The sequence below is a fragment of the Corynebacterium glyciniphilum AJ 3170 genome (assembly GCF_007673095.1).
GTDB lineage: Bacteria > Actinomycetota > Actinomycetes > Mycobacteriales > Mycobacteriaceae > Corynebacterium.
The window spans coordinates 1-230278 of sequence record NZ_VDYZ01000004.1 but is presented as its reverse complement, the minus strand read 5'-3'; the positions used below and the strand labels follow the sequence as shown (position 1 = coordinate 230278).

The 230278-nt window shown below is 65.9% G+C and carries 222 protein-coding genes, 6 tRNA genes and 1 pseudogene; 76 read left to right on the top strand and 153 right to left on the bottom strand.

Going from position 1 to position 230278, the window contains the following annotated elements; all coding sequences use genetic code 11:
* Positions 1-151, top strand: a pseudogene (locus tag FS507_RS18435) (IS630 family transposase); the annotation flags it as partial.
* A gap of 173 nt (positions 152-324) precedes the next feature.
* Here the strand turns inward: FS507_RS18435 and FS507_RS05790 are convergent.
* A complete protein-coding gene (locus tag FS507_RS05790) occupies positions 325-1206 on the bottom strand; it encodes a hypothetical protein (protein ID WP_145941832.1) in 882 nt (293 codons plus the stop codon).
* Between the two features lie 84 nt (positions 1207-1290).
* Positions 1291-3141 carry a translation elongation factor 4 gene (gene lepA, locus FS507_RS05785; RefSeq protein ID WP_145941831.1) on the bottom strand — a complete coding sequence of 617 codons (1851 nt, stop codon included), beginning with the start codon at positions 3139-3141 and terminating at the stop codon, positions 1291-1293.
* A gap of 928 nt (positions 3142-4069) precedes the next feature.
* On the opposite strand from lepA, the gene FS507_RS05780 reads away from it, so the two are divergent.
* The 8 genes from FS507_RS05780 (at position 4070) to FS507_RS05745 (ending at position 14972) form a co-directional block, all read left to right on the top strand.
* The gene (locus FS507_RS05780) at positions 4070-4603 is read left to right on the top strand and encodes a type II toxin-antitoxin system PemK/MazF family toxin (protein ID WP_145941830.1); all 534 of its coding nucleotides are present in this window, start codon (positions 4070-4072) and stop codon (positions 4601-4603) included.
* Between the two features lie 39 nt (positions 4604-4642).
* Positions 4643-5311 carry an alpha-ketoglutarate-dependent dioxygenase AlkB family protein gene (locus FS507_RS05775; protein ID WP_145941829.1) on the top strand — a complete coding sequence of 223 codons (669 nt, stop codon included), beginning with the start codon at positions 4643-4645 and terminating at the stop codon, positions 5309-5311.
* Positions 5308-5940 (top strand): DNA-3-methyladenine glycosylase I, encoded by a 633-nt coding sequence (locus tag FS507_RS05770; protein WP_145941828.1) that lies wholly within the window; start codon positions 5308-5310, stop codon positions 5938-5940. Before FS507_RS05775 ends, FS507_RS05770 begins: the two co-directional genes overlap by 4 nt.
* 46 nt (positions 5941-5986) lie before the next feature.
* A complete protein-coding gene (locus tag FS507_RS05765; protein ID WP_186314570.1) occupies positions 5987-7006 on the top strand; it encodes a hypothetical protein in 1020 nt (339 codons plus the stop codon).
* Between the two features lie 378 nt (positions 7007-7384).
* Positions 7385-7651 (top strand): 30S ribosomal protein S20, encoded by a 267-nt coding sequence (gene rpsT / locus FS507_RS05760; RefSeq protein WP_145941827.1) that lies wholly within the window; start codon positions 7385-7387, stop codon positions 7649-7651.
* A 114-nt stretch (positions 7652-7765) separates the two neighbouring features.
* The gene (locus FS507_RS05755) at positions 7766-10540 is read left to right on the top strand and encodes a PD-(D/E)XK nuclease family protein (RefSeq protein WP_145941826.1); all 2775 of its coding nucleotides are present in this window, start codon (positions 7766-7768) and stop codon (positions 10538-10540) included.
* Positions 10537-13800, top strand: coding sequence for a UvrD-helicase domain-containing protein (locus FS507_RS05750; protein ID WP_145941825.1), 3264 nt, complete (start codon positions 10537-10539; stop codon positions 13798-13800). The genes FS507_RS05755 and FS507_RS05750 overlap by 4 nt, the downstream gene beginning before the upstream one ends.
* Positions 13797-14972, top strand: coding sequence for an acyl-CoA dehydrogenase family protein (locus FS507_RS05745; RefSeq protein WP_145941824.1), 1176 nt, complete (start codon positions 13797-13799; stop codon positions 14970-14972). The genes FS507_RS05750 and FS507_RS05745 overlap by 4 nt, the downstream gene beginning before the upstream one ends.
* Here FS507_RS05745 and FS507_RS05740 read toward each other — a convergent pair.
* The 3 genes from FS507_RS05740 to FS507_RS05730 form a co-directional block, all read right to left on the bottom strand.
* A complete protein-coding gene (locus FS507_RS05740; RefSeq protein ID WP_145941823.1) occupies positions 14956-16467 on the bottom strand; it encodes an NCS1 family nucleobase:cation symporter-1 in 1512 nt (503 codons plus the stop codon). The two genes, FS507_RS05745 and FS507_RS05740, sit on opposite strands and share 17 nt — an antisense overlap.
* Before the next feature lie 191 nt (positions 16468-16658).
* Positions 16659-18071 (bottom strand): MFS transporter, encoded by a 1413-nt coding sequence (locus FS507_RS05735; protein WP_145941822.1) that lies wholly within the window; start codon positions 18069-18071, stop codon positions 16659-16661.
* A 154-nt stretch (positions 18072-18225) separates the two neighbouring features.
* Entirely contained in the window at positions 18226-19434 is a 1209-nt protein-coding gene (locus FS507_RS05730) for a helix-turn-helix domain-containing protein (protein ID WP_145941821.1), read from the bottom strand.
* A 140-nt stretch (positions 19435-19574) separates the two neighbouring features.
* Here FS507_RS05730 and FS507_RS05725 point away from each other — a divergent pair, with 140 nt between their 5' ends.
* The 4 genes from FS507_RS05725 (at position 19575) to FS507_RS05710 (ending at position 24818) form a co-directional block, all read left to right on the top strand.
* On the top strand, positions 19575-21290 hold the full coding sequence (locus tag FS507_RS05725; protein WP_260853183.1) for an amidohydrolase: 1716 nt from the start codon (positions 19575-19577) through the stop codon (positions 21288-21290).
* Positions 21290-22573, top strand: a complete 1284-nt coding sequence (locus FS507_RS05720; protein WP_145941819.1) for a M20 family metallo-hydrolase — start codon at positions 21290-21292, stop codon at positions 22571-22573. Before FS507_RS05725 ends, FS507_RS05720 begins: the two co-directional genes overlap by 1 nt.
* A gap of 33 nt (positions 22574-22606) precedes the next feature.
* On the top strand, positions 22607-23614 hold the full coding sequence (locus FS507_RS05715) for an alpha/beta hydrolase family protein (RefSeq protein WP_260853182.1): 1008 nt from the start codon (positions 22607-22609) through the stop codon (positions 23612-23614).
* Positions 23615-23708: 94 nt separating this feature from the next.
* Positions 23709-24818 carry an alpha/beta hydrolase family protein gene (locus tag FS507_RS05710; protein WP_145941818.1) on the top strand — a complete coding sequence of 370 codons (1110 nt, stop codon included), beginning with the start codon at positions 23709-23711 and terminating at the stop codon, positions 24816-24818.
* A 105-nt stretch (positions 24819-24923) separates the two neighbouring features.
* Here FS507_RS05710 and FS507_RS05705 read toward each other — a convergent pair whose 3' ends face one another.
* Complete coding sequence (locus FS507_RS05705; protein WP_145941817.1) at positions 24924-26750, bottom strand: NAD(P)/FAD-dependent oxidoreductase; 1827 nt, start codon at positions 26748-26750, stop codon at positions 24924-24926.
* 226 nt (positions 26751-26976) lie between these two features.
* Positions 26977-27957: a DNA polymerase III subunit delta gene (gene holA, locus FS507_RS05700; RefSeq protein WP_075815815.1), complete on the bottom strand. Its 981-nt coding sequence runs from the start codon at positions 27955-27957 to the stop codon at positions 26977-26979.
* A 69-nt stretch (positions 27958-28026) separates the two neighbouring features.
* Between holA and FS507_RS05695 the strand changes: the two genes are divergently transcribed.
* Complete coding sequence (locus FS507_RS05695; protein ID WP_145941816.1) at positions 28027-28383, top strand: VOC family protein; 357 nt, start codon at positions 28027-28029, stop codon at positions 28381-28383.
* Between the two features lie 10 nt (positions 28384-28393).
* Here the strand turns inward: FS507_RS05695 and FS507_RS05690 are convergent, their stop codons facing one another.
* The 6 genes from FS507_RS05690 to nadD all read right to left on the bottom strand — a co-directional run bounded on the left by FS507_RS05690 (position 28394) and on the right by nadD (position 34905).
* Positions 28394-30538 carry a ComEC/Rec2 family competence protein gene (locus FS507_RS05690; protein WP_260853181.1) on the bottom strand — a complete coding sequence of 715 codons (2145 nt, stop codon included), beginning with the start codon at positions 30536-30538 and terminating at the stop codon, positions 28394-28396.
* Complete coding sequence (locus FS507_RS05685) at positions 30519-31406, bottom strand: helix-hairpin-helix domain-containing protein (RefSeq protein WP_260853180.1); 888 nt, start codon at positions 31404-31406, stop codon at positions 30519-30521. The genes FS507_RS05690 and FS507_RS05685 overlap by 20 nt, the downstream gene beginning before the upstream one ends.
* Before the next feature lie 94 nt (positions 31407-31500).
* The gene (locus FS507_RS05680) at positions 31501-32775 is read right to left on the bottom strand and encodes a DegV family protein (RefSeq protein WP_145941815.1); all 1275 of its coding nucleotides are present in this window, start codon (positions 32773-32775) and stop codon (positions 31501-31503) included.
* Complete coding sequence (locus FS507_RS05675) at positions 32772-33539, bottom strand: histidine phosphatase family protein (protein ID WP_313958071.1); 768 nt, start codon at positions 33537-33539, stop codon at positions 32772-32774. The genes FS507_RS05680 and FS507_RS05675 overlap by 4 nt, the downstream gene beginning before the upstream one ends.
* 12 nt (positions 33540-33551) lie before the next feature.
* On the bottom strand, positions 33552-34040 hold the full coding sequence (gene rsfS, locus FS507_RS05670) for a ribosome silencing factor (protein WP_038549521.1): 489 nt from the start codon (positions 34038-34040) through the stop codon (positions 33552-33554).
* Positions 34041-34137: 97 nt separating this feature from the next.
* Entirely contained in the window at positions 34138-34905 is a 768-nt protein-coding gene (gene nadD, locus FS507_RS05665; protein WP_145941851.1) for a nicotinate-nucleotide adenylyltransferase, read from the bottom strand.
* A 146-nt stretch (positions 34906-35051) separates the two neighbouring features.
* Here nadD and FS507_RS05660 point away from each other — a divergent pair, with 146 nt between their 5' ends.
* The gene (locus FS507_RS05660) at positions 35052-35990 is read left to right on the top strand and encodes a YwiC-like family protein (RefSeq protein WP_260853177.1); all 939 of its coding nucleotides are present in this window, start codon (positions 35052-35054) and stop codon (positions 35988-35990) included.
* On the opposite strand, the gene FS507_RS05655 is transcribed toward FS507_RS05660, so the two are convergent.
* The 7 genes from FS507_RS05655 to FS507_RS05625 all read right to left on the bottom strand — a co-directional run bounded on the left by FS507_RS05655 (position 35980) and on the right by FS507_RS05625 (position 45844).
* A complete protein-coding gene (locus FS507_RS05655) occupies positions 35980-36789 on the bottom strand; it encodes a cutinase family protein (protein ID WP_145941814.1) in 810 nt (269 codons plus the stop codon). The genes FS507_RS05660 and FS507_RS05655 overlap by 11 nt on opposite strands.
* 218 nt (positions 36790-37007) lie before the next feature.
* On the bottom strand, positions 37008-38348 hold the full coding sequence (locus tag FS507_RS05650) for a glutamate-5-semialdehyde dehydrogenase (RefSeq protein ID WP_145941813.1): 1341 nt from the start codon (positions 38346-38348) through the stop codon (positions 37008-37010).
* Positions 38349-38420: 72 nt separating this feature from the next.
* Positions 38421-39728, bottom strand: coding sequence for a glutamate 5-kinase (proB, locus tag FS507_RS05645; RefSeq protein ID WP_396164970.1), 1308 nt, complete (start codon positions 39726-39728; stop codon positions 38421-38423).
* A 141-nt stretch (positions 39729-39869) separates the two neighbouring features.
* Positions 39870-41384, bottom strand: a complete 1515-nt coding sequence (gene obgE, locus FS507_RS05640; RefSeq protein ID WP_145941812.1) for a GTPase ObgE — start codon at positions 41382-41384, stop codon at positions 39870-39872.
* A 195-nt stretch (positions 41385-41579) separates the two neighbouring features.
* Complete coding sequence (rpmA, locus tag FS507_RS05635) at positions 41580-41846, bottom strand: 50S ribosomal protein L27 (protein ID WP_038549531.1); 267 nt, start codon at positions 41844-41846, stop codon at positions 41580-41582.
* Positions 41847-41905: 59 nt separating this feature from the next.
* The gene (gene rplU / locus FS507_RS05630; RefSeq protein WP_075815824.1) at positions 41906-42208 is read right to left on the bottom strand and encodes a 50S ribosomal protein L21; all 303 of its coding nucleotides are present in this window, start codon (positions 42206-42208) and stop codon (positions 41906-41908) included.
* A 294-nt stretch (positions 42209-42502) separates the two neighbouring features.
* Positions 42503-45844: a translation initiation factor IF-2 N-terminal domain-containing protein gene (locus FS507_RS05625; RefSeq protein ID WP_145941811.1), complete on the bottom strand. Its 3342-nt coding sequence runs from the start codon at positions 45842-45844 to the stop codon at positions 42503-42505.
* Positions 45845-46234: 390 nt separating this feature from the next.
* On the opposite strand from FS507_RS05625, the gene FS507_RS05620 reads away from it, so the two are divergent.
* The gene (locus tag FS507_RS05620) at positions 46235-47020 is read left to right on the top strand and encodes a hypothetical protein (RefSeq protein WP_145941810.1); all 786 of its coding nucleotides are present in this window, start codon (positions 46235-46237) and stop codon (positions 47018-47020) included.
* A 90-nt stretch (positions 47021-47110) separates the two neighbouring features.
* Here FS507_RS05620 and ndk read toward each other — a convergent pair whose 3' ends face one another.
* Together ndk and FS507_RS05610 are read right to left on the bottom strand one after the other, a co-directional pair.
* Complete coding sequence (gene ndk / locus FS507_RS05615) at positions 47111-47521, bottom strand: nucleoside-diphosphate kinase (RefSeq protein ID WP_038549540.1); 411 nt, start codon at positions 47519-47521, stop codon at positions 47111-47113.
* Between the two features lie 34 nt (positions 47522-47555).
* On the bottom strand, positions 47556-48233 hold the full coding sequence (locus tag FS507_RS05610) for a YoaK family protein (protein ID WP_145941809.1): 678 nt from the start codon (positions 48231-48233) through the stop codon (positions 47556-47558).
* Between the two features lie 108 nt (positions 48234-48341).
* On the opposite strand from FS507_RS05610, the gene FS507_RS05605 reads away from it, so the two are divergent.
* A complete protein-coding gene (locus FS507_RS05605) occupies positions 48342-48698 on the top strand; it encodes a GNAT family N-acetyltransferase (protein ID WP_145941808.1) in 357 nt (118 codons plus the stop codon).
* 27 nt (positions 48699-48725) lie between these two features.
* Here the strand turns inward: FS507_RS05605 and FS507_RS05600 are convergent, their stop codons facing one another.
* The 5 genes from FS507_RS05600 to FS507_RS05580 are packed head-to-tail and all read right to left on the bottom strand — an operon-like array spanning position 48726 to position 54583.
* Complete coding sequence (locus FS507_RS05600; protein ID WP_260853176.1) at positions 48726-49157, bottom strand: DUF4233 domain-containing protein; 432 nt, start codon at positions 49155-49157, stop codon at positions 48726-48728.
* Positions 49154-49804: a TIGR00730 family Rossman fold protein gene (locus FS507_RS05595; RefSeq protein ID WP_145941807.1), complete on the bottom strand. Its 651-nt coding sequence runs from the start codon at positions 49802-49804 to the stop codon at positions 49154-49156. Before FS507_RS05595 ends, FS507_RS05600 begins: the two co-directional genes overlap by 4 nt.
* Positions 49801-51327, bottom strand: coding sequence for a bifunctional tetrahydrofolate synthase/dihydrofolate synthase (folC, locus tag FS507_RS05590; protein WP_145941806.1), 1527 nt, complete (start codon positions 51325-51327; stop codon positions 49801-49803). Before folC ends, FS507_RS05595 begins: the two co-directional genes overlap by 4 nt.
* Before the next feature lie 9 nt (positions 51328-51336).
* A complete protein-coding gene (locus FS507_RS05585) occupies positions 51337-54237 on the bottom strand; it encodes a valine--tRNA ligase (RefSeq protein ID WP_145941805.1) in 2901 nt (966 codons plus the stop codon).
* Positions 54194-54583, bottom strand: coding sequence for a helix-turn-helix domain-containing protein (locus FS507_RS05580; RefSeq protein WP_145941804.1), 390 nt, complete (start codon positions 54581-54583; stop codon positions 54194-54196). Before FS507_RS05580 ends, FS507_RS05585 begins: the two co-directional genes overlap by 44 nt.
* Before the next feature lie 91 nt (positions 54584-54674).
* Here FS507_RS05580 and FS507_RS05575 point away from each other — a divergent pair, with 91 nt between their 5' ends.
* The 3 genes from FS507_RS05575 (at position 54675) to FS507_RS05565 (ending at position 64750) form a co-directional block, all read left to right on the top strand.
* The gene (locus FS507_RS05575) at positions 54675-58262 is read left to right on the top strand and encodes a helicase-related protein (protein WP_260853174.1); all 3588 of its coding nucleotides are present in this window, start codon (positions 54675-54677) and stop codon (positions 58260-58262) included.
* 113 nt (positions 58263-58375) lie between these two features.
* Positions 58376-61174 (top strand): DUF1156 domain-containing protein, encoded by a 2799-nt coding sequence (locus FS507_RS05570; RefSeq protein WP_145941803.1) that lies wholly within the window; start codon positions 58376-58378, stop codon positions 61172-61174.
* A 27-nt stretch (positions 61175-61201) separates the two neighbouring features.
* Positions 61202-64750 (top strand): DUF499 domain-containing protein, encoded by a 3549-nt coding sequence (locus FS507_RS05565; RefSeq protein ID WP_145941802.1) that lies wholly within the window; start codon positions 61202-61204, stop codon positions 64748-64750.
* Positions 64751-64761: 11 nt separating this feature from the next.
* Here the strand turns inward: FS507_RS05565 and FS507_RS05560 are convergent, their stop codons facing one another.
* From FS507_RS05560 to FS507_RS17560, 3 genes are all read right to left on the bottom strand, one after another.
* On the bottom strand, positions 64762-66051 hold the full coding sequence (locus FS507_RS05560) for an ATP-binding protein (RefSeq protein ID WP_145941801.1): 1290 nt from the start codon (positions 66049-66051) through the stop codon (positions 64762-64764).
* Between the two features lie 148 nt (positions 66052-66199).
* Complete coding sequence (locus tag FS507_RS05555) at positions 66200-66655, bottom strand: hypothetical protein (protein ID WP_145941800.1); 456 nt, start codon at positions 66653-66655, stop codon at positions 66200-66202.
* The gene (locus FS507_RS17560; RefSeq protein ID WP_186314568.1) at positions 66645-66794 is read right to left on the bottom strand and encodes a hypothetical protein; all 150 of its coding nucleotides are present in this window, start codon (positions 66792-66794) and stop codon (positions 66645-66647) included. Before FS507_RS17560 ends, FS507_RS05555 begins: the two co-directional genes overlap by 11 nt.
* Positions 66795-66981: 187 nt before the next feature.
* On the opposite strand from FS507_RS17560, the gene FS507_RS05550 reads away from it, so the two are divergent.
* Together FS507_RS05550 and FS507_RS05545 are read left to right on the top strand one after the other, a co-directional pair.
* Positions 66982-68361 carry an NAD-dependent succinate-semialdehyde dehydrogenase gene (locus tag FS507_RS05550; RefSeq protein ID WP_145941799.1) on the top strand — a complete coding sequence of 460 codons (1380 nt, stop codon included), beginning with the start codon at positions 66982-66984 and terminating at the stop codon, positions 68359-68361.
* A 216-nt stretch (positions 68362-68577) separates the two neighbouring features.
* Positions 68578-70518, top strand: coding sequence for a solute carrier family 23 protein (locus FS507_RS05545; protein WP_145941798.1), 1941 nt, complete (start codon positions 68578-68580; stop codon positions 70516-70518).
* Between the two features lie 21 nt (positions 70519-70539).
* Here the strand turns inward: FS507_RS05545 and FS507_RS05540 are convergent, their stop codons facing one another.
* The 3 genes from FS507_RS05540 to FS507_RS05530 are packed head-to-tail and all read right to left on the bottom strand — an operon-like array spanning position 70540 to position 72979.
* Positions 70540-70839, bottom strand: a complete 300-nt coding sequence (locus FS507_RS05540) for a DUF7218 family protein (RefSeq protein WP_145941797.1) — start codon at positions 70837-70839, stop codon at positions 70540-70542.
* The gene (locus FS507_RS05535; protein ID WP_145941796.1) at positions 70832-71980 is read right to left on the bottom strand and encodes an alpha/beta hydrolase; all 1149 of its coding nucleotides are present in this window, start codon (positions 71978-71980) and stop codon (positions 70832-70834) included. Before FS507_RS05535 ends, FS507_RS05540 begins: the two co-directional genes overlap by 8 nt.
* 12 nt (positions 71981-71992) lie before the next feature.
* Positions 71993-72979 (bottom strand): malate dehydrogenase, encoded by a 987-nt coding sequence (locus FS507_RS05530; protein ID WP_145941795.1) that lies wholly within the window; start codon positions 72977-72979, stop codon positions 71993-71995.
* Between the two features lie 318 nt (positions 72980-73297).
* Here FS507_RS05530 and FS507_RS05525 point away from each other — a divergent pair, with 318 nt between their 5' ends.
* Positions 73298-74158, top strand: coding sequence for a TetR family transcriptional regulator (locus tag FS507_RS05525; RefSeq protein WP_186314567.1), 861 nt, complete (start codon positions 73298-73300; stop codon positions 74156-74158).
* A 23-nt stretch (positions 74159-74181) separates the two neighbouring features.
* Here FS507_RS05525 and clpX read toward each other — a convergent pair whose 3' ends face one another.
* Positions 74182-75468, bottom strand: a complete 1287-nt coding sequence (gene clpX, locus FS507_RS05520; protein WP_186314566.1) for an ATP-dependent Clp protease ATP-binding subunit ClpX — start codon at positions 75466-75468, stop codon at positions 74182-74184.
* Between the two features lie 268 nt (positions 75469-75736).
* On the opposite strand from clpX, the gene purU reads away from it, so the two are divergent.
* Positions 75737-76612, top strand: a complete 876-nt coding sequence (gene purU / locus FS507_RS05515; protein ID WP_145941794.1) for a formyltetrahydrofolate deformylase — start codon at positions 75737-75739, stop codon at positions 76610-76612.
* A 24-nt stretch (positions 76613-76636) separates the two neighbouring features.
* Here the strand turns inward: purU and FS507_RS05510 are convergent, their stop codons facing one another.
* The 3 genes from FS507_RS05510 to FS507_RS05500 form a co-directional block, all read right to left on the bottom strand.
* Positions 76637-78454, bottom strand: coding sequence for an FAD-dependent oxidoreductase (locus tag FS507_RS05510; protein WP_260853173.1), 1818 nt, complete (start codon positions 78452-78454; stop codon positions 76637-76639).
* A gap of 225 nt (positions 78455-78679) precedes the next feature.
* On the bottom strand, positions 78680-79315 hold the full coding sequence (locus FS507_RS05505) for a 3-oxoacid CoA-transferase subunit B (protein ID WP_145941793.1): 636 nt from the start codon (positions 79313-79315) through the stop codon (positions 78680-78682).
* Between the two features lie 4 nt (positions 79316-79319).
* Positions 79320-80081: a CoA transferase subunit A gene (locus FS507_RS05500; RefSeq protein WP_145941792.1), complete on the bottom strand. Its 762-nt coding sequence runs from the start codon at positions 80079-80081 to the stop codon at positions 79320-79322.
* Positions 80082-80154: 73 nt separating this feature from the next.
* On the opposite strand from FS507_RS05500, the gene FS507_RS05495 reads away from it, so the two are divergent.
* The 10 genes from FS507_RS05495 to FS507_RS05450 all read left to right on the top strand — a co-directional run bounded on the left by FS507_RS05495 (position 80155) and on the right by FS507_RS05450 (position 93326).
* Positions 80155-80952 carry an IclR family transcriptional regulator domain-containing protein gene (locus tag FS507_RS05495; protein ID WP_145941791.1) on the top strand — a complete coding sequence of 266 codons (798 nt, stop codon included), beginning with the start codon at positions 80155-80157 and terminating at the stop codon, positions 80950-80952.
* A 39-nt stretch (positions 80953-80991) separates the two neighbouring features.
* Positions 80992-82284 carry an acetyl-CoA C-acetyltransferase gene (locus FS507_RS05490; RefSeq protein ID WP_145941790.1) on the top strand — a complete coding sequence of 431 codons (1293 nt, stop codon included), beginning with the start codon at positions 80992-80994 and terminating at the stop codon, positions 82282-82284.
* Between the two features lie 54 nt (positions 82285-82338).
* Complete coding sequence (gene pcaD, locus FS507_RS05485) at positions 82339-83133, top strand: 3-oxoadipate enol-lactonase (RefSeq protein ID WP_145941789.1); 795 nt, start codon at positions 82339-82341, stop codon at positions 83131-83133.
* Positions 83134-83156: 23 nt separating this feature from the next.
* Complete coding sequence (locus tag FS507_RS05480) at positions 83157-83960, top strand: IclR family transcriptional regulator (RefSeq protein WP_145941788.1); 804 nt, start codon at positions 83157-83159, stop codon at positions 83958-83960.
* A 122-nt stretch (positions 83961-84082) separates the two neighbouring features.
* Positions 84083-85555 (top strand): MFS transporter, encoded by a 1473-nt coding sequence (locus tag FS507_RS05475; protein WP_440130338.1) that lies wholly within the window; start codon positions 84083-84085, stop codon positions 85553-85555.
* Positions 85556-85577: 22 nt separating this feature from the next.
* Positions 85578-86663: a Gfo/Idh/MocA family protein gene (locus FS507_RS05470; RefSeq protein ID WP_145941787.1), complete on the top strand. Its 1086-nt coding sequence runs from the start codon at positions 85578-85580 to the stop codon at positions 86661-86663.
* A complete protein-coding gene (locus FS507_RS05465) occupies positions 86660-87499 on the top strand; it encodes a sugar phosphate isomerase/epimerase family protein (RefSeq protein WP_260853171.1) in 840 nt (279 codons plus the stop codon). The genes FS507_RS05470 and FS507_RS05465 overlap by 4 nt, the downstream gene beginning before the upstream one ends.
* The gene (locus FS507_RS05460; RefSeq protein WP_145941786.1) at positions 87496-89247 is read left to right on the top strand and encodes an FAD-dependent oxidoreductase; all 1752 of its coding nucleotides are present in this window, start codon (positions 87496-87498) and stop codon (positions 89245-89247) included. Before FS507_RS05465 ends, FS507_RS05460 begins: the two co-directional genes overlap by 4 nt.
* Positions 89248-90720: an L-lactate permease gene (locus tag FS507_RS05455; protein ID WP_145941785.1), complete on the top strand. Its 1473-nt coding sequence runs from the start codon at positions 89248-89250 to the stop codon at positions 90718-90720. It begins immediately after the preceding gene.
* Between the two features lie 50 nt (positions 90721-90770).
* The gene (locus FS507_RS05450; protein WP_145941784.1) at positions 90771-93326 is read left to right on the top strand and encodes a helix-turn-helix transcriptional regulator; all 2556 of its coding nucleotides are present in this window, start codon (positions 90771-90773) and stop codon (positions 93324-93326) included.
* A gap of 143 nt (positions 93327-93469) precedes the next feature.
* Here the strand turns inward: FS507_RS05450 and FS507_RS05445 are convergent, their stop codons facing one another.
* The 13 genes from FS507_RS05445 to FS507_RS05385 form a co-directional block, all read right to left on the bottom strand.
* Positions 93470-94333: a shikimate dehydrogenase gene (locus FS507_RS05445; protein WP_145941783.1), complete on the bottom strand. Its 864-nt coding sequence runs from the start codon at positions 94331-94333 to the stop codon at positions 93470-93472.
* A 27-nt stretch (positions 94334-94360) separates the two neighbouring features.
* Positions 94361-96271, bottom strand: coding sequence for a sugar phosphate isomerase/epimerase and 4-hydroxyphenylpyruvate domain-containing protein (locus FS507_RS05440; protein WP_145941782.1), 1911 nt, complete (start codon positions 96269-96271; stop codon positions 94361-94363).
* On the bottom strand, positions 96268-97716 hold the full coding sequence (locus FS507_RS05435) for an MFS transporter (RefSeq protein WP_145941781.1): 1449 nt from the start codon (positions 97714-97716) through the stop codon (positions 96268-96270). The genes FS507_RS05440 and FS507_RS05435 overlap by 4 nt, the downstream gene beginning before the upstream one ends.
* Positions 97713-99026, bottom strand: a complete 1314-nt coding sequence (locus FS507_RS05430; RefSeq protein WP_145941780.1) for an MFS transporter — start codon at positions 99024-99026, stop codon at positions 97713-97715. The genes FS507_RS05435 and FS507_RS05430 overlap by 4 nt, the downstream gene beginning before the upstream one ends.
* Before the next feature lie 3 nt (positions 99027-99029).
* Complete coding sequence (locus tag FS507_RS05425; protein WP_145941779.1) at positions 99030-100214, bottom strand: 4-hydroxybenzoate 3-monooxygenase; 1185 nt, start codon at positions 100212-100214, stop codon at positions 99030-99032.
* A complete protein-coding gene (pcaC, locus tag FS507_RS05420; RefSeq protein ID WP_145941778.1) occupies positions 100211-100612 on the bottom strand; it encodes a 4-carboxymuconolactone decarboxylase in 402 nt (133 codons plus the stop codon). Before pcaC ends, FS507_RS05425 begins: the two co-directional genes overlap by 4 nt.
* The gene (locus FS507_RS05415; RefSeq protein ID WP_260853170.1) at positions 100605-101927 is read right to left on the bottom strand and encodes a lyase family protein; all 1323 of its coding nucleotides are present in this window, start codon (positions 101925-101927) and stop codon (positions 100605-100607) included. Before FS507_RS05415 ends, pcaC begins: the two co-directional genes overlap by 8 nt.
* A 4-nt stretch (positions 101928-101931) precedes the next feature.
* Positions 101932-102639: a protocatechuate 3,4-dioxygenase subunit alpha gene (gene pcaG, locus FS507_RS05410; protein ID WP_145941777.1), complete on the bottom strand. Its 708-nt coding sequence runs from the start codon at positions 102637-102639 to the stop codon at positions 101932-101934.
* Between the two features lie 34 nt (positions 102640-102673).
* Positions 102674-103366 (bottom strand): protocatechuate 3,4-dioxygenase subunit beta, encoded by a 693-nt coding sequence (gene pcaH / locus FS507_RS05405; protein ID WP_145941776.1) that lies wholly within the window; start codon positions 103364-103366, stop codon positions 102674-102676.
* Between the two features lie 303 nt (positions 103367-103669).
* Positions 103670-104335 carry an ATP-dependent Clp protease proteolytic subunit gene (locus FS507_RS05400; protein WP_145941841.1) on the bottom strand — a complete coding sequence of 222 codons (666 nt, stop codon included), beginning with the start codon at positions 104333-104335 and terminating at the stop codon, positions 103670-103672.
* A 21-nt stretch (positions 104336-104356) separates the two neighbouring features.
* Positions 104357-104959, bottom strand: coding sequence for an ATP-dependent Clp protease proteolytic subunit (locus FS507_RS05395; RefSeq protein ID WP_145941840.1), 603 nt, complete (start codon positions 104957-104959; stop codon positions 104357-104359).
* A 262-nt stretch (positions 104960-105221) separates the two neighbouring features.
* A complete protein-coding gene (gene tig / locus FS507_RS05390) occupies positions 105222-106628 on the bottom strand; it encodes a trigger factor (protein WP_145941775.1) in 1407 nt (468 codons plus the stop codon).
* A gap of 296 nt (positions 106629-106924) precedes the next feature.
* Positions 106925-106998: transfer RNA gene (locus FS507_RS05385), tRNA-Pro, on the bottom strand.
* Between the two features lie 231 nt (positions 106999-107229).
* On the opposite strand from FS507_RS05385, the gene FS507_RS05380 reads away from it, so the two are divergent.
* A tRNA-Gly gene (locus tag FS507_RS05380) sits at positions 107230-107304 on the top strand.
* A gap of 273 nt (positions 107305-107577) precedes the next feature.
* Here the strand turns inward: FS507_RS05380 and FS507_RS18430 are convergent.
* The 3 genes from FS507_RS18430 to FS507_RS05365 form a co-directional block, all read right to left on the bottom strand.
* Complete coding sequence (locus FS507_RS18430) at positions 107578-108039, bottom strand: hypothetical protein (protein WP_260853169.1); 462 nt, start codon at positions 108037-108039, stop codon at positions 107578-107580.
* Positions 108036-108560, bottom strand: a complete 525-nt coding sequence (locus FS507_RS05370) for a hypothetical protein (protein WP_145941774.1) — start codon at positions 108558-108560, stop codon at positions 108036-108038. The genes FS507_RS18430 and FS507_RS05370 overlap by 4 nt, the downstream gene beginning before the upstream one ends.
* Before the next feature lie 300 nt (positions 108561-108860).
* The gene (locus FS507_RS05365; protein WP_145941773.1) at positions 108861-110621 is read right to left on the bottom strand and encodes a pyruvate dehydrogenase; all 1761 of its coding nucleotides are present in this window, start codon (positions 110619-110621) and stop codon (positions 108861-108863) included.
* A 270-nt stretch (positions 110622-110891) separates the two neighbouring features.
* On the opposite strand from FS507_RS05365, the gene FS507_RS05360 reads away from it, so the two are divergent.
* Positions 110892-111110, top strand: coding sequence for a hypothetical protein (locus FS507_RS05360; protein ID WP_145941772.1), 219 nt, complete (start codon positions 110892-110894; stop codon positions 111108-111110).
* Between the two features lie 27 nt (positions 111111-111137).
* Here the strand turns inward: FS507_RS05360 and FS507_RS05355 are convergent, their stop codons facing one another.
* The 3 genes from FS507_RS05355 to FS507_RS05345 all read right to left on the bottom strand — a co-directional run bounded on the left by FS507_RS05355 (position 111138) and on the right by FS507_RS05345 (position 112174).
* Positions 111138-111614, bottom strand: coding sequence for a ribose-5-phosphate isomerase (locus FS507_RS05355; protein WP_075815870.1), 477 nt, complete (start codon positions 111612-111614; stop codon positions 111138-111140).
* 131 nt (positions 111615-111745) lie between these two features.
* A complete protein-coding gene (locus FS507_RS05350) occupies positions 111746-111952 on the bottom strand; it encodes a hypothetical protein (RefSeq protein ID WP_145941771.1) in 207 nt (68 codons plus the stop codon).
* A gap of 3 nt (positions 111953-111955) precedes the next feature.
* On the bottom strand, positions 111956-112174 hold the full coding sequence (locus tag FS507_RS05345; protein WP_145941770.1) for a hypothetical protein: 219 nt from the start codon (positions 112172-112174) through the stop codon (positions 111956-111958).
* Positions 112175-112862: 688 nt separating this feature from the next.
* Between FS507_RS05345 and FS507_RS17555 the strand changes: the two genes are divergently transcribed.
* The 3 genes from FS507_RS17555 to FS507_RS05335 are packed head-to-tail and all read left to right on the top strand — an operon-like array spanning position 112863 to position 114247.
* Positions 112863-113027 (top strand): hypothetical protein, encoded by a 165-nt coding sequence (locus FS507_RS17555; RefSeq protein ID WP_186314565.1) that lies wholly within the window; start codon positions 112863-112865, stop codon positions 113025-113027.
* On the top strand, positions 113024-113260 hold the full coding sequence (locus FS507_RS05340) for a helix-turn-helix transcriptional regulator (RefSeq protein WP_145941769.1): 237 nt from the start codon (positions 113024-113026) through the stop codon (positions 113258-113260). The genes FS507_RS17555 and FS507_RS05340 overlap by 4 nt, the downstream gene beginning before the upstream one ends.
* A 42-nt stretch (positions 113261-113302) precedes the next feature.
* Positions 113303-114247 (top strand): hypothetical protein, encoded by a 945-nt coding sequence (locus FS507_RS05335; protein WP_145941768.1) that lies wholly within the window; start codon positions 113303-113305, stop codon positions 114245-114247.
* 294 nt (positions 114248-114541) lie between these two features.
* On the opposite strand, the gene FS507_RS05325 is transcribed toward FS507_RS05335, so the two are convergent.
* The 59 genes from FS507_RS05325 to FS507_RS05050 form a co-directional block, all read right to left on the bottom strand.
* A complete protein-coding gene (locus tag FS507_RS05325; protein ID WP_145941766.1) occupies positions 114542-114889 on the bottom strand; it encodes a hypothetical protein in 348 nt (115 codons plus the stop codon).
* Positions 114886-115308 (bottom strand): hypothetical protein, encoded by a 423-nt coding sequence (locus tag FS507_RS05320; protein ID WP_186314564.1) that lies wholly within the window; start codon positions 115306-115308, stop codon positions 114886-114888. Before FS507_RS05320 ends, FS507_RS05325 begins: the two co-directional genes overlap by 4 nt.
* Before the next feature lie 5 nt (positions 115309-115313).
* A complete protein-coding gene (locus tag FS507_RS05315; RefSeq protein WP_145941764.1) occupies positions 115314-115835 on the bottom strand; it encodes a hypothetical protein in 522 nt (173 codons plus the stop codon).
* A complete protein-coding gene (locus FS507_RS05310) occupies positions 115832-117280 on the bottom strand; it encodes a glycoside hydrolase domain-containing protein (RefSeq protein ID WP_145941763.1) in 1449 nt (482 codons plus the stop codon). The genes FS507_RS05315 and FS507_RS05310 overlap by 4 nt, the downstream gene beginning before the upstream one ends.
* 67 nt (positions 117281-117347) lie before the next feature.
* A complete protein-coding gene (locus tag FS507_RS05305) occupies positions 117348-119318 on the bottom strand; it encodes an SGNH/GDSL hydrolase family protein (RefSeq protein WP_145941762.1) in 1971 nt (656 codons plus the stop codon).
* A gap of 1 nt (position 119319) precedes the next feature.
* Complete coding sequence (locus tag FS507_RS05300; RefSeq protein ID WP_145941761.1) at positions 119320-120573, bottom strand: methyl-accepting chemotaxis protein; 1254 nt, start codon at positions 120571-120573, stop codon at positions 119320-119322.
* 7 nt (positions 120574-120580) lie between these two features.
* On the bottom strand, positions 120581-121168 hold the full coding sequence (locus tag FS507_RS05295) for a hypothetical protein (protein WP_145941760.1): 588 nt from the start codon (positions 121166-121168) through the stop codon (positions 120581-120583).
* Positions 121168-122262, bottom strand: a complete 1095-nt coding sequence (locus tag FS507_RS05290; RefSeq protein WP_145941759.1) for a hypothetical protein — start codon at positions 122260-122262, stop codon at positions 121168-121170. The genes FS507_RS05295 and FS507_RS05290 overlap by 1 nt, the downstream gene beginning before the upstream one ends.
* A complete protein-coding gene (locus tag FS507_RS05285) occupies positions 122234-122608 on the bottom strand; it encodes a hypothetical protein (protein WP_145941758.1) in 375 nt (124 codons plus the stop codon). Before FS507_RS05285 ends, FS507_RS05290 begins: the two co-directional genes overlap by 29 nt.
* Positions 122578-124161 (bottom strand): hypothetical protein, encoded by a 1584-nt coding sequence (locus tag FS507_RS05280; RefSeq protein WP_145941757.1) that lies wholly within the window; start codon positions 124159-124161, stop codon positions 122578-122580. The genes FS507_RS05285 and FS507_RS05280 overlap by 31 nt, the downstream gene beginning before the upstream one ends.
* Entirely contained in the window at positions 124158-125003 is an 846-nt protein-coding gene (locus tag FS507_RS05275) for a hypothetical protein (protein ID WP_145941756.1), read from the bottom strand. The genes FS507_RS05280 and FS507_RS05275 overlap by 4 nt, the downstream gene beginning before the upstream one ends.
* Positions 125004-125022: 19 nt before the next feature.
* The gene (locus FS507_RS05270) at positions 125023-129942 is read right to left on the bottom strand and encodes a phage tail tape measure protein (RefSeq protein WP_145941755.1); all 4920 of its coding nucleotides are present in this window, start codon (positions 129940-129942) and stop codon (positions 125023-125025) included.
* Positions 129943-129951: 9 nt separating this feature from the next.
* Positions 129952-130233, bottom strand: coding sequence for a hypothetical protein (locus FS507_RS05265; RefSeq protein WP_145941754.1), 282 nt, complete (start codon positions 130231-130233; stop codon positions 129952-129954).
* 86 nt (positions 130234-130319) lie between these two features.
* The gene (locus tag FS507_RS05260; protein WP_145941753.1) at positions 130320-130691 is read right to left on the bottom strand and encodes a hypothetical protein; all 372 of its coding nucleotides are present in this window, start codon (positions 130689-130691) and stop codon (positions 130320-130322) included.
* A gap of 111 nt (positions 130692-130802) precedes the next feature.
* Complete coding sequence (locus FS507_RS05255; protein WP_145941752.1) at positions 130803-131540, bottom strand: hypothetical protein; 738 nt, start codon at positions 131538-131540, stop codon at positions 130803-130805.
* Positions 131541-131557: 17 nt separating this feature from the next.
* Complete coding sequence (locus FS507_RS05250; RefSeq protein ID WP_145941751.1) at positions 131558-131959, bottom strand: hypothetical protein; 402 nt, start codon at positions 131957-131959, stop codon at positions 131558-131560.
* The gene (locus FS507_RS05245) at positions 131956-132246 is read right to left on the bottom strand and encodes a hypothetical protein (protein ID WP_145941750.1); all 291 of its coding nucleotides are present in this window, start codon (positions 132244-132246) and stop codon (positions 131956-131958) included. The genes FS507_RS05250 and FS507_RS05245 overlap by 4 nt, the downstream gene beginning before the upstream one ends.
* 6 nt (positions 132247-132252) lie before the next feature.
* Complete coding sequence (locus FS507_RS05240; protein WP_145941749.1) at positions 132253-132609, bottom strand: hypothetical protein; 357 nt, start codon at positions 132607-132609, stop codon at positions 132253-132255.
* A complete protein-coding gene (locus FS507_RS05235; RefSeq protein ID WP_145941748.1) occupies positions 132606-133100 on the bottom strand; it encodes a hypothetical protein in 495 nt (164 codons plus the stop codon). Before FS507_RS05235 ends, FS507_RS05240 begins: the two co-directional genes overlap by 4 nt.
* Positions 133101-133111: 11 nt before the next feature.
* Positions 133112-133276, bottom strand: a complete 165-nt coding sequence (locus FS507_RS17550) for a hypothetical protein (protein WP_186314563.1) — start codon at positions 133274-133276, stop codon at positions 133112-133114.
* Positions 133269-133661 carry a hypothetical protein gene (locus tag FS507_RS17545; RefSeq protein WP_186314562.1) on the bottom strand — a complete coding sequence of 131 codons (393 nt, stop codon included), beginning with the start codon at positions 133659-133661 and terminating at the stop codon, positions 133269-133271. Before FS507_RS17545 ends, FS507_RS17550 begins: the two co-directional genes overlap by 8 nt.
* A gap of 86 nt (positions 133662-133747) precedes the next feature.
* Complete coding sequence (locus FS507_RS05225) at positions 133748-135052, bottom strand: phage major capsid protein (RefSeq protein ID WP_145941747.1); 1305 nt, start codon at positions 135050-135052, stop codon at positions 133748-133750.
* On the bottom strand, positions 135049-136188 hold the full coding sequence (locus FS507_RS05220; RefSeq protein WP_145941746.1) for an HK97 family phage prohead protease: 1140 nt from the start codon (positions 136186-136188) through the stop codon (positions 135049-135051). The genes FS507_RS05225 and FS507_RS05220 overlap by 4 nt, the downstream gene beginning before the upstream one ends.
* Positions 136185-136541, bottom strand: coding sequence for a RapZ C-terminal domain-containing protein (locus FS507_RS05215; protein ID WP_145941745.1), 357 nt, complete (start codon positions 136539-136541; stop codon positions 136185-136187). The genes FS507_RS05220 and FS507_RS05215 overlap by 4 nt, the downstream gene beginning before the upstream one ends.
* Complete coding sequence (locus tag FS507_RS05210; protein WP_145941744.1) at positions 136538-137830, bottom strand: phage portal protein; 1293 nt, start codon at positions 137828-137830, stop codon at positions 136538-136540. The genes FS507_RS05215 and FS507_RS05210 overlap by 4 nt, the downstream gene beginning before the upstream one ends.
* 13 nt (positions 137831-137843) lie before the next feature.
* Positions 137844-139421 carry a terminase large subunit gene (locus FS507_RS05205; RefSeq protein ID WP_145941743.1) on the bottom strand — a complete coding sequence of 526 codons (1578 nt, stop codon included), beginning with the start codon at positions 139419-139421 and terminating at the stop codon, positions 137844-137846.
* A 3-nt stretch (positions 139422-139424) separates the two neighbouring features.
* The gene (locus FS507_RS05200; protein WP_145941742.1) at positions 139425-139736 is read right to left on the bottom strand and encodes a terminase small subunit; all 312 of its coding nucleotides are present in this window, start codon (positions 139734-139736) and stop codon (positions 139425-139427) included.
* Positions 139737-139901: 165 nt separating this feature from the next.
* Positions 139902-140189 carry an HNH endonuclease gene (locus FS507_RS05195; protein WP_145941741.1) on the bottom strand — a complete coding sequence of 96 codons (288 nt, stop codon included), beginning with the start codon at positions 140187-140189 and terminating at the stop codon, positions 139902-139904.
* A complete protein-coding gene (locus tag FS507_RS05190) occupies positions 140182-140397 on the bottom strand; it encodes a hypothetical protein (protein ID WP_145941740.1) in 216 nt (71 codons plus the stop codon). The genes FS507_RS05195 and FS507_RS05190 overlap by 8 nt, the downstream gene beginning before the upstream one ends.
* 272 nt (positions 140398-140669) lie before the next feature.
* The gene (locus FS507_RS05185) at positions 140670-141251 is read right to left on the bottom strand and encodes a hypothetical protein (protein WP_145941739.1); all 582 of its coding nucleotides are present in this window, start codon (positions 141249-141251) and stop codon (positions 140670-140672) included.
* Positions 141252-141369: 118 nt separating this feature from the next.
* Positions 141370-141756, bottom strand: a complete 387-nt coding sequence (locus FS507_RS05180; RefSeq protein WP_145941738.1) for a hypothetical protein — start codon at positions 141754-141756, stop codon at positions 141370-141372.
* Positions 141757-142189: 433 nt separating this feature from the next.
* Positions 142190-143065: a hypothetical protein gene (locus tag FS507_RS05175; RefSeq protein WP_145941737.1), complete on the bottom strand. Its 876-nt coding sequence runs from the start codon at positions 143063-143065 to the stop codon at positions 142190-142192.
* Positions 143058-143273: a helix-turn-helix domain-containing protein gene (locus tag FS507_RS05170; RefSeq protein ID WP_145941736.1), complete on the bottom strand. Its 216-nt coding sequence runs from the start codon at positions 143271-143273 to the stop codon at positions 143058-143060. The genes FS507_RS05175 and FS507_RS05170 overlap by 8 nt, the downstream gene beginning before the upstream one ends.
* The gene (locus FS507_RS05165; RefSeq protein ID WP_145941735.1) at positions 143266-143493 is read right to left on the bottom strand and encodes a hypothetical protein; all 228 of its coding nucleotides are present in this window, start codon (positions 143491-143493) and stop codon (positions 143266-143268) included. Before FS507_RS05165 ends, FS507_RS05170 begins: the two co-directional genes overlap by 8 nt.
* Positions 143486-143860, bottom strand: a complete 375-nt coding sequence (locus FS507_RS05160) for a hypothetical protein (RefSeq protein WP_145941734.1) — start codon at positions 143858-143860, stop codon at positions 143486-143488. Before FS507_RS05160 ends, FS507_RS05165 begins: the two co-directional genes overlap by 8 nt.
* Positions 143850-144368 carry a hypothetical protein gene (locus FS507_RS05155; RefSeq protein WP_145941733.1) on the bottom strand — a complete coding sequence of 173 codons (519 nt, stop codon included), beginning with the start codon at positions 144366-144368 and terminating at the stop codon, positions 143850-143852. Before FS507_RS05155 ends, FS507_RS05160 begins: the two co-directional genes overlap by 11 nt.
* On the bottom strand, positions 144365-144742 hold the full coding sequence (locus FS507_RS05150) for a hypothetical protein (protein WP_145941732.1): 378 nt from the start codon (positions 144740-144742) through the stop codon (positions 144365-144367). Before FS507_RS05150 ends, FS507_RS05155 begins: the two co-directional genes overlap by 4 nt.
* Positions 144739-144957, bottom strand: coding sequence for a hypothetical protein (locus FS507_RS05145; RefSeq protein WP_145941731.1), 219 nt, complete (start codon positions 144955-144957; stop codon positions 144739-144741). Before FS507_RS05145 ends, FS507_RS05150 begins: the two co-directional genes overlap by 4 nt.
* 114 nt (positions 144958-145071) lie before the next feature.
* The gene (locus FS507_RS05140; RefSeq protein WP_145941730.1) at positions 145072-145509 is read right to left on the bottom strand and encodes a hypothetical protein; all 438 of its coding nucleotides are present in this window, start codon (positions 145507-145509) and stop codon (positions 145072-145074) included.
* Between the two features lie 109 nt (positions 145510-145618).
* Positions 145619-145798 carry a hypothetical protein gene (locus FS507_RS05135; RefSeq protein ID WP_145941729.1) on the bottom strand — a complete coding sequence of 60 codons (180 nt, stop codon included), beginning with the start codon at positions 145796-145798 and terminating at the stop codon, positions 145619-145621.
* Positions 145795-146139, bottom strand: coding sequence for a hypothetical protein (locus tag FS507_RS05130; RefSeq protein WP_145941728.1), 345 nt, complete (start codon positions 146137-146139; stop codon positions 145795-145797). The genes FS507_RS05135 and FS507_RS05130 overlap by 4 nt, the downstream gene beginning before the upstream one ends.
* Positions 146136-146276: a hypothetical protein gene (locus FS507_RS17540; RefSeq protein ID WP_186314561.1), complete on the bottom strand. Its 141-nt coding sequence runs from the start codon at positions 146274-146276 to the stop codon at positions 146136-146138. Before FS507_RS17540 ends, FS507_RS05130 begins: the two co-directional genes overlap by 4 nt.
* Complete coding sequence (locus FS507_RS05125; RefSeq protein ID WP_145941727.1) at positions 146273-146749, bottom strand: hypothetical protein; 477 nt, start codon at positions 146747-146749, stop codon at positions 146273-146275. The genes FS507_RS17540 and FS507_RS05125 overlap by 4 nt, the downstream gene beginning before the upstream one ends.
* The gene (locus tag FS507_RS05120) at positions 146746-146934 is read right to left on the bottom strand and encodes a hypothetical protein (RefSeq protein ID WP_145941726.1); all 189 of its coding nucleotides are present in this window, start codon (positions 146932-146934) and stop codon (positions 146746-146748) included. The genes FS507_RS05125 and FS507_RS05120 overlap by 4 nt, the downstream gene beginning before the upstream one ends.
* Entirely contained in the window at positions 146931-147314 is a 384-nt protein-coding gene (locus FS507_RS05115; protein ID WP_145941725.1) for a hypothetical protein, read from the bottom strand. The genes FS507_RS05120 and FS507_RS05115 overlap by 4 nt, the downstream gene beginning before the upstream one ends.
* Entirely contained in the window at positions 147311-148270 is a 960-nt protein-coding gene (locus tag FS507_RS05110) for a helix-turn-helix domain-containing protein (protein ID WP_145941724.1), read from the bottom strand. Before FS507_RS05110 ends, FS507_RS05115 begins: the two co-directional genes overlap by 4 nt.
* Before the next feature lie 202 nt (positions 148271-148472).
* A complete protein-coding gene (locus tag FS507_RS05105; protein WP_145941723.1) occupies positions 148473-149054 on the bottom strand; it encodes a single-stranded DNA-binding protein in 582 nt (193 codons plus the stop codon).
* A gap of 1 nt (position 149055) precedes the next feature.
* Positions 149056-149832: a YqaJ viral recombinase family protein gene (locus FS507_RS05100; RefSeq protein ID WP_145941722.1), complete on the bottom strand. Its 777-nt coding sequence runs from the start codon at positions 149830-149832 to the stop codon at positions 149056-149058.
* Positions 149829-150047, bottom strand: coding sequence for a hypothetical protein (locus tag FS507_RS05095; RefSeq protein WP_145941721.1), 219 nt, complete (start codon positions 150045-150047; stop codon positions 149829-149831). The genes FS507_RS05100 and FS507_RS05095 overlap by 4 nt, the downstream gene beginning before the upstream one ends.
* The gene (locus FS507_RS05090) at positions 150044-150262 is read right to left on the bottom strand and encodes a hypothetical protein (RefSeq protein WP_145941720.1); all 219 of its coding nucleotides are present in this window, start codon (positions 150260-150262) and stop codon (positions 150044-150046) included. Before FS507_RS05090 ends, FS507_RS05095 begins: the two co-directional genes overlap by 4 nt.
* On the bottom strand, positions 150259-150612 hold the full coding sequence (locus tag FS507_RS05085; RefSeq protein ID WP_145941719.1) for a hypothetical protein: 354 nt from the start codon (positions 150610-150612) through the stop codon (positions 150259-150261). The genes FS507_RS05090 and FS507_RS05085 overlap by 4 nt, the downstream gene beginning before the upstream one ends.
* A complete protein-coding gene (locus FS507_RS05080) occupies positions 150609-150911 on the bottom strand; it encodes a hypothetical protein (RefSeq protein ID WP_145941718.1) in 303 nt (100 codons plus the stop codon). The genes FS507_RS05085 and FS507_RS05080 overlap by 4 nt, the downstream gene beginning before the upstream one ends.
* Complete coding sequence (locus FS507_RS05075; RefSeq protein WP_145941717.1) at positions 150908-151171, bottom strand: hypothetical protein; 264 nt, start codon at positions 151169-151171, stop codon at positions 150908-150910. Before FS507_RS05075 ends, FS507_RS05080 begins: the two co-directional genes overlap by 4 nt.
* Positions 151158-151508 carry a helix-turn-helix domain-containing protein gene (locus tag FS507_RS05070; RefSeq protein WP_145941716.1) on the bottom strand — a complete coding sequence of 117 codons (351 nt, stop codon included), beginning with the start codon at positions 151506-151508 and terminating at the stop codon, positions 151158-151160. The genes FS507_RS05075 and FS507_RS05070 overlap by 14 nt, the downstream gene beginning before the upstream one ends.
* Positions 151505-151813, bottom strand: coding sequence for a helix-turn-helix domain-containing protein (locus tag FS507_RS05065; RefSeq protein WP_145941715.1), 309 nt, complete (start codon positions 151811-151813; stop codon positions 151505-151507). Before FS507_RS05065 ends, FS507_RS05070 begins: the two co-directional genes overlap by 4 nt.
* Positions 151810-152064: a hypothetical protein gene (locus FS507_RS05060; protein ID WP_145941714.1), complete on the bottom strand. Its 255-nt coding sequence runs from the start codon at positions 152062-152064 to the stop codon at positions 151810-151812. Before FS507_RS05060 ends, FS507_RS05065 begins: the two co-directional genes overlap by 4 nt.
* A gap of 109 nt (positions 152065-152173) precedes the next feature.
* A complete protein-coding gene (locus FS507_RS17535; protein ID WP_186314560.1) occupies positions 152174-152344 on the bottom strand; it encodes a hypothetical protein in 171 nt (56 codons plus the stop codon).
* A 196-nt stretch (positions 152345-152540) separates the two neighbouring features.
* Positions 152541-153353 (bottom strand): BRO family protein, encoded by an 813-nt coding sequence (locus tag FS507_RS05055; RefSeq protein WP_186314559.1) that lies wholly within the window; start codon positions 153351-153353, stop codon positions 152541-152543.
* Between the two features lie 43 nt (positions 153354-153396).
* Positions 153397-153636, bottom strand: a complete 240-nt coding sequence (locus FS507_RS05050; protein WP_145941712.1) for a hypothetical protein — start codon at positions 153634-153636, stop codon at positions 153397-153399.
* A gap of 144 nt (positions 153637-153780) precedes the next feature.
* On the opposite strand from FS507_RS05050, the gene FS507_RS05045 reads away from it, so the two are divergent.
* The 4 genes from FS507_RS05045 (at position 153781) to FS507_RS05030 (ending at position 156840) form a co-directional block, all read left to right on the top strand.
* A complete protein-coding gene (locus FS507_RS05045) occupies positions 153781-154323 on the top strand; it encodes a hypothetical protein (protein ID WP_145941711.1) in 543 nt (180 codons plus the stop codon).
* A 3-nt stretch (positions 154324-154326) separates the two neighbouring features.
* Complete coding sequence (locus FS507_RS05040; RefSeq protein ID WP_145941710.1) at positions 154327-154707, top strand: ImmA/IrrE family metallo-endopeptidase; 381 nt, start codon at positions 154327-154329, stop codon at positions 154705-154707.
* 172 nt (positions 154708-154879) lie between these two features.
* Complete coding sequence (locus tag FS507_RS05035) at positions 154880-155485, top strand: DUF4352 domain-containing protein (RefSeq protein WP_145941709.1); 606 nt, start codon at positions 154880-154882, stop codon at positions 155483-155485.
* Between the two features lie 95 nt (positions 155486-155580).
* A complete protein-coding gene (locus FS507_RS05030) occupies positions 155581-156840 on the top strand; it encodes a tyrosine-type recombinase/integrase (protein WP_145941708.1) in 1260 nt (419 codons plus the stop codon).
* A 13-nt stretch (positions 156841-156853) separates the two neighbouring features.
* On the opposite strand, the gene FS507_RS05025 is transcribed toward FS507_RS05030, so the two are convergent.
* Complete coding sequence (locus FS507_RS05025; RefSeq protein WP_145941707.1) at positions 156854-157489, bottom strand: mycothiol-dependent nitroreductase Rv2466c family protein; 636 nt, start codon at positions 157487-157489, stop codon at positions 156854-156856.
* A 141-nt stretch (positions 157490-157630) separates the two neighbouring features.
* On the opposite strand from FS507_RS05025, the gene pepN reads away from it, so the two are divergent.
* On the top strand, positions 157631-160300 hold the full coding sequence (pepN, locus tag FS507_RS05020) for an aminopeptidase N (RefSeq protein ID WP_145941706.1): 2670 nt from the start codon (positions 157631-157633) through the stop codon (positions 160298-160300).
* On the top strand, positions 160300-160689 hold the full coding sequence (locus FS507_RS05015) for a globin (RefSeq protein ID WP_145941705.1): 390 nt from the start codon (positions 160300-160302) through the stop codon (positions 160687-160689). Before pepN ends, FS507_RS05015 begins: the two co-directional genes overlap by 1 nt.
* On the opposite strand, the gene FS507_RS05010 is transcribed toward FS507_RS05015, so the two are convergent.
* The 6 genes from FS507_RS05010 to FS507_RS04985 form a co-directional block, all read right to left on the bottom strand.
* Entirely contained in the window at positions 160686-161423 is a 738-nt protein-coding gene (locus FS507_RS05010) for a hypothetical protein (RefSeq protein WP_145941704.1), read from the bottom strand. The genes FS507_RS05015 and FS507_RS05010 overlap by 4 nt on opposite strands.
* Positions 161424-161480: 57 nt before the next feature.
* Positions 161481-161984, bottom strand: a complete 504-nt coding sequence (locus FS507_RS05005) for an acyl-CoA thioesterase (RefSeq protein WP_145941703.1) — start codon at positions 161982-161984, stop codon at positions 161481-161483.
* Between the two features lie 101 nt (positions 161985-162085).
* Positions 162086-163756, bottom strand: coding sequence for an energy-dependent translational throttle protein EttA (gene ettA / locus FS507_RS05000; protein ID WP_145941702.1), 1671 nt, complete (start codon positions 163754-163756; stop codon positions 162086-162088).
* A gap of 262 nt (positions 163757-164018) precedes the next feature.
* The gene (locus FS507_RS04995; RefSeq protein WP_145941701.1) at positions 164019-164915 is read right to left on the bottom strand and encodes a hypothetical protein; all 897 of its coding nucleotides are present in this window, start codon (positions 164913-164915) and stop codon (positions 164019-164021) included.
* 117 nt (positions 164916-165032) lie between these two features.
* Positions 165033-165605 (bottom strand): single-stranded DNA-binding protein, encoded by a 573-nt coding sequence (locus tag FS507_RS04990; RefSeq protein ID WP_145941700.1) that lies wholly within the window; start codon positions 165603-165605, stop codon positions 165033-165035.
* A gap of 226 nt (positions 165606-165831) precedes the next feature.
* Positions 165832-168021, bottom strand: coding sequence for a cytochrome c oxidase assembly protein (locus FS507_RS04985; RefSeq protein WP_145941699.1), 2190 nt, complete (start codon positions 168019-168021; stop codon positions 165832-165834).
* Between the two features lie 80 nt (positions 168022-168101).
* Here FS507_RS04985 and FS507_RS04980 point away from each other — a divergent pair.
* Positions 168102-168178 (top strand) — tRNA-Arg (locus FS507_RS04980).
* A 61-nt stretch (positions 168179-168239) separates the two neighbouring features.
* Here the strand turns inward: FS507_RS04980 and FS507_RS04975 are convergent.
* From FS507_RS04975 to FS507_RS04965, 3 genes are all read right to left on the bottom strand, one after another.
* A complete protein-coding gene (locus tag FS507_RS04975) occupies positions 168240-169307 on the bottom strand; it encodes an acyltransferase family protein (RefSeq protein WP_145941698.1) in 1068 nt (355 codons plus the stop codon).
* Between the two features lie 73 nt (positions 169308-169380).
* Complete coding sequence (locus tag FS507_RS04970; protein WP_145941697.1) at positions 169381-170532, bottom strand: acyltransferase family protein; 1152 nt, start codon at positions 170530-170532, stop codon at positions 169381-169383.
* Between the two features lie 121 nt (positions 170533-170653).
* Positions 170654-172294, bottom strand: coding sequence for an SLC13 family permease (locus tag FS507_RS04965; protein WP_145941696.1), 1641 nt, complete (start codon positions 172292-172294; stop codon positions 170654-170656).
* A 318-nt stretch (positions 172295-172612) separates the two neighbouring features.
* Here FS507_RS04965 and cmrA point away from each other — a divergent pair, with 318 nt between their 5' ends.
* From cmrA to FS507_RS04950, 3 genes are all read left to right on the top strand, one after another.
* Positions 172613-173458, top strand: coding sequence for a mycolate reductase (gene cmrA / locus FS507_RS04960; RefSeq protein WP_145941838.1), 846 nt, complete (start codon positions 172613-172615; stop codon positions 173456-173458).
* 12 nt (positions 173459-173470) lie between these two features.
* Positions 173471-174100 carry an oligoribonuclease gene (gene orn / locus FS507_RS04955; protein WP_145941695.1) on the top strand — a complete coding sequence of 210 codons (630 nt, stop codon included), beginning with the start codon at positions 173471-173473 and terminating at the stop codon, positions 174098-174100.
* A gap of 96 nt (positions 174101-174196) precedes the next feature.
* A tRNA-His gene (locus tag FS507_RS04950) sits at positions 174197-174269 on the top strand.
* A 75-nt stretch (positions 174270-174344) separates the two neighbouring features.
* Here FS507_RS04950 and FS507_RS04945 read toward each other — a convergent pair.
* The 5 genes from FS507_RS04945 to FS507_RS04925 all read right to left on the bottom strand — a co-directional run bounded on the left by FS507_RS04945 (position 174345) and on the right by FS507_RS04925 (position 181398).
* Positions 174345-175583, bottom strand: a complete 1239-nt coding sequence (locus FS507_RS04945; protein ID WP_260853168.1) for a saccharopine dehydrogenase family protein — start codon at positions 175581-175583, stop codon at positions 174345-174347.
* Positions 175584-175711: 128 nt separating this feature from the next.
* The gene (locus FS507_RS04940) at positions 175712-176941 is read right to left on the bottom strand and encodes an NADH:flavin oxidoreductase/NADH oxidase family protein (RefSeq protein ID WP_222121389.1); all 1230 of its coding nucleotides are present in this window, start codon (positions 176939-176941) and stop codon (positions 175712-175714) included.
* Positions 176942-177077: 136 nt separating this feature from the next.
* Complete coding sequence (locus tag FS507_RS04935; RefSeq protein ID WP_145941694.1) at positions 177078-177395, bottom strand: CHY zinc finger protein; 318 nt, start codon at positions 177393-177395, stop codon at positions 177078-177080.
* Between the two features lie 2 nt (positions 177396-177397).
* A complete protein-coding gene (locus FS507_RS04930) occupies positions 177398-180052 on the bottom strand; it encodes a cation-translocating P-type ATPase (RefSeq protein ID WP_145941693.1) in 2655 nt (884 codons plus the stop codon).
* 59 nt (positions 180053-180111) lie between these two features.
* Positions 180112-181398 carry a dicarboxylate/amino acid:cation symporter gene (locus FS507_RS04925; RefSeq protein ID WP_145941692.1) on the bottom strand — a complete coding sequence of 429 codons (1287 nt, stop codon included), beginning with the start codon at positions 181396-181398 and terminating at the stop codon, positions 180112-180114.
* A gap of 75 nt (positions 181399-181473) precedes the next feature.
* Between FS507_RS04925 and FS507_RS04920 the strand changes: the two genes are divergently transcribed.
* The 4 genes from FS507_RS04920 (at position 181474) to FS507_RS04905 (ending at position 185873) form a co-directional block, all read left to right on the top strand.
* Positions 181474-182028: a hypothetical protein gene (locus tag FS507_RS04920; RefSeq protein WP_186314558.1), complete on the top strand. Its 555-nt coding sequence runs from the start codon at positions 181474-181476 to the stop codon at positions 182026-182028.
* Positions 182025-182534, top strand: coding sequence for a hypothetical protein (locus FS507_RS04915; protein WP_145941691.1), 510 nt, complete (start codon positions 182025-182027; stop codon positions 182532-182534). Before FS507_RS04920 ends, FS507_RS04915 begins: the two co-directional genes overlap by 4 nt.
* Positions 182535-182591: 57 nt before the next feature.
* Positions 182592-184721 (top strand): RecQ family ATP-dependent DNA helicase, encoded by a 2130-nt coding sequence (locus tag FS507_RS04910; protein WP_145941690.1) that lies wholly within the window; start codon positions 182592-182594, stop codon positions 184719-184721.
* 84 nt (positions 184722-184805) lie between these two features.
* A complete protein-coding gene (locus FS507_RS04905) occupies positions 184806-185873 on the top strand; it encodes a lipoate--protein ligase family protein (protein ID WP_145941689.1) in 1068 nt (355 codons plus the stop codon).
* 143 nt (positions 185874-186016) lie between these two features.
* On the opposite strand, the gene FS507_RS04900 is transcribed toward FS507_RS04905, so the two are convergent.
* On the bottom strand, positions 186017-186916 hold the full coding sequence (locus FS507_RS04900) for a cytochrome b/b6 domain-containing protein (RefSeq protein WP_260853167.1): 900 nt from the start codon (positions 186914-186916) through the stop codon (positions 186017-186019).
* Between FS507_RS04900 and FS507_RS18425 the strand changes: the two genes are divergently transcribed.
* Together FS507_RS18425 and FS507_RS04895 are read left to right on the top strand one after the other, a co-directional pair.
* The gene (locus FS507_RS18425; RefSeq protein WP_260853166.1) at positions 186915-187607 is read left to right on the top strand and encodes a hypothetical protein; all 693 of its coding nucleotides are present in this window, start codon (positions 186915-186917) and stop codon (positions 187605-187607) included. The genes FS507_RS04900 and FS507_RS18425 overlap by 2 nt on opposite strands.
* A 512-nt stretch (positions 187608-188119) precedes the next feature.
* A complete protein-coding gene (locus FS507_RS04895; protein ID WP_145941688.1) occupies positions 188120-188914 on the top strand; it encodes a VOC family protein in 795 nt (264 codons plus the stop codon).
* Here FS507_RS04895 and FS507_RS04890 read toward each other — a convergent pair whose 3' ends face one another.
* Complete coding sequence (locus FS507_RS04890) at positions 188915-189724, bottom strand: MurR/RpiR family transcriptional regulator (RefSeq protein ID WP_145941687.1); 810 nt, start codon at positions 189722-189724, stop codon at positions 188915-188917.
* A 154-nt stretch (positions 189725-189878) separates the two neighbouring features.
* Between FS507_RS04890 and FS507_RS04885 the strand changes: the two genes are divergently transcribed.
* From FS507_RS04885 to FS507_RS04835, 11 genes are all read left to right on the top strand, one after another.
* The gene (locus FS507_RS04885; protein WP_145941686.1) at positions 189879-191615 is read left to right on the top strand and encodes an ABC transporter ATP-binding protein; all 1737 of its coding nucleotides are present in this window, start codon (positions 189879-189881) and stop codon (positions 191613-191615) included.
* Positions 191612-193366, top strand: coding sequence for an ABC transporter ATP-binding protein (locus FS507_RS04880; protein ID WP_145941685.1), 1755 nt, complete (start codon positions 191612-191614; stop codon positions 193364-193366). The genes FS507_RS04885 and FS507_RS04880 overlap by 4 nt, the downstream gene beginning before the upstream one ends.
* 66 nt (positions 193367-193432) lie before the next feature.
* A complete protein-coding gene (locus FS507_RS04875; RefSeq protein ID WP_145941684.1) occupies positions 193433-194041 on the top strand; it encodes an HdeD family acid-resistance protein in 609 nt (202 codons plus the stop codon).
* A gap of 75 nt (positions 194042-194116) precedes the next feature.
* A complete protein-coding gene (locus FS507_RS04870; protein WP_145941683.1) occupies positions 194117-194710 on the top strand; it encodes an HdeD family acid-resistance protein in 594 nt (197 codons plus the stop codon).
* Positions 194711-194731: 21 nt separating this feature from the next.
* Positions 194732-195727, top strand: a complete 996-nt coding sequence (locus tag FS507_RS04865; RefSeq protein WP_145941682.1) for an LLM class flavin-dependent oxidoreductase — start codon at positions 194732-194734, stop codon at positions 195725-195727.
* Positions 195728-196102: 375 nt separating this feature from the next.
* A complete protein-coding gene (locus tag FS507_RS04860; protein ID WP_145941681.1) occupies positions 196103-197128 on the top strand; it encodes a siderophore ABC transporter substrate-binding protein in 1026 nt (341 codons plus the stop codon).
* Positions 197129-197284: 156 nt separating this feature from the next.
* Complete coding sequence (locus tag FS507_RS04855) at positions 197285-198301, top strand: ABC transporter permease (protein ID WP_145941680.1); 1017 nt, start codon at positions 197285-197287, stop codon at positions 198299-198301.
* Positions 198291-199397, top strand: a complete 1107-nt coding sequence (locus FS507_RS04850) for an iron chelate uptake ABC transporter family permease subunit (protein WP_145941679.1) — start codon at positions 198291-198293, stop codon at positions 199395-199397. The genes FS507_RS04855 and FS507_RS04850 overlap by 11 nt, the downstream gene beginning before the upstream one ends.
* Complete coding sequence (locus FS507_RS04845; protein ID WP_145941678.1) at positions 199394-200149, top strand: iron ABC transporter ATP-binding protein; 756 nt, start codon at positions 199394-199396, stop codon at positions 200147-200149. Before FS507_RS04850 ends, FS507_RS04845 begins: the two co-directional genes overlap by 4 nt.
* A 26-nt stretch (positions 200150-200175) precedes the next feature.
* Entirely contained in the window at positions 200176-200919 is a 744-nt protein-coding gene (locus FS507_RS04840; protein ID WP_145941677.1) for an ABC transporter permease, read from the top strand.
* A 17-nt stretch (positions 200920-200936) separates the two neighbouring features.
* The gene (locus FS507_RS04835) at positions 200937-201485 is read left to right on the top strand and encodes a flavin reductase family protein (RefSeq protein ID WP_145941676.1); all 549 of its coding nucleotides are present in this window, start codon (positions 200937-200939) and stop codon (positions 201483-201485) included.
* 16 nt (positions 201486-201501) lie between these two features.
* On the opposite strand, the gene FS507_RS04830 is transcribed toward FS507_RS04835, so the two are convergent.
* On the bottom strand, positions 201502-202695 hold the full coding sequence (locus FS507_RS04830; RefSeq protein ID WP_145941675.1) for a L,D-transpeptidase: 1194 nt from the start codon (positions 202693-202695) through the stop codon (positions 201502-201504).
* A 326-nt stretch (positions 202696-203021) separates the two neighbouring features.
* Here FS507_RS04830 and FS507_RS04825 point away from each other — a divergent pair.
* Both FS507_RS04825 and FS507_RS04820 read left to right on the top strand, forming a co-directional pair.
* A tRNA-Lys gene (locus FS507_RS04825) sits at positions 203022-203094 on the top strand.
* Between the two features lie 147 nt (positions 203095-203241).
* Positions 203242-204477 carry an MFS transporter gene (locus FS507_RS04820; RefSeq protein WP_145941674.1) on the top strand — a complete coding sequence of 412 codons (1236 nt, stop codon included), beginning with the start codon at positions 203242-203244 and terminating at the stop codon, positions 204475-204477.
* A gap of 24 nt (positions 204478-204501) precedes the next feature.
* On the opposite strand, the gene FS507_RS04815 is transcribed toward FS507_RS04820, so the two are convergent.
* From FS507_RS04815 to FS507_RS04805, 3 genes are all read right to left on the bottom strand, one after another.
* Positions 204502-204918, bottom strand: coding sequence for a phage holin family protein (locus FS507_RS04815; protein ID WP_145941673.1), 417 nt, complete (start codon positions 204916-204918; stop codon positions 204502-204504).
* Between the two features lie 30 nt (positions 204919-204948).
* The gene (locus tag FS507_RS04810; protein WP_260853186.1) at positions 204949-206025 is read right to left on the bottom strand and encodes an AbrB family transcriptional regulator; all 1077 of its coding nucleotides are present in this window, start codon (positions 206023-206025) and stop codon (positions 204949-204951) included.
* A 68-nt stretch (positions 206026-206093) separates the two neighbouring features.
* Entirely contained in the window at positions 206094-206375 is a 282-nt protein-coding gene (locus FS507_RS04805) for a DUF3618 domain-containing protein (RefSeq protein WP_145941671.1), read from the bottom strand.
* Between the two features lie 160 nt (positions 206376-206535).
* Here FS507_RS04805 and bcp point away from each other — a divergent pair, with 160 nt between their 5' ends.
* Positions 206536-207018: a thioredoxin-dependent thiol peroxidase gene (gene bcp / locus FS507_RS04800; RefSeq protein WP_145941670.1), complete on the top strand. Its 483-nt coding sequence runs from the start codon at positions 206536-206538 to the stop codon at positions 207016-207018.
* 31 nt (positions 207019-207049) lie between these two features.
* On the opposite strand, the gene FS507_RS04795 is transcribed toward bcp, so the two are convergent.
* Entirely contained in the window at positions 207050-209116 is a 2067-nt protein-coding gene (locus FS507_RS04795; protein WP_145941669.1) for a neutral/alkaline non-lysosomal ceramidase N-terminal domain-containing protein, read from the bottom strand.
* A 204-nt stretch (positions 209117-209320) separates the two neighbouring features.
* On the opposite strand from FS507_RS04795, the gene FS507_RS04790 reads away from it, so the two are divergent.
* Positions 209321-209854, top strand: coding sequence for a DUF4352 domain-containing protein (locus FS507_RS04790; protein ID WP_145941668.1), 534 nt, complete (start codon positions 209321-209323; stop codon positions 209852-209854).
* An 18-nt stretch (positions 209855-209872) separates the two neighbouring features.
* Here the strand turns inward: FS507_RS04790 and FS507_RS17530 are convergent, their stop codons facing one another.
* Positions 209873-210037, bottom strand: coding sequence for a hypothetical protein (locus FS507_RS17530; protein WP_186314557.1), 165 nt, complete (start codon positions 210035-210037; stop codon positions 209873-209875).
* Positions 210038-210198: 161 nt separating this feature from the next.
* Positions 210199-210286 (bottom strand) — tRNA-Leu (locus FS507_RS04785).
* 90 nt (positions 210287-210376) lie between these two features.
* On the opposite strand from FS507_RS04785, the gene FS507_RS04780 reads away from it, so the two are divergent.
* Together FS507_RS04780 and FS507_RS04775 are read left to right on the top strand one after the other, a co-directional pair.
* Positions 210377-210850, top strand: coding sequence for a hypothetical protein (locus tag FS507_RS04780; RefSeq protein WP_440130337.1), 474 nt, complete (start codon positions 210377-210379; stop codon positions 210848-210850).
* A gap of 8 nt (positions 210851-210858) precedes the next feature.
* The gene (locus FS507_RS04775; RefSeq protein WP_145941667.1) at positions 210859-211233 is read left to right on the top strand and encodes a DUF3817 domain-containing protein; all 375 of its coding nucleotides are present in this window, start codon (positions 210859-210861) and stop codon (positions 211231-211233) included.
* A gap of 31 nt (positions 211234-211264) precedes the next feature.
* Here FS507_RS04775 and FS507_RS04770 read toward each other — a convergent pair whose 3' ends face one another.
* The 9 genes from FS507_RS04770 to clpS all read right to left on the bottom strand — a co-directional run bounded on the left by FS507_RS04770 (position 211265) and on the right by clpS (position 218703).
* The gene (locus FS507_RS04770; RefSeq protein ID WP_145941666.1) at positions 211265-212635 is read right to left on the bottom strand and encodes an amidohydrolase; all 1371 of its coding nucleotides are present in this window, start codon (positions 212633-212635) and stop codon (positions 211265-211267) included.
* Between the two features lie 130 nt (positions 212636-212765).
* The gene (locus tag FS507_RS04765; protein WP_145941665.1) at positions 212766-213410 is read right to left on the bottom strand and encodes a non-canonical purine NTP pyrophosphatase; all 645 of its coding nucleotides are present in this window, start codon (positions 213408-213410) and stop codon (positions 212766-212768) included.
* A gap of 2 nt (positions 213411-213412) precedes the next feature.
* On the bottom strand, positions 213413-214201 hold the full coding sequence (gene rph / locus FS507_RS04760; RefSeq protein ID WP_145941664.1) for a ribonuclease PH: 789 nt from the start codon (positions 214199-214201) through the stop codon (positions 213413-213415).
* Positions 214202-214212: 11 nt separating this feature from the next.
* A complete protein-coding gene (locus tag FS507_RS04755) occupies positions 214213-215040 on the bottom strand; it encodes an MBL fold metallo-hydrolase (protein WP_145941663.1) in 828 nt (275 codons plus the stop codon).
* 100 nt (positions 215041-215140) lie between these two features.
* Complete coding sequence (gene murI / locus FS507_RS04750; RefSeq protein WP_145941662.1) at positions 215141-215992, bottom strand: glutamate racemase; 852 nt, start codon at positions 215990-215992, stop codon at positions 215141-215143.
* Positions 215993-216053: 61 nt separating this feature from the next.
* Positions 216054-216692 carry a rhomboid family intramembrane serine protease gene (locus tag FS507_RS04745; RefSeq protein ID WP_145941661.1) on the bottom strand — a complete coding sequence of 213 codons (639 nt, stop codon included), beginning with the start codon at positions 216690-216692 and terminating at the stop codon, positions 216054-216056.
* Positions 216693-216700: 8 nt separating this feature from the next.
* Positions 216701-217762: a P1 family peptidase gene (locus tag FS507_RS04740; protein ID WP_145941660.1), complete on the bottom strand. Its 1062-nt coding sequence runs from the start codon at positions 217760-217762 to the stop codon at positions 216701-216703.
* Positions 217755-218378 (bottom strand): DUF2017 domain-containing protein, encoded by a 624-nt coding sequence (locus FS507_RS04735; RefSeq protein ID WP_145941659.1) that lies wholly within the window; start codon positions 218376-218378, stop codon positions 217755-217757. The genes FS507_RS04740 and FS507_RS04735 overlap by 8 nt, the downstream gene beginning before the upstream one ends.
* Positions 218379-218388: 10 nt before the next feature.
* Positions 218389-218703 (bottom strand): ATP-dependent Clp protease adapter ClpS, encoded by a 315-nt coding sequence (gene clpS / locus FS507_RS04730; protein WP_038549864.1) that lies wholly within the window; start codon positions 218701-218703, stop codon positions 218389-218391.
* A 32-nt stretch (positions 218704-218735) separates the two neighbouring features.
* On the opposite strand from clpS, the gene FS507_RS04725 reads away from it, so the two are divergent.
* The 3 genes from FS507_RS04725 (at position 218736) to FS507_RS04715 (ending at position 223866) form a co-directional block, all read left to right on the top strand.
* Positions 218736-220082 carry a nicotinate phosphoribosyltransferase gene (locus FS507_RS04725; protein ID WP_145941658.1) on the top strand — a complete coding sequence of 449 codons (1347 nt, stop codon included), beginning with the start codon at positions 218736-218738 and terminating at the stop codon, positions 220080-220082.
* Positions 220079-222148 (top strand): ATP-dependent DNA helicase, encoded by a 2070-nt coding sequence (locus FS507_RS04720; protein WP_260853165.1) that lies wholly within the window; start codon positions 220079-220081, stop codon positions 222146-222148. Before FS507_RS04725 ends, FS507_RS04720 begins: the two co-directional genes overlap by 4 nt.
* Before the next feature lie 146 nt (positions 222149-222294).
* Positions 222295-223866, top strand: a complete 1572-nt coding sequence (locus FS507_RS04715; RefSeq protein WP_145941657.1) for an AMP-binding protein — start codon at positions 222295-222297, stop codon at positions 223864-223866.
* Positions 223867-223902: 36 nt separating this feature from the next.
* On the opposite strand, the gene FS507_RS04710 is transcribed toward FS507_RS04715, so the two are convergent.
* The 4 genes from FS507_RS04710 to nrdF all read right to left on the bottom strand — a co-directional run bounded on the left by FS507_RS04710 (position 223903) and on the right by nrdF (position 229088).
* The gene (locus FS507_RS04710) at positions 223903-224703 is read right to left on the bottom strand and encodes an aminoacyl-tRNA hydrolase (RefSeq protein ID WP_145941656.1); all 801 of its coding nucleotides are present in this window, start codon (positions 224701-224703) and stop codon (positions 223903-223905) included.
* Positions 224704-225975 carry a phosphoserine phosphatase SerB gene (gene serB / locus FS507_RS04705; protein ID WP_186314556.1) on the bottom strand — a complete coding sequence of 424 codons (1272 nt, stop codon included), beginning with the start codon at positions 225973-225975 and terminating at the stop codon, positions 224704-224706. It lies immediately after the preceding gene.
* 85 nt (positions 225976-226060) lie between these two features.
* On the bottom strand, positions 226061-227761 hold the full coding sequence (ctaD, locus tag FS507_RS04700) for an aa3-type cytochrome oxidase subunit I (protein ID WP_145941654.1): 1701 nt from the start codon (positions 227759-227761) through the stop codon (positions 226061-226063).
* A gap of 328 nt (positions 227762-228089) precedes the next feature.
* The gene (gene nrdF, locus FS507_RS04695; RefSeq protein WP_145941653.1) at positions 228090-229088 is read right to left on the bottom strand and encodes a class 1b ribonucleoside-diphosphate reductase subunit beta; all 999 of its coding nucleotides are present in this window, start codon (positions 229086-229088) and stop codon (positions 228090-228092) included.
* A gap of 378 nt (positions 229089-229466) precedes the next feature.
* Between nrdF and FS507_RS04690 the strand changes: the two genes are divergently transcribed.
* Entirely contained in the window at positions 229467-229964 is a 498-nt protein-coding gene (locus tag FS507_RS04690; RefSeq protein ID WP_145941652.1) for a ferritin, read from the top strand.
* Positions 229965-230085: 121 nt separating this feature from the next.
* Here FS507_RS04690 and FS507_RS04685 read toward each other — a convergent pair.
* Positions 230086-230278, bottom strand: a 193-nt coding sequence (locus tag FS507_RS04685) for a hypothetical protein (protein WP_145941651.1), incomplete at its 5' end; no start/stop codon positions are given.

Sequence of the window (230278 nt, the reverse complement as noted above, 5' to 3'; positions counted from 1 at the left end):
CGTGTTCACTTCTGTCAAGGACTTGAATGCGAAGATCCGGGAGTTTATCACCGGGTGGAACAAACGCAAGCACCCGTTCGTCTGGACGAAAACGGCTGACGAGATCCTGGCGAAAGCGAACCGGCAACCAACTTCAGAAACTAGACACTAGGAGAACCACATCTTGCGGTCGTTGATCCACTCTGACTGGATTACGATAGGTGATTGACTCACTCTGAAGGCCGAAAATCCGTTTTACTATTCCTGTAGTAGTTTCAGAAGAGAATCAGCACTCAGCCCCCCTAAAGAGTCAATATATTTACCACTTGCGAAATATTGTTAGAATCACTTTTCTCCCGTTTCTATAAGCTCCAATAGGTCGCCCGCAAAAGCTCCCCCTAACGCTTCGGCTCCCGCCTCAATTTTCATACACACCGCCGCGATAGTATATTTCGAAGAATACTGATAGAGGAAAAAGTTAAATAGATCAGCAGACCATGTCGCAAAAATAACAACTGAAGCTATCCATAGTGCAAGAAATACGCTAAACGCAACTCTTCCGCCCACACTTCCCAAGTCTAATGTCAAAGGAGTACATACCAGCTGAAAACTGAAGAACGGCAACGCAAGAAAAGCTATTCCCGATAAGTTTATCTTGGCAGTCGTTCTTGTCATTGATGAGGTAATTTCCGCAACTACAGGCGATAGTCCACTTTTTATTCTATCGGCCATATCTTCCGACTTAGGCGCATTATTTGAACCGTAGGCCTTACTGGTAAAAATAGTAACCCTTGCAACTTCTGATATGACGCGAGTTTTCTTGAAGTCGCCAATCTTTCTCTGCATGTCTCCCGCAGGTAAAAGCAGAGGAATACCACAAGCCAGTGCGATAATTACTGCCGATAGCCGACCAGGATTAGCGTAAGTGCCGACTATATTGTATGCCGAGTATGACCATGATAGAAGTACCATGGCGAACATAAGTGCCCGTACCCTTGATATCGGCTGCTCCAAGACTCTGCGAGAATATATTCTCGATTCATAGTCGAGACGGACCCAGTTCACTCCATGAGCCATCCTACCGTGATTATCCCATAGATTATTATCGTCAACAACAGAGGTCGGCAAGTTCGCTATTTTCTTCTCCGGAGAGAATATAAATAGTGAAGATATCGCCGCACCAATCCAGATAGATACGGTAGTTATCAGCGATGCTGCTGCTGCCACATTTTCAAATTGCAAGATTTTCCTTCAACAGAGCCTAAAAAGCGCAAAGAATGTTATCGTCTCTTGTATCAGGAGTGATCTGCTCTAACCCTCGTCCGTACTCAACGCAGCAACAAACGCCTCCTGTGGGACGGACACCGACCCGATGGACTTCATACGCTTCTTGCCTTCCTTCTGCTTCTCCAGCAGCTTCTTCTTACGGGAAATGTCGCCACCGTAGCACTTGCTCAGGACATCCTTACGCAAAGCGCGAATATTCGTCCGAGAAATCACCTTCGCGCCGATCGCGGCCTGCACCGGCACCTCGAACTGCTGGCGAGGGATCAGCTCCTTGAGCTTCTTCGTCATCTTGTTGCCGTAGTGCAGCGCGTGGTCCCGGTGCACGATCGCACTGAACGCGTCTACCGGCTCCCCCTGCAGCAGGATGTCCACCTTCACCAGGTCAGCCTCCTGCTCGCCGTTCTCCTCGTAGTTCAGCGAGGCGTAGCCCTTCGTCCGGGACTTCAGCATGTCGAAGAAGTCGAACACGATCTCTCCCAGCGGCATCCGGTATCGCAGCTCCACCCGGTCCGTCGACAAGAAGTCCATGTTCTTCATCTGGCCACGTTTCGACTGACACAGCTCCATCGTTCCACCGAGGAATTCCTCCGGCACAATGACCGTAAGATCCACCATCGGCTCATAGACCTCCCGCAACTTGCCCTCCGGCCAGTCCGACGGGTTCTGAACATGCATCTCCGTCCCGTCTTCCCCCACCACACGGTAGACCACAGACGGTGCGGTCGAGATCAGGTCCAGGTCGAACTCGCGCTCCAGACGGTCGCGCGTGATCTCCATATGAAGCAAGCCCAGGAAGCCGCAACGGAAGCCAAAGCCCAGGGCAGTGGAGGTCTCCGGCTCAAACGTCAGCGACGCATCGTTCAACTGCAGCTTCTCGATGGCCTCGCGTAGCTCCGGGTACTGGTTCGCCGAGATCGGGAACAGCCCCGAGTACACCATCGGTGTGGGCTCGCGGTAGCCGGTCAGTGGCTCGTCTGCGCCGTTCACGGCCCAGGTGACCGTGTCACCCACCTTCGACTGGCGGACGTCCTTCGCGCCGGTGATGATGTAGCCCACCTCCCCCACGCCCAGCCCCTTGGACTTCTCGGGCTTCGGGGAGATGATGCCGACTTCCTGTGCCTCATGCGTGGCACCGGTGGACATCATCTGGATCTTCTGGCGCGGCTCCAGCGTCCCGTCCATCATGCGGATGTATGTCACCACACCGCGGAAGATGTCGTAGACGGAGTCGAAGATCAGCGCGCGGGCCGGGGCGTCCTGATCGCCCTCGGGGTGCGGGACCAGCTCGCAGACCTTGTCGATCATGTCGGGGATGCCCTCACCGGTCTTCGCCGAGATGCGCATGACCTCGTCTGGCTCGCAACCGATGATGTTAGCGATCTCCAGGGCGTACTTGTCCGGGTCCGCGGCCGGCAGGTCGATCTTGTTGAGGACCGGGATGATCTCCAGGTCCTTCTCCATCGCCAGGTACAGGTTCGCCAGTGTCTGCGCCTCGATGCCCTGGGCGGCGTCCACCAGCAGGATCGCGCCCTCACACGCCTCAAGTGCGCGGGAGACTTCGTAGGTGAAGTCCACGTGTCCGGGGGTGTCGATGAGGTGAAGCACCAGCTCCTCATCCTTGTGGGCGCATGTCTTCGGAACCCACGGCAGACGCACGTTCTGCGCCTTGATGGTAATGCCGCGCTCGCGCTCGATGTCCATGTTGTCGAGGTACTGGTCGCGCATGTCACGGTCCTCGATGACCCCGGACATCTGCAGGATGCGATCGGCCAGGGTGGACTTGCCGTGGTCGATGTGCGCGATGATGCAGAAGTTCCGGATCCGCGAGGGGTCAGTGAACGTCTCGCGGGCGTAGTTCTTCTGCTTGGGGGCCATGGGTGTCGTCCTCCTGGTGGTGCATGGTCCCGCCACGGATCGCCGCGGCAGGAAGATATCAGGCCGAGTCTACCGTGCCGTGGGGGCTCCATCCCCAAGACACTGTTTCCGCAGCCGGTCTCAACGGCCCCGACCTTGCCGGAAAGGCTGCCACTTCCAGCTGTCTTAGCCATTGCCGACGAACAGCTTAGGCGGACGGAAGACCTCAGCAATGAGAGTGATATAAATACCAAAAATAGCTTTTACTGGAGTGACAGGATCGACATGACCACTACCCGGAAAACACTTCTGATCATCGTCGCAGTGGCCGCCGCGCTGGTCACGGCTGTCTTAGTTTTCAGAATCTCGACTTATGAACCGCTTCGATCGACTTCCAGTCCCGCCGCGCAGGGCACATCAGTCTACGAGACGGACGGTCTCGTCGAAGAAGCCAATAGACTCCTCTACGAGGATCTACCGGCCCTCGGTAGCTTTGCTGCTGCACCCTCGACATCACCACGCACGCACCCGGCACCAGAGACTTCGACGTTTCGCCTCGCAGACCCCGACCCAACTCAACTTACCGATCCCCATGAGCCCCTTGCTTCGCAGCCTGACAATGCGTACGCACCACAACTGGAGGCTCCCGCTCCTAGAAATGCGCAGCACTCGGAACCTGACCCCGTTTACCCAGCATCAGCGAACATCGCTGATCCTGTCACCCCGGGTGCCTGGTGCAAGAAAGCGCTGGCCGGAACCACCGGATACACCAAGAACGGCGTCCCCATGACATGTACCTATGAAGCCGGCGAAGAGGTTCCACGGTGGCGAGCGTCCTGACGAAGAAGTCGAAAGGTGTGGCTCGACCGTAGCTCCGATACTTAAAAATCAGTAGTTCGGCGGCCACCGCCCACAGTTCGTGTCCGTCCCCCGCGCTAGAGTGGTCACCATGAATTCCGTACGGAATCCCCTGCGCCGGATGCTCGAGCGCTACTTCCACCACCGCGGCAACATGGACGACGGTTTGTCCGAACTCCACGCCAATCTCGGTCTCGACCAGTCCTCCCACACCGAGACCGCCGTCCGCGCCGTCACCGTCACCACCCCCACCGAAGACCATGCCCGCCCGGTCATCTACGCCCCCGACATGGATGGGCAAGCTGACCCCGGTGAGGTCGTCTGGTACCACGTCCTGCCCAACCGCGAGTCCACCCCCGAACTGCGCGCCTGCGTGGTCGTGGGCCGTAACCGCCACACCCTGCTCGGCATGCTCATCAGCTCCAACCCGGAGCACGCCGAGGACGACAACTGGGTCGCCATCGGCGCCGGCCTGTGGGACCCGCGGGGCAACGAGTGCTGGGCCCGCGCCGACCGCATCATCGAGATCCCGGAGGCCTCCATCCAGCGCCGCGGCGTGTCCATGCCGGAGCGCCGTTACGACCGCCTCGCCAACGCCCTGCGCCGCAACTACGGCTGGTCCTGACCCCGCGCCCCTCCCCCTCCAGCTACAACCAGAGACAGAATGACTGACCAACCCACACTGTTCGACCTGCACGCTCCCGCCTCCGACCTGCCCGACGGCGCCCACCACCGCTCCGCCTGGCTCGACAGCGCCCAACAACGCTGGATCCTCGCCCAGTACGCCGCCTGGGCGAAAGGCCCCGTCCCGCCGAACTCCCCGGTGATCCACGGGCACCCGATGAGTGTCTCCATGCTCTGCCTCGGCTGGCACTGGACGCCCGGCCGCTACACCCGGCGCGCCGTCGACGTGAACAACGCCCCCGTCCTGCCCGTGCCGGACTGGCTGGTCGAGCTGGGGCGTCGTGCGGTGGCGGAGACCACCGGTGACGCCGCCCTCGCTGCGTCCTACACCCCGGACGTCGCCCTGGTGAACCACTACCTCGATGCGGCGAAGATGGGGATGCACCGTGACGCCGACGAGCGCTCGGATGCCCCCGTGGTGTCGCTGTCCATCGGTGACACCTGCCGGTTCCGCTTCGGCAACGCCGAAACCCGCAACCGTCCCTACACCGACCTGTGGTTGGCCTCCGGCGACCTGTTCGTCTTCGGCGGCCCCGCCCGGCAGAACTACCACGGCGTGACCAAGGTGTACCCCAATACCGCCCCCTATGAGCTGGAGATCCACGGCCGGTTGAACATCACGCTGCGTCAGACGGGGTTGAGGGGATGAGCGCCCTGGTGACCGGGCCGGACGGGTTGGCACGCCCTGCGTGGGCGGGGTCGTCCGACCTGCTGCGCGAGTACTACGACACCGAGTGGGGCGTGCCGGTCACCGATGAACGTGGGCTGTTTGAACGCATCAGCCTGGAGGCGTTCCAGTCCGGGTTGAGCTGGGCGACGATCCTGCGTAAACGTCCCGCCTTCCGCGCCGCCTTCGACGACTTCGACCCGGACGCGGTCGCCGGCTTCGGTGAGGCGGAGTACGACGCCCTGATGCAGGACGCCGGCATCGTGCGCAACGCCCGCAAGATCCGGGCGACCATCACCAATGCGCGAGCCACCGTCGCGCTGCGGGGACGCTACGGCGCGGGCACCGGGCTGGCCGAGTTCGTCTGGTCCTTTCGTCCGGAGCGCACGCCGATCCCCGAGCGTATGGAGGACGTCCCGACCACCTCACCGGAGTCTGTCGCGCTGTCGAAGGCGCTGAAGAAGGAGGGATTCGTCCTCGTCGGCCCGACAACCATGTTCGCCCTGATGGAGGCTGTCGGCCTGGTCGATACCCACCTGACCGGCTCGCACCGGCGCGGATGCTCCGGGCTCTGGGACGCAGACGGGAAAAGTACCGGAGATCCCTGGTAGACACGTGTACTATCGTCTGCAAAACAGGAAGGCAGGCGAAGACACGATGACGAAAAGCATGACCCCCTTCGAGGCCCTCGAGATCGAGATGTGGAGCCTCCGCAACGCCCGGGAACGCAACGCCACCGTCCCCGTCTTGCTCGACTTCGCTGTGCGCCAGCGCGACCTGCCGTTGTCCGACGCCGTCGAGGCCACGATGCAGATCTTCCGCCGGTACCGCGCCCGCTACCGCCACAACGCACCCACCACCGCACGCACTGCCCGTCTCGTGCCGGAGATCGAGGCCTACTCCAACGGTTACCGCGCCGCCGACGGTGCCGCGCGTGTCTCCCTGTCGGAAACCTACGTGCTCGACATCGACCTCATCGCCGATATCGAGGACTCCGGCTACCGGCAGAACGAGACCCCGATGCTCGCCACGGAGGATGTCTGGCCCACCCTCGTCCACCGTCTGCACAGCATCGGCATGGTCGTGGAGATACAGGACGACCCGGCACAGGTCGAGCGCACCGGCCCCTTCACCCTCAACGTGCACACCGCACTGCCGGGTACCGTCCCGCCGGTGGACGTGGACACGTCATCGGCGTGGTACGTACTGCGTATCGCCCCGGAGCTCGGCGGTCCAGGCGCCGCCGAGGCCCTCGCCGTCATTGCGGAGGTGCTGGGCCATATCTTCCTGGCGCACGCCCCACAGGTCTGGTCGGATCCCCGTACGTGGTCGGACAGTGCAATGCCGTGGCCGCCGGACATGCCCACGACGAGTCACTGGTGGCTGCCATCCCGCCTGGTGGATCCGGACCTGCTGACCAGCCGTCACTTCACCGAAGTGCAGGCCCAGGAGGCGATGACGGCGGGCATGGTGGCGTTCGCGCGGGCCGGCCTGATTCCCCACCTCCCGGATTCGGGCGCGCTGGGCGCGGTGGACCGGTTGCCGAAGGAGTTCCGGTGGCGTGCGGTGATGGACGCCGCCGCGGAGATCGAGGCGATGCTCACCGGAGCCATGCCGCAGCGCATGGTGTACCCGCCGGCGGATGACCGGCGGACCCGTGACCTGAATGAGCCGTGACTGTTCGAAGGACTGCCCAGACATGGTGCCCTGTTCTGTGCTGTTCTGTTCCACCGTTCGGGCCCCGGGCTCCGGACACCTGGCAGAGGTAACGGTCCACCGGCAGAGCACCTGGTCGGATTCTGCCGCTGAACCGCCTGTTGCCTCTGCCGGTGCGCCCGCAGGTCTGCCACCACCACAGCGACCGTCCTGGTACGCCTGGATTTCTACCCTCCCCACCGAACTGGTAGTGTTCATCAGGTTGACCCGCGACCACTCGCGGCGTGTGCACCGCAACCGGCAGGACCTTGGGTCGGTTGTCAGAGACCGTGCACACGGCTCACCCGGGTGGAAGTGGCGAACGATCACCGATTCACCGTTCAGAAAGAGGTAAGCCGTATGGCTAACATCAAGCAGCAGAAGAAGCGCGTCCTCACCAACGAGGCCGCCCGCCAGCGCAACCAGGCTGTCCGCTCCCGCCTGCGCACCGAGACCCGCAAGTTCGAGGCTGCCGTCACCGCCGGCGACAAGGCTGCCGCCACCGCACAGCTGCGCATCACCAACCGCCTGTACGACAAGGCTGCCACCAAGGGTGTCATCCACAAGAACAACGCGGCCAACAAGAAGTCCGGCCTGGCTGCCCAGCTGAACAAGCTCGAGGGCTAATCCCGCTTTCTCCAGCGAGAACGACCCCGCTCCCGGTTCACACCGGGTGCGGGGTTTTCTGCTGAGCGAACACTCAGGGTTTTCATGTCCGACCCGACCGCTACTCTGTAGGACATGCACATCACCTTCGGCTGGGGCTTCGACGGCGCCCGCTGGGTCGACCCCGCCACCACCACGCCCGGCGGTCTCGGATCAGTGACGACCGGCCCGCACCAGCTCACCGACATCCTCGCCACCCGGCTGGCGCTCTCCGCACCGGAATGCGACGCTCCCATGCGCATCGCGGCCTACCGGTCCGTGCTCGGCCGGATACTGGAGAACAGCGACCAGCACGCCTGGCCGGTGGCGAGTTTCCGGGCCGACCCGTGGACGGTGGCGCGGGAGCTGTTGTCCTGGCGCGACAGCCTGGTCAGTGCGGGATGGGACGGGACAACCCCCACGGCTGACATGCCCCACCGTCTACAGGTGCTCAGCACTGTCGAGCAGCACCTGGACGACGAGCCCGGCTGGTCCCCGGGTCCCGCCGATGTCCTGCGCCAGGTCGATCTCGCCCTCGCTCATCTCGTCGACTCGGGTGACTCCTGGCCTCTGGGGATCAACCGGATAGATCTCGACGGTCAGCTCGCCGATCTGTCACCCGTCTGGACACGGATCCTGGGACACCTGCAGGACTTCGGCGTCGAGCTCCACGAGCTCCCGGCGCCGGCACCTCTGGAGGCCCTCACGCTGATCTCGTCAGACACGGTGTGGGACGCCGCACCGATTGCGGCCAGCCGCCTCGCCGACCTGCACGACGCGTCCACCCGGCACACCATCATCGCCGGTACCTCCACGTCCCTGCTGGACCGGGAACGCGTGCGCATCGGCCACCCGCCCCTCGGCGTCGCCAGCCGGCAGGCGTCCTCCTACGCCCAGGTGATCCCGCTGTATCTGCGGGCCATGACCGCCCCGCACGACATCCACGCCCTGGTCGGTCTGCTGAACACCAGCATCACCGTCGACGAGAAGACCACGCCGCTCGTTCCCGCTCCCCTACGTAGCCGCCTGATTGACGCCCTCAACGAGCAGCCCGGTGTCGGTGGTCCAGCCTGGGAAGCTGCGGTGTCCGACGCTCTCGCCGCCAGCGCCGACCACCCCGGCACGGCCCAGAAGATCACCGACTTCGACATCCTCATCCGGCACCGTCCCCTCTCCGACGACAACGGGTTCGACACCGCCGACGTCGCCTTCCACCTGGAATGGCTGCAACGCCAGTTCACCTCGCAGGGGCGTGGGCGGTCGGTCTCCTCCGATGTCGGAAGCAGAATCGCCCCGCTGCGCGAACTGATCAGCCTCCTCGGCGAACGCATCTCCTCCCGTGAACTCGACCAGGTCATCGCCGAGTTCACCGGCACCGGCGGCATCAGCGTCCAGGCCGGCGCCGATGACCTCGCCGACGTCGCCACCGATCCCGCGCACCTGGGTACCGGCAGTGCTCAAGTCGTCTGGTGGCTTCCGGTGGACGATGCAGCCGCGCCCCGCGACACGGTTCGACCCGATGAACTCGAATGGTTGACAGCCAACGGCGTCGACCTGCCCGATCCCGAGGCCGACGCCCGCCTCACGCTGGACTCCCAGCTCCGTGCTCTCCGCCGTCGCCGGAACGTCACCGCGCTGACCGTGGACACGGTCAACGGGGAATCCGCCTCGCAGCACCCCGCCCTGACCTTCCTCATCGACGACCTGCACCGGCAGGGCCGTGAGCAGGTCACTCTTTCCGGCGACCTCCCCGAGGAACACCGGAGCCTCCCCGGGCCGGTCAGCATCGGCGTCCCGGACCCGGTCTCCCGCAGCCTGACCCCGGGAGATCACCTCCTGCCCACCCGCATCAGCTTCTCCCAGTGGGAGAAGCTCCTGGTGCACCCGCTGGAATGGTTGTTGGAACGGCGCCTCGGTATCCGGGCCGGCGGTCTCGCCACCATCCCGTCCGGCAATCAGATGGTCGGCACCTGGCTGCACACAGTCGTCGAGAACATCGTCAACCGGCACCTCGACACCGTTGCTGCCACAGACGCTGACACCGACGGTGCGGTGACGATCCCCGCAGACCACGACGAGATCGCCGCCGAACTCCGGCGACTGCTCCCCTGGTACGCCGCCGAGCTGCAGATGCCCGGACGCAGCCGTGAGCTCGGCACCACCCTCGCGCTGGCCGAACAGTCCATCGCCGGACTGTTCACCACCCTCGCCGACGCCGGAATCCGCATCCGCGCCGTCGAAGCCTCCTTCACCACCACCCTCGCGGGAAGTCACGGTGCCGGGGGCGACCTCGAACTCGGCGGTCTGCGGGACATGGATGTGATCATGGCGGACGGAACCCCCGGCGTGATCGACCTGAAATACACCTTCGCCAAGAAAAAGTACCGGGACGCCGTGCAGGACGGTACCGCACTCCAGCTCGCGGTGTACGCCGCCTCCGTCGCCGACGAGCACTCCCTGCACCATCTGGCCGATGTACCCGTCGCCTACTTCAACCTGCGCGACAACCGGCTCGACACCACCGACGAACGCTTCGGGGCACCCGAGACGCTCTCCGTCGACCCCTCCGAGACCGGCGCCACCGACACCGATGAGCTCTGGAACCGCGCGGTCACCGGCCTCAATCGCATCCTCGACGACCTCCGTACCGGGCGCGTCACCGACCTCGGCAACCTGGTCATCCAGGAGGACTGGCAGGTATGGGAGAAGCCGAAGAAGGGCACCTCACCAGCCTCTCCCTATGACGAGGACACCACGGCGCGCTACACCGACGACCTCCGTGACGCGCGCACCACCGGATTCTTCCCGGAGAAGAACGCCGTCTACACCGACTACCCGCTGATCACCGGCGCCCAGGGGGACTTCTCATGACCACATGGACGATCATCAAAGCCTCCGCCGGCTCCGGGAAAACCTACCGGCTCACCGAACTGCTCACCGAGCGACTCCGCCGGGTCGACGCCGACGGCAATCACCCCTACCGTCCCTCGCAAATCATCGCCACGACCTTCACACGTGCCGCCGCCGCAGAGCTCAAGGAACGCATCCGCGGCACCCTCGTCGAGGACGGGCTACTCGAGCAGGCGGCCGCCCTGCCCACCTCGCTGATCGGCACCGTGAACTCGGTGACCGGACGGATCCTCACCGATTTCGCGATGGACGCCGGACGCTCCCCCGAGCTCTCCGTCCTCACCGAACAGTCGCAGAAGGACGCCTTCCGTCTGGCCACCGACCGCATCATCGCCGACGCGGAAACCACCCACCGGAATCTCCTCACCCGGACCGGTTACGACGATGACAGTGACGGCAGCTACTTCAGTTCCGGCATCAACTGGGCGAAGACGGTGCACACCGTCACCGAGCAGGCCCGCGCCAACGACATCGACGCCGACCAGCTCACCGGATTCGCCGACACCAGTATCCGGGAACTCCACCTCGCACTCGACAGTGCGGTCAACGCCGACAACGGCTCTGGTGCCGCCACCGCCCAGAGCCCCGTCGACACCCGGGCGCTGCTGGCCGGTGCCGCCCAACGGATCCCGGACCAGCTGCGCGCCGACATCGAGGCCGGTCTGATCGCGAAACGATCGGCCGGCAGCCTGCAGAGCAGGTTCGCTGATCTCGACCGTTTCGCCCGCCGCGTCCGGCGCGAACGGCACAGCATCCCGTGGAAGGACTGGCTGCGCACCGCCGAGGGCAAGGTCCCCGGCGTCGACAGCCCGACCAAGCCGATCAAGGAAGCCTACGGCAGCATCGTCAGCACCGATGACATCGCCGCCGACCCGGATCTGCGGTCGGACCTGGACGCCCTCATCCGTCTCGTCTTCGACACCGCCGCCGCCTGCCTGGAGGCTTACGCGGACTACAAGAACGCTCTCGGGCTCATCGACTTCACCGACCAGGAGCAGCTCACCCTCCGGCTGCTCCGCGGCGAAGGCGTCGACCCCGCCACGACCGACGCCGTGCGCACCACACTCGCCGACCGCTACCGCATCCTGGTCGTCGACGAGTTCCAGGACACCAGCCCCCTGCAGCTCGCCCTGTTCACCGAACTGGCCGGACTCGTCGACGAGGTCATCTGGGTCGGCGACCCCAAACAGTCCATCTACGGGTTCCGCGGCTCCGACCCGGCCCTCATGGACGCCGCGGTGGAGACCATCACCGACCCCGACGGGGTGGACGGTGCCTCGGAAACCCTGTCGCACTCCTGGCGCACCCACGCCGCTCCGCTGGGGCTGTCGAACCGACTGTTCAGTCACCTCTTCCCTGACCAGAACGTGACCCTCACCGTGCCCGACCACCTGGCCGAAGAGCGGTCCGGTGGAGCCACCGTCCTGTGGACCCCCGCCGAGGGGACACGGAAGAACAAGGACACCTGGTACGCACGCATCGCCACGGGACTCCTCGCCCTTGAACGGTCCGAGGGGGTCCCCGACAAGGGCCGGGCGGTTCTGGTGCGCAACAACACCCACGCCGCGGAACTGCGCGCAGAACTCCGTCGACGGGGCATCCCCTGCAGCGGTGGTGGGACACCACTGTCACAGACCCGGGAAGGCCAACTCGTCCGCGCCGCGATCGCCTGGCTGCTGGATGACCGCGACACCCAGGCCCTCATCGAGTTGATCACCTTCCTCAGCGAACATCCCGCGCACACCTCCTGGTTCGACACCCTCACCGCGCTCACGACCCGCGAGGAGCGGTGGGAGGTCCTCGGCACGTGGTCGCAGGACGAGTCGCTGGCGTCCCTGCGGCAGTTGCGTCCCATGCTCTCTGAGATCCCGGTCTCCGACACCGTCAGCGCGGTGATCGATGCAGTCGACCTGCGTCGACGCATCGCGACGTGGACGGACCCGACCGAACGTACCGGCGCTGTGCTGGGCCTGTTGCGTGCGGTGGAGGACTACGTCTCCGAAGCGGACTCCAACAGGCAGCCCTCCACCCCGGCCGGGTTCCTCGACCACCTCGCCTCCGAGGATGCGGTCTCCACCCCGACCGCGGATCCCGGAGCGGTGTTCGTCGACACGATCCACCAGTCCAAGGGGCTGGAGTGGGACACCGTCGTCGTGGCGTTGCCGGATGTCCGTGACAGGTTCACCCCCGCCGGTGTCTGGGTGCAGTCCACGACCCCACTGACCATGGAGGCGCCGCTGGCGGGACGTGAGATCCGGTTCTGGCCGGCGACGGTCACCGGCATCAGCTCGGTGAAGGACCTGCTCGCCGAGGTCGATGCCCAGGCTGAGCGTCGCCATGCCGACATGATCGAAGAGCAGCGTGTCCTCTATGTCGCTCTCACCCGGTCGCGAACGCGGACGGTCCTCGCCCCGTATTCGGGCGTCGGGAAGTGGAAGCCTCTCGTCGACACCGGCCTGCAGGAAGAGCAGCTGATCGACCTGCTCGGCTGCCCTGTCCGGGCCATTGAGACGACGGACCCGACGGACGCCGCTGCTGCCGACTCAGCTGCCACGGCGTCATCAGCGACATCTGCACCGCGTGCGGCCGTACTCGATACCCGCCGGGCGCTGACCGCCGAGCCGCAGGAGAACCTGCCCGCCACCTTCGTCCCCAGCGGTGTGCAGGCTGAGGAACACCTCCTCGCCTCGGCCTCCGTCTCTGAGATCGCCGACCTCGGCGACGCCCTGGTCAGTGGTGGCGGTGAGGAGTGGAACAAGGTCGGTGACTGCATCCACGCCTACCTCGCCGCTCCGCTGGAGCACCTCACCGAGTCACAGAAGCGCGCCGCAGCGTCCCGTCTGGTCGAGACCTGGCGGGTCGGCGCCCACGTCACCGCCGAACAGGTCATCACCGCCGGTGAGCGCTGGACCACCTGGTTGAAGGACGCCTACCCCGGCGCCGTCAGCAGCACCGAAGTGCCGTTCGCCTGGTCCAATCCCGTCCATCAGCGGGCGCAGGGGTGGCTGGACCAGCTCCTGACACTGCAGGACGGCACGCGGGTCATCGTCGACCACAAGACGTACCCTGGCAAGGACCCTGTCGGTCATGTCCGCACGGCCTACATCGGCCAGATGGACACCTACCGGCAGGCTCTCACCGACATCGACGGCCGTCCGCCAGCAGCCATCCTCATCCACCTGCCCCTGCTCGGCACGATTCTGGAAGTGACCTTCGCATGACCACCACACCACTCGGCCTGATCCAGGCCGACAGTCTGCTCACCGACGACGAACGGCTCCTGCGCGACACCGTCGCCGACTTCGCCACCCGCGAGCTCAGCCCGAACATCACCGGCTGGTACGAGGACGGCACCCTGCCGGTCGGCGAACTCGCCCCGAAGCTCGGTGACCTGGGCGTCCTCGGTATGCATCTGGACGGTTACGGGTGCGCCGGTGCTTCCGCCACCGAATACGGGCTGGCCTGCATGGAGATCGAGGCGGTGGATTCGGGGCTGCGGTCTCTGGTGTCGGTGCAGGGCTCCCTGGCGATGTTCGCCATCCACCACTGGGGTTCCGAGGAACAGAAGGAGCACTACCTGCCCGGTATGGCCGCAGGCACCACCGTCGGATGTTTCGGGTTGACCGAGCCCGACGCAGGCTCCGACCCTGCCAACATGCGCACCCGTGCCACCCGGGACGGCGACGACTGGGTCCTCAACGGCACCAAGATGTGGATCACCAACGCCCCCGTCGCCGACGTGGCCGTCGTCTGGGCGCGGACCGAGGACGGCTTCGCCGGCTTCATCGTCGACAGCGACACCGAGGGGTTCAGTGCCCCGGAGATCACGCGCAAACTGTCGCTACGCGCTTCGGTCACCGGTGAGATCGTCCTCGACAACTGCCGTGTCCCCGACGCGCGGCGGCTCCCCCACGTCCACTCACTCCGCGGGCCCCTGACGTGTCTCAACGAGGCCCGGTACGGCATCATCTTCGGTGCCCTCGGCTCGGCCCGCGACGCGCTGTCCACGGCACTGGACTACGTGTCCACCCGACAGGTCTTCGACAGCCCGCTGAGCTCGTTCCAGCTGACCCAGGCGAAACTGGCCGACATGGCCGTCGAACTCGACAAGTCCTTCCTGCTGGCCCTGCAGCTCGGGCGACTGAAGGACGCCGGCGAGCTCAAACCCCACCAGATCAGCGTCGGCAAACTGAACTCCACCCGCATCGCCCTGGAGATCACCCGCGAATGCCGCACCCTGCTGGGCGCCTCCGGCATCACCCTGGAGTACTCCCCGCTACGCCACGCCAACAACCTCGAGTCGGTGCTGACCTACGAAGGTACCGCGGAGATGCACCAGCTGACCATCGGCCAGGCACTCACCGGCGAGCAGGCGTTCAGGAACCGGAGCTGACCGACGCGGCCGCCGCCCGTGCCCGGGAATCGTCACCCAGCATCACCACGTAGTACAGCACGCCTCCCAGAGCGGCACCGATGATCCACGCGAACCCGGACATATCCTGCAGAGCAGGCACCCACACCGTGAGCACCGCGAACACCGCCGCGACGCCCACCGCCACCAGTCCCTTCAGGTTCCAGCCCCTGCGGTAGTAGTACGGGCCGTCCTCGTCGAGAGTGAAGGTGTCCCGCAGGTTCACCCGCTTACGCCGGATCAGGTAGTAGTCAACCACCAGCACACCGTACAGCGGGGCGAGCACGGCACCCAGGGTGTCCACGAACGTGGGCAGGCCGATGTCGTCGATGACCGCCACCCACAGTGCGCCGATGATGAACCCGAGCACGGCGGTGATCACTCCGCCCATCCGGAAACTGATCTTCGACGGCGCCATGTTCGCCATGTCGTAGGCCGGCGGAATGAAGTTCGCCACCAGGTTCACGCCCACCGTCGCCACCAGGAACGTCACCGCCGCGATGATCGACAGGACCACTGAATCCGCCTGGCCCACGATGTCCGAGGGGTTGTCCATCGGGGTACCCTGACCGTCCTGGAACACCACGTACGCGCCGGCGGTGATGAACAGCGCCAGGAACGTGAAGAACGCCAGTGAGAGGGGCAGTCCGGTGAAGTTGCCCAGCTTCATCGACCTCTCCGACTTCGAGAACCTGGAGAAGTCACCGAAGTTGATGATCACCGCGGAGAAGTACGCGACCATGGTGCCGACGACCCCGACGAAGGCGGAGACGGCCGCCCAGCCCGTGACGTCGTCGCTGTTGAAGATCGACCCGACTGCGGGGAGCATCTCGGAACCGGCACGCACCCAGATCACCACGAGCAGCACGACCATCACCGCGTACACCGCCGGGCCGGCGAAGTTCAGGAAGCGGGTGATGGCGTCGATCCCCCTGCTGAACAGGGCGACCTGCAGGACAGCGACAATCACGTAGGAGATCCAGGACACCGCGTTCATCCCCAGGAACTCGCCGGACTGCGGCGAATCAAATGCCGCGTTGATCGCGAGGGCCACCGCCGTGGAGGCGAAATAGGTCTGCGCGCCGTACCAGAAGATCGCGACGATCCCGCGGACGAGGGCGGGAAACCTTGCGCCGAGCACGCCCATGGACATCCTTGCCATGACGGCGTACGGCACGCCGAGTTTCACGCTCGGGGCGCCGGACAGGTTCACCAGCCAGTTGACGATGGCTCCGGCGAGGATGATCGCGGCGAAGACGTACCATCCGCTGATACCGGCGCCGATGAACAGGGACGCAGCGAGGGTGTACCCGGCGAGTGACTGGACGTCGTTGGTCCAGACGTTGAAGATCTCGAAGGCACCCCACTTGCGGTGCTCCTTGGCGATCGGGGCGAGATCCGCGTTGAACAGCGCGGGGTCTGCGGTGGTGGCGTCGATGTCGGTGATCGGGAGGCCTGGGTCGTCGGTGTCGCGCATGGGGTCCGCCGGATCTGTCGTCGTAGGGACTTTATCGAGAAACCACCCTAGACCACGGATTATGACCCAGCACACATTTCTTGCCGGTTAACCCACGGACCACATGGCCGGACAGTCGCCTACCTGCGTTCAACCACCGGGGTCGGCGGCGACGGGGGTATCCCCAGGGGTGGACGTCCTGCGGTGTGACGTCAGTGCCCGTGCACCGAGGTCACGACGACGTCGTCCGTGACGCGCCACCGTTCACCGATGAATCCGCCTGCTGCGGTGATCAACGAGATCACGGCGAGGATGGCGATGGCGGGGGTCGAGGACGGTTCGTCCTGCAACCCCATCAGTGCCGTGGCGATGAACGGCAGGAAGCCGGTGATCGCCCCGGCGAGGTTGTAGCCCAGAGAGACGCCGGTGTATCGCAGCCGTGCAGGGAACAACTCACTGAGCAACGCCCCGGTGACGGAGTATGAGATGGTCAGCACACCGATTCCCAGAGAGATCGCCACGGTGATGGCGGCGATGTTGCCGGTGTCGATCAGCATGAACAACGGCCAGGCGGCCAGGGCGGTGGCGATACCACCGAAGGCGACGACCTTGCCGGGGCCGAACTTCTCGGCGACGCGGCCGAAGATCAGGACGACGACGATCTGCACCACCGCGGCGACGAGTGTCGCATTGACGACGGGCTGGCGCTCGACGCCCAGTGTGCCGGTGGCGTAACTGACGACGAATGTGTTCATCACGTAGAACCCGCCCACGCCGAGGAGGGCGACGCAGATGGCGACGCACAACTGTCGCCAGCCGGAACGGAAGACGTCGAATGCGGAGGTCTTCGGCTGGTCATCGTTCTCCATGAGCTGGGCGAACACCGGCGATTCCTCGACCTGCAGGCGGATAAGCAGGGCGATGCCCAGCAGCGGGAATGCGGCCAGGAACGGCAGACGCCAACCCCAGGCGTCGACGGAGTCAGACGGCAGCAACAGCACCAGAGTAAACGCCGCAGAGGACAGCAGGGTGCCGACCGGCGAACCGAGCTGCACCATCGCCGCATAACGCCCACGCTTCTCCGGCGGGGCGTGCTCGATGGCGATCGTGGTCGCTCCGCCCCACTCACCACCGACGGCGACACCCTGCAACAGTCGCAGCAGCGCAAGCAGTATCGGCGCGGCGATTCCGATGTCAGCGAACGTCGGCAGGACACCGATCACTCCGGTCGCGGTGCCGATCGCGACGATGCTGATGATCAACGTGGGACGGCGTCCCACCCTGTCGCCGAGCAGACCGAACAGGAATGCACCGATCGGGCGGGCGACGAAACCCACACCGAACGTCGCGAAGGACGCCATGGTGGCTGCGAGCGCATTGAGGTCGGTGAAGAACAGGTGGTTGAACACCAGTGCTGCGGCGGTTCCGAACAGGAAGTAGTCGTACCACTCCAGGGCCGTGCCGACGAAGGCCGCGCGGGCGATACGCGACACGTCCTTCGCGCTGACTTCGACAGCGTCGGCAGCGCCAGCAGCACCGGCAGCGTCGGTGCTACCGGCGCTGTCGGGTGCATGCGCGGTCGTCGTGGTGGGCCCGGCTGAACCGGGGCTGTCGTCATGGGCCACAGAACTTCTCCTCTTCTCGGGGGACGGGTGCGAGCGTAAACAGCACACGACATCTCCAGTGAGGGCTGTCACATAACGTTGTCAAAGCGGTGGACACCACCCTGCCGTCATTGTGCAGATGCCCAACGCACGTGCCCGGTGACCGGCGAACCGGTCACGGGGCGACGGGCAGGAGCAGTTGGACGATGCCCGCGTCCGCCGGCCGGGTGACGTCAAGGCCGGTGACCCTGGCGAAACTGTTCAACCGGTTGACCACGGTGTTGCGGTGGCAGTACATCGCAGACGCCGTGGCCTTCACTGTCCCGGTACCGAGGAACGTCCGCACCGTGGGCACAAGTTGATCCGATCCGTCCTGCACCAGTTCCTCGATCGCGGCACTCTCCTCCCTGAGGAAGCCGGGGACCATGCGGCCACGGATGTGCCGCAGCACGGTGCCGGGAAGCAGGTCGGTGTACGGGTGTAGCCGCGAGAGTTCGGGGTGGGAGCGCAGCATCTCCACTGCTCCGCGCGCCGTCACCCGTACCGCCGCCAGTCCCTGCACTCCGCTGAACAGCACACCGGCGCATTCGCCGATCATGGTGTCCAGGGGCTGCGCCTTGTCCGGAGGGCGCAGCACGGCCAACGTCGGGCCGATCTCGTGGCCGAAGAGCGTGCCGTCGGCGAGTTCATCTCCGATCGTCCGCCGCACGGCGCCCACATGTTCGGGCGAGATCAGCGCCAGCTCATAGGTTGCGTCGCCGTCCACCCCCAAGCCGGTGGCGACGTCTCCGAGAACGTCGGCGTTGACGGGCCCCTCGGCGAACAACCGCGCCAGGTGCCGTTGGTTGGCGATGCTGACGTTCTGGGCGATCCTGGCGGTCTCGCGGATGAACTCCTCACGCACCGAGAACGAATACCGGTCGACCACCAGATGCACACGCTCGACATGGTTGATCAGCACGCCCATGCGTTCCTCACCGGCATGCAGGCGGAGCCGACGCCAGAGCACCGGGAAATCCAGCTGTACGGCATCCACCAGGTCCTGCATCGCCACACCCTGCCGGGCACGGAGGCGTCCGAGGCGGCGTGCGATGAGATGACGGTCGGGCGCACCCAGGGGCGACCGCAGGCGGTCGATGAGGAAGACGAAGGTCTCCGCCGCAGACTCCGCGAGGTCCTTCCGGTTCACCAGGCCCCCGGAGTAGAGCCCGGAGGACAGCAGTTCCGACAGGAACTCCTCGGCGAGCAGCGGGAGCTCCTTGTCCAGTTCATCGACCAGGGCGAGCCACTCGTGGTCTTCCTCTGCAACTGCCGGGGTACCCGCTGTGCTGGACGACTCAGGCGACTCAGAGGGTTGAGACGGTTGAGACGATTCGGAGTGCATGTGCACAACCCTACGCCGCCTGACACCGGCAGAATCACAGGGACGGCACCAGGATGTCCCACGCGCCGGAGACGGCGGCCTAGGGTGCTGTGGAACACACCGACCCCCGGGCAGCAGCTCCTGCCCCGAGACACCGCGAGGTGACTTCTTCTATGCCACTGCGTCCCGACACCGTCATCGAGAACGCCACCGTCATCACCGGCGATCCGGACCGGCCCTACGCCAGTCGTGTCGGACTGTGGAACGGGGCGATCCTCGGCGTCGACGACGACCTCGACCGCTTCACCGGCACCGCCTCCCCCGTCCACGTGATCGACGCCGGCGGAGCGACCCTCCTGCCCGGATTCAATGACGTCCATGCCCACAGCGTGTGGTTCGGTCAGACACTGATCGAGGTCGACCTGGGATCCTGCGAGACCGTCGCGGACGTCTACCACGCCCTCACCGCCCGGGTCGAGACGACCGCCGCCGCCTCCGACGGCGACGACTGGATCATCGCATCTAACTTCCGGCCTCTCGCGTTGCAGGACGGCCCCTTGCAGATCGACCGGCTGGACGGGATCGGCGGTGGACGCCCGGTCATCATCAAGCACAACTCCGGACACGCCCTCACCGTGAACTCTGAGGCGTTGCGTCGTGCGGGTATCGCCCCGGAGCATCCGGACCAGCCCGACGGCGGTGAGATCCGTGTCGACGAGCACGGCCGTCCCACCGGCCTGTTGGACGAGAACGCGATGCGGCCGGTACAGGCTCTGCTGCAGCCGGAGTCCGAGGGCCTCATCACCCGCGCCCTCGACCTCGCCACGTCCCGGTATGTGTCAGAGGGGTTGACCTCGGTGACCGACGCGGGCATCGCCGGTGGGTGGATCGGGCACAGTCCACGGGAATTCGGTGCCTACCAGACCGCGCGCGACAAGGGTCTGCTGAGCACGCGGATGCAGACGATGGTCACCATCGACGCCCTGCACGACGTGGCGGGCGCACCGGAGGACGCGACGGTGCGGTCACTGTCTGCCGGGGTGCGCACCGGCGTCGGTGACGAGTGGCTCCAGATCGGCCCGGCGAAGATCTTCACCGACGGCTCCCTGATCGGCTCCACCGCGGCCATGTCCGAGGACTACCACCACTGCACCCACCACCGCGGATACTTCCAGGGCGACCCGAAGATGATGCGGGACCATGCTCTCGAGGCAGCCGCCGGAGGCTGGTCACTGGCCATGCACGCCATCGGGGACGCCGCCGTGGACTACGCGGTCGACGTCATCGGTGAGGCACGACGTCGTTTCGGGCCACCCCGCATGCCGCACCGCATCGAACACGGTGGTGTGGTCCGAGACGACCAGCTGACGGCCATCGCGGGCGTCGACGCGGTACTGGTCCCCCAGCCCCGGTTCATCGCCGAGTTCGGCGACGCGATGATCGACAAACTCGGGCCCGACCGCAGCCTGCTGTCCTACCCGGCCCAAAGGGTCCTCGACGCCGGTGTCGTCCTGCCGGGCAGTTCGGACCGTCCGGTCGCGGGAGGAGCACCACTGTCGGTGATCCAGGCTTTCGTTGAACGCTGCACCGAATCCGGTCAGGCCTACGGTCCCGCCGACCGGATCACCGCCGCCCAAGCCGTGCACGCCTACACCGTGGGGTCGGCACAGACCACCGGCTGGGCCGGACGCAAAGGCCAGATCATCCCCGGCCAGCTCGCCGACCTGGTCGTTCTCGACCAGGACCCGACCGATCCCGGTGTCGACCCCTCCCGGATCGCTGACATTCCCGTGCTGGCCACGGTGGTGGGTGGCGAAACGGTCTTCGGCGACAAGCACTGGGCCACCCGACCACCAGCACAGAAGGAGACACTCTGATGAGCACACGTGAGACCGCTGTTTCCGCGTCCACACCGCCTGCGCCGTCCACCGCCGGTTTTCTCGAGGACTTCGCCGCCATGTCCGTCTTCGGCGCCACACCCGGCGGGGGCATCGACCGGCAGGCGGCGACGCCCGACGACCGCGCCGTCCGTTCCTGGTTCACCGAGCAGGTGGACCGGCACGGCGGACGGGTGCAGTTCGACGAGATCGGCAACCAATTCGGGCTCTTCGAGCGCACCCCCGGTGCACCGTACGTGCTGGTCGGTTCGCACATGGACTCCCAGCCGCTGGCCGGTCGTTTCGACGGCTCCTACGGCGTCCTCGCCGGGCTGTACGCCGTGTCGGCGCTCGTCGACGAAGCACACCCCTCACACAGCGGCGACGTCAACCTCGCGGTGGTCAACTGGTTCAACGAGGAAGGCTCCCGGTTCTCCCCGTCGATGATGGGAAGCTCCGTGTACACCGGATCGTTGGACCTGGCCGAGGCGCTGGCCTCCACCGACCATGCCGGGGTCACGGTGGCGGACGCACTGGCAGAGGCCGACTGGACACCCGTCGTCGCGCCCCCGGAGATCGCCGCGTACGCGGAGATCCATGTCGAGCAGGGGCGGATACTGGAGGACACCGGCACCACCATCGGGCTGGTGTCCGCCACCTGGGGAGCCAGGAAGTTCCGGGTCACCGTCCACGGCGAACAGGGACACACCGGGTCAACCCTGATGTCCGACCGGCGCGACGCACTGTTCGGCGCTTCCCTGGTGATCGCCGCAGTGCGCCGGATGACCGAGGAGGTTCCTGCGGGGTCGCTGCAGGCCTCCGTCTCGCAGATGGTGGTGGAGCCCAATTCCCCGGTCACCATCGCCCGGGAGGTGACGATGAACCTCGACCTGCGCTCCCCCGACACCGACATCCTGCAGTGGGCGGAGACCCGGGTGGCCGAGGTCATCGCGGCGGCGGAAGACGAGGCACATGTCCGGGTGGAACGGGAGCTGACGCACCAGTGGGCGTTGAACCCCTATCCTGCAGAGGGCATCGCCCTGGCGGGTGAGGTCGCCCGCGACCTGGGTTTCAGTCACCGGGAGATCTACACGGTGGCCGGCCACGATTCGACGAACATGAAGGAGAAGGTCCCGACGGTGATGCTGTTCGTGCCCAGTGTCGAGGGGGTCTCCCACAACGAGGCGGAGCTCACCCGGGACGACGACATGCTGGCGGGGGTGGAGGTGCTCACCGAGGTCGTCCGGCGTCTGGCGGAATCAGTACACTCCGGTGGAAACTGACCGACACTCAAGAACGACACAGGAGAGCCACCGGTGACACCGCGGATCCAGTGCACGATCAGAACCGTCGCCGTCCTGGCCACGTCGGTGATCGGCACCGCCCTGCTCTCGGCCTGTGGTGGTGACGGCGGAGCGTCGGCCGGGTCCCCTCCTGTCACAGAGACCACCGAGGTCAATGGTCTGACGGTGGTCACCGGTGTGCCGGACGACGAAGTGTCCGACGGTTTCGTCGAGCGGATCGTCTACCCCGTCCGGAAAGGCACCCCGGACCCGTCCGAGAACTGGGCTGATCTCTACCTCCCGGAGGGGACGCACGACATCGACTCACTGCCGTTGGTTGTCTACCTGCAGGGCAGTGGATGGAACGGTGGGGCTCAAGGTTCCCGCCATATCGCTGCCGACCTGGCTTCTCGTGGACTGGCGGTGCTCAACGTGGAGTACCGCGGGGTCAGTGAGGGCGGCGGGTGGCCGAAGACGTTCACCGATGTCGCCGACGCACTCGACCACATTCCGGCCGTAGATGAACACTACCCGGAGATCGCCGTCGATGACGCGACGGTCGTCGGGCACAGTGCCGGCGGCCAACTCGCCGCCTGGGCCGGATCCCGTGAACGGTTGACGGACGACGAGGCGGGCGCGAATCCGCGTTTCTCACCGACCCGTGTGGTTTCGCTGGCCGGTCCCCTCGACCTCATCTGGGCGGCAAAGAACGGTGACGACAACATCGTCGAGGCGATGGAGGCGACTCCGGGGCAACTGCCGAAAGCCTACGACAGCATCGACCCGATCCGGAACATCAACCCGGGTGTCGCCGTGGTTGCCGTGCACGGCACCGACGACTCACTCGTACCCCACGAAAACTCGGAGCACTACGTCGACGCGGTGAAGGAGGCCGGCGGGAGTACGGAACTCATTCTCTTCCATGGCGAAGACCACGTGTCCTTCATCAAGTCCTCCTCCCCGCACTACCGGCAGGTGATGGGGATCATCCACCAGACGGCCACACTCCCCCACGATGAACTGGACGGCAACCGGTTCTAACTCCTTCGGCTCCGTGGCCCCACCAGTATGCTCAGAGACGTACGGTTCCGGCCCGTGAGCCAGCACTGCATCCAGTACCGAGGAGAGACCTGTCGTGCCCCAGTCATACCCGTGCCTCGCTCCTCACCCCCGTAACCCCCGTAACCCACGCAGCCCCCGTCGTGTCGCGTGCCTGCTCGCCGCCGTCGCATTCACCGGTGCGCTGGTGTCCTGCGGCGACGACCGCAGTTCTGGAAGTAACTCCGACGGCGGGCATTCCTCCCCACCGTCCGGCACCATCGAACTGGACGGAGCGACGGTCGTCCCCGATGTCCCGGATGACGAGGTGGCCGACGGTTTCGTGGAACGTTTCGTCTACCCGGTCCGCGAGGGCACACCGGATCCCACGCAGAACTGGGCCGACTTCTACCTGCCCGAGGGTGAGCATGACGAGGACACCGTCCCCCTGGTCGTGTTCATCCACGGCGGAGCATGGCACGGCGGGGCTCCCGGGTCACGACACATCGCCGCCGATCTGGCCTCACGCGGATTGGCGGTGCTCAACGTGGAGTACCGCGACGTCAGCGAAGGTGGCGGTTGGCCGCAGACCTTCACCGATGTCGCCGATGCTCTGGACTACATCCCCTCCATCGACAAGCGGCACCCGGAGATCACGATCGACGACGAGACCGTCGTCGGGCACAGCGCCGGGGCTCAACTCGCCGCGTGGGCCGGCACCCGCGGTGACCTGGAGACCGGCACGCTCGGTGCGGACCCGAAGTTCACGCCGAACCGCGTGGTGTCACTGTCCGGCCCGCTGGACCTGGTGTGGGCCGCCGAACACGGCGACGACAATATCGTCAAAGCCATGAAAGGCACGCCCGCAGAGTTACCGCAGCGCTACGGCAGCATCGACCCGATCCAGAACATCAACCGGCACATCCCGGTCGTGGCGGTGCACGGGACCGCGGACACCCTCGTCCCACCGGCGAACTCGCAGCACTACGTCGACGCCGTCACCCGCGACGGAGGCAATGCGAAGCTGGTCATGCTGCGCGACGAGGACCACACGTCGTTCCTGAAGGACTCCTCGAGGCATTACAGCCAGGTGCTGGAGATCATCCACCGCGTGACCACCCTGTCCCACGAGGACCTCGGCAACCGGCTCGACGGCGGGACCACGGAGCTGGCCGAGGAGAAAAACGAGAAACGACCGGGAGCGTAATCCGTGACATGCCGAACCTGGAAACCCCAGGTCAGATTTTCCTCGACCCCGCAGTAATGTCACGGATTACGCTCCCGGTCCGGACGGCCCCGGCACGCTGCACCCTCAGGAGGTGTGGTGCACCGGCGCGAGCTTGTACACCGGGGTGTCCAGCCCCTCGTGCCGGGCGGCGAGCTGCAGGGCCAGGTAGCGCGAGTAGTGACGCCCCTGGTGCAGGTTGCCACCCATGAACCAGAGGTTCTCCTGCTGGGTCGGCTTCCACATGTTGCGCAGTTCGCCCTCCCACGGGCCCGGATCCTTGGCGGTGTCGGAGCCCAGTCCCCAGCACTTGCCGACCTTGTCGGCGACCTCCGGGCTGATCAACATCTCGGCCCAGCCGTTCATCGACCCGTAACCGGTGGCCAGCACCACCACGTCAGCCTGGAGTTCGGTGCCGTCGGTGAGCACCACACCGTCGGCGGTGTAGTGGTCGATGCCGACGCCGCTGTGCAGTTCGATCGTGCCGTCGGCGACGAGTTCGGACGCGCCGACGTTGATGTAGTAGCCGGAACCACGACGCAGGTACTTCAGGAACAGGCCGGACTCGTCCTCACCGAAGTCGAGCATGAATCCGGCGTCCTCGAGCTGGCGGTAGAAGTCGGCGTCCTCTTCGCGCACTGCGTCGAAGGCCTGTTTCTGCCCGGCGGGCAGCAGTTTGTACGGCCAGGAGGCGAAGAGCATGTCGGCGGTGTCGGTGTCGATACCGGATTCGACCGCTTCCTCAGAGAACAGCGGCGAGGTGACGTGCTTGATGAACGCGTCGGAGTTGACGATGTGGGTCGACGAGCGCTGGATCATGATCGGGTGTGCGCCGTTGTCGTGCAGGTCCTTGCAGATGTCGTGGGCGGAGTTGTTCGCCCCGAGGACGACGACCCGTCGTCCCTTGTCTGTCTCGCCGCCGGGGTGCTCGGAGGAGTGCCGGATCTCGCCGCGGAAGTCCTCCTCCCCCGGGAAGGACGGTTTGTTCGGCACACCGGACATTCCGGTTGCCAGAACCAGTTGGGTGGGGTTGAGGACGACCTGCTCGCCGTCACGGGAGACGACGACCTCCCAGGTGCCGGTCGTCTCATCGTAGGACGCGCGTTCACAGGTGGTCTTCGTCCAGTAGTCCAGGTCCATGATGCCGGTGTAGTGCTCCAGCCAGTCGCCCATCTTGTCCTTCGGCGTGAACACCGGCCACGTCGAGGGGAACGGCAGATACGGCAGGTGGTCGTACCAGACCGGATCATGCAGGCACAGGGAGTGGTAGCGCCCGCGCCACTGGTCGCCGGGGCGGTCGGACTTCTCGACGACGAGGGTGGGCACACCCTGGTGCTTCAGGCGTGCAGCCAGAGCGATGCCTCCCTGACCTCCACCGATGATCAGGACGTAGGGCTGGTCCTCGTAGCCGAGGCGTTCCTGCCGCTGTGCCCGCTTGTCCGCCCAGTTGAGTTTCTCTGCGTCCGGGCCGTGCTCGACACCTTTGGGCCGGTTGCGCCCCTTGGGCTCGGGGCGTGCGACGAGTTCCCTGGCAGAGGTCAGCAGCGTCCAGATCTTCCCGTCGCGGAGACGGACAATGGCGCGGGCCTTGAACACCGGGGTGGTGAAGGTGACGGTGCCGCGGGTGACTCCGTCGCCCTCGTCGGTGGCGTCTTCGACGCTGAGATCGGTGGCACCGATCCGGTCGTTGTTCTCCCGGACCAGCTCAGCGATGGCGTCAATTCCTTCGGCGGTGTGCAGGTTCCAGGTGAAGACGACGAGGTCGCGCCAGAATCCGTCGGGTTCGAACAGCGCGGCGACGGCATCGGCGGCAGCATCGGGATCAGTGGTGTTGAGTGCGTCGGCGAAGGTGGTGATCCAGTCCGTGACCTGCTGGTCAAGGTCTGTGGTGGTGTCGGTGGCAGTCACGGTCATGGACCGGTGTCCTTTCGTTCGCGGAGTCTGGAGAGCGAGAAAACGCGCCGGCCCGGTGTGCAGTGGATCACACCTGACCGACCCCGACAACGGTAGGAGCACCGCCAGTCCCCTGACGACTGCACTGGAAACATCATTGTGCGGGTATAAGATCTGCCGCGCTCATGGCCCACGTCACGCCGTCAGCCACCCCCGCGCCACCGTCCACCACGGGGGTGGCTGCATTTCACCCCCGCGCGAGCGCCGCGATCCGTCGGACAGCGTCCTCCACCGCCCATTCGGCGTCGGCGGCATGCCCCTTGACCCCCGCATCCAACTCGGCGACGATCTGCACCGCGGCCGCCACCGAGGACGCCTTCCAGGCACGCGCCGAACGCACCGTCTTCTCCAGTTTCCACGGCGGCATCCCGTACTCCCCCGCCTGCTGACGAGGGTTCACCCGGGCACCGTGCACGCGGGCGATGTCACCGACCATGCCCGACAGGGCCGAGGCCAGCAGCACGGGATGCACGCCGAGCTGCAGCGCCCGGCGCGCCGACCCCAGCGCCTGGTCCGCCCGTCCGGCGATGGCCAGGTCAGCGACGTCGAAACCGGAGACTTCCGCGGACCCCTGGTAGTACCGGTGCACGGTCTCCTCGGTGACGTGGCCGTCGGTGTCGGCGACGAGCTGGCTGATCGCGCTGGCCAGCTCACGCAGGTCGGTACCGACGGAGTCGAGGAGTGCAGCGGTGACGTCCGGGGTGACCCGCACCTTGTGGTCACGGAACTCCTGTTCCACAAAGCTCTGACGTTCCCTGCCTTTGAGCTCCGCAGCCGAGTGCACCTCCACGGCACCTTTCGGCCCCTTCTTCGGCAGACTGGTGACCAGCGACTTCTGCCGTCCTTTACCGGTGTGCTGCAGAATCAGCACCACGCCGGGGGCAGGGTCGGACACGGCCATCTCGATCATGGCGACGGAGTCCTTCGCCGCCTCCTCGACACCGGTGACCACCACGATGCGGTCTTCGGCGAACAGCGACGGGCTGAGCAGTTCGGCCAGTTCACCGGCGTTGAGCTCGGAGGTCTTGCGCATGTCGACCGGCAGATCGTCGATCCCGGCGTGGGCGCGGGTCGCGGCGACGATGCGGTGCCGGGCGCGTTCAGCCAGGAAGCTGTCGGCACCGACGATGAGGTTCACCGGGGCCGGTGGACGGGAACTGGTTGCCATGGATGCCAGTCTATCGCCCGGCGATTCTCCCGGCCCGACGACCGGACGTGCACGGTATACAGTGGTTCCATGCAGGTTGAACGGGTGGTGCCGAATGTCGTGGTCGACGATCTGCCGCGGGCGGTCGCCGAGCACAGGGACGTCCTGGGTTTCGAGATCCTCATGGACCACGGCTGGATCGTCACCCTCGGTGATGACGCCGGTCACCAGCTCAGTCTCATGACCGCCGATGCGACCGCCCCGGTCTGCCCGGCGGTCTCGATCTTCGTCGACGACGTGTCCGTGGCACTGGAGCGGGTCACGGCCGCCGGCCTCGAGATCGTTCACCCGCTCACCGAGGAGCCGTGGGGCGTGACCCGTTTCTTCTACCGTGATTCGCAGGGCACCGTCATCAACATCGGTATGCACACACCCCGGGCATCCTGAACAGCGGTAATCACCTCCACGATCCGCACGACACACCACCCGCGGCTCCCTCGGCATACAATCCCTCGACCGCCCCCACGCTGCCGAGCACCACCATGCCGTCCCGGAAAGGAAACGCCACCGGAACCCCGCCCGGTGTACGGCTCGGCATCCCCCTGCTGCGACCACACGCGGTCACCACATACAGCTCCGGACGCTCTGTACGCTCAGACGATTTCTCCCCGGACGACGCATTCAACCGGTACTCGTGCAGCATGACTGCCGCTTCATCAGCGACGACGATGACCTCAGCGTCCTCTCCTGCGGGTCCACGGAGTATCTCCGGTCCGCCCGACGTCGTCGGACGCACGCCCAGATACCAGTCGACCTCATCCAGGTCGTCGGCCCACACTCGCACCAGCGCCGCATCCTGGCCGGTCGCCACGGCATAGGGCCCGGTCACCAGCACGCCACGCTGCACGCCCACCACCGTCCACACGGCTGCCACCAACAACCCCACGAGAGCACACCGACGCCACCGCCTCGACACCACCACAAGAACCACTCCCACCGCGACGACGACCACCGCCCCTGCTGCCACCACTCCGCCCGGTGTGTGCAGCACCGGTACGCGGGACAATCCCGCTGCGACGCTGAGGATCCACCACGCCGGCGCGGCAGCGCCCCACAGCACCACCGTCGCGGCACCGGTGTGCACCCCACCGACCAACGCGCCCAGCATGCCGATCACCGTCACCGGCGGCACCGCCGCGCCCACCAGCACATTCGCCAGCACCGCCGTCGGGGAGACCACACCTGTCATCTGCACGATCACCGGCGCGGTCACCAGGTCAGCCGCCAGACTCACCGACACCAGCCCCACCACCATCGCCTGCCACCGGGCGGGCGGATGATGCCGACCCCGCCGTGCCGTCCTACGGTCCGTCCAGCCCTGCAGGATCCGGCGCGTGATCAGCGGCGCGAGCGCGACGATCCCCGCTGTCGCCGCCACCGAGAGGATGAACGCGTATTCGACCGCGAGCCCCGGATCCACTGCCAACAGTACGATCACGGCGGCAGACAGGGCGGCGTACCCGTGGGCCCGCCGCGCCGACAATGCCGCGACCAACCCCACCACGCCCATCACCGCCGCCCGCAACACGCTCGGTTCCGGACCGACCAGCAGCACGAACGCCACCAGGCACAGGAAGGCCGCCAGATACCGCGACCACAACGGCCAGCCCCATGCCGTCACCAGCACCAGCACACTGCCCGTGACGATCGCCAGGTTCGCCCCACTCACCGCGGTCAGGTGGGTGAGGCCCGTCGCCAGGAACTGTTCCCGCACGACCGGATCCTGCATGCTGACATCCCCGACCACCATGCCCGGCACCAGTTCCCCCGTCCCGCCCGGCAGGTCCTGTGCCGCCTCCCGCAACCCGGCGCGCAGGTGCGCGGTCACCCCACCGAGCCCGTCCGGCCGCGACACCACGTCGGGGACCGTGGACGCCGACAACTGCAACGGGGCCATGGCCAGCCGGCCCGTCTCCGCGGCAGTCGCTTCCACCGCCAGTGACGTCCCCGGCTGCCACGCCAGCATTCCTGCCTCGACATCCCGGGTGTCAAGGAAAAGCGGCACCGTGCCCAGGTCGTCCACATGCACCGTCAACAGGACGCCCCCGCCGGCCAGCTGTTTCGGTGCCGTGGCCAGTTCCACGGTCTCCGCCAGTCGCGTCGTCGTCTCCCGCAACGGATGCCGATCTACCCGTGCCACCAGCCACGCCGCCCGCGCCGACCACGCCGCACCCACCAGAGCCACGAGGGCGCTGGTCCGCACCATGACACGTAGCGGCCCTTCCGCCACCGTCGTGCCCGGACGGAACGGCCCGAGACAGCGGACTCCCGCCCCCGCAAGGGCCGCCACACCCAGCAGACCTGCCGCCACCCAGGGACTGCGCACCATGATCGTCAGCACCACAGCCAGCCACACCACCACTGCCACCGGCACCAGCCGCAGATCCGGTCCGCGTCGGCGCCGCGTCACCTCGGGACTGCCCGGATCTCGGTCCGGAACCGTCCACGGTGTTCCTGCCCCCGGCGGCGGTGTCAGATCAGGATTCGATCGCCACCGCAGTGCATCAGGATCCACGGGCCGGTCAGACGGTGACGCTGTCACGCAGAGCCTCGAACTTCGCCGGGCCGATCCCCTTGACCTCCATCAGCTGCTCCACCGCAGCGAACTCACCGTTTGTCTCCCGCCAGGCGATGATCGCCTCTGCCGTCGCCGGTCCCACCCCCGACAACGACGTCAGTGCCGCAGCGTCCGCCGAATTGATGTCCACCAGGCCGGACGCCGCCGTACCGGGGTCCGCCCCGTCACCCGCTCCCTGTCCTGGTTGCGGTGACGCCGGGCCCGGTGCCGCAGGAGCCCCGTTCTCCCGGACCTGACCCGGGTAGAGCACCCGCGACCCGTCCGGATCGACCACGATCTGCATCCCGTCCACCACAGGCTCGGCGAGGTTGATCCCCTCCACACGACCGTCCCCCCGGACCCCACCCGAGCGGTCGATCACCTCACCTGCCCGCGTCCCCGCATCGACGGTGACCAGACCGGGGTTGTGCACCATCCCCTGCACCGACACCACCACAGGCCCCACGTCTGCAGTGTCGTCTCCCCCACCGGCCTGGTCGGACTCCCCGCTGCCGCGGTCATCCCGTCCGGTGTCCCCCGCCAGCTCTACCCCGGCGTCCCCGGACACCACCGGTGACAGTCCTGCCACGACCTCCCCCTGGTCGCCGCCACTGTCACCACCTGTCTCAGTGAAAAGCATCACCCCTCCCACCACGACCACCAGGGCCGCGACCGTTGCCATCATGATCCGGGCGGACCGGGGACCGATCACGGTCCGACGCTCGAACCGGACATCCGCCAACTCATGGCCCGGCACCGGCTGGGTCAGGGCCTCTACCCTGTCAGCCACCGCCCGCCGTGTGCCGCTTCCCCGGCGCTGTGCCGGTGTCCTGTCTTCTGCGTCTCCGCCCATGGGTCACCATGTAAGTGCATGGGCGGACACGCGTACCCCGCCCAGACACCGTCGACGCAGGACACTGTGGACAACAACCGCCCTGTGGAGAACCTCAGTCTTGCACCATCGACACCGCGAGTGCCCCCGGCCCGGTGTGCACAGCCATGGCGTGGGAGATATCCACGACCGAGATGACCACACACTCCGGCAGCTGCTCACGAAGGTTCGCGCGCAGTTCTTCTGCGGCGTCCTCCGCCTCCCGGTGGTGGACGGCCAGATGCATCGGCACCCTCGGCAGATCCCGCAACGGGACCTGTTCCTCGGCCCGGCGACGCAACCGCAGCCGCTCGTGCTCTGACTTCTCAGTCTTCTCGGACTTTTCAGGCTTCTCCGATTTGTCCGTCTTTTCCGGCTTGTCACGGCCACCGAAACTGAAGATCCGCGGGCGGTCCGGAGTCTCGGTGGTGTCCTCGCCGCCCTCGCTGTCCTCATCGTCAGACATGTCAGACACATCACCGTCGGCACGATCCGCACCATCCGCTGTACCGGTATCCCCCTCATCTTCGGTGCCGTGCTCACCGTGCTCACTGTTCTTGCCGCGCTCCCCAGCAGCCTGCGCGTCCCCGTCCGCAGCAACGACGACGTCCGTCTCAGCCGCCGTGGCGACCTGCCCCTCACTCGGCTCCGCATCTTCCGCGGCCGTGTCAGCCTCCTCCGACGGCTCCGGCACCTCCTGCGACTCCGACTGCTCCGTCGACCCTGTCGGCAACAACGCCTCCGCGACATCACGGTATGCGTTCGTCGCGAGGGTCACCATCCGCTCCATCGCCTTCGACCGGGTCCTGGTCTTCGCGGCGAGTTCGAGCCGCCCGCCGGCCAGGTGCATGATCGGTTTGATCGCCAACGCCGTGGACAGCAGTCGCTGGCCGGCCGTCAGACGTCCGCCACGTGCCAACGTGTCCAGGCGGTTGACGAACAGCCAGAGCTGACCGGTGTCGATGGCGTGTTGGGCCGCACCACGGCACTCATCGAGCGAACCGCCGTCATCGGCACAGCGCGCCGCGGCGATGGCCGCCTGCCCGATGACCATGCCGCCGGACATGGTGTCGATGACCTCGACACGTCCGTCGAGAACCGCCGCCGCCTGAGACGCCGACGACCATGTCCCCGACAGTTCCTTGGAGATGTGCAGTGCCACGACGCCGTCGTCGCCACCACGTTCCAGCAGCCGCGCGTAGCAGGCGGTGAGCTCGAGGGCCCCCAGTCCGGCCGTCGTCTCGTCGTCGCCCTCACCTTCGGCGTGGAAGTCCAGGACGGTGATGCCGTACTCCGTGGCCAGGGCCGGAGGCAGGCATGCCGAGGAATCAGTGACCACCAGTACACTCATCGCCCGGTCACCTCACCTTCATCCGCGTTCACCACGGCAACCGGCATGGGTGCCGCGACTCCCACATTCCATCCTTCCAGGAACCAGCGGGGTTCGCGCCACAGTCCCGACCCGGCGGCGGAACCGGCACCGGCGACGTCACCTGTCGGGCGGGCGACAAGCTGGGACCACCGGGCGTTGCCCAGCCCGCCGAACATCGGGTAGTGCTCGGTCGGGATGCCCAGCAGCCGTGACGTCAGCGCCGCGATCGTGCCGCCGTGGGCGACCAGCATCACCGCTCCTGCGTCCCACGCTTCGGTGTCCATCAGTTCGTCGACGAGTTCCACCGCACGGTCGGACACCTCCACGCGGGTCTCCCCGTTCGGCGGCGCCCAGGTGGGGTTCAGCCGCCAGTGGGAGCGCTGGCCGGGGAACACCGCGTCCACGTCCTCGTGTGCCTTGCCCGACCAGTCCCCCAGGTCGGTCTCCCGCAGCCGGGAATCGGTGGTGTACCCCAGGTCCAGGGCCTCAGCGAGCAGGGCCGCGGTGTCCTGCGCACGCTGCAGGTCCGAACTGACGACCGTACCGATCGGCCAGGTCCCCAGCTCTGCGGCGGCGGCCTCCGCTTCAGCGCGTCCTGCCTCCGTGAGCGGTGTGTCGAGCTGCCCCTGCATGCGCCCGACCAGGTTGAATTCCGTCTGACCGTGCCGGATCAGGATCAACCGGCGTTCGGGCAGACGTCTCCCCGCAGACGGGCCGGACGAGCCGGGCTCTCCCGGGCGCACCGTCACCAGCTCCTAGAGCTCGTCCTCGTCGGGTGCCGGGCCCGCCAGCGGCAGGTCGGCTGCACTCTGTGCCGCGAAGGGGTCGTCGGCGTCGATGTCCTCGGCGCTCACGTCACTGGCCCAGAAACCACGGTCGGCCTGCTCGACACCCTCGACCTCCACGGTCGGGCAGTCACGGTACAGGCGGTCCAGGGCGTAGAACTCGCGCTCGTCACGGCGCTGGACGTGCACGACGATCGTGCCGTAGTCCAGCAGGACCCACCGGTTGTCACGGTGTCCCTCGCGCAGGCGTGCCTTCACCCCGACCTCGGCGAGCTTCTCCTCGACCTCGTCGACGATGGAGTTGACCATGCGCTCATTGTCGCCGGTGGCCAACACGAAACAGTCCGCCAGTGGCAGACGGGACGTCACGTCGAGGACGACGATGTCCTCGGCGAGACGCTCTGAGGCGGCGCGGGCGGCGATCCCCGCATGGTTGATGGCGTCGGAACTAGCGGTCACGTGGTGCCGGATCCTTCATGAAAGTAGAGGACAGATGTTTTCCGCCAGTGATTCTACAAGCCGGACGTCGAATTGCAGCATCAGGTGGGCGGTTCCGTCAGAACCATCCGTCGGGAAAGCGGTCGCTCTCCTCGTCGGGATTCCAGTCGACGTCCGGCTCGGCCGAGACGGACGGGTCACCGTCCTCCCCCGGCGTACCCTGCGCAGCACCGTCGCCGTAGGGGCCGGCGCTCTCCCCGGTGTCCGAGACCGCCCACGGCAACCCGCCGTGGCTGTCCTGGTTGCGCCGACGGTACAGGGCGGTCTTCCCGATGTACTGGACGACTCCGTCGGGCACGAGGTACCAGACCGACCGTCCGTCGGCCGCGCGTTCCCGGATGTCGGTCGACGAGATCGCCATCGCCGGGATGTTGACCAGGCTCAACCGATCCGAGTCGACCTGGCTGCGCAGTGCCTCACCGGCGTCGGCGAGATCGTAGCCGGGGCGGGTGACGCCGACACAGTGAGCGAGGTTGAACACGTCCTCCCAGTGGCGCCAGGTGACGATACGTTCCAGCGCATCCGCACCGGTGATGAAGTACAGTTCCGCGTCCGGATACCGGCGCTGGATGTCCTTGAGGGTGTCGACGGTGTAGGTGTCCCCCGGACGGTCGATGTCGACGCGCGACACCAGGAACTGGGGGTTCGCCGCCGTGGCGATGACCGTCATCAGGTAACGGTCCTCCGCCGCGGTGACGACCTTGTCCCGCTTCTGCCAGGGATGTCCGGTCGGTACGTAGATCACCACGTCCAGCCCGAACCGGTCGGCGACCTCACTGCCCGCCACGAGGTGCCCGTTGTGGATCGGGTCGAAGGTGCCGCCCATCACGCCGATACGCTCCGGGGGTTTGTCCGGGAATCGTGCGGCGCGCTGTTCCGGTCGGCGGTTCTGGGTCACGTCCGCCCATGCTACGGGTAAGTACCGCCCGAAAGGAACCACAGCCGACGTTTCCCCGCGATACGCTTTCCACTATGGCGATGAGAATGAACCCGTGGGTACCGAATCAGCACGGCGCGTGGCCGATGGTCGCGATACCGCCCCTTGTCGGGCTCTTCTGGTGCCTGAAGATCTGGGACGCGCTCTCCCCCGCGGACCGGGGCGACGGCGTGCACGGCACCGCCGGCATGGTGCTGACCTTCCTCGCCGTCACCGTGGCGTGGGTGGTCGGCTACCTGGCGTTCTTCGCCGGTGGAATCCTGATGCGCGCCCGTAACGCCACGATGCGTGGGCGCGCTGTCGCGCCGACGCTGCTCTACGGCGCCGTCGCCGGTCTCGCGGCGGTCCTGGCGCTGATCCTGCAACCGCACCTGCTGTGGTGGGTGTTCGTGTTCCTGCCGCTGATCGCGGTCGCGGTCTACGAGACATGGCGGGGGACGCCCCGGTCGCTGGCGTCCGGGGTCGCCACGACGGCCGCGTCCGTGTTCATCGTCCCGGTCGCCGCGACGATCGGCCTGGGGGCGAGTAATCCGGTCAGCGGCGGGGTGACGTGGGCGTCGAACCTGTTCACCCCGAAAGTCGTCGAGGCCCTGCCTACCGCGGTGTGGGTGAGCTTCCTGTGGCTGCTGCTCTACACCGTCGGGACGATCTTCTACGTCAAGACCATGATCCGGAAGAAGGGTGATCCTGGCTGGCTGGCCGCGTCCCAGATCTTCCACCTGGCGGCACTGATCGTCGTGGTGGCCACCGTCGGCGTGCGGTACGTGCACTGGGCGGCCTGGATCGTGGCGGTGGCCGTGTTCGCGGTGGCTCTGTGGCGGTCCCGCGCGGTACCTGCGTCAGCGGCGAAGGGCACACCGTGGCCACCGAAGAAGGTCGGAATCCGGGAGATGCCGCTGCACGCCGGTGTCGCTGTCGCCGCCGTCATGTCCGCCCTGTTCTACGACGGTCCGCTGATCCTATTCATCGGATAAGACGGGCGAAGGCATCGACCGCGGCACGCTCCGCAGGGCTCGCGGCCGTGGGATCAACCACCGCATCGCGGAAATAGGTCTCGTGTGCCCCGGCGCCTTCATCGTCCTGCACGGCGAGGGCGACGGACCGTGGGCCGGTGTCGCAGGCGAAGTCGTCGGTCAGGCAGTAGCTGTGGACGGGAACCCCGCTCATCGATCCCCCACCGATGAGCCCCGGGGCACGGTGGAAGGGGTTGCCGAAGTACACCGCACCGCGCAGCCGCCCCTCAGCGGCGAGGGTGTGCTGCACCGGTGTCAGGGCAGCAACCCCCTGCGAGTACCCGAGACCGACATAGTCCGGACGGCAGCCGGTGGACTGTTCATAGTCCTCGACCATGGCCAGGCCCCCGGGCAGGCCTTTCGCCATCGAGTCGACGAAGAGACCCACCCCGTTGATCAGTGTGGCCGGGTCCGGGTCCTCCCCCGCCTCTCCGACCGGGAAACGCGCGGGGTAGTGGTCTGCGTCGATGGCCAGCACCGTGCGGTCGTCGGGGTCGAAGAGGCCCGGGTACACGGTGGATGCGTAACTCAGGAACCGGTGGAGAGTCTCCCCCTCATAGCCGTTGGAATAGCCGTTGGCCGCGCTGGGGCCGTAGGTCTCGTTCTCTTCACTGCCCCGGGCAGCGAGCGCCACGACGGACGGACAGTCCCCTCCGGCATCCCCGTCACGTGCCACTCCTGCGGCAGCGGTGCCGACCGTGACTGCCGCGGCGACGACAGCGAACGTAGCGAAGCTGACAACTCCATGAATTTTCCTCACGGATACAACTCTACTTCGCGGGCTCCCCGTTCAGAACCAAGGGGTTGCGGTCGACGTCAGCGGCGTACACCACCGCCGCCCGAAGTGTTACCACTCAGCAGTGGTAATACTTCTAATGACCTGGTGTTTCCCAGCAGCAGCTTCCCGAAAAGTGGTAACACTTCCAGAACTCCGACCCTCACCCGGGCTGCGACAGTGCCCGGTAGCGTCAGGCAGCGTCAGGGACGGACCTGCCCCTCACCGTTGACGATCCACTTGGTGCTCGTCAGCTCCGGCAGTCCCATGGGGCCACGGGCATGCAGTTTCTGGGTCGAGATGCCGATCTCGGCGCCGAAACCGTACATTTCGCCGTCGGTCCAGGCGGTGGAGGTGTTGATCATCACCGCAGCGGCGTCGACATTCTGCTCGAAGAACTTGGTGGCCTTGTAGTCGGTGGCGCTGACCGCCTCGGTGTGGCCGGTGGAGTACCGGGTGATGTGGGCGACCGCAGCCTCGACACCGTCCACCACGGCAGCGGCGATGTCGAAGGAGCCGTACTCGTCCTCCCAGTCCTTCTGCTCGGCCTGGACCACGTCACCGACCCCGAGAGCGGACAGTTCGTCCACCTCACCGTGGATGGTGACCCCGGCGTCCTGCAACGATGTCAGGACGCGTTTCTTGTCCTCGTCGGACAGGGCGGCGTCGAGCAGGACGACCTCGGTGGCGTTGCACACCGAGCAACGCCGGGTCTTACCGTTGATGACCAGCTCAATCGCCTCGTCGACGTCGGCGGACCCGTCGACGTAGAAGTGGCAGTTGCCGGTGCCGGTCTCGATGGCCGGCACGGTGGCGCCGGTGACCACGGCGTTGATCAGGCCGGCGCCGCCACGCGGGATGACGATGTCGACCAGGCCACGGGCGGTGATCAGGTCCTGGACCGAGTCATGGGTCTCACAGGGAAGCAGCTGGACGGTTTCCCGGGGCAGGCCGTGTTCTTCACAGACATCCTGCAGGATCTCCACGAGCCGCGTATTCGAGTTCTGGGCCGACTTCGACCCACGCAGCAACGGGACGTTGCCGGACTTCACGGCGAGACCGAAAGCGTCCACCGTCACGTTCGGACGGGCCTCGTACACCATGCCCATCACACCCAGGGGGACGCGGACCTGGCGCATCTCCAGCCCGTTGGGACGACGGGAGCCGCGGACGACGTCACCGACCGGGTCGGCCAGGTCGGCGACCTGACGCAGGCCCCCGGCGATGCCTTCGACGCGGGCGGCGTCGAGGCTGAGCCGGTCGATGAGCGACTCGGACATGCCCCGCTCACGCCCGGCGGCGATGTCACGCTCATTGGCGTCGAGGATCGACTCCGTCTCGGCGACGAGCCGGTCTGCGGCGGCGGTGAGCAGGTCGTTCTTCTGGGTGGTGGTCAGCGCGGGGCGCTGTGAGACCTCGCGGGCCTTCTGCGCCTTGGCGAGGACCTCCTCACGCTCGGCGGCACGGACGGGGGTGAGGCCGGCGGTGTCGCCGGAGGTGGCGGGAGCGGCGGACGAGTTCTTGGCGGTGTTCACGTCGTTCATGACATTCCAGCGTACGTGAGGCAGACGCGAAAATCACCCAGATTGTTGAACAATCTGGGTGAGTGGGCGATATCAGCTGGTCGCGCCGTACACCCGGGACTGCCGGTTGGAGTACGTCGCCATGTAGTCGGCGTGGATCACCGGACGCTGCGCGAAGTCCGGGAGGTCCGCCGTGGACTTGCCGACCATCCCCTCCAACGTGGCCGAGTCGTAGTTGACCTCACCACGCCCGATCAGCTCCCCGTCCGGACCGACGATGTCGAGCACCTCGCCCGAGGTGAACGCCCCGTCCACCCGCACGAGCCCGACGGCGAGCAGGGAGTTGTGGCGTTCCATCGCCGCAGCGGCCCCCGCGTCCAGATGCAGGGTGCCCGCCGAATCCGCGGCGTAGAGGACCCAGAACTTCCAGGCGGACAGACGGTCCTCCCGCGGCCAGAAACAGGTGCCGACCATCGCCTGGTCCAAGGCGGCACCGATGTTCTCCGTGGAGGTCAGCAACACCGGGATACCCGCGCGGGAGGCCAGACGGGCCGCAGACACCTTCGCCGCCATACCTCCGGTACCCAGGCGCCCGCCGTCGCCGGCGACGACACCGCGCAGGTCCTTGCTGCTCTTCACCTCGGCAATGAACCGGGCGTCCGGCTCGGCCGGGTTGCGGTCGTAGAGACCGGCCACGTCTGACAACAGGACGAGCGCATCCGCGTACGTCAGGTGGGACACCAGGGAGGCCAACCGGTCGTTGTCACCGAAGCGCATCTCGGAGGTCGCCACCGTGTCGTTCTCGTTGACGATCGGCACGGCACGCAGCTGCCGCAGGCGGTCGATGGTGCGCTGGGCGTTCCGCGCGCGGTCACGCCGGGCAGCGTCCGACGCCGTCAACAGCACCTGGCCGATCGAGCGACCGTAGCGGGCGAAGCTGCGGGCCCACTCCTGGGCCAGCAGCACCTGCCCTGCCGCGGCGGCGGCCTGCTTGGTGGCCAGGTCCGTCGGTTTCTGCGCCAACCCCAACGGGCCCATGCCACAGGCCACAGCACCTGACGACACCACGATCACGTCGGTGTCACGGTCCATCCTGGCTTCGAGTGCGTCGGCGATGACATCGATCCGGTCGGGGCTGACCAGTCCCGTCTCATCCGTCAGACTGGACGAACCGATCTTGACCACGACGCGCTTGGCGTTCCGGATGGTCTGCCGCACGTCGGAGCGGTGGCCGTACGCCGGGGAATCCTCCGTGACCTCGGGATCCGGGAACTCCTTGGAGGTGGCGGGAATGACGGGGCCGGGCTGATGCACAGCGTCCGTCCCGAACTCCAGGGACGCCGGGTACTCGAATACCGTCGGCTCATCGGACATGTCGGAGGCATCAGTGGTGTCAGACATGCCCTTCATTATGTCCCAGTCGCACCGGTCCTCGCCACGAGACACCCGACTGGCCGGGTCAACCGGACACGAGGCGGAGAAGTATCCAGGATCGTCCGTCGCGAGCCACCCCCGTGCCACTCCCCCGAATGCGGGGGCCGGTCAGCCCTGCCAGCGCTCCCGATCGGCTTCTTCCCCGTCGCCGAAATCGTACTCGTCGATCAGACCACGCCGCGCCTGCGAGGCGCGCTTGCGCTCCTCAGAGGTCGAGCGACCGGTGCGGTCCAGACGGCGGTCGGTACCACGGCCGGACGGCAGCAGATCGACACCCGCGGCGGTCTGCGGCTCCCACTCGAAGGTGATCTCGCCGATGGTGACCTCGTCCCCGGCCACGGCTCCCGCCTTGTACAGCGCCTCCTCGACACCCGCCTTTGCCAGGCGGTCCGCCAGGTAGCCGACGGCCTCGTCGTTCTCGAAGTCCGTCTGGATGATCCACCGTTCCAGCTTCGAACCCGAGACAATGAAAGCCCCGTCGAACTCCGGGTCCTTGGAGACCTCGAAGTCGGCGAAACGGCCACGGCCTTTGCCACGCAGGTGCTTCGGTGTGACCACCTGCGGCGCAACCTCCTCGACCGGATGCTGCCGACGGTGGTCGCCGACGATCTCCATCAGCGCGTACCGCAGTGGGTCCAGGCCCTCATGGCTGGCGGTGGAGATCTCGAAGACCGGCCACCCGAACGCTTCCTCGAGTTCAGGACGCATCAGCTCTGCCATCTCCCGGGCGTCCGGGACGTCGATCTTGTTCAGCACGATCACCCGCGGACGGTCACTGAGATCCCCGAGCCCCGCGTCTGCGGAGAGCTCGGACTCGTAGTCGCTGAGTTCGGTCTCCAACGCCCGGATGTCGTCGACAGGGTTGCGGTCAGACTCCAGGGCGGCACAGTCCACCACGTGGACGAGCACGGCGGTGCGCTCGATGTGACGCAGGAAGTCCAGACCGAGCCCCTTGCCCTGGCTGGCACCGGGGATCAGCCCTGGGACGTCGGCGATGGTGAATACGTCGTGGGCGACATTGACCACACCGAGATTCGGCTGCAGCGTGGTGAACGGGTAATCCGCGATCTTCGGCTTCGCAGCGCTGAGCACGCTGACCAGGGAGGACTTACCGGCCGACGGGAAGCCCACGAGTCCCACGTCCGCCATGGACTTCAGTTCGAGCGTGATGTCCTTCGCCTCGCCGGGCTCGCCGAGCAATGCGAAGCCCGGGGCCTTGCGTGCCTTGGACACCAGTGATGCATTGCCCAGACCACCGTGCCCACCCGCGGCCGCGACGAAACGCTGCCCCTTGGTGGTCAGGTCGGCGAGGACCTCACCTTTGTCATCCAGGACGACGGTGCCGGCGGGAACCTGGACGACCAGATCCTTGCCCCGCGCGCCGTGGCGGTGGTCGCCGGCGCCTGCGGCACCACGTTCGGCCCTGATGTGCGGGTGGAAGTGGAAGTCGAGCAGTGTGTGCACCTGCGGGTCGACCTCCAGGACGACGTCGCCGCCGTGCCCGCCGTTGCCGCCGTCGGGTCCGCCGAGCGGCACGAATTTCTCACGGCGCACCGAGGCACAGCCGTTGCCGCCGTCGCCGGCCTGCAGGTGCAGGACGACTCGGTCCACGAAGCGTGACATGATTGGACGCCCTCCAGTTCAGGCGGTTAAAAGGGGGTGGTTCAAGAATCTCGACGATCCTATCACCTGGGACGGACGCCGGCCGCAGTGCTGCAGGTCAGCATGGTCGGCCGGGCACGAGAAGGCCCCGGGACGTCCGTGACATCCCGGGGCCGGCCTCAGAAGAACGCTGAGAGCGCCTGAGTACCCTGAGTACTACGCCTCGACGGTCTCGTTCTCGACGATGTTCACCAGTCGACGGTTACGGCGGGTGCTGAACTGCACGGCGCCGCCCTTGAGGGCGAACAGGGTGTCGTCGCCGCCGCGTCCGACGTTCTCACCGGGGTGGAACGAGGTACCGCGCTGACGGATCAGGATCTCGCCGGCCTTGACCTGCTGACCACCGAAACGCTTGACACCGAGACGCTTGGACTCGGAATCGCGACCGTTGCTGGAGCTGGAAGCACCCTTCTTGTGTGCCATGGTCTTTTCCCTCCTCGGAAAAGCTCGTACCGCTGCACAGGTGGCAGCGGTCGCTGGGTTTACTTGATGCCGGTGACCTTGAGGACGGTCAGCTGCTGGCGGTGGCCGTAACGACGCTTGTAACCGGTCTTGTTCCGGTAGTGCATGCCGTTGATCTTCTTACCCTTGGTCTGGTCGACGATCTCGGCTGCAACGGTCTTGTCGGCGAGCTTGTCACCGGAAGTGACGTCAGCGCCATCGACGAGGAGAACCGGGGTGAGAGCCACGGACGAACCCGGCTCTCCCTCGATCTTCTCGACCTTGACGAGGTCACCTTCGGCAACCTTGTACTGCTTTCCGCCGGTCTTGACGATCGCGTACATGGAAGGGCTACCCCTTTGTTTCTCTACTCGGCTCAGGCCACCCCTCCACCGTCTGCCCCGACGAAGTGCGGGGCGCGGCCTGAAAAGGCAATCTGACTGGACTTCATTGCTTATTTCACTGCGTTCGACGTGGACGAGCCTGCGCCGGACATGCGGCGCGACCGCGGTTTCAGACAGAAACCGACGGACACGATCGACCAACGGTCGAACAGCGACGATGCAAGGCTACCGCCCTACCCCGGGAAAACAAAATCTCCGCAGCTTCTCCCGGGGCGGGAACGACACGCCGGTGATTCACCGTGCGCTGCGCACGACCCGTCGCCGTCCGCGACGGTCGGACCGCACCCGCGGCACCGGAGCCGTCGCCGCCTGGGCGGAGCTGTCAGCCGGCTCCTCTGCCTGCTGCGTCGCGTCCTGCTGCCGTGAGCCCTGCTGCCGTGAGTCATGGCGACCGAGACTGTAATCCTCGGGCCGTGGCTCACGGTCCGACCGGGAATTCCCGCGGACCCGTCGCCGACGACGGGGCGAGCGCTCGAACTCAGCCTTCGCCGACTCGAAGTCGGCGGCAGGGGCCTCAGCAGCATGTTCCGCCTGCGGCACCTCCTGCGCCCGCTCCTCGACCTCCGGTCGCTCGGCTGCCGGGGTGACGCGGCGGACGACCCGGCGTCCACGACGATCCTTGCGCCTGGTGGTCTCGACGTCGGCCTCGGCGGGGCCGGCCTCAGCGCTGGCCTCTACCGTCTCTGCCGTCTCAGCTGGCTCCTGCTGGACGATGTCCCGCAGCAATGCCTCCGTCGCACCGTCGGAGTCCTCGGTGTCGGGGGTCTCGTCCGCGACGTAGTCAGCACCCGTCGGTTCATCCGGATCTTCCTCACCGGCACGGCTCAGCGCATGGGCGACGATGTCATGGACATCGTCCGAACGGTGTCCGGCATGCTCCTGTGCCGCAGCATGCACTGTCGTGGCCACCGTGGCGGTGGACTGCACGTCCTCCTGCGCCGGTGCGGGAGCATCCTCGATCGCACTGTCCTCGTAACGCTTACGGATCTCCTGCTCGTGTCGGGCCTGTTTGAGCCCCTCACGACCGCCGTGGTCACGACGCTCCTGGTGATCGTCGGCGTCGTCGTGCTGCACGGGATCCTCGTGGAGGATGATGCCACGTCCCTGGCACGCCTCACACTCGGTGGAATAGGTCTCCACCAGCCCGGCGCCGAGCCGTTTCCGAGTCATCTGCACCAGCCCGAGGCTCGTCACCTCCGAGACCTTGTGGCGGGTGCGGTCAGCGGCGAGGAACTCGGTGAGTCGTCGCAGCAGCAGGTCACGGTTCTCCTCGAGAACCATGTCCACGAAATCGACGACGATCATTCCGCCGATGTCGCGCAACCGCATCTGCCGGACGATCTCCTCGGCGGCCTCCAGGTTGTTCTTGGTGACCGTCTCCTCGAGGTTGCCGCCGGACCCCACGAAACTTCCCGTGTTCACGTCGATGACCGTCATCGCCTCGGTCTTGTCGATGATCAGGTAGCCACCGGAGGGCAGCCAGATCTTCCGGCTCAGCGCATTAGCAAGCTGGGCGTCGAGCTCGTAGGCGGCGAAGGCGTCGTCCCCGCCGTGTTCCTCCGGATTCCACTTGACCACACGGCTCTCGAGATCAGGTGCCATGCGGTGCACGTAGTCACGGACCCGCTGCCAGGACCTGCGGCCATCGACGACCAGTTCATTGAAGTCCTCGTTGAACATGTCCCGGACGACCTTCACCAGGAGGTTCGGCTCCTCGTACATGGTGACCGGCGTCGCGCCCTTCTTGGCCCGTTCCGTCTTCTCCTTCTCGATGATGTCGAGCCAGCGACGGTGGAGACGGTCGACATCCTCGGCGATCTTCTCCTCGCTGACACCCTCTGCGGCGGTACGGATGATCGTGCCTCCGTCCTCGGGGACGACACGCTGCAGGATCGACTTCAGCCGCTTACGCTCAGCTTCCGGCAGCTTCCGGGAGATGCCCTGGGTCCGGCCACCGGGGACGTAGACCAGGTAGCGGCCCGCGAAACTCACGCGGTTGGTCAACCGTGCGCCCTTGTGTCCCAGGGGTTCCTTGATGACCTGGACCAGAACCTGGTCGCCCTGTTTCAGCGCCGATTCGATCCGGCGGGAACGACCCCGCACATGCTCGGAGCGCCAGTCGACCTCGCTGGCGTACAGGACGGCATTACGACCGGTCCCGATGTCGACGAACGCGGCCTCCATGCTGGACAGCACATTCTGGACGCGTCCGAGGTAGATGTTCCCGATGGTGGACTGCTGGTCGTCGCTGGTGACGAAATGCTCGACGAGCAGACCGTCCTCGACGACCCCGACCTGGGTGGTCCACCCGTCGCCGTCCTGCCGCCGCGCGTCACGGACGACCATGGAACGGAAGATGTTCTCGCGTCGGGCGATGAACTCCGCACGGGTGACTGCCCGGTGCTTCTCGTTTCCCTGCTCCTGACGCCACCGGCGCTTGGACTCCAGCCGGGTGGACCCCTTGAGCTTCACCGGTTCATCGACGACGGGTGTCTGCTCTTCCGCAGCCTTGTCAGGCTCCTGGGACGTATCCGCCGTGTGTTCCGCTGCATGGGCAGATGTCGGTTCAGTGACGGCGGAGTTGCCGCCGCCGTTCTGGTCGCCCTGGTCGCCACGCCCACGGCCCCGGCCGCGGCTCCCGCGACGACGGCGCGAGGACGTCGTTGCGTCGCCGCTGGTCTCGTTGTTGTCGTCTGCAGGGGCTTCGCCCTGGTTGCTCCCGTTTGAGCGCGACTCGGCGGCCGCCTCCCGCTGACGTTCCCGGCGCAGTTCCTCCGCACCTGCCGCGGCACTCCGGGATCCCACGCGGCGGACAATGCGGCGTCGCACCACCGGACGGGGTGTCTCTGCCACCGGCTCCTTCGGTACCTGGTTCTTCGGTGCCGGCTCCTGCACCACGTTCTCCGCCGGGGTCTCCTGGGCGGCGGGACGGCTCACGCGCCGACGGCGGCGGCGACGCGACGCCGACCCCGCGCTCTTCTCCTGGGGCGTCTCTGCCGACTCAGCCGGTCCAGTCGGTTCAACGGTGTCCGTCGCCGGCGTGGCGGTGGCGGGCTGCCGTGTCGGCTCTGCCGCGGGCTCGATAGGCTCGACAGGAGACACGGGGGCCGATGCCTTGCGGGTGACCTTGCCGGAACGCCCTCCACGACGACGCGTCGGGGCCGACTGCTGCGCAGCCTCCGGGTCGCCGACGGTCTCGGGTTCATTGACTGCCTGGGGTTCAGCCACCGGCGCAGCCTCGGGTTCCGGCTCGGCAGGCCTCATCGTCGCCGTCCCGGTTGCCTTCTTCGTCGCGGTCTTCCTCGAGGCTCGCTTCTTCGCCGGGGCCTTCTTCGCCGGAGCCTTCGCCGGCTTCCCGGCCGCGATGATCTCGCCGAGCACACGCTCCACGTCCGCCCTCGTCACAGTCGACGCGGCACGCTTGTTCTCCACACCGTGCTCCCCCAGCACGGTGATCATCTGTGCACTGGGGATTCCCAACGCCTTTGCGAGCGCATGGACGCGGACCTTCTCCCCCAGCTCATCACTCTTCACTCCTGCCGCTGCCGCGGCAAGTTCCTGGCTGGTGTTCGCCATACTGTCTCCTCAACGGTGCCACGGGCAGGATACGGATGTGATCGTCCCTCTCACGGACGCCCTCGTCGGTACGGTGGCAGTTTCCCTGAAGGACAACGGGCGCTGTGATCGATCCGATCAGGTCGCAGCCACACAATGTCCGCCGTGTCCCGGCGTTACTCTCGCCGTGGCATATATATTCGATGTTGTCTGCACAAGTTGTGCCTTAAAAACTTTCGGACATTCGGAGCACACCGCGACGGATCGACGATGTCCAGGTTCCTGAAGGCGGGTGCTGCACGTGTCCCCCCTCATTGTTGCACACCGCCCTGACGACGCCGTCCCCGCCACACCCCGTGCGCGTTGGCGGCCGCCTCCGCCGGTTAACGTGTCTTATATGAGGTGTCTTATATGACCCAGGAATTCCGTGTCCTCCAACAGATCCACGCTTCCGTCACCCCGGCGTTGCCCGGGCGCATCCTGGCGGCCGTCCTGGTCTCCAGCTTCGTGGGAGCGTCCTCATCACCGGTGGCCGGCCCGTGGACACTCTTCATCGCCACCCCGGTGCTGCTGGTCGCCGCGGTGTACCTGGGGTTCTCGCTACGGGCACAGGGGATGCGGAAGAACGAGTACGCCCCGATGCGCGCCGATGACCGGACCGCCTCTGAACTCGGGGGCACCGTGGAGGAGCCACGCAGCCCGAACAAGAAGCTACGCACCCTGGCGTCATTCGCTGTCCCGGGCCTCTACGCCCTGATGTGGATCGGCCAGTTGATCAACTCCGCCACCGTGGGGTGGGTCTACGCCGCCGCAGTCACCGTCATCGTTCTGGTCTGTTTCTGGCGTGCCTTCGTGCTGGAGGGCGCGCACCCCGCCGACTACGTCCCCCTGTCGCAGGTCTTCACCACCGAACCTGACTGGACCCCGGCCGACGACACCGACGCCGTCGCATCCACCCTCTATGCCGCGCAGGCTGTCCCCGGGGGACGTCAGGTACGCCGCGACGTCCTCACCGACCTCGCCGCACCGCTGATACAGAACGGTTCGGTGGACGCCGCGCTGCGGTCACTGACCGCACGCCACCTGGCCGTCGTCCTGCGCGAGAGAAAGGACGCCACCACCGTCGTCGAGTGGATCACGTTGACCGGGGAAGGACGCGACGCGTTGGTGCACGGCTCGGTCAGCGCCACAGCCTGAGTCGTGGTCTGAGTCGTCCCCCCGGGTCACGACGACGAAAACTCCCCGCCCCGACCGTCGCGGGGTCGTGGCGGGGAGCTCGTGCGGGGATCAGAGGTTCGGGAACCAGATGCCGATCTCGCGCTCAGCGGACTCCGGCGAATCCGAGCCGTGGACGACATTCTCGCCGACCGAGGTCGCGAAGTCGCCACGGATCGAACCCGGGGTGGCCTTGGAGACCGGGTCGGTGCCGCCTGCGAGCTGACGCCATGCGTCGATCGCGCGCTCACCCTCGACGATGCCGGCGATCATCGGTGCAGAGGTGACGAAGTCGACCAGGTCACCGAAGAACGGCTTGTCGGAGTGCTCGGCGTAGTGCTTCTCGGCGGTTTCGCGGTCAGCGACACGCAGGTCCAGGGCGGAGAGGGTGAGGCCCTTACGCTCGATGCGGGCGATGATCTCGCCGACGAGGCCACGGGAGACACCGTCCGGCTTGATGAGGATGAGAGTGCGTTCAGTCATGCGTGTCAGCCTACAGAACGCGGTTGAACAGAAGTTAAAGAGGCAACCCCCGGCGCCGACGCCGGTCACGCACCACCTGGTTGGTCACCGTCACGACCACCAGGAACCCCGTCAACGGGTACACCGCCAGCAGACCGAGATGGAAGAAGACCACGGCGCCGACGATCGCCCCTGCGGACAGACACAGTGCCATGATCAGCGGATACACCCAGGCCGACACCCGTCCGCCGAAGAAGGAGTCCACGAATCGTTGCCCCGCCTTCACCAGTGTGCCGGTCACGTAGGTCAGCGCGATGCTGACCTCGCCGTCCCGTTCGAAGACCGAGTTCATCGCACCGATCCCGACGGACAACAGCATCACCGCCAGTACCTCGGCCCCTGACGCCAGTGACAGCGACGACGCGAGGAAGAGCAGGGAGACGGCGACAAGAACGGCCTCCCTGGCGCGGTACCGCCCCCACCGGCGGGTCACGACGCGATGGACCAGCGCACCGCACATCACCCCGACCATGAACAACACGATGCAGCGTCCCGCCAGCCACATCAGTTCACTGTCATCCTCCACGATGGACACCGCCATACGGGTGCTGTTCCCCGACATGAAGGACAGGAAGACACCACCGTAGAACATGAATCCGATGGAGTCGGCGTACCCGGCGACGGCGGCGAGACACATGGCGAGGGCCCGTTCCCCGCGGCGGTAGGTATTCATCGGGGAAATCGTACCCGCAGCGTCGACGTTTCCCTGATAGGTTTGACCCTGGAATGACATGACCACACTACGGTGCCACGGCGTGCACACGGGAGAAGGAGAGACATCATGGGTGAACTGACCGACAGGAACGGCGACTCCGTCACCGTCCGGTTGACGTCGAAAGGGAACGCCTATGCGATCTACCTCGCGGACGACACCCGCGCTGGCGCAGCATACTTCGTCGACCACGGGTCAGAGCGCATCTTCCACCACACGATCGTCGGGGACGACTTCGCCGGACGTGGCCTGGGCAGCATCCTGGTGCGCGAAGCACTGGCGGACACGAAGTCCCACGGCCTCACGGTCGTCCCGTCCTGCCAGTTCGTCGCCGCGTGGATCGAGCGCAACGGGTACGACGGCCCGGTCTCCTCCCCCACGCCGGAGACCGATGAGTACGTGCTCGAGCACGCCGGCGAATCCTGACCGCGACGGTCCGCCGGCCAGACCCCGTCAGTCGCGGTCTTCCTCGACGTAGTAGTGCTGCGCGGGCAGCAGGCCTCTGTCCATCCGGCTCTTCACGTTCGCGCGGAGATGGTAGGTGTACCACCACGCGAGGATGAACAGGATCGCCACGAAGAGCATCGTGGGGTGCACGAACACCCCGAGTACCGCGAAGACCTGCAAACCGATGTTCATCTTGTCCGCCCACGGACGAAACTGGAGGAACGACGCCACCACCATCGCCACGCCGAGCACGGCGACGTAGGTCATGTTGAACACGGTGGCGTGCGCCCCGTCGTCGACGACACCGACGACCGCGAGCACCAGCAGCACGGTGATCGCCTCCATGAGCATGATCCCGGCCATCATGCCCTTCAACCCCTTGAACGGGTCGACCTGCATCTCGTGCGCGGGCCCCAGAGGGGTGGTGTTGTCGCTCACGGCATCCTCGTTTCGCCGGTCATCGCACCGGTGGTCGTATGAATCTTCTTCTGCGACCACTTTGCCGCAGCCGGGGTCCAGGAGTCCAACGCGGCACTCAGCCTGGAGACCTCGGTGAGGTGGATGAGCCCGTCACGGTGCTCGGCGTTGAAGAAACCACGGGAGACCATCTGGTCGAGCATGCCGAGGAGCGGGGTCCAGTACCCCTCGACATCCATCAACGCCACCGGCTTGTGGTGGATGCCGAGCACCTGGGCGGTCCACACCTCGAAGAACTCCTCGAGTGTGCCGATACCGCCGGGCAGGGTGACCATGGCGTCCGCCGTCTCGGCCATCCTGTTCTTGCGTTCGTTCATGGTCTCGACGATCTCCAGGCTGGTCAGCCCGGTGTGGCCGGTCTCCCCGTCGTACAGGTGCCGGGTGATCACGCCGTGGACGTCCATTCCCTCGTCCAGAGCGGTGTCCGCGGCGACGCCCATCAGCCCGACGGAGCCGCCGCCGTAGACCAGTGAGTGGCCGCTCGCCGCCAGGTGCCGGACGACGGCGACGGTCATGTCCCGGTAGGCGGGGCTGTCCCCGTGAGCTGACCCGAGGTAGAGGGCGACGCGTTTCGGTGCGACCCGGGCCGCGGTTGCTGCCGTGGTCATGCCGGGTCCTTTCCGAACAGGGTCCTCGCCTCACCGGCGGTGACGACCGAACCGGTCACCAGGACACCTGCCCCGGAGACCTGGCTGTCACCGAAACCGCCGTCGTCTTCGGCGAGTTCCACGGCGAGTTCGACGGCACCGGGGAGATTCGGCGCGACGTGGACACGTTCCTCACCGAAGGCGTCCCGCGCGTACTCTGCGAGGTCCTCGACATCGACGGCACGGGGCGAGGTGTTCTGGGTGACCACGATTTCATCGAGCACGGGCTCCAGCGCGGCGAGGATGCCACGGGCGTCCTTGTCGCCGAGTACACCGACGACGCCGACCAGGCGACGGAAGGAGAAGTCCCGGTCGACGGCCTGGGCCAGCGCACGGGCACCGTGGGGATTGTGGGAGGCGTCGATGAACACGCTCGGGGTCGCCCGGACACGTTCCAGACGCCCTGGTGAGCTCACCTGCGCGAAACCGCGCCGGACGGTCTCTTCGTCGAGCATCCGACCGGCACCGGCACCGAAGAACGCTTCCACCGCAGCCAGAGCGGTGGCTGCGTTCCGCGCCTGGTGCTCCCCTGACAGCGGCAGGAAGATATCGCTGTAGACCCCGCCGAGGCCTTTCAGGGTGAGCGTCTGGCCACCGACGGCGACGGTGGATTCCACGACGGTGAACTCACTGCCTGCCCGGGCCACCGAGGCATCAGCCTCGACCGACTGGCGCAGGAGCACCTCGAGTGCCTCGGGTTCCTGCTCGGCGATGACGGCGACGTTGTCCGGAGGGGTGAGCAGGTCGTCGGCGTCCCAGCGCTGCTTGATGATCCCGGCCTTCTCGCCGGCGATCTCGGCGAGAGTGTCGCCGAGGTAGTCGGTGTGGTCGAGACCGACCGGGGTGACCACAGCGACATCGGCGTCGATGACGTTGGTGGCGTCCCAACGGCCCCCCATGCCGACCTCCACCACAGCGACGTCGACGGGTGCGTCGGCGAATGCGGTGTAGGCCATGGCCACGAGGATCTCGAACTTGCTCATCCGCGGCCCGCCGGCGGCCTCGGACTGGGCGTCGACCATGTCCACGAAGGGTTCGATCTCCCTCCAGGTACGGACGTAATCCGCCGGGTGCAGTGGGACGCCGTCGATCGCGATACGTTCGGTGGCCAGCTGCAGGTGAGGGCTGGTGGTGCGCCCGGTACGCCGGTGGAATGCGCGCAGAAGCGCCTCCACCATGCAGACGACCGACGTCTTCCCGTTGGTTCCGGCGACGTGGACGGCCTGGTAGTTCCGCTGCGGGTTGCCGAGCAGGTCCATGAGCCGGCGGATGCGGTCCAGCGTGGGGTCGATCTTGGTCTCGGGCCACCGCTCATTGAGTTCGGCTTCGACCTCCGCCAACGCCGCCAAGTCCTCGGCGGTGACCGGGCGGGCGAGCTTGGCTGCATCCTCGTCACTGTTCGCCGGCTCGGTGAGATCGATCGGCAGATCCAGCCCGGTGGCGTTGAGTGTCGCTTCGCCGAAGTCCTCGTTCTTGTCAGTCACAGTCGGGGATCACTTCCCTGTCAGGTCGGCCAGTCGTGTCGTGATGCGTGCGACCTCGTCCACGGCGATGCCGCGACGCTCCTTGATCTCGGCGACGACCTTCTCCGGCGCCTTGGCCAGGAAGTTGTCGTTGCCGAGCTTCTTGTCCGCACGCTCGAGTTCCTTGTTGGCCTCCGCGAGGTCCTTCTCCAGACGCTTGCGCTCGGCGGCGACGTCCACGGTGCCGGAGGTGTCCAGCTCCACCGTGATCGTCGCGTTCGACAGGCGCAGCTCCACCGACGCGGTCGGGGTGAAATCGGCCTCCGGGGCGGTGAGTTTCACGATCGACCGGACAGCATCCTCGAGACCGGCGAGGTCGGCGGCGGCAGCGTCGAAGCGGCCCGGAACCTTCTGCGAGGGTTTGACACCCTGGTCGGCCCGGAAGCGACGGATCTCCGTGACGAGCTTCTCCACGTCGTCGAGACGACGCACCGCATCGACGTCGGTGGCTGCACCACCGTTGGTGTTGGCCGCGGTCGGCCAGTCGGTGACGACGAGGCTGTCAGCGTAGCCGTCCACTCCCTCGGTGAGCACCGTCCACAACGTCTCGGTGACGAACGGCATTGAGGGATGCAGCAGACGGAAGACCGTGTCGAGGACACGTCCGAGCACCAACCGGGTGTTCTCGCCACGGGTACGCTCCTCTTCGGTGGCGGCGTCCCAGTCGCGGGGAATCTGCACCTTGGCGATCTCGAGGTACCAGTCGCAGAACTCACCCCAGGTGAACCGGTACAGGGCCTCGTTCGCGACGGCAAACTCGTAGCGGTCCAGGTGGGTGTCGACGTGGACGCGCAGTTCCTCGAGTTTGTCGAGGATCCAGCGGTCCGGATCGGTCAACTGATCGCGGGCGGGGAATGCGTCCTGCTCGGCGGCGGGCAGGACGCGGGCACCGTTCATCAGCGCGAACTTGGTCGCGTTGAACAGCTTGGTGGCGAAGTTGCGGGACGACTGCGCGGAATCCTCACCGATCGGCAGGTCGGTGCCGGGGTTCGCACCGCGCGCGAGGGTGAACCGCAGGGCGTCCGCGCCGTAGTCGCGCACCCAGTCCATCGGGTCGATGCCGTTGCCCAGGGACTTCGACATCTTCCGGCCGTGCTCGTCGCGAACCAGGCCGTGGAGGAAGACATCGGTGAAAGGCACCTGCGGGCGTCCCCCGCGCTGGCCTGCGCTGGTACCGGACTCACCGTCACCCAGCGTGGAACCGGGGACGGTGTCGGCGAAGGTCGCGAACATCATCATGCGGGCGACCCAGAAGAACAGGATGTCGTAGCCGGTGACGAGCACAGACGTCGGGTAGAACTTCGCCAGCTCGTCGGTGTGCTCCGGCCACCCCATCGTCGAGAAGGGCCACAGCGCAGAGCTGAACCACGTGTCAAGCACGTCCTCCTCGCGGTGCCAGCCCTCGCCGGTCGGGGCGTCGTCATCAGGGCCGCAGCAGACGATCTCGCCGTCCGGTCCGTACCAGATCGGGATGCGGTGACCCCACCACAGCTGGCGGGAGATGCACCAGTCGTGCATGTCGTCGACCCAGTCGAACCACCGGGGCTCCTGGGACGCGGGGTGGATGACGGTGTCGCCTTCACGAACCGCGTCGCCGGCCATCTTCGCCAGCTCCTCGACCTTGACCCACCACTGCTCGGAGAGACGCGGCTCGATGGCTTCCTTGGAACGCTCCGAGTGCCCGACCGAGTGGACGTACGGGCTGATGCGCTTGACCACGCGACCCTGCTCCTCCAGGGCCAGGCGGATCTCCTCGCGCGCCTCGAACCGGTCCATGCCATCGAACCGTGTCCCGGTGTTCGCGATGTGGCCGGTCTCGTCGATGACCTCGGGCATGTCGAGGTCGTGGCGGCGTCCCATCTCGAAGTCATTCGGATCGTGTGCAGGGGTGATCTTCACTGCACCGGTACCGAATTCCGGGTCGACGTAGTCATCGGCGATGACGACCATGCTGTGCCCCTCGATGAAGGGGTGCGGCAGACGCGAGCCGACCAGGTCCCTATAGCGCTCGTCCTCCGGGTGCACGGCGACGGCGACATCGCCGAGCATCGTCTCGACACGGGTGGTGGCGACATCCACGTGCGGTCCCTGACCGGAGGCGTCACCGTAACGCAGGGTGACCAGCTCACCCTCGTCGTCGGAGTAGACGACCTCGATGTCCGAGATCGCCGTGCGCAACACCGGCGACCAGTTGACCATGCGCTTGGCGCGGTAGATCAGACCGCGGTCGAAGAGTTCCTTGAAGATGGTCTGCACCGCGCGGGACAGCCCGTCGTCCAGGGTGAAGCGTTCACGGTCCCAGTCGACGGAGTCACCGATGGCTCGCATCTGCGACTGGATGACGCCGCCGTACTGTTCCTTCCACTCCCACACCTTGGCGGTGAATTCCTCGCGACCGTAGTCGAAGCGGTCCTTGCCCTCGGTTTCCTTGAGCTGACCCTCGACCTTGGTCTGGGTGGCGATACCCGCGTGATCGGAGCCGGGCAGCCACAGCACCTCATGGCCCTGCATGCGCTTACGCCGTGCCATCGCGTCCATCAGCGTGTGGTCCAGGGCGTGCCCCATGTGCAGCTGGCCGGTGACGTTCGGCGGCGGCAGGACGATGGAGAACGGCGGACGGTCACTGGTGGCGTCCGCGTGGAAGTATCCGGCGTCGACCCACCCCTGGTAGAGCTCGGATTCGACGTCGGCGGGAGTCCACTGCTTCGGGAGCTGGTCCGCCCGGTTACCGGTCCCGGAATTGCTGCTGGCTGCGCTGGCGCTGGTCTGATCAGTCACGGTTGCACAGTCTAGTGCAGAGGTCGGACACGGTTGAGATCGGCTTTCATCACGCCTGGACGTCCTCGTGCTCACTGTCCCTGACCACGGCATGCGGCCACACGATGTCGACGTTCTGAATCTCCTCCAACGTCGGTGGATCCTCCGCGGACCGGCTTCGCGGCTGGACCTTCCGCCCGACGTCGGGCAGTAGCACGGCCGGCGGCACATTCAACGCGTAAGCCAACTGATAGATCTTCTCCATCGTCGGATTCAGGACACGCCCGTTCTTGCCGGTGCCGTGACCGCGTTCGAAGTTCTGCACCTGGTTCCGACTCATCCCCGCACGCTGACCGAGTTCCTCCTGGGTCATGTCCGCGTCAACGCGAAGCAGACGGATGCGATGCGCCAGAGCCGACCCGTAGGTCTTCCAGTCGAGGTCCGGCGGCGGCGATTGCATACAACAGAATGTGCCCGCACAATAAGGTAGTGTCAGCACATTAGATTGTGCTCGCACCTACCTTCGACCTACCTCATACCTGGAGCCCTGCATGGACGTCGACCGGACCGACGTCGACGTCACCCCGGAACCGTTGTGCGTCGACGACCTCCGCGCGGGCCGCACACTGGTCGGTCTGTGCGAACACCCGGTGGACATCATCCAGGTCACCCCCACCGGCGACGGGGCGATCCTCGTCTACAGGCACCCGCGCGGGAACATCGACGAGTCCATCCTTTTCGGGGACGACCTGGTGGGACTGTCCCTGGCGGACTCGCACTCCCCGGAGCTCTTCACCGGAGACGCCGAAGAGTTCCGTCTGGCGGCGGAGGCCCTGCGCATCAGCACCGCCGGCCTGCACGACCCGATGCTGGCCGTGACCTCCAGCGACATCCAGCCGCTCCCCCACCAGATCAGGGCGGTCTACGGCGAGATGCTCCCACGGATTCCCCTCCACTTCCTCCTCGCCGATGACCCCGGCGCAGGGAAAACGATCATGGCGGGGCTCTACATCAAGGAGCTGATGCTGCGTGGGGACGTCGCCCGGTGCCTGATCGTCTGCCCCGGTGGTCTCGCCCCGCAGTGGCAGGAGGAGCTCCGGGAGAAGTTCGGCCTGCACTTCCACATCCTCGCGTCCAATTCGGTCGACAGTTCCCGGACCGGGAATCCCTTCAAGGACCACGACCTGTTGATCGTCCGCATGGACGCGGTGGCGCGCAGCGACGACGAACTCCTTCCCCTCCTGGAAGCCACCGAATGGGACCTCACTGTCGTGGACGAAGCTCACCGGATGTCGGCCTCGTCCGGATTCAGGAAGGAGCTGCGGAAGACTCGCCGTTTCCAACTCGGCGAATCGCTGCGCGACATCTCCCGGAGTCTGCTGATGATGACCGCGACCCCGCACAACGGCGACAACGAGTCGTTCCAGGCGTTCCTGTCCCTGTTGGACCCGGACCGCTTCGAGGGAGCCTTCCAGACCGGGACCGAGGTGGAGACCGTCGACACGTCCGGCCTGATGCGCCGGATGGTCAAGGAGGAGCTGCTGACCTTCGACGGACGCCCACTGTTCCCGGAACGCATAGCGACGACCGTTCCCTACCAGCTCAGCGAGCCGGAGGCACGTCTCTACGAGGACGTCACACAGTATGTGCGCACCGAGATGAAACGGGCAGAGGGGGCGATGAACAACGCGGAGAGCCGTGCGGTCGGGTTCGCCCTCACCGTCCTCCAACGCCGCCTCGCCTCCAGTCCGTACGCCATCTACCACTCACTGCAGCGACGGCTGGACAAGCTGGAGTCGTTCCGTTCGGAGATGGCGCAGGCATCGAGCGAGGGGCGCAGTCTCGTGTGGACGGGACGCGGGTTCATCGGCACCGCCGCAGACCGGGCGGCGGACGTGATGGCGGACGCCTACGCCGATGCTCTGGACGTCCCCGCCGGCGACATCGAAGACGCCGAGGACACCATCGTCATCAGCCCAGCCACCGCGGCACAGAACCTGCCGGAGCTGGACCGTGAACTCGTCGAGCTCCGACACCTGGTCACCACGGCGTCCACCGTGGTCAACAGCGGTGAAGACCGGAAATGGTCGGAGCTGCGCAGAATCATCGAGGAAGAGACCCTCACCGACGCCACGACCGGTGAGCGGCGCAAGCTGATCATCTTCACCGAACACCGTGACACCCTCAACTACCTGGTGCGCCGGATCAGCGACGTCACCGGCAGTGAGGTGGTCGCCATCCACGGTGGTACCGGCAGGCTCGACCGTCAGCGCATCAAGGCCAACTTCTCCAACGACGACCGGGTCCAGTACCTGGTGGCCACCGACGCCGCCGGAGAGGGACTGAATCTGCAGGCCGCCTACCTCATGGTGAACTACGACCTGCCGTGGAACCCCAACCGCATCGAGCAGCGCTTCGGCCGAATCCACCGGATCGGACAACGGCACGTCTGCCAGTTGTGGAATCTGGTCGCGGACGAAACCCGCGAAGGCGCGGTGTACAAACGGCTACTCGAGAAGATGGAGACCCAACGGAAGGCCCTGGGCACCCGCGTCTTCGACGTCCTCGGTGACGCCTTCAGGAACCGGTCGCTGCAGGATCTGATCATGCAGGCGGTGGTCTACATCGACGATCCCGCGCGCCAGGAGGAGATCGAGAAGATCATCGACGCGGAGGTGTCGGACGGCCTCGACGAGCTGATGCAGGAACGCGCCCTGGCCACGGAGACATTCACCCGTCGGGACCTTGAGCACCTGCGTGACCAGATGGACGCCGCGCGTGCCCGCAAACTGCAGCCCCACTACATCGCCCAGTTCTTCCGACGGGCCCTGGAGTTCCACGGTGGACGTTTCGTGCCGAAGGCCCGGGGCACCGCCGCGGTGCGCCGCCTTCCCCGCCCGGTCCATGACTGGGCCCGAAGTCACGCTGCCCCGGTCGCGGACCGCTATGACCGGGTGACCTTCGAGCCGTCCGTCGCCGACGCCGATGACCGGGCCGAACTGGTCACCCCGGGGCACCCGATGTTCGATGCCCTGGTCGACCTCACCGTGACACAGCTCAAGGGAACCCTAGAGACCGGGGCTGTCCTTGTCGATCCCACGGACGAAGGCACCACGCCGTGGATGCTGGCAGCCACGCTCCTCGAGGTGAAGGACGGCACCGGGAGCGCGCAGCACAGGGAGTTCGCCTATGTCCGGCTGAATCCTGACCTTTCTGTCGGCGATGCCGGTTTGGCCCCGTACCTGGACTTCGACCCGCTTCCGGAGAAGGTATCCGCCGAGGACGCAGTGGCTGCCGCAGCGCAGGCCGGCGAGTGGCTGGCGGACGACCCGTCGTCGATGATCCGGCAGGAAGTCACCGCCACCCGCGTGCGGGAGGTGCTGGACGCCACCCGTGACCGGGTACTGCCGGAGATCGACCACGAAGAGGAACTGGTGACCCGCCGGCTGAGCGCGCAGATGGACTACCTCGCGACGAAGGCCGCAGAGGCCCAGGAACAGCAGAGTCACTATGACGCAGGTGAGACGAAGAAGCCACCTTCCCAGTCGTACTCGGCACTGATGAATCAGGTCCGCACGCTCGATTCCCGGCTGCGGGACAGACTTGAGCTGATCGCACGCCGACGACGCCTCCGTCCGAGTCCGCCGACAGTCGCCGCACGGGCGCTGGTGATTCCGAAGGGGCTGCTGCGGGTCATCACCGGTGTCGACGCCGACGAAGTCGCCCGGCACGCCAAGGACACGGAGGAGGTCGACCGGCGTGCCGTTGCAGCGGTGATGGAAGCCGAGCGGAACCTGGGACGCCTACCGACGGAGATGCCCCACAACAATCCGGGCTACGACATCAGTTCGCGGCCAGGGGATTCCGTGGAGCCTTCGGTGATCATCGAGGTCAAGGGCAGGATCTCCGGCGCGGACGAGTTCTCCATCACGCACCGCGAGGTGATGACGGGGAAGAACACCACCAAGGACCACCGGCTGGCGCTGGTGGAGGTCAGCCCGGACGGCCCGGAGCACGACAGGGTCCGTTACCTGGCCGACTTCTGCCGCGGCCTGGCGGAGTTCGACGACAGCTTTCCGGTGACGACCTACACCCTGAACTGGGCGAAGACCTGGGCACGAGGTGGTGATCCCATGTAGCGCCGTCGTCCTCCCACCGCCCTCACGCCCACGACCTGGGCCTTCTTCCAGCGCGCCCATTTACCCCATAAAGCACATTTTACTGTGCTTTCGTCCTTCCGAAAGAGATCCCAATGACCTCCCCTGCCCCGCAGACCCGCCGCAAGCTCATCGAGGTGTCGATCCCCCTGGAGAAGATCAACGAGCAGTCGGCCCGCGAGAAGTCGATCCGGCACGGCCATCCGTCGACGCTTCATCTCTGGTGGTCCCGTAAACCGACGTCCACAGCCCGCGCCGTGCTGTTCGCCCAGATCGTCGACGACCCGGGGTCACGCCCGGACCTGTTCCCCACCAAGGAGGAGCAGGACGCCGAGCGGCGCGAGCTTTTCGAGATCATCGAGCAGATCTCGAACTGGGACACGGTCAAGAATGATCCTGAGGGATGGTTCGACAAAGCACGCGAGAAGATCATGCTGTACACGGACGGCAATCCGCCGGCCGTCGCCGATCCTTTCGCCGGCGGCGGCTCGATTCCGCTGGAGGCTCAGCGGCTGGGCCTGGAGGCGCACGCCAGCGACGTGAATCCGGTGGCCGTACTCCTAGAGAAGGCGCTCATTGAGATTCCACCGAAGTTCGCCGGGCAACCCCCGGTGTTCCCTGGTGCGGCGGAGTTGCTCGACAGTAATGACAGTTCCGCGTGGCCCGGAGCGACGGGCCTCGCTGAAGACGTGAAGCGCTATGGCGAATGGATGTTGGAAGAGGCCAAGAAGCGGATCGGCCACCTCTATCCCGATGCAGAGCTGCCCGATGGAACGAAAGCCCCCGTCATCGCCTGGCTCTGGGTACGAACAGTCGCGTGCCCAAACCCAGCGTGTGGCATTGCTGCACCACTGACGAGCTCATGGTGGGTGTCGAAGAAGAAGGGGAACGAAGCCTACATTGCTCCCCACATCATAGATGGAGAACTCAACTATCTGATCCACAATGGAATCGAAGGAGGCCCCAAAAAAGACGATGATGGCACGGTTGACAGAAATGGCGCCCGCTGCATTGCCTGTGGCAGCACTATTAAATTTGAACATATTCGCTCAGAAGGCATGAAGAAGAACATTGGGGAGGACCTAGCATGCATCGTGGCCCAAGGAACCAATGAAGGAAGAACCTTCAGAAAGTACCTGTCGCCACAATTCAACCACTTAAGGATAATCCCCACAGAGGCCCCTAGACCCAGAGGTCCACTTCCGGAAAGGGCCCTCGGTTTTCGAATCCAAGCCTACGGCTTTGAAAATTATGCAGACCTTTTCACAGCACGACAGGCCACCGCATTGAGTACTTTCAATGACCTGGTTTCCGAAGTCCGACAACTCATCTCCAAAGTAGGAAGTAAAAGCTACAGCGACGCAGTTTCAACAATGTTGGCCATATCCGTAAGTCGCTGCACCGACTACTGGTCATCTTTCTGCAGTTGGCACAATTCCAAAGAACTAGTACGGAACGTGTTCGCACGCCAAGCAATCCCGATGATCTGGAACTTCTGTGAAGCACTCCCCTTCTCCTCCTCCAGCGGAAGCTTCGACGGGCAACTAAAATGGATCACGAAGGCCATCAGAAGCTCCCCTGCATCACCAGACGGATACGCCAGAATTAGTGCAGCAACCAAGACAGAACTCGATAAAAGAGTTCTATCCACAGACCCACCATACTATGACTACATTGGATATTCTGACTTATCGGATTTTTTCTACGTATGGCTGCGAATGAGTCTTCGATCAACATTTCCGGAGCTATTTAATAGTACTCTAGTTCCGAAAGTTGACGAACTTGTCGCTAACCCTTACCGTCACGGCGGCAAAGACGGAGCCCAGAAGTACTTTGAGGGAGGATTTATCGAGTTCTTCACAAAGGCAAGGGAAGAATATAATGAATATTTCCCCGCTACAGTGTACTACGCTTTCAAGCAACAAGATGCGAAACGGAATGATGGGACAGCATCGACCGGTTGGGAAACAATCCTTGAAGGGATAATTCGCTCAGGTTGGAGGATCACCGCAACGTGGCCAATGCGATCAGAGATGATGAGTCGGTCGGTGGCATCGGGCACCAATGCCCTCGCGTCATCCATCGCCCTCGTGCTGCGCCCGCGCTCTGAGAACGCGCCGACCACCACCCGTCGTGACTTCCTCCGTGAACTGAAGACCGAGCTCCCCGGCGCGCTCCGGGACCTCCAGCGCGGCACAGTGGCCCCGGTGGACCTCCCACAGTCCGCGATCGGCCCGGGCATCGGCCTGTTCTCCAAGTACAGCGGCGTCCTCGAGAACGACGGCAAGAAGATGACCGTGCGTTCCGCACTGCAGGTCATCAACGAAATCCTCGACGAAGTCCTCAGCGAACAGGAAGGCGACTACGACGCAGACACCCGCTTCGCACTCGCCTGGTTCCGCAGCTACGGCTTCGACACCGAAGCCTACGGCCACGCCGACAGCCTCGCACGCGCCCGCAACACCTCCGTCGACCACCTGCACCGTGCCGGCATCCTCCACAGCGGACAAGGCAACGTCCACCTCTACTCCCCCAAGAAACTCCACGAGGTCGACACAGCACGCGGCGAGCACTACAACCCCTCCGAGGACGACGAGACCAGCGCCTGGGAAACCGTGATCCACCTCGCCAAGGCCCTCGAGTACGAAGACGGAGTGGAGTCGGCCGGACGCCTGCTCGCACTGGTCCCCGAATCCATCGACCACGACCTGTGCAAACAGCTCGCCTTCCTGCTGTTCCAGATTTCCGAACAGCGCGGCGAGGCCAAGACGGCGCTCCTGTTCAACCAGCTGGGTACTGCCTGGAACGACATCGAACAGGCCGCGCGAAACGCGCCCGGCCCTGACGAGAACACGGACAGCACAGACGACACCGGCACCAGCGCCCTCTTCTAGACACCACACCACCACGAAAGGACCCCGATGGCACAGAGCAACCGCGGTCGCGTCAATGACGGATTCGAGATCCTCGCTGCAGCCCTCGACCGCTTCCTCACCCGGGTGATCGCCGTCGATGACAACTCCAGTTGGATCGACATCCTCGAACTCACCGACAACCAACGCGCCAACGGGCGCGGGCGCCAGGAGTACTCCGCCAGCGACCCCCAGTGCTCACTGCGCTTCATCACCGAAGGCACCACCAACCGGTTCCGTACCGGATGGTGGCCTCTGCGCCGGTACCTCGACCGTCCCGAAGAAGCTCTCGCCTCCGAACTCCGCGAAACCCGGAACCTCTGGGCCCACAACGCCGCCTTCAACGCCGACGACACCTACCGCGCCCTCGATACGATGCAACGTCTGGCGACCGCGATCAAGGACAAGAAGGCCGCCGAAGAACTCGCGGCCCAGCGCAACGGCGTACGCATCATCCAGGATCGCAAGGACGACGAGGCGAACAGTCGCTCCGCCGACATCAACATCAGCGGTGACAATCTGCAACCCTGGCGGGAGATCGTCACCCCGCACCCCGATGTCGCCAACAACACGTTCAACGCCTCCGGCTTCGCCGCCGACCTGCACACCGTCGCAACCTCGTCGACCAACAGCCGTCACCGGTCCACCGGGCGACACAGCATGCCCGAGGAGATCAGCGCCGACACCGGACGGGTGTCCGCCGGCGCGGACTACACCGACCCGCAGCGATTCTTCGAGCGCACCTATCTCACCGAAGGTCTCAAGGACCTGCTGGCCAAGGCGCTCCGTCGCACCTCGGGAGACACCACCGCCTCCCCGGTAATCAATCTGCAGACCAACTTCGGTGGTGGCAAGACCCACTCCATGCTCGCCGTCTGGCACCTCTTCGGCGGGCTGGACCGCAGCACCCTTCCGCAGGACATGCAGGACCTGCTGGCCACCGACGAACTCACCCGGGCACTCGACGCCGTCGACGGGGAGATCCCGACGAATGTCCGCCGGGTCGCGCTCGTCGGCACCGAACTTGTCGCCGCCGGCGGCATGACGAAGCCCGACGGCACGACCATCAACACGATGTGGGGCGAACTCGCCTGGCAACTCGGCGGCGCAGAAGCCTACGAGATCGTCAAGGACTCCGACCTCAGCGGAACCAACCCGGGAGAGAATCTCCGCCGCCTCCTCGAGAGCCACGGACCTGCCGTCATCCTCATCGACGAGTGGGTCGCCTACGCCCGTCAGCTCGTCAACCGCACCGGCCTGGCCGGTGGTGACCTGTCCACCCAGCAGACCTTCGCACAGTCACTCGCCCAGGCCGTCGCTGCAACACCGCAGTGCATGCTGCTGGTGTCCATCCCCGCCTCCGCAGAGATGAAACCCGGCGAGTTCGTGGACGGGATGGTCGACGACGAAGAAATCGGCGGTGCCAACGGCCGCGAAGCACTCACCGCCCTGCTCCAGATCATCAACCGGCAGGCCGAACAGTGGCGTCCGGCCGAGTCCAACGAGAGCTTCGAGATCGTCCGGCGCCGCATCTTCGAGGAGGTCAGCGACTCCGACCAGGAGAAGATCCGGCTGATCGCCCAGACCATGCGGACCTTCTACTCCAGGAACGAGGACGCCTTCCCGCCGGACGCCGTCCGACCCGACTACGCCAGCAAGATTGAGCGCTGCTACCCGATCCACCCGGAACTGTTCGACCGTCTCTACCAGGACTGGGCCACACTCCCCCGCTTCCAGCGCACCCGTGGTGTGCTGCGACTGATGAGCACCATCGTCTCCGAACTCTGGCGCTCCGAGAACAACAGCCCGCTGATCCTCCCGTCCGACATCCCCATCGGGAAACCCTCCGTGACCAACGAGCTGGCCCAGTACCTCGACGACAACTGGAAGCCGGTGATCTCCACCGACGTCGACGGCGACGTCCCCCGTGAGATCGACAGCCGCAGCTCCCTGTTCGGCCCCCGGCGCGTGGCGACGCGTCTCGCCCGCACGGTGTTTTTCGGCGCGGCTCCCCGCAGCCGAGGTACCGGAATCGAGAGCCGGTACGTCACCCTGGGAACCGCTGTCCCCGGCGACAAGATCGGCAATTTCCACAGTGCCCTGTCTGCGATGTCGAACCGGTCGACCCACTTCTACGAGAACAAGAGCCAGTACTGGTTCGACACCGCGGCCAACATCACCAGCGAGGTCCGCGAGCGTGCCGAGGCGCTCAGCCCCGACGACATCAACGAGGAGATCTCGAAACGGCTGCGGACACTCACCGACGCCTGGAACAGGAGCCACCGCGACTCGGTGAAGGTGGTCTGCACCCCGGCGTCCAACGGCGACATCCTCGACGAGGAACAGTTGCGCCTGGTGATCATTCCCCCGTCCTACCCGGTGGACAGCGGAAACTCGGCCGGCGCGGCCGGGGAATGGGCCCGGTCCGCCACCAACAACGTCGGCCTCAAACCGCGGACCTTCAAGAACACCGTGGTCTACCTGGCCGCGGACGCCCGACGTACCGACAGCCTCAACGACGGCGTCCGGCAGTACCTGGCGTGGAGTAGTGTGCAGCGCGACCGGGAGAAACTCGACCTCACCCAGTCCACGGCGTCCCAGGCGTCGACGCAGACGCAGAAGACCGACCAGACCGTCGACGACCGTCTCATGGAGGCCTACCAGTGGGTCCTCGAGCCGGTGGAGTCCAGCGACTCCACGTACAACTACGTCGACCTCGACCACCAGGCCATCCACGGCGGCAACGAGATCATCCGCCGCGCCATCGACAAGCTCCAGACGATGTCGGCCTTCGCCACCCAACAGGCGCCGCTGCTCATCGCCAACGCCTTGGCCAACAACACCAATGACACCTGGCGCAAGAACGGTCACTACCGCTTCGGTGACCTGTGGGACATGTACCCGAGGTATCTCTACATGCAGCGGGTGCTCAAGCGCAGCGTGGTGGAGGACGGTTTGCGCCACGCCGATGGCGGAACCTTCAACCTGGACGACCGTCCCTTCGCCTTCGCCGATGACGTGTCCGGCGACGGGGACGACCGCCGGTACACACACCTGCGTTGGCCGGACGACGGGACGGAACTGCCACCCGGCGCTCTCCCCGATTCGCTCCTCATCGTGACGCCCGATGCTGCCCGGGCACAGTTCCAACGCGAGCATGCGGAACGCCAACGTCGCCAACAGGAGGAGTCCACGGCAGGTCCCCTGACTCCCGACGAGAGCGACACTGCCGAAGGCCACGACACGACCGACGACGGGAGCCGGAGCAGCAACTCCGGGACCGGCGACGCACGCACGCCGTCACATTCTGCCGGAGGGTCCGGAAGTACCCGCTTCACCGCCACGTTCCAGCTTCCGGTCACCGGTGGCGTGGGGCGCTACGCGATCATCGATGACGAGGTGTTCACCCACCTCAGGAACCTCGGAGCCTCGGGAGGGTCCGTGTCGATCTCCCTCGATGTGGAGGCGACGGCCCCTGAGGGCTTCTCGCCCACCGTCCAGAAGATGATCCGCGGGAGTCTCGCAGAGATGCCCGACGCGGACGGGAGTTTCGAGTAGTCCCGAGAGAGTCAGTCCAGCTCCCACAGGGCCCGGACAGGGAGTACGTAGATCCAGTCGTGGAGAACATGGACGGGCTTTCCACCATGGAGGACCACACCGATGACGTCGTGGCCCGCCACTTTGTCCCTGAAGCGTTCCAGCTTCTTGTAGGCGTCGGTCTTCACCGTCTGACCGCTCTTGACCTCGATGGCGATCAGCCTACCGTCCAGGAGGTCGATCACCAGGTCGACTTCGAGGTCATCGTTGTCCCGGTAATGGTAGATTTCGAACGCCTCTGACGACCACCCTTGCTGCTTGATCAGCTCCAGCATGACGAGCTGCTCGACAACAGCTCCGTAGAACTCACGCATCCCTGGTTTCTGCACATTCCCCTGTGTCAATCGCCCCAGCCCCGCGCTCAAGCCGGTGTCGGTCAGCGCGGCCTTCGGCCTACGTACAGCCCGCCCACGCACCGGTCGGGTCCACGACGGAACCTCTACCAGGAGGTTCATCGTCCGGAGTGTCCGCAGGTACGTGCCCATGGTGCTGTCACTCGTTCCGAGATCGCTCGCAAGACGGCTCTGCACGATCTCAGATGCTCCTCCTGCCGCCAGCAGGCGGGTAAGCTTCTCCATCTCGTCCGGGAATCCACCACCGCGGTACTCATACGCGTCATGGTCCGCGAGTCTCCTGATGTAAGTCCGGAACCACGCATCGCGCCGTCGCGGAGTACGGAACGTCGCTTCAGGAAAGCCACCTGCGAGCGCCACCTCGGGTGACAACGGTTCTTCTACACCGGCAACCGCTCTACCCAGTTTCCCGACCAGGTCGGAGACCGCGGGGCGGTGGAGCAATGCTGCCACGAAGTCCTCAGGCCGATCTCGTCGGGCGAGTTCACCCTGACTGAAGGGCATGAGTCGGACCGATTCGACTCGACCTGCGAGAGAATCCCCCACTCCCCGTACCCGGAAGACATCCGCGGACCCGGTGAGCAGGAATCGCCCGGGCCGCCGGTCGCGGTCGACGTTCGCTTTCAATGGGAGCATGATCTCCGGTACCCGCTGCACTTCGTCGATGACCAGAGTGCCGCGCCCCGCCTGCGCCACGAACCCTGTGGGGTCCAGCCTGGCAGCCTCAAGCGTCTCAGGATCGTCGAGAGTCACACTGACAACCGGCTCCCTGCAACGGGACGCCAGTTCTGCGACCAGGGTACTCTTCCCGACTTGCCGCGCACCATGCACCACAACGACAGGTGTGTCCGCCAGCGATTCCTCCACCGCTGACGATTGAAACCTGGGTACCGGCCCTTCTCCTCGCATGCTGCGATACTACCAGGCAACATATCCTCCGGAGTACAGGTGAGTCGAAGAACCGCGACACTGAGTTCGAAGATTTGAGGGCACTCCATTCGAAGATCCGCGACACTCTGCTCGAAGATTTGAGGGCACCGCACGGCCCCCGGAAACCTCAGTGCTTCCACTTCACCGCCCGGGTCACCAGCTCCTGCAGGTGCTCGGGTGACACCGGCTTCAGGTCCGTGGCCTCGAGGCTGACGTTCACGTTCTTAGGACGCACCGGCACCGACGAATGCGTGTGACCGTGCACGGTGCAGTCGAACCCGTCCCGACTCGTCGTACCTCCGCGCGCTGACCAGCGGGCAAGGGCCGATGTCAGGTACGGGTCCTCCACCTTCTCCGGTGCGGGGATATGGGTCAGCAGCACCAGCCACCGGCCTACACGGATCTGCAGTTCCAGCTCGATGACGTCGAAGACCTTGCGGTAGGCGGGGGTCCACTCCGTCACCGAGTCCAGGCCGAACATCGGATGCACCCGGTCATGGTTCCCCGGCAACAGGATCATGCGTAGGCCCTTCTCCGCCTTCAACCCGGCGAGCAGGTCCAGGGCGTCGGCATCACGCCGCACCGTCCGGGACCTCCCGCAGATGGTCGAGAATCACCCGGTCGTGCTCGTCTGTGTCTGCGAATCCGCGCAGTTCCGAGACTTTCCGGTGCCCGAGGTGCAGATCCGACACCGGCCAGACGTCGTCACTGTGTGTGCTCATGGCAGTCAACGATAGTTAGCTGTGCTTCCCCAGGGCGGAATGCGAGTATCACGGCTCCGAGTCGCACAACTCGATGGCTCCAGACTCGCATTCCGCCCCTCCATCTCCAACCAGCCAACACTCCCGCGACCCGCGACCACCCCAAAGGGCGTCGACAGCCACAGGCAGCAGGCGTACAACGGAAGCCATGAGCAATTTCAGTGTGAACAACCCGTCCACCGGCCAGACCGAAGACACGTTCACGAGGATCGAGGACTCCGAACGAGACGACATCCTCGACCGCTCCACCGCCGCCTACCGGTCCTGGCGCACCACCACCATCGACGAACGCGCCGCCGTCCTGCGCCGTGCCGCCGACATCTACGAAGAGAAGACCGACGAGCTCGCGTCCTACATCGGGCGTGAGATGGGCAAGCTGGACAAATGGGCCAAGGGAGAGCTCAGCATCGTCATCGGTATCTACCGCTACTACGCCGAGCACGCCCACGAGCTCCTCGCCGACAAGGAGCTGCCGGCCCAGGGTGCCCAGCACACCTACGTGCGCAAGGATCCGATCGGCCCGTTGCTCGGCATCATGCCGTGGAACTTCCCCTACTACCAGGTCGCCCGCTGGGCCGCACCGAACCTCCTGCTCGGCAACTCGCTGGTACTCAAGCACGCCTCGATCTGCCCGCTGTCCTCCCAGGCATGCCAGGACATCCTCGAGGAAGCGGGTCTGCCGAAGGACGTCTTCCAGAACATCTACGCCTCCGGCTCCCAGATGGACGCTTTCGTCGCCGATCCCCGCATCGCAGGTGTCTCCCTCACCGGTTCTGAACGAGCCGGTTCTGCAGTGGCGAAGACCGCCGGGGAGAACTACAAGAAGTCGGTGCTCGAGCTCGGTGGCAATGACCCGTTCATCGTCATCGACGATGACAATCTCGATTCCGTGCTCGACGAGTACGTGGGCATCCGCATGTACAACACCGGCCAGGCCTGCAACGCCCCGAAGCGGCTGATCGTGATGGAGAGCTTCTACGACCGAGTCGTCGACGGCCTGGAGAAGCGCATCAGCGCGCTCACCGCCGGCGCCTGGGACGACGAGAACGCCGATGTCGGCCCGCTGTCCTCCATCGACGCCCGCGACGAGATCGTCCAACGTCTCGCCGACGCGAAGGCCAACGGCGACGCCACTGTGCGGGTCGGTGGTGGCAGCATCGACCGTCCGGGTGCCTACATGGAGCCGACGCTGCTCACCGACGTCGACCCGACGGCGGACGTGGGCTGCAACGAGGTCTTCGGCCCGGTGGCCATCGTCTACAAGGCCAAGGATGTCGACGACGCCGTGAAGATCGCGAACAACTCCGACTACGGACTCTCCGGGTCGGTCTACGGCACCGACCTGAAGGTCGCCGAAGAGGCTGCGGCACGCCTGGAGGTCGGCATGTCCTTCGTCAACGAGGCTTCCGTGACCGCCGCCGGCCTCCCGTTCGGTGGCGTGGGACGCTCCGGTTACGGACGTGAGCTCGCCGAATGGGGTGTCGGCGAATTCGTCAATGACCACCTGGTGCGGGTCTCCAAGCAGTAGCCGCAGGGACCTGACCCTGGTGCAACAGCAACCCCACAGGTTGGTCTCCCCGACCTGTGGGGTTGCTCTGTGTCTCCATGACGGCCATGACGGCCACTGACGGGCCACCCCTTCCACCGGGGGCAGTTCTGCTGTGGCGACTGCACCGCATATGCTGATCCGGTAACCCCGCCGCGGGCCTGCCGCGCTGTACCGACGTTTCCGGAAAGCCGCCACATGAGCACCAGAACTGACGCGCCCTCTGCGCCTCCCAAGCACCCCGTCGACCAGGTCCCGCCGAAAGGAAAGCTGGCGGTTCTGTCGACCCAGCATGTCCTGGCGTTCTACGCCGGTGCGGTGGTCGTGCCGCTGCTGATCGCCAGCGGTCTGGGCCTCGACGCCGAGACCACGATCCACCTCATCAACGCCGACCTGTTCACCTGTGGCATCGCCACCCTGATCCAGTCCGTCGGCTTCTGGAAGGTCGGTGTCCGTCTGCCGATCATCCAGGGTGTGACGACGACCGCGATTTCACCGATCATCGCGATCGGCCTGGCGACCACCGGCGGCGAGGGCGGAGTCGAAGCACTCCCCGCCATCTACGGTTCGATCATTGTCGCGGGCCTGTTCACGTTCTTCGCCGCGCCCTACTTCGCGAAGTTCATCCGGTTCTTCCCTCCGGTGGTCATCGGCACCGTGCTGACCACGATGGGCATCACCCTGCTGGGTGTGGCCGCCAATGACATCACCAGCTTCGCCGAGGGCACGCCCGACGCATCCGACATGGCGTACGCGGGAGTGACTCTGGCCGTCATCCTGCTTGCCCAGCGTTTCTTCAAGGGTTTCCTCGGTACCCTCGCCATCCTCATCGGCCTGGTGGTCGGCACGGGCGCGGCAGTCATCCTCGGGGACGCCGGCTTCAACGACGTCGGATCGTCCGACTGGGTGGGCTTCACGACCCCGTTCTACTTCGGCGCCCCGGAGTTCGTGCTCACCGGGATCATCTCGATGTGCATCGTCATGCTCATCACCATGGTCGAGACCACGGGCGACGTCTTCGCCGCCGGCGAGATCGTCGGCAAGCGCATCAAGAAGAACCACATTTCCGCCGCACTGCGTGCCGACGGTCTGTCCACCACGCTCGGCGGCGTGCTGAACTCCTTCCCCTACACCTGCTTCGCCCAGAACGTCGGGCTGGTGCGGATGACCCGTGTGCGCTCACGCTGGGTCGTCGCCGGTGCCGGTGTGATCATGATCGTCATCGGCCTGATCCCCAAGGCCGGTGCCGTGGTCAGCGCGATCCCCGGGCCGGTGCTCGGAGCGGCCAGTCTCGCCCTGTTCGCCAACGTGGCCCTGGTGGGCATCCAGACACTCGGCAAGGTCGACCTCGCCGACAACCGCAATGCCGCGGTGATGACCATCTCCATCGGGCTGGGCATGCTGGTCGCCTTCAAACCGGACATCGCGCAGCTGTTCCCAGACTGGGCCCAGGTGTTCTTCGCCTCCGGTGTCACCACCGGCTCGATTGCGGCGATCCTGCTGAACCTGTTGTTCTTCCACGTGGGACGGCGCCCCTCCCCCGATGTGACGCGTGACGCCGGCGGGCGCACGATCACGCTGGAGGACGTCAACGCCATGGACCGCGACACCTTCGTGGAGACGTTCGCCCCGCTGTTCAACAACACGCTGTGGCCGCTGGAGGACGCGCACGCCGCTGCACCGTTCACCACCGTCCAGGATCTGCGGGACGCCGTCCAGGAGGCGGTCCTCACCGCCGAGCGCGGCGACCAGAAGGCCCTCATCCGCGACTACCCGTCCATGGCCGAGCTGCTTCTGGACCCGGAGGCGTCCGAGCGCATCTCCGGTTTCGCCGGCTCTGTGGCCCTGGAGAACCTGGACACAATGGACGATGTGGAGCAGGAGCAGCTCGTCGAGCTGTCGGAGCGTTACCGTGAGCGTTTCGGCATGCCGTTCGTCACCTGCCTGGGCCGGTTGGATTCCCGCACCCAGATCATCAGCGAGGGGATCCGTCGGTTGGAGAACTCCCCTGCCCAGGAACACGTGCAGCTGCTCGGGGAGGTCGTGGAGATCGCCAACGACCGCTTCAACCACATGATCGCCGACGCCAACCCGGTGGCGGCCGCCTGGGAGAGCAAGTTCGACCACCTGGAGCAGTAACCTCAGGACGACTCAGCCGACTCAGTCGTCGCGCAGCGCCTTGATCAACTCATCCTTGGTCATCGACGAGCGACCGGAGATGTCGAGCTCCTGGGCCCGCTCGTACAGCTCGTCCTTGCTCCACTGGTCGTAGCTCGGTGAGTCCCCGCCACGTCGGCCCATCTCGGAGCGCGAGGTGTTCGCTGCGGCATTGGCGACCCGGGCGGACTTCTCCTTCGACTCGCCCTCGTCCCGGAGACGTTCGTAGAGCTCCTTGTCCTTGACCGACGGGCCGGGGTCGTTCTGGTCGTTCTGGTTCTTCTGTCCGTTCTTCTCAGCCATGCATCCCGAGGGTAGTCCTCATGTGCGAGGTGGCGTCGAGCATCGCCCGTCGAGCCCCGGCCCACAACGCCACCGAGTTGATGAAGGGATGCACCAGGCCGCGGTGCCGTCGAAGAGTCACGGGTGTTCCCGCTGATTCGAGCCGCCTGGCGTAGGCCTCCCCTTCGTCCCGTAACGGGTCGAAACCTGCCACCGCGACATAGGCTGGCGCCAGACCGGAGAGGTCCGGCGCCAGCAACGGTGACACCAGGGGGTCTGTCGGGTCCACCGCCTCGGTCAGGTCACCGCTACGGCCGAGGTAGTGGTGTTCGTACCAGTCCATCTGCGCCGCGGTGAGGTAGAGCCCCTCACGTCCGAACTCCTCGTAACTCGCTGTCCGGGATGACAGGTCCGTCACGGGGACGAACAGCTGCTGCAGCGCAGGTTGTGCCCGTCCGTGGTCGCGCAGCCACAGGCAGCAGGACGCGGCGAGGTTGCCGCCGGCGGAATCGCCGGAGATCACGAGGCGGTCGGTGTCCACCACCGTCCCGGCCACCCGCGCACCGTCCTGGAGCGCGGCGAACACCGCTGTGGCATCCTCCAGGGCTGCGGGGAACGGATGCTCCGGGGCGAGACGGTAGTCGACGGATACGACGGTGACACCGCCCTCCACGCACAGGCTGCGGCACGCGGCGTCGTGACTGTCGAGAGAGCCTGTCACCCACCCTCCGCCATGAAAGTAGACCAGCGTCGGGCGGGGCTGTTCCACGGCCGTATCCGACGGCTTGTCGAGGTAGACCCTGACCGGTACACCGGCGATGTCGGTGTCGGTCACCTCGGCGACACGGACCTTCCCCGCCGCCAGGTAGGCCTCCCGCTCCACGATCCGGCGGGAATGCACCGGAGGGACGTCGACGATGTCGAGCGAGCTGACGACCTTGAGAGACAACAAGGTCGCGGCCACGTCCGGGTCCAGCACGTCACCGTCCCGGTTCCGGCGGCCGCCCCATTTCCGCCATGCGGATCCGGGGAGCCTTCCGGTGACGGCGCCCAGCAGGCGTGCACCGGCGGCGGTGACCGTGTCGACGAATCCGGGACGGAACTCCCCGTTCCCGGGATTCAGCGTGGCCGTGTTGTGATTCAGGTCATTTTGTCGGGACATCCACCCACTGTGTCACAGCATCCCGGCCTCGCGCACCGTATTGAGTTCGGACGCCAGCTCGTCGGCGGTGGCACGGATACGCTCCTGCTGACGCTCGTCGAGCTCCAGGCCCCGGACGATCTCCCACGTCCCGTTGACGGAGCGGCAGGGGAAGCTGGCGAACAGACCCTCAGGGATCCCGTAGGAGCCGTCGGAACGCATGGCGACAGACACCCAGTCGCCCTGCGGGGTGCCGTGGACCCAGTCGTGCATGTGGTCCACGGCAGAGGACGCCGCCGACGCTGCCGAGGACGATCCACGGACGTCGATGATCTCGCTGCCCCGCTGCGCGACCCGCGGGATGAATTCCTCGTCCACCCAGGTCCGGTCGAGGGACTCAGCGACGGGTTCCCCGTCCATCCGCAGTTCGGCGATGTCCGGGAACTGGGTCGACGAGTGGTTACCCCACACCGTCATGTTCGTCAGACGCGTTGTCGAGGTCCCCAGCTTCTCGGCGAGCTGAGCGAGTGCGCGGTTGTGGTCCAGCCGTGTCATCGCGGTGACCTGACCGGCCGCGAGCCCGGCGTGGGCGTCGAGGATCGCGGCATTGGTGTTGGCCGGGTTACCCACGACCAGCACACGCACGTCGGGCGAGGCATTCCGTGCGATGGCCTGCCCCTGTGGTCCGAAGATCTTCCCGTTGCCGGTGAGAAGGTCGGAACGCTCCTCACCCTTGCCCCGCGGCTTCGCGCCGACCAGGAAGACAGCGTCGGCTCCCGCGAAACCCTCCTCCGGGTCGTCGGTGACGGTGACGCTGTCGAGGAGAGGAAAGGCGGAATCCGACAGCTCCATCGCCACCCCCTCGGCCGCACGGCGGGCGTCGGGAATCTCCAGCAGCCGCAGGGCCACCGGTCGGTCACCGAAAGCATCGCCGGCGGCGACACGGAACAGCAGCGAATAGGCGATCTGACCGGCGGCTCCGGTAACGGTGACTGTGACGGGTGTGGTGGCTGTCGACATGGTGCTCGACCTCGTTCCTGGTTGGGTTTCGGTGATAGTCCGGCATATGGTCGGTGCCCTCCCAATGTAAACGTGTTCCACATTCCATGCCCCCTCCCCCTGTTCCGGTGCCCCCTCATTGGTGGGGAGTGCAAACATTGTGGTCAACTCGTTCGTTGGTAGCGCTTAGCATGGGTACTCCATGGCAACATCAGATGAGAACATCGGCTTGCCGCGCCTTCGGGCAGCCCCACCGGGTGTGTACTCGTACCGACCCCTTTACCCCCGGGATTCGTCCTGGGGAAGGGAACAAGAGACCAGGCCAGGAGAGCCCTTGTGATGACCGACCCCGTCGAGCTGCCAGGCAGCCACCGGCGTTACGACTGCCCGCCGGAGGAGTACCAGCTGATCCTGGATACCGCGATCCCTGAGCTGGTGCGTTCCGGCCTGTCGGCCGATACCCGGGATATCGCGGTGGGTGCAGGCGTGTCGCCGGCCCACCCTCTGCTGCGCGACACGCGCGTGCTGTACGACGAGGCGATCCGTTTCGCGTTCCGTCGTCTCTGGCCTCGTCCGGAGGATCTGGACGTCGAACGCCTGGTGCCCGCCGAGGCCGTCCGTTCGCTGGTCCGTACGGCGTACCGTCGGCACCGGGCCAACCCGGACGCGGTACGGCTGGTCATCGCCGAGAACGTGATGTCACGGACCCACCTGGAAGGACGCTCCGATGTTCTGGAGTCCTCACCGGTCGTCCTGCAGATCGACCGGGTGCTGATGCGGGGTCAGGACTACGGGGCATTCCGGCCCGGCATCTCGGCCGAGGACGTGTACGTACTCATCACGTCGCTGTGCTGTTTCCCCGCCTCACAGGGCACCATGTTCCAGTTGCTCTACGGCACCGACATGGACCATGCCGCGACCGTGGACGGGCTCGAGAAGCTGGCGTGTGACACCGTGCTGGCGTTCCTCACCACGTCCATGCCCACGACACAGGGCAGTTCCTACACCCACGCAGCACCGACCACGACCACGCCGTCGTCCGTCTCGGCATCGCTGTACACCGCAGGCGACGGTGGTTCCGTGGAGGAGGTCGTCACCTACCGCCCGGAGGACCTGCCTGATTTCACCGAGCCGCAGGATGAGGCTGACGAGGATGACGGATCCGTCGACGACCACATCGCCGCGCTCTACGACGACTGACCGCTCCTCCAGACACGATCTGGTCAGGCGCTGCGGCGGTCGCGTTCGGCGACCTCTTCGTGCGTGAGGAGCTGCGGTTCCTCCTCCCCGTCCACACTGGCACCGGTGATGATGACCTCCCCGGTGTCCTTGTCGTCGGGGATGGCGTACATCACGGGCAGCAGGAGGTTCTCCACGATCGACCTCAGGCCACGGGCACCGGTCTCCCGTTCGAGAGCCTTCCTGGCGATTCCGCGCAGGGCCTCGTCCTCGAAGGACAGCTGGACGCCGTCCATGTCGAAGAGGCGCTGGTACTGGCGCACCAGGGAGTTCTTCGGTTCGGTGAGGATACGCACCAGGGCGTCCTCGTCGAGATGCCCGACGTGGGTGATCACGGGGAGGCGGCCGATGAGTTCGGGGATCAGACCGAACTTGACCATGTCCTCCGGCTCGACGAAACGGAACGGATCCGGGTCCTCGTCCGACTTCCCGCGGATCTCCGATCCGAAGCCGACGCCCTTACGCCCGCGCCGTTCGGCGATGACCTTCTCCAACCCGGCGAACGCGCCGGAGACGATGAACAGGACGTTCTTCGTGTCGAACTGGATGAGCTCCTGGTTAGGGTGCTTGCGGCCGCCCTGCGGCGGGACGGCGGCGACGGTGCCCTCGAGGATCTTCAGCAGGGCCTGCTGGACACCTTCACCGGAGACATCGCGGGTGATGGAAGGACTCTCCGACTTGCGGGAGATCTTGTCGACCTCATCGACGTAGATGATGCCCTGCTGCGCCTTCGCCACGTCGAAATCCGCGGCCTGCAACAGCTTGAGCAGGATGTTCTCGACGTCCTCACCGACATAGCCGGCCTCGGTGAGGCTGGTGGCGTCGGCGATGGCGAAGGGCACGTCCAGCATCCTGGCCAGGGACTGCGCCAGATAGGTCTTGCCGGAGCCGGTGGGGCCGAGCATGAGGATGTTGGATTTGGTCAGTTCGACCGCATCGTCGTTCCGGCGGGCGCCGGCGTCATCCGTCTCGGCACGGATGCGCTTGTAGTGGTTGTAGACGGCGACCGCCAGGGTGCGCTTGGCGTCGTCCTGACCGATGACGTACTCGTCGAGGAAGCTGGTGATCGCCGCGGGGTGTGGCAGGTCGGCGGTGTCACCGGACGGGGACGCGCCGGCGGCGAGCTCCTCCTCGATGATCTCGTTGCAGAGCTCGATGCACTCATCGCAGATGTACACACCGGAGCCTGCGATCAGCTTGCGGACCTGCTTCTGGCTCTTTCCGCAGAACGAACACTTGAGCAGTTCGGCGCTTTCCTGCATCGATGGCATGTGAGACGAACTCTCCTGTGAAACGTGTCGGCAATTCGTGGGTAACGCGTCCGGCCCATCATACCCCCGCGCCGTGCGCCACGGCGTCCCGACACAGTGTCCCGAACCACCTGACGCGGCCGGTGCACTGTGGTTCCACTCGGCGCACATCGGGTCACGGAGGTGCCGCGGGGCCGTCCGGGCCGCCGGGGTAGACTGCCACCGGAGCAGCTGCCACTGACGAGCAAGCAGCTGAAGAAAGCCCGACCGAACGACCAGGAAGAACCCCTTGCCCCCGTCCATCACCTCCCTGACCGACCACGCCTGCCTGGTGGTCCACGGACCTGACCAGCCCGGTCTGGTCTCCGTCATCGCCGCACTGATAACCCGGAACAAGGGCAACATCATCTCGCTTGACCAGCACTCCTCTGATCCGGAGGACGGCGGGTTCTTCCAGCGCATCGTCTTTCACCGTCAGAACCTCGTCACCGTCATGGACGACATCAGAGGTGACCTGGCGGAGACCCTCGCGCCCTACGACATGGCGTGGTCACTGTCCGACCGGTCCCAACCCAAGCGGATGGCGATACTGGCGTCCAAGGACGACCACTGCCTCCTCGACCTGCTGTGGCGCCAGCGTCGCGGTGACCTGCCGGTCACCATTCCCATGGTGATCTCCAACCACACCGGGAGCGTCGAGGACGTCCGCTCGTTCGGGGTACCGTTCTTCCACGTCCCCTCGCAGGCGGGGCCGGACAAGTCCGCATCCGAGGCGGAGATCCTGCGCCTGCTGAAGGGCAACGTGGACTTCATCGTCCTGGCCCGCTACATGCAGATCATCTCCAGTGACTTCCTGGAGCAGGTCGGTGTACCCGTGATCAACATCCACCACTCCTTCCTGCCGGCGTTCATCGGCGCCGCCCCTTACCGCAAGGCCAAGGAGCGCGGAGTGAAACTCGTCGGCGCCACGGCCCACTACGTGACCGAGAACTTGGACGAGGGCCCGATCATCGAGCAGGACGTGGTGCGGGTCAGTCACAGGGACCACGTTCCCGACCTGAAGCGGCTGGGCGCGGAGGTCGAGCGGTCCGTCCTGTCCCGGGCCGTGCTCTGGCACGCCCAGGACAAGGTGATCCGGACCGGGAACACCACGATCGTGTTCTAGTCCCCTGTGCGGACGGCTCGCCGATCAGGCGTGGTTCGGTACGCGGTCCTGTATGCGGTCGGCTGCGTGCCGTCCCGCGAGCCACCCGAAAGTCAGGCCCGAACCGACCTGGACGCCCGCACCCGGGTACTCCGACCCCATGGCTCCGGCCGCGTCGACGCCAGCCGCGTACAGACCGGTGAGCGGTGCACCGTCGTTGTCGACCACCCGGGCGGAGCTGTCGACCCGGATACCGTAGGTCGTGGCCAGTGGCGTGGGGTGCACGGCAATAGCGTAGAAAGGCGCCTCCTGCACCGGTCCGATGTTCGGGTTCGGCGCGTGCTCAGGGTCTCCGGCGACGCGGCCGAAGAGCTTCTCCCCCTTGCCGAAGTCCTCGTCCACACCGGTCTCGGCGAAGCCGTTGTAGCGGCGGACCGTCTCCGCCAGTCCCTCCGGATCAACTCCGATGTTGCGGGCGAGCTCTTCCACGGTCGCGCCGGTGCGCAGGTAGCCCTCCTTGATGTGGCGGCGCAGCAGGAACGCCGGGAGATGGGGCATGGTGATCACGCCGAGTCCGTAGGTCGACAGGGTACGGGAGTCCACGACCAGCCAGGCCGGGACGGCGCGGTTGTCGGGCTGATCGTACATCGCCCGCACGAAGCGGTGGTACGAGCAGGATTCGTCGACGAAGCGGTGCCCGGTGGAGTCCACGGCGATGATCCCGGGCTTCGCCCTGTCCCAGATATGCGGGAACACCGCCTGTGACCCGTCCCGACGGGTAGCCACCGAACTGGGGAACCACAGTGCGTTCTCCCCGTTGTCGGATCCGAGGGAGCCACCGGCCGCCTCGGCGAGGGCAAAGGTGTCTCCGGTGGCGCTCTCCGCCGCGCGGCTGTACTGCGGGGTGGGCTGTGGAAGCAACTTCTCACGCAGGACGGAAGACTGGGCGAAGCCTCCGGCGGCGAGGACGACCCCGGCCCTGGCCTGCACACGGATCTCCCGTCCCCCGGTGGCGATCACCGCACCGGTGACGGCCTCCGTCCGCGCATCAGTGCTGTCACTGATGAGTTCCACGGGACGTGAACCGGTCCAGACCTCACCGTCACGATCGAGGATTGCCCGGTACATCGAGGCGATGAGTGCGTTACCCATCACCAGTCGGGTGCCTCTGCGGTAGCCCGAGGCCAGGTCGAAAGCCCAGCGGAACCCGAGCCTCAGCGCCAGTGCCACGGCCTTCGCGGTGGGCAGCGGCGAGCGGGAGAACAAGCCCAGCAGGGTCGCCACCTCGGGACGGCGCAGCATCAGTGTGCCGTTCATCAGCGCGAACTCCGGCACGGGTGGGCGGACGTCGCGGAACTTCCGGTGTCCGAGCCGGCGCCCGTTGAAAGGCGCGGGCTCGAGCGCACGGCCGGTCTTCCCGGTCTCAGGGAGTTCGGAGTGGTAGTCGACGACAGCTGGAGAATGCAGGAAGTTCACGCCGAGATCCGCCATGTCACGGAGCATCTGGGGTGCGTTGTCCAGGTAGGCGCGGCGCAGATCCGCGTCTGACTTGTCCCCCACGAGTCGGTCGAGGTAACGCTCCGCGCGGTCGCGGTCATCGTCGTTGCCGTCCGCGCGCTGGAAGGAGTTGTCGGGTGCCCAGCATGTTCCTGCGGAGTACGCGGTAGTGCCTCCGACGTACTGGCTCTTCTCGACGACAAGGACGCTCAGTCCCCGCGCAGCGGCGGTCAACGCCGCGCTGAGTCCACCGGCACCGGAGCCGACGACGATCAGGTCGACCTCCCGGTCCCACTGCTGGTTCTCCTCTGATGCTGCCGACTTCACTGTGGGTGCCAACGTCAGTGTCCTTTCATGGTGATGCATGGTGGTCACTGTGCAGCCTAAGGAGGTCTGGCGGGAGCCCGGGACTGTGTCCCGTTCAACGGGACGGCGGGGGGATGATCAGGCCGATTACTCTGCGGGCAGCAGGGGGACGCCAGGGGTGGCGTTGCCGGTGTTTCCCGGGGAAGAGAGTTCTACCCGCAGAACTAAGCGCTCGACGTACAGAGGGCGGAGAGCCGAGGACACGTCGGAAATGTCACAGCTCTGTCAGCGGACCTCGAACGGTGCGGCGGTGATCTCCCGCAGCTCGTCGACGGTGACGCCGTCGGCGCACTCCACCAGGGTCAGGCCCTTCTCCGGATCGACCTCGAACACCCCGTGCGATGACACGATCAGATCGACACACTTCGCACCGGTCAACGGCAACGAGCACTCCTGCACGATCTTCGGAGCACCTTTCTTGGTGATGTGGTCGGTCATCACGATGATCTTCTGTGCCCCATGCACCAGGTCCATCGCCCCGCCCATTCCGCGCACCAGCTTGCCCGGGACCATCCAGTTGGCCAGGTCACCGTACCGGGAGATCTCCATCGCCCCGAGCACCGCGACATCGACCGACCGGGAACGGATCATCCCGAAAGACTCCGAGGAGCTGAAGAAACTGGCCCCGTCATTGACGGTGATGGTCTCCTTGCCCGCGTTGATCAACTCCGGGTCGACCTCGTCCTCGGTGGGGTACGGGCCCACGCCCAGCACACCGTTCTCGGAGTGCAGGATGACGTCGATGTCGTCATCGAGGAACCCGGGGACCAGCGTCGGCATGCCGATGCCGAGGTTGACGTACTGGCCGTCCTGCAGCTCGGCGGCGACCCGGGCGGCCATCTGTTCACGATTCCATGCCATGGTCTCAGGACTCCTTCGTCTGGTCGGGCCGGGTCGTCCGGTTCTCGATGCCGGTCTCCTGCGGACCGACGTGCACCACACGGTCGACGTAGATCCCCGGCAGGTGGACCTCGTCCGGGTCGAGGTGATCGACCAGGTGCTCGACCTGGGCGATCGCCACCCGGGCGCACTTGGCGGCCTCAGGGTTGAAGTTCTGCGCGGTCTCGCGGAACACCAGATTGCCCTGGCGATCCGCCTTGTGCGCGTGGACGAGTCCGACGTCAGCCTTGATCGCGGTCTCCAGAATGTAATCCTCACCGTCGAAGGTGCGGGTCTCCTTGGGCTCGGAGAACTCCGCCACGGAGCCGTCCGGGTTGTACCGCACCGGCAGTCCCCCGGTGGCCAGTTCGGTACCGACCCCGGCCTTGGTGTAGAACGCCGGGATACCCGCGCCACCGGCACGCATACGCTCGGCGAGCGAGCCCTGCGGGGTGAACTCCACGGAAAGATCACCACTGAGGTACTGCTGGGCGTAGATGCGGTTCGACCCGATGTAGGACCCGATCGTGCGCGCGACACGACGGTCCTCCAGGAGGGTGCCCAGACCGAAACCGTCGGTGCCGCAGTTGTTGGAGATGATCGTGAGCTCCCCGACGCCCCGCTTCCGGACCGCGTCGATCAGTACCGACGGGATGCCTACCAGGCCGAATCCGCCGACAGCGACAGACGCACCGTCGCAGAGGTCCGCCACCGCCTCGTCTGCTGTGCTGAATGTTTTGTCAAGCATATGGAAAACTGTACACTGGTGTTCGCGCAATGGACAAATGTTCGCTGCATGAACGGATGACAGGAGTAGTCCGGTGACACAGACAGACGGCAGAACGTCCGGGGACGCCCCCGGAGGCCAGGTCCAGTCCTTCGTACGCGGGCTTGCGGTGATCCGCTGCTTCGACGGCGAACACCCCCGTCTCACTCTCGCCCAGGTCGCCGAGCGCACCGGGCTGGCGCGGGCCACGGCACGCCGGTTCCTGCACACGCTGGTGTCCATGGACTACGCCAACACCGACGGCACCGAGTTCTGGTTGACCTCGCGGGTCCTGGAACTCGGCCACAGTTACCTCTCGTCGTTGTCGCTTCCGGACATCGGACAGCCGCGACTGGAGGAGCTTTCCCGCCGTATCAACGAGTCAAGCTCGATGTCCGTTCTCGAAGGCGCTGACGTGGTCTACGTCAGTCGGGTCCCGGTCCGCCGGATCATGGCCGTGTCGATCACGATCGGCACCCGCTTCCCCGCCTACGCCACATCGATGGGGCGGGTCCTGCTCGCCGACCTGAACCCCGTCGATCTCGACGCCTATCTCGACTCGGTCACTCTGGAAGCGTTGACCCCGCGCACGTGCACCTCCATCGGCCAACTGCGGGCCGAACTCCAGACGGTACGCGACCAGGGCTGGTCCCTGGTCGACCAGGAACTCGAGGTCGGGCTACGGTCCGTCGCCGCCCCGATTCACGGTCCGGACGGACGGGTGGTCGCCGCAGTGAACGTCTCGACCCGGACCGAGGTCTACGGTATCGACGACCTCCACCGCGACATCATCCCTGAGCTCTTGGCGGCAGCTCGCGCGATCAGCGGTGACCTTGCCGCGCAACAACTCTGAGCCACCTCCACCGACACACGACAGTTAAGGAACCCACACATGAACGACGCCACCCCCTCCGCACCCGCCTCAACTCCCGTCCCGACCGACGTCGTGCTCTGCTCCCCGTTGCGCACCCCCGTCGGCGCCTACGGCGGAGCCTTCACCGACGTACCCGTCCAGGACCTGGCCTCCACCGTCGTCAACGCCATCGTCGAACGTACCGGCCTGACCGCCGACTCCATCGACGACATCATCCTCGGCCAGGCCTCCCCCGACGGCGCCGCACCGGCACTCGGACGCGTCGTCGCCCTGGACGCCGGACTCGGTGACAGCGTGCCCGGCATGCAGCTCGACCGACGCTGCGGCTCCGGACTGCAGGCCGTGGTCACCGCCGCCGCCCACGTCGCCACCGGTGCCGCCGACCTGATCATCGCCGGCGGCGCTGAGTCGATGAGCCGCACCGGATACTCCGTCGACGGCTCCATCCGCTGGGGTGTCAAGGGCGGTGACCTGGTCCTGCACGACCGTCTCGCCGAGGGGCGTGCCTCCGCCGGAGGACGCAACCACCCCATCCCCGGCGGCATGATCGAGACTGCCGAGAACCTGCGACGTGAATACGGCATCACCCGCGAAGCGCAGGACGCCCTGGCCACCGAATCCCACCGGCGCGCCGTTGCAGCCATCGACGACGGGCTCTTCGCCGACGAGATCGTCCCGGTAACCGTCCCCGGAAAGCGGCGCCGCGATCCGGAGACCGTCGTCGACCGCGACGAGCACCCGCGCCCGGGCACCACCACCGACAAGCTCGCCGGACTGCGTCCGGTGATGGGCCGCCAGGACGACGAGGCCACCGTCACCGCCGGCAACGCCTCCGGCCAGAATGACGGCGCCGCCGCCATGATCGTCACCACCCGTGCCCGTGCCGAGGAACTCGGCCTGGAGCCGTTCGCCCGGCTGAGCGGTTGGGCCGTGGCCGGTGTCGCCCCGGAGACCATGGGCATCGGTCCGGTCCCGGCCACCGCCCGCGTGCTCGACCGGCTCGGAATCTCCCTCGACGACCTCGACGTCATCGAGCTCAACGAGGCCTTCGCCGCACAGGCGCTGTCAGTGCTGCAGGAGTGGGGTGTGGCTGCCGACGATCCTCGCCTGAACCCACACGGTTCCGGGATCTCGCTGGGCCACCCGGTCGGAGCCACCGGCGCCCGGATGCTGGTGACCCTCTGCCACGAGCTACGCCGCCGCGGTGACAAGACTAAAAGCGGCGGCAACAGTTCCACGTCCCTGCGCGGACTGGCCACCATGTGTATCGGTGGTGGGCAGGGGCTGGCCGCCGTCCTCGAAGCAGAGTAAGCCTGACGGGCGTCCCCTCAGTATCCACTGCCACACGTACGAAGGAGCCGATTCATGACCTCAGCGAACCCTGGAACCTCCCCCCTGACCCTGCACGCCGACGCCTACGGTCCCACCGACGCCGACACCGTGGTGTTGCTCGGCTCGCTCGGCTCAACCACCGAGATGTGGTTGCCCCAGCTCGACGGCCTCAGCACGGGTCGGCGGGTCATCGCACTGGACCACCGCGGGCACGGGCGGTCACCGATGACACCGGCCGACGACGCCAGCCCGACTGTGCCGGATCTCGCCGCGGACGTCCTGCACACGCTCGATGGACTGGGGGTCGGCCGGTTCACCGTGGTCGGACTCTCCCTCGGCGGAGCGGTCGCACAGTATCTCGCGGCCACCAGTGACCGGGTGGACGGCGCGGTGTTCATCTGCACCGCCGCCAAGTTCGGGGAGCCCTCGGGGTGGGTCGACCGGGCCCAGACCGCCCGTACCGAGAGTGTCTCCGCACTCGCCGACGCGGTCATCGCCCGGTGGTTCTCCCCCGGTTTCCGCGAGCAGAACCCCGCGACGACGGACCACTTCCGCGACATGATCGCCGCCACCCCGGACGAAGGCTACGCAGCCTGCTGCGACGCCCTCTCCCGGTGGGACTTCACCTCCCGTCTCGGCGAGATCACCGTGCCGACACTGGTCATCGCCGGTGAGCACGATCCGTCCACCGCACCGGAGACCGTGAAGGTGATCGCTGACGGTGTCTACGGGGCGTCCTACGTGGTCCTGTCACCGGCGGCGCACCTGCCGAACCTGGAGCAGCCCGAGACCGTCAACGGACTGATCCGCGGGTTCCTGGCATCGTGACGACGGACTGAGGGGAGAGCAGAATGGCAAACTCGCGATCGGGTGAGTCGGTCCTCCAGCGGGCGATGAGGATCCTGGAGTGTTTCGACGCGGACACGCCACGGTTGACGGCCTCGCAGATCGCCGAGGCCACCGGGCTCTCGCGGTCGACCACCCACCGTCTCGTCACCGAGATGACGTCGGTGGGGATGCTGCACCGCTACCCCGACAGCACACTGTCCGTCAGTAACCATTCCTGGGAGACCTCGGTACGGTGCAGCCCTCTGGAACAGCTCAGAGGGATCGCGAAGCCGCTTCTTGAGGATCTGCATTCGCGTTTCGACCACCATATCTGCCTCACGGTACCTGACTTCGATTCCCTCAGCGTGCTCTCCCTGGAACGCTTCGATGCCACATACCCGCTGCGGATCCTCAGCCGTCATGCGTCACGACTGCCGATCCACAACAACTCCACCGGACTGACGATGTTGGCTTTCGCCGGAGAGAGGATCATCCGGCGTGTACTGGACGGATCACCCCGCGACCAGGAAACCGGGACTCCGCTCGACCCCGCACGGGTCCGCGCAGACCTCACCGAGATCAGGAGCCGGGGGTACGGGCACATCGTCGGTGGCATGGTCATCGAGAACACGTCTTTCGCGGTCCCCTGCTTCGACCATTCCGACGGCTCCGTGCAGTGCTCGCTCGGCGTCGTGGCCCGTACCGACCGGTGCGACCACAGTGCGGTCCTCTCCGCACTTACTTCTGCGGGCAGAACACTCTCCGAGGAAATCACCTGCGGTCCCACCCCTGGAGTCCCCCCGATGCCCGCTGAGAAGTCGGCCTGATCATCCCCCCGCCGTCCCGTTCAACGGGAAGCGGTCGGCAGCCACGCTCCGTGGAAATACGGTTCACAGTGTCCAACGCAGTGTGTTCCACGTCATAGAGCACCGCTGACATCAGACCCAGAATGGAGAGCACCGTGACATCAACTGCCACGAATGCCGAGCGGGAGCAACCGCACCGGGAGAAGAGTCCGAAGAAGGCCGCCATGGCCTCCCTGCTCGGTTCCACGCTTGAGTACTACGACTTCGTCATCTACGGGACGGCATCCGCACTGCTGTTCAACCAGCTGTTCTTCCCTCAGGGCGATCCCGTCGTCGCCACGATCGCGTCCCTGGCCTCCTTCGGTGTGGCCTATGTGGCACGTCCCTTCGGAGGTCTGATCATGGGGCACATCGGCGACCGGATCAGTCGTCGTACCGCCTTGATGGTCACGCTGGTCATCATGGGCCTCGCGTCCGTGTCGATCGGTCTGTTGCCGACATACGAGTCCATCGGCATCTGGGCCACCGTCCTCCTGCTGATCTGCCGCATCGCCCAGGGTTTCTCTGCGGGTGCGGAGTCTGCAGGCGCCTCGACGATGACCATGGAACACTCCCCCGAGGGGCGCCGAGCGTTCTTCACCAGTTCCGTGATGGCGGGCTGCTCCATCGGCAATGTGCTGGCGGGGCTGGTCTTCCTCCCCTTCCTCGCGCTCCCCGAGGAACAGCTGATGAGCTGGGGCTGGCGGATCCCGTTCCTGCTGTCCGCTGTGGTCCTGCTGGTCGCGTACTTCGTGCGTACACGACTGGAGGAGCCCGACGCCGTCGCCACCGCCGAGGAGAAGATCGGTGAGGATTCCAGCACAGTCAGTGAGCTGCCTGCGATGGCCGTGCTCAAGACACAGGGTGTGGACGTCATCAAGATCGTCATGATCACGCTCTACTCGGTCATCCAGACCACCTTCAACGTCTACGCGCTGAGCTACGCCACTGAGCATGCCGGCATCGAACGCCCCACGATGGTGACCATCAACACGGTGGCACTGGCGGTCTCCATCGCCTTCATTCCGTTCCTCGCCTGGGTGTCCGATCAGATCGGGCGAAAGCCCGTCCTCTTTATCGGCGCGATCGGCTCCGTGATCACAACCTACCTGTACTTCATGGCGATCAACGACGGGCATATCGCGTTGATGTTCGCCATCTGCATCCTCAACCAGGGGCTCTTCTACTCCTGCTGGAATGCGACGTGGACGATCTTCTTCCCGGAGATGTTCGCTGCCCCCGTGCGCTACACCGGAATGGCCATGGGCAACCAGCTCGGTCTGGTGATCGTCGGTTTCGTGCCTGCCATCAACACCGCAATCTATGCCTGGACCGGCTGGCAGGCGGTGGCGACCTTCATCGCGGTCTGCGTCGCCGTCAGTGTGGCGGTCATCATGACCTGCCGTGAAACGGCTTTCACTCCCCTCGACCAGCTGGGCCTGAAGAACACGCCGAAGTACACCCGGGCCGATCAGCGAGCGCTGATCGCTGCTGCGGGGACTCGCGAGCCCGGCGCCATCGCAGACATCGCTCCGGAAGACGGTTCCCGGGAGCCCCTTCCCAGTAGCGCCCCCTAACCAACGAGAGAGAGTATTCACCATGTCATCGTCCACTGTCCCCAACAACCTCAGAGTCGGCATCGTCGGCTGCGGAGCCATCTCCCGCAACCACCTCGAGGCCTTCGCCGCCGCTGAAGGAGCCGTCGTCACGGTCGTCTGCGACATCGACCCGGACCGCGCCAGGGACACCGCGGAGAAGTACGGGGTCGCCCACGCCGTCAGCAGTGTCGAGGACCTGCTCGCGACCGGGGTCGACATCATCTCGGTGTGCACCCCGCACCCCACCCACGAGGAGGTCGTCCTCGCCGCCGCAGCAGCCGGTGTCCACGTGCTGTGTGAGAAGCCCATCGCCGTGGATCTGGACTCCGCCCGTCGGATGACCGCCGCGTGCGACGCAGCCGACGTCCGCCTGGGCGTCCTGTTCCAGCGTCGGTTCTGGCCGGATGCCCGCCAGATGAAGGCGGACCTCGTCCCTGGCCGACTCGGCGAACCGATTCTCGGCCAGTGCACCGTCCTGCTGCACCGGGACCCCGGCTACTACTCCGCCACGCCCTGGCGCGGCACCTGGGCCAGTGACGGCGGAGGTGTGCTGATGACGCAGGCGATCCACTACATCGACCTGCTGATCTGGATGCTCGGCGACCCCGTGGAGGTGTCAGGCAAGATCGCCACCTTCACCCACGACATCGAGGTCGAGGACACCGCCGTAGCCACGGTGACGTTCGCCTCTGGTGCCCTGGCCACGATCAACGCCACGACCGCAGCAGACACCGCACTCGGCGCGCGGGTGCAGGTCACCGCCTCTTCCGGTGCTACGAGGGCGATCCTCGAGTTCCCCGAGGGCACCGACGGCCGCGCCGTCCTGCGTGCCGAGGGCGGTACCGTGAGCACCACCCCGGAGTACCCGTCCGACCTGGTGGCCAACGCAGACCTGGGCACGATCAACGGCGCGCTGATCCCCCACCACACCGCCCAGGTCGCCGATTTCGTCGACGCCGTACGCGAGGGACACGAGCCGGAAGTGACCGGGCACGACGCCACCCGTGCCCTGGCCGTCCTGCTCGGCATCTACGAATCCTCCCGGACCGGTGCACCGGTGGCACTGGGACAGGAGGTGACCGCATGAGCAGCACCGCAGTGAACAGGAGAATCGGACTTGCACCGCTGACGGCACTGTCCGTGTCCCCGGACCGCCTGGTCCGGCTGGCCGCCGACGCCGGCTTCGACTTCGTCGGCCTGCGCGTCCTCGCCGTCACCGCCGAGGAACCGTCCTACGACCTGTCGCCGGGGTCACCGCTGCTGGCCGACACCCTGACCGCACTCTCGGAGACCGGGCTGTCGGTGGTCGACACAGAGTTCCTGCGCATCGACGCCGACACCGGCCGCGACACCTGGTTGCCTGCCCTGGAGGCTTCCCAGGCACTCGGCGCGACCCGGTTCACCGTCGCCGCCGGCGACGAGGACCTGTCGCGGCTCACCGAGACCCTCGGCACCCTGGTCCAGGACGCCGCCGCCTACGGGGTGGTCCCCGCGCTGGAACCGATCTCCTACCGCAGTGTGCGCTCCCTCCCCGCCGCGGCAGCGATCGCCCGGGACACCGGCGCGCGCGTCCTGGCCGACACCCTGCACATGGCACGCTTCCACGCCAGCGGCGACGAGCTTGCCGACATCGCTGACCTCGTCGACATGGTGCAGCTGTGTGACAGCCCCGCCACGGCGCCGACGTCTGTGGCAGGCCTCGTCGAAGAGTCGCGCGCGGTGCGTCTGGCACCGGGTGACGGCGACCAGGACCTGGCACAGTACCTCCGCCCGCTACCGGACGGCCTCCCGGTCAGCGTGGAGGTCCCGAACACCGACGAGATCACCCGCCGCGGAGCCGCCGACTGGATCCGCCACCTGCACGACACAACCACCCACCTGCTCGACAGCACGACAACCCTGACCGGAGGACAGACCTCATGACCGAAAAACCCACGACTGCCTACGACACCATCGTGATCGGCTCCGGCGCCGGTGGACTCTCCGCCGCAGTGACCGCCGCACACCGCGGACTGTCCGTCGCAGTGGTGGAGAAAGCCGACGTGCTCGGCGGTGCCACCACTTGGTCCGGTGGCTGGGCCTGGACACCGGGAACCAGCTTCGCCCGACGCGACGGTGTCGTCGAGGACACCGAGGAGTTCCGCACCTACCTGCGCTCTGTCATCGGCGACTACTACCAGGACGACAACATCGACGCCTTCCTCGACGCCGCGCCCGAGATGGTGGACTTCTTCCACACCAGGACGAAGCTGCAGTTCACCCCCGGTGCCGCGATCAAGGACATCTACGGCGACCTGCCCGGCGCTGGGACCGGTCACCGGTCGGTGGGGCCGACACCCTTCAACGGACGCAAGGTGCGTCCGGAAGTGCGGGCGAAACTGCGTCACCAGCTCTACGAGACATCCTTCCTGGGGATGGGCATCATGGCGGGACCGGACCTGAAGAAGTTCCTCTCCGCGTCCCGTGGGGACGTGCGCGGGTGGGTTCACGCCGCCCGGCGCGTGCTGGTGCACGTCTGGGACGTGGTGGTGCACCGTCGCAACATGCAGATGGTCAACGGTGCGGCGATGATCGGTCGACTCGCCGCGTCCGCCGACGAGCTCGGTGTCGACCTGTTGACGGGCACCGCCGCCCACGAGCTGGTCACCGACGCGTCCGGGCGGGTCACCGGTGTGACTGTCGTCGGGCCGGACGGCACCCGCGAGCTCACGGCCGCACGCGGGGTGGTGTTGGCGACCGGTGGTTTCCCGTCGGACGTCGAGCTGCGCCGCGACTTGTTCCCCCGTACCCCCACCGGCCAGGAGCACTGGACGTTGGCGCCGAAGGAGTCCACCGGTGACGGTCTGCGGATGGCACAGGCCGTCGGTGCGGCCACGACGACGGACCTGAAGGCCCCGGCGGCATGGTGCCCGGTGTCCGAGGTCCCGTACCTCAACGGGAAGGTCGGTACGTTCCCCCACATCATGGACCGTGCCAAGCCCGGGTCGATCGGTGTGGTGTCGACCGGTCGACGCTTCGTCAACGAGGCCAACGGCTACTACGACTACGTCGACGGCATGATCAACGCCGCCCCGGAGGGCGAGCCGGTGCAGTCCTGGCAGATCGCCGACTCCACGTTCGTGCGTCGCTACCCCCTGGGCATGGCGAAACCGTTCCCTGTGCCGCTGTTCCCGTACATCCGCAACGGCTACCTGGTGAAGGGCCGGACGCTGCGCGAACTCGCGGAGAAGTGCGGTATCGACCCGGACGGCTTGGAGACCACCGTGGCCGAGTTCAATGACAATTCCCGTCGTGGTGAGGACCCGGAGTTCCACCGGGGCGAAACGGAGTTCAACCGCTACGGCGGTGACCCGAAGGTCGGCCCGAACCCGGCACTGGCTCCACTGGAGAAGGGGCCGTTCTACGCGGTGAAGGTTCTGCCCGGCAGCTTCGGCACTTTCGCCGGTATCTCCGCCGACGGTCGTGCCAGGGTACTCGGCGAGGACGGTTCCCCGATCGCCGGCCTGTACACCGCCGGCAACGACCGGGCGTCGATCATGGGCGGGTTCTACCCTGCCGGTGGCATCAACCTGGGGCCGGCGCTGACGTTCGGGTATGTCGCGGGCCGGGAGATGGCCCAGGGAACGGCCCAGGGAACGGCCCAGGGAACGGCCTCGCCTGAGGCCAGTTAGGTGGTCGATGCCGCACTGTCGGCCGCACCGGTCGCGCTGACGGTCGTCCTCCTCGTCACGCGGCTGCCCGCCTGGGCACCTCCGGTGGCGGGCATTGCCGCGGCGACGGCGGTGAGCCTCGTCGTGCTCGACGGCAGCGTCGGGGACCTCGCCGGTGACGCCGGGGGCTCCTGGGACACGCTGCTGAAGGTGGTGGCCATCATCGGCGCCGGTGCTCTGTTGGCGCGCGTGATGCACCACACCGGGGCCCAGGACAACATCGCCACCTGGCTGTCCCGCGGCGGAGCATCGGTCGCGGCTGCGCTGCTGATGACCCACGGCGTGGTCCCCTTCATCGAATCGGTGACCGGCTTCGGCGTGACCGTCCTCATCGGGTTGCCGTTGATGCTGGCCTGCGGGTTCTCCCCGATGCCTGCCGCCACGATGGTGCTGCTGGGACTCACGGTCAGTCCGTGGGGGTCCATGGCACCAGGGACGCTGCTGGCATCAGACATCGCCGGGTCGTCACTGCGGGACATGGGGCTTGCATCCGCCGTACTGTCTCTTCCGGTGTTCGTGGTGTCCGGGGTCTTCATCGCCGTGATCGCCGGTCGCGACTCTTCGGCGGACACACATGCCGGCGGCGTCCGCATAGCGCACCATCTGCGGTGGGTGGCTGCAGGGACAGGTTCTGCGCTGCTGCTCTGGGTCAGCATCTCCGCCGCGAACTGGGCGCTGGGAACACCCGTCGCCGGTGCAGCCGGTGCAGCGGTGGTGGCGGTGTCCTGGTTGCTGGTGGTCCGCGGAGGCCGTCTTCTCCCCGCCCCGGGCACCTCGCTGCTGCCCTATGCGGTCCTGGTGCTGGGGACGGTCACCGGCCAGTGGGCCGCCTCGCACATCGACATCTCCCCCGTCGCCGCGGTACTCGAGTCCCCGGCGCTGTGGGCCCTGGCCGGGGCAGCGACCGGCATACTGTTGTTCACCCCGGACGCCGGAACCCGCGTCACGCTGTCCACCGAAGCCGGCAGCATGCTTCTCCAGGTGGGCATACCGACCACACTGTATGTCGTGTTCGGCACGGTGATGGGCGCCGGTGGCCTGGCCGGTGCACTCGCCGGAGCACTCACCAGTCTGGGAATGGGATACCTGGCCGTGTCCCCGTTCCTGGCGGCCCTGTCCGGCTACATCACCGCGTCAGGCACCGGGGCCAACGCAATGTTCGGCACCACGCAGGTCGCCGCCGCCCACGCCCTGGATGTCTCCCCGTTCTGGATGATGGCCGCGCAGAATGTCGCGGCGGGCTGGGCCGTGGCTGCCAGCCCGGCACGCATCGAACTCGCCTACCGGATGATCGCCGGCGGCCACCGCCGGACCGGCGGGGACGGCGGGGACGGCCCTGTGCCGACACGGTCCGGGCTGCTGAAGGTCATGGTCCCAGCCGTCCTGTCGGCCACCGTGCTGTGCGGCGCCCTCAGCCTGGTGTTCCTGATGTGAGACCCTACTGCACCGGGCCGACACCGGTACCCGGACAGTAGACTGTCGACGTGTCCCTCTTCCACCGCGGAGGACAGCCCCGCCTCCACCACCCGCAGGTCAGGGAGATCCTCGCCCACCAACAGACCGTCACACCAGGCAGTGGACTCGTCATCGGCGTCCGTGACCTCTCCGGCGGCGGAACGTCCGGCGTGCTCCACGATGTCGCCACCGGGTCTCCCACGTGGAATGTGGTCCGTACCCGGCTGTTACCCGGACCGCATCGTCCCGCCGTCCTGTCGCTGCCCGACAACTCCGCCGACACTCTCTTCCTCGCCGAGGACGTCCACCTGGCTGACCCGGAGTCCCTGCGACGCCTGTACGAGGACGTCCACCACGGCAAGCACGCCTCACGCACGGTGGTTGTCGCCACCACGGCCGCCACCGGTCATGAACCGACGGCACCATTCCGACTCGGGGATGTCGAGGTCGTGTTGCCGCCACTGTCCGTTGAGGATGTCGGTGTGTCGGTGGAGTCCTCGACCGGTGTGTTCCCTCCGCCACGCCTGGCAACCGCTCTGCACACCATGACCGGCGGGCGTGTCGACCTGCTGACCGAACTGCTCGACGGCACCCCTGCCGATATCAGGGACGGACGGACACCCGCGGCGCCGGACACCTGGACGGTTGCCCTGACGGATGCACTGGACAACGTCACGGCCCGGGCCACGGCCAGCACCGGTCCCCCGCAGGCGCGACAACAGCTGGTCGGCCTGCTCCGGGCCGTCGCGGTCGGAGGAGGGCCGTCCGCAGATCCCGTGCCTCTGCCCCTGCTGCGGGACCTGGTGGGAGAACTCACCGCAGCCGACGACGAGGTATTCTCCCTGGTGCTCCGCACCGTCGCCGGACCGGCAGTCGAGTTCCGCGACCCCCGCCACCGCGCAGCCGTACTGCAACAGACCCCGCCCCCGGTATCTGCTGACCTCCACGACCGTGTCGCACACGCTCACACCGTCCCCGGACGCGCCCTGTACCACCGACTGCAGGCCGTCCTGACCGGCGGACCAGGCGCGGTCGACGACGTCGTGCCGCAGATACGGGCCCTCGCCTCCACCTACCACGACCAGGGTCAATGGCAGGCTGCGGCGGACCTGCTGTGCATCCTCCCGGGCGGTGCCGACACCGACAGCACCACCGAGATAGTGGAGGCCCTGACGCGGTCAGGTGACCTGCCCGCCGCCCGGCTCTGGTCGCAGGGTTCCCTGGGACCGGCGCCGAGTGTGTCCTTCCTGGCGATGCACGCCGGGAACCGCCGCCGTGCCTATGCCGCACTGGGTGACGGTGCATCCGACAGTGCCGCCGCTCCCGGGGTCGAACGTCAGCGGGCGCTCCTCGCCTTCGCGGACTGGGACCCCCACATTATGCTCGAACACGCCATATCCGCCGACCACGACCTGCTCATCGCCGTCGCCACCAGCATCATCGACGGCTCCGGGAGCACGACGGACCGGCCGGACGGTCCCCACCGCCTCGTCGACGGCTGGCTCTCCCTCGTCAACGACGACCCCCTCACCGCCCGCGAAATGCTCTCGTCACCACTGCCGGCACTCTCGTCCACCCTGCGGATCTGGCGGGACGCCTGGCTCGCCCGGACCCACTACGTCCTCGGCGACTTCGAGACCGCCCGCCGTACCGTCGAACGCGGTCTGGCCACCGGCGATGCCCACGGCAGCACGCTGCTCGACCCCCTCCTGCTGTGGACCGGTGCCCAGGTCGCCGCCTTCCAAGGTGACTTCTCCGCTTCACACCAGTACACCAGCCGGTTGCCCGACGACCCGGAATCTTTCCTCATCCAACGGCTCCCCGCCGCGATGAGCCGCATGATCACCACCGCCACCAGCAGTGACCTGGTGGCTGCGCTCCGCGTGGGTGAGTCTCTCGCCAGGATCGGCACCGAGAAAGACACCCAGCAACCCGGGTTCTGGCCGTGGGAGGACGTCTACGCGCAGTGCCTCGTGCGCGCCGGGAAGATCCGTGCGGCCGATGCCGTCGTCACCGAAGCCGAGCAGCGTGCGGGAGCACGTGGACTGGCCTCCGTCGCCGCGAAGTTACGTGTCCCCCGCGGAAGCATCCTGCTGCGACGAGGGGACACCGATGCCGGCGTGCGGTGTTTCGACGAGGCAGTGGACATCATCACCGACACCCCGATGCGGGCCTACCAGTCCCGTATCCTGCTGGAATACGGCCAGGTACTCCGTCGACTCGGTCGACGTCGACGCGCGGACGAGATCTTCGGCCGCGCCGAGGAGGTCTTCGCGTCGATGGGGGCGCCGGCGATGGTCGAACGGTGCCGACGGGAGCGTCGTGCGGCGGGGATCTCCGGTGCAGCGTCGGCCCCCACCACGACAGTCTCGGGGTCAGGGTCAGGGTCGGGGTCCACCTCCGGCGGGCTCACCACCCAGGAGGAGCAGATCGCGGTCATGGCCGCCGACGGCTCCACCAACCGGGACATCGCCCGGGAGCTGACGCTGTCGGCGAAGACGGTGGAGCACCACCTGACCAGCTGCTACCGCAAGCTCGGCATCCGGGGACGCACCGAATTGTCCGGTGCACTGCAGCGACGTTGACAGGGCCTGCCGTGCCAGGAAATGCCGGGACGGCAGAGCGACAGCACATATCGCACCCCATAAGTTACTGCAGAAAATCTGACCTGGGCTTTCATTAGATTCAGTAGCTTATGGGGTGCGATACTTCCGGTTCAGCCCCCGGTTCAGCCCAGCGAGTAGAACGTCTTACGCATCCGGTCCGCGTCGGCGGTGAGCCCGGTGAAGTGCTCGAACGCATCCACCGCCTGGTACACCGCCATGTGGGTGCCGTTGAGCGTCCGGCATCCCGCCGCCTCCGCCTCCTGCAGCAACTGCGTGGACACCGGCATGTAGACCACGTCGCTGACCCAGTGGTCCGGGGTCAGGCAGGACGTGTCGAAGGACGTCCCGGGATGGCTCAACATCCCCAGCGGAGTCGCGTTGACCACGCCGTCAGCAGCGACGATGGCGTCCTCGACCCCGTCAGGGCCGCGACCGGTCGCGATCGATGTGCCGGTGGCGGCGTTGAGGTTCTCGGCGAGTTCCGCGGCACGTGCGGCGTCGACGTCACGGATCTGCAGCTGCTCGACGCCCGCCTCCGCCAGGGCGAAGGCGATCGCATTGCCCACTCCTCCGGCGCCGACCTGGACCACCGAGCACTTGGAGACGTCGGGAAGTTGCTCCGCCAGGCCACGGGCGTAACCGGTCACGTCCGTGTTGTAGCCGAACGTGCGTCCGTCACGGATCGCCACGGTGTTGACCGAACCCAGGCGTGTGGCCACCGGGTCGACCTCGTCGAGCAGGCCCAGGACCTCACGCTTGAAGGGGTGGGTGATGTTCAGGCCGTCGAACCCCAGGTCCAGGGCACTGGACAACAGCTCGTCGAGGGGCCGCTCCTTCAGCCGTTCGGTGAGGACGTCGAGGCGGCGGTACACGGTGGGGCGCCCCTGGGCAAGCCCCTCTGCCTCGTGCATCGGCGGGGTGCGGGACAGCGACAGGTCTGTGCCGATCAGTCCGAGCAGGAAACTACGGGCGGGTGTGGCGGTCATGGTCGATACCTTCTCTCTGTGGCTTGGTCAGCTGGGGATGCCGCGGGTGGCGTCGCGCAGGACGCGGTACTGGGCGGCGAGGCGCACCGGTGTGTTGTCGACGCCGTGCCCGGCGTAGGCGCCGCGGCGTTCGACGAGTTCGAAGAACATCGTGCCCAGGGTGCCGGTGTAGAAACGCAGGTACTCCCCGTGTTCATCGCGGTCGTAGAGCACATTGCACTCGCGGAGTTCGGTGACGGTGTCGTCGTCGAGATTGAAGCGGGCGACCAGGTCGTCGTAGTAGTTCTCCGGGACCGGCAACATCTCCAGGCCACGGCGACGGGCCCGTCGGGCCAGTCCGATGATGCCCGTGACCCCCAGCGTCACGTGTTCGGGGTACGACGCGGCGAGGAAGTCGCCCTGTTCGCTGCCCTCGGGGGCCACGTTGAGAGTCAGCGAGAAGTCGCCGTCCGGCGCCGACATCACCCGGGAGTGCACGTAGCCGGCCGGACTGGGTACCGCGTCAGGGGCATGGGCCTGCAGGCCCAGCACCGAGGTGAAGTACAGGGCTGCCTCGTCGTGCCGGTGCCACCGCTGCGCCAGTCCCACATGGTCCACCCCGGTGATCCGGGAGTGGGTGTCGGTGACCGCCTCGATGGTGCGGACGTCCTCGCCGATCAGGCCGAACTCCTCCGCCCACACCGGGACGCCGTCCTCCGTGGCCTCGCAGAAGAAGATGCCGGTACCGTCGGGGGTGTAGACACCGTGGAGTTCGGCTTCATCGTCCTGACGCTGTCTCACGATCGGCTGTGCGGAGAGTTTCTCCGCCCGTGCCGCCGACTGTGCCGAACCCTCGACGTCGACACCGAAACTGTCGATGACGGTGTCGCTGCCGGTCGGCCCCAGGTCCCGGACCACGATACGTGCGTCACCCTGCACCCACACCTGGAAGTCCTCCTTGGTGCGATGGTAACCCCCCAGGACGAATCCCAGCTGGTGCAGGAGTTTGGTGATCTCGCCGAGACGGCCGGTGTGCAGTTCGACGAAACTGTAGGCACTCGGGGTCGTCGCCTCCGGCAGGGCGGCGAGCCCGACCGGGTACGAGCCGGGACCGGGGCGGGGGTCGGCGGCAGAGTCGGCGTCCAGAACCCGGTAGACCTGGTCCTCCAGCCACCGCAGTGAACGCAACCCGTCGACGGCGGTACGGGTCACGTCGGCCTGGCGGAAGGAGTCGTTGAAGATCTCGAGCGACACCGGCCCGTCGTAGCCGGCGACGGTGAGCAGACGGAGGAACTCCACCAGGTCGAAATCACCCTCCCCGGGGAAGACCCGGTGGTGCCGGGACCAGGACAGCAGGTCCATGTCACGACGGGGGGCGTCGGCGAGTTGGACGAAGAAGATCTTCTCGCCCGGGATGTCGGTGATGCCCGAGGGGTCGTCACCCCGGGACAGGATGTGGAAGCTGTCCAGGCAGGTACCCACATTGGGATGATCGGCCAACTCGACGATGCGGTAGGCGTGCCGGTAGGTGTTCACGTACTTACCCCAGGCCAGCGCCTCGTAGGCCAGCCGGATACCGTACCCGGCGGCGAGTTCACCCGCCCGGCGTAGCTGGGAGGCACACACCTCGTCATCGTCGACGGTGGCGGTACCGACGTTCGAGCAGATCAGGATCATGTCGATGTTCAGCCGCTGCATGATCCTGAACTTGGACTCCAGGCGACGCAGGTTGTCGAGGAACTGATCCTCATCCACCCCGTCCAGGTCACGGAACGGCTGGTAGAGGTCGAAGGACAGTCCCAGTTGCTCTCCCCTGGCCCGGATCTGCTCCGGAGAATGCGGGGAGACGACCAGGTCCTGCTCGAAGATCTCCACTCCGTCGTACCCTGCGTCGGAGGCGGCACGGAGTTTCTCGGCGAGTGTGCCGGACAGGCACACGGTGGCTACGGAAGTTCTCATTGCTCCTGCTTCACTTTCTGCACGAATGTGTCACCCGCGTCGATCTCGTCGAGTGTCATGAAGGCGGTTTCCCGGGTGGTGGCGACGGCGACCGAGACAAGGACGGCCACGACCGACGAGAAGAGTGCGACACCGAGGTAGTTGTCCCCGTCGGATCCTGCGACCAGGGAGGCCAGCACCGGGGCGAAACCGCCGGAGAGCGCGAACCCGATCTGCGTTCCCAGGGCGACGCCGGTGACCCGCACCGAGGTCGGGAACATCTCGGCGTACAGGGCCGGCCACGTGGCGTTGGACATGGAGTAGAACAGGCCGAACATGACCGCACCGAGGATGAAGATCAACGGCCAGTTCCCGGCGTTCACCGCCATCAGGTAGGGGTACATCACCACCGCGGCACCGAGGGCGCCGGTGATGAACACCTTCTTCCGTCCGAAGCGGTCGGCCGCCGACCCGGACAACGGGATCGACACCAGGGCACAGATGTTGCCGGTCACGGTGACCCACAGCATCGTGGAGCGGTCCAGGCCGACGATGGACGTGGCGAAGGACAGCGACCAGACGGTGAAGACGATGTTGACCGTGTTGATCAGGGCGGCGAAGGCGACCCGGATCACGGCGGTGCGGTGGTACTTCAGCACCAGCTGCAGCGGGTTGTGCCGGGCGGCGGCGGCTCGGGCCGCGACCCGCTCCATGGTTTTCGGGTCGATCTCCTTCTCGTCCTCCTTGACCTTCTCGTCCTCCTTGGCCTCCTCGACTTCGGCGGCGGTCTCCTGGAAGGCCGGCGGCTCCTCCAGTCGGCGGCGAATCACCCAGGCGATGAGCACGACGAAGGCGGAGAGCCAGAACGGCACCCGCCATCCCCAGCTCATCAGGGCATCGTCCGACAGGAAGGCGGTGAAGGGAATGAAGACGGCGGTGGCCAGCAGTGTTCCGAACTGCGTGCCGTGCAGTGTCCAGGCCGTGGTCCAGGAACGGTGCTTTTCTTCGGCATGTTCCAGCGAGACGGCGATGGCGCTGCCCTGTTCACCGGAGGCCGAGATGCCCTGCACGATGCGGCACAGTGCAAGGAGGAGCGGCGCCAGCAACCCGACCTGGTCGTACGTCGGTAGACAGCCGACGGCGAATGTCGACGCACCGATCATGAACAGAGACAGCATCAGGACGAACTTGCGTCCGAAGCGGTCGGCCAACGGCCCCATGATCAGCGCGCCCAACGGCCGTACCACATAGGCGATACCGACCGTCGCCATGGAAGCGAGTACCGCCACCCCGGGCGACGTCCCCTCCGGGAAGAACAGGACGTTGATGACCAGCGCCGCGGCGGTGCCGTAGACGGCGAAGTCGTAGTACTCCAGGGCGGAGCCGACCCAGCTGGACAACGCCGCCCGCTTCGGGGTCTTCTGGGGCGTGGCTGGTGAGGTCGGTGAGGTCGGTGAGGCACTCATGACCGGACGTCCTTTCCTTCTACTGCGGCAATCGTCGACGGACGCAGCGTCCGGGAGAACGAGAAGATCGCGAAGCCCAGGACACCGACGATCGCGAAGGCGAAGAAACCCCACGGGTAGGCGATTCCGGCGGTGACCATGATGCCACCGAGCAACGGTCCGGAGATCGCGCCGAGGCGTCCGATGCCGGCGGAGAAGCCCATCGCGGTGGCCCTCGACGACGACGGGTGGTTCTCACCGACGAAGGCGTAGATCAGCACCTGCGAACTGAAGACGAAAACGCCGGTGAGGAAGACGATGACGTACAGGCCGACCAGCGGCAGCCGGATCGCCAGCAACGCGAGGAACACGGCTGAGCAGAGGAACCAGATCAGGGCCGTCTTGCGCGGAGAATGGATGTCGGACACCCGTCCCGCAATGAACAGTCCGACGACGGCACCGACGTTGAGGACCATGAGGAAGGCCAGGGAGTTGCCCAGGTCGTAGTCCGCCTCCCGCATGATCTGGGGGAGCCAGGTGTTCAGACCGTACACGAGCAGCAGGCCCATGAAGGAGGTGCCCCAGATCGCGAGGGTGTTGATCCGGAACGTGGGCTGGAGCAGCGCACGGATGCCGTCGGTGTTCTCACCCTCCTTCTGCTCCTGCAGGGTGTCCATCTCGGTGTCGACCTGCAGGCCGTGAGCGCGTTCAATGGACTCAGCTTCCTCGATGCGTCCCTTGATCCGGAGGTAGGCCGGTGATTCCGGCAGCATGAAGAACAGGGCCGGGGCGAGGATGAGACCGGGGATGGCTCCGGCGATGAACATGGCGTGCCAGCCGGCGGCATCGATGAGGAACATTCCCAGCAGTGCGGTGAGCACCGCGCCGACGTGGTAGCCGGTCATCAGGGTCGTGGACGCCGACCCCGCCTTCCGTCCGGACCGGAACTCCGTGACCAGGGAGATCGCGGTCGGCAGGGCGCCACCCAGCCCGGCACCGGCAAGGAAACGCCATAGTGAGAACCACGCGACGTTCGTCGTGAACGCCAGGAACAGGGTGAACACCGAGAACAGAAACACCGCGCTGATCAGCACACGTCGGCGCCCCAGCTTGTCGGTGAGGAACCCGATCACCAGGGCACCGATCGTCATGCCGACCAGGCCGATGGTGGTGATCTGTGTGGCCTGGGCACCGGTGAGGTCCCAGGCCGGGTCGTCCAGCATCGACGGGATCGTCGTGCCGAGCACGACCAGGTCGAATCCGTCGAGCAGGACCGCGATCCAGCACAGGACGGTGACGTAGGCGGTCGATTTAGTGGCCGTGGTGGGCATGCTTCAGACCTCGAATTCCGGGAGATCACGGCCGACGTACTGCTCGGCCAGGTAGCGGCGTCCTGCCTCAGAGGACAGGACGGAGGACAGTTCTGCGAGACGACGCCGCGACTCGAACGTCGTCGCGTCGGGTGCCTGGTGCAGCATGGACGACATCCACCAGGAGAAGTGCTGTGCCCGCCAGATGCGGGGCAGGACGATGTCGGAGTAGTCGGCGAGCAGCTCGGGGCTCCCCCGCAACGCCCGCACGAGGGCCGGTGCGAGCACCGCGACGTCCGCAATGGCGAGGTTCATGCCCTTCGCACCAGTCGGCGGGACGGTGTGGGCGGCGTCGCCGGCCAGGAAGAGCCTGCCCCGCTGCATGGGCTCGGTCACCGCCGAACGGAACCGCAGCACCGCCTTGTCGAAGATCTCCCCCTCGGAGATGCGTAGGTCCGGTGAGTCGGCCCGGGTGTGCAGTGCCTCCCAGATCCGGTCGTCCGACCAGTCGTCCACTGTGTCGGACGGATCGCACTGCAGGTAGTAGCGCTGCACGGCGTCCGACCGGGTGGAGATCAGCGCGAAGCCCTCGGGGTGGGTGGCGTAGATCAGCTCTTTCTGGGTTTTCGGCGCATTGACCAGCACACCGAACCAGGCGTACGGGTACTCGTGACGGTGACGTCCCACGCCCGCCGGATCGACCGTGCCGCGGTGGGGCGAACGCGAGCCGTCCGCGGCGACGACGTAGTCGGCACGCAGGCGTTCGGACCGCCCCGACGAATCTGTGTAGTCGATGACCGGAGCGTCTTCCGTACCGCTCACCGCGTCAACCGTGGTATCGAAAAGAACGGTGCCGCCGTCGTCCAGGCGTCGGGCGATCAGGTCGATGAGGTACTCGTGCTGCGGGTACACGGCCACCGTGTGCCCGGTGAGGTCGGTCAACGGGATACGGGTCCGCTCCCCCTGTACCGAGATCTCGATCCCCTCGTCGATGTCGGCTTCGCGCTCCATGCGTTCGCCCACGCCCGTGCGGCGCATGAGGTCCAGTGTGCCCTGCTCCAGGATCCCGGCGCGCACGGTGGTCTCGACCTCGTGGCGTGACCGCGATTCGAGCACGACCGACTCCACACCGTGCTGGTGCAGCAGGTGCGACAGGGTGAGCCCTGCCGGGCCCGCACCGATGATCGCGACCGGCGTGTGGCCGGTCATGACAGGTCCTGGACGGCGGCGTTCAGCAGCGAGAAGCCGTGGTTGGAGTTCGGGACGCCGGCGTAGACGGCGGTGTGCAGCAGCACCTCACCGATGGTGTCGGCGTCGATGCCGGCGCGCAGGGCGGCACGGATGTGCATGTCGAGTTCGCCGTCGTTGCCCACGCCGGTGAGGATCGCGATGGTCAGCAGACGCCGCTGGGTGTGGTCGAGCCCGGGACGTTCCCAGACGTCCCCCCAGGCGGTGCGGGTGATGAAGTCCTGGAACTTCTCGGTGACCGGGGTCTTCTTCGCAATGGACCGGTCGACGTGCTCGTCGCCGAGGACGGCGCGCCGGTTTCGCATTCCGCGCTCGTGCGCGGCGTCACGTCCGGTGGAGTAGGCGTCAGAATCACTCATGAGGGGTTCCTTTCAGGTCGTCCAGCACGGCGTCGACGATGTCGGCCGCATGTCCGGTGTGGTCGGCGGGATCGGTACTGAAACCGTGGTCACGGTGGGCCCGTTCGATCAGTCCGCCGAGGGTCCCGTCGGCGACGGCACGGTCGATGTCCCCACGGGGGACGTATCTGCCCAGAGCTTCGGCGAGGACCGCTCCGTTGGTCAGGGCGAGGTTGCGGCGCATCGCGTCGGTGTCGACGGTGATGCCGTCGATGCTGGCCCGGGTACGGTTCACTGCCCCGGCCGTGGCGGCCGCGAGGTCGCGTACCGTCTGCCATTCGGCGTGCCAGGCGCCGGTCGCCCGCTGCATCCGCTGGTCCATGCAGTCCAGCATCGTTGCGGCAAGCGCCGGGGTCCGTCGGGCGTAGCCGTCGGCGGCGATGGCCGCAGCCGGGTTGGCCTTGTGCGGCATCGCCGAGGAGCCGCCCGGGGTCGACTCCCGCAGCTCCCCCACCTCGGTGGCGGAGAACACGATCACGTCTCCGGCGACCTTGCGGACGGAGCCCGCCAGCGCCGCGAGCGCGGTGGCGACGTGGATCAGCGGGAGCCGGTCGGTGTGCCACACCACCGGGGACTCCGCCAGTCCCAGACGCCGGGCCAGTGCCGCATGCACCGACAGGCCCGACGGTGCAGTCGCCGCCAGGTTCCCGGCGGCGCCACCGTACTGCACCGGAAGTGCATCGAGAACGTCGCGGAGACGGGCCGCCGCGGCAGCGACCTGTCGCAGCCACCCTGCGGCGATGACGCCGAACGTGGTCGGTACCGCCTGCTGACCGAGTGTGCGTCCGATGACCGGGGTCGTCCGGTAGGTCCGGGCCAGATCGGCGAGATCAGCGGTCAGCTGGTCCGTCGTGGCGATGATCGCCTCGCCTGCGTCACGGAGACACAGCACCAGGGCGCTGTCGATGATGTCCTGGCTCGTGGCACCGCGGTGCACGGCGGATACTCCGATCCCGGCATCCGTCGCGGCTGCCTTGAGCCGTCGGGCGAGCGGAATCGCGGGGTTGCCGCCGGCGACGGATGCCTCGCACAGCGCCGCCAGGTCTGTCCCGTCGACGGTCGTTGCCGAGATGAGCCGGGCTGTGGCCGACGCCGTCGCGGTGTCGACGAGGCCGGCGTCCCCCACCGCCAGTGCGAGAGCGGCTTCGACGTCGACCATACGGGCAATGAAAGCGGTGTCCGACACCGCGGCCATCGCCGCGGTGTCACCCGAGGCGACGTCGCTGTAGATGGTGCGTGCCAGCCCCGACACGGGTCCCCATTCTGATTCGTTCACCGGATCAGACCTGGAAGAACGGGGTCTCGGCGGATGCGTCGTCGTGCTGCAGGACGATGTCCATGCGGTAGGCGTTCGTGCCTTCCTCGGTGAGCACCAGCCGGGCACGGCGGTCCTCGGGCACCACGGCGAGCACGGGGTCCTTGTCCAGGTTCTCCCCCAACTCGGCGCCCGGGAAATACGCACGGGTGTAGAGCCGTTCGAGGATGCCACGCGCGAAGACGCCGACTTTCAGGTGGGGTGCCTCCTGGGTCGCATCGTCGGTCGCATGGTCGGTCGCGCCGTCCGTGGATGCCGGGGTTGCGCCGGGACGGCGGGTACGGAAGGTGACCTCCCCGTCGTCGTCGGCCATACCGCGACCGATGCCGGCGCCGAGCAACGGGTTCCAGCCCTTCAACGAGCCCTCGTCCGAGCGCTCGTCCAGAGGCGAGGGGTAGATGCCGTCACCGTCGGCCTGCCAGAGCTCGATCATGGCGTCCTTGACCCGGTGCCCGGCGCCGTCGGTGACCGAGAAGGTGACCTCGATGACGTCACCGGCGGCGAAGGACATCGCGTCCTCGTCGAGGAGGTTCTCGGCGCCGGGGGTGGTCAACCCGATATGGACGTAGGGGCCGACGGTCTGGGACGGCATGATGCCCTGGGGTGCTTCATCCTGGTCCTTGATGTCGGACACCGGGTAGCGGAACGGGCCTGTGGGGTCGCTGTCGATCATCTGTCTTCTCCTGTCGGGAATTGTGGGGCGGGTGTCACTCGAAGTGGGTGGCGTTGCGTCCGCGCAGCACGATGTCGAACTTGTAGCCCAGGGCGAAGTTCTCGCGGGTCTCGTCGTAGTCGAAGACGGAGATCATGCGCTCACGGGAGCCCTCGGGCACCGAGTTGTAGATCGGGTCCTGGAAGAACATCGGGTCACCGGGGAAGTACATCTGGGTGACCAGGCGCTCGGCGAACTGACGGCCGAACAGGGAGAAGTGGATGTGTGCCGGACGCCACGCGTTGGTGTGGTTCCCCCACGGGTAGGCACCGGGCATGACCGTGTAGAAGCTGTAGACGCCGTTCTTGTCGGTCAACGTCCGGGCCACACCGTTGAAGTGGGGGTCCAGCGGTGCGGGCCAGGAGTCGTTCTTGTGCCGGTAGCGTCCCGCAGAGTTGGCCTGCCATGCCTCGATGAGGGTGTCTGGGACCGGCTTGCCGTCGGCACCGAGTACCCGACCGTGCACGAAGATGCGCTGGCCGATGGCTTCGCCGCCGTTGGCCTTGGTCATGTCGTTGTCTTCGTCACCGATCGCGCCTTCTCCGAAGACGGGGCCGGTGGTCTCGCCGAGGCGCTCGGGGAGCATCAGCAGGTCGTTGTTCGGGTTACGGAGCACGGTCGTCCGGTACTCCGGGAAGTGCAGCGGAGCGAAGCTTCCGTCGGTGGTGACGTTACTGATGGGAACCATGATGGTGACCCCTTCTGCGGGATTGCGGGAACGTGATGTGGATCTCACCGTAATAGGCTGTGCGCTATGCGCAAAGTCGTTCACACAGCGAACTACTTTTCCGTTCCGACATGCCGGTGTACTGCGGTTTCAGCGCACATGACTCTTTATCGGGGGTCACCCAGGGGGGTGGTTAAGGGTAAACAAGAACACGTATCGACAACAGCACTGTCTTTACCCGCCGGACACGACAAAGCCGCACGGGGAGAACAGAGACATCCGTTCTCCCCGTGCGGCCCGGTGGTGGTCGAGGACCCGCTCCCCTTACTGGGAGGAGAGCTTGCGGTACTCGAAGACCTGGTCGATGATGCCGTACTCCTTGGCACCCTCGGCCGTGAGGAACTTGTCGCGGTCAGTATCGGCACGGACCTGCTCCTCGGTACGGTCGGTGTGACGGGCCAGCGTCGTCTCCATAAGACGGCGCATACGCTCGATCTCGTCCGCCTGGATCTGGAGGTCCGAGACCTGACCCTGCGTACCTTGCGTGGCAGGCTGGTGGATGAGCACGCGGGAATTCGGCAGAGCAGCCCGCTTACCCTTCGTACCGGCGGCCAGCAGTACAGCCGCCGCAGAGGCAGCCTGGCCCAGGCAGACGGTGACGATGTCCGGACGGACGTACTGCATCGTGTCGTAGATCGCCATCAGGGCGGTGAATGAACCGCCCGGGGAGTTGATGTACATCGTGATGTCCCGGTCGGGGTCAAGCCCCTCAAGCACCAGGAGCTGGGCCATGATGTCATTGGCCGAAGCGTCGTCGACCTGGGTGCCCAGGAAGATGATGCGCTCCTCGAAGAGCTTGTTGTAGGGATTGGATTCCTTGGCGCCCCAGGAAGAATGCTCGACGAACGACGGGAGAATGTACCGCGAGGTGGGCATCTGGGCGCCCGAAACCTGGCCGGTGAGTTCGCTGGCGTGGGTGAAACCGTTCATGTTGCTGCTTTCCATCTCTACTTACTGCTCCTTCGCCGAGCTGATCACGTGGTCGACGAAGCCGTACTCGAGTGCCTGCTGGGCGGTGAACCAGCGGTCACGGTCGGAGTCCTTCTGGATCTGCTCCAGCGACTGGCCGGTGTGCTCGGCGATCAACTCCGCCATCTCACGCTTCGTCTGCGCGAACTGCTCCGCCTGAATGGCGATGTCAGCGGCGGTGCCACCGACACCCGCCGACGGCTGGTGCATCATAATGCGGGCGTGCGGCAACGCGTAACGCTTGCCCTTCGTGCCGGCCGACAGCAGGAACTGTCCCATCGAGGCGGCCAAGCCCATGCCGTAGGTGGCGACGTCGCACGGCGCGAACTGCATCGTGTCGAAAATCGCCATGCCGGCGGTGACCGACCCACCCGGCGAATTGATGTACAGCGAAATGTCCCTCTCGGGATCCTCCGCGCTGAGCAGCAGGATCTGTGCGCAGAGCTTGTTGGCGATCTCATCGTCGACCTGGGTCCCCAGGAAGATGATGCGCTCGCGCAACAGACGCTCGAACACCGAGTCGTTGAGGTTCATCCCCGCGGTAGAGGCCATCTGCGCCTGGCGCAGTGCCTGACCGGCAGACATGTCGTTAGTGCTCACTTATGCTCCTCGCTCAAGTTCACGTGTTGGACTGTGCACCAGACTAGTCAACCCGGTGTGCCCACGCCCCTCCCCGGGGCCATGTTCGCTGTCAGCGCACGGTGGCCGGTCTGACCGACGTCGCTCCGCGTCACTGATTCCGTCGACTCCCCGATGAGCTCCGGACCGGAGTGAACGAAAAACACCGCCGCAGCCCCGGAAAACTCCCGGAGCCGCGGCGGTGACGACCAGTCTGGGTCGGCCGGGCCTAGTTGTCGGCGTTGTCGGCCTTCTCCTCGTCGGACGCCTCAGCGGACTCGCCGGCCGCGTCGGCGTCACCCTCGGCGAGGTCGGCTTCCTCACCGAAGAAGTCCTTCGGGTCGATGGAGGTGCCCTTGTCGTCGTTCACGGTGACCTTGCAGATGTTGATGGCCAGAGCCTTGCCGCGGCGGACGTCGGCGAACAGGTTCGCGATCTGACCGGACTGCTGCAGCTGCATCACGAACTGGTTCGGGTCCATGCCGTAGCGCTGTGCGGTGAACAGGATGTGGTCGGTGAGCTCCTGCTGGGAGACCTCCGGCTTCTCGATGTCAGCCAGTGCATCCAGGAACAGCTGGGTGCGCACAGAGTCCTCGGCACCCTCGCGGGCATCCTCCTCGAACTTCTCGCGGGTGATGTCCTGGGCGGCGAGCATCTGCTCGAACACGGCCTCGTCGCCACCGAACTGACTGACGAGCTGCTGGATCTGACCGTCGACCTGCTCCTTGACGACAGACTCCGGCAGGGCGACCTCGGTCTTCTCGAGAGCGGCGGCCAGAACCTTGTCACGGATGTCGGCGGCCTGCTGGCCCTTGAGCTGCTCCTCGACCTGGGACTTCAGGGAGTCCTTCAGCTCGTCGAGGGTGTCGAACTCGGAGGCCAGCTGAGCGAAGTCGTCGTCCAGCTCGGGCAGCTCGCGCTCCTTGACGGACTTGACGGTCACCGTGGCCTGAGCCTCGCTGTCGGCGTGCTCACCGGCAACCAACGTGGTGGTGAACTCCTTGGACTCCCCCTCGGTCAGACCGGTGAGCGCCTCATCCAGACCCTCGACGAGGGAGGCGGTGCCGACCTCGTAGGACAGTCCCTCGGAGGACGCCTCGTCGACGGTCTCGCCGTCGACAGTGGCGGTGAGGTCGATGGAGACGAAGTCGCCGTCCTGGACAGCGCGCTCGACCGGCTTCAGGGTTCCGAAGCGGGCACGCAGGTTGGTCAGCTCGGACTCGACGGACTCCTCGTCGGCCTCGAGCGCGTCCACCTCGACGGAGAGGTCGGAGAAGTCCGGCACCTCGATCTCGGGGCGGACGTCCACCTCAGCGGTGAAGGTGACGTGGTCGTTGTCCTCGAGCTCGGCGATGTCGATCTCAGGCTGGCCGAGGGCCTTAACGTCGTTCTCTTCGACGGCCTGGCTGTAGCGGCTCGGCAGCATCTCGTTGAGAACTTCATTGAGGATCGATCCGCGACCCAGACGGGCCTCGAGGATCTTCGCCGGAACCTTGCCCTTGCGGAAGCCGGGCAGGCTGACCTGCTGGGCGAGGGACTTGTAGGCATTGTCGAACTCAGGCTTCAGTTCCTCGAAGGGAACCTCGACGGTGAGCTTGGCGCGGGTGGCGCTCAGCTGTTCAACGGAGCTCTTCACGGATGCACACTCCTGTGTGTTCTTGGTCTGTGTACTTGCGGCCGGCGGAGCCACGGGATTGTCCGTCCGCGTCACCTCCGGGTCTCACTACCCCACCTACTGCGGGTCCACCGGACGGTGAAACACAGGGCGGGCGAGGACGGCCGGAGGCTGCCACCGGTAATGGTCGCTGTCGATTTTATCGTGCTGCCGACGACGGTAGACACGGGGGTCGGCTCTCCGGGGACTTTATCTCTCGTCCCCGGGGCTGCCGCCTGGCCGAGCACCCTGTCTGACCGACATCCGGTCGATACCCGTCGGGATAGCGGGATTTGAACCCACGACCCCTCGCTCCCAAAGCGAGTGCGCTACCAAACTGCGCCATATCCCGGCAGCAGAACTGATGTCTCCAGAAGTTCTGCTGGCGACGATGTTACGGGGTGCCGTAAAACCACGGCAACAGCGGGGCCCGTAACCAGCCGTGGTGCGGCACGGGATGTGCGACAGACCGCGTCTCCTCGTCGCGATGGCGGTGTTCACCCGTTCACAAGTGGCACTAAGTGGCACTGCCTGCCGGTTTCCATGGTCCCGTATCGTGGTGTATCGTCGTTCTCGCACCAACGGGAGTGTCGTATAGTGGCTAATACCTCAGCCTTCCAAGCTGAAGACGCGGGTTCGATTCCCGTCACTCCCTCCACTATGTGACCTGCAGCGTTGTAGGTTTTCAGGCGGGACTTCGAGCGGCTTACGCCGCCAGAGGTCCCGCCTTTTCAGTGTATCCACTATCGCGGAGCCCGACTCCACCATGTGGTCCACTACCCCCGCCCCCGCTCTGGTCCCGGCCGAATTCCTCACGCCGATGAGGCGGACGACCCACCGCATGTCAGCCTGGAACCTGTGACTGAGGGTCTTCTACTCGACGAAGTGAATCGCCACTTCAACAGGTGAAGCGGTTCTCGTTCGAGTCTGATCAGTACGTGCTATCAACGTGCTGACCGCATTTATTGACCACAGCGGCCTGCAGAATACGGGTGCCCCGCCACCCGGTTTCACCCGTCGCACCCTGAATAACCCCAAGCGCGTCAGCCTGGGAGCCCCCATTGTCGAACGTATCGCAGACCGATGCGGACAGCTGCGCGAACTCCCCGTTCGACACCTCGATCCCCTCATCACGCATCATCTGCGCGTAGATCTCATCCATCATCCCTGCCCCGCTGGGCGCAGGGCGAGGTGAAGACGTCGGCTCAGGCTCGGGCTCGGGTTCCTCGGTCGGAGTCTCCGTCACCATGACAGTCCGCTCGACCGTGCGATCCACCGTCTGCGTCACCGTCGATGGCGCAGCAACCTCACTATCCGCAGACCCGCACGCTGACACTACGAATGACGCCACGAGCGCAGCCCCGACCACAGTCAGCTTCAACGTTCGAATCACTGCTTACCTCCCGGGTACCACAGTTCCCCGCCCACGGTCTCCTGATACATCTCTTTGAACTCCCCTTCGGTTGGACTGTGCTGCGGACAGAAGACATCCACAGTGGACTTGGGGAGCATGAAGTTCGGGAGTATTCCGTCTGGATCGAATAGCTCCTGCATCTGTTCCAACAGGGTCGTTTTGCCGCTGTCCATCCCCCAGCAGATGTTCCGTGCGTACCGGATGATGTCGTCTTCAGAAAGCTCGCCTCCCAGCTGGATATTAGAGAGCTGCCATTCAACCTCGCCCGCGGCCTCACGCTCGTCGTCCGTGTAGTCGCCATCAATCACCGGATCTTCGGCTATGCGACCTGGCCCGGCATCGTATTCAGTCCACGAACTAGATGACTCACTTGTGGTCGGCAAGGCCGAACGTGAGGACTTCGTCGTTACTTCGTCTGCTTCGGTATCTCCCCCGCAGGCAGTGAGCCCAAGTGTGGTGAGCATGGCGGTGGCGGCCGCGGTTAGTTTCTTGAACGTCATTAGCTAATCATATGTGACGGTCTCAGTGTCCACAGAATCCTGCCAGGAAGTGTGCTGAATCCTGACACCGATCCCTGCGCGTAACGCTCCCTGGTCTCGTCCGCCCAGTTCAAGACATTGTCTTGTTCCCCCACCACTTCACAGAAAAACCCTCGCATACTACGTCCGAGGACCCCATAGGCGAGCAGTGCTTCTGGCGTCCTCAGTTCGTGGCGACGCGTGGGAGCGTACCGGTTCCGGCGGAATGACGGCAGCCGCGCACCGGATCCGGTACGCCCCCACTGAGCGACCTGCCGGGGTTTACAGTCCCTTGAACCCGGAGGGGCGCGGCACGTTGCGCAGGTTCGACTTCGCCATCGTGAACATCTTGCCCACGCCGCCCTCCAGGACGGTACGGGTGGCTGCACGGGCGAATCCGGCGACCTGCTCCAGCGAGATCTCCGGCGGGATGGACAGGGCGTTCGGGTCCGTCACGACGTCGATCACCGCCGGGCCGTCATAGGCGAGCGCCTCCTTGAGGGTCGACTCGACGTCCTTCGGATCCTCGATGCGGAACGCCTTGATTCCGCAGGCTTCGGCGATGTCGGCGTAGTTGACCTTCGCGTGGTCGGTGCCGAAGTCGGGCATTCCGGCGACCAGCATCTCGAGCTTGACCATGCCCAGGGTGGAGTTGTTGTAGACCACTGCCTTCACCGGCACCTCGTGCAGCTTCATGGTGAGAAGCTCGCCCATCAGCATGCCGAGTCCGCCGTCACCGCACATGGCGATGACCTGGCGACGTCCCTCAACTGCCTCCGCCGCGCCGATCGCCTGCGGCAGCGCGTTGGCCATGGTGCCGTGACGGAAGGACGCCAGCAGGGTGCGGTCCGCCGTCGGGGTGATGTAGCGCGCGTGCCACACATTGCACATGCCCGTGTCAGCAGTGAAGACGGCGTCATCGTCCGCCAGGTCGTCGAGCACGTAGGACACGTACTCGGGGTGGATCGGTGTGTGGTGCTCGATGTTCTTCGTGTAGGCGTCGATGACGTGCCGCAGGTTCTTCTCCTGCACCTTCAGCATCGACTCAAGGAAGGAAGCGTCGGTCTTCTCATCGATCAGAGGCAGCAGGTCAGTGATCGTCGCTGCCACATCTCCGGTGACCGGGTAGCGCACCGTGGTGCGTCGTCCGATGTTGCCGCCCTTGATGTCGACCTGGGCGGTCTCGGTGTCGCGCGGAAGGAACTCCGTGTACGGGAAGTCCGTGCCGAGCAGGATCAACAGGTCAGCTTCGTCGAACGCTTCGGAACATGCACCGTAGCCGAGCAGGCCCGACATGCCGACGTCATACGGGTTGTCGTAGTGCAGGTACTCCTTGCCGCCGTAGGCGTGCCCGACCGGCGCCTTGACCTTCTCCGCCAGCGCGAAGACCTCGTCACGGGCGTCCTTACACCCTGCGCCACCGAAGATGGTGACCTTCCTGGACTTGTTGATCGCGTCAGCCAGCGCATCGAGCTCGCTCTGCGCGGGGTGCATGGCCGGACGCTCCGCGGCAATGGCGGAGTCGAGCTGCGGCGACTCCACTGCCTCGTCCCCGGCGATATCGCCGGGGACGACCAGGACGGACACGCCGTTGCCGGCCATCGTCGACTGGATGGCATGGTGCAGGATCGTCGCACCCTGGGTCGCGGAGTTCACCATCTCGCAGTACCCGGAGCACTCGGCGAACAAGGATTCGGGGTGCGTCTCCTGGAAGTAGTGGGAGCCGATGAACTGGGACGGGATGTGGCTGGCGATCGCCAGCACCTTCGCACCGTTGCGGTGGGCATCGTAGAGCCCCTGGACGAGGTGCGTGTTTCCTGGGCCACAGGAACCGGCACAGACAGCGAGGTTTCCGGTGACCTGCGATTCCGCACCTGCCGCGAAGGCCGCAGCCTCCTCGTTGCGGACATGGAACCACTCGATACTGCTGCGTTTCACCGCATTGACCACAGGATTCAGGCTGTCGCCGACGAGGCCGAAGATCCGCCGCACGCCCTGCTTCTCCAGGGCCGCGACAAGTTGTTCCGCATAATTACGCGCCATGTGGACTGCTCCTGAGTGAGAGGGATTATCGGTTAAGTACCCCTCCGACACTATGCCGATGGCGCATTCGCTGCATGGAGAGCTTGATCACCTCACGATGCGCACGATGCAGCTACTTGAAAGATAAATATAGTTTTGGCTTTTTATTACCCCCGTGCGAACCTCCCCTTTCGTTACCATAGTGGCACCATCTGCGGTTTTCCTCCGTTCTTCAGCTCCGCCAGAAGCGAAAACTACTGAAAGAGCAAAAGAAACGTACCGTAAGTTTCCATGAAGCCCACGATCATCGACGCGGACAGTGGCCGCGAACTGTGGACCGCCGCAGAATGTGCCGACTATGCCGGAACGTCCCGAGGAACGTTCACCAGCTACGCGGGCCGAAACCGGGCCCCTAAGCCTGCCGCCAAACACCACGGCCTGACTCTCTGGATCGCCGAGGAAGTGAAGGACTGGAACGCCACCCGGAACCGTCGTCCTCAGGAGGAATGACCCCGCTTCCTGAGAGGAAACGGGCTTCTACTGCGCTTCGGGGATCTCCGGGGTCTGGCCGGTCTGCTCGTAGGTGTCGAGAATCTCGATCCGGCGCTGGTGGCGGTCGACACCCGACCACGGTTCCGCAATGAACGCGTCGACGATGTCGAGGATCTCCGACTCGGAGTGCATCCGGCCGCCGATGCCGATCAACTGGGCGTTGTTGTGCTCGCGGGCCAGCTTGGCGGTCTCCACGGACCAGGCGAGGGCACAGCGGGCGCCGACGACCTTGTTTGCGGCGATTTGCTCGCCGTTCCCCGAACCTCCGAGCACGATGCCGAGGGATCCTTTGTCGTCGACGGTCTTGCGGGCGGCTTCGATACAGAAGGCGGGGTAGTCGTCCTCAGGGTCGAAGGTGTGGGCGCCACAGTCGACGACGGTGTGCCCCTTCTCCTTGAGGTGGTCCGCGATGACATTCTTCATCTCGAATCCGGCATGGTCAGCACCGAGGTAGATACGCATGCGCTCGAGTTTATCCGACGCCGGAGGCTGACAGTTGATAGTGGCTAAGTTTTCGCCCCCGAATGCAGCTGTGGGGCCGGCGTCCTGATGGACGCCGGCCCCACAGCCAACCCGCCGGAAAGGTACCGGTTCTAGCCTAGAGAACCGAGAGCCTCCTGTAGATCTTCTTCCAGCCCCAGTGACCCAATCACTGAGCCGACGAGACTGCCGCCGACCTCAGCGGCCGAATCGTTGCCCGCGAGAGACCCTTCGGTGCTCAGCATGGAGAAGTCGCCACCCAGGACGCCACCGATGATCTTGCCGAACTCGATCAGCTGCTCGATGAGACCGAAATCCATGGCTTACCCCTCAGCCCCGCCGCCAGCGGAAGAATCGGAAAGCGAGCCGGTGACGGACTCGATGGAGCCGGTCAGGTCCCATTCGCTGCTGCCGTCGAAGATGCCCTCCAGCGAGCCTTCTGTACTCAGCACGGTCAGATCGCCCTTGAGCAGGCCGACACCGATCTCGAGCAGGTCGCCGAGAATTTCGGTGATGCCGGTGATTCCTTCAAGTGAACCCATGGTCTACATACCCCTTGTACGTGTGTGGTGATCAGGAAGAGGAGAGAGGTTCGGCGCCAGGTGACACCAGTGCATCATCTGACCTGCCGATACAAGGGATAGTATCCCGTGGGAACACTGCCGGGTGGACAATGTTGAATCCCGCTCACCCCCGGGGGTATGCGACCGGGCGAAGACCGGTAATGCCGGGTCAGGCCACCTATTCGGCGCTCGGGTCCTCGGTCCGGCTCTTCTTCAGCTCGAAAAAATGCTGCCCCACGCTCTACCTGCAATAACCCCATCGTGGCAGGTCAGGGCATGTACGACACATACGGCACATCCAGCATATTCGGGGTCTACGGCACCGCGTGGCGGCACATTGGCGGCACAAGCCCGTCCGGCACCGTCCGATTTGGCAATGCAGTCCCGGTACTGTATAGTAGTTCTTGTGAGGGGGTGAGAGACCCTCACACCGAGTCCCGGACAACGGGTTCGGGACAACTCAACAGTGGATCGGAGGTTGCATGACCGATTGGATTGCAATCCTCATAGCGGCCCTAGCCGGACTCCCCGGCTGGATCGCCCTCTACAGAGACCGCCCCCAGCGGCCCAGAGGGAAGCACCGCAAATGAGAAAACCCCGGCCCCGGCTAATGCTAGTAGCCGGGCCCGGGGCCCTCCGACCCACAAGCCTACCGAAGGAGAACACCATGAGCACCATCGCTCGATACCTCGGCCTCGCTATCGTCGCGGCCCTCATCCTCGCCGGAGGTCCGTCCGTGTGGGTCATCGTCGCTCTCGTCGTCGCTCTCGGGCTGAACGTCGTCCCCGACGTCCTGCTCCGCCGGAATCGCCAGAAGGACGTCCAGGCGTGAACGTCACCATCACCGACAACGACAGCGGGCGGGAACTGTGGACCACCGGGCAGTGCTGCGAGCACACCGGCGTGGGACGCAAGACGTGGTCCGCCTATGTCGCCCGCGAGCAAGCCCCCTCCCCCGTCGGGCACCTCGACCGCATGAGCCTGTGGGACGCCGAGACCGTCCGCACATGGCACGCTGCACGCCCCGGACGCCCCGTTACCCCCGGGGGGCCAGCGAGAGATTAGGTGTCTTGTAGTACCTTCTTTCTGCTCCGGTATGGTGCTCCCATGGATAACGAGCGCCCCGAGAGCACCTTCGATTCAATGATCCTTCGATTCGCCGGCGAAGATGGCGAAGGCCGTGACCTCCACGAGCTTCACGCTTCGCACGTGTCAGATGTCCTCCAGGGATTGGTGGAACTTACAAAGGACTTCGACGAACAAGGTGTTTTTCACGACCCCGACGTTGTGGGGGAGTCTATGGTCTACGTCAAACCTGCGGAAGAGGGCTCGTTCCTGATCGAGGTCTTTCGCGTGTTGTCAGATGGGCTCGATGCGTATGGCCAGGCTGTCGCGGTCGGAGGTGCGCCGACGCTGGCGACAATTTTCGCCTGGTCTACGAGGTCTGCCCGGGCAGATGTAGCAGATTTTGATGAACTCCCTAACGGGAACATTAAGATCAAATGGCAGGACAATACAGCTCAGGAAGTCACCCCTGAGGTATGGAAAGCACTCAATAAGAACCCTCGGCGCAGGAAAAAGCAGCTCCGGAAGATCATGAAGCCACTCGATGACGATCGAGTCACGAGCCTTGAAGTCACTGATCCGACGACACCGGGGGCTGATGATGACCGCGACGCGCCAACGGTGGTAGCGACATTGGGTAAGGAAGACTATGCTGCTGTCTACCCTTCCGATGAGATCGAAGAGTTCGAAGACTTTTTCGAGGGAGAAGCCCAGATGTCCGCGATCGACTTCGACAACCCAGAGAAGTGGAAGGTCAAGACCCGCGGGCAGACGCGCCAGGCGACGGTAGAGGATGAAGACTTCCTCAAGAGCGTCACCAAGGGGCTCGCAATCAGCAGAGATGACATCTTCTGGGTTCGCATCAGAGAGGATAGAATCAAGAAGAACGGACGGAACCGTACCTATTGGACGGTCCTCAGCGTCGAGTGGCATAGGAGGAACCGAGGTGACGACGACTCCACGACGGGATCCACGACGGAAGCTTGATGTCGTCAACCTAGCTCTACTCCTGATCGGGGTTGTCTTCGGGGCCTTGTCCTACTGGTTGATAACGACGAACGGGGAGAATCCCCTGATTCTTGTACCGTCCGTGGTCGCCGCGACCATTGGCGCAGGGCATCTGTGGAAGTACGAGGCGCCCCGTTGCTAGTGCATTGCCCAGTCTTCAACTAGGAAAAGCCCCCACCGGCACACGTCCGGTGGGGGCTTTCGGGGAGCTGCACGCGGGGGCTGCGGCGCTCGACCCTGCGGCGGGTCTAGGGGCCCCGCCACAGAATCACGCTACAGGTCGTGGCGGATCTCGGCGGGAATATCGCCAGACGAGTCCGGGTGCCGCTGCAGCAGCGTGCGGATGAACTGAAGTGCGGCACGGTAGCGGCTCTCCAGGGAGGACACCCGCTTGTCGAGACGCTCGATCTTGGCATCACGCTCAGCGAGTCGCTTGTCAGTCCAGGACTGCATCTGACTGACGAGCTGCTGCCAGTGCTCGGCTGTCGACGGCTGTGAGGATTCCGCCCCGTCCTGGTCATCATCGTCGCCCTTGCCGTGCTTCGCGACAATCAGGCCGATGACGCCGGTGATCAGGACGGGCAGGACATACCGGATCACGTCGGAGGCCAGATCTATCATTCGCGGACCTCCCTTATCTCCAACTCGAGCTTGGATCCCCGCCACAGTGACCAGCCGACGGCGGCGCCGAACAGCCAGTACCAGGATGCGGTGAGCCAGAGTCCAGCGCCGAGCAGCGATGCGCCCCACCCGGCGTGCAACCCCAGCGCGGCGGCGTACGCCCACCGGTGGGCACGAGTACCGGGACGGGTCGCGGCGATGAAGCACAGGCCCGCCAGGGTCAGCCAGATCAGCGCCCACAGGTCCATGCCGAGGAAATTCTCGGCGGGGTGGTCGGTCGGCTCGGAGTCCCAGAAAGCCACGCCGCGCAGCAGGCTGCCGATGCCGAGCAGGACCAGGCCGGTGCCGTCGGTCATCATCGCCGCCCGCAGCCGCTCCGCCGGGGCACGTAGCCGCTTCGGCAGATGGTCGATGGGCATACCGATCACGCCCCCGGGTAGCGACCCGGGCCCGCCGGGTCAGGCTCGGGCTCCGGGTCGTCGGCCTGGATGTCGTGCTTGCCGTAGGGCTCGGAGTAGACAGCCCTGATCCCCTCGGACACCCTGCTGCGGACGGAGTCGGGCAACTCGTCGAGCTTGGCGGCGAGGATGTCGCCGACCTGGTTGGCCGACGAGCGGGCTTCGGCGCGGACCTGTGCGAGCATCTTCTCTGCCTCGGCGCGGGCCTCGGCCAGCGCCTCGGTGCGGGCTTCCTCGCGGGCCTTGGACCGCTCGGCGTCGAGCTTCTGTTTCGGCACGTCAACGTTGCGGTAGGCCTTGACTCCGAACAGTCCGATCAGCGGTCCGCCGACCTGGAGGATCTTCTCGACGGTGTCATCGATGGCGACCGGGTCGATCAGGCCGAACAGGGACAGGACGACGGCGGCGACGACGACACCGGCGTACAAGGCTTTGCGCCGCCAGTCGTCATTATCCCAGTTGACGAGTTTCTTGTTGGTGTCACTCATGACTGTGTCCCTTCTGCGATGATGGAACGGAGCTTGTCCTCGTTGCACACGGCCAGCAGCTCCGGAATGGTGCAGCCGCCGGTCTCGCGCAGCTTCCTCTTGCCCTGCCCGATCAGCCAGTCGATATCCCAACCGGCGCAGGTGTGCTTACCGTCCTTCGTCCCTGGTCCGACGTCCTGCTCATAGGCCAGGCGTGCGAATTCTTCGGCCACGGGGTCCTCCTCGGTTGTCGTGGTGCTGATGGGGGCACGACGCATCGCGTCGTACCAGTACTGCGCCCGCTCCATCCACTTGCGGTGGTACTTCCCACCGTCGGCGAGGTGGAACGGGCAGCTGGTCGCGCCGGTCTCGAGATGGTCGCGGATATTCCGGCCGAAAACCGGTCGACCCAGCCCGTGCTTGAGGCACAGTGCAGCGGCGAGGTGCGCGCCCTCCTCGATCGTGGCGTCGCTAATAGGCCAGTCCAGGTTCGCGCCCCCGCTGTTGGCGTGCTCGACACCGATGCTCTCCTGATTCCGGACGGTGTCGGCGGCGTGCCAGGCGGTATCGGAGTCCCAGACGAGCTGACCGACCATGCCGAACCGGTCGACCTGGTAGTGCGCGCTCGCCTGCCGCTGCTGCCACACGTCCCAGATCTGGTCGATCGACAGGATGCCGGCATTGTGGTGCCGCACGATGTACTTGATCTTCTTGCCGCCCCGACCCGGTGTGTAGTGCTTGTTCATGAGCTTGGTGACCCATGCCTCGCACTTGGACCAGGAGCGCATCACGTTGGGCTTGGAGTCTCCGGCGGGTACCGGTGCCGATGGGGCTCCGCTGTCGCCGGGTGTGGACGACCAGTCGCGGTGGTAGACGGTGTTGACGTCGATGTCGATGCCGTCGGGGCCTGCCACGTTGTGGGTGCCCTGGTACAGCACGGCGTAGTCCGAGCCGGTCTCACCGTCGGACCATGATTTGGTGACCCAGCCGAGCACGCGGCCCGGCTCGATCGTGGCGACGACGCCGTCCTCCATCGCCCAGTGCACGACCTTGCTGTGGCCGTAGATGCCGACCCGGTCGCGGCCCAGGACCTCGACCGCGGCGCGGAAGTACTTGACCGCGGTGCCGTTCCACTGAGTCAGGTTGATGTCGAAGTCGACGGCGAAAAACACCGGGGCGTCGGGCATGCCGATCTCGTCGAGCCTCTTCTGTGCTGCCTGGGCGTCGGCTTTGCCGCCTGCAGCGCCGCGCATGGCGTCGGGGTTGTCGGCTCCGCCGTACTGCCACACCGTGGCGATGCGCAGCCCCTCGGCGCGGTACTCGTCGACCTTGGCCTTGGTGAGTGGCTTGGCCTTCATCCAGTTCTCACGCGGAGGACTGATATAGGACACCACACCGATGTGACCAGCGGCCTTGATCGCCTTGCCGGAGGGGAATCCGGCGCTGAAATCAATGACTGTTGCCATCGCTGTCACCCCTTTCAGGGCATGAGAAAACCCCCGGTGGGTTACCGGGGGTTGGTTGGGTTGGGGGTCAGTGGGCGACGAAGCGCCACCAGACACGGCCTCTGCCTCCTCGTTTACCGCTAGCGAAGGGGATTCCGCCGTTTCCGGGGCCTCCGCCGGCACCGGGTGCCTCTCCGAGGTTGTTGGTTGTGCCGGGGCCTCCGCCGGCGAATGATCTCCCGAATGCGCTGTAGGTTCCCGCGGCCTTGCCGGCCGTGTTCGCGTTTCGTCGGGTTCCTCCAGCACCACCAGGTGCGTTGAGGATCTCGTCCTCGGAGGGGTAGGCAGTGACGCTTGAGGCGCCCCCGGCACCACCTGGGGAGCTGTTGCCGCCTTCTCCTCCTCCGCCGGCGTAGATGCTGAACTCATCGCCGGCGGTAACGGGGATGGAGGTGTGGGTCCATGTTCCTGCGTCGCCGCCCTCGCCGGTGTTGGCGATGCTGCCTGCAGCCCCTCCGCCTCCGCCGCCGATGGCGACGATCTGGAGCGTGTCTGCCCAGGCGGGGGCGTGGGTGACCGTTCTGTTGTCTTCTGCCTCCCATGTCCCGGCGCGGGCGATGATGGGGATGTCGTGTTTCTCGGCGAGGGTGACGATGCGGTTGGCGACGGTGTCGGGGTCTGCGCCGTGGTGCCACCACATTTCGCGGACGTTCATCTGCGACCAGGACGCCTCGCCGTAGTTGGTGCCCAGCTTCAGTGAGCGCATCCAGGGGCCCATGTTGGGGTCCGGTGACTGCACTGGCACCTGCTGGCCTTGCAGGCTGTTGAGGTGGATACGGGAGTGACCTGACGGCAGGAAGCTGATCGCGATGACCACCGGCTCGGTCAGCAGGTCACCACCGATCGGTGTGCCTGGGCTCAAGGCTGACCCGGATGCTGCTTTCAGTGTTCCGGCGTCGCGGTCGTACCACGCCCAGGTGTAGCCGTTGTCCACCCCGGAGCGGGACCACAGTGGCTGGGAGGTGGTGCCGCCCCCGCCGGCGAGTTGGCTGACGACGACGTAGACGGTGAGGGGCAGGGCTTGGACTCCGCCCCAGTCGTCGGTCTGCATCTTGCGGTTACCGCCGTCGAAGCGCAGGGAGCGGATACCGGCGGTGCCGAAGATCTCGAGGGTGGGCCGGTAGTCGCCGCTGGCGGCCATGCGGGTGCCCGACTGCAGGACGTCGTCCGGGGTGAAGCTCGCCAGGCGGGTGTGGTTGTCGAGGTGGTCCCACTGGGCAGCGTCGAAGCCGTAGATGGCCTCGTCCTCGTGGGCATCGAGGCCCCACCATTCGGCGATCACCTGCGCGAGGATCGAGTTTCCGCGCTCGTTGAGGTGTACCCGGTCACTGGCGAATACTTCGGCGTCGCCGCGGGCCTCGTCGAACAGGGCCCCAGCATCCAGGAACTCCGCTCGGGTGGTGTCTTCGGCGACTTCCCGCAGTACCCGGCCGTAATCCGCCCAGGTGTTTTCCACTGCATGATCGTCGACGTCCTCCCGGCGCGGTGCGTGGATGAACAGCTGCCGAGTGTCGCCGCTGATGGCGTTGCGCAGGACGTTGTTGGTCACGGCGACCAGGTCGTCGCGGTAGCCATCGAGGGAGCGTTGCAGGCTGTAGTCGTTGCTGCCCACCATGTGCACCACGATGTGAGGCTGGAAGCTCTCGACCAGCGCCTGCCTATCGGGACCGTAGAAGTGGAAGCCGTCGGTGACTGCCCGGTAGGAGCCGCTCGTTCGCTTGACCATCGGCGCGGCCTCGACCCCGGGCAGGTGCGACGCGAGATAGCCGGTGAGCTGGTACACCAGACCCTCCGACCACGCCACGCCGTGGCCCTGGATCGTCGACGAGCCGACAAACAGAATCCGCAGCGGTTCGGTCCTCGCGCGGTCCCACTGCCAGTCCATGCGGGATCGTGCACCAGCCGACCAGACCAGGTCGGACCCGTGGTAGATTTCGCGGATCTTCTCCGACCCGGCGTAGACCTCCCGGATGGCGTGCCCGTCAATGATGATGCCCATGTCACTCCCTCACCAGGTAGATCGTGCCGTCGTCCGGGTCCGCTGGGTGCTCGTCGACCACGGCGATGGTCGGGATGGAGTCCTCGACGGTCTGGACCCGGTCCTCGACCCAGCCCCGTGTAGTGGCGTGCACATCATCGGTCGGTTCCCCTACCTGCAGGGTGCCGCCGGTACCCCGATACGCCAGCGTCGAGGGGTTCGGCGCTGACGAGTACGACAGCATCGTCTGATTCCCACCCGAGTTCGTGCCATACACCCGGGTGCCCATCGACGCTTTCGACAGCTTGTCGTCCAGGGCGTCCTGCAGACCATCGACCTCGGAGATGCTATGTCCGTGGCCTTTGTCGGACTTCTCCGCGATGCTGCGGATCAGACCACCGGCGGCGTCCTCTGCATCACCGATCCACGCCGCGATCTCCTCGAGGGTGTCGTACGCCTCCGGAGCATCGCCCTTGATCCGGTCGACCTCCACCCGGGCGGCCTCCCCGGCGCGATCGGCTTCACGCTTCGCCCGGTCGGCATCGGCGGTGACGTCGCCGGCGAGACCGTCGAGATGTCCGTTGACGGCGTCGATGATCCGCTTTGTGTCGGTGGACAGAGCCTCGTACCAGCCGTGGACCTCGTCGCGGATCTCGCTGGTGTTCGTGCGGATGGACTCGGCGTCGTCGACGAGGCCCTTGACCTGGCGGACGTATGCCTCGGCCTGCTCGATGGCCTCTGTTGCGCGGCGCTGTAGTCCCTCGACGCTTTCAGCGGCTCGGTTGACGAGGTCCAGGGCCTCGGCGACCTCGCGGGCCTGCCGTCGGACTGTAGCTCGGATCGATTCGAGGCCGGAGAGGTCGTCGTCGGGGTATCCCTTGGCGGAAATCAGCGTGGAGAGCTCGACGGGGCCCTCGGTGGCGTCGAAGAGTAGCGGGTTGAGGGGGACCTCGATGCCCTCGTAGGCGACGTTGAAGCGGGCGCGCCACCACAGTTCGACTTCGCCGATCTGGACGGGCAGGGGTTGGCCCTCGCGGCCCTGGAGGTCGGTGAGGATGCCGTCGGCCACCAGTGCGGTGACAGGCTGCGCAGCGACCAGGCGGAGCGGCTCGTCGTCTCCGCCGGTGGGCGCGGCGACGACTCCCTCGGGCCAGACCGGGGTGAATGTCACGGTGCCGGTGAGGGGTACCTCGTCGAGGTGGGCGTCGTCGTCTGCGTGGGAGTCCTCGACGAGGAGTGTCCATCGCCCGGTGATCATTTCGTGGCGGATGCTCATAGCTACCTCATTTCCGGAGATTGGTCTGGGAGAAGCCGCTGTCTCCGCCGTCGATGCGGTACATCGTCATTTTCATCTCGCCCTCGGTCCAGGACTCGCTGCCCATGACAATGGGGACGACGAGCTCCCCGGGCTGGTTGGCGACGATCACGTCGTGGAAGTTCCCGTAGGCGATGTTGGACCTGTTCACTTGGGAGTCTCCGGCATACTTCGGTTGGGAGGATGTGGTGACCTGGAAGTATCCCGACCGGGTGGCTGGGACGCACCGGAAGTTTACGGTGAGCTGCCAGACCCCGGCGTCGGTGATGCGCAGGCCCCAGCGGTCCCGGCTGTCTTTCTCCGCGGTGACCCCGATACCGGGAAAGGACTCCCTATTGCCGGTGATGCCGACGATCTCATTGGCACTGCCGGTCATATAGGACTTTGTCGGCAGATCGCTCTGATTCGGGTCGTGGTAGATATTCCCGTAGCCGAGCATGCCGCCGATCGCCCCGAGGTCGTCCCGGACGGTGACCTGCTCGCCGTAGTCGACCATCGACTCCTCGAAAATATTGGCGTCGAAGCTCTGTCGCTGCGGGGCACGGAAGAAGGTCATCAGCCGGACATCCTCTCCAGCTTCACCTGCAGGTTGGAGCGCCCCGATGACGCGACCCGCCAGCCAGTACCCAGACCCGCGCTCTTCACGGCCACGACGTGGAGCTCCACCTCGGTGCCTGCCTCGACGACCCCGGCGCGTAGCCCGGTGGATTCGGGTGTGACGGGGATGTCGTGGAAGGCGTCGAAGCGTTGGTGGACCCAGCCGGTAGCTTCCATGGATCCCCAGGCGCAGCCGACGACGGTGCCGTTGTCGGGGTCGTCGGCGAGGATCTGGACGTCGATGGTCTGTCCGATGATGGAGGAGATTTCGACGCCGCCGGAGAAGTCCAGGCGGTAGCGGAAGGGCTGGGCGGGGATGGTGACGGTGGTGATGTGGTGGCGGGAGGCGGAGATGCCGGCGGACCAGTCGCCGAAGGCTGACGGGGGCACGCTGTAGAGCTGGGGACCGAGGTAGCCGTCGCGCCAGACCATTTTGCCGGACTCGCCGTCGTGGACGAGGATCTGTCCGTCGGTGGGGCCGCCGTCGATGTCGGGGCTGGTGTAGATGCCACCGGGCGGGCCTTGGTCGCCGGGGTCGCCCTTGGGGAGTTTCGGCAGGTCGAGGCCGATGGTGTAGGAGCCGTCGGCGCCGCGGATGCGGACGCCGAGGGTGTCGTCGAGTTCGCCGTAGCCCTCGATGGTGACGGTGCCGGGCCACAGTTCGGGTGGCGGGCCCTGCTCACCCTCGGCGCCGAACGCGTTCTCGTAGACGATGAACGTGCTTCCGTTCCAGACGTACATGTCGTTGTTGTCGGTGTTGCGGAAGGCCCAGTTGCGGTGCCGGTGGTCAAGGGCTTCGCGCAGTGAGGCGAGCTGTGCGCTGGTGCGGTCGCCCTGGTGGACGACGGGCTCGCCGGGGTCGCCCTTCTCGCCCTGGAATGCGGGCAGTGCGAGGCGTGCACCGCCTGCGGATCCGTCCTGGCGGCGGCGGACGTGCAGGTAGGTCTCGGTCATCGGTGGCTGTGAGGGGTCAGCCTTGATGCCGAAGATGTCGAGGTCGGCGTTGATCCGCTCGATGAATTCCTCACTGATCGACTGGCGTTTCGCTGCCATTCTCGGCCACCTTTCTGCGTAGATCGTTCCAGGCGCGGTCTGCGGACTCGCCCAAGACGGTGAGTCCGGTCGGTATGTGGGTGAGCTTGATGACGGTGCCGTCGCCGATGGTCTCGGCGCGGACGTCGCCGACCTCGGGGTCGGCGGTGACCTCTCCGAGGGGCTGCCAGGTGCCGTCCTTGCGGATCTCGCCGTGCTGCCATCGCACGATCGACTCGGCGAGCAGTCGGGCGATCTCCGGGGGCATGTCCGCGGTCGTGTCGTTCGGCAGCGGTGCGGCGGTGAGGAAGCGGGCCAGCGAGTCGACCTGGTCCGTCAGTTCTGGAGGGCGAGTCTGTTGATCCATCCGGTGGCCTTTCTGATCTTCTTGAGTGCGTACAGGCCGGGCTCGGACTCCTCCGGGCTGGCGACGGTGAGCGTGACGGTCGTGGCCCCGCGACCACCGGACGCGGAGACACCGGTGAGGGTGTCGACGCCGATGGAGCTGTCCTCGCGCTCGACGGCCACGGGCATGCCGAGGACCAGGTGCTTGCCGAGGAAGTAGGGCTGTCCGTTGGCGACCTGGATTTCGTGGGAGACCCAGCCGCGGGTCTCGTGCAGCGTCGATTTCGCCGCCTCACCTGCCTGCAGCGACAGTGCGGTGGTCTGTGAGCCTGCGAAGCGCTCGCGTAGTCGCCAGTCGCCGGCCTCGCGGGCGAGGTTCAGGTTTTCGACCGAGTGGTAGGCGAACAGGCGGTTCTGTGCGAGCTCCTCGAGGAATCCAATGCGCAGACCGGGCAGGCCGACCGCGGCGCCGATGGCGGAGACACCGGCACCGACGGTCGTGGCGACCAGGCCGTTGAGCCAGCCGGGGCTCTTGCCGCCGACGGTGGCTCGGGTGGCCTGCGGTAGGTGGGTGACCTCGTCGGCCTGCGTGGCCGGCGACCACTCCCCTGACCGGTACAGCGGGATCCGAAGCTGTTGGCGGTCCTCCAGGCGGTCCATGATGCCTGTGGGCTCCAGCAGCGGGTAGGTGATCCAGCTGAACGCATCGTCGGCGATCTGGATAGCCTCGCGGATCAGCCCGTCGACGAACGTGCCCGTGAAATTGATGTCCCGGGCGCTGGGGACCATGTCGACGATGATGCGGGGCTCGGTCAGGGTCATCCACTCCGGGAACGGCTGGACATCACCGGGTAACCACAGGTCGCAGCGCACCGACATTCCCTGCGCCTCGGCGATCTCCACCGCGGCGTCCCAGGCTGTCTCCATGCACCACTCGGCCATGATCCACCCCGAGGTATCGAACAGACCGACCCTGCGGGGGTTGATCATGATCGGGTGCAGCGCATTGCGGACCAGGTCCCACGAACCGGGGTCGAACGGATTGCGAATCGGGATGGACCAGGTGTTGGCCTGCAGGCGCACCAGGTTCAGTGTCAGTGCCGTTTTCCAGGCGGTAGATGCCGGTCCGATGGCTCGCCAGGCCCCGGAGATCTGCACCTCCGGTGGCATCAGCGGATTGGCCCACAGGTGGACGGCGGAGAGGTAGGCGGTGAGGGTGGAGCCGGTGACCTCGAACCACGTGCGCTTGCCGATCCTCACGCGGCGGTAGCTGGTGAGGACGAATGCGGGGCGGTACCCGCCGGGCCAGTCGAAGGTGACCAGCCGGGCGAGGTAGCGGTCCAGGCCCTCGAAGTACTCGGTCCAGTTGTCGTCAGCGGGCAGCTTGAAGCTGCACGACCCGTGCTCGAGGTCCTTCTCGTCGAAGGCCCAGTCGATCGCGTTGGTGCATGGCGACCAGAGTTTGAGCCGCCCCTTGCCGGTCCAGAACTGGATGTGCGGCTCGGGGGCGGTGAAGCGATCGCGCTCGGAGTTGTCAGAGGACAGCAGATCGTGCAGTGATTCGGTGAGATTCACAGCAGCCCCTCCATGTGGATGCGGGTGTGCGCCAGGACCGAGGTGTCTCGGCTGCCGTCGGTGACGCGGACGCCGACGCGGGTCATCTCCCCTGCCGGGATCGGTCGGGAGAGATAGCCCTCGACGTCGGGCCAGCGATTGGTCGACGTGCCGTCGGCGGCGATGGACCGCAGCACCGAGCGGGCCGGGTCGGTCTGGAGCAGTGCGCGCTCGCCGGCATCGAGTGCCGGCAGGAGGATCTTCTCCCCAAGCATCGACAGAGTCACCTGCCCGGGGCCGTGGACGACGAATGTCGGCCATGCCGGCCACTCGTCACCCCCAGTGACCCACAAGTTCCCCTTGCCCTGGTCGCCGGAGTTTCGCCACTGTGACGTAACCGGCGCGGTCTCCGCCCTGGGGTCCTCGGCGATCAGGACAAGGTCCAGATGCATCGTGGACGTCAGGTACGGCGATTTCGACAGCCCCGGCTTCATGGAGCGACGATGGCACCGCAGCCACCGCCACCCCGTCACCGGAGTGTTCACCGCCAGCCACCCGGCGCGACCGAGGGGGAACATGCGCTTGAGGTCCTCGCGGATTGCCTGCATGTCTGCCGGGGTCTTGCCGAGGATGGTGATCGGGAGGTCGACCTCACCGTGGCCGTGCTCCCATCCGGCGATGGTTTCGCCGATCTGGGTGATGGCGGCTTCGAAGGTGGGTGAGGATTCGAGGCCGCCGACGCCGTCCAGGCCCTCGTCGAGGGAGACGCCCTCGCGGCGTTGGTCGGCTCCGCCGGCGAGGTGGAGCTGTCGTCCGTCGGGGGCGATCCAGACGAGGACTGCCGGGCGGTTGATGCCGAGCATCCGGGTACCTCCTTGGTGCTTAGAAGCGGAACGCGGCGAGTGCGCGGCGTGCCTCGCGGGCGGTTTCGCGGGCGATCTCGTCGGGGTCCATGGTCTGGACGTTCTCCATGACGATGTTGACGACCATGTCGCGGTCGAGGGTGACTCGGTCGTTGTCGGGTGAGACCTCGCTGGCGGACGCCTGGCTGGCGCTGTCTGCGGGGACTTCTCCGACGAGGGAGTCGTTGACTGCGGCGACTCCGGCGGCGGGGTTTGCCATGAAGTCGTCGGCGGGTCCGTCGCCGGGGACGTCGGGCCCGTCGTCGTGGTCGTCCTCGTCTGCGTCGACCTCACTGTCGTCGGCTCCGGGGGCCTCCCAGGAGATGTCGAGCAGTGAAGGGTCGGCCATCCAGGTTCCGGAGAGTCCGAAGAAGTCGAGCAGTTCGTCTTCGATGCTGCCGCGGATGGCGGCGACGTCGTTGACGAGCTGCTCGGCGTGCTCCTCGCCGAGGATGCTGGAGAGTTCGCCGTATCCCCAGTCGCGGCCCTGGAATGCCATGGTGATCTCGCGTGCCATGGTTCCCCAGGATTCAGCGGACGGTGCGACGGCGAGGGCGAAGTCGAGGTTCGCCTTGACGTCGCGCCACTGCTGGGCGTTAAGCACTGCTTCGTCCTGGCCGGTTCCGTTCGCTGCGAGTGTGAGTCCGGGCGGTAGGATTCCGCCTTCCTCGTACCAGTGCGGGTCCCGGGACTGCCAGAGGTTCCATGCCTTGCTTGGCACGCCGTAGTCCGGTCGCTGCTGGATGTAGGAGATACCAGCAGCGATCTGCTCCTTGGGGTCAGACGTCTTGGTGAAGCCGTAATCGCCCCAGGTGGAGTCGAGGAACTGCGGGATGCCGTAGGCGGTGGATGTGGGGTTCTGGGCATTGTGGTCCCAGCCGGACTCGTGTGTCCACAGCTGGTCCAGTGCGTCCCATTCCGGTCCCGTCCAGCCAACCTGCTCGGCGAGTTGCTTTCCCATCTCACGGTTCGTTCCTGCGACCCCGGACAGATCCAGATTCGAACCCCCGCTGGGGCCGGAGGCGAACGGGACCTTATCCATGACCCAGTCGAAGACAGCGTCCTTGGTGGAATCGAACATGCCGCGGGGGATCTCGGCGAACTTGGTGTCGCCGAATCCGGACATCGCTGCATCGATGGCCCCACTGATCGGGCTGGTGAGAGAGTCCCAGATGTCTTTTGCCTTGTTGTACATCCAGTTCCCACCACCGCCTCCCCCACCGCCGGGTCCGTCTTGGGAGACGATCTCGCCGGTGTAGGGGTCGGGCATGGACGCCATCGCCCAGTGGACGTGGTCGGAGTGTCCGCCGATCGCAGACGTCGGGGCCCCGTTCTTGAGGTTGGGGCCCGGGTCCCAGAAGAGCTCGGCGGAATCCGGGTACTCGCTGGCGATCCAGTTTGCCAGTCCCTGGTCAGGGGCGAAGTCGACGGCCCTGCCGGCCATGTGGTTGTCGTAGCCGGAGCCGACATCCACGTACCGCGTCGCACTGGTGACGATCTGGTTCGGGAATGCCTGCGCGACCGCGGAGATCATGGCCCGCTGGATGTCAGTGGTGACGTCCACGCCCGGGTTCATCTGCAGCGTGCCGCCATCAGCGAAGCTGCCGAGGTCCTCCCGCACGGGGCTACCTCCGCCGATCACTCCGCCAGTGGCGAAGGAGCCGAGCTCCTCGCGCACAGCCGACGCACCACGAGTGCGGCCGACCTCGTTGAGATGGTCCCAGTTCGACCGGCCGATGCCGTCGACGACGTGCTGGTGGGCGATGCCCTCCTGACCAGCCAGGCTGATTCCGTAGCGACCGTCGGTCGAGACGAAGTCCACGTTGTCTCGCCCCACAGAGCGGGCACCGGGAACGATGCTGCTGGTACCTGTGTGGTAGTCACCGAGCCAGTCAGGCTCGTACGGATCGACAGTGTCGAGCAGGGGCACGAAGTCCGCGATCTTATTCCAAGCGGCAAGGATGCCATCGTTCCAGATTCGCTGGATGACGAATTTTACCGGGGCTGCTGCGGCGGCCTTGAGCCCGTCCCAGACGGTGCCGATGCCGTCGACTGCGGTCTCGAACACGCCCTTCAGGACGTCGAGCCCGGAACCAATGGAATCGAACACGGGCTGGATGACGTGGTCCTTCACCCACCGGATTCCTGCACCCATGTCGTCCCAGCGGTTCTGGATCCAACCGAGCACCGGTTGAATGATGGTGTTATTCAGCCAGGACAGGGCATTTCCGAGGGCATCCCAGGTGGGCTTGATGATGGTGTCGTAGACCCAGCGGATACCGTTTGATAGCGCTTCCCACCCGGTGCGGATCCACCCGAATACTGGCGACAGGACGTTTTCCCAGAGCCACATGGCTGCGGTCTGCAGCGCGTTCCAGGCGACGAGGATGACGTTTTCGTAGTACCACTGGATGCCGGTAGACAGCAGCTCCCACCCGGTACGGATCCAGCCGAAGACGGGCTGGAGGACGGACTCCCACATCCACTGTGCGGCGGTCTGTAGGGCGTCCCAGGCGGGTTTGATCAGGGTGTTCCAGCCCCACTCGACCGCCGAGGACAGGAGGTTCCAGGCGACCATCAGGGGTGCCAGCACGGCTGTTCCGACGATGGCGAAGAGAACCTGGCCTGCGGTCATAAAGGCGTCGAGCACGGGCTTGATGACGGAGGTCCAGGCGGTCTGAATGGCTTCCCAGAGGAAGTCCCAGCCGATCTTGATGCCGTCCCAGACGGACGAGACGGTCTCTCCGAGCCAGGAGAAGACGGGGCCGAATACGCCGGTCAGCCACTCCCAGGCGCCGGAGAGGACGTCCATGAATCCCTGCCAGATTTCCTGGCCGAGTTCGGTCTGGGTGAAAAACCAGGTTAGGCCGGAGATGACGCCGATGATGGCTGTGGCGATCAGGCCGAAGATGTTGGCCTTCATCGCGGTGTTCATGCCCTTGATGCCCTTGGTAGACAGGGCTGTGGCGGTGGCGAAGGCTTTCTGTCCCAGTGTGACCGCTGCGACTGCTCCTCGCCAGGTGACGAAGGCTGCTGCTGCCGCGCCGACGCCGACGGCGAGTCCGGTGACCAGGCCCTGGTTGTCCTGGATCCAGCCCATGAATTCCTCGAGCTTCTGTGCGCCGGTCTCGATGGCCGGGATCAGCGCGTCGACGAGCTGGGAGGCGATGGGCTGTAGGGCGGTGGCCCCCTTCTGCTTGAGCAGCTGGAAGCTTTCGCCCATGGTGCGGGTCTCCTCGGAGACCCCGAGGATGGTGTCCTCGGTGGCTCCTGTGGCTGCCATGAAGTCGTCGACGGAGAGGGTGCCGGTCTTGACTGCGTCGACGAATTGGGCGGCCCCGCGGGTGCCGAACAGGTCGGCTGCGAGGTTCATCGCGCCTGCTTCGTCGCCGGAGGCTATGAAGTCGTCGATGCTGGTGATGGTCTCCTGCAGTGCTTCGGGGGCGTCCCGCCCCTCGTCGGCGAATTCGGCCATGGCGCGGGAGAGCCGCTGCAGGGTGCCGTCGGCGTCGAGTCCGGCCTTGTCCATCTGCCCGACCAGGGCAGCGGAGTCCTGCATGGTGAAGCCGAAGCCGCGCAGCTGCGGGCCTGCCTTGGCTGCGGAGTTGGCGAGCTCGGTGACGGTGAGACCGGTGGCCTGGGAGACCTGGAACAGCTCGTCGAGGGCTGCGGGCATGTCGGCAGCTTCGATTCCGAATCCGTTCATGGCCTTGGAGATCGCGCCGATGTCGGCATCGATTCCGAGGTTCGACAGGGCGACCATCTGCCCGGTCATGGTCTCCAGTGGCTCGTCGGTCAGGCCGAGCCGGGTGTTGAGGTCTGCGAGGGTCTCGGAGATTTGGGACATGCCGCCGTCCATGGCGGGGACGGTGTCCATGACCGACAGTGCAGACTCTTTGAGCCCCTCGAATGCCTCGCCGCTGGCGCCGGTTCCGACGCGGATGGTGCGGAAGGCATCGTCGAATTCGACGCCCATGGCGACCAGGGCACCACCTGCGGCTGCTGCGAGTCCGCCGACGGCGAGAGCTGACTTGTCGAGAGTCTTGCCGAATTCCTTTGCCGAGGCGTCGGCTTTCTCCATCGACTCGGATGACTCGTCGACAGCCTCGGTGAGGTCCTCCTGCACGGCCTTCTGGCTGAGCGAGGCGGACTCCACCCCTTCGGTGGCGGTCTGCAGTTCACCCTTTTTCTTGGACAGGGTGTTCTCAGCGTCGACGACGCCCCTGGCAGCGGTCTCGGACTGCTTGCGCGCGGTCTCGACCTGGCGCTCTGCGGTCGCGGCTTCCTTGGAGTCCTCGCCGTAGGTCTCGCGCACGGTGGAGAGGTTGTCCTCGGCTGCCTGCAGGGAGGATGCTCGGGCCTCGGCTTTCTCGCGTGCCTCGTTGACCCGCAGCTCGGTGACCCGCACCTCGCCCGCGGCTTTCTCGACCTTGTTGCGGGCGTCGACGACACGGTCCTCGGCAGAGATAAGTTTGCGGGAGGATGCCTCGCCACCGTCACGGACGGTGGCGAGCTCCTCCTCTGCCCGGTTGAGCCGTGTGCCGGCGGTCTCGGCGCGGCGCTTCTTGTCGGCGAGGTCCTCCTCGGCCTTGGCGATCTTCGCCGCCGAGGCGTCACCCCGATCCCGCAGTCGCTGCAGCTCCAGCTCGGCGGTCCGCACAGCACCGGAGGCGTTGGCCTCGGCCTTGCGAGCGTCACCGACGGTCTTGGACGCACGGGATACCAGGGCCTGCTGGCGCTTGAGCCCGTCGGCCATCGCCTTACCGGACGACTCGCCGGCCTTGCCGAATTCGTCGGTGGCGACCTTGCCGCCGCGCTGGGAGGCAGAGCGTGCCTCTCCCTCGATCTTCTGCGTGAATCCCTTGAGGGACGGCAGGATCGGGACCCAGACTGACGACATGGTGGCCTCCTATTCGTCGAGACCGAGCAGGTACTCGATCGCTTCGTCCTGGCGCTCCTCGGAGACCCCGCCCAGCGTCTGGGAGTTCGGGTTCTCGGGCTTGCGCCAGGGGAATTTCGGCTGCTCGTCCCACGGCATGACGGCCTTTTTGTTGCCGCCGAGTCGGGCGAGGTTCACGTTGGTGCGCAGGGCAGCGCCGTAGAGCTGCCACAGCAGCGAGTCGCTCTGCGACCAGGGGCGGTCATCAGAGGCGTGCCACCGGGACGGTGCATTCTCCGGAAGGTACGTCACCAGTACGCGCAGCTTGCGAAGGGTGATCTCGCCGCGCCAGTAGGCACCGACGACGTCCCACCCATACGTCGCCTCGCAGGCGGCTTCTACTGCTTCCGGGCTCGGCGCGAGGAGCGATTCGGCCGTGTAGGGCGGCCTGCTGCGTCCTTAGCCTGGCGCTCTTCAGCGATGCTCTGCAGCATGTCGCGGACCATCCAGGACTGTCCGCCGAGCTCACGGAATCTCTCGTACTGCTCTTCGCCCAGGTACCAAGCGGCGATGTCGACGGCGAAGTTCGGGAGCTCGGCGAGTTCCTCCTGCTGCTCGTCGGTGAGCATGGTCGGGTCGGGGACGACAAAGTTGAATACCTCGCCCTTGTGCTCGCCTTCGGTGGCGCGGAAGTTGAAATCGATGCAGTTGCCGTCGACGCCGGTGGCCTCGGTCTTCTGCTCGACAAGCTCGGTCATATCGAAGGTCATGGTGGCAGATCCTTTCAGGATGGAAGATTGGGTCGGCAGATCCCTTTACGGGTGAAGCTGGGGTCGGCCCCGGGCGGATCTGCCAGGTGTCCCTCCCGGGGCCGGGGTCCGTCACTTGGACGGGGTGAGTTCCTTGCTCGGAACGGTGAGGTTGCTGGCGAGGGTCTGGCCCTCCGACGGGCTGTCTCCGTCGTCGCCGCCGTTGACGTCGTCGCCGGGGCCGTCCGCGGACCAGGAGTTGGAGAACAGCCAGCGGTTGGTCTTGCCCTCCAGGGACTTGCCGTCCTCGCCTGCGGAGGCGTACTCCGGGCCTGCCGGGTAGCCGGACAGGGTGATCTGCAGGCCGATCATCTCGTCGCGCTTGATCGTCAGACCGGAACGCTCGGTGACCTGGGCGTCGTACATCGTCAGGCGCATGGCCTTGTTGTTGTCGATGACGTCGAGGATGACCTGCTGGTGCTCGAACTCGGGCACGCCGCCCTCGTCGAAGTACCAGGTGTCGTCCTCCTCGTTGACGACGATCTGCCCGCCGGGGACGCCGAAGTACATCGCGGCGTTCTCCTTGGTGAACTGCCACAGGGTGACCTGGACCGTCTTCACAGACTGGGTGATGTCGCGACGGATCGCGGTCATCTCCTGCCACGGGATGTACTCCTGCGTGGACTCGTCGAAGTTGATCGTCACGCCGTCCGGGGACAGGTAGCCGAGGTTGCGGTAGATATCGGTGTCGTACTTCGACTTCAGGTCGTTCTTGGGCTTGGTGCCCAGCGGGGCGACGCGCATCGAGCCGGTGACGCCGACGCGGGCTGCTGCTGCCTTGAAGCCTTCGAGTGCAGACTGCTCTGCCATGGGATTTCCTCCTTGGGTTAGTCCCGCTCGGAGCGGGTCATGATGGTGGCCTCGACACCGATGCGCCGCACGTACGGCGAGATGTCGGGGCGGGTGGCGAATCGGGGGCACTCCACGGAGCTGACCGCGGACCCCTCGATGTGCGGTAGGGCGTGCAGGATCTCCCGGACCTTGTCGCCGACCGGGACGGCCTCGGCACGGGACGGGGCGACGACGTCGATGTCGAGGGCGATGCCCTCGATCACCGGTCCGCCGAATCCGCCCCAGGCCGAGCGCTCGGAGCTGGGCAGCAGGTCGATCGACACTGCCGGCAGGTTCTCCTCCAGCTCGTGAGGCCGGGGCATGCGGTCGGCGACCCAGATGCCGTCGCCGACGTTGGCCCCGACGATGCCGATCACCCACTTCAGCGGGTCAGTCATCGCGTATGCCTCCGTGCTGCCGAGCGCAGCGCACGGATGCGCTTGGCCTCGGTGGAGCCGTACTCCTCGTCGGCAGAGTCGGAGACAACGTCCATCGAGTAGCGGCCATTCGACTGCGGCGCTTCACGCAGGGTGATCGTCGCGTCACCGCCCTCCTTCGCTGTCGTCCGGCGCGCCTCGGCAGCGACCTTCGTCGCTACCTTCCGCACACCGGCACGCAGCTGGGTGGACTGATTGACCTGGGCGAAAATCTCGTCAGCATCCAGGTCGACGTTCTTGTCGGGCATGGGGCCTCACTTCCGTACGCCGCGCACGAGGACGAGGTCGGCCTCGGTGTGCGGCAGGATCTGGGTGCGCCAGCGCAGGGGGGTGCCGTCGAAGATCAGCGTGATCCCCCACGAGTCGACCCGGAGACGATCGCCAGAGACGACGTCCTCGGGCAGCTGGTGCGGTGGCGGGGTAAACAGGCGGTAGGAGTCGGTGACAGCACGGTCTGTGGTCGTCTCCTCGGACTGTGACGCTTGCGGCTGCACGGACACCGGGTACTCGACGGGAATCTCCGTCGGGTTGTCCCAGTCGTCCTCCCAGCCGCCGTAGTCACCGCGCTTACGTCCCGGGCGCACGATGGTGACCTGCTCGCTGAAAATCACGGCTCGGCCCCCAACTCGTACGCACCAAGCACCCGCCACTCCGACGACTGCGGGGTCACCCCCTGCGCCGCCCCGACGGAGATACCACCGACCGACATCTGCTCGGCCGGACGAGCAGCCCGACCGATCATCTGCACGACCACACCGATCAGATCCGCCGGGCGGTCAAAGCCGTGCTTGATGTCCACCTCCAGCGCCCCCAGCCCGGCGCGGTGGCGCGGGAGTTGGAGGAGTCCGTCGGTGGACCAGGTGTAGGCGGTGGTGGGTGTGCCATTGATGCGTACCGCGGTGATGTCCTCGACGTGCAGGGTGGGCAGTGTGAGGAGTGTGTCGCCGGCGGTGTCGAGGCGGAGGGTTTCAGTGCGGACGGGCCAGACGTGCCAGCCGCAGAGGGATCGGACGGAGGCTACTGCCCGGTCGATCTGCTCCTCGGTGGCGGTCTGTTTGGTGACGTTGGCGACGTGGTCGGGGGTGATGCCGTGGTCGGGCATCGGCTCACCTCCTATCTCGTCTCCGGGGTCCAGGCCTTGTTGATGGGGACGTGGGTTTTCTCTGTGTCGTCGAGGACGGCGTCGGGGTAGTCCCGGGCTGCGTCGTCGGCGGTGAGGTAGCGGTAGACGTGGCTGCCGCCGGGGAGGTCGAGGCGGTAGAGCCTGCGGTTACTCACCGGACTCGCCGCCGTCGTCGGCCCCTGCTTCGGCGGCGAGGTTCTTGAGTGTGGTGACCTCGTCGTCGGTGAAGGGGTTGGCAGCGTCGCTGCCGTCCTGTCCGTCCTGTCCGTCTTCGCCGTCCTGGCCTTTGAGGGAGTCGAGCCATTCGGTCTCGGTGCCCTGGAAGCCGTTGTCGACGGCGATCTGGTAGGCCGACTTTCCGTCGGTCCCGTCTTGGCCGTCCTCGCCGTCTTGGCCGTCGGCGGGCGGGTCGGCGTTCTCGAGGGTGTTGATCCGCTTGCCGTGGTCGACGGTCGCGGAGTTCCAGTCGTTGAGGACGGATGCCTCGAGCGGGGTGTCGGGGTCGTCGTTGCGGAAGCTGGTTCCGTCGTACTCAGCCATGGTGGACTCCTACTTCTTCTTGGACTTGGTGCTGGGCTTGGCCGTGGGGACGGTCCCGGCGCCGGGCAGCGTCATGGTGCCCGGCGTCAGGATTCCCCCTGGCCGTCACCCTCTCCGCCGTTGCCGCCACCGGTGGTGGAGCCGAGCTGGCCCTGGACGAAGGCCTCGGGCACCGGGACCATCAGGCCCAGGCGTTCCTCGGCGCGGAGGGTGACCAGGTTGTGCTCGAAGTCGACGTCGTTGGTGTTGGTGGAGTCGACACGCAGTCCGCCCTTGCGCAGGACGGTCGCGCCCTGGCGGAATGCGCCGAGGACGTAGCGGCCCTGCGGGACGGCGTTGGTGGCGACGGTGCGCAGTCCCCAGACCGGCGGGTCGATCAGGATGCCGCCGACGCCGTACTGACCGTTGGCGAAAGGCCCGCCTGCGACGTACTGACCGTTGGCGTCCTTGTGCAGGCGCATCTCGGCGTAGTTGATCGGGTTGACCATGAAGGCATCCGCCGTGAGGTTCGTGGCTGCCGGGATCTTTTGGATCGCACGGAACAGTCCGTCGAACTGCTCACCGGTGTCGTCGGTGTCGATGTCGAAGGTCTGCAGACCGTCGCGGTTGAGCAGGCCCTGCAGGTTGGAGCCGGTGCCGTCGCCGCGGAGCAGCTGCTCCTCCTCGACGACGCTGAGCTCGTAGATCAGCTGCTGGTTGATCCAGTCAGCTACGAAGCCGTAGTCCTCGATCATCTCGTCGGACAGCTTCGTCAGCGCGGCGATCTTGGACAGCGACTCGGTACGGACGTCGAACTCGTCGAACTTCACGTACGGCTTACGCGCGCCCTCGGCAACAGTGCCCGGCGCGCCCTCGATCATGCGCTTGGCTTTTTCGACGAGGTACTTGATCGTCGGGAGGGTGACGGTGGCGGCGCCCATGAGGTCGGCGGCGACGAGGCGCTCGCGGCGGGCGTTGACGATGCCGCGCTGGACCTGGGTGCCGTAGACGGTGTTGAACTCGTCGGACAGGTTGGTGGTCTTGTGCGGGTCGTCTGCGGCCTTGGTGCCGTCGAACTCGGGGGCGGAGAACTCGATGCGGCGTCCGGCGGCCTGCTCGGACAGGCGGTCGCGGGCCGACTTCACGAAGTGGGCGCCGATGGTCTTGGCTTCGGGCTCGGCGGCGTTCTTGCGGCCGTCGGCGCCGCCGTCGAGGTTGAGCGACCGGAGGCGGTCGAGCTGGGCGGCGTCCTCGTCCGCCTTCTTCAGCTTCTCGCCGAGCTCGTCGACCTTGTCGAGGGCGGCTTTGACCTCGGTGGACTGATCTTCGGTCAGGCCGGCGTCGAAGTCGTACTTGGCGTGGAGGTCCTGTGCAGCCTTGACTGCGGCCTCGTACTGCGCGCGGAGGTTCATGGGTGGGTCCTTTCCAGAAGGTCGAACTTGGACTGCAGCCAGCGGGCGCGGGCCGCTTTCGCCTCGGTCTCGTCCGAGTCCGGGGCATGCGAAGACCCCGGGGACTTGGTGTCCTCCGGGGTCTCGGGGTCGGTGTCGTGCTTGCTGTCGCCTGGCGGTGACAGCGCCTGGCGGAGTTGGTCGACGGCTCCCTTGTCGGCGGCGTCGAGGTACCGGGCCATCGCCTTGACGGCGAGGATCTCGGTCTCCTGGTTCGCGCCGATGGGCACGACGGAGCATTCGTAGAGAGTGAGCTCGCGGAGCTCGTAGACGTGCTCGCCCTCGACCTCGGCCATGCCGCCCTCCTTCACGTCGAAGGCGAACGACATCTGGCTCAGGCGTTTCTCCTTGAGCAGGCGGTAGACCTGGGCGCCGGTCGGGTTGTCGAGGTCGATCTTCGCGCTGATTTTCAGCCCGTGATCGTCCTCTTCGGCCTTGGTGATCGAGCCGATGTTGCTGAATGGGTCGGAGAAGTTGTGTCCGTAGAGCAGCGGCATGGTGTTGCCGCTGGACTCCCAGTCCTCCAGCGTCTTGGCGAATGCGCCCTTGCGGATGACGTCGCCGTAGGAGTCGATGTTGTCGAACACGCTGGCGTAGGCGGAGAACTCGCCGTCGCCGTCGTCGGAGCCGTCGGCTTTGACCTGGACGGTCATGTCCTTGACTCGCATGGACTCACCCCCTTTCTCCCCCGGCAGGTCCGGTGGGTCGTCGTACCACGACCGGATCCGGTCGATGGTGTGGTCTGGTCGGCCCTCGCGTTCGGCGCGGGCTATGCACTCGTCGACGCCGGGGTCGCAGAGGTGGAACTCGGCGCCGACGCCGGCGAGCCGCTGGATGGTCGAGTCGGACGGGCGGGCGTTGATCAGCCACAGCTCGTCGACGGTGGTCTCGGCGTCGAGAGCCCAGCCCATCAGTCCGCGGCGCATCGCCAGGACGGTGTCGACGACAGCCTGCGGGGCGTCGTGCTTCACCAGGTCACCGGCGACGGTGTCGGCGACCCGGTCGAAATCGAACCGCGGCGTACCCGGAGGGGCGTTCTGCTCGACGAACGTCGACTTACCGGAGGCTGGTGGGCCGACGACGACGTGGATGGTCATGACGACCGCCTCCCGAGGTCGCGGTGGAACACCGTGGCGTCCTCCCCCAGCTCGGTGACGTAGGCCAGCAGCGCCTCGGCGCCGGCGACGGAGCGGTGGATGCCCTCGTTGCACTCGATGACGACGGTGACCTGGTCCTGTTCCTTGACGAGCCGCTGGGCGAACTGCGCGGCGAGCAGAAGGTAGGAGAACAGCACCGGGTTTCGTGTGAGCACGCTGGTCTGGATGGTCGGGTGCCGACCGTCGAGCTGCCGGTGTCCCGGCGGCGGGGTCGGCCACTCGGTGGCGTCGAGGTGGATGTCGCAGGGCTGGGCCTGGTCGTACTTCTTGCCGATGGAGATGATCGTGATCACTGGCCCTCACCTCCCGACTCCTCGTCGTCCTGGTCATCCGTGTCATCCGTGTCTTCCGTGTCTTCCGTGTCATCCCCCGGCGCGCCAAAGGCGGTGTTGAGCGGGCGTGCCAGTTGGTCTCCTCCGTCGAGGTGCGGCAGGTTGTTCATGCCTCGGGCCTCGTTGACGGTCATCCACGGAGCGCCGACGGCGGTCGAGGTGACCGCGGCCTTCTCCTCGAAGGAAGCGCGGAGCTTCTCCTCGAGGTTGAACTCGACGTAGATGTCGTCGTCGACGCCGAGGATCGGCAGCGCCCACTGGTTGAGTGCGTCCTCGATCCGCTTGATCTGCGGCCCCAGCGAATCGCCGTACAGCGAGCGTCGGAACTCGCGGACGTTGGAGTAGTTGGCGTTGTCGAGCAGTCCGACCTGCGTCGGGTTGACGTGGTAGACGGACGCGACGGTCTGCAGGGAGAGCTTGGTCATGTCGACGACCTGCTCGTCCTGCGCCTTGAGGTGGGCCGGTTTGAAGTCCATGCCATCCTCGAGGACCGGGGTGCCGCCGGCGCCGGATCCGCGGCCGGTGTACTGCGACTGCCAGGAGCCCTTGAAACGCTTACGGGCGGCGTTGTCCCACTTCGGCGCATCCTTGGGCCGGGTGATGACACCACCGAGGCGGGCGCCCGACTTCCAGAGCTGCGACCGGTAGGCCGCGCCCTCGAGCTGTTCGCGCAGCGTGTCCTTGAGTGCTTCGACCGGAGACGAACCGGTCTTCATGGTGAACGGGTCGTAACCGTGAAGACGGACGATTTTGCGAGCGGGGATCTCCAGGTGCTCGCCGGTGGACGGGTCTGCCATGACCATCGACCTCATGGTCCACGCGTCGTGCCAGCGGAAGCTGACCTGCCAGGTCGGCGAGATCGGGGAGATCCGGTATCCCTCGTCGGGGTGGTTTTCAACGATCCAGATGAACTCGTCGTACAGGGACAGGTCCATCAGCGACCGGTAGATCAGGTCGTAGGTCAGCATCGACGGCGACGCCTTCTTCATCAGACGGGCGACCGGTTCATCGCGGACGCGCTCCCGGCCGCCGTCGGTGTCGTGACGGTAGGCGTGCAGGTTCACCGACGCCACTGATCGGGCGATGAAGTCGCAGACGGTCCGTAGGTGCGGCTGCTCGCGCCAGAGTTGCTCGACGGACATCTTGTCGATGTCGCGGGCGATTCCGGCGAAGATCGGCGCGGCGAGCTCGTCGGGCTCGGGCGCACGCAGGGGTGCGCGTCGCAGCCCGAAGTAGTCCAGCATTCCCATGCGGGGTGCCTCCTCACACGATCATCAGATCGCCGTCGTCGAAGTCGTCGAGGGTGTCGTCCAGGTCGTCGTCGTCCCAGTCGTCGCCGGAGTAGGCGGACTCCTGCTCGTCGACGATGCGGTTGCCCATCCACCAGGCGATGTTGGATGCCACGAATGGCGTGACGTCGCCGGTGGATTTGTCGCGGTCCCAGATGAAGGTGTCGCCGCTCTTGCGGTCCTTGACGCCGTTGGCGGCGGCTTCGAGCAGCGTCGGGGTGGTCGGTGCGGACGGGTCGCGTCCCAGCCATCGCACGTTGCGCTCCTGAATCGCGGTGAAGTACCCCAACACACTCGACGTCATGTCGGTGCCCTGCCACTCGGCGACCTCGATGCCTGCCTCGCGCAGCAGCGGGGCCAGCGCATTCGAGGGGCTGCCCTTGACCTGGATGCCGACGGTGCCGGAGAACCAGGTCGACTCGCGTGCTTTCAGCCAGGCGGGCACCCATCGGTACCCGGCGCGGGAGGCGACGACCTCGATGTGCCATTGCCCGTCGGGCCGCTGGGCGGCGATGACGATGTGGGCGTGCGTACCTTCGGTGGCGACGTCGACGCCGCAGTAGATGGGGGCGTCGTCAGCCGGGCGAGAGCCCGGATCAGCGAGAGCATCCCAGAGCTCCGGGGGGATCTTGCCCGGGTCGAGGGATTCGACCCACTGGCAGAGGTTCTCGGTCTTGAACTCGTCATCCTCTTTGCCCTCTCTCTCGGCGCTGACGTCGCGCTCGGTCATGCGGCCGTGGCCGAGGTCGGGGTTGGCTTGTGCCCAGCCGGTGCGGTCGTCGATCGACAGGTCGGGGTGGGCGGACCACTCGAAGATGCCGACGGTGACCGCATCGGTGTCGCCGGAGTTGATTGCGTTGATGCTGCGGGTGCGCAGGCTTTTGAGCACGACCGAGCGGGCGTCGCCGGCGTTGGAGGTGGCGACGTTGAAGCCGATCACCGGGGACATCGTCGTCGAGGACAGGGCGGTCCAGCCGGTCCAGGTTTTATGCTCGCGGAGCTCGTCGAGGTAGAGCATGTTGACCGTCTTGCCGCGGCCGGCGTTTCGATCCAGCCCGGCGATCCGGTAGACCCCGGTGCGCGAGCGCAGGGCCTCGAATCCGTGGGCGTTGGAGGTCCGCTTCATGCGCTTGCGCAGTTTCGGGTGAGCCTCGCACTCGTCGCGGACCTCCTCCCACAGCTCGAAGGCGTCGTTTTTCGTCTGGGCGGCGCCGAGGATGTACGGCAGCCGCTTTCGGAACAGTGCCCACTTCAGCAGCACCTTGGCCCAGTGCGTTTTGCCATTCTGCCGCGCGACCAGGACGAGGATCGTCTTGAAGCGCAGTAGCTCCTCGTCCCACAGCTCGGGCTGGTCCGGGTACTGGTCCCGGATCCGCTCGGGCGGCAGCAGCTCGAGGGCGTGGATCGACAGCCACTCCTGCCACTCGGTCAGCGGCTCGCGCAGGATGTTCTTGGCGAACCAGATGACGTCGTAGCCCCACGACGTTTCCTTGGTGAGCTCTCGCAGCGGCGGGGTGAACAGGCGCGGGGCCGTTGCTCCCACAACCGCCATGTGTCACCAGTCCTCGTCGTCATCCTCGCCGTCGAGGCCGAGATTCTTGCGCCCCTCCGGATTGAGCCCCAGTGAAGTCAGGATCTTGTGCAGCGTCGGCATCGGCACGCACGACGCCCGGTGGATCATCTCGGGGTTGCCCGACTCGACCGCGGTGTCGATGACGTTGGCGAGCTCGTAGGCCAGGGCGATGTCGCCGGCGTCGGTGTCCTCGAGGTGGTCGGCCAGCTCGATCGAGCTCTTCACCGCGGCGTGCATCTTGCCGCTCAACGGCTCGGTGCCGGTGACCTCGTAGGCCGGTTCGATGTCGGACATGCCGACCTCCTTTCTCGGGTGATCCCTCTACTCCGCGCGCGACCCCCCTTCGCTCACGGGGAGAGAGGCCCCTCCACCCCATGTCACTCGCCGCGGAAAATCCGATTCGTGATTTTGACCGCCCCTCCCCCGCCGGGCTGCACACCTGCGGCAGCCGCGCCGGGGTCACCAGGCGCGGGTCTGCGGGCCGAGCGGCAGGGGCACGTCCCGCTTGCCGCGGGCTCGGTTGCACGAGCAGTGGGCCGGTCGCAGGTTGTCCCAGTCGAGGGCGAGCTCCGGGGCGACGTCGCGCGGCACAGCGTGGTCGGGCTCGAAGGCGTCCGAGGTCTGCGCCGGGGCGTCGTAGGCGATCGGCTGATGGCACAGCCAGCAGACGGCGCCGAGCTCGCGGCAGTGTGCCTTGAACTTCCGGGCGAGGTCCTTGCCTGCCCGGTCGCCCCATTGGTCAGCCATGATCCGTGACGTCGCCGTACTCGGTGCGATTCTCGTCCTCGATGATGACGGCGGAGTCCCAGCGGCCGCGGTTGTACAGGGCGAGCTGCTTCCTGCCCTCGCCCCGGACGCGGAGGAGTCCGTCGTCCTCGCTGTAGGACACGGCGTCGCGGTGGATGCGATGGTCCGTGTCACCTGGGAGGTGCGGGATGTTGACTCGTACTGCCATGCCTGGGCTCCTCTTCCTCGGTGGGGGTTGATACGGATCGGCACCAGCCACGCGCATGCATGGCTGGTGCCTGACCGAACGAATCCCCACGATCCACTGTGCTCACTTCACTGACCACTCGGGGCGCAGCAACTGCACCCCTGGCATGACTAAACCCCGGTCCACTCACCGTCGACCACGAGGGTCGAGGGAGTGGCCGGGGTCCACATCACACTGACGACAGTCTAGCTATGGAAGCGTGACAGATGTCAAGTCAGCTGGTCACGACGTTGCTACATGAATCGGTAGAGCGTCACGGTCTCGCCGGAGGACATGAGCTGGCTGCCGACCTCGACGAGGATGCCGCGGTGTCGCCACTGCCGCACTGTCCCCGCCTTGAAGCCACGCTCGACGAGGTACTCGACGGTGACGATGCTCGGCATGTCGACAGCACGGGCAGCAGGTGCGGGGTGGATCTCCTCGCGCAGCTCGGCCTCCAGGTCCGACAGCTCGACGACACAGTCATCTGCCCACGGACGGTCGAGCAGCTTGGCCCGGTGTCGGTTGAGCCACGCGCACCATGCCGAGCCGTGTGCCTCGTGCTCGATCAGGTGGATGCCTCGATGATCGACCAGCCGTAGCGACAGGTCGTCCGAGAGGTTCACGCACCAGCCCCAGACTTTGGCCTCGACGTCCTCGACCATGCGACTCAAGCTGGTCAGGTTGCAGGGGTCACGAGGGCCGGGTGCCTTGGAGCTGGCACCCGAGCTGGTGCCCGATGCCGGCGGCAATCCCGAGTCCTGGAGATCCTCGCGGATGGTGTGGATGTGATCGGCGAGACGACGCAGGACGTCACGCAGGTCATCAGGTGTCATGCAGCAGGGTCCTTCCGCAGGGCGTGGGTTACGATGGAAGCGCTTGACCAAAGCATCCTTGCCGGTAGCCCCGCTGCCTGCCGCCCCGTCTCCTGCTAATAACAGGGACGGGGCTTCTTCACGTCCGCAGCGTCGGGGTGTTGACCGCGTACGAACCGACGTCGGTGTAGTCACCCTCGTCGAGCACCCACAACCGCACCGGGACGTCATCTCCGCGGGTGAGCACCTCGGTCTCGCCACAGTGCGGGCAGCGAAACGCAGTGAGGTGCATCCAGACATAGCGCTGACCTCTGCGCACGCGCCGGGTGCGGAAGTCGGCGAAGGTTCCGGTCTTGTAGATGCGGCCGACCTTGACCGAGGGGCGGCGGTCTCTCCCGCATCCGCCGCAGATGTTGACGTCGGGCTGGGGCGGGCAGAAGTGGATCAGGGGCGACGTTTCCCAGGCTGACTCCCACTCGACGTCGTGACCGTCCCAGCGAGGTGGCAGGTCATGGTGTGAGTTCACGGTGCCACCCATCGATCTTGTCGTAGTGCTGGCGGACGTAGTCGGCGCTCATGCCGGGACCTCCGTTGGCTCAAAGCGGGTTTTCATGTCCATACCCTCCTATATTCTTTCGAACATGTCTTCGGATTCATACTCGGACCGTCTGCGCCTCGTCGCCGTCGAGACCTGCCCTACGCACTGTCCCCACGGCCACTCGTGGAGGCCAAAAGGCTCGTGCCGTAGGGGGTGGGCCTCACCAGGTGGGTGGCTACCTCGCGAGCAGCGCTCCATCGCACCTCACATGATGTGGACGTGCGAGACGCCGGGGTGTGACGGCGAGGTGCACCATGACGGGGTGACGAAGGCATCCGTGGTGATGCGCCAGTGCGACATCCCCAAGGACTTCAACCTCACGAATCCGAACCTGAATCGACCATAGGTTCGTAGATGCGGGTCATGCCGCCACCTCTGGCTCCCACAGGACAATGACAGGGCCACGGGCGAGAACCTCTGCGCTGCTGGCCTTCCTTGTAGACGCGGTTCCGTACCAGCCGTCACCGTCGTCGCCGTGCTGTAGCGCGTACCGGGTGTTCACTGACAGGACAACGGCCTCCACAGGCAGCTTATCCAGAACCTCGGGCCGGTCGATCACCCGGCGCACGTCCGGCACCAGGCGAGAGACGAGGGTGACGGCGGTGTCGGCGCACCACCCTCCGGAGCCCCGCGTAGAGAGGGTGAACGTCTCCCACGCGTGAGGTTCGCCGCAGTTTCGCAACCCGAGTAGGCGCTCCTCCTCGCCCTCCACCTCGACGATCCACGCCTCACCCATCGGCACGTCGGCGGGGTCGGGCAGGGCAACTGGCAAGGATTCCTTGCTAGTTCGACCCCTGGTCAGGCCGTTAAGCGCCGCAATATGGTCGCCAATCTCCCTGCTCTGTTCCTGGATGCGGGTGTCATTCTCCGCGTTCAGTGCAGTCAGTCGCTTCACCTCGGCGTCGAGGCGTTCGATCTCATCGTCACGCTGCTGTAGTTCGGCGGCGGAGCCGTCCACTATGTCCTGCAAGTCGTTCCGTTCCTTCTCGACGACTTCCACACGATCAGCGAGGGAGACGAGCTGGTGCTTCAGCTTGGACTGCACCGGAAGCCCGGATGCTGCCTCCCGCAGTTCGTCGGCGAGACTCTTCGGCGGGGCGGGCCAGACGTCGAGGATGACCTGCCGGACGATTCCGGCTTCACGGTGAGGCGTGTCGGCAGGGAGCATGTCGCACCAGCGATGCATGGCTTCGACGTCAGCCTCGCTGATGTCCTCGGGGTAGACCTGGTCAGACATCAGGGGACTCCTCCTGTGTGTCGGACTGGCCCCCTTCGAGACCAGCGATGAACTCGTCGAGCGCAGCCGCGGAGATCATACGTCGCCGACCGATCTTGACCGAGCGAATCTTTCCGTCTCGAACCAGGGCGAACAATGTGGTGCGTCCAAGGCTCGTGGCCTCCATGGCTTCTTCAATGCTGTAGAGCTTCTTCTCGAGTTCAGGCATTGGGGTTTTCCTTCGGTTGTGCGGCGGCAGCCAGCGCGTCGGATGCGTTCTTGGCCTGCCACGCGGGCATGTTGATGGTCACGGCGTTGCCGAGCTTGTCGACGGCGAGGACCTGGACTCCGCCGCCGTTGGTGCGGGTGATCTTGTGGATCGCTCCTCGCAGGTTCCACTCGGCGCGACCACCCAGCAGGCGCCTGCTCGAGCGTCGACGGTCAGGCATCACGGCTCCTCAAGTCCCGCGCACCGGACAGCAGGAAGTCCCCTAGCTCCTCGGCTTCATCCGCGGTGAGATACAGGCTGGTGAGCCGGGACGCTACGCCGAGGCCACCACGGGCGATGACGATCGTCCCCTGAAGTTTTCGTACATGCCCGTATTTCCGCCCGTGCGTCGGCCACCAGCACCCCTCACGGTCCGCTAGCGGCAGGTCCGGGATCGGCCAGTCATCGATCAATTCCAGGACGCTTTCCCACTCGCCCTCCGTGAGTTCGGGGTGGTCTTCCCACAGCGGCTCCTTGTGGTGGGGGTTGCGGACGAGCATGGTCACCTCGGCGTGCGCGATGCGGCGTAGTTCTTTCTCACTGGTCACCACGATCACCTGTTTCGGTAGAAGTCGTCAGGCTGCGCCGAGTACCCGGCGCGCCGGGCGCGTCGGTGGGCCTCTTGGAGAGATCGGAGTCGTGCTTCTGTCCCGTCGGGGCCTGCGACATGGATCGTGGTTCGGGGTCGTTTGGGGTCGGGGTCGAGGTGGTCGGCGATGCGTCGGAGGAGGTCTCGGGCTGCTCGTCGGAGTGTGCGTCCGATGCGGGTGAGTGCGTCGCGGATGTGGTCTGGCATGGGGTGGTCTCCTTGTCGGGGATGGGGTGGGTGGTGCGGTGGGCGTCGGGGCTGATTCGGGGTGGGTATAGGTCGTCGTCCTCGGCGGGGTGTCGCCATTCGAGGACGTCGAGGCGGTCGTCGTGTGCTTCGATGACTCGCCATTGGTGGGCGTTGTCGTGCCGGAGGTCGTGGATGCGGGTCGAGAGCCACGATTGGCGGATGATGCTGGTGAAGTAGGCGACGATCAGGAAGATCAGGACGATGTCGGTCGGGCTCACTGGTCGTTCTCCTTCTTGCCGAGGATGGCGTTGAATAGCGCGGTCTCGTGGGCGTTCTCCCCGTGGTCTTCCCGTTCGTGCCGGGCTGCCAGCGCCTCCGCGAGCACGCGGATATTGCGTAGCTTCTCCGCCTGGTCGATGACGGTCTGCGCGAGATCCGGGGCAGCGGCAGCGAGAGGGAGGTTCCCGGCGGGGTTCAGCCAGTCCGGGTCTCCCCCGAGTCCGTCGTCGTAGGTGGAGAGGGCTTCCTCGTCTTCACCTACGACGACGTTGGTCGGTATCGCGTTGGGGTGGGTATCGCGGTACAGCAGGCCCCACGGCCCGGGTGTGGCCCCGGCGATCAGGGCTTTGGCTTGGTCTGCGGTGATGGTCACTGGTCGTTCTCCTGTGCCTGGAGCGCTAGGAGGATGTCGGAGGTGCCCAGCTTGCGGACGGAGACCGGGTGTCCTCGGCGGATCGCGCGGCCAATGAGTCGGCGGGCGTGGCGTCGCCTCCAGACGACCCGCGCTCTGGTGATCAGTCTGACCGTGGGGTCCGAGTCGTCGGACCAGTCAAAGCGAGTGGTCTGAATTACGAGTAGCTGTTTCATTGTGGGGGTCCTCTCGGGGTTAGTGGGTTCGGGTGATGTGCCAGCCGACGAGCCAGCGGGCCATGCGGGTACGCCATGGCAGGCGGCGGATCGGTCGGGTGTGCGGGGTGCGGGTCATGCGTCGTCCTTCCGGTCTTTCTTCCAGGTGATCCACTCGATGTGGTGCGCTACCCGGACACCCAGGGAGGTGATCTCCCCGTCAGCAGTCAGAAGACCGCAGTGGACCAGATCGTCCTTATCCCGCCCCGGGGTGGTGAATCCGTCGTAATTCGCTCTCACCAGGATGTTCTGCCCGTCACGGGAGGACGGGACGAAATGAGACCAGTCGATCGTGTAGTTCAGATCCACGTCATGGAATCGGGCCCGGTCGATGGCGGTGGTGATGATCTCCTCTGCGGGCCGGCAGCGGTCTATACCGTGTTGGACGGTGTCGATCATGCTGGCGGTGTCGAGCCGAAACGGGTGCTCCTTGATTCGCGCGCAGAGTTCGTTGAGTCGGCGCCACTCGTCGGGGGTGTAGAGCAGCGGGACGATGTCCTGTACTGGACTCATGTGCAGATCGTCTCCAGGAGCTCGCGGATCCATTCGCACAGTGGGGACCAGTCGATCGCGCCGACGATGCGGCCGACTCCGTCCGGGACGCTGGTGTCCGGTAGGTCGCTCATGAGTGCTCCAGGATGGTTTCGAGGTCGTGTTTCGACCGGATGGGTGGGGTGTGGTCGGCTGCGCGGTGCGGCAGGCACATGTCGGTCTCGGGGTGGCGGGTGCGATGACCCTGGGTGCCGGTGCCGCGGTCACAGCCGGGGACGGGGCAATGTGCGGTGCGGAACTCGTCGATCACTGGTCCTCCTGGGTGTCGTTGGCGCGCATGAACTGGGCTGTCATTCCGTACTCGAGCGTTTCGGCGGGCAGGGTCAGGACTTTCAGCAAGTTCGCCTTGTTGGATTCCTTCGTGGGGTTGCCGGTGCAGTCGATCCCCCCGAGGGCCTGTCGGGCGACGTCGCCGAGGGCCTGGGCGAGGATGACCAGCGCGCTCATTTCGCTGCAGTCGAACGCCTCGACCTTGGCGACGAAGTGGTGTCCGCCGACGATCTGGGAGAAGGCGTCGGTCTTGAGGTACGCGCTGAGCACCAGCACGGGGTCGGCGGAGAGGTCAGCGGGGTCCGGGTCGTTCTCGATCATGCTGTGGCCTTTCCGTCGATGTCGCAGGTGAGGCAGCGCCAGTGCCAGGTCTCGACGCCGTTGGTGTCGTAGGGGGCGTGGCCGGTGGTGTAGCGACCGCAGCCGGGGCAGTTTTTCTGATGGTGGTGATTGCTCACGGGGTTCTCGCTTTCTCGAGGGCGTAGTCCACGGCCTCGCGGTAGGTGTGGCACAGCGCTCCGTCGCAGTGGTCATCGTCGGGGACGGACCACCACCAGCCGGAGTGCGCGCCTTTGAAGACCAGCCACCCGGCGGGGACACCGAGGAGGAGGTTCAGGAAGTTCGTCGGTGCGGTCGTTGGGTGGAGCGTGATGGTCGTCTCGTAGGTGTCAGCGACGTCGATCGTCGGGGCGTGCTGCCAGAGCCGCGGCGCTTCGGGCATGTCGGGCTCGACGGTGACGCCGTCGGGGTCCAGGCGCCCGAGCGGGCGGAAGGAGCTTCGGTCGGTGCTGCCGACCGGGGCCACGAAGACGTCGCCGAGGACTGGCCCGAGGCGTCGTCCGTCGTCGTAGACCGTGCGGTCGGTGATGTGCCGGCGGGCGTCGTGCGCGTCGAGGACGGCGCGAGTCAGCCCTGGGCGGAGCTGGGTCATTCGATCTCCTCGATTCGCTCGGTGCGGAGGTACCCCGGTTTGTCTCCCCAGAACTTCTCCAGCCTCTGTGTCGCCTCGGCCCAACTGCCAGCGATGACGACGACCACAGAGGGCCGGAACGGGGCTGAGTGATGCTCGTGCTCGTGAATCCGGAACGTGTACCGGCATTTGTCGGTGGTGCTCACAGGCCCACTCCCCTCTCGTCGCTGATGACCAGCCAGAGAGCAGCCGGGCCATGGGTTCCTTTCGGGTGGATCTTCGGCATGAGCTTGGTCATGTACTCGCTGGTGTCGTCGGCGACGATCCCGGCGTCGACCAGTCCGTCCCAGAGCGGTTTCGCGGTGGCGAGGAGGTTGTCCTCGTCGCGGCGGCGTCCGTCCGGTGCGATGTAGTGCAGCCGGGTGGTGATGTGCTCCAGGCCCCGCGGGATCTTCATGGACCGGGCCCGCTGGCAGGCCTCGCCGCGTAGTCCGTAGCGGTGCGGCTCGGCCTTGGACCAGTGCCCGCGGTCGTTGAGCGACAGCGGGGGCTTGGCGTAGGACAGTGGCATCGTCCAGGTCGTCATGCGGTACCTCGCTTCGATCCGGAGGGCTCGGCGGTCATCAGACCGTCGCGAATGAGGTCGTTGGCGTAGGCGTCGTGGGTGCAGCGCATGACCTTGCCGTGACCATCACCGGTGAGTCCGTTGGGGTCGCACTCGTCGCAGGAGTCGATCGCTGCGCGTCGTGCGACCTGCTGGCGGGATTTCTCCGTGTCCCGCTGGCGCTGTGCGGCCTGGGCCTGTTCGCGGGCTCTGCCGCACCCTCGGCACGGCGGTGGAGCGTCGACACCGGTGTGGGCCGCGCAGCGGGCCCGCCGGGGTTCGTCGATCCACTCGTCGGGGATTGAGTCGGGAGGGGGCGATGCGGTCGGCTGCGACGCCGGCCCGGACGGGGTTGTCGACGAAGTTTTGTGACCCCCTTCCCCTCTCCTTCCTTGTATCTCCTTCAATGAATCTCCTTCGTGTACCCCACAGGGGATAACCCCCGTCCCCTGTAGGGGATAACCCCCGTACCCCACAGGGGATAACCCTGTGTCTTTTTCTTGGGGGGGTTGTACCCTGTGGGGTACAGGGGGGTCGACTTGATCGGCGGGCTGTGGTGCCGATTCAGCGGGCCGGATCCGGTCGTAAATCAGGTACCCGTTGGACGTCTGTTCCTTGAATCGCTCGTCTTTTCCGTAGCCGATGTTTCCGTCCTCGTCCTTGAATCGGGGGAAGGATCGGACCAGGCCGGCTTTCTCGAGTTCGAGGATCGCTGCGTCGACGGGCTTTCTGGTCTTGTAGCCGAGGCACTCTGCCAGAGTCATCCGGGACGGGTGGGACTTGCCGTCGGCGCCGGCGTACATCTTCAGCACGGCGTACAGCGCGATGGCGGTGGCGTGCTTGAGTTCTCGGAGGACCTCGTAGGGCACGGCGGCGAACATGCGTGAGTTGTCGACGACGTCGCTGTGCGGGTCGCTATGAGGTCGGGGCTGGGCCATCTGTGCTGCCTCCTTTCGTGAGTGTCGTGAGGATGGTGGAGATCGCGGTGGCCGATGTCCGGGTGAGGACCAGGGGCCGACCGCGCTGGCAGGTGGGGCACGCGAACCACCCGGCGACGTCGCGCGGGGTGAACTCGCGCTGGTGTCGGTGTGGGTGCCGTCGCCCGTCATGGACGGGGCGGGAGATGATGCGGGCCATGGGTCAGAAGGGAGGCTCCGAGCCGTCGTCGAAGCCGCCTCCAGCCTCGGGTGCGCTGCTCCACGGATCGTCGTCTGTGGCCCCGCTCCACCCGCCGAAACTCCCCTGACCACCCGGCGCGCCGCTCGTCTGGTTGTTGCCAGAGTTGTTTGAGTTGTTTCCGGCGTAGTTGTTGCCTTGGGTCTGACCTGCGTAGTTGGGGTTGTTTGAGTTGTTTCGCGGGGTCCTGGTGACCTGGGTGGTGGCGTACTTGAGGGACGGGCCGACCTCGTCGACTTTGATCTCGTAGACGCTGCGCTTCTCGCCTTGTTCGGTTTCGTAGCGGCGTTGTCGGAGGGTGCCGGTGACGATGACGCGGTCGCCTTTGGACAGTGAGTTGGCGGCGTTCTCTGCGGTCTGGCGCCAGGCGTTGCAGCCGAGGAACAGGGGGTCTCCGTCTGTCCATTGGTTGGCTTTGGAGTCGAACCAGCGGGGTGTGGAGGCGACGCGGAAGTTGGCGACGGGCGTGCCGCTGGGTGTGTAGCGGAGGGTCGGGTCCTCCACCAGATTTCCCACGATGGTGATGGGTGTGTCTCCCTGGGCCATGTCAGGCTCCCTCCTGCAGCAGGATCTCTGCGAGCTTGCCATTGACGCGCTCGGCGAGGTCGTCGAGCTCGACGCCGGCGTCGTATTCGTCGTTGGGGGTGGTGCGGGTCTGTTGGACGATGTCCCAGAGGTGCGCGCAGGTGGTGACGATCAGTTCCCATGCCGTGTCAGACCAGGGGGCCTGTGAGATCTCCGGGACGTCGTCGCGGGTGGCGGGTGCGCGGACGATCCAGCCGAGTGGTGAGCCGATGATGCCCATCTGGGTGAGCACCTGTGCGGCGTCGCCGATCGGGATGCCCGGGCCGACGCGGGCCGGCACGAGGAGGCCTTGGCGGGGTCCGGTCTTGGCCTCGATGATGTGACAGGCGCGGGGGTCGTCGGAGAACACGCGGCTCTCGGGGTCGTGGGGTCTCGGCGCTCGCGGGCGGAACACCGAGTCCGGGGTGACGATGTGCGGGAACCCGTGCTCCTCGATGTGCGGGTTGCGGTAGCAGGGCTGAACCTCGAAGTAACCGTCGCTGTGTCCGGTCTCCCCCGCCCAGTACTCGACGAGGGCAGGCTCGGCGGCATGCCCCCAGCGGTACAGCTTGCCGGAAAACTCGTCTGGCTCCGGGGCGTCCATGGGGTCGATCAGGTGGTCGTAGATGTCGTGGATGGTGCGGCCGTGCGGGTCGACCCCCATGATCGCCGGCACTTTGCTGGCGGAGATGTAGGAGTCGTGCTCGCGGGTGCCTGGCTTCGGCGGGCACGCGATGAACTCGGAGGTGGGTGTGGTCACTGTTGTCTCCTGAAGTTGGTAAGGATCGTTCGTCCCTCCGCGGTGGGTTTCCACCCGGAGTCATTCGGTGCCCCGGACCACCGGACCAGTCCCGCAGTGGCGAGGACCTTGGTCACGTCGGTGGCCTGTGGGGTGCGCCGGGCGGGGTCAGTCACCGCGGTGATGCCTGCAGCCAGGGCGGTCAGGTACTCGCGGAGGTCGGATGCCTCGCTCACCCCCAGTGCTCCCGGTTCGCGGCCCACCTGGTCTCGATGTGGACGGCGACCTGGCGGCCGAGGTCGGTGGGCTGTCCGTCTTCGGTTACGAGGCGGCGGGATACCAGCCCGATCTTTGTGCTGCCGGTGGCAGGCGTTCCATGGCGGGCGTCGACGAGCGCCTGCTGTGCAGTCGGCGACGGCGGGACATGATCGGCGTAACTCGGTGTAGTCATGCTGTTCTCCTACTGAAATCGGGGATCCTCGGACGCGACCGCGAGTCACCCGCGGACGGGCTATCCAGCACCCGGCGCGCGGCGTCAGCGTGCTCGGAGCAGAAGCAGAAGCCCCTCCCCCATCCGTTGATCAGGTGGCCGGGTTCGCTGCAGCCGGTGTAGGCGCACAGTCCGTCGGAGGTGACGAGTCGGTTCGCTCGCTGGGTCAAGGCTCGTTTGATGGCGCTGCGGAGTCGGCTGGCCTCACTCATGGCGTCGGACCAGGTGCCCCAGCTAGTGGAGCCCCACATGCTGGTCACGTCCCACTCGCCGGTGTACTTGTTGCGACTGACGTTGACGTACTGGCTCACGCGGCAGCACCCCGACGCCCGGCGGTGTACAGCTGCCGGCCGGTCGTGACATCGACGTAGCCGACCAGGCCGAGAGCGACGACAAGTGCGTCCAGCTTCTTCGACGTCACCTTGCGACGCTTCCCCGTGCCCAGGTTCCGCAACGTCGAGTGGTCCACCCGCAGGATCGCCGCGAGTTCATCCCACCCCGTAGGTCCGATGTCATGGTGCGTGGCATACAGCCGCTCGCGCCGGGCGTTGATCTCGTCACGCACGATCGGCGGGCACGGCAGGACGCGGTTACCGGTGTCGCCCGTCATCGGCGATCCACCACCCCGAGCACCACGACAGCGACCAGGGCAGCCACACCAGTGACACCGACCCACCCCCACGCATGCCACGCCTGGGCTGCGACCAGCAGGGCGAACCCACCACCGAGGACGAACGCAATCACGATCGCGAACTCCGACTCCACCAACTCCCGCACCGACGGCTCCCCCGGCTCCCGGCGCGCCGGGTGGTCTTGTGAGGCGGGGTGGCGGGCGATGTCTCGTTGACGGGTGTCGTTATGGGGTTTCATGTGTCACCTCGGCTTCTTCTACCCTTTTCGCTGGTGAGTGGGACACGAGGACGGGGTCTCCTGCCCGCAGGTAGCGGTGTCCTCGGTACTCCAGGACGGGCGGTGCTGGGATCAGGTCGAGGCCTCGGTCGAGCTTGCTGATCAGGTCGCCGATGTTGACGTTGAGTGCGCGTGCCCAGGCGACGAGTGTGTCGAAGCGGATGGTGGAGGCGTCGTCCTCCCATCCGGAGATGGCGGAGGCGGAGACTCCGGCCTTGCGGGCGACGCTGCTCTGGGACAGTCCTCGCTGCTTGCGATGCCAGGCGAGGTGCTCACCGATCTTCTGTGCATAGTTCATGCTGCACCTCCGTCCAGCACGTAACGATGCCCGTTCTGATGGATTGTGGTCGGAGCGGTTACCAGCGGCTTCCCGTCATCGAGGTGTGCAATAAGCTCGGAGAGCTTCAGGCCCACGGCGTCGCACCAGGCATGTGCCTCATTGAGGGAAATCGGTCGATTCCCGCCCTCGATCTTGGAAATGACCGTCGTGTGCAGGCTCGTCCCAAGAGCCTCGTTGATCCGGTCTCTGATGTGACCCTGGGTGATGCCGCGAGCCTGGCGCGCCTGTGCCAGCCTCGTCGCGATCTGCTCTGAATAGTTCATGCTGCTGCTCCCTGGGGGTTCTTCTGGTGCTGGAGTTCTTGGCGGCGTTCGTCGAGGATCTGTGCGGCCTCGGCGCGGTCGAGCCCGCTGGCTTCGAGGACGGGTTTGGCTTGGACGCGGGGTTTCTTGCCGTCGTAGCGGCCGCCGTAGCCGTCGGTGCCGGCCTTGACGCGCTCGTAGAGCGTGGTGGGCGGGATGCCGAGGAGCCACGCGGCGTCTGGGATGGGCAGCATGCCCGGTAGTGTGGACATTGGCTCTCCTCTCTTGGGTGGGTCGGTGGCACCGCCGACGCGAAAACGGTCCTGGCAGACTGCGTCGGCGGTGCTCGTGTGTAAGGGGTCGAGGTGCAGCGAGCTCCTCTCAGGCGAGATGGACCTGGTCCTGGGGCGCATCCGACGAGGCGATCGAGAGGACCTCGGATGTCGGACGGCGACGCCTGATGATCAGGTGTCCGCTGCTTTCTCCGGCAGGGGGAAGCGTTACAACCTCCGCCGTGCGCACACCTCGACCCCGGTGCCCTACCCCGGTCATGAACCGGTCCCCGAGCTAACCCGGGCAGTAGGGCGAAAGGTGGGTCTTACTTGCACTGTTCAGTTCTCAATCAACGAGGACACGTGTGGTCCTGGTATCCGGTGAGGGGACTGCACCCTCCCCGCCGCTGTGTCAGGCGGCGGGACACTGTGTCCCGGATGTGTCCCTGCCCGCTTCCCCACGGGCAGGGACGGGGTCAGGCGGTCGCTTCACCTCCTGGTGTGCCGGGGAGTCTCAGCGTGTTCGCCAGTAGGTAGGACCCCGGAGCAGCGACGTAGAGCGTTTGGCGGACCTGACCGTTGTGGTATCGCGGCGCGTTGTGCTGCGGGCGCAGGGTAAACAGGCCCCGGTAGGCGGAGTACGGGCGGTACTCGTTGCGAGCAATGACCTGACCGGCCTTGTTGGAGAACTCGCGGGTAATCGCCTTGCGGAAGATAACCTTGCGGGTAGTCAGCAGGTTGAAGGCTTCGGGGCGGGATAGGCCCCACTGCCGGCCCCAGTCCTCGATCGTGATGACGTCCTCGTCGTCGGCGATGAACTTGTCGTGGTAGTCGATCTTCGGTGCGTCGACTGCTGCCTGTGCCTCAAGCTCCGCACGGCGTGCCCGCTCGTCCTTGAGGTTGGTTGCGAGCTGAATGATGGTGTCGGGGTCGGTGAGGGCCTGCTCGACGGTCTGGTCGGTGAGGTAGCCGCCGTGGCGGCGGATGGCCGGCAGGACTTCACGGGTGACCCAGCGGCGGAACTCGACAGCCTCCGGCTTGTCGCTACGGAGGACGACTTCGTACATGCCCGCCTCGTCCACAACGGTGACGTTCTGCCTGCCCCCAGGGGTGTCTGTCTGACAGACACCCTTGGATTCCGGGTCGATACGGGACGAGACGACGCGGGGGTTTGCGATCTCGAGCACCGAGCAAAGATCGTTGAGGACGAATCGTGGCTCGCCGTCTCCGGCGGTGATGACTCGGATCTGCTGCCCGTGGAAGTCGAAGGGCTGTACTGTGTCGGTCATGGCTCCGGGGCGCATCCGGGGCCTCCTTTCATGGGGTATGGGGTCAGGCGGCCGTGGTGGTGCGTGAAGGCACGTACTCAACCCACTCGCTTAGGTCGAATCCTGTGCCCTGGACGACGGCGACTTGGGCCGCCATGATCGGGCTGATTGCCTCTCCTCGGCGCATCCGATCAACCTCGTCGACGCTGACGCCGAGGATCGCCGCGACCCGGTCGTCGGTATCGAGTGCGCGATCCTGCTTGATCTGGTCGATGACGCCTCGTCGGAGTCGCATTTTCTGCATGTCCTCACCTCCCAATTCCTGGTCCCGGTTTGCAACCTCGTGGACACAGTATGCACCCTAGTGGACTCTCTTTGCAACATCAACACGGATGTAATTTCAAAAGTGCAGGTTGTGCCACGTTTACATGTGGTGCATAATGTGTCCATGGACCCAAAGAAGTGGATCGAATCGCTCCCCGGAACCCCCTCATTAACTGCAGCGGCCAAGCGCTCCGACATCCAGAAGACGACGCTCATCCGACAGATCGATCGCGGGACCATCCCGTCCGATAACGTCATTGCGATCGCCAGAGCGTATGGAGTCAACATCGTCGACGCATTGATAGCGACCGGGCACCTCGAGCCGACTGAGGTTGAGATCGTCGGAGTGGCGCAAGCGCTCGGACATGCCACCAATGCCGAGATGCTCGAGGAGATGCGTAAGCGTGTCGACCCGGAGGCTGTCCGACTGTTCCATGGCGGGGACGGAGAAGTGACTCCCCACTTCGACGATGAGGGCGCCGAGGTGTTCAACTTCCCCGGCGATACCCCCGAGGGTGATTCCGGTGAGCAGCAGGAGCATAACGAGTCCACCCCCAATGTCCATGGCGAGGGGCAAGATCTCGACGAGGTACTCCGCAGGGCGAACCAGCTGAAGGGTGCCGCGCAACGACGTACCCCACGAATCGAGGAGCCTGAAGATCCCTAGACGATGAAGCAGTTGAAAGCTAAGGCCAAGGAGCTCGGAGTGACGGTCTACGAGACCAACGGGCTTCGCGGCGACCTGAACGCGATCTACATGCACGACGACCGGGTCATCCTCCTACGGGACGACCTCGACCCCTACACGAAGCGATCAGCCCTCGCCCACGAGCTCGGGCACGCACGCTACGGGGACGAGCACTCGGATGACCCACGCCTGGAACGGAGGGCGGACCTGTGGGCGGCGCAGCTCGTCATCACCGAGCCCGCCTACCGCGAGGCAGAACAGGCCTACGGGCCCCACCCCGGCGCGTTGGCGTGGGCCCTCGGTGTCACCCGTGACGTGGTCGATACCTGGCGCGCTCTGACGATCAGGGGATGGGAGGCGTGATGACCGGCATATCGTGATCTAAGTTCACCCGACCGCCCCTGTTTATACCCCCCGTGGCTTACGCTAATACGGATCTGGAAACTACCAGACCCCAGACTGACCGCCGAGATGCTCGGCTCCCCACAACCTCGCCGTGACGTGGCGAGTGATTTTTCGAGAGGATCGATCCCCTATGACTGACCAGAATCAGTACGGACAGCCCCAGCAGCAGGCCGAACCGCAGAAGAAGCCGTTCTACAAGCGTGTGTGGTTCATCATCCTGCTGGTCATCGTCGTGATCATCGTCCTGGCTTCCGCGCTTAGCGGTGGCGACGATGACGACTCCAGCGCGTCCGACAACTCGTCCAGCAGCCAGGACAATGGTGGCGACGGCGAGGGCCAGGACGAGGGCAACGAAGGCGGCGACGGTACCGCACAGCTCGGCGACACCGTCCACACCGACAAGGCTGACATCACCGCCAGCAACCTTCGCCCCTCCACAAGTGCTCTCGGCGGGGAGTACCTCTGCGTGGACGTGAGCTTCGACGTGACCGGCGAGGACTCCCTGAGTCTCAACGGCGCGATGGACTGGAAGCTCACTGACCCCAACGGCGTGACCCACAACCAGACATTCACCGAAGAGGCGAACTACGACACCGTCGAGGTCGGCCCCGGCGGTAACTACTCCGGCACCGCGTGCTTCGAGTCGGCGTCCACTCCCGGCGACTACCGGCTGAACTTCGAGGAGGCCATGAGCTTCCTCAACTCCGCCGAGGCGGAGTGGAACGCCACCCTCTAAGGCGGTCTCCACGTAACTGAAAGGCCCCCACTGCCGGGTAAGGGCGGTGGGGGCCGGAGTGTCCACATGAAGCAGCAGACAGGAGCAGTGTAGCAATGCCACGTAGACGCCCGCCGGAGGGGCCAGCCCCGAAAGGCAAGAAAGTCAGGTGGGAGGCATCGTATTACGATGCGGCCGGAAACCGGCATTACAAGACGTTCTACCGAGAAAAAGACGCTAAGGCATTCGAGGACGACCAGCGCGTTGACGTACGTTCTGGCAAGTGGGTCGACCCAAAGGACATGGCTACCCCGTTTATCGATATCGCGCGAGAATGGCTCAATGAGGCGACGAAAGAAAACACGATCGCCAATCGGAAAGCGCTGATCGATAATCTCGGGGACCTCGGGGGAATGCCGGTCGGCACGATCAAGGCGTCGAACATCACCGCTTGGCGAAACGTCCTTCTTGAGGGCCGACCGTGGAAGAAGAACAAGCCCCTGTCCGAGTCCACTGTCGGGAATATGGTCGGGCAGGTGTGCGGACTGCTGAAGCGAGCGCACAACGACGGGATGATCGGGCGGGTCCCGGTCGTGAAGATCCCGAAGACCGCTCCCATGACGTCACCGACGCGCCAGGACCTCCTCACGGTCGAGGAGGTAGCAGAGATGATCACAGCCATGCGTGACGGACACCGCGCACCCCGGGGCAAGAACGGTAAGCGCAAGCCCGGCGCGAAAGACTACCCGCCACGTCCTGATATCTCCCGGATGATCGAGGTCGTCGCCGGAGCCGGTCTGCGCGTGTCGGAGGTGTGCGGCCTGCGGGTGTGTGACGTGGACACGATGCGACTGACGATCACCGTCAACGGTCAGGTGAAGCCCGGGGGTCGGGAGTGGCTGCCGGTGCCGAAGTCGGAGAAGTCGCAGCGGGACATCCCCGTGCCGCAGGGTGTGATCGACGTGATCGTGCAGCAGCTCCAGGAGTCACCACAGAGGGACCGGACTGGTCCGGTCTTCCCGTACACGGGGGACGCCCGTGGGGAGGAGGAGCGCCTGTGGCACGACCGTGCGGACATGGGTAACTACATGCGGCGCCTGCACGACGTGCACGGCTTCAGGGAGGTCGGTATGCACGATTTCAGGCACTTCTACGCCAGTGCGCTGATCGCTGGCGGGGCGACCGTTGCAGAGGTTCAGGACGCTCTGGGGCACGCGAAGCCGACGACGACGCTGGAGACCTACACCCACCTGTGGCCGAAGCGGGACTCGAAGCTGCGGGATGCTGCAGGAGTGCTGTTCGATCTGGTGGCGGCAGAACGGCGGCAAGGAGCCTCGGCGCCGCAACCTACCGGCGACGGTATAAAGGCTTTGTAGCAGGTCAGGCTACCTATTTGGCGCTGGGGTCCTCGGTCCGGCTCTTCTTCAGCTCGAAGAAGTGCTCGTAGCTGCCCAGCGTGACCGCGGCGTCGAAGATCTTTCCGGCCTCCTCGCCGCGCGGTACCCGGGTCAGCACCGGACCGAAGAAGGCCCTGCCGTCCAACTCCACCACCGGGGTCCCCACGTCGTCACCGACCTTGGCGATCGCCGTCGACTGGTAGCTACGCAGCGTCGGCTCCCACGCCTCCGGATCGTCGCCACGTGAATGCGCTGCCTCGGCGTAGTCGGAGGAGAGCCCGACTTCCTCCAGAACCTCCGCGATAAGGTCGTCGTAGGCCCCCTCCCCCTCACGTCCGCCCTCTCCGTGATCGTGGATCCGAGTGCCCAGCGCGGTGTAGAGTGCGTCGACCTTCTCCGGTTCTTTGGTGTAGACCGCGGCGGCGACGAGCGCAGGTCCCCATGCCGCCTCCATCTTCGTGGCGTACTCGTCGGGGATGTCCTTACCCTCGTTCAGCACCGCCAGGCTCATCGGCGCGAAGGTCACGTCAATGTCGCGGACGGCCTCAACCTCCTTGATCCAGCGGCTCGTGACCCAGGCGAACGGGCACGTCGCGTCGAAGTAGAGGGTGACCGGAGTAGTGCTCATGGTGATGCTCCTTCTGGTGTACGGCTCATCGGTGTTCAGTGACTCGACATCCGAGGGTACGCGCACCTGAGCCACGCGTGAGCCGCTCCCGACCGACCCATATCCGGACAGGGCGGTCCATGCCGACTATCGTGGTCACCTATGAGTTCAACCAACCTGACCCGATCCGAGGCTGCCGCACGGTCGGACCTGATCACGGATGTCCACTACGCCATCGACCTCGACCTCACCGAGGGCGGCAACCTGGACCACAAGACATTCTCGTCAGTGACCACCGTGACCTTCACCGCCACGAAGGCGGGGTCCACGTTCATCGACCTGCGCGCCGAGGAGATCTCCACGGTCGACCTGGATGGCGAGGACATCCTTCCGCTGGCACTGCCGGGTGACGGCGAGGGCCGTTACGACGAGTCCCGCGGCCTGCAGCTCGACGACCTGTCCCCGGGACGTCATGAGCTGACCATCGTGGCGGAGTCCCTCTACTCCACCACCGGCGAGGGGCTGCACCGCTTCGAGGATCCGGCCGACAACGAGGTGTACATGTACACCCAGTTCGAGGCAGCCGACGCCAAGCGGGTCTTCGCCTGCTTCGACCAGCCGGACATCAAGGCGACCTACGACGTCACCGTCCACACCCCCACCACGTGGACGGTGGTCACCAACAACACCGTCTCCACCACGACCACCGGTGGTGAGAAGACCGGGGAGACGACCCACCGTGCTGCCGTCGACTACCAGCTCTCCACCTACCTCATCGCGTTCTGCGTCGGGCCGTGGCACCACGTCACCGACTCGTGGACCGGGACGCTGACACCGACCGCCGAGGTCGAGGGGGTCACCGACACCCGACTGGTGCCGGAGGGCGAGATCACGGTTCCCCTGGGCCTGTACGTCCGGCAGTCCCTGGCCGAGTACCTCGACGCCGACGTGCTCTTCGATGTCACGAAGTCCGGTTTCGACTACTACGCCAAGAACTTCGGCGTGGCGTACCCGTTCCACAAGTACGACCAGATCTTCTGCCCCGAGTACAACATGGGCGCGATGGAGAACGCCGGCTGTGTGACGATCCGTGACGAGTACGTCTTCCGTTCCGCCGCCAGCCACTACGAGTACGAGCGCCGCGCGGACACCATCCTGCACGAGCTGGCCCACATGTGGTTCGGTGACCTGGTGACGATGCGCTGGTGGGACGATCTCTGGCTCAACGAGTCCTTCGCCACCTGGTCCTCCGCCATGGCCCAGACCCACGCCACCGAGTACGACACCGCGTGGGTCACCTTCGCCAACAAGGAGAAGTCCTGGGCATACGCACAGGACCAGCTCCCCAGCACCCACCCGGTGTTCTCCGGAGCCAATGACCTGGTGGAGGTCGACGCCAACTTCGACGGCATCACCTACGCCAAGGGTGCCTCGCTGCTCAAGCAGCTCGCCGCCTACGTCGGCCTGGAACCGTTCTTCGCCGGCATCCGTGCGCACTTCGTCAACCACGCCTGGGGCAACGCCACCTTCGACGACCTGCTCGGGGCACTGGAGAAGGCGTCCGGACGCGACCTGTCCGACTGGGCCGACCAGTGGCTCAAGACCACCGGCATCAACACCCTCAGCGCCGAGACACAGGTGAAGGACGGTGCCTACACCTCCTTCGCCGTGGCCCAGTCCGGCGCCGCGCCCGGCGCCGGTGAGACACGCACCCACCGTCTCGCCGTCGGCCTGTACGACAGCGAGGACGGCTCCGTCGTCCTGCGTCGTCGTGTCGAGACCGACGTCGAGGGCCTGTCCACCGAGGTCCCTGACCTCGTCGGCGAGAAGGAGGCCGATCTCGTCCTCGTCAACGACGACGACCTCGCCTACGGCTTCATCGCCCTCGACGACGACTCCCTCGCCACCGCCGTGAACAATATCGCCGGCATCACCGACCCGATGGCCCGGTCGCTGATCTGGTCGGCGGCGTGGCAGATGACGCGCAACGCCCAGATGCGGGCCCGTGACTTCGTGTCCCTCGTCGTCCGCGGTGCCTGGGCCGAGACACAGCTCGGTGTGCTCGAACAGATCCTCGCCCAGGCCGTCGGTGCTGTCGAAAACTACTCGGCGCCGTCCTGGCGTCCCGAAGGACGCGCCCTGCTGCTCGACGGTCTACGTGCAGGTGCCGAGCGTACCGACGGCCAGGCACGGCTGGCATTCGTCCGCGCCTACGCCAACGCCGCACAGGATGCGGGTTCCGCCGATTGGGTGCGCGGACTGCTGGGGATCGGCGACACCTCCGCCGAGGACCTCCTGCCCGGGTTCACCGTGGACCAGGACCTGCGCTGGCGACTGCTCACCGCATTGGTCGGCGCGGTCGACGTGCTCTCCGATGAGGAGGCGGACGCCCTGATCACCGCCGAGGAGCAGGCCGACCGGTCGTCCTCGGGACGCATGAACGCGGTCAAGGCACGCACCGCCCGCCCTGACATCGAGGTCAAGCGCTCCGCCTGGAACACCATCACCTTGAAGGGCAAGGAACTCGGCAACCTGGAGCTGCGCTACATGATCGCCGGTCTGACCCACGTGGGCCAGGACGAACTGCTGTCCCCGTTCGGACCGGAGTACGTCCAGCGTGCGGTGGACATGTGGGAGGAGCTCTCCAGCGAGATGGCGCTGCGTACCCTGGACGGACTGTTCCCCTCCTGGGCCGGCTACGAGGACGTCGCCGACGACCTGCGCGCCACTGCCACTGACGAGTCGACCCCCGCCGGTCTGCGCCGTGTGCTGTCCGAAGGTCTGTCGCGTGCCGACCGCGCTGCGACGGCCAGGAAGTTCGACGCCCGCTGATGACTCAACCGCAGAGCTTCTACGACGCTGTCGGCGGCGAGGACATCTTCCGCCGTATCGTCCACGAGTTCTACCGCCAGGTTCCCGGCGACGACATCCTCGGTCCGATGTACCCGGCCGAGGACCTCGCCGGTGCCGAGGACCGTCTCCGCTGGTTCCTGGTGCAGTACTGGGGTGGCCCGCAGACCTTCAGTGAGCGACGCGGGCACCCACGCCTGCGGATGCGCCACATGCACTTCCCCATTGACCCTGCCGCCCGCGACCGGTGGCTGGTGCTGATGGGAAACGCCCTGGAGACCGTCAGCGAGGACGACCTCCCCGAGGCTCCCCGTCAGGCAATGTGGGACCACATGATCCGGGTGGCGGACATGCTGGTCAACAAGTTCTAGTTCGGTGAGGGGATGCGCGCCAGGCCGCCGGGTCGGGGCACGTAGGCGGTGCCGAACAGCGCGTCAATCCTGATCCACGATCCGGTGGTACTGACCCGGATCAGATCGTGGACACGCAGATCCTCCCGTCTGGGCTCCACCACGAGCCCGAGCGCGCCGAGGGCGGCGACCACCCGTCCGGTGATCTCGACGGTGCCTGCCCCGGCAGGTCCGGTCAACTGCAGCAGCGGCTGATCCAGCAACGACGGCGGCAGCCCCGCAGGACCGGAGTGCTCGTCGGCCTCCCGGTGCATGTCGGTGAACAATGCCCGTACGTCACCGGCGGGGACGGTGTCGACCAGTGTGTAACCGGACGCCGGCGGGGCCGTCCCCGTCCACAGCAGTGACACCACTCCCCCGAGGCTCACCGTCTCCGTCCCCGGCACGTCTGCCGCACCGGCGAGGAGTCGGGGCAGCGGTTCCGCCAGAACCACCGCATCATCGACCGACGGCACCGCGTGGATACGTTCGGCCACGATGCACCCCAACGGAGTCGAGAAGATGATGTCCGCCATGTCCTTCCCGACGTCCTCCCCGACCCGCACCACGCGAGCCATGGCACCGGTGTCCATACGCAGTACACGGGTCGCCACCGCGGCCGTCCGGCGCAGGGCGGATGCCTGGGCTTCCGCGGGACGCGTCAGCGTCAGTGACAGTTCGTCGGCGGGGCCGGACCCCGGCAGGTTGAGCATCATGGTTCCCAGGGTATCCGTCGCCCCCGGTGCCGCACAGGGTGCCCGGACGGTAAGCCGTCAGCGCTTACGGCCACCCACGACGGTGCTGCCCCCGGAAGTTCCGTCGACCGCGGCCTCGTCATCGTCGAGAGGGATGAGGAACTTGTTGATGACCTCGAGGTCACTCTCGGACCAGTCCCGGGTCTTCCCCGAGATCGGATCGACACCGACGTTGACCGTGTCCACGACAGCAACCAGGCGGTGCTGGCCGTTCCTGATGTACTGCCGCATCTTGAAGGACTTCACCCCCACCTGGAAGATGAACGACTCCACGACCACCGCGACCTCGCTGGACGACACCGACTTCTGGTAGTCGACCGACGCCCACCGCACCACGAACGCCGGAACCGACATGTCGATCTCGGTGACCACGTCCCGGACGAAGTCGATCCGTGCATCCTGGGAGAACTCCAGGTACGCCGCATTGTTGACGTGCTGGAACTGGTCGAAGTCCGACCAGCGGAGGTTCACCCGTGTGCTGTGGTAGCGGGTACCGGTGGCCTCGTGGTCAACAAAAGGCATCGAAGTCTCTCCTTACACAGGCCAAGGACCCCAGCGTGTGACGCTGAGGCCCTGCCTGGACGGCTACGCCGCAGTAGTCCTGTTTTGTCTCGTAGAGGATTCTATCGGGAAAGCCGGCGATGTGTTACCCGGGTAGGACGGGCCGCATCCGCACCGAGCCGCTCGACCTTGTTCTTCTCGTAGTCCTCGAAGTTGCCCTCGAACCAGAACCACTGCCCTTCAGCCACGTTGCCCTCCCAGGCGAGGATGTGGGTACAGGTACGGTCCAGGAACCAGCGGTCGTGCGAGATGACCACGGCACACCCGGGGAACTTCTGCAGGGCGTTCTCCAGCGAGCTGAGGGTCTCGACGTCGAGGTCGTTGGTCGGCTCGTCCAGGAGGATCAGGTTCCCGCCGAGCTTCAGGGTCAGCGCGAGGTTCAGACGGTTGCGCTCACCACCGGAGAGGACCTTCGCGGGCTTCTGCTGGTCGCCGCCCTTGAACCCGAAGGCGGAGAGGTACGCACGCGAGGGCATCTCGTTCTGCCCGACGATGATGTAGTCCAGCCCGTCCGAGACGATCTCCCAGACCGTCTTCTCCGGGTCGATGTTCTCCCGGTTCTGGTCGACGTAGCTGAGCTGCACCGTCTTACCCACGACAACCTCGCCGTCGTCCGGCTCCTCGAGGCCGACTATGGTCTTGAACAGCGTGGACTTACCCACACCGTTGGGGCCGATCACGCCGACGATGCCGTTACGCGGCAGCGTGAAGGACAGGTCCTTGATCAGGGTGCGTCCGTCGAAGCCCTTGGTGAGGTTCTTGACGTCGACGACCTGGTTGCCCAGGCGTGGCGGCGTCGGGATCTGGATCTCCTCGAAGTCGAGCTTCTTGTACTGCTCGGCTTCCGCGGCCATCTCCTCGTAACGCTGCAGGCGCGCCTTGTTCTTGGCCTGACGTGCCTTGGCACCGGAACGGACCCAGGCGAGTTCCTCCTTGAGCCGCTTCTGCAGCTTCTGGTCCTTCTTGCCGGCGACCTCGAGACGCTCCGCCTTGGTCTCCAGGTACTTGGAGTAGTTTCCCTCGTACCCGTGGAGCTTGCCGCGGTCGACCTCACAGATCCACTCGGCGACGTGGTCGAGGAAGTAACGGTCGTGGGTGACGGCGAGGACGGCACCCTTGTAGTTGGCGAGGTGGTTCTCCAGCCACAGGACGCTCTCGGCGTCCAGGTGGTTGGTCGGCTCGTCGAGCAGCAGCAGGTCCGGCTCACTGAGCAGCAGTTTCGCCATGGCCACGCGTCGGCGCTCACCACCGGAGAGGTGGGTCACCATCTCCTCGGGCGGCGGGCAGCGCAGGGCGTCCATCGCCTGCTCGATCTTGGAGTCGAGCTCCCAGGCGTCGGCGGCGTCGATCTTCTCCTGGAGTTCGGTCATCTCCTCCATGAGTTCATCGGTGTAATTGGTGGCCATCTCCTCGGCGATGGCCTCGTAACGGGTCTTGACCTGGAAGATCTCCCCGAGTCCCTCTTCCACGTTGCCGCGGACGGTCTTCTCCTCGTTCAACGGAGGCTCCTGCAGCAGAATGCCGACTGTCGCCCCGGGATCGAGGAAGGCGTCGCCGTTGGACGGCTGATCGATGCCTGCCATGATCTTCAGGAGCGAGGACTTGCCGGCGCCGTTCGGCCCGACGACACCGATCTTCGCACCCGGGTAGAAGCTCATGGTGACGTTGTCCAGGACAACCTTCTCACCGTGAGCCTTGCGTACGTTCCTCATCGTGTAGATGAACTCGGCCAATGTGTTCCCTCCGGTTGGCGCGGCTGCGTGCACCTGGTGCATCCAGCCCTGTCGTATACGGTTGACGAGCCTACCTCACAGTGCCGTGGTTACCCGAAGCTGCGTTCGGCCCCTTGTCCGCACCGGTGTTCCGCCCGACCGGGGCGGATTCCGAGTACGGACGCAGTGAGTTGCCCAACTCGGCGCGTCCAGACTCGGAAACCTCCCCCTCCTGCCCCGGGCAGGACGCGACCGCACCTGTATTAACGCGTGCCAGTCCGTGTCAGCGTCGCGCAGCCGGATGCCGGGGCCACACTGGATCCCCGGGCGGCCCCGGCAGTTCCACTCCCTGCCTGGTGATCCGTGGCGCCACCACCCGCCGGAGATCGCGTGCGACCTCCTCAGGCGCCTCGTGGATGCAGTAGTTCGTGTAGCGCAGCAGCACCCACCCGAGATGGGCAGCTTCATTCCCTTTCCACGCGTCCTTGACGAAGCTCCCCACGGTCGTGCCTGCTCCCCCTGCCGCGTGATACATGAAGCTGTCGATCTCCACGACCACCCTGGCCTCAGGAATCACGAGGTCGTAGCAGTAGTTCCCCACGATCCGGTTGACCAGTACGGTAACCGGCAGGTCTTCCAGAGCCGCGCAGATGATCTCGAACGCGTTTCTCTCGAGCAGACTGGCCGCGCCGGTCGCCGTTGCCGCCAGGAGCTTTCTCGCCCTCGCCTTCCCATTGACCAGTGCGGCGAGATCCTGCTCCAGGTCGTCCTGTGCGCCAATCCCGTGGTATGCGTCGGCGAGGAACGCGCGGAGGTCGTCATCGGGCTGGTCGGCGTCCATCGCCGCCTGGAGCGGAGTGACGATGGTCAGCCCGGAACCCTCACGCACCCGGGCCGGCACCCTGGAACGGACGATGACCTGCGCGGTTGTCCGCGCCGTGCCACGGTGCCGGGCCTGGGCGGGCCACTCGACGGGTTCACCGAGGTAGAGACTCATGGCTGTACGCCCGGTGAAGACCAGGCCGCGAACGTCCTGGAGCGTGGTGAGTGTGAGCAGGTCATCGGGTTCTTCGTCGCTGTAGAAGCCGTGTATCACCGGATGCAGGCGGCCCGCCCGCACCGCGGCGCGCAACTGTTTCTCCGTCTGCCCGTCCAGGAGTTCAGCCGTCGTCCAGATCATCCGTAATCCTTACCCCTCAGGGACTTCCCGGGAGTTTTCCGGGTCTCAGCGCGCTGAGCCGACCGACTCAGTGCACTGAGACTCGGATTCCGCCCTGGTCCCGACGGTGTCTCCGTGTCAGAACGGCGTCGTATCCCCGGCGGTCGCGAGTTCAGGGTCCGGGTTGTCAGCCGGAGCGGCCCCGTCCTCGCCCCCGTCCCCGTCCCCGTCACCGGCGGAGACCGCGACGGCGCTGTACCCGCCGAAGGACGACGCCTCCGCACCGTCGCCCGTGGGTGCAGGTGTCGACGCGTCCTGCGACTCCTTCACCCTGTCGCGCAGGGACCACGTCGACGTCGAGTGACTCAGATCCAGGCCGACATTGGTGGCGGTCAGCCGCCAGACGGTCTCGAGCATCTCCTTGCCGTCCCTGGTCGTCCGCGGATTCTCCGGAGCGTAGGTGTAGGAGTTCATCCGGCCGACGATGACCAGCGGCGCGCCCTTGACCACGCTCTGCATCACGTGGTCGCCCAACCGTCCCCAGCACTGGACGTCGATGAACAGCGTGCCGGAGTCCTTCCACTCCCCGTTGTCGTTCCAGCTCGGGGTCGACGCCATCCGGAACGTCGCGAGTTTCGCGATCGTCGGGTGTCGTGAAGGATGGGTCGCGGCGAACCCTGTCATTGTCACGGACATCTGTTGTGTCGCCATTTCCGGCACACTCCTCCCCCGGTCCCCCGGGATCCACGGCGCCCCTTCCGATCGGTCGAGGGGCGCCTTCCGGCGGACGATGGAGCGGTCCCCCACCTCGTTCCCCCGGCGCGGTCCATCCTCCCCACCACGTCACACCCAGGTCAACGACCGTCCCGTCGCTGTGGACAACACCGCGGAAACTCGACGAAAACTGTCCACAGCGGGGCCGTGGACAGTTCTACCCTCACTCGTCGTCGGTGCCGGGGCCCCTGCGACGCGCATCCCGCTTGGTCTTCTCGGAGTGCACGTACCCCTGCACCTCGTCCCCGCGGTACTCGGTGCGGTAGTAGGCCTCGGCGGCGTCGTCCCGTCCCTCCCCGAGTCCGGCGAGCATGGCATTGTAGGCGTCCAGGTCAGCCTCGTTGTCGCGGTCGGCCTTACGGTCGTAGCGGGCTGCCTCCTTCCTGTCCTGCCGCAGCCACTGGACCGCGTGGGCGGTACTGACCACCAGCAACGGTAGTTCGCTGAGCCCCCACGCGATAGCACCACCGGTGTGCTGCTGCTCCATCAGGTCAACGTCGAAAGGCAGCTGCAGCGACAGGTAGTACGACTCCGCCAGGGGCTGCGCCATCTGCATCATCGCGATGCCGAACCAGGCATGGAACGCCATCGACGCCAGTGTCATCAGCAGCTTCATGAACGGACTGAGCTGGCGTGGTGCGGCGTCGACGCCGATGACCACCCAGTAGAACAGGTAGCCGGAGATCAGGAAGTGCACCATCATGAACAGGTGACCGGCATGCTCGGACGCGAGGTCGCTGTACAGGTCCGACAGGTACAGCGCGTAGAACCCGACGACGAACTGGAAGGACGCGACGATCGGGTTGGTGAGGAACCGGGACACCGGGTTGTTGATGAAGACCACCAGCCACTCGCGGGGCCCCTGCAGACCGTCCCGTCCAGCCGGGCGTAGGGCGCGCAGCAGCAGCGTCATCGGCCCGCCCAACACCCAGAACACGGGGATGAGCATGGTCAGCGCCATGTGCTGCAGCATGTGCGGCGCGAACATCGCCATGGAGTACATGCCGAGCCCGGAGCACGTGACGAAGATCAGCACCAGGTTCCCCAGTGTCCACCACACGACGCGCCTGGTCTTCCACTCCACTCCGCGCCGACGCAGGGTGATCCACGCCCACATGTACACCCCCTGGAGCAGCAGCGCGATCGTGCCGAAGACCAGGTCGAACCGCCAGTTGCCCAGCACTGCGACCAGGCTGAAGGGCTCGGAGACGTCGAACCCCATGATCAGCTCGGCCGGGGTGATGTCCGCGACCGCCTCCACGGGCGGCGGGATACGGGTCAACGACAGGGCCACACCCACCGTCGCCGCCATGATGAAGATCTCCACCAGTGCCAGACGGGCGAACGGGCGGCGCCACCATGCTGTCGCGGTACCGGTACCGGACGCGTCGAGCTGCGGGATCGTCCTGCGCCGGTGGGCGAAACCGATCACCGCGAGGATGAGGGTCAGCACTGCCTTGGCGACGATCACACGTCCGTAGTCGGTGGTGAACCACTCGGAGAAGGACAGCCTGATCCCCGCGTTGATCAGCCCGGACAACGCGATCCCCACGATGGAGAACAGCGCGACCACACTGTACCGGTGGGTGGTCTCCGCCAGGAACGGGCCACGACGGGCGGCGTGGGCGACCAGGGCCATGAGCCCGCCGATCCACACCGCCGCCAGGATGATGTGCCACAGCAGTGAGTTCACGCCGTAGTCGTGGTTTCCGCCGGAGGCGGAGTGCCCCTCCAACGCGACCGGGATCAGGGACGCGACCGCGATGACGAAGAAGACGGGCTGCCAGATCCACCGTCGCGTCAGCAGCGACAGGACGGCGGCTGCGGCCGCGATCACAGCGATCCACAGCATCGCCTTCGCCGTCGACACCTGGGCGATGGCGACGCCCCACATGTCGGGCTGCAGCGTGTCCTGCAGCGGCAGACCCGAGAGGTCCGAGAGGTAGAGCGGTACTAACAGCAGTGCGCACACGGCCCACCCCGCCATCGCCCACGTGCCGGTGCGGGACGCCCGGAACCCGTCGAGGTCCAGGTAGCCGTCCTTCCGTGGTTGCGTGCCGAAAGCACTCATCAGGAACGAGCCGACGCCGAGACAGGCCAACACCGTGCCCGTCCCCCGGACCAGCGGGACCCCCCAGGACGTGACCGGTCCGGGATCCCGGATGCCGAGGGCCGCGAGCGACTGGCCGAGAAATGCGTCGCCGATGACAGCGGCGACGAGACCGGCCATCACCGCCGCGATGACGTACAGGGCGATCGGGGAACCGATCCTCCCGGTCGACCGGGCGGAGGACGGGGAGTTCTTGTCTGGAGAGTCGGAGGCTGATTCGGTGGCTACGGCCGCGTCGGACATGCCCTGAACGTTACTAGCTGGGACCCCTGTACCCCGATTCCACGTCCCCGCGCCCGCGTGCATTACGATGACTACCGCAAGCCTCCGTAGCTCAGTGGATGAGAGCAACCGGTTTCTACCCGGTCGGTCGCGGGTTCGAATCCTGCCGGGGGCACCACGAAAAGGCCGTCACCTGCATAGATACTAAGGTGACGGCCTTTGTTATGCCCGGAAAATGGTCATTCGCGGTTGTTGTGCCAGTTGTTGGCTGTTACTTCACGACCCTCAACGCGGGCCGCACCACCCGTGGCGCGGCGCAAGGGCGCGAACGGTCTGAGGAGAAGCTCGGTGACGGTCGAGGCGTACCACCGTAGGGCACGGTCGAACGGCCCCCACGCCAGCAGCCACGTCGCCAGCACCGCCAGAGCCACACAGATGCCGAGAATCACGAGCGGGCCGTACACCTCGAGGCTGCCCGCGAGCACAGGCTCGAGGGCGCGCACGACGAAGCCGTGGAGCACGTAGACCGAGAGACTGTGTCGACCCACGGTGGCCAGCAACGACTCCCGGTCTCCGACCCAGGACAGCAGTGCCAGGGTCATGAGTGCGGCGCCGACGTCGAGGATCAGGCGGATGCCCACCCCTTCCGGGAGGCTGACGTCGAAGTGGACGAACTTGTGGTTCCCGTAGAACCAGTCGTTGTCGAGCCTGATGAGGTAGAAGTATCCGGTCACCGCCACTGCGGCAACGGTGAGTCCGATCCTCCGCCAGACGGTGAGCCGGCCTGCCCAGTCAAGGAGTTGCTGGCCGTAGAGCTTCCCGATCACGAAGAACGGCCAGAAAACCAGTGTGCGGACCACGGAGAGTTCGTTGTCGAACGCCGGGAGGACTGCGCCGAAAGTGCCGGTCAACACCGAGGTGACGAGCGCTGCGCGGGGGAATCGTTCGATGAACGGTACGGTGAGCATCCACCACGCCATCGCGAGAAGGAACCACGTGTACCAGAAGGGTGTGAGGAACTCGAAGTCCGGGGAAAGGTCGAATATCCACAACCAGCCCCACATGAGTGGCAGCACGGTGGCCAGCAGCACGAGGAAGCTGAGGATACGTTCCGGGAGCCGGCTGGATTTCGCCGTGATACCCGCCAGGAAGATGAATGCCGGCATATGGAACGAGTAGATGAAGTACATCGGTGCACGCAGCACATCGGAGTCCCAGGGCGCGGCCCTCGCCAGCAGGTGCCCCAGGACGACGGTGAAGATGAGGATCCCTTTGGCACGGTCGAGGCGGTGGTTACGGGTGGACACGCGGCCACGATAACGCGAGTAGACCGTCACATGTCCACTTCCCGCCCTCCGTGGACGGTGGCGGACGGGGCCGTCACGGTTCGCGTCGTCGCCGTTCACTGGCGAGGTAGCGCCGCCGCATCCACTGCGGTCGCCGGAACAGCCACGAGAAGCCACACGCCACGAGTACCTTGTGCAGTCCCAGGCAGAGCACGGCGGCGATGCCCGCGAGGATCAGCGGTTGCAGAGGCAGCCCCGGGTCAGCCGGGAGGACGAGGTCGAAGACGAAGGCCACCGTCGCCAGCACCATGATGTGCATGAGGAACACTGGAAGTGTCCGTGAGCCGACCGTGCTGAACGGCACGGTGATCCGCCAGGAATCCATGTAGGAGAACACACTGATGACGGCGACGATCCCCACCAGGGCCAGGAACAGTCGGACAGGACCGTTGAGCCCGAAGTTGAAGTGGTCGTGGGTGGCGTCGATCCATACCGCGACCACTGTGTAGACGGACACGGAACCGGCGATGACCCACAGTGAGCGGCGTTGTGCCAGCCGGTGGATCCACGGCGCGCCGTACATTCCCAGCAGGTAGAAGAAATAGGTCCGTAGGATGTCGTTCCACGGCCACCCGAACTCCGCCAAGGGGCTCAGCACGCTGAGGGCCATGGCCGCCAGAAGCTGGATCACCGGTGGTATCCGACGTGTCAGTTTCGACACGACGGCGAACAACGCCAGCGCGTACACGAACCACAGGTAGGATTCCGGCCCCAGCACCGACAGTGCGATGCGTTCAGCCATCGGCCCCCAGTTCTCCGGATCGAGGCCCTGTGGCGCAGGGATGCCGTCACTGTTGCCCACGGAGGTGAGCGGCACCATCGACAACCAGATCTCCCGTATCGGCACCCAGAGCACGAACAGCCACACCATGATCCAGATCCGGCGGTCGGCGAAGGACCGCCAGCGCTCAGAAAGGGCTCGCGCCGCGAACAGACCCGTCAGCAGAAAGAACAGCGGCATGCGGAACGGCCCGAGCATCAGGCTTATTCTCTCCCAGATGCCGGTGTCGTAACCGTTGTTGTTCAGGGTGATGTTCGCGTGCCCGGCGACAACCAACAGGATGCAGAGACCTTTGGCTGCGTCGACCCAACCGACCCGGCCGATCCGGTCGCGCTGGCTGCGGAGACCGACCTGGCCGCGTTCTGAGGACGGGATGCCCGACGACGGGGTCACTTCGGGGGGCACTGCATCCGCTCACTCTCTACATAGCCTGAAGACATCTCGGGCTGAGGCTACTATGCGGCAAACCTTCCTCAGAATCGGCCCCGGTGCGCAGGGCGTGGGCACCGGGACCAGTGCGTGGTTGCTACCCGAACGTCAGGCCGAACACCGGCACGGCGAGGGCGAACACCGTCAAGGTGATCAGGAAGACGCCGACGATGTTCAGCCAGACACCGCCCTTGAGCATGTCAGCGGCCTTCACATAGCCCGATCCGTAGGCGATGGCGTTCGGCGGCGTCGCGACCGGCAGCATGAACGCACAGCTCGCGGCGAGGGCGGTGGGGACGATGAGCAGCATGATGTTCATCATGCCGTCGCCGGTCAGGCCGATGCCGATGGCCACACCACCCATGATCGGGATGAAGGTCGCCGCGGTGGCCGTGTTCGAGGTGAACTCGGTCAGTGCCAGCACGACCGCGGCGATGGCGAAGACCAGCAGAACGATGGGCAGCACCTCCATGCCCTTGACCATCTCGCCGATCCACAGGGACAGGCCGGACGCCGTCACCATCGACGACAGAGACAGCCCACCGCCGAAGAGGATCAGGACGTCCCAGGGGAGCGCCTTGGCGTGCTCCCAGTCCATCACCCGGGTGCCTCTCTTGTTGACGGGGACGATGAACATCACCACGGCGGCGGTCATCGCGATGGCGGCGTCAGCGATACTGATCGACCACCAGGACACGTACTCGGCCAGCAACGGGATGGTGATCCAGGCAATTGCGGTGCACAGGAAGATGATCCCGGCGATGACCTCCGGGCGGGTGATCTTCCCCATGTCGTCGATCTCTTTGCGGATCAGCTCCTTCCCGCCAGGAATCTCGTCCATCTCCGGTTTGAAGACAGTCACCAGCACGAGCCAGGCCACGACGGTGAACACGACTGCCAGGGGAAGACCGACCATCATCCAGCGTCCGAAGCCGATCTCGATGCCGTGGGTGGATGACATGTACGCCGCGAGGAACGCATTGGGCGGTGTACCGATCAGCGTGCCGAGGGAACCGATGGAAGCGGAGTATGCGATGGCCAGCATGAGTGCGGTCGCGAACTTCTTCTGGTTCTCCCAGCCGCCGACCCGTTCGGCGGTCAGGGTCAGCACGGAGACACCGATCGGAAGCATCACCACAGCGGTCGCGGTGTTGGACACCCACATGGACATGAAGCCCGTCGCGATCATGAATCCCAGGACCAGCTGCTTCGGCTTCGTGCCGACGGTGTACACCACCAGCAGCGCCAACCGGCGGTGCAGCCCCCAGCGTTGGATCCCGAGGGCCAGGACGAACCCGCCCATGAAGAGGAAGATCGTCGGATCAGCGTACGGGGCAGACGCGTCCCCCATGGGCGCGACCTGCAGGATCGGGAACGCCACGAGCGGCACCATCGCCGTTGCCGCCAACGGCAGCGCGCCGGTCATCCACCATGCGCCCATCAGCACCATCACCGCCGCCGTGACGCTCATGGCGCTGAGAGAGAACGGTCCGTTCTCGTCCTCCGGGTGCGCCTCATTCACCAGATCCGCACCGTTGGACGGGAAGATGAAGTAGATGATGACGGCCAGAACAAGGCCGACGCCCAGCCCGATGAAGCGTTTACGGTTGTTGGCGCGCTCGACGTCCCCCGCCTGGCGCTGTTCGTCGACCGGGCTGTTGTTCTCGGGAGTGTCGCCGGCCTTGGACTCGGTGACGGCGCCGGACGGGTCTCCGCCCTCGCCGGATTGTGCAGACATGGTATGTCCTCTCATGGGTCATGGACGTCAGTTACAGAGTAAAGCGAGTACTATCCCGTGGCTAATGTTGTTCCGTGTGGGGCTGGGCCTCGGGGCTGGATCAGCCCCGGTTTTCACCCCCGCATTCCACATCCTGGTCAACATACCCACGAACCGCCCACTCATCCAATCGCCACCTCCCCCCGTTCCCCACATCGGAGAAGGACGATGCACCCGCCGGCCCGCACGAACTGGTGTATTCCCGCTCTCTGACGGCGACGGTCTCCGGTGTAGCCTGAAGTGGCACTTCGCCCCGTCCACACCGAGGAGTCCGCTACCGTGTTCCGCCGTTCCCACCGACATTCCGCCCTCCCCGCCCCCGGCCCGGACCGCGTCGCCGTCGTCACCGGTGCCTCGTCGGGCATCGGGCAGGCGATCGCGCTGGAACTCGGCCGCCGGGGACACAACCTCCTGCTTGTCGCCCGTACGACCGGGCCGATGGAACAGGTCCGCGACGAGCTCGCCAGCACCCGTCCGGACGTCACCGCCGAGATCCGCGCCTGTGACCTCGCCGACGCGTCGGCCCGCGCCACCCTGATCGATGAGCTCACGGCACGGGACGTCCACATCATCATCAACTCCGCCGGTGTCGCCACGTTCGGCGAGTTCCGCACACTCGACCCGTCCTATGAGCGGCTCCAGTTCGAACTCAACGCCACCGCGGTCTTCGAACTGACCTCTGCCGTTCTCCCGGGCATGGTGGCCAGCGGGGACGCCGGGATCGTCAACGTGGGCTCGGTCGCCGGCAACGCCGCCATCCCGAACAATGCGACCTACGTCGGTACGAAGGCCCTGGTGAACACCTTCACCGAAGCACTGCACTACGAACTGAGGAACACCGGCGTCCGCTGCACCCTCCTCGCACCGGGACCGGTGCGGGAGGAGGTGAAGGACGACGCGGAGCGGACGATCGTCGACCGGGCCACCCCGGATTTCGTGTGGACGACGTACCCGGACTGCGCGACAGAGACCCTCGACGCACTTGCGGTGAACAAGCTGCGTGTCGTACCCGGTGGCCTGTCGAAGGTGGCGAACGTCCTGTCCACCTACCTTCCCCGCCGCCTGACGGCCCCGGTGTTCGGCGCGGCGTACTCCCGCATGGCCGAAGGCCAGGGGCACGAGTAAGGTCCTGTACTCATGACCCCGAACCAGATCGCCAAGAACGACCGGATCGTCTGGGCCGACTGCGAGATGACCGGGCTCGACCCGGACCGGCACGTCCTCGTCGAGATCGCCGTCGTCGTCACGGACGCCGACCTGACCCCGTTGGACGACGGCATCGACATCGTGATCCACGCCTCCGAGGACGACCTCGCCGGCATGGATGACTTCGTCGCCAGGATGCACGCGAACTCCGGTCTCACCGAGCAGATCCGTGAGAGTCCGGTGAGTGTCGCCGACGCGGAAGCACAGGTGGTGGAGTACCTGAAGAGGTACGTGCCCGTCTCCGGCGCCGCGCCGCTGGCAGGCAATTCCATCGCCAGTGACCGCAAGTTCATCTCCCGGTACATGCCTGACCTGGACGCGTTCCTGCACTACCGCATGATCGACGTGTCCTCCATCAAGGAACTCGCACGTCGCTGGTACCCGCGTGCCTACAGCAACCAGCCGGACAAGGGGATGCAGCACCGGGCACTGGCGGACATCCGGGAGTCCATCCGTGAACTCGACTACTACCGCCGTGCCTTGTTCGTTCCTGCCCCCGGGCCCACCAACGGTGAGGCGAAGGAGTTCGCCGACGCGGCGTCCGAGGCCAACCCGATCTGACGGTGAGCGGCACGTTTGGTGTGGTCGCCGGGCGTGGTCTAGTATGAATCCCGCTGCAGCAACGACGCCGGGCCTGGTTGCCGTTATGCATGCATGGTGGCTGTAGTTCAGCTGGTAGAGCACCAGGTTGTGATCCTGGGTGTCGCGGGTTCGAGTCCCGTCAGCCACCCCGAAGAATGAACCCGGTGCCACCTTCCTCACGGATGGTGGTGCCGGGTTCAGCGTATGTCCGGTGAGTACCCGGTCACACCGAGTAGCTGAGCACCTCGAACATCATCCCCGCCGCCGTCAGCCGGTCGATGAGGTTCTCCCCCATGGCCGTGGCGGTGGTGAGTTGGCCGGCGAGAGGCGGGTTGTCGTCGAACGCCAGCGACAGTGCCGACTCCGCCAGCATCTTGGCCGTCTCCGTGTAGCCCGGGTCTCCCCCACTCACGCGGGTGTGGACGGTCTTCCCCGCGGCGGTGCCCACGAACTCGACGGTGAACCAGGTCCTGTCCCGACGCTCCTGGGAGGGCCCGTCACCCGCGGCGATCCTCTGCGCGATCGCCCGACGCACCGGCGGGATCTGCACCGCCGCGATGCCGAGCACGAATCCGAGGACCGATGCCGGGACCGTCCGGAACTTCTTCGCGCCGGCATTGTGCGAGTAGGTGAACTCCGGGCCGTAGTCCTCGGGTGACGGTGCGGTGAGGGCCGACCGCGTGACGATCTGACCGTCGATCGTCGGCAGCGGAATCAGCCAGGTCCCCGTGACGCGGTCACGTCGCGGGAACCCCAGGGTCATCCGTGCCCGCCGGTCGGACGGGCGCGACTCGGCCTTGCGCCGTTCCGACGCCGCCTGCCACATCGGTCGCAGGCGTGACAACTGCTTCAGGCCGGAATGCAGGGTCCCGCCGGACAAGGACGCGTTGGTCCGGACGACACCTCGCGCCTCCATCGGTGCATCTCCGGGAAGCTGCCTGGCGGTGTACAGCGCCCCGAGGTCATGAGGAATCGAATCGAATCCGCATGCGTGGACGAGCCGGGCACCGGTGCTCCGCGCTGTGGCGTCGTTCTCCAGGAACATCCGGTCGACGAACTCCGGCTCCCCGGTCAGATCCACATAGTCGGTCCCCTCCCCAGCACAGGCGGCGACGAGATCTGCCCCGTACTCCAGGTACGGGCCCACCGTGGTGATGACGACCTTCGCTGAGCGGGCGACCTCACGCAGAGAGGCCGGATCCGTCGAGTCGGCGTGCAGCAGCCCGATATCCGAGATGGACGGATTGTCGCTGACGAGACGGTCCCGCACCGCCTCGAGCTTGCCGCGGTTGCGTCCTGCCAGAGCCACCCTGCCCGACTCGGGCAGGTGCCCGGCCAGGTAGTCGGCAGTGAGCCCTCCGGCAAAACCGGTGGCGCCGAAAAGTACGACGTCGAACGGCCGTTCCGGATTCGTGGGGTGGTCGTGGGTTTCTGACATGGCGCCTTCCGGTCCGATGGACATGTCCCTACATGTTTACAGTGCTCACGAGTGTAGGTGTGTCCCCCGGAGTCGTCAACGGCAACTGACGAGATCTGAGTCGCCGTACGGGTCACCACCGGGCAGGAAAATGCCCTCTGCGGTGACTCAGATCAACGCCGCGGGAACATCGCCCTGACGCCGTGTCGTTTCGCGGCGAACCACAGGGCCGCCAGTCCGTCTCCGCCGACGGCACGTCCGTCGGTGATCCGGTCCATCTGCATCTCGTACCAGGCCACTCCGACCAGCGACTCCGCGTGCTCGTCGAGCGACTCGATATGGGTCGTCAGCCGTGGCAGTCGCACACGCTCCCGGTCGCCGTGGACGATGATCTCGTTGGCCAGCTCAGGGATGAGAACCATCGGCCGCGCCATACCGATCAGGTCGCCCAGCCCCTCATCCAGGCCCTTCTCCACATCCGAGGCGCACCGGAAGCCCCCTGTGACGAGCACCGGAACGTCCACGGCCTCACGGATGCGACGAGCCTGGTCACCGAAGAAGATCTCCCCGGTCTCGCCGGTGGCGTCGACCTCGTCACCGAGCATCAACGGGGTGGCGTACGTGCCGCCGGAGACCTCGATGACGTCCACTCCCAACTCGGCGAGTTTCTGCGCGACCTGGAGCGACTCCTCTTCACCGAAACCACCGGGCACCCCGTCCGACGCGTTGATGCGCACGGAGACGGGGAAGTCGTCGCCGACCTTCTTGCGCACCGCACGGTACACCTCGACGAGTAGACGCATGCGTCCTTCGAGGTCGCCGCCGTACTCGTCGGTGCGCAGGTTGTCCGCCGGAGACAGGAACTGGTTGATGAGGTACCCGTGACCTGCCTGGATCTGCACGCCGGTGAATCCGGTCTCCCGGGCGATCAACGCGGTGTAGGCGAAGCGCCACACGATCAGGTCGATGTCGGAGACCGTGAGTTCGCGGGGATCTGCGAAATAGCGGCCGAGACGTCCCCCCATCGGGACCGCACTGGGGGCGACGGGGTACTTGTTGATGCTCCGCGGTGACTGTTTACCCGGATGATTGAGCTGCATCCACAGGTGGGTGTCATTCACCGTGCCGGCCGTCGCCCAGCTGCGCAGCATGTCCAGGTGGCGGTCGTCGGTGGCGACGACGGCCCCCGGCTCGCCCCGGTGCTCGGAGTCCACCATGACTCCGCCGGTCACGACGAGACCGGATCCGCCGTGGGCCCACCGTCGGTACAGGTCGAGGTGCTGGTTGGACGGCCCGCCCGACGGTGTCGCCAGCCCCTCGCTCGTCGAGGCCTTCACGAGTCGGTTCTTCAGTGTGGTGCCACACGGCAATTCCAGGGGCGCGGCAACCGGTGTAGGGGGCACGATGACTCTCCAAAAGTTCAAGTTTCCGGTGAATGTGTCAGTGACAGACCGCTCGACGGCCCGTCACCCGCAGACTGTACCTGCTGGTCCATGCCTGCATATCATGCCGCAGCGCACAGACTCAAGAATCTCCTTATCACACGTTGTCGACGTCGAAGTACAGGTGTGCGTGCAGTGAGCATCCGGGGTTGAAGGGGGCTGCGCACGCGGGACACGACGATCCGCTGCTGAGGTACGCCCTCACCGTCATCCAGTGACCGCACACCCGGCACAGGACGGCGTCCCCGCTGTCGAAGAGGTCCCGGGGCCAGGTGACGTTACGGTGGTCTTCCGCCTGGTCGTGACAGTGCAGGCACGGGTAGGTCCGTCCACAGCAGTGGAACCTGATCGCCACCACGTCCCGTGGTGATCTCCAGTGGGTGCAACCGACCCCGCCGATGAGCCCGTCATCCATACCTACCTCCTCCGCCGCGTCCTGCGCCCCTGGGCCACCCAGCGGGAGGCGACCGGCCAGGCAAGCTTCTCGAGTTCGACGATAACCAGCACGCTGAACCCGATTGCCGCGCAGACCGCCCACTGTTCCCACGTCAGCGGCACCAGCCCGATCAGGTCAGCCGCCGACGGCCAGGCGGTCACACCCCATTGCATGACCAGTGCCACCAGAGCAGACACGAGGAGCAGCGGGTTGCCGACGGGGTTGATGGTGAACACGGAACGTCGCAACGCCCGGGCGCTGAACACCTGGAAGAAGTTGAACATCACCATGGTGATCAACGCCAGGGTGCGGCATTCCTCGACGGACAACCCCGCCTCATGGGCCAGCCTGTACACGATCAGTGTGCCGATCCCCATCCACAGACCGGTGATCACCGTTCGCAGCCACATTCGGGTGTCAAGCACACCTTCCTGGCGCGGCCGTGGTTTCTGTTCCAGTTCGTCTCCCTCCCCCTTCTCGAAAGACAGGGCGATGTCCTGGATGCCGTTGGTGACCACGTTCATGAACAGCAGCATCACCGGCAGGAAGATCAACGGGAGTTCCGTGAAGGTGTTCACGACGACCGCCACCATCAGGGCCAGACCGTTGGACAGCAGGAAGAAGGTGGCCTTGCGGATCGACGAGAACGTCACGCGCCCCAGCCTGACGGCATCGACGATGGTGACGAAGTTGTCGTCTGTGAGGACGACGTCAGCAGAGTCCCGGGCGACGTCGGTGCCGGACCTCCCCATCGCCACCCCGATGGATGCCGATTTCAATGCCGGCGCATCATTCACCCCGTCGCCGGTGACCGCCACCGTCTCGCCGTCGATCTTCAGGAGCTTGACGATACGCAGTTTGTCTTTCGGGCTCATCCTCGCCGCGACGGTGGTGGATTTCAGCCGTTCCTTCAGTTGGGCGTCGTCGAGACCGGCCATCTCCCGTCCGGTCAGTGGTTCACCACCACCGCGCAGTCCCAACCGGGACGCGATGGCCGATGCCGTCACGGGGTGGTCACCGGTGATCATCATGACCCTGATCCCGGCATCGCGGCACTGCGCCACCGACTCGCGTACCCCTTCCCGAGGAGGGTCCATCATGCCCTGGAGACCGGTGAACCGCAGTCCGGCAGGAGTCGTGAGGACGCCACAGACCGGTTCCTCCTCCACGGGTGCCGTAGCCGTGGCGATAACACGCAGACCGTCCCTGCCCATGTCCCGGTTCGCCTCCAGGATGCTCTCGACCTCCCCGGCATGGAGGTCGCAGAACGACACGACGACTTCCGGGGCACCTTTCACGTGCAGGACAAGCTGCCCGTCCTCTCGCCGGAGCGTCTGTGAATAGGCCAGGTCGGGTTCATAGGGCATGTCGGCGACGACGGTGGTGCCGCGTTCGTCGTCGTCCACGACGCCTGCGCGGAGGGCCGCCTCCGCCATCGCCACGTCAACGGCATCACCGATCAGCGCCCCGTCCTGCTGAGTGGCGTCGTTGGTCAGTGCACCCGTCCGCAGTGAGGCACGTTCGTCGTCGTCCAGACCGTCCGGGGTCCATACTTTCTCCACCGTCATCCGGTTGACGGTCAGAGTTCCGGTCTTGTCAGAACCGATGACGGTTGTCGAACCCAGTGTCTCCACGCTGGGCAACCGGCGGACGACGGCATTGCGCGCCGCCATCCGTGACACACCGACTCCCATCGCGACTGACAGCACCACCGGGAGCGCCTCTGGCATCGCCGAGACGATCAGCGCCACCGTCGTCCGGAACGCCTCGCCGAGGTCATTGCCGAGCACGACGTTCGCTCCGAACACCCCCAGGCCTGCGACGACGAGGACGATTCCGATGACACGTTCCAGACGGTCCGTGAGCACCTGCAGCGGTGTCTTCTCCGAACCGGTCTGGACCAGCTCGGCGATGGACCCCAGTTCCGTGTCGTAGGCCGTGGCGACGACGACACCGGTCGCCCGTCCGGAGACCACCAGGGTGCCCGAGTACGCCATGGTGGCCCGGTCGCCGACCGGGGCGTCAGGGTCCAACCCCACCGTCCCGTCCCGGGTCGTGCCGGTACCCACGTCCTTCGTTGTCGGCAGTGCTTCGCCGGTCAGCATCGATTCGTCGACCCGCAGGCCCCTGGACTCAACCAACCGCAGGTCGGCGGGGACCCTGTCACCGGACTCAAGCCGGACGGTGTCGCCGGGAACGAGCGCTGCCGCCTCCACCCTTCCGACCAGACCGTCCCTGATCACAGTCGCCTCCGGGGACGACAGCTTCGCCAGCGCGGCGACGTCCTTCTCCGCCTTGCGTGCCTGCCAGTAGCCGATAGTCGAGTTCAGCACGACGACCACGAAAATGGCGGCGGACTCGAACCATTCGCGTTGCAGCAGAGTCACCGTGCCGGCGATGAACAGGAACACCACCATCGGCGAGGTGAGTTGCCGCCCCAGAACCAGGTACCAGGGATCACCGGCAACCTGGTCGAGTTCGTTGCGGCCGAACCGCTGCAGTCGCTCATCCACTTCTGAGGTAGTCAACCCCAGGTCAGTATGCTCGTCGCCCACGCCCAACCGCGCACGGGTATCAGCGACATCAAGGGTGTGCCAGGGCCGGTCGGCCAGTTGGTCTCGCGTGGTTTCCGTCATCGGGGAACCGTCTCCTGCCAGGGGTGTCTGCCGTTCACGTCGGTGCACCCCCAGGGTAGCTACGGGCCGGACGCAGAAACTTCCTGTCGGCCCCGGTCAGGGGTGGCACTCCGCCGACCTGCGTACACCTCCCGGTCGATCTCGTTCTCGGACGCTGCGACCAGCATCGCCACGAAGGTGTCGCCGTTGACGTTGAGGAAGGTCCGCAGAATCCCGGTGAACCAGTCCACCGCGATCAACAGGCCGACCGCCTCGACAGGGAGGTCCAGGGAAGCCGCAAGGAACATGGCGACGACCGGGAACCCACCGGGAACGGTGATCGTCCCCATATTCAGCATGATCGACAGCGCCACACCCAGGACGATCTGTCCGAAGGTCAGCTCCACTCCCCCTGCCTGTGCGAGGAACAGGATCACGATCATGTAGTTGAGCACCGCCCCGTAGGACCCCATCGTCAGGCCGATGGAGAGGGTGAAGTTCGCGACCCTCGGGCTCACCCCGACCTTCTCCACGGTGTTGCGCAGCACGGTCGGGAACGTGACCGCGGAACTCGTGGTCGTCACCGCGACGACTGTCTGCTCAACCAGTTTGGGCGGCAGCCTCCACATGTTCAACCGGGTTCGCGCCCAGATGACGAGGACAAAGACCACCATGAGGATCAACACGCCTGTCAGGGTGGTCACAAGGTACTTCACCGCCGACGTGATCACCGCCACCCCCTGTTCACCGGTCAGGGACGCCAACAGGCAGAAGACCCCGACCGGGGCGATGTACATCACGTACTGGATCATGGCGAGCACGACCGCCTGAATGCCCTCGAAGATCCCGATCAACGTACGGTTCCCGGTCTGCGCCATGTAGCGGTTCAACGCGATTCCGAAGATCAGGGAGAACACGATGATCGGCAACATATCGGCATGTGCCATCGCCTCGACGACATTGGTGGACACAAAACCCAGCAGAGTGTCCTGCCACGTCCCCGCCTGTTGTGCCCCGTCTTCCAGCGACGGATCCAACTCGCCGGTGAAGACCATGCCGTCCCCGGGTCGGATCACACTGCCGAGACCCCATGCGAGAACAGCGGCAAGGAAGGAGAAGGCGAACATCCACCCGAATGTCCGTGCCGCAACCAGACCCGTCCCTTTCCCGGACATCGAGCCTGTCGCAACAATGACGGACGCCATGACCAGAGGAACGATCGACATCTGAATCAGCCGGATGAACATGTCGCCGATGAACTGCAGGTTTGCCGCCCAGTCGCCGACGATCAACCCGAAGATCATTCCTGCGACCGCTCCGACCCCGATCATCACGGCGGGGCTGCGCAGGAGCTTACGTGTTCTCATTCCCATCACCGAAACGTTATTCGGCACATGTTTCTCCACGATGCCACTGCGGTTAACGTTCACTAGGCTTAGAACATGAGTACCGCACAGACACTTCTGGGAGTTCTGAGGGTAATTCTGCTGTTCGGCGGGATTCCCATGGGCGCAGCAGCTCTTGTGCTGGGGTTCATGCACTTGTCGGAGCGGGACAACGCCGACGAACTTCGGCCGGACAGTGGAGCGCTGGGGAATGTCGGCGCCGCATTATGCGGTATCGCGGTCGGCATCTCACTGTGGCTGCTCTGGTTCAGCTGGGGTTCTCCCTCCGGCTACGCGACCTGGGCGATCGTCGGAGCGGTGATCACTGCCCTCATTGCCGTTGTCGGGATCGGCGCCACGAGCCGGTGGCGGCAGACAGGGCCGTTCGTCGTGGCACTCGGAGGACTGTTCGGGTTCTCCTCGGCTTTCGCCGTCGACGCCGGTTTCTACGACACCACGGGCCTGTGGGGTGTCGGGTATCTGATGATCGTCTTCATCGCCGGTTTCATCCTGGCAGTCGTCGCCACTGCCGTCGTGCTCGTCAGGAGCCGGTCCTCGCGGCACCGAAGGAGCACAGGGAACACAGGTAGCGCAGAGGGTGTGGAATCATGACCACCGTAGAGAAGCTCCTCAGCATAGGGCACGCGATGTTGCTGTTCGGCGGCCCCGTGCTGGTGCTCTGCGCACTCCTGATCGGCGCCGTCCACCTCGTGGAGAAGCAGAGGTCCTCCCCCGCTCCCGACCCGAGGGCACGCATGGGCAATCCACGTGCAGCGATCACTGGCATTGCTGCCGGTGTTGCCCTCTGGCTCGTCTGGTTCAGCTGGGGCCCGGGCGGGAACATCGACATCGTGATGGGTATCGGCGCCGTCGTCTCGGCGTTCGGTGTCCTCGTGTGGCTGAGCATCCGGACCAGGTGGAGGTGGACGGGGCCGTTCACCGTGGCACTAGGTGGGTTGGCCGGCTTCACGACTGCATTCGCAGTGGCCGATGGCTACACCGACATCACCGGACTGTGGGCGGTGGGCTACCTGATGACGACGATCGGCGGGGTGATCGTCCTGGCACTCATCGCCGGGGGAATCGTGGTGGTCAGGTCGGATGACTGGACGGACTGACCGGCGGTTCTCTCGACGAAGGGTTTCATGTCCGGGCCGTGTTTTAGGGTGGACCACATGGCCAGTGAGAACCCCTTCGATGACCGACTCCGCGTCCGCGCGACCGAGATCCTGCGTGAGTTGACGGGGCACCCGGACGCGACCTTCCGCGACGGCCAGTTCGATGCCATCGCCGCGCTCGTCAACGACCACCGGCGCGTGCTCGTCGTCCAGCGGACCGGGTGGGGGAAATCGGCGGTGTACTTCGTCGCCGCCCGCCTCATACGGGAGGGATACGGCGCCGAACGTGGCCCGACGTTGATCATCTCTCCCCTGCTGGCCCTGATGCGAGACCAGGTCGCCGCTGCCGGGCGTGCCGGAGTCCACGCTGCGACGATCAACTCATCGAATGCGACGGAGTGGGATTCCGTTCTCGACAGTCTCACGGCGGGAGACCTGGATGTGTTGCTGATCTCCCCGGAGCGTCTGACCAACCCGAAGTTCCGCACCAATGTCCTCGACGTCCTGCTCGACCCGTCCCGCGCCGGCGTGGGGATGATCGTGGTCGATGAAGCGCACTGTATTTCAGACTGGGGGCACGACTTCCGGCCGGACTACCGGCGGATCGGCGCGCTCCTCGACGGTCTCCCCGCGGATCTTCCGGTGTTGGCGACGACGGCGACGGCGAATACCCGGGTGGTCGCCGATGTCGCCGCACAGCTCGGTGACAACACCATGGTCGTCCGGGGTGCGCTCTCCAGGGACTCGCTCCGTCTGGGTGTGGCACCGACTGCCTCGGCCGAACACCGCATCGGGTGGCTCACCCAGCATCTCGGCGACTTCCAGGGCTCCGGCATCGTCTACGCCCTCACCGTATCCGCGGCTGAGGACACCACGCGTGCGTTGTCCGAGGCAGGCTGGAACGTGGCGTCCTACACCGGACGCACCGACGCCGAGGACAGGGCGCGTCTGGAGCAGTCTCTGAAGGACAATGACATCAAGGCGCTGGTCGCCACCAGCGCACTGGGGATGGGTTTCGACAAACCCGACCTCGGCTTTGTCGTCCATCTCGGCGCGCCGAGTTCCGCAGTGGCGTACTACCAGCAGGTGGGACGTGCCGGGCGTGCCACGGACAATGCGGACGTCCTGCTCCTCCCCGGCAATGAGGACGCGAATATCTGGGAGTACTTCGCCACTGCCTCGATGCCGGACGAAGATGAGGCCCAGGCGGTGCTGTCCACGTTGTCTGAGGCTGACGTCCCGCTGTCGGTACCGGCGTTGGAGCCCCTGGTCGGTGTGAAACGTTCCCGGCTGGAGTTGTTGCTGAAGACCCTCCAGGTCGACGGTGCCGTCGACCGCGTCCAGGGCGGCTTCGTCTCCACCGGTCTCCCCTGGTCCTATGATGCGGAGCGGTATGCAGCCGTGGCCGAGGCCCGCCGCAGGGAGGCCGACGCCATGCTGGAGTACGAGGCGGGCCACCGGTGCCGCATGCGCTTCCTGGCGGAGACGCTCGACGATCCACACGCGCATGACTGCGGTCGGTGTGATGTCTGTGCCGGCCAGTGGTGGGATTCCGGTGTCGACGACAGCAGCACCACCGGTGCCCGCCGGATCCTGTCCGGAATCGGCGTTCCCGTCGAACCACGTGGTCAATGGCCGTCTGGAATGGCCACGATCGGCGTCCCGCTGAAGGGGAGGATCCCGGTGGATGAACGCGTGTCCGCGGGACGCGCCGTCGCCCGGTTCACCGATCTCGGCCCCGGTCAGGTGCTGCGCAGCTTCCTGGCGGACAGTGCCGAGGATGCCCCCGTGCCGAAGAACATCGCCGACTGGTGCATCACCGTGCTCAAGGAATGGGAGTGGGAGGAGCGCCCGACGGTCGTTGTCGGCATGCCGGGCACGACACGTCCGGTAACCTGCGCTGACCTGGCCCGCGGCCTGGCGCAGATCGGCAGGATGACGGACGCCGGCCCGCTCTCCTACACCCGGGACCCGGGATCCCCGGACGTGAACAGTGCCTACCGCGTGCAGAACCTCTACGACGCATTCACTGTGGAGCCGGCGACAGCCGAGGCCGTCAACGGGCAGGTCGTGTTACTGGTGGATACAGAGATCGGTTCCCGCTGGGCGATGACCCTCGCCGGCCGGGAACTGCACAAGGCCGGTGCCCGTGCCGTCCTCCCCTTCGCTCTGGCGCTGCGGGGCTGAGCCTGGGGTCGCGCGTAGGCTGGTCCGCGGAAAAACCAGGGCGGCACACCACCTTCTGCCCTTCACCGTAAGAAAGGCCAGCCGATGCACGGAGAATACAAAGTTCCCGGGGGAAAACTGATCGTCGTTGATCTCGAGGTAACAGGGGCCGGCAGCACATCTGCGGGCCTGCTGTCCGGTGTCCGCATCGCCGGTGACTTCTTCCTGGAGCCCGATGAGACGCTCGGGCGGATGACCCGTTCACTGGAAGGTGCGCCCGCCGATCTCAGCGCCGCGGACGTCTCCGCCAGGATCTCCCAGGCCCTGAATCCTGATGATGTCCTTTTCGGCATCACCCCGGACGGAGTAGGCGTCGCAGTCCGTCGTGCGCTCGGCCACGCAGTGAGCTGGGACGACCTCGATCTTGAGGTGATCCACGGCCCGAGCGTCGACCCGATGGTCAACGTCGCCCTCGACGAAACACTCACCGAGGAGGTCGCCGCCGGCCGGCGGAAGCCGTTCATGCGGTTGTGGGAATGGAATGCGCCACAGGTGGTGATCGGATCGTTCCAGTCCTACTCCAATGAAATCAACCAGGACGGCGCCGACCGCCACGGAATCACCGTATCCCGCCGGGTCACCGGAGGCGGTGCCATGTTCATGGAGCCAGGCAACTGCGTGACCTATTCACTGGTTGTCCCGCAGTCCCTGGTGGACGGGTTGAGCTTCGCCCAGTCCTACCCGTTCCTCGACGAGTGGACGATGGAGGCGTTGGAGAAGGTCGGGATCAGGGCACGCTACGTACCTCTGAACGACATCGCCTCGGAACAGGGAAAGATCGGCGGAGCAGCGCAGAAGCGGTTCAGCAACGGATGGATGGTCCACCATGTCACCATGTCCTACGACATCGACGCCGAGAAGATGATGGAAGTTCTGCGTATCGGTAAGGAGAAGATGCGGGACAAGGGTCAGCGCTCCGCGGTCAAGCGTGTCGACCCGATGAGATCCCAGACGCAGATGCCCCGTTCGGAGATTCTGGACGTGTTCTTCGACCATTTCCGGCACAAGTACGCCGCATCGGAGGGGACGATCACCGAGGACGATCTTGCTGTCGCCCGGGCGAGGTGCGACGAGAAATTCTCCACCGAAGAGTGGACGTATCGACTGCCGTGACGGGATGATGAGCCGCTGCCGGCGCGTCGCCTGTCACCCATGCCAGACACCATGCCCATGAAAAGGCGGGGGACGGTTTCCATGACCGGAAACCGTCCCCCGCCTTCTCTGTGCCGAGCTGGTCGGCTCGGTGGAGTCAGCCTCTACCGGGCGCTGACCTGGCCGAAGCGTGAGGCGATCGGCGCGAGCACCAGCGGACGCGTCGCGAAGAGCACTCCCACGGTCACGATCACCGCACCGAGCATCCAGAAGAACCCGCCCCAGCCTTCGGCAGGGGTACCGGCGAACATGTGGTTCAGGTTCTTCGTCATACCGGTGGCGAACACCAGGAACACGTGGACGACGATGAACATCACGAAGAACAGCATCGTCGGGAAGTGGATCTTACGCGCCACCGGTGCCGGGTAGATCTTGTTCAGCTTCGTGGCGTTCTTCGGCCACCACTCGCTCATCCGCAGACCGGAGATGATCGCCAGCGGTGCGGCGATGAACACGACGACGAAGTACATGATCTGCTGCAGGCTGTTGTAGTTGACCCAGCCGTTCTCCTCCGGCCAGTTCAGTGAAGCGTACTGCAGCATGTTGGTGAGCATGTTGGGGAAGACGTCCCAGCTGGTGGGCACAATGCGGGCCCAGTGTCCGGAGATGAACAGCAGGACGATGAAGATCACGCCGTTGAGCATCCACAGCAGGTCCAGTGAGGTGTGCAGCCACAGGTGGATGCTGATCTTCTTGCCGCCCTTCTTGGGCTGCCAGACTGCCGGAGGCTTCTGCTGCTGGCGGACCCGCAGACCGGACTGGATGATCATCGCCATGAAGAAGAAGTTCAGGAAGTGGGTCCACCGTGCCCAGGCCGGGAAACCATCCTCCACGAACTCTGGCGGATCATATTCACCGTGGTAGGTCTCCATGAAGTTCTGCACGCCGGACAGGTCGTAGATCCACCGGGCGACGAAGATGACCACGGCCACTGCGACGGCGGCGATGACCAGACCGATGCCGGCTAGTTTGCCCCACTGTGCCAGGGACTTCTCGCCGATCATGATCGGCTCGCGCTTTTTCTTCGGCTTCTCCTTGGACGCCGAGCTTCCCGTCTTCGGGGTCGCCACGGTAGTAGCAGCTGCCGGGGCGCCCGGAGCGGCCGGCGCAGCGGCCCCCGGGGAGGCAGGGGCTCCCGGCGCACCCGGAGCCGAGGGAGCACCAGGGGCGCCCGGTGCTGCCGGTGCAGAAGGTGCACCCGGGGCGGCAGGAGCCGACGGAGCCACAGGAGCCGACGGGGCGCCAGGAGCTGAGGGAGCTCCCGGGGCCGCAGGAGCGCCCGGGGCGCTAGGCGCGCCAGGGGCCGCCGGTGCACTCGGGGCCGACGGGGCGGAGGGTGCAGACGGAGCGCTGGGGGCAGCAGAGGCCGCCGGCGCTGCAGGCGCACTCGGAGCACCCGGCGCACCGGGCGCACCGGGCGCACCTGGTGCGGAGAGTTTCATGGGAGCTCCCGGAGCGGCGGGCTCAGACGTCGGCTCCGCAGCGTCCCCCTCCGCCGGAGTGTCAGCAGGCGCTTCCGGGGTGGCCGGAGCCTCTGTCGCGGCCGGAGTCTCAGCCGACTCTGGTTCAGCGGGAGTGGCAGGGGCGGCAGGCGTCGCCGGAGCCGACGGCGCGGCCGGCGCACCCGGCGCCTGGGCGACAGGCGGCTCCAGCTTCATCGGCTGGGCCTGTGTGTCGTCGTTGGACATTGTGTAGTCTCCTACTGCTTTCGCTCGTCAATAGCGCTGGTGAGTTGTGGAACAGATGCGGACAGGTCATCCCTGCCGCCACCGTCGTCCGTCACGAGGATCATAGCGTCCGACGCCTCCGCGCCCACCACGACAGTTGGTGGGCCCGGGTGCCTTCGGCCGACGGATCGTCCGGGAATCATTGCCTCGACCGAGTCACGACCGAGGTTGAGGTGAGGGGTCGCGCAGAACCCACGGCTCCCCCGGGCACGGCGTCGCGCAAACGTACGACGCCCCCGTGGGGACAACGACACCGGGGAAACATGCCCGGCACCGACGGCGGAATTCATGTGACCTGGACCTCTTCTGAAACGATAACTACCTCACGAGACAGGATAGCGGACGTGTGCCCCATGTCACGAATGAACCGGGAATTCACTCCCCTTTCACTCGGCCCTCGTCGCTCCAACTCCCCGACCGTCATCAAATGTAGGTAGCCTGTCCTTACCATCTCACCACACGCGGAGGAGTGCACCCCAGATGCCCGACACCACCGAACACCACTGTTCATTCGACCACCTCATCCATATCGTGAACGATCTCGAGACCGCCATGGCAGCCTATGACGACCTTGGCCTCCCCACCCATGCCGCATTGTCGATGCCGGGATTCCGTAATGCCGCATGGGGGATCGATGACGCCCGCTACGTCGAACTCGCTGTGATCGACGACTGGGATGCAGCATCGCGATCGGTGTACGGCGACGCTCTCTCCGCAATGCGCCCGGCCATCGAGGCTTCGAGGACACCGGGACCGGTCAGCTTCGCCGTCCACGTTCCCGACGCACAGGCGATGGCGGCGTCACTGCGTGACGCCGGTTACCAGGTCAGCGTCTACGACATCCGGTTCGATGATCAGATCGACGGTCAGGACGCCGGCTTCACCGAAGTCTTCGTCACCGATGCGCCGGCCTGGTTCCCCTTCTTCATCAGTTACAGTCCACCGCGAGAGGTGATCGCCCGGATGCGCGCGGAGCATCGGGTCGCACAAGGTGGCGACGGTGAACCATCCAGCACGCACGGGCCGGACCTGGTGGCGCTCCTGGCCCACAGCAACACACCGTCGGATGACGCCCGACTCCTCGCCGACCTCCTCGGGTGCGAGCTCCGGGGGACGACGGTGGCACTGCCGGGAGCCCACGTCCATTTCGAGCAGACGCCGTCCCCGGACACCATCCCGGGGCTCTACGGATTCACTGTGCGGCGTGCGGGACTCACCGAGTCGCCTGCCATCGTCGCCGGAGCCACGGTCACCTCCGCTACCGGTCAGGGCTGATCACCCTCCGAGTTCACCTCGGAAGCGGTCGACGACCTCCCCGGCGCGTTCGCTGCGTTCCGGGTCTTTCGCCGCAGTCGCCACGATCAGTGCTTCCAGCACGGCGACGGTCGCGACGTAACTGGGACTGAAGTCAGGGTTGCCCCGTCCGATGGCCAACGCCACCGCACTCCGCGGATCTGAGGTCAACACCCCCTCGGTCAGCTGGACGACGGGAACACTGAGCTCCGTGGCGCGGACGAAAAGTACGTCCGCCTCCACGGATGTACCGTCGTAGGCCAACAGGAGGACGGCATCATCGTCGCGGAGGATCGCGATGTCATCGGCGAAACCCATTCCGGTTGTCCCCAGCGCCACGGCATTCAGGCCGGTGCGGACGCTGCGCGCCGCGGCGTACTCGGCGATATGACGCGACGGGCCGAAGCCGACCAGGACGATGCGGCTCGCCTGCGCCATGAGCTCCACCGCTTCGAGCAGGTCATCCTCATTCACCCGTTCCACAAGTGACTCAGCCCCACCGACGTGCTCACGAATGGTGCGCGAAACCGCGCCGTCCCGCAGTGACGCGCCCATCCGTCCCCCGCGGGACAAGTCGTCGGCGAGCCTCTCCCTGAGGTCGTCAAGTCCGCCGAAGCCGAGTTTCCGGACGGTACGCACCACCGTCGCATCGCTCACACCGACAGCGTCCGCGAGACGGAGTGCCGAATGGTGCCCCACGCTGTGAGGGTTGTTCGCCATGAAATCCGCCACCCGGGTCTCTGCCGGAGTCAGGCTCCTGCGGTGCGCCTCAATCCTCTCCACCAACTCCATGTCGTGAACACTACTAGGACGGCACCGCGCAGGGAGTTATGTTCACCTCATATGAGGTGAACCTCACTTCGTTCGTGCTAGCGTACGTGCTGTCCCGCACAGCACCCTACGGAACCTCGTCGACGTCACGACGGGCAGAACAGGAGATCGTTTCATGGCCCTGACCTCCCCCGCCCCCGCTGACGGAGAATCACTGCGCAGCCACGCCCTCGGAGTCCGGTGGCCGCTCCTGCTCCAGGCGCCGGAACGTCCACGCGTCGCGAACCCGGTCGTCGTCGACGATGATCCGACACCGTCGCAGTTCACCTGGCGGGTGATCCTCGGTGCGAAGAAATTCACTCTGCCCGGTGGCGGCCTGCTGATCCTCTCGAACATCGCGGCCGCGGCACTGCCGGTCATCGCGGGCGCCGCCGTGGACCGTGGTATCGCCGCCGGGAATCTGGGTCAACTGGTGCTCTGGACCGTCCTGCTGGCACTCGACGTCGGACTGATGTCCCTCACCTTCCGCTTCGGTTCACGTATGGGCTTCTTCGGCATGCAGACCGTGCAACACCGGCTACGCATGCAGGTCACCGAACGACTGCTGCACCCGGCGGGGATGAAGGACCGTCGACTCGGCGGCGCACTGCTGTCCGTGGCCACCGGCGACGTCTTCCGTCTGGCGGCGACGATGCAGTTGGGGCTCTATCCCGTCGGCGAAATCGCGGCCATACTCGCCTCTGCGGTGATCCTGCTGACCATCTCCTGGCCGCTCGGACTCGCCGTGTTGATCGGCGGGCCGCTGATGCTGTGGTTGATGACGTCGGCCGGCCGCCCGCTGCAGCGCCGGAGCCGGGAGCAACAGGCCCTCGCCGCGGGCGCGACAGGGCGGGCGACCGATCTGATCACCGGATACCGGGTGATCAAGGGGCTTCGTGCGGAAAACGAGGCCTCGTCACGGTACGTGGATGTCAGCAGACTGGCCATGGACGGCGCCCTGCGGGCCAGATCGTCCCGGGCACTGTTCCTCGTGTCGATGAACACCGTCACCGGGGTGTTCATCGCCGCGCTGACTGTCTGTGCCGCGTGGTTCGCGTTGACCGGTCGACTCAGCGTCGGAGAACTGGTGGCTGTCGTCGGGGTGACCCAGTTCCTCGTCAGCCCCCTGACGATGCTTCCGGCGAACGCAGGCGCCATCTGGGCCACGGGGGTCGCGTCGGCCGAACGCGTGCTGGATCTTCTACGCGCACCTGTCGAGCACGAGGACGCTTCCGGTCCGACGGTCCAGGCACTGTCATCCCCGGGCGTTCGGGTCATGCGCGACGGCGCCGACGTCCTGACCGTCACCCCCGGCGAGTTCGTGGGTGTGCGCGCCGGCGGGAAACCAGGACGCGACCTGGTCACACTCCTGTCGGACGGTCGTTCCTCCGGCAGCCCCGGGGAGGTTATCCTGACCATGCACGGTTCAGACGACATCGACGCCGCGTCACTGCCGATCGAGAACTATCGCGCGACCGTACTGACAGCACCGCACGCCGCGGACCTCTTCGACGGGACGGTCCGGGAGAATCTCGCACCGGGCCACCCCGACACCGGCGCATTCCTCCACCCGGCACTGCATGCCGCCGCCTGCGACGACATTGTCGAGTCGTTGCCGGACGGGATGGAGACCAGGGTGGGCGAGGGTGGTACGCGCCTGTCCGGCGGTCAGCGTCAACGTGTCGCCCTGGCCCGGGCACTGACCGCGGACCCACCGGTCCTCGTCCTCCACGACCCCACCACCGCCGTCGACGCGGTCACGGAGAATGCTGTGGCGTCCCGTCTCGGTGCCTTCCGCACCGGACGGACCACACTGGTGATCACGGAATCACCGACCATGCTGGCGAGCTGTGACCGGGTGGTGGAACTGTGACCGGCCCCGAACGTCTTCCCGTGGCGACAGGGCGTCGCTCCACCGTCGCTGTCTGGCAGGCCCTCGAGGGACGTCGTGCGCTGCTGATCCTCGCCGCCGTCATCTCCGCCGGCGCGGCAGCACTGGAGCTGGTGACCCCTGCCCTGCTCGGCACTATCGTCGACGACATCTCCGACGGTGGAGAGACCCGGCCGATATGGTTCTACGGAGGCTCGATCGCCGCAGCCGTCGTGGCAGCCTCCGCGCTGGGCGTCCTCGGGGTCCTGCTGGCGTCGCGTGTGCTGGAGCGGCTTCTGGCCACACTGCGTGAACGTCTGGTCACCACCGCCCTGCGCATGCCCCAGGAGAGGGTCGAACGGTCCGGTACCGGGGACCTGGTGTCCCGTGCCAGTGACGACGTCGCCCAGGTCTCTGAGGCGTTGTCCCAGGTCCTGCCGTCCCTGTCACGTACCGTGTTCACCATCCTCCTGACCCTGGGCGGTCTGTTCCTGCTGGACTGGCGTTTCGGGCTGACGTTTCTCGCTGCGGTCCCGTTGTACTGGTTGGCCCTGCGGTGGTACGTCAGGCTGGCACCGCCGCTGTACGCCGCCGAACGGGCCGCATTCGGTACGCGCGCCCACCACCTGCTGTCAGCGTTGAGGGGGCTGGACACAGTGCTGGCCTACCGGCTGTCCGGATGGCACTCCGTGCGCATCGCACTGTCGTCGTGGGCCGTCGCCACCTGGGCGCTGCGGGCACGTACGGTGCAGACGATGTTCGCCTGGCGCATCGACCTGGCTTTCGTCGCTGTGCTGAGCACCGTCCTGTTCGTCGGTTACGGGCTGGTGGGGGCAGATCTGGTCACTGTGGGGGCGGCCACGACCGCCGTACTGTACTTCCTGCGCCTCCAGGGACCGCTGCGGGGCCTGATGATCGAAATCGACACACTGCAGGCCGCCGCGGCCTCACTGGCCCGCATCATCGGGGTCACCGATCTCGGTTCCGGCCCGGACGTTCCGGATACCCCCGACGTAACGGAGAAACAGGAGGAGGCCGACAGCCGTTCCGGAGGCCGTGTCCGTGTCGACTCCGTACGGTTCGCCTATGAGGGCGCCGCCGACGTCCTCCACGGCGTCTCCCTGAGCATCCCCGCCGGGCAACGCGTCGCCGTGGTGGGTACCTCGGGAGCCGGGAAGACGACGCTGGCAGCACTCATCGCCGGGATCCACCGGCCGTCCACGGGCACCGTGGACGCGCCCACCGACACGATGCTGGTCAGCCAGGAGACCCACATCTTCTCCGGAACCCTGCGCGACAACCTCACTCTGGCAGCACCCGACGTCACCGACGAAGACCTGGTCACGGCATTGACCCGCGTCGGTGCCGCCGACCTCCTCGATGAACTCCCCCTCGGGCTGGATTCCCCGGTCGGAGCGCAGGGACACCCGCTCACCGCAGCGCAGGAACAGCACCTCGCCCTCACGCGGCTGCTCATCGCGGACCCCGATCTCGCGATCCTCGACGAAGCCACCGCCGAAGCGGGCTCAGCGCATGCCGCGGACCTCGACCACGCTGCCGAGGTCGTGCTTCAGGGGCGCACCGGTGTCGTCATCGCCCACCGCCTCTCCCAGGCCGCCGCCTGCGACCGGATCGTTCTCATGGAGCAGGGGCGCGTCATCGAGGACGGCACCCACGCCGAGCTCGTTGCCGACGACGGCCCCTACTCCCGTTTATGGGCGGCGTGGAACGCAAACAGGACGCCGCACACATGAGCCGGAACGGGCATACCATGGGGTCACACCTCATTGTGCACTCACACTCCTGAAAGGGTCGGTGTCATGTCCTCACCTACTTCACCGTCGGCGTCACAGTCGCCCTGGTCATCATCATCACGCTCGACACTGCGCCAGCGAGGCACGCAGTTCCTGCTCTGGCGGGGCATCGTCGGGGTGATCATGGGTCTGCTCCTGATCTTCTTCCCCTTCAGCTCCGCCATCGTGATGAGCCTGTTCGTGGGGGCCTGGATGATCGTCGACGGGCTTGTCGCTTCCGGTCAGGCCTTCGACCTCAAGAAGGCCGGAGCACCGTGGGGATGGGCACTGACCGAGGGCATCGTCGCCGTCGTCGCGGGTATCGCGATCCTGCTGATCCCCGGCATCTTCGCGATCATCAGCTCGTTCTTCATCATCGGCTTCCTTGCCATCGGCCTGGTGATCAGTGGCGTCACCCAGCTGAGCGTGCCCCAGTCGCTGAGGAGCGGCTGGACGGTGGCGGCCGGTGTGATCAACGTGGTCTTCGGTATCCTCCTCGGCGTCCTCGCGATCCTCAACCCGGTCGACAACGTGTGGACCCTTGCATGGGTCGCCGGTGTGTACGCCCTCATCCTGGGCATCTCAGCGATCGTCATTTCAGTCCGTATGCGCAGGTCAGGACAGCCGTCGGCGTAACACTCCGCCAGTGCCGTCACAGCAATCCCCATAGGAGTTGTGCGCTCTCCTTACGCAGGTCTACGATCGGTCGCCATGATCACCCGTCCTGGGGACACCAATGAGTGTTCTTATGCAGTACCCGGCCCTCACCTCGGTCGGCATCTCCGCGACACCGGCGGAAAGATGCTCCTGTGGCGAGGCGGGTTGAGCGTCGTCGTCGGCCTGGCGCTGCTCCTCTTCCCCATCGAGACCGCCACGGTCGTGGGGTTGGTCATCGGCCTGTGGCTGCTCGTCGACGGATTCAGCACGATCGGCCTCGCTGTCCAGCAGCGTTCCCACGCCGCCGCCTGGGGCTTCACGATGTTCTCCGGCATCGTCACAACACTGGCGGGGGTCGCCGTGCTCCTCTTCCCGGTCGCCTTCGCCGTGGTCGGTGCCATGGCCGTCCTGTGGATCATGGCCCTGGGCCTGGTCCTCACCGGCATCGCACGTACCGCCTCACGTGCCGGCGGCTGGAGCCTGGCGACCGGCCTGCTCAACATCGTCTTCGGTGTGCTGCTCGGAGGGGTCGCCCTCGCCGAACCGACCGGTGGTCTCGTCGCCCTGGCATGGATTCTCGGCGTGTACGGACTGCTGTTCGGAGCGCTGTCCATCGTCATCGGAATCCGGTTGCGCCGCACCCGCTAGACCCGGCGTACCGTCGTGGTCATGAGCACCAACGAACGGCACGTCCCCCTTTCCCTCATCGACTTCGCCACCGTCTACGACGGTGAAACCTCCCGGGACGCTTTCCTGCGTTCCGTCGAACAGGCCCAGCACGCCGAACGGCTCGGCTACTCCCGCATCTGGTACGCCGAGCACCACAACATGCCGCGCATCGCCTCCAGCGCTCCGGCGGTACTGATCTCCCATATCGCGGCGAAGACCGAGACGATCCGGTTGGGTTCCGGTGGCGTGATGCTGCCGAACCACTCGCCGTTGGTCATCGCCGAGCAGTACGGCACCCTCGCCGAACTGTACCCGGACCGTATCGACCTCGGCGTCGGGCGTGCGCCGGGCACCGACCAACGCACCGTCCTGGCACTGCGGCGCGACCCGCGGGCCGCCGAGTCCTTCCCGGACGACGTCCAGGAGCTCCAGGGCTACCTTGCCGGACGCTCACGTGTCCCCGGAGTCACCGCAACGCCGGGCACCGACACCCACGTACCGGTCTACATTCTGGGATCTTCACTGTTCGGCGCCCAGTTGGCGGCGAAACTCGGCCTGCCCTACTCATTCGCCTCCCACTTCGCTCCGGATGCACTGAAAGAGGCGGTGTCGGTGTACCGGCAGACCTATCAACCGTCGAAGGAGCACCCCGACCCGTATGTGATCGCCGCGGTGAACGTGACGGCCGCCGACACCGAGGCTGACGCTGCCACCCAGAACGAGAAGATACGGCGCGGACGTGTCGAGTCGATGGCCCTGCGTGGACGGAAGGTCTCCCAGGAAGACCTCGACCTGCTGATGTCGTCTCCCGCGGCTGAACAGATCCTCTCGATGTTGCGGTACTCCGCGGTCGGGACCGGCGAACAGGTCCGCGAATACCTCGAAGGTTTCACAGCCACAGCACAGGCGGATGAGCTCATGGTCGCGATCCAGTCGCCGTCGACGGAGCAGTCACTGCGGGGCATGGAGATCCTCGCCGACGCCTGGGGAATGTAGCCGGAGGTGGGGGATGTAGTGAATGTAGTGCGGGCAAGGCGGCAGAATACCTGCACTACAGCGGTCACTTTCACCTACGAGGACCCCCCTTGTTTCACCCCCGATACCGACCGACCCCCGACAGTACTCGCGCCGAGACAAGTCCGTACTGTGACCTCGGCATAAACAGTTCCTGAGAGCCACGGAGAGCGTCGACACCCGCCCGGGTAAGCCAACCGAACCTATCTTCTGCTTAGGGTGCACTTTGCTACATGCGGTTCACCTCGGTTACGCTGCCGCTGAACGAGTTTTGCTCAGCCCGTCCGAGACCGTGCCACCGGAAGACTCCTGACGTTGATTCCGGCGGGACGGCCGCCAAGAAAAGGAACCTGCCGAATGCGCTTCACCCTCCGTCGTACGTCCAGCCGCGCGCTGGCCGTGTCCATGACCGCCGTACTCTCCATGGGAGCTCTCGCCGCCTGCTCGTCCGATGATGACTCGGACAACGGCAGCGGCGACACCCGTACTGTGACCGACGCCCGTGGCGAGGTCGAGATCCCCGCCGAACCCGAGCGCGTCGCCGCCTTCGACAACCGAATCTTCCAGGTCCTCGAGGACTGGGACATCGATCTGGTGTCCGCACCGGTCGACCTGATCCCGGATACCATCACGAAGTACCACGACGACACAGAGATCAGGAACACCGGCAACCACAACGAGCCGAACCTCGAGGAGCTCGTCGCCTCGGAGCCGGATCTGATCGTCACCGGCTACCGCTACGCCAGCTACTACGACGAAATGAAGGAACTTCTCCCGGATGTTCCGGTCGTCGACCTGAGCTTCGGTGAGAACTTCGAGGACGAGGATGCAGAGAACGAGCTTCCCCTCGAGGATCGGTTGAAAGACATCACCTCACTGATCGGTGAGATCTTCGGGAAGGAGGATGAAGCGAGCTCCCTCGAGTCCGACTTCGACGACGCCAAGGAACGCGCCGCCGCAGCCTACAACGCCGACGAGACCGTGATGGGAGTCGTCGTCTCCGGCGGCAACATCAACTACGCTGCCCCGGTCACCGGCCGTTCTGTCGGCCCGGTCTTCGAGATGCTCGACCTGACCCCGGCGCTTGACCAGGAGGGCTCCGGCAACCACCAGGGCGATGACATCAGCATTGAGCAGATCGCCGCGTCCAACCCCGACTGGATCCTGGTCATGGACCGCGACGCCGGTGTGAACTCCGAAGAGGACGCGCAGCCCGCCGCCGAAATCATCGCGGACTCCCCGGCCCTCACGAACGTCCCTGCCGTCGAGAACGACAACATCGTCTACTTCCCGTCGGACTTCTACACCACCGAGGACATTGAGGCTTACACTGAGGTCCTGAACAACATCGCCGACGCCTTCGAGGCTCACGACGCAGAGTAGTCCACCATCGCCGGTGCCATGCCGGCACACACTCGCACCCGGTCAGTCCGAGCCGGGCGAGCGCCCGGGAACGGAACGGCAAGACAGAACGCCGTGCTCTCCCGGGCGTCACCGTGTCACCGCCCGAAGAAGCGACACCCGCAGCGAAGGACCCGTATGACCGTCGCACCACACTCCGCCGACCAGGCACCACCCTCCCATGACCCGCCACGGACAACGTCCCGGTGGCGTACTACCTGGCCGATCCTCCTCGGTATAGCGTTCACCATTGCCCTGGTGATCGCCTCCCTGTTCATCGGTGTCTACGACATCACCGGTGGCGAGGACGGGTGGAACATGTTCGGCATCACCCGTATCCCCCGCACCATCGCACTCGCACTCGCCGGTGCAGCAATGGCGATGTGTGGTCTGGTGATGCAGTTGCTGACACAGAACAAGTTCGTTGAACCCACGACCACCGGCACCACGGAGTGGGCCGGACTCGGCCTTATCCTGACCATGGTGATGATCCCCGGCGCCAGCATGATGACCCGTATGGTCGGAGCAATCATCTTCGCCCTGGTCGGAACGATCGTGTTCTTCATGTTCCTGCAGCGGGTGACCCTGAAGTCGTCACTGATCGTGCCACTGGTGGGGATCATGCTCGGGGCGGTCGTCGGTTCCCTGTCCACATTCGTGGCGCTGCGTACGGACATGTTGCAGCAGCTGGGAATCTGGTTCGCCGGCAGCTTCACCGGAGTCGTCCGGGGCAGGTACGAACTCCTGTTCATCGTCCTGGCGGTCACCATCCTGGTGTTCATCATCGCCGACCGCTTCACCGTCGCCGGGCTGGGCAAGGACATCGCGACCAATGTCGGGCTGAACTACCGCACCGTCCTGATGGTCGGCATCATGATGGTGGCCGTGGTCTCGGGTGTCGTCACCGTCGTCATCGGTTCCCTCCCCTTCCTCGGGCTGATCGTGCCGAACATCGTATCGCTGTTCCGGGGCGACAATCTGCGGTCGAACCTCCCGTGGGTATGCATGCTCGGCATATGCATCCTGATCATCTGTGACATCATCGCCCGCACCATCATCATGCCTTTCGAAGTCCCTGTGTCAGTGGTTCTCGGTGTGATAGGCGCTGTCGTCTTCGTCTTCCTGTTGCTGAGGAGCCGCCGCCATGCCCGATAATTCCTCTGACCGCTACGCAGAGCTCAAGGATCCCGAACACGATCTCTCCCACAACAGCACCGGGAATGCCGACACCTCCGATGTCCGACGCTCACGAAGGCACTCCGGCCCGTTCGCAACCAGGAAGGAACGGACCCGCTACATCATTCTGGTGACCGTGCTCGGCATCGCTGCGGCAGGATTCACAATGGGTCATCTGAGTTACGGCAACCCGATGGATTTCGGGACCAGCGGCTACTGGAAGATCGCCGGCATGCGCGTCGAATCCCTGGTCGCCATGCTCATCGTCGCGTTCTGCCAGGCGTTCGCCACCGTCTCCTTCCACACAGCGACGAACAATCGCATCATCACGCCATCCATCATGGGGTTCGAGTCACTGTATGTGGTGACGCAGACCGCGGTGATTTTCTTCCTGGGGGTAGGCGGTCTGAACGCCTTCACCGGGACGACCCAGTTCATCTTCCAGTCCTCCTTGATGATCGTCTTCGCTGTCTTCCTGTACAGCTGGCTACTGTCCGGGCGATTCGGCAATATCCAGATCATGCTGCTGGTCGGTGTGGTCATCGGCGGAGGCCTGGGCTCCCTGTCCACTTTCATGCAGCGTCTGCTCGACCCCAACGAATTCGATGTCCTGACAGCCCGCAACTTCGGGAACCTCGGAAACGCTGACACCGACAACTTCCCCCTGGTCATCCCCATCGTGATCGTGGCCTGCACGTTCCTCTTCCTCCGCTCACGGCGGATGAACGTGGTCGCTCTGGGAAAGGACGCCGCCAACAACCTCGGTGTCAACCACAAACGTGAGTTGATGATCCTGTTGTTCCTGGTGGCTGTTCTGATGGCCATGACCACGTCCCTGGTCGGGCCGATGACTTTCCTCGGCTTCCTGGTCGCCACCCTGGCCTACCAGCTCACCGACACATACGACCACCGGCTGATCCTGCCGGTAGCCGTACTGGTGGGGTATATCGTCATGTCCGGTTCCTATTTCATCATGCGCAACATCTTCTACGCTGAGGGCATGGTCACCATCGTGATCGAACTTGTCGGCGGGGCGCTGTTCCTCTTCTTCATCATGCGAAAGGGCCGCTTGTGATCTCCATCGCCAACGTCTCCAAAACTTACAGCGCCGAAACCACTATCGGACCCATCTCCCTCGACATCCCTGCTGGCGGAGTCACCGCACTCGTCGGTCCCAACGGTGCCGGGAAGTCCACCCTGCTGACCATGATCGGACGCCTGCAGAAACCTGACACCGGGACCATCAGAGTCGGTGGCATGGATGTGGCATCGACAGGCTCCGGCGAGGTCGCGAAGCATCTGTCGATCCTGCGGCAGGAGAACCACTTCGTCACCCGCCTCACCGTCCGGCAGCTCGTCGGGTTCGGGCGTTACCCGTACTCCCACGGACGGCTCAACGTCGAGGACGAGAAGTACATCTCGGAGGCCATCGACTTCCTCAATCTCGGCGAACTCGAGAACCGCTACCTCGACCAGCTCTCCGGCGGTCAGCGACAGCGTGCCTACGTGGCAATGGTCCTGGCGCAGAACACCGAGTACGTCCTGCTGGACGAGCCGTTGAACAACCTGGACATGAAGCACTCCGTCCAGATGATGAAGCAGCTGCGGCGCGCCTGCGACGAACTCGGGCGCACCGTGATCATCGTGCTGCACGACATCAACTTCGCGGCCCGCTACGCCGACCACATCTGTGCCATGACCAACGGCGAGGTCAACGTGTTCGGTACCCCGCAGGAGGTTATCCAGGATGACGTGCTGACCGGTATCTTCGGTACCGACGTCCAGGTCCTGGAGACCGAGTACGGCCCGTTGGCCAACTACTTCTGATACTTCTGAGTCCGATAACCGGCACCATGACCCTCACCCCCGAGATCTGGCACAGCCTGATCGGCGTCGCCGTTCTCGTGGCAATCGCCGTGACGGTGCTGTCCGTCGCTGGTGTGGGACACCAGTGGAGCGCCGCAGCAGCGGTCTGCCGTGGCGCCGTCCAGCTCGCACTGATCAGTGTGGTGCTCACCGGGGTAATCACCGATCCTCGTTGGGTCACCCTTGCGCTCCTCGTCATGTTCACCGTCGCTGCGGTGACAAGTACCCACCGGACCGGCTGGACACTACCCCGTTTCCTCGTCGTCACCGGAGCCATGGCTGCCGGGGTCACGACAGTGCTCGGCGTGGTCTTCCTGACCGGCGCAATCGAGTTCTCGTCGCGCTACGCATTGGCAATCGGTGGCATCATCATCGGAGGCGCCATGTCCACCGCCACACTGGCCGGCCGGAGACTCGCCCAGGCGACAGAAGAGCGGTGGAGCGAAGTTGAAGGCTGGCTGGCGCTGGGGGCGACTCCACGAGAGGCCACGCGCGAGATCGCACGATTCTCCATCCGCGAGGCGCTGATCCCCTCCACGGACCAGACAAAAACCACCGGGCTGGTCACCTTGCCCGGAGCTTTCGTCGGCGCAATCTTCGGCGGGGTCAGTCCATTGGACGCCGGACGCTTCCAGATCGTCGTGCTCGCCGGAATCATGGCGGCGGGCGCCGTCACCGCCGCCGTCATTGCGGTGAGCCTCGCCCCCACCCTCCACCGGGCCGCCGGTTGAGCGGTAGGTTGGTTGCCATGTCCTCACCTGAGCCTGAGACCGTTGCCGCACGTTTCCGGACGGCGTTCCGCCGCCATCCCACCGGGGTCGCGTTGATCACCGCCCACGTCTCCGACCAGGACGTCGGGCTCACGGTCTCCAGTCTCGCCTCACTGTCAGTCGACCCGCTGGCGGTCTCATTCTCCCTGTCGAAACCGGGAGGGAGCGCGGGAGCGATCCTGGCTGCGGAGTCGTACCTGATCCACTTCCTCAGTGAAGACCAGGCTGGGATCGCCTATGAGTTCTCGCGGTATGAAGGCCGCAGGTTCACCCCGGACCAGCAGTGGGCCAGGGCGTCCCGCGGTGAACCACTGCTGCCGGACGCGCTGGCGGTCATGCGGGCACACACCGTCGACACTCTCCAGGTGGGGGAGGCCACTCTCATCGCGGCGGAGGTCACGGACGTCGCCCGGGGCGCAGACGGACAAAGTGAGGCCCCGGCCTGCGCTGACGTCGCCGCACCGTCCCCCCTGATGTTCCGGAGCCACCAGTTCTACCGGTTCCCCACCGGCCAACCCCCGTTGTGACCGGCGCCAGGGTCAGTTACTCGTCGGCGTTGCCCGCCGACCAGGTCGACCAGGGGATGTTCCAGTCGCCGAGACCGTCGTAGCCCTCGAGCTGACCGCCGCCGGTTCCCTGGACCTCAGCGATGTCACCGCGCTTGAGGTTCTCGTAGACCCACTGGGCGTCCTCCACGGAGAGGTTCAGGCACCCGTGCGACGTGTTCGTGTTGCCCTGCGCCCACAGCGACCACGGAGCCGCGTGGAAGTAGATACCCGAGTAGGACATCTGCGTCGCATACTGCACGTCCGTCACATAACCGCCGGCATCGAGCGCGAGTCCGTACGTCTGCGAGTCCATGGTCAACGCCTCGAACTGGTCACCGATCTGGTAGACACCCTCGGGTGTCTCGTGACCAGGCATACCCATCGACGTCGGCATGGTCTTGACGACCTCGCCGTTGCGGGTGACGGTCACCGTCTTCGTCGCATCGTCCGCGACGGCACGGACATCGTCACCGATGGTGAACGAAGCGGAACGGTCCACCTCGCCGTACATGCCGCCGAGGTCCTTGCCCACCAGGTCGGCATCCACGGTGACTTCCGTGCCGGGCTTCCAGTACTCCTCCGGACGCCACCGCACCTCATTGGAGGTGATCCAGTAGAACGCACCCTCGACCTTGGGCTCGGTGGTCACCTTGATGGCGTCCTCGACGGCCTTACGGTCGGCGGGGGCCTCGTCGAAGCGCAGTGCGACGGACTGGCCGACGCCGACGGTTGAGCCGTCGAGTGGTGCCAGAGACGCATTGGTCAACAGGCCGGGGCTGAATGTGGTGAACGACGTCGACAACGTCTCGTCGCCTGCCTTCGCCTCGAGGGTGTAGGTGCTGGAGTACTCCAGCTTGCCGTCGGTGGTCCATTCAGTCTTGCCGTCGTTGAACGACCCCTCGACCTCGGTGCCGTAGCCGTCTGTGAGGGTGACGGAGTCGATGCCCTCGTCGTCCTGGACGGTGATCGGTTCGTCCACCTTGACGTCGGTATCGTCGTCATCGACGTTGGCGGTCAACTCGACGGCGTCTTCGTCGTCGGAGGATCCCTCGTCCTGAACCACCTGTTCGGTGTCCGTGTCACCGTCGTCGTCGATGGTGCAGGCCGCGGTCGTCAGCAGTGCGGTGGCGGCGGTCGCCGCCACGATGGAACGCAGAACCCGGCCGCTGCGGCCGAATCGGAAGTGCATGGTGTCTACAGTCTCTTTCCGCCCCGGATGCGGACCACCCGGGGCGATGAAATATTGTGGTGAAATCATGTCGACGGTGGTGACGCAGCAGTCCCACTGCGCCCGGCAAGGTGAGGGACGGGCCCCGTCTCGGCGACCATCATACGTCGGGGCTGCGCCGCAAAAGTAACGGAAACGGCCACGTCCGGCATATTGTGTCCGAATCGTTACCCCAGCGCTTCCCGGAGACTGCCGGATACGCGACCTGGGGATTTGCCACGGTTACGGCGCGGGGCTATAGTTTCTCTCGTTGCCGAGGACGGGACATCCGATCCAGAGAACAACATGCGTCATTAGCTCAATTGGCAGAGCAGCTGACTCTTAATCAGCGGGTTCGGGGTTCGAGTCCCTGATGACGCACAACATCACCCCCGGATGGGCACTGGCTTCGGCCACTGACCGTCCGGGGTTTTCGTCATTGTAGCTCCTACATCAGGGACGACCGCGGAGAGTGCGGTGTGAGAGGCCCCGCGCCGGCCCGTCGGCCCGCGGAGATATGATGTCCTGATGCCACGCAGACGCCACACACCACTCCCGGTCGAGGTGTGGGCACTGGTCGCAGGCGCTTTCGCCGTCGCCCTCGGGTACGGAGTCGTCGCCCCCGCCATCCCCCAGTACGCACACGCCTTCGGTGTCTCGAACGCCGCAGCCTCGGGGATCGTCAGTGCTTTCGCGCTGATGCGACTGGTCGGAGCTCCCCTGGCAGGACGGATCCTCGTCAAACTCGGTGAACGGCGTACCTACACGCTCGGCATCCTCATCGTCGCGGCGTCCACCGGAGCATGCGCCCTGGCAGGGAACTACACTCAGCTGCTGATTCTCCGCGGCCTGGGCGGGGTCGGTTCGATCATGTTCACCGTGGCGGCCACCGCGTTGCTTATCAAGGTGAGCCCGGTGGACGCCCGCGGCCGGGTCTCAAGTGTCAACGCCGCAGGTTTCCTGCTCGGAAACCTGATGGGCCCGGTGTTCGGCGCGCTCGTCGCCGGATTCGGTCTCCGGGCACCGTTCATCTTCTACTTCATCATGCTCGTCGTCGCGGCCGCCGTCGTCTGGTTCGCACTCCGCCGCTCCTCCCTTGCGGGCGCGCAGGCCGACGAGAGCCCCCGCGAGCCGCTCTCCCTGGCGACGTCGCTGGGCATCCCGCACTACCGTGTCCTGCTGGGGTCGGTCTTCGTGTTCGGGTGGACGTCCTTCGGGGTCCGGGTGTCGATCGTGCCACTGTTCGTCGCCGCAGCATTCAACGGCGACGCAGCCGTGGCCGCCTGGGCGCTCGCGTCCTACGCCGCCGGCAACGCGATCTTCATTCTTCCGTCGGGACGGTGGAACGACACGGTCGGACGTAAACCGATGCTGGTACTGGGCATGGTGGTCACCGCCGTCGGCTACGCGGCATTCCCCCTGTCACCGACCATCGTCCTGGCGTGCCTGGCCATGGTCGTCGCCGGCGCCGGCTCTGCCCTGGTTAACCCGGGCCAGCAGGCGGTGCTCGCGGACATCGTCGGAACCCGTCGCGGCGGTTCCACTGTCGCCGGCTACTCGATGCTCCAGGATTTCGGCGGCGTTCTGGGCCCATTGGCGGCCGGTGTCCTCGTCGATGTCGCCGGGTTCGGGTGGGCTTTCGGAGTCAGCGGGATCCTGCTCGCGCTGGCCGCCGTCGGCTGGGCGTCCGTCCCCGACTCCCGGACACTCCAGGAGCCGGCCGGGACGGGGCTCGACACCCCCGGCGACACCGACCGCACCTGAGCCTCCCGGTGACCCGGCCCAGCGTCATCGCCGGGCAGAGAGCAGCCCGGTGACGGGCCCGAGAATCCAGCTGACCAGTGCCATGATGATCGCACCCCAGAATGCTGCGCCGAAAGTCGCGATATCGAGGCCGAGTCCCACCGCCTGTGCGAGCACCCCTGCCAACAGGAAGACCCCCGCATTGATCACCAGGGCGAACAGACCCAGCGTGAGGATGGTCAGCGGAAGGCCCAGGAGCCGGAGAACCGGACGGACCGTCATGTTGAGCAGCAGGATCACCGCGGCACAACCGAGGAACACCCACAACCGGTCGTTCTCACCGTTGCCGACGAGGGGTTCTGCGGGCGCTGTGACCGTGACGCCACTGATGAAGTAGGTCACGACCCACAACCCCACAGCGGTACCGACAGCGCGGACGAGGAAGTTCCAGATGAGGCCCATGCCCCGAAACTACCATCGCCGGTACGGCATTCAGGCGTGCCGACGTCTCCCCCACCAGCCGATGATCGTGGGCAGGTACGCACCGATGACCAACATCGCCAGGGTGCGCATCACCTGGACCACGGTCACGATCGGCTCCGACCCGGCTTCATGGGCGAAGGCCAGCACAGCGTAGATCCCGCCGGGCACGGTGGCCAGATAGGCGTCCAGCAGTGGGACGCCACTGAAGCTGGCGATCAGCAGCGCAGCGACAATCGCCCCGACGATCATCGACGCCACCGCAGCGAGGATCAGGGGCAGACTGTGACTGAACTGCCGCAACGCCGACTTCGTGAGCGTCCCGCCGGCCTGCACGCCGATCACCGCATAGGCGAACACCAGCAGGAGTCCTTCCGGGCGCAGCCACCCGTCCGGCACGCCGGCCACCCCTGCCCCCCACGTCAGCAGCATCGACAGCAGAAGATACGGCACCGGCAGCTTCACCACCCGGCGCGTGAGCCGCACGAGCAGCCAGACCAGCCCCCAGACGACGAGGGCACCGAGGACCGGTCGGGGTTCCGGCGACCACCATGCTGCTGAGTCAGTGGCGCCGGTGTCCCCGGCGTCAGCCCCGGCACCGGCGTCTCCCCCACCGGCGAAGAGGTGCACGAATGCCGGCAACGTCAACACCACCAGTGACAGGCGCAGGTACTGCGTGAGGACGACGAAGCGCACATCCTCCTTCAGTTCGGCGGCGAGCACGGTCATCCCGCTCGCTCCCCCGGCCAACGTCGCCAGCAGGGCACTGACCGCGCTGGCTGCCCCTGACCGGTGGAGGAGGAACGCGGCCGCCGCGCAGACCGCCAAGGTGACCACCAGGGCCAGCACAGTCGGCGTCACATAACCTGCGACCGTGGCCCCGTCGAGTTCGACCAGCGGGGCGACGCACACCATCGCGATGACCACCTGGGCCGGTTGCATCAGTCGCGTGGGCGGGGTGGTCTGCCGGTCGGAGAGGATCGCGTAGGCGCCGAACGAGACCAGGAAGGCGAAGATCCAGGACGCCGGGACGCCGAGCTCAGTGCACACCGCACCGAGTGCCACCGCGCATGCGCAAACCCCGGCGATCTCGGCGGCACGTCGTGTGCCGGAGATCCGCCGGGGCTGTCCGGGATCGCGCGGGGCGGAGATGTTGATCAGGACCTGGCGTCTGCCAGCAGGCGCTGGATTTCCTTGATCTGCTTCTTCTCGTTGCGCTTGCCCGCCACCGTCAGCGCGACGACAAGGCCCACGCCCGCGACGACACCGCCGATGATCATCTGGACCTTCGGCTGGGCGAGAACGTTGGAGACCTGGGTCTTCGCCTCGTCCGCCAGGTTCTTCGGCGCCGCGCGGACGCTGAGCTCGTCCAGAGTCTTCGCGAGCTGTTCACGGGTGCGTTCGATGTCGCTCTGGATAGAGTCGATGGTGCGGGCCACTGAAGTCTCCTGCATTGCTGGTCGTGAGTGACGGTTTCGGGATTGTTCCTGAATTGTACGTTCTCCGGTACCTGCAGTGCAGAAGAACCCTCCGAACGGTGCTCGGCAGAACCTGGACAGGACCTCGACAGAACGACGGATCACCGTACACTCGGAGTACATGAGTACTTCCGACAACAACCGCACCATCCTCGAGATCGGGGACGTGGCACCGAACTTCACCCTCACCGACGACCGGGGCCGTCAGGTCAGCCTGTCCGACTACAGCGGTCGGCGCGTCATCGTGTACTTCTACCCCAAGGCGGATACGCCGGGGTGCACCACCGAGGCCTGTGATTTCCGGGACTCTCTCACCGAACTCAACGACGCCGGCGTGGACGTTCTCGGCATCTCCCCGGACTCCGTGGAGAAGCTGGAGAAGTTCCGCGAGAACCACGACCTGACCTTCCCTCTGCTCTCCGATCCGGAGAAGAAGGCACTCACCGCCTACGGTGCCTTCGGGGAGAAGAAGAACTACGGCAAGGTAGTGCAGGGTGTCATCCGTTCGACGTTCCTGATCAACACCGACGGAACCATCGGTCTGGCGAAGTACAACGTCAAGGCCACCGGGCACGTGGCGAGGATCGCCAAGGACGTCCTGTAGATCCTGCGCCACCCCCTCGCGCCCTACCGGATCAGATGACCCGCACCTGCGCTGTCCCGGTGAACGGCCGCACCACACCTCCGATGTCCTTCCAGTCGCCGTGCAGGACGATCCGGTAGTCACCGGGGTCTGCCCCGGTGGTGTCCCATTCCACGGTGGCCGTCGTCTCGGTGAAAGCGCGGTCGAAGGTCAGCAGTGTCGACCAGGACGAGTCATGGGCGACCACGGTACCGCCCCCAGCCCGCTCCACCAGCAGATAACTGTTCTCCAGACGCAGGTCGTTGTTCGGGTTCGCTCCGACGAACCGCACGGCAACCGTCTCCCCGGCACTCACCTCTCCCCCGCCGGACAGCACGTCACCGAACCGTCGTCCCACCGGAGCAGTGTCCAGGGCCGACACTGCAGCCGGGCTCTCGGGAATCACCCCGGTGAGGTCACCGGCCGGCGCGCCGTGGTCAATGTCCTCCCCGGAAGCAAGCGCCCGTGCGAGCCGGTCCGTGACCTGCTGCACCGCGGGCAGTTCGAGACGTCCGAATGCCGTCGCACCGCCCTCGTAGTCCTGCTGCGCGTACTCCTCCGGCGTGGTGATGTAGTGGCCGTATCCGCAGGAGTACCCCTGAACGACGACATTGTCCGCCGGGACGTCCATCGCCTCGGCCACGGTGCGACGGATCCTGAGCCCCGAGGTCACCGTGGGTTCGAATCCGAGGTACACCAGGACCAGCCCGCCGATACGCCAGACCCCGAAGAGATGTCGTTGCTGGATCATGCCGTCGATGTAGCCCATCGGCAGGAGCATGTCCTTCGGCGCGTGAATCCTGCGGACGTCCTCTGGAACCGGCGCGAGGTCGTTGAGCTGACGCACCCACGGTGATCCACCACGTTCACCTTCATTGATGCCGAGGCCGACATCCAGCCCGCCACCGTCCTCCTGGCTCGAGGCGGCGAAGGCGGCGCCGAGAACGGCCGGTCCGGTCCGTCCCGGCGCACCGTCCGGCGTCCACCGCCCGTCCACCTCCACGGCGTCCATGTCGATCCAGCAGGTGCGCCCCTCCAGACCCGACCACGCGGCGAGGGGGTTGACCCCCCTGTCGGACGCCCGGGCCCCGTCCGCCTGACGTTGGCCGAGGATCTCCACCGACTTCTTCTGCCCGTCGACACCGGGCCCACCGGGACCCGACTCCGGCACCAGGCCGTGGTTGGGTGTCACGTCGCCCGGCGTCCCCTGCGCGAAAGCTGCGACGAAGGGTGCTGCGCCGAGGTCACGGTGGTCGACCCCTGCAGCAGATTCGTAGGAGTAGGCGGCGAAGCCCTTGTTGTCGCCCGAGATGTGGCGGATCTTGTGGCTGAAGCTGGTGGCGTGCACCGAGTACCAGTTGATCAACCCGACCGGAGCCCCGTCGCGCGCGACGTGCAGGGTGACAGACGTGCGGTCCACCCCGTCCGGGTTCTCGGCCCTGTCTGCCGCCGGGTTACGGTCGAACGCCTGCCGCGAACGGTTCTGGCCGACACCGTCGATCTCGCCGCTGACGAGAGTGAGCTCGGCCGGGGCGATGTCGTCGTGGGCGCGCCGGACCGATCGTACGATCCCGGCCACCTGAGCCTCGAACGTCACCGGACGGAACCCCAGGGACACCAGGTCGACCATCGCATGGCCGGACCTGCCACCTGGGCCGACATGGGTGTGGGTGGCATTGACCACCACATTGTCGCTGCGGTAGGTGTCGCCGTAGGCCTCCCGCAGACGGCGGAGAACCTCCAGGAACACCGACTGGAACATCAGCGGTGTATCTACGGTGACGTGGCAGAAACGGTGGGCGCCGTCGTCGAAGATGAAGGCGCGGGAGTAGAGCCGTTGCCGGATACCGACCGAGGTCTGTTCCTGCACCGCGTAGCCGTCCATCCCCGCCCCCAGCGGTTCCCCGGTGGCATCGGCGATGCCCCTGCCCACCGACACGGCGGGCGTCGATGCCGGCCCCGGCTGCGCTGTTCCTGCGTCTGCGCGCGGCAGCCCTGTCCCGTGTACGGACGACCACAGGACCGTACCGCCGAGCGCCGCGAGCCCGGCGAAGAAGGTCCTGCGTGAGAATTCGGCCATGATGCTCCCCTCTGAGTCTGCAATGACGCTACCCCGGGGAAACAGTCTTGTCTGGAAAACGGAAAGGAACCGACACGGAAAACAACGGAGTGAACGCCATTACCGGAAAACATGCAGGTCCAGGCACTTCGCCTGCAGCACCTGTACTACCTCCTATAGATTCGTCACCAGGACAAACCCGCCCGACGACCAGGAGAGAGAACCATGACCGCACGAGCACGACGCATCATCGCCGCACTCGCATTCACTGCGCCTCTCGCCCTTGCCGCCTGCGGCAGTGACGACGCCAGCGACACCGGCGACACCAGCGACACTGCCCCGGCCACTGGTGAAGAAACCACCACGCAGGACAGCACGGCCGCCGACTCGGACCTGCCCGCGGTCGGCGAGACGATCAGCATCGACAAGGCGGACATCACCGTCGACAACCTCCGTGAGTTCGAACGGGAACCGACCAGCCAGATCTGCGCGGACGTGAACTTCACGGTGACCAGCGAGACCGAGCCACTGCAGGTCCGCGGTCTGGCAGCATGGAAACTCTACGATCCGGAACAGTTGCCCCGGACCCAGACCGTCTCGGAGGAAACTGACCACGTGCTTGACGAGGTCGGCCCGGGGCAGAGCGAAGACGGGACCATCTGCTTCGACGGTCCCGCTGACCCGGGCGAGTACCGGCTCAGCTTCCAGGAGAACTTCGACGCACAGACCGACCGCGCCGAGTGGATCGGCACGCTCTGACGCAGCGTCGACGGCAGGTCAGAGTGCGGTGTGCTCTGCAGTGTGTTCTGCGGTCTGCTCCACGCCCTGCGGCAGCAGGAACAACGCATCGTACTCGACGGCAACGGTCGGATGGTTCGGCTCGGCAGGTTCATGTGCCGGTCCGGTGAGGGTGTGGATCAGCTGGCGGAAATTGCGGGGCATGGTCACTCCTTTCGAAAGGGTGTCGGTGACAGGTCAGTCGGGGTCGATCTGGGTTGTTCACGGGGGTCAAGGCATACGTGTCCGGTCGGAGACAGCGGACGTCCCTGGCTGGACTGGTGACGGTGCTGGCCCCCGGGGCGTGGCGCGCGACGTTCCCCCTGTGGTGCGTCCGAGGGGACTCGAACCCCTACATCCGTCAAGGACACCAGGACCTAAACCTGGCGCGTCTGCCAATTCCGCCACGGACGCTCGGACGGCCACCCCGTGGCCGTCGCCGCAGCCGGACTACCGGCTGCTCCGGGTTATGGTAGCAGCACCACCAGGGGTACCCTGGAACCTGTGCCTGATCCCGTGCCCGATGACTCCTCCGGAACCACGAACACGCCGACGTCCACCGGATCCCGGCAGCCGCAGTCGCTGCGGGTCCGGGTGGTTCAGCTGCTCTTTCTCGCACTCGCCGTCGTAGCCACCCTCTGTCTCGCATGGTGGCAGTGGGGCCGGTGGTCCAGCGGGGACGGCTCCTACCAGAACCTGGGGTACGCACTGCAGTGGCCGATCTTCGGCCTGTTCTTCATCTTCGCCTACCGCAGGTACATGGAGTACGAGCGCGACAGGGCAGCCGGGGACACCGCCCCTGCCGCCCCCGACGTCTCCTCGGACTCGGCACCCCGCGAGATCCCGGACGACATTCTCCCGACGCGTGACACCAGCGCCGAGGCCCGCGAATACTTCGAGGATGACCGGCGTCGCCAGGCCCGGCAGGCACACCAGGACCGGGCATCAGCAGACGACTACACAGCAAGGACGGACTGAGAACACCGATGACCACCCCGACCACTATCCCGGTGACCCCTGAGCGCCAGCGCCGGGTCAAAGGAGCCCTGACCCGCTACTCGGTCCTGGCCTACATCACGGGTCTGTTCCTGCTCTTCCTGTGCGCGGAGATGATCCTCAAGTACCTCGTCTTCCCGCCGATGGACATCGAGGCCCCGGGGTGGTTCTCCGTCGTGGCCATCGTCCACGGATGGATCTTCCTGATCTACTGCGCTACCTGCCTGGACCTGGGGGTCAAGGCCCGGTGGGCACCGGTGAAGTGGGTGACCACCATCCTCGCCGGCGTGATCCCTGTACTGTCCTTCGTGCTGGAGCGTCGCCGCCGCAACGAGGTCATCGAGACGTTCGGCCTCGAGCGGTAGCCGACAGCGGCCCCTTGGGTCGGGCTCCGGTTCAGTCCGCCTGCGAGGTCTCGACTTTCGCCCGTCGCACCGCTGCGGCGTCGATGTCGGTGGCCTCCGCCCCCGTGTCCGGTGACCATCCGGCCGGTGCCTCCGGCCACTCATGGGTCAGACACCCCAGGACCGCCAATGCGGCGGCCTGTGTCGTCACCGGCAGTGTCGACAGATCCGGGAGGAACCCGGGGTTGTGGTTGGTCGGGATGTCGATGTCCAGGCGGTCCGCCGCCTCAGCACGCCGCCACTGCTTCAATGGCGTGATCCCCACCGTCCAGAACAGGTACGGCGCATTGAACGCCCGCGGGATCACGGAGAAGTCCTCTGACGCGGTCCAGGGTTCCATCTCGTGGGACTGTTCCCCGAAGAACCGGTCAAAATGGGGTCGCACCACCGCATAGGCGGTGCTGTCATTGTCCGTGGCTGCCAGCAGGCCGAGGAAACGGAACTCCGGCTCGCGCTCACAACCGGCTGCGGCAGCTTCGGAACGCACGATCCGTTTGATGGCGTCCACCGCCCGGGTGCGTACCGATTCCTCGTAGAAGCGGCAGCTCAAGGCCAGACGCGCCGAATCCGGGATGACGTTGTTCGCCTTCCCCGCCTCCACGGAGGCCACTGTGACCACGGCGAACTTCCCTGGCGGCAGCTCACGCGACACCACGGTCTGCAGCTTCATCACCACCGACGCGGCGAGCACCACCGGATCCACCGCGCGGTGCGGCATCGAGGCATGCGCGCCCCTGCCGAACAGGGTGATCTCGATGGTCGTGGAGCTGGTCAACACCGGCCCCGGAGCGGTGTACACCTGGCCGGAGGGACCGGGGACCACATGCTGACCGAGACAGACGTCGGGACGCGGGACGATGGACCGCAGCCCGTCACTGACCATGCCGTGGGCACCGATGGAGGCCTCCTCGGCGGGCTGGAACAGGAAGATCACCGTCCCCTGCCATTTCTCGCGGGAGGCGTCGATGATCGAAAGGGCGCCGAGGGCGCTGGAGGTGTGCGCGTCGTGCCCGCAGGCGTGCATGGTGGGCACTCGTTGGCCCTGGGCATCCAGCTGCGCGTGAGTGGAGGCGTAGTCGACGCCGGTGTTCTCCGCGACCGGCAGCCCGTCGAAATCGGAGCGGAAGAGCACCGTGGGTCCCTCGCCGTTACGCAGGACGGCGGTGATGCCGTGCCCACCGATGCCGGTGGTGACCTCCCAGTCGTTGAAGCGCCCCAGTTCCTCGGCGATACGTCCCGCGGTCCACTCTTCGGCGCCGGAGAGTTCGGGACGCCGGTGGAACTCCTTGTACAGGCTGGTGAGCCACTCCCGGTCAAGCGCTGTCTCTGCGACGATCTCAGCGGGTTCGACGGTCACGGGCACGGTCTCACGGTTCCTTCCGGGTAGTGGCGGGTTCTTGCGACGCTCTCGGGATGCTGTTGTCCCCACCACCCTACCGCGAAGTCCGCGGTACCAGTCTGTGTCGGCCGGTGTCAGCCGGTGTCAGCCGGAGTCAGCCACGCAGCGCCGTCAGGTACGGCACGAGTTCCGCCAGGGCACGGCCGCGGTGGGACAACTCGTCCTTGCGCTCCGGGGTCAACTCGGCGGAGGACTTCTGCGGTTCCTCGTCCGGGGAGAACAACGGGTCATAACCGAATCCGTTGTCGCCCCGCGGCTCGCGCAGCAGCATCCCCCGCCACACACCGCGAACCGTGACCTCTTCCTCGCCGTCGAGCCGTCCTGCCATGTCGGCGGGGACCACCAGGGCGCAGGCGGAGACGAAGCCCGCTCCCCGCCGCTCGTCCGGCACGTCCGCGGTCTGGCCGAGCAGCAGACGGTTGTTCGCCTCATCCGTCGAACCGTCCCCGGTGTCGTGGCTGCCGGACCACCGGGCCGAGAGCACCCCCGGCATCCCGTTGAGGGCGTCGACGCACAGTCCGGAATCGTCGGCGACGGTGGGCAGTCCGGTGTTCCGGACCCCGTCCCGGGCCTTGATCAGTGCGTTCTCCTCGAATGTGGCACCTGTCTCCGGGGTCTCCGGGTAGTCCTCGACGTCGCGCAGGCTCAACAGTTCGATACCGTCGACACCCGCGGCCTCAAGCACGCGGTGCAGTTCAGCGAGTTTCTTGGCGTTGCGTGACGCAACCAGGACCTTCATGCTCACAGTGTCACCGCCTGTCCCAGATCAGCGGCGAGCGCCTTACGCTGCAGCGCGGTCAGATCCCGCAGACCGCCTTCTGCCAGGTCCAGCATCACGGACAACTCGTCCCGGCTGAACTCTGCGTTCTCGCCGGTGCCCTGGATCTCCACGAAATGACCCTCCTCGGTCATCACGACGTTCATGTCCACATCGGCACGACTGTCCTCCTCATAGGGCAGGTCCAGGCACCCCACACCGTCGATGATGCCGACGGAGACAGCGGCGACGGGGTCGAGCAACGGCTCGCCCGGGACCACGCCGCGCTGCTGCAGCACCGACAGGGCGTCGGCCAACGCCACGTAGGCGCCGGTGATCGACGCGGTACGGGTACCACCGTCGGCCTGCAGCACATCGCAGTCGATGTTCACGGTGTTCTCCCCGAGGGTCCGCAGATCCACCGCCGCGCGCAACGAGCGTCCCACCAGTCGGGAGATCTCCTGGGTGCGGCCCTTGACCTTGCCCTTCACCGATTCGCGCTGCATTCGGTCTGCGGTGGCGGACGGCAGCATGGCGTATTCGGCGGTCAGCCAGCCCTCACCGGAGTCCCGCTTGAACCGCGGCACCCCCTCCGAGACGCTGGCGGTACACATCACGCGGGTGTCACCGAATTCGACGAGGACGCTGCCTGCGGGGTTGGTGGTGAAGCCGCGGGTGATGCGGACGTTCCTCAGCTGGTCGACGGCGCGGCCGTCGGCACGGGTGAAGTTCACGTTCGGTACGGACGGTACAGACGGTTCAGAAGCACTCATGCTTCGCCAGTCTAGCTGCCGACGCTGACCGTCATCCCGCGGCGGGCCAGCTCGACCGGCCCGTCGTAGTACCGACGTGCCCCACGCAGCGCCCCCTCCGGATCACCCCACGGCGGGATGTGGGTGATGATCAGCCGACCCACGCCCGCCTCTGCCGCCGCCTGACCTGCTTCTTCGCCGGACAGGTGCATCTGCGGCGGGTTGTTGCCGTCGTCGCGCTCCCCCCAGGTCGCCTCACACAGCAGGACGTCCGCCCCGGCGGCCAGTGCCGCAAGGTGGCCGGTGGCGGCGGTGTCACCGCTGTAGACCAGAGAGGAGCCGTCCTGCTCCTCCACCCGGATCAGGTAGGACTCGGTCGGGTGCACCGCCGGTGCGGCGTAGAGGGCCGTCGCGCCGATGTGGTGCGCGGGGTACACCGTCCCCTTCGACGTGTCGTCGAACTCCACCGGATCGTCCTGCAGGGCAGGTGCGTGCCAGGAGTGCACGTCCAGGATGTCGGAGAAGTCGTCGACCTGGGACGGGTGGTCGGCCGAGGCGCGTCCGAGGTGCAGGGCGGAGATCGACGGCCCCAGCAGCGCGTGCCGGGACGCTGCAGCCTGTGTGGGGTGGAAACGCTGCCAGACCACGAGGGACGGGAAATCCGAACAGTGGTCGGGGTGCAGGTGGGAGAAGATGACGTCGACGTTGCCCGGGTCCCCCAGGGACTCGAGCTGCGCGAGCACCCCCGGACCCATATCCATGAGGATCTCCCGCCCGTCCGCCATCCGCAGAAGATAGCCGGAGGCGGGGTTGTCAGGAGCGGAAAGGCTCCCGGAGCATCCCAGAATGGTCATGTCCATGACAGATATTGTTACATGACCCATGCCGGAAACTGGGAGTCAGGCAGTGATTCTCCGTGGTTTTCCGTGATTCTCCCCAGTTTCGCCCGGCACAGTTCCCCTAACGCAGCATCTCCGGGATCCTGCTGACACCGGCCACCGACGGGCCCAGGAACCGGGAGGCCAGGCTGGCGAAACGAGCCGGGTCTCCGGTGGACTCGAACGTCAGCTCCGGGGCCGCGCCCGGGTCGGGTTCGGCGAGAAGGCACTTCTCCGACAGGGTGCGGTACACCATCTTCGCGGTCTCCTCGGCCGAGGAGACCAGGGTGACGTCGTCCCCCATGACCAGCTGAATCACGCCGGTCAGCAGCGGGTAGTGCGTGCATCCGAGAACGACGGTGTCCACCCCGGCGTCCTTCAACGGCTCCAGGTAGGTTTCCGCCAACCCCAGCAGCTGACGCCCGGAGGTGATGCCACGTTCGATGAAGGGGACGAACTGCGGGCACGCCTGGGCGACGACCTCCACGTTCGGGCTCGCGGCGAACAGGTCCTGGTAGGCGCCGGAGGTGACGGTGGCCTGGGTCCCGATGACCCCGATGCGGTTGTTCCGGGTCACCGACACCGCCCGGCGCACCGCCGGCAGGATCACTTCGACCACGGGGACGGGATAGCGTTCGCGGGCGTCGCGCAGGAATGCGGCGGAGGCGGAGTTGCAGGCGACCACGATCATCTTGCAGCCGCGCTCCACCAGCTGGTCGGCGATCGCCGTGGCCAGTTGCCGCACGGTGGCCAGGGGTTTGTCACCGTAGGGCGAGTTGGCGGTGTCGCCGATGTAGATCACCGACTCGCCGGGGAGCTGGTCGACGATCGAACGTGCCACGGTCAACCCGCCGACCCCGGAGTCGAAGATCCCGATGGGTGCCGTGGCGGCGGGTTCGGAGGAGACCGGAGAGGCCGGAGAAACATCATTCATGACGTCCGACTCTAGTGCGACCGACGCCAGCCGGAGGGAGCGGGCGAAAGGATGTCGGCGGTCACGCCTTCGCGTTCACCGCTTTGGCCTGTTGACGTTGCTTCGCCGCCGGACGGCCCGCGCCCCAGGCTGTCATCGCCCCGCCGACTCCGCCGAAGAGGTGTCCCTGCCAGCTCACTCCGGGCTGGTTGGGCAGGATCCCCCAGAACAGACCGGCGTAGACCACGATCACCACGATGCCCAGCAGGACCTCGGGGATGCTGCGGGTGAAGAAGCCGCGCACGGCGAGGAACACCGCCCACCCGTAGATCAGGATGGACGCCCCCACATGCACGGTGTTCTCACCGCCGAAGAAGAACACTCCGACGCCGGCGACGATGGTCGTCACGATCGTGGACGCCCACACCGCCTTCTGACCCGACAGGGCGACGAGAAAGAGGAGGACGGCGACGGCCGGGGTGTTGGCGATCAGGTGGGAGAAGTTGACGTGGATGAACGGCGCCGGGAGGATCCCCCAGAAGTGGGAGAAGTCCAGCGGGTGAATGCCGAGTGAGACGAGACGGTTGCCGGAGGCCCAGTTGACGATCTGGACGGCCCACAGCACGGCGAGGAACACCAGGGTGGTGACCAGGGCCTGGCCGAACCTGCCACGGTCGCGGAAACGGGTCTTGCCAGATGTCGCAGGTGTTGTCCCGGTCATGATTCTCCTCAGGTGGTTCCGGTCATGATGTCACGCCACGAGGGGACGTCGAACGCGGTCTCTGCGGCCAGGACGGCACGCACGAGCGCGCGCTCGGTGCAGGATGCCGCGGCTGCGCAGAGCAGCGCCAGGTCGTCGGTGCCGACGCCGGCACGGGCCCCGCGCGGTGCCAGGGCGAAGAACGTGTCACCGTCCATCGGCAGGTGTGACGGACGGACGGCCCGCGCCAGGCCGTCGTGGGCGGCGATGGCGAGGCGTTCTGCCTGGGGCTTGTTCACCCCGGCGTCGGTGGCGACGACGCCGATGGTCGTGTTCAACGGTGACGGTCCCGACGGGGTCATCTTGGTTCCGCCGATGCCGCGGGCGAGGATCGCCTGCAGCCCCTCGGCCGTCGGCTCAGGGACGTCATCCGGTAGTACGTCACGACCCCAGAGGCGTCCCGTCATCGGGTCGACGACAGAACCAGCGGGGTTGGCGACCACCCCGGCGGCGACGGTCGCGCTGCCTCCGTCGGAGAGCCGGACGGTTTCGCTGGCCTGACCGAAGCCGCCTTTCACGGCTCCGGCGGTCGCGGCGAGACCTGCACCGACGTTTCCGGCCGGTACCCCGCCGGGCTCCGCCGCGTCTGCGGTGGCGTCCCCGAGAGCGGCGGCAACCGCCCGTCGCCCCGTCTCCGCGGTCGGACGGGAACCGGGGTCACCGACGGGCAGGTCGAAGATCACCGCGGCCGGGACGATCGGCACGATCAGGGACGGGGCGGCCTCCCCCAGGACCTGGAGGCCGATACCGCGGTCCTCCAGTTCCGCCATCACTCCACCGGCGGCGTCGAGACCGAACGCCGAGCCGCCGCACAGGGCGACGGCATGGACGGACTCCACCGTGTTCGACGGCGCAAGCAGGTCGGTCTCCCTGGTTCCCGGTCCTCCCCCTCGGACGTCCACCGCCGCGACCGCCCCGTCCGGGCACACGACGACACTCACGCCGGAACTGTCGACCTCGGCGTGGCCCAGGAACAGTCCCGGAATGTCGAGGAGCGTGTCCGTCCCCGGTTCCTTCACCACATCATTCATCAGGGACGTCCATCGGGCCGACCATCGCCGTGAGCAGGCTGTCCTGGTGGTACCCGAGCCATTCGAGGTAGTTCTCCGTCGCCGCGATCTCCCCGGCGCGGCCGGAACCGTCCGAGCCGTCCGAGCCGTCCGAACCTTCCGGACCGTCTGCCTGGGCGGTGCGCTCCTGCTCGAGACGACCGTGGTGGTAGGCACGGATATCCGTGAGGGCACTGAGCCAGGACCTGGTCTGCTCGGTGGTGAGACTGACGTGCACCGACCCGTCCGGCCCGAGCAGATCGCTGACCAACCGCAGGTTCGTCAGCTTCCCCTTGATGATGTCGGTCTCGTTGAACTGGCGCGAGACACCGGCTTCCCCGTCGACCTCTTCATCACCGTCCCGGAAGAACGACGGCAGCATGGCGGCGAGTACCGGGTCGTTCGGGGCGTCGGTGTGTCCCGACGGCAGGCCGGTCATCTCGGCGAGCTCGTCCTTCGGTGCGGACCGGGCCCGCCCGATGAGGAGTTCCCCGACGGTGGCGGCGCTGTTGCCTAGCATCTCGCGCTCCATCGGCTCCAGCTCGGTGACGTACCTGACGCCGCGCACCAGGCCTTTCTTCTTCACCCACGGTTTCATGGTCTGCCCGTCATCCTTCCGCCCGCTGCATGGTGGCCCACAGGCCAGCCGTCTGCAGCTTCTTGACGTCTCCCTCGACCTTGTCACGTTCGCCGGAACTGACGATGGCCTTGCCCTCGTTGTGGACCTTCATCATCAGTTCGGTCGCGCGTTTCCTGGAGTACCCCAGGACGGTCTGGAAAACATAGGTCACGTAACTCATCAGGTTCACCGGGTCATCCCAGCAGATGCACTGCCAGGGAAGGTTGGCCTCCGTGAGGGAGTCGGGAAGCTGCTCTTCCACAGGAGTGACCGCCGGGGCGGCGGGAGCGGCAGGCGAAGTCATGGTGTCCAGACTACCGACTAGAATGGTCGACCGTGACCGAGCACACCAACGAGCACGCCGAGACCCCTGCCCCGACCCCTGCCCCGTCGACAGCGCTGCTGACCGACATGTACGAACTGACGATGCTGCAGGCCGCGCTGCGTGACGGTTCCGCCGACCGCCAGTGCAGTTTCGAGGTCTTCACGCGCCGGCTCCCCAATGAACGCCGCTACGGCGTCGTCGCCGGCACAGCACGTGTGCTGGAGGCGGTACGCGACTTCCGCTTCACCGACGACCAGCTCGCAGGCCTGGATTTCCTGGACGACAGGACGCGGGAGTACCTGCGGAACTTCCGCTTCTCCGGACACATCGACGGCTACCGGGAGGGCGAACTCTACTTCCCGAACTCCCCGGTCCTCACCGTGCGCGGCACCTTCGCCGAAACCGTGATCCTGGAGACCGTGATCCTGTCCATCCTCAACCATGACTCCGCGGTCGCCTCCGCCGCAGCCCGGATGGTGACCGCCGCAGAAGGACGCCCCATCATCGAGATGGGCTCCCGGCGCACCCACGAGCAGTCTGCGGTGTCCGCGGCGCGCGCCGCCTACCTCGCCGGATTCCACTCCACCTCGAATCTCGAGGCCGCGTCCCGCTACGGCCTGCCCGCCGGGGGGACCAGTGCCCACGCCTGGACGTTGCTGCACGTGGACAAGGACGGCAGGCCGGACGAGAAGGCCGCCTTCCGGTCCCAGATCGACGCCCAGGGGCCCGGCACCACGCTGCTGGTCGACACCTACGACATCACCCAGGGGGTGCGTCACGCCGTGGAGGTCGCCGGCACCGCACTGGGTGCGGTGCGCATCGACTCCGGCGACCTCGGCGTCCTGGCCCGCCAGGTACGCAACCAGCTGGATGAACTCGGCGCCTACGACACACGCATCGTGGTCTCCTCGGACCTCAATGAGTTCGCGATCGCCGCCCTCCGCAGCGAACCGGTGGACATCTACGGCGCCGGAACGTCCGTGGTGACCGGCTCAGGCGCGCCCACAGCAGGCCTGGTGTACAAGCTGACGTCAGTCGACGGCCACCCGGTGGCCAAGCGCAGCAGCCACAAGGCCAGCCACGGTGGCGCCAAACGCGCGCTACGGGCCTGCCGGGACACCGGCACCGCCGTCGAGGAAGTCGTCTACCCCTTCGACTCCGACATGCCGGAACTGGGCATCCTGCACCCCGTACAGCTCACGGTGCCGCTGGTCCGGAACGGCGAGACGGTCGACGACCTGCCGACCCTCGACGAGTCCCGCGACCATCTCGCACGCCAGCTCGTGTCCCTGCCGTGGGAGGGTCTGGCCCTCTCCCGCGACGAGCCCGCCCTCAGCGTCCGTTTCGCCGGCCTGTGAACGACCAGCAGGAGCACACCCGGCAGCTGCTCGACGACGCCGTCGCTGCACTCGGCGGCTCCCGTCGGGACGGACAACGGCGAATGGCGGCAGCGGTGTCCACGGCGATCTCCACCCGGCGGCACCTGGCGGTCCAGGCGGGCACGGGGACGGGGAAGTCCCTGGCCTACCTCGTCCCCTCCCTCGAGCACGCGGTGGGGGCCGGTGAACGGGTGGTGGTGTCCACGGCCACCATCGCCCTGCAACGTCAGCTCATCGACCGGGATCTTCCGCGGGTCACCGAGGCACTGAAGGAGGACCTGGGACGCCGTCCCACGTTCGCGATCCTCAAGGGCCGCAACAACTACCTGTGCCTGAACCGCATCGGCGGTACCGGGGGAACAGGCGACACCGGAACCGAGGGCGGTGCCGAATCGCTCCTGGACGAAGCAGAGGTCAGCGCCACCGGCGCACAGGTCGCCCGTCTGCACGACTGGGCACAGGAGACCGAGGACGGCGACCGCGACACCCTGCCCCGCGGGGTCTCCGACCGCGCCTGGCGCCAGGTCAGCGTGACCAGTCGGGAATGTGTGGGTGCCACCCGGTGTCCCTTCGGCGACCAGTGCTTCGCCGAAGCCGCCAAGGAGAAGGCCGCACAGTCCGACATCGTGGTGACCAACCACGCACTCCTGGCCATCGACGCCCTGTCGGAACAGTCCGTGCTGCCCAACCACGACACGGTGATCATCGACGAGGCCCACGAACTGGAGGGGCGCATCACCTCCGTCGCCACCGAGGAACTCTCCGGGGCCGCAGTCGCCATTCTCGCGCGCCGGTGCGAGAAGGTCGGCCCCGACGACTGCGCCTCCGAACTGCTCAGCGCGGGTGACACCTGGACCGCCGAGATCGAGGCGGCGGTCACCGCACACACCGCCCCCGACGGGCGTTGGACCAGCGTCCCGGTCACCCTCGTCGAACCCCTGCATGCGCTCCGCGACGCGCTGTGGAAGACACGGAGCAGACTGCACGGCAGCGGTGGTACCGGCGCCGCGCCGGGCGGCTCCGGAAGTGGTGCCGACAACGACCCGGAGAAGACCGCTGAGATCTTCTCCTGTCTCTCCGCCTGCGAGGAGATGCACGACACCGTGGTGCGCATTCTCGAGGCCTCGCCGGCGGAAGCCACCGCGGAAGCCGCAGGAGGCGGGGAACCGTCAGAGCCGTCAGACTCACTCCTCGGCGAGGACGTCGTGTGGTTGTCCGGTGACCGCAACCGTCGCAGTGTCTACGTCGCCCCGTTGAGCGTGTCCGACCTGCTCCGCGGCCGGTTGTTCGCCGACCAGACCGTGGTGCTCACCTCCGCGACCCTGGCGCTGGGCGGGCGGTTCACCTCCATGCTGGCCACCTGGGGTCTGGCTGCATCCGCCTGCACCACCCTCGATGTGGGCACCCCGTTCGAGCCCTCCACCCACGGCATCCTCTACACGGCCCGCCACCTTCCGCCGCCGGGGCGGGAGGGGGCGTCGCCGGAGTCCATCGACGAACTCGCCCAACTCGTCTCTGCCGCAGGCGGCAGGACCCTCGGCCTCTTCTCCTCCCGTCGGGCGGCGGAGAACGCGGCCACGGAACTGCGCACCCTGGTCCCCTACGAGATTCTCTGCCAGGGAGACGACTCCCTCGGTGCACTGATCGACCGGTTCCGGAAAGAACCGGAGACCTGCCTGTTCGGGACGTTGAGCCTGTGGCAGGGGGTGGACGTCCCCGGACCGTCGCTGTCACTGGTCGTCATCGACCGGATACCGTTCCCACGGCCCGACGACCCGTTGTCGCAGGCGCGCAAGGAGGCCGTGGACTCCGCCGGGCGCAGCGGGTTCATGGAGATCGCCGCGACGCACTCGGCCCTGCTGATGGCGCAGGGGGCGGGGCGGCTCCTGCGCGCCGCGGACGACCGCGGCGTCGTCGCGGTCCTCGACCAACGCCTGGTGACGAAGCGGTACGGTGCTTTCCTCCGCGCGTCGATGCCGGAATTCTGGCAGACGGTCGACGGGGACACCGCCCGAGGCGCGTTGCGTCGTCTACGCGCCGGCTGAACTGACGCTCTCCTGGTCGCGGTAGGGACGGGTGTGGCCGCGCGGGGGATTGTGGGCGGGGTCACGGCCCCTGACGGGTAGGATTGGCCGCGAACACATCTACCGGGACACGACGACCCCGAACTTTTTTGCGCAGGAGGACACACATGCCCGTCACGAGTGACCGTCCCGATGTCACCATCCCCGATGTCGGACTCCACGAGTACCTCTACGGCGACCTGTCCCCCGAGGACGAGGACCGCGTCGCCGTCGTGGACCTCGCCGGGGGCACCGAGACGTCGTACGCCACGCTGCGCAGCCACGTCGATTCCGTCGCCGGCTGGCTCTCCCGCCACGGCGTCGCGAAGAACGATGTCGTGGCGCTGCACTGCCCGAACTCCGTGGAGTTCATCGTCGCCGCGCACGCGGTGTGGCGTCTGGGCGCCGTGTTGACTCCCGTGCCGCTGCTGGCCACACCGTCCACGGTCGCTGAACAGCTGCGCGACTCCCACGCCGTGATGCTGCTGACCCTCGCCGGACTGGGCGACGGCGGCGAGGAGGCCGCCGAACTCGCCGGGTTGCCCACCGACCGGTTGATCCGCCTCGACACCTCCCGTGGCCTCAACCAGATGCTCGCGGAGCGCAACACGCCCCCGACCGTCTCCTTCGATCCGTCGACGCAGCTCGCCGCGCTGCCCTATTCCTCGGGCACCACCGGCCTGCCCAAGGGGGTACGGCTGACCCACCGCAACCTGGTGGCGAACATGGCCCAGGTCGAGAGCTCGGGGCCGGTCACACGGGATGACGTGGTCTTCGGCGTACTGCCTTTCTTCCACATCTACGGTCTCTCCACCCTTGCCAACCTGGTGGTGCGGTTGCGGGCGCAGCTGCTCACCGTCCCCCGCTTCGAACTGAACACCTTCCTGCGTAACCACCAGAAGCACGGGGTGACGTTCACGTTCATCGCACCTCCGGTCGCACTGGCACTGGCCAAGCACCCGGAGGTCGACAACTACGACCTCTCGGCACTCCGGGGGGTGCTGTCGGGCGCCGCCAGCCTGGACGAGGAGCTCGCCACCGCCGTGGAGAAGCGTCTCGGCATCGACGTCTACCAGGGCTACGGTCTCACGGAGAGCAGCCCCGTGACCCATGTGAACCTCGACAGGAGTCTCTCCCGCGGGTCCGTCGGTCGACCGGTGGCCAATACCGAGCACAAGCTGGTCGACCCGGACTCCGGCGACGAGATCCCCGTCCCGACCGAGGCCGGGGTGCTGAGTAATGCCGGTGAACTCTGGGTCCGTGGCCCTCAGGTCATGGACGGGTACCTCAACAACCCGGAGGCCACCGCGGAGGCTCTGCCCGGTGACGGCTGGTTGCGTACCGGTGATCTCGCGCGTCAGGGATCCGTCGGCGAGGTCTTCATCGTCGACCGGCTCAAGGAACTGATCAAGTACAAGGGTTACCAGGTTCCACCGGCGGAGCTCGAGGCGCTGCTGCTCACGCACGACGCTGTCGCCGACGCTGCCGTCGTCGGGGTCACCAATGACGACGGGGAGGAGATCCCCAAGGCGTACATCGTCGCCCGTGACAAGGACGCCGCCGGGGGCGACCTCGGGGACACACTGATCGCCTTCGTCGCCGACAATGTCGAGCCCTACAAGAAGGTCCGGGCCCTCGAGTTCATCCAGGAGATCCCGAAGTCGGCGACCGGTAAGATCCTGCGCCGTTCGCTCCTCTGAGCCCGGTACTGAGCCCTGTACGCACCCCGGTCCCGCTCAGCCACGGTCCAGTGCCACCACGGTGACGGAGCCCGGGGCCACCTCGGTATAGCCTGCGTCGCGCACGACGGCCGCGCTGCCCCGGTGTTCCTGCGCCTCGGCGGCGGCGCGACGGTCCGCGAAGCGCCGGGCGTCGACCTCACAGACGTGCAGTGGAAAACCGTCGGCGCGCCAGTCACGGGCGCGGTCCCGGTCCATGGCTGCGGCAAGCAGCATCGAACCGTGGGCGACCTGGGCCGCGGCCTTGCCCACACTCATTCCCAGGGACGCATCCACGTAGATCACCGGATGCGCGTCACCTGCGGTCACACCCTCGGCATCGTCCGGAAGCGGAAGATCGGTCCCCTCGATCTGCAGGCGGTTGACGGCAGCCGGGGTGAGTGCCACCGGGCACGGGGCGAAGGCACGTACCGACGCTGTGCCGACCGTGGCCGTCACCCCGGGCAGTGACTGAACGTCCCGCCACTTCTTGTTCCTGGCCCGGCGTGCGATCTTCCGGATCCGGGCGCCGTACCACCGCACCAACGCTCTGGTGACAGCGGCATCCTCCGGCGCAGCCTCCTGAGACGGCCCTGCGGCAGCGTCAGTGCCCAGGTCGGCTCCCGCACGCTCGTCCAGGCACAGCGACACACAGGCCACTGCAGCGGCCTCCAGTACATCGCGTCGCAGAGGGCGGGGGTCATGCGGAAGGTTCATGACCAACGGCATCGCCTGGACGCTCATCGGGTCGTCCGGGTCTTCCCCGTCCCGCTCCCCCAGGACCGTCCTCAGGCGGTCATGGGCACGTTCGAAGGACATTCAGCGCTCCAGCGGGACGCGACGGTAGCTGCCGTCCTCGAGGTCCGCAGCGTCGATCTCCTCCCGGTCGATGCCGAGCATGAAGAGAACTTCGTCGAGGAAGGGATGGTTGACCGTCGCATCGGCGACCTCACGCAGCGCCGGCTTGGCGTTGAAGGCGATGCCCAGGCCTGCCACGGACAACATGGCGATGTCATTGGCGCCGTCGCCCACGGCGACGGTCTGGTGCAGTGCGATGCCGTTGGACCAGGCGAACTCCTTGAGGCTCTCCGCCTTGACGTCACGGTCGATGACCTGGCCGATGACGCGGCCGGTCAGCTTCCCGTCCTTGATCTCGAGAGTGTTCGCACGGTAGAAGTCCAGGCCGAGTTCCCTCGCGAGCGGTTCAAGCACCTGCACGAATCCACCTGAGACAGCCCCGGTGCGGAACCCCAGCCGCTTGAGCGTGCGGATCGTGGTCCGGGCGCCCGGCGTGAGTTGGACCATGCGGGAGACTTCGTCGATGACGGAGGCGTCCAGCCCTTTCAGTGCCTTGACCCGCTCGTGGAGTGACTCGGAGAAGTCGAGTTCGCCACGCATGGCACGCTCCGTGACCTCAGCGACCTCCGCCTCGCGACCGGCGTGGGCGGCCAGCATCTCGATGACCTCCTGCTGGATCAGCGTGGAGTCGACGTCGAAACAGATCAGGCGGGGCGCACGACGGGTCAGGCCGGCGCGCTGGATGGCGATGTCCACGCCGGTGGCGTGGGACACGGAGGCGAGTGCCTGGCGGAGGGTCGCGCTCCCACCCGGGGCCGGATCCGCTGCGGTGACCTTGAGCTCGAGACCGGTGACCGGGTAGTCGGCGATGCCACGGATGCGGTCGATGTTCGCGCCGTGGTCCACGAGCGTCTGGCCGATGGCGGAGATGTGCTCGGCGGTGACCGGGTTCCCGAGGACGATGACGGCGTGCGTGGAGCGCGCGCGACTTCCTTCGAGTTCGTCGTCGACATCGAGGGTGACGGTCATGTCGCGGTCGGTGAGTTCATCGGTCAGTGCCTGGCGCATCGCCTCGGTACTGCCGGCGACGACTCCGATGTAGGCGGCGAGGTTGAGCGTGCCGCGGAAGTTCGCCTGTTCGACGTCCAGGAGCTGGACCCCGTGGTCGGCGAGGATGCGGAAGAAATCCGCGGACACTCCGGGGGCGTCGGGCCCGGTGACGGTGACGACGCCGGGGGAAAGTCCGGGGGCGAGGCTGACGGTGAGGTGACGGGAGGAATTCTGCTGGTCCACGGGGCTTATTGTCTCATGGACGGCCGCAGACGAGAACAGCCGCACCCCGCGTAGTTGGGGTGCGGCTGTGATGAGGCGGGTGCCTCTAGAAGTGGCGTCCCACGTGGGCTTCCTCGCGGGCCGTCTTCACCATGTGCGGATGATGCAGCTCGAAGGCCGGACGCTCCGACCGGATCTTCGGCATTGAGGTGAAGTTGTGCCGCGGCGGCGGACACGACGTCGCCCACTCCAGCGAGTTGCCGTAACCCCACGGGTCGTCCACAGTGACGACCTCACCGTAGCGCCAGGACTTGAACACGTTCCAAATGAACGGCAGGACGGAGATACCGAGGATGAGGGCACCGATGGTGGACACCTGGTTCAACACGGTGAAGTTGTCCTGGTCGAGGTAGTCGGCGTAACGACGCGGCATACCCATGTTGCCGAGCCAGTGCTGCACCAGGAAGGTGGTGTGGAAGCCGATGAAGGTCAGCCAGAAGTGGATCTTGCCCAGCTTCTCGTCCAGCATGCGGCCGGTGATCTTCGGGAACCAGAAGTACACGCCGGCGAAGGAGCCGAAGGCGACCGTTCCGTAGAGCACGTAGTGGAAGTGGGCGACCACGAAGTAGGTGTCCGACAACTGGAAGTCCAGCGCCGGCGACGCCAGCATCACACCGGTCAGGCCACCGAACAGGAAGGTCGCGAAGAAACCGACCGCGAAGGTCATCGGCGTCTCGAAGGTGATCCTCCCCTTCCACATCGTGCCCAACCAGTTGAAGAACTTCATCCCGGTCGGCACGGCGATCAGGAAGGTCATGAAACTGAAGAACGGCAGCAGCACCGCACCGGTGACGAACATGTGGTGTGCCCACACCGCCAGCGACAGTGCGGCGATCGACAGGGTGGCGAACACCAGACCGACGTAGCCGAACATCGGCTTGCGGGAGAACACCGGGAAGATCTCCGAGACGATACCGAAGAACGGCAGGGCCAGGACGTAGACCTCGGGGTGGCCGAAGAACCAGAACAGGTGCTGCCACAGGATCGCACCACCGTTGGCCGGATCGTAGATGTGGCCACCGAGGATCCGGTCGTAGAGCACGCCGAGCGCGGCAGCGGTCAGCAGCGGGAAGATCAGCAGTGCCAGCAGCGAGGTCACCAGGATGTTCCAGGTGAAGATCGGCATGCGGAACATCGTCATACCCGGGGCACGCAGGCACAGGATCGTGGTGATCATGTTGACGGCTGCGGCGATACTGCCGACACCGCCGACACCGACACCGATGATCCACAGGTGCGAACCCACGCCCGGCGAGTGGATGGCGTCGGCCAGCGGCATGTACATCGTCCAGCCGAAGTCCGCGGCACCGCCGGGGGTGAGGAAGCCGGTGAGCATGATGATGCCGCCCCATGTGGTCAGCCAGAAGCCGAAGGCGTTCAGCCGGGGGAAGGCCACGTCCGGTGCACCGATCTGCAGCGGCATGATGTAGTTGGCGAAACCCCAGACAATCGGGGTACCGAACAGCAGCAGCATGATCGTGCCGTGCATGGTGAACAGCTGGTTGAACTGCTCATTGGACAGGAACTGCAGACCCGGGTGGAACAGCTCCACACGGATCAGCAGGGCCATCAGACCACCGATCCCGAAGAAGATGAAGGCGGTGATGATGTACATGATGCCGAGCTGTTTGTGGTCGGTCGTGGTCAGCATCGTCCACGCATGACCACCCTTCTTCGACTTACCACCTTGAGGAGCAGGCCGAGCTGGGGAGACCGGCTGGTCTTCCCTGGGCGCTACTGCGGTCATTCAATCCTCCTGACTACGCGGTGCCGTTCGTCGGGACGGCACCCAATGAATGAGCTGCACAGCGGGCACCCGGTGGCGTTGAACGTCACCCGTCACGGGGCTACCCGCGCAGACTGGGACCAATACTAATCGGTTGGAGCCGGCTTTAATAGCCGGAGCCCCCCCATCGCCCCCTTGTTGACGCGATCGGGGGTGCGCCGCTGCGCCCACTCCCCCGGCACCCGGTACACCGACGCCCCGCTCCCCTGGCGGGGAGCGGGGCGGACCCGACGGCTACAGGCCCAGCAGCCAGCAGGAATCGTCGCATGTCGGAGACCCGAGAGCGACCCTAGAAGTCCCAGTCGTCGTCGTTGGTGTTCTCCGCCTTGCCGATCACGTAACTCGACCCCGACCCAGAGAAGAAATCGTGGTTTTCGTCACCACCGGGGTTCAGCGAGGACAGGATGGAGGGTGAGACATTGGTCTCGTCGTCCGGGAACAGGCCCTCATACCCGAGGTTGTTCAGTGCCTTGTTGGCGTTGTACCGGAGGAACCTCTTGACGTCCTCGGTCCAGCCGAGATCGTCGTAGATGTCTTCGGTGTACTGGCACTCGTTGTCGTAGAGCTCGAAAACCAGCTCGAACGTGTGCTCCTTGAGCTCCTGCTGCCGCTCGACGGACACCTTCTCCAGACCCCGCTGGTACTTGTAGCCGATGTAGTAGCCGTGGACCGCCTCATCGCGGATGATGAGCCGGATCAGGTCGGCGGTATTGGTCAGCTTGGCATGGGACGACCAGTACATCGGGAGGTAGAACCCCGAGTAGAAGAGGAAGGACTCCAGCAGGGTGGAGGCGATCTTCTTCTTCAGCGGATCCTCACCGCGGTAGAAGTCGAGGATGATGTCGGCCTTGTCCTGAAGGTTCTTGTTCTCCTCGGACCACCGGAAGGCGTCGTTGATCTCCGGGGTCGACGCGAGCGTCATGAAGATCGACGAGTACGACTTGGCGTGCACGGACTCCATGAACGCGATGTTGGTGTACACCGCCTCCTCGTGCGGGGTGATCGAGTCCGGGATCAGACTTGTCGCACCCACGGTGCCCTGGATGGTGTCCAGCATCGTCAGCCCCGTGAAGACACGCATCGTCGCCTGCTTCTCGGTCTCGGTCAGCGTTCCCCAGCTCTGGATGTCATTGGAGAGCGGAACCTTCTCCGGAAGCCAGAAGTTACCGGTCAGCCGGTCCCACACCTCGAGGTCCTTGTCATCGGGGATGGTGTTCCAGTTGATTGCGGTGACTGGCCCGCCCTCAGCGTGATGGATGGGCGAGTGCGGCTGCCGGGACGTTGTCATGTACCTCTCCTGAAGGGCGGGAATGAAGCCTTGAGTGACCGCCATCCTAGCTTCGAAATGCACCCCGCGCGAACGTCCGCGACGGCACTGACCCCACCTCCGGCGCACGCTCGCCCGCACATGTCCATCACCCCTGAATTGGGGTATTTCACACAAGGTCGCACTAAGTCCCGACAAAAGCTGCTACAGCTCCGGAACACACAGCACGCCGCCTACTCCACCACCGCAACTACCGCCACCTGCGGGTATATATCTGCCGGAAGGATAGCGGAGGCAATGCATAATTAGGACAGACACGCCTTTTCACCTGCACATATAATCGGTTGGTTAGCCTGAACTGGCTAGAGAAAGGTTAAACCGATTAGTAGCGTTGCGGCCATGAGCATCAACGAGAAGTTCCAGGAAGCCGTCAACAAGCAGGTCGTCGCCGAACACCAGGCGGCCCTCATTTACACCCAGCTGTCCTACGAGATGGACCGGCTCTCATTCCTCGGCATGCGCGACTGGTTCCGCGCCCAGGCCGCCGAAGAGCGTGAGCACGCCGCCAAGTTCGCCGAGCACCTCCTCGACCGTGAGGCCCGCGTCGACCTCACCGACATCGAGCTGCCGTCCCTGAAGGTCGCCACCCCACTGGACGCCTTCGAGGCCGCTCTGGCCCACGAGCAGAAGGTCTCCGAGATGATCCGCAACCTCGCCCGCACCGCGGACGAGACCGGTGACATCGACTCCCGCCAGCTGATCAACTTCTTCCTCGCTGAGCAGATCGAGGAAGAGTCCTCCGTCAACGACATCATCGACTGGATCAAGACGGTCGGCAACGACGGCTCCGGGCTGCTGCGCATCGACGCCAAGCTCGGCGGTCGCGACGGCGAGTAGTCTCTCCCCCCGTCACCTGCTGGCCCACCTGACACGGACGCCCTGGGTCGGATCTGAAGTTCAGATCCGACCCAGGGCGTCCGTGTCACACCGGTCGGCATGACCGCCCGGGCCATGGAGGCTAGAGCATGCAGCTCACGCAGCCTTCGACCTCAGTACCCGCCATGGCCGTCTGACGCAGCCGGATGTAGTACAACGTCTTGATGCCCTTACGCCAGGCGTAGATCTGCGCCTTGTTGATGTCACGCGTAGTCACCGAGTCCTTGAAAAACAACGTCAACGACAGTCCCTGGTCCACGTACCTCGTCGCCACA

Coding starts and splice junctions, on each gene's coding strand:
- FS507_RS05075 (WP_145941717.1), bottom strand. CDS start 151,171: ATGAAACCCCATAACGACACCCGTCAACGAGACATCGCCCGCCACCCC.
- FS507_RS05775 (WP_145941829.1), top strand. CDS start 4,643: ATGACTGACCAACCCACACTGTTCGACCTGCACGCTCCCGCCTCCGAC.
- FS507_RS17560 (WP_186314568.1), bottom strand. CDS start 66,794: ATGAGCACACACAGTGACGACGTCTGGCCGGTGTCGGATCTGCACCTC.
- FS507_RS05580 (WP_145941804.1), bottom strand. CDS start 54,583: ATGCAATCGCCGCCGCCGGACCTCGACTGGAAGACCTACGGGTCGGCT.
- FS507_RS05510 (WP_260853173.1), bottom strand. CDS start 78,454: ATGCATCACCATGAAAGGACACTGACGTTGGCACCCACAGTGAAGTCG.
- FS507_RS05355 (WP_075815870.1), bottom strand. CDS start 111,614: ATGCGTATCTACCTCGGTGCTGACCATGCCGGATTCGAGATGAAGAAT.
- FS507_RS05680 (WP_145941815.1), bottom strand. CDS start 32,775: ATGAGTGTACTGGTGGTCACTGATTCCTCGGCATGCCTGCCTCCGGCC.
- FS507_RS17555 (WP_186314565.1), top strand. CDS start 112,863: ATGAGCACCATCGCTCGATACCTCGGCCTCGCTATCGTCGCGGCCCTC.
- bcp (WP_145941670.1), top strand. CDS start 206,536: ATGAGTACTTCCGACAACAACCGCACCATCCTCGAGATCGGGGACGTG.
- FS507_RS04995 (WP_145941701.1), bottom strand. CDS start 164,915: ATGATCTGGACGACGGCTGAACTCCTGGACGGGCAGACGGAGAAACAG.
- FS507_RS05165 (WP_145941735.1), bottom strand. CDS start 143,493: ATGCCTGACCGTCGACGCTCGAGCAGGCGCCTGCTGGGTGGTCGCGCC.
- FS507_RS05610 (WP_145941809.1), bottom strand. CDS start 48,233: ATGAATACCTACCGCCGCGGGGAACGGGCCCTCGCCATGTGTCTCGCC.
- FS507_RS05010 (WP_145941704.1), bottom strand. CDS start 161,423: ATGATGCTCAACCTGCCGGGGTCCGGCCCCGCCGACGAACTGTCACTG.
- FS507_RS05500 (WP_145941792.1), bottom strand. CDS start 80,081: ATGCTTGACAAAACATTCAGCACAGCAGACGAGGCGGTGGCGGACCTC.
- FS507_RS04875 (WP_145941684.1), top strand. CDS start 193,433: ATGTCCTCACCTACTTCACCGTCGGCGTCACAGTCGCCCTGGTCATCA.
- pepN (WP_145941706.1), top strand. CDS start 157,631: ATGAGTTCAACCAACCTGACCCGATCCGAGGCTGCCGCACGGTCGGAC.
- FS507_RS05295 (WP_145941760.1), bottom strand. CDS start 121,168: ATGACCTTCTTCCGTGCCCCGCAGCGACAGAGCTTCGACGCCAATATT.
- rpsT (WP_145941827.1), top strand. CDS start 7,385: ATGGCTAACATCAAGCAGCAGAAGAAGCGCGTCCTCACCAACGAGGCC.
- FS507_RS04895 (WP_145941688.1), top strand. CDS start 188,120: ATGCCCGACACCACCGAACACCACTGTTCATTCGACCACCTCATCCAT.
- FS507_RS05585 (WP_145941805.1), bottom strand. CDS start 54,237: ATGCCGTGGTCAGGGACAGTGAGCACGAGGACGTCCAGGCGTGATGAA.
- FS507_RS05530 (WP_145941795.1), bottom strand. CDS start 72,979: ATGTCGACAGCCACCACACCCGTCACAGTCACCGTTACCGGAGCCGCC.
- FS507_RS04870 (WP_145941683.1), top strand. CDS start 194,117: ATGATCACCCGTCCTGGGGACACCAATGAGTGTTCTTATGCAGTACCC.
- FS507_RS05335 (WP_145941768.1), top strand. CDS start 113,303: ATGGATAACGAGCGCCCCGAGAGCACCTTCGATTCAATGATCCTTCGA.
- FS507_RS05605 (WP_145941808.1), top strand. CDS start 48,342: ATGGGTGAACTGACCGACAGGAACGGCGACTCCGTCACCGTCCGGTTG.
- FS507_RS04835 (WP_145941676.1), top strand. CDS start 200,937: ATGTCCTCACCTGAGCCTGAGACCGTTGCCGCACGTTTCCGGACGGCG.
- FS507_RS05170 (WP_145941736.1), bottom strand. CDS start 143,273: ATGCCTGAACTCGAGAAGAAGCTCTACAGCATTGAAGAAGCCATGGAG.
- FS507_RS05425 (WP_145941779.1), bottom strand. CDS start 100,214: ATGACCGGCCACACGCCGGTCGCGATCATCGGTGCGGGCCCGGCAGGG.
- FS507_RS04790 (WP_145941668.1), top strand. CDS start 209,321: ATGACCGCACGAGCACGACGCATCATCGCCGCACTCGCATTCACTGCG.
- FS507_RS05250 (WP_145941751.1), bottom strand. CDS start 131,959: ATGACTGACCCGCTGAAGTGGGTGATCGGCATCGTCGGGGCCAACGTC.
- nadD (WP_145941851.1), bottom strand. CDS start 34,905: ATGGGCGGCACCTTCGACCCGATCCACAACGGGCACCTCGTGGCGGGC.
- FS507_RS05275 (WP_145941756.1), bottom strand. CDS start 125,003: ATGCTCGGCATCAACCGCCCGGCAGTCCTCGTCTGGATCGCCCCCGAC.
- FS507_RS05780 (WP_145941830.1), top strand. CDS start 4,070: ATGAATTCCGTACGGAATCCCCTGCGCCGGATGCTCGAGCGCTACTTC.
- FS507_RS05220 (WP_145941746.1), bottom strand. CDS start 136,188: ATGACCATCCACGTCGTCGTCGGCCCACCAGCCTCCGGTAAGTCGACG.
- FS507_RS17535 (WP_186314560.1), bottom strand. CDS start 152,344: ATGACCGGGGTAGGGCACCGGGGTCGAGGTGTGCGCACGGCGGAGGTT.
- FS507_RS05070 (WP_145941716.1), bottom strand. CDS start 151,508: ATGAACTATGCACAGAAGATCGGTGAGCACCTCGCCTGGCATCGCAAG.
- FS507_RS05465 (WP_260853171.1), top strand. CDS start 86,660: ATGAGCAGCACCGCAGTGAACAGGAGAATCGGACTTGCACCGCTGACG.
- FS507_RS05685 (WP_260853180.1), bottom strand. CDS start 31,406: ATGGGCGGAGACGCAGAAGACAGGACACCGGCACAGCGCCGGGGAAGC.
- FS507_RS05750 (WP_145941825.1), top strand. CDS start 10,537: ATGACCACATGGACGATCATCAAAGCCTCCGCCGGCTCCGGGAAAACC.
- FS507_RS05400 (WP_145941841.1), bottom strand. CDS start 104,335: ATGAACGGTTTCACCCACGCCAGCGAACTCACCGGCCAGGTTTCGGGC.
- FS507_RS05440 (WP_145941782.1), bottom strand. CDS start 96,271: ATGAGAACTTCCGTAGCCACCGTGTGCCTGTCCGGCACACTCGCCGAG.
- pcaH (WP_145941776.1), bottom strand. CDS start 103,366: ATGGTTCCCATCAGTAACGTCACCACCGACGGAAGCTTCGCTCCGCTG.
- FS507_RS04925 (WP_145941692.1), bottom strand. CDS start 181,398: ATGAGAACACGTAAGCTCCTGCGCAGCCCCGCCGTGATGATCGGGGTC.
- FS507_RS05730 (WP_145941821.1), bottom strand. CDS start 19,434: ATGCACTCCGAATCGTCTCAACCGTCTCAACCCTCTGAGTCGCCTGAG.
- FS507_RS05110 (WP_145941724.1), bottom strand. CDS start 148,270: ATGGCCCAGCCCCGACCTCATAGCGACCCGCACAGCGACGTCGTCGAC.
- FS507_RS04755 (WP_145941663.1), bottom strand. CDS start 215,040: ATGGACATGACCATTCTGGGATGCTCCGGGAGCCTTTCCGCTCCTGAC.
- FS507_RS05350 (WP_145941771.1), bottom strand. CDS start 111,952: ATGGATTTCGGTCTCATCGAGCAGCTGATCGAGTTCGGCAAGATCATC.
- FS507_RS05325 (WP_145941766.1), bottom strand. CDS start 114,889: ATGATAGATCTGGCCTCCGACGTGATCCGGTATGTCCTGCCCGTCCTG.
- FS507_RS05490 (WP_145941790.1), top strand. CDS start 80,992: ATGAACGACGCCACCCCCTCCGCACCCGCCTCAACTCCCGTCCCGACC.
- FS507_RS04740 (WP_145941660.1), bottom strand. CDS start 217,762: ATGAATGATGTGGTGAAGGAACCGGGGACGGACACGCTCCTCGACATT.
- FS507_RS05105 (WP_145941723.1), bottom strand. CDS start 149,054: ATGGCCCAGGGAGACACACCCATCACCATCGTGGGAAATCTGGTGGAG.
- FS507_RS18425 (WP_260853166.1), top strand. CDS start 186,915: ATGATCGGCTCGCGCTTTTTCTTCGGCTTCTCCTTGGACGCCGAGCTT.
- FS507_RS05470 (WP_145941787.1), top strand. CDS start 85,578: ATGTCATCGTCCACTGTCCCCAACAACCTCAGAGTCGGCATCGTCGGC.
- FS507_RS04820 (WP_145941674.1), top strand. CDS start 203,242: ATGCCACGCAGACGCCACACACCACTCCCGGTCGAGGTGTGGGCACTG.
- FS507_RS05035 (WP_145941709.1), top strand. CDS start 154,880: ATGACTGACCAGAATCAGTACGGACAGCCCCAGCAGCAGGCCGAACCG.
- FS507_RS04985 (WP_145941699.1), bottom strand. CDS start 168,021: ATGTCCGACGCGGCCGTAGCCACCGAATCAGCCTCCGACTCTCCAGAC.
- lepA (WP_145941831.1), bottom strand. CDS start 3,141: ATGGCCCCCAAGCAGAAGAACTACGCCCGCGAGACGTTCACTGACCCC.
- FS507_RS04945 (WP_260853168.1), bottom strand. CDS start 175,583: ATGTCCATCGGACCGGAAGGCGCCATGTCAGAAACCCACGACCACCCC.
- FS507_RS05360 (WP_145941772.1), top strand. CDS start 110,892: ATGAAGCCCACGATCATCGACGCGGACAGTGGCCGCGAACTGTGGACC.
- FS507_RS05145 (WP_145941731.1), bottom strand. CDS start 144,957: ATGAAACAGCTACTCGTAATTCAGACCACTCGCTTTGACTGGTCCGAC.
- FS507_RS04830 (WP_145941675.1), bottom strand. CDS start 202,695: ATGCACTTCCGATTCGGCCGCAGCGGCCGGGTTCTGCGTTCCATCGTG.
- FS507_RS05300 (WP_145941761.1), bottom strand. CDS start 120,573: ATGAGCATCCGCCACGAAATGATCACCGGGCGATGGACACTCCTCGTC.
- ctaD (WP_145941654.1), bottom strand. CDS start 227,761: ATGACCGCAGTAGCGCCCAGGGAAGACCAGCCGGTCTCCCCAGCTCGG.
- rpmA (WP_038549531.1), bottom strand. CDS start 41,846: ATGGCACACAAGAAGGGTGCTTCCAGCTCCAGCAACGGTCGCGATTCC.
- FS507_RS05620 (WP_145941810.1), top strand. CDS start 46,235: ATGACCCAGGAATTCCGTGTCCTCCAACAGATCCACGCTTCCGTCACC.
- clpS (WP_038549864.1), bottom strand. CDS start 218,703: ATGACTTCGCCTGCCGCTCCCGCCGCCCCGGCGGTCACTCCTGTGGAA.
- FS507_RS05545 (WP_145941798.1), top strand. CDS start 68,578: ATGAGCACCAGAACTGACGCGCCCTCTGCGCCTCCCAAGCACCCCGTC.
- FS507_RS05050 (WP_145941712.1), bottom strand. CDS start 153,636: ATGCAGAAAATGCGACTCCGACGAGGCGTCATCGACCAGATCAAGCAG.
- FS507_RS04715 (WP_145941657.1), top strand. CDS start 222,295: ATGCCCGTCACGAGTGACCGTCCCGATGTCACCATCCCCGATGTCGGA.
- FS507_RS05060 (WP_145941714.1), bottom strand. CDS start 152,064: ATGTCCACACTACCGGGCATGCTGCCCATCCCAGACGCCGCGTGGCTC.
- rplU (WP_075815824.1), bottom strand. CDS start 42,208: ATGTACGCGATCGTCAAGACCGGCGGAAAGCAGTACAAGGTTGCCGAA.
- FS507_RS05705 (WP_145941817.1), bottom strand. CDS start 26,750: ATGACCGTGACTGCCACCGACACCACCACAGACCTTGACCAGCAGGTC.
- ndk (WP_038549540.1), bottom strand. CDS start 47,521: ATGACTGAACGCACTCTCATCCTCATCAAGCCGGACGGTGTCTCCCGT.
- FS507_RS05625 (WP_145941811.1), bottom strand. CDS start 45,844: ATGGCGAACACCAGCCAGGAACTTGCCGCGGCAGCGGCAGGAGTGAAG.
- FS507_RS05550 (WP_145941799.1), top strand. CDS start 66,982: ATGAGCAATTTCAGTGTGAACAACCCGTCCACCGGCCAGACCGAAGAC.
- FS507_RS05695 (WP_145941816.1), top strand. CDS start 28,027: ATGCAGGTTGAACGGGTGGTGCCGAATGTCGTGGTCGACGATCTGCCG.
- FS507_RS17545 (WP_186314562.1), bottom strand. CDS start 133,661: ATGGCTGAGTACGACGGAACCAGCTTCCGCAACGACGACCCCGACACC.
- FS507_RS04905 (WP_145941689.1), top strand. CDS start 184,806: ATGCACGGAGAATACAAAGTTCCCGGGGGAAAACTGATCGTCGTTGAT.
- FS507_RS05045 (WP_145941711.1), top strand. CDS start 153,781: ATGGACCCAAAGAAGTGGATCGAATCGCTCCCCGGAACCCCCTCATTA.
- FS507_RS04920 (WP_186314558.1), top strand. CDS start 181,474: ATGAGTACCGCACAGACACTTCTGGGAGTTCTGAGGGTAATTCTGCTG.
- FS507_RS05480 (WP_145941788.1), top strand. CDS start 83,157: ATGGCAAACTCGCGATCGGGTGAGTCGGTCCTCCAGCGGGCGATGAGG.
- murI (WP_145941662.1), bottom strand. CDS start 215,992: ATGAATGATGTTTCTCCGGCCTCTCCGGTCTCCTCCGAACCCGCCGCC.
- FS507_RS05460 (WP_145941786.1), top strand. CDS start 87,496: ATGACCGAAAAACCCACGACTGCCTACGACACCATCGTGATCGGCTCC.
- FS507_RS05270 (WP_145941755.1), bottom strand. CDS start 129,942: ATGTCGTCAGTCTGGGTCCCGATCCTGCCGTCCCTCAAGGGATTCACG.
- FS507_RS04910 (WP_145941690.1), top strand. CDS start 182,592: ATGGCCAGTGAGAACCCCTTCGATGACCGACTCCGCGTCCGCGCGACC.
- FS507_RS05130 (WP_145941728.1), bottom strand. CDS start 146,139: ATGATCGAGAACGACCCGGACCCCGCTGACCTCTCCGCCGACCCCGTG.
- FS507_RS05595 (WP_145941807.1), bottom strand. CDS start 49,804: ATGACCACGGCAGCAACCGCGGCCCGGGTCGCACCGAAACGCGTCGCC.
- FS507_RS05745 (WP_145941824.1), top strand. CDS start 13,797: ATGACCACCACACCACTCGGCCTGATCCAGGCCGACAGTCTGCTCACC.
- FS507_RS05320 (WP_186314564.1), bottom strand. CDS start 115,308: ATGCCCATCGACCATCTGCCGAAGCGGCTACGTGCCCCGGCGGAGCGG.
- FS507_RS04890 (WP_145941687.1), bottom strand. CDS start 189,724: ATGGAGTTGGTGGAGAGGATTGAGGCGCACCGCAGGAGCCTGACTCCG.
- FS507_RS05570 (WP_145941803.1), top strand. CDS start 58,376: ATGACCTCCCCTGCCCCGCAGACCCGCCGCAAGCTCATCGAGGTGTCG.
- FS507_RS04850 (WP_145941679.1), top strand. CDS start 198,291: ATGCCCGATAATTCCTCTGACCGCTACGCAGAGCTCAAGGATCCCGAA.
- FS507_RS04745 (WP_145941661.1), bottom strand. CDS start 216,692: ATGACCGGGACAACACCTGCGACATCTGGCAAGACCCGTTTCCGCGAC.
- FS507_RS04860 (WP_145941681.1), top strand. CDS start 196,103: ATGCGCTTCACCCTCCGTCGTACGTCCAGCCGCGCGCTGGCCGTGTCC.
- FS507_RS04900 (WP_260853167.1), bottom strand. CDS start 186,916: ATGATCGGCGAGAAGTCCCTGGCACAGTGGGGCAAACTAGCCGGCATC.
- clpX (WP_186314566.1), bottom strand. CDS start 75,468: ATGCCATCGATGCAGGAAAGCGCCGAACTGCTCAAGTGTTCGTTCTGC.
- FS507_RS05395 (WP_145941840.1), bottom strand. CDS start 104,959: ATGTCTGCCGGTCAGGCACTGCGCCAGGCGCAGATGGCCTCTACCGCG.
- holA (WP_075815815.1), bottom strand. CDS start 27,957: ATGGCAACCAGTTCCCGTCCACCGGCCCCGGTGAACCTCATCGTCGGT.
- FS507_RS04885 (WP_145941686.1), top strand. CDS start 189,879: ATGGCCCTGACCTCCCCCGCCCCCGCTGACGGAGAATCACTGCGCAGC.
- FS507_RS05235 (WP_145941748.1), bottom strand. CDS start 133,100: ATGCCCGACCACGGCATCACCCCCGACCACGTCGCCAACGTCACCAAA.
- orn (WP_145941695.1), top strand. CDS start 173,471: ATGACCCCGAACCAGATCGCCAAGAACGACCGGATCGTCTGGGCCGAC.
- FS507_RS05525 (WP_186314567.1), top strand. CDS start 73,298: ATGACCGACCCCGTCGAGCTGCCAGGCAGCCACCGGCGTTACGACTGC.
- FS507_RS05740 (WP_145941823.1), bottom strand. CDS start 16,467: ATGCGCGACACCGACGACCCAGGCCTCCCGATCACCGACATCGACGCC.
- FS507_RS05225 (WP_145941747.1), bottom strand. CDS start 135,052: ATGAACCTCCGCGCGCAGTACGAGGCCGCAGTCAAGGCTGCACAGGAC.
- FS507_RS05365 (WP_145941773.1), bottom strand. CDS start 110,621: ATGGCGCGTAATTATGCGGAACAACTTGTCGCGGCCCTGGAGAAGCAG.
- FS507_RS04840 (WP_145941677.1), top strand. CDS start 200,176: ATGACCCTCACCCCCGAGATCTGGCACAGCCTGATCGGCGTCGCCGTT.
- FS507_RS05125 (WP_145941727.1), bottom strand. CDS start 146,749: ATGACCCAGCTCCGCCCAGGGCTGACTCGCGCCGTCCTCGACGCGCAC.
- FS507_RS05345 (WP_145941770.1), bottom strand. CDS start 112,174: ATGGGTTCACTTGAAGGAATCACCGGCATCACCGAAATTCTCGGCGAC.
- FS507_RS05290 (WP_145941759.1), bottom strand. CDS start 122,262: ATGGCAGCGAAACGCCAGTCGATCAGTGAGGAATTCATCGAGCGGATC.
- FS507_RS05575 (WP_260853174.1), top strand. CDS start 54,675: ATGGACGTCGACCGGACCGACGTCGACGTCACCCCGGAACCGTTGTGC.
- FS507_RS05505 (WP_145941793.1), bottom strand. CDS start 79,315: ATGGCATGGAATCGTGAACAGATGGCCGCCCGGGTCGCCGCCGAGCTG.
- FS507_RS04690 (WP_145941652.1), top strand. CDS start 229,467: ATGAGCATCAACGAGAAGTTCCAGGAAGCCGTCAACAAGCAGGTCGTC.
- FS507_RS05210 (WP_145941744.1), bottom strand. CDS start 137,830: ATGGGAATGCTGGACTACTTCGGGCTGCGACGCGCACCCCTGCGTGCG.
- FS507_RS05430 (WP_145941780.1), bottom strand. CDS start 99,026: ATGCCCACCACGGCCACTAAATCGACCGCCTACGTCACCGTCCTGTGC.
- FS507_RS05005 (WP_145941703.1), bottom strand. CDS start 161,984: ATGCCTTTTGTTGACCACGAGGCCACCGGTACCCGCTACCACAGCACA.
- FS507_RS05370 (WP_145941774.1), bottom strand. CDS start 108,560: ATGACGTTCAAGAAACTAACCGCGGCCGCCACCGCCATGCTCACCACA.
- FS507_RS05540 (WP_145941797.1), bottom strand. CDS start 70,839: ATGGCTGAGAAGAACGGACAGAAGAACCAGAACGACCAGAACGACCCC.
- FS507_RS05185 (WP_145941739.1), bottom strand. CDS start 141,251: ATGACACCTGATGACCTGCGTGACGTCCTGCGTCGTCTCGCCGATCAC.
- FS507_RS05030 (WP_145941708.1), top strand. CDS start 155,581: ATGCCACGTAGACGCCCGCCGGAGGGGCCAGCCCCGAAAGGCAAGAAA.
- FS507_RS04930 (WP_145941693.1), bottom strand. CDS start 180,052: ATGACGGAAACCACGCGAGACCAACTGGCCGACCGGCCCTGGCACACC.
- FS507_RS04915 (WP_145941691.1), top strand. CDS start 182,025: ATGACCACCGTAGAGAAGCTCCTCAGCATAGGGCACGCGATGTTGCTG.
- FS507_RS04710 (WP_145941656.1), bottom strand. CDS start 224,703: ATGTCCTTCGAACGTGCCCATGACCGCCTGAGGACGGTCCTGGGGGAG.
- FS507_RS05765 (WP_186314570.1), top strand. CDS start 5,987: ATGACGAAAAGCATGACCCCCTTCGAGGCCCTCGAGATCGAGATGTGG.
- FS507_RS05175 (WP_145941737.1), bottom strand. CDS start 143,065: ATGTCTGACCAGGTCTACCCCGAGGACATCAGCGAGGCTGACGTCGAA.
- FS507_RS05115 (WP_145941725.1), bottom strand. CDS start 147,314: ATGACGACCTGGACGATGCCACTGTCCTACGCCAAGCCCCCGCTGTCG.
- FS507_RS05310 (WP_145941763.1), bottom strand. CDS start 117,280: ATGGCAACAGTCATTGATTTCAGCGCCGGATTCCCCTCCGGCAAGGCG.
- FS507_RS05660 (WP_260853177.1), top strand. CDS start 35,052: ATGGCGATGAGAATGAACCCGTGGGTACCGAATCAGCACGGCGCGTGG.
- FS507_RS05535 (WP_145941796.1), bottom strand. CDS start 71,980: ATGTCCCGACAAAATGACCTGAATCACAACACGGCCACGCTGAATCCC.
- pcaC (WP_145941778.1), bottom strand. CDS start 100,612: ATGAGTGATTCTGACGCCTACTCCACCGGACGTGACGCCGCGCACGAG.
- obgE (WP_145941812.1), bottom strand. CDS start 41,384: ATGTCACGCTTCGTGGACCGAGTCGTCCTGCACCTGCAGGCCGGCGAC.
- FS507_RS04935 (WP_145941694.1), bottom strand. CDS start 177,395: ATGGATGACGGGCTCATCGGCGGGGTCGGTTGCACCCACTGGAGATCA.
- FS507_RS04775 (WP_145941667.1), top strand. CDS start 210,859: ATGACCACCCCGACCACTATCCCGGTGACCCCTGAGCGCCAGCGCCGG.
- FS507_RS05720 (WP_145941819.1), top strand. CDS start 21,290: ATGAGCACACGTGAGACCGCTGTTTCCGCGTCCACACCGCCTGCGCCG.
- FS507_RS05205 (WP_145941743.1), bottom strand. CDS start 139,421: ATGGCGGTTGTGGGAGCAACGGCCCCGCGCCTGTTCACCCCGCCGCTG.
- FS507_RS05650 (WP_145941813.1), bottom strand. CDS start 38,348: ATGAACGACGTGAACACCGCCAAGAACTCGTCCGCCGCTCCCGCCACC.
- FS507_RS05315 (WP_145941764.1), bottom strand. CDS start 115,835: ATGAGTGACACCAACAAGAAACTCGTCAACTGGGATAATGACGACTGG.
- FS507_RS04865 (WP_145941682.1), top strand. CDS start 194,732: ATGAGCACCAACGAACGGCACGTCCCCCTTTCCCTCATCGACTTCGCC.
- FS507_RS04965 (WP_145941696.1), bottom strand. CDS start 172,294: ATGTCTGCACAATCCGGCGAGGGCGGAGACCCGTCCGGCGCCGTCACC.
- FS507_RS05090 (WP_145941720.1), bottom strand. CDS start 150,262: ATGACTACACCGAGTTACGCCGATCATGTCCCGCCGTCGCCGACTGCA.
- FS507_RS05445 (WP_145941783.1), bottom strand. CDS start 94,333: ATGACCGCCACACCCGCCCGTAGTTTCCTGCTCGGACTGATCGGCACA.
- rph (WP_145941664.1), bottom strand. CDS start 214,201: ATGAGTGCTTCTGAACCGTCTGTACCGTCCGTACCGAACGTGAACTTC.
- nrdF (WP_145941653.1), bottom strand. CDS start 229,088: ATGACAACGTCCCGGCAGCCGCACTCGCCCATCCATCACGCTGAGGGC.
- FS507_RS05305 (WP_145941762.1), bottom strand. CDS start 119,318: ATGGGCATCATCATTGACGGGCACGCCATCCGGGAGGTCTACGCCGGG.
- FS507_RS05140 (WP_145941730.1), bottom strand. CDS start 145,509: ATGAGTCCAGTACAGGACATCGTCCCGCTGCTCTACACCCCCGACGAG.
- FS507_RS17530 (WP_186314557.1), bottom strand. CDS start 210,037: ATGCCCCGCAATTTCCGCCAGCTGATCCACACCCTCACCGGACCGGCA.
- FS507_RS05285 (WP_145941758.1), bottom strand. CDS start 122,608: ATGGATCAACAGACTCGCCCTCCAGAACTGACGGACCAGGTCGACTCG.
- pcaD (WP_145941789.1), top strand. CDS start 82,339: ATGACCTCAGCGAACCCTGGAACCTCCCCCCTGACCCTGCACGCCGAC.
- pcaG (WP_145941777.1), bottom strand. CDS start 102,639: ATGATCGACAGCGACCCCACAGGCCCGTTCCGCTACCCGGTGTCCGAC.
- FS507_RS05080 (WP_145941718.1), bottom strand. CDS start 150,911: ATGACGGGCGACACCGGTAACCGCGTCCTGCCGTGCCCGCCGATCGTG.
- FS507_RS05040 (WP_145941710.1), top strand. CDS start 154,327: ATGAAGCAGTTGAAAGCTAAGGCCAAGGAGCTCGGAGTGACGGTCTAC.
- FS507_RS04855 (WP_145941680.1), top strand. CDS start 197,285: ATGACCGTCGCACCACACTCCGCCGACCAGGCACCACCCTCCCATGAC.
- FS507_RS05200 (WP_145941742.1), bottom strand. CDS start 139,736: ATGTCCGACATCGAACCGGCCTACGAGGTCACCGGCACCGAGCCGTTG.
- FS507_RS05260 (WP_145941753.1), bottom strand. CDS start 130,691: ATGACCTTCGATATGACCGAGCTTGTCGAGCAGAAGACCGAGGCCACC.
- FS507_RS05195 (WP_145941741.1), bottom strand. CDS start 140,189: ATGGCTGACCAATGGGGCGACCGGGCAGGCAAGGACCTCGCCCGGAAG.
- FS507_RS04795 (WP_145941669.1), bottom strand. CDS start 209,116: ATGGCCGAATTCTCACGCAGGACCTTCTTCGCCGGGCTCGCGGCGCTC.
- FS507_RS05025 (WP_145941707.1), bottom strand. CDS start 157,489: ATGAGCACTACTCCGGTCACCCTCTACTTCGACGCGACGTGCCCGTTC.
- FS507_RS05565 (WP_145941802.1), top strand. CDS start 61,202: ATGGCACAGAGCAACCGCGGTCGCGTCAATGACGGATTCGAGATCCTC.
- proB (WP_396164970.1), bottom strand. CDS start 39,728: ATGTCTGACACCACTGATGCCTCCGACATGTCCGATGAGCCGACGGTA.
- FS507_RS05435 (WP_145941781.1), bottom strand. CDS start 97,716: ATGAGTGCCTCACCGACCTCACCGACCTCACCAGCCACGCCCCAGAAG.
- FS507_RS05255 (WP_145941752.1), bottom strand. CDS start 131,540: ATGGCAGAGCAGTCTGCACTCGAAGGCTTCAAGGCAGCAGCAGCCCGC.
- FS507_RS05755 (WP_145941826.1), top strand. CDS start 7,766: ATGCACATCACCTTCGGCTGGGGCTTCGACGGCGCCCGCTGGGTCGAC.
- FS507_RS05065 (WP_145941715.1), bottom strand. CDS start 151,813: ATGAACTATTCAGAGCAGATCGCGACGAGGCTGGCACAGGCGCGCCAG.
- FS507_RS04735 (WP_145941659.1), bottom strand. CDS start 218,378: ATGAAACCGTGGGTGAAGAAGAAAGGCCTGGTGCGCGGCGTCAGGTAC.
- FS507_RS05770 (WP_145941828.1), top strand. CDS start 5,308: ATGAGCGCCCTGGTGACCGGGCCGGACGGGTTGGCACGCCCTGCGTGG.
- FS507_RS04815 (WP_145941673.1), bottom strand. CDS start 204,918: ATGGGCCTCATCTGGAACTTCCTCGTCCGCGCTGTCGGTACCGCTGTG.
- FS507_RS05245 (WP_145941750.1), bottom strand. CDS start 132,246: ATGCCCGACAAGAACGTCGACCTGGATGCTGACGAGATTTTCGCCCAG.
- FS507_RS05560 (WP_145941801.1), bottom strand. CDS start 66,051: ATGCGAGGAGAAGGGCCGGTACCCAGGTTTCAATCGTCAGCGGTGGAG.
- FS507_RS05055 (WP_186314559.1), bottom strand. CDS start 153,353: ATGACCGACACAGTACAGCCCTTCGACTTCCACGGGCAGCAGATCCGA.
- FS507_RS05015 (WP_145941705.1), top strand. CDS start 160,300: ATGACTCAACCGCAGAGCTTCTACGACGCTGTCGGCGGCGAGGACATC.
- FS507_RS04990 (WP_145941700.1), bottom strand. CDS start 165,605: ATGGCGACACAACAGATGTCCGTGACAATGACAGGGTTCGCCGCGACC.
- FS507_RS04765 (WP_145941665.1), bottom strand. CDS start 213,410: ATGAAGGTCCTGGTTGCGTCACGCAACGCCAAGAAACTCGCTGAACTG.
- FS507_RS05475 (WP_440130338.1), top strand. CDS start 84,083: ATGGAGAGCACCGTGACATCAACTGCCACGAATGCCGAGCGGGAGCAA.
- FS507_RS05190 (WP_145941740.1), bottom strand. CDS start 140,397: ATGGCAGTACGAGTCAACATCCCGCACCTCCCAGGTGACACGGACCAT.